The following is a 230,686-nucleotide window of genomic DNA, read 5'->3' as shown; positions in this document are numbered from 1 at the left end:
GCTCTCCACGCTGGGCATGGCGCTGATGCCGACCTATGCCATGATCGGCGTGGCGGCACCCATCCTGCTCATCATCCTGCGTATGCTCCAGGGCGCGGCCATCGGCGGCGAAGTGCCGGGGGCCTGGACCTTCGTTGCAGAGCACGTGCCCTTTCGCCGCGTTGGCCTCGCCTGCGGTTTTCTGACGTCGGGCCTCTCCTTCGGCATCATGCTCGGCTCGCTGATCGCTTTCGCCATCAATTCCCTCTTCTCGGCAGAAGATGTGGCGGCCTATGCATGGCGCATTCCCTTCCTGCTCGGCGGCATCTTCGGCCTGATCGCCGTCTATCTGCGCCGGTGGCTGGAAGAAACACCTGTTTTCACCGAGATGAAGAAATCGAAGTCGCTGACGGACAAGCTGCCGCTCGGCCTCGTCCTGAAGCACCATATGCGCGGTGTCGTCATTTCCGCCCTGCTCACCTGGGTTCTGTCGGCGGCCATCGTCGTTACCACGCTGATGACGGCAACCTTCCTACAGAAGCTCTATGGCTACACACCGACGCAGGCGCTGGCCGGCACCAGCTTCGGCACGCTGTTCCTCATCTTCGGCGTCATCATCGCCGGCGCATTGATCGATCGTGTCGGCTCCGGCATCTTCTTCATGGCCGCCAGCATCTTCTTCGGCATCGCCACCTTCACCTTCTACAGCTATGCCGGCGAATCGCTCGAGACCATGTTCGTGCTTTATGGCGTCATGGGCCTGTCGGTCGGCATGGCGGGTGCGGTGCCCTATGTCATGGTGCGCGCCTTCCCGGCATCGGTCCGCTTCTCGGGCCTCTCTTTCGCCTACAACGTCTCCTATGCCATCTTCGGCGGGCTGACGCCGATTGCGGTGACGACGGCGCTCGCGGTCAATCCGATGGCGCATGCATGGTATCTGGTGTTCATCGCCGTCCTCGCCTTTTGCATCGGCCTCTATCTCTATCTGCGCGGCAGCGAGATCGAAAGCCATGTCGGCATCGAGGAACTGGCGGCGTTGAGGTCGTAAGCCCAACGACGAAATAAAAAAAGCGCGGGCAAGACCCGCGCTTTTTTATTGCAACAACGGTGGCCGGAACATCACGCCGCGCTGTCTATTTCCTCGGCCCCGCTCGTCGGCACATAGTTCAGCACCGGCCCAAGCCAGCGCTCCACCTCTTCCACCGGCATGTCCTTGCGCCGCGCATAATCGAGAACCTGATCGCGCTCCACCTTGGCGACACCGAAATAATAGCTCTCGGGATGGCCGATATAGAGGCCGGAGACGGAGGAGCCCGGCCACATGGCGTAGCTCTCCGTCAGTTCCACGCCCGCCGCATTGGTGGCATCGAGCAGGGCGAACAGCGTCTTCTTTTCGGTATGATCGGGCTGGGCGGGATAGCCGGGTGCCGGACGAATGCCGGCATAGGCCTCGCCAATCAGCTCCTCGCCGGCAAAAGCCTCGTCCGGTGCATAACCCCAGAATTCCTTGCGCACCCGCTCATGCATGCGCTCGGCAAAGGCCTCCGCGAAACGGTCGGCCAGCGCCTTGACGAGAATGGACGAATAATCGTCATTGGCCCGCTCGAAGCGCTCGGCAATCGCCACTTCCTCGATACCCGCCGTCACCACGAAACCGCCGACATAATCGGCAACGCCGCTATCGACCGGCGCCACGAAATCGGAAAGCGCCACATTTGGGCGTCCATCGCGCTTGGAAAGCTGTTGGCGAAGCGTGAAGAAGGTCGCCAGTTCGTCCTTGCGGCTCTCATCCGTAAACAGCCTGATATCGTCACCCACCGCATTGGCAGGCCAGAAGCCGATCACCGCACGCGGCCGGAACCACTTTTCGTCGATGATCTTCTTCAGCATCGCCTGCGCGTCGCTGTAAAGCTGCCGCGCGGCCTCGCCCTGTTTCTCATCTTCGAGGATCGCCGGGTAGCGGCCCTTCAGCTCCCAGGTCTGGAAGAATGGCGTCCAGTCGATGTAACGGGACAGCTCCTCAAGGTCATAGGTCTCGAAAACCTTGGTGCCGAAGAATTGCGGCTTGACGACGCTATAGCTCGACCAGTCGATCTTGTGCGCATTCTCACGGGCACGGGAAAGCGGCAGGCGCTGCTTTTCGCGCTCGTTGCGGGCATGGGCTTCCGCTACCTTGGCATATTCGCTGCGAATACCATCGATATAAGCGGGCTTCTGCTCGGCGGAGAGAAGTGCTGACACGACGCCCACCGCGCGCGAGGCATCGGTGACATAGATCGCCTGCCCCTGCTCATAACGTGGATGGATTTTCACCGCCGTATGCACACGGCTCGTCGTTGCGCCGCCGATCAGCAGCGGAATGTTGAAACCCTGCCGCTCCATTTCCGCCGCCACATGCACCATCTCGTCAAGCGAAGGCGTGATGAGACCGGAAAGACCGATAACATCGACCTTTTCAGCAATCGCCGTTTCAAGGATTTTCGTCGTCGGCACCATCACGCCGAGATCGATGATCTCGTAATTGTTGCAGGCGAGAACGACGCCGACGATGTTCTTGCCGATATCGTGCACGTCACCCTTCACGGTCGCCATCAGCACCTTGCCGGCAGCACTCCGCTCGGACCCGCCATTCAGGCGCTTTTCCTCTTCCATGTAGGGCAACAGCACGGCGACGGCCTGCTTCATCACGCGCGCGGATTTCACCACCTGCGGCAGGAACATCTTGCCCGAGCCGAACAGGTCGCCAACCACGTTCATGCCCGCCATCAGCGGCCCTTCGATAACGTGCAGAGGACGGGCGGCCTTCTGGCGCGCCTCTTCCGTATCGGCGTCGATGAATTCGGTAATGCCGTTGACCAGTGCATGCTCCAGCCGCTTTTCAACGGGAAACTCGCGCCAGGAGAGATCCTGCACCTTCGCCTGTTTTTCACCCGTTCCACGGAAACGCTCGGCCACCTCAAGCAGCCGCTCCGTCGCGTCGTCACGGCGGTTCAGCACCACGTCTTCGCAGGCCTCGCGCAGTTCGGCATCGATGTTGTCGTAAACGGCAAGCTGCCCGGCATTAACGATGCCCATATCCATGCCGACCTGAATGGCATGGTAGAGGAACACGGCATGCATCGCCTCACGCACCGGCTCATTGCCGCGGAAGGAGAAGGACAGGTTGGAAACGCCGCCGGAAATATGCGTCAGCGGCATGGTTTCGCGGATGGTCTTGGTGGCTTCGATGAAGTCCACCCCGTAATTATTGTGCTCCTCGATACCCGTCGCCACCGCAAAGACGTTCGGGTCGAAGATGATGTCTTCCGGCGAGAGGCCCGCCTTCTCGGTCAAAAGCTTGTAGGCGCGCGAGCAGATCTCCACCTTGCGCTGATAGGTGTCCGCCTGCCCGACCTCGTCAAAGGCCATGACCACGACCGCCGCGCCGTAATTATGGACGAGCCGCGCCTGCTGGAGAAACTTCTCCTCGCCTTCCTTCAGCGAAATCGAATTGACGATCGACTTGCCCTGAACGCATTTCAGACCGGCTTCGATGATCTCGAACTTGGATGAGTCGATCATCACAGGCACGCGGGCAATATCCGGCTCCGCTGCGATGAGGTTCAGGAACTCCACCATCGCCTTTTGCGAATCGATCAGGCCCTCATCCATGTTGATGTCGATGATCTGCGCGCCGTTTTCCACCTGATCGCGGGCAACAGCCAGCGCCGCCGTGTAATCGCCGGCGGTGATGAGCTTGCGGAAGCGGGCCGAGCCGGTGACGTTGGTACGTTCGCCCACGTTGACGAAGGGAATGTCCTTGGTCAGCACGAAAGGCTCGAGGCCCGAAAGCGACATGAAGGGCTTGTGCTCGGGAATTTCGCGCGGCTTATAGCCTTTGACAGCCTCCGCAATCGCCCGGATATGCTCCGGCGTGGAGCCGCAGCAGCCACCGACGATGTTGACGAGCCCATCGCGGACAAAACCCTGCACCTGACGCGCCATCATCTCCGGCGTTTCGTCATATTGGCCGAATTCATTCGGCAGGCCGGCATTCGGATAGGCGCAGACGAAGGTATCGGCTACATCCGAAAGCTCCTGCAGATGCGGACGCATGGCGTCGGCACCCAGCGCGCAGTTGAGGCCGATGGTGAAGGGGTTGGCGTGGCGCACCGAGTTCCAGAAAGCAGACGGCGTCTGGCCGGAAAGCGTGCGGCCGGAAAGATCGGTAATCGTGCCCGAGATCATCACCGGCAGGCGGATGCCCTTGGCCTCGAAACGCTCCTCGCAGGCGAAGATCGCCGCCTTGGCGTTCAGCGTATCGAAGATCGTCTCGATCAGGATGATGTCCGCGCCGCCGTCGATCAGGCCGTCGATCTGCTCGCCATAGGCGATACGCAGATCGTCGAAGCTGACGGCGCGATAACCGGGGTTGTTGACGTCAGGCGAAATGGAGGCCGTGCGGTTGGTCGGGCCAATCGCGCCCGCCACGAAACGGCGGCGACCATCTTCGCGCTCGGCACGCTGGGCGGCGCGGCGGACAATCGCGGCACCCTCGCGGTTGAGGTCGTAGACGGCATTTTCCATCTCGTAGTCGGCCTGCGCGATGCGGGTGGACGAAAACGTGTTGGTTTCGAGAATATCCGCACCCGCCATGGCGTAGCGGTAATGGATATCCTCGATAGCGTCCGGCTGGGTCAGGATCAGAAGGTCGTTATTGCCCTTCTGGTGACAGGCACAGCCGATAAAACGATCGCCACGAAAATGGTCTTCGTCAAATCCCAGCCCCTGGATCTGCGTGCCCATGGCGCCGTCGAGAATGAGGATGCGTTCGCTCGCAGCGTCGCGCAGCGCCTTGAAAATTTCCGCGCCGTCGCGCTTTGCCCCTTCGGGACCAAACAGATCGTCAAACACGGGCACACTCCTCATTTCGATTTGCAAGATCGCAAACCGTCAAGTCACATAAAGATATGTTTATGTCAATATATCTTCAAGGGGCAGGCATGGCTTTGCGTCGTTGCGGCAGACTACGAAATTTCACTGACAGATGACAGGTTTATACGGCAAGGATATAAGCCGAAGCAGCAAACCGTATGGAGGACGAAATGCCCGAGGACGACCATAACAACCGGAACTGGAATGCCCTGCCGTGGCATCGCCAATGGCTGGTCAAACAGGCCGAGGGCCTTTTCGATTTCTTCCAGTACCGCGCCGTTAATGCCGCCGGCGGCTTCTTCGATCTCGACGCCAAAGGCGCACCGTTGCAGAGAAAAGATTCCGTGCGCGGCATCCACGCCTCGGCGCGCATGGTGCACTGCTTCTCCATCGGCCACCTGCTCGGCCGGCCCGGCTGCGGCGATATTGTCGACCATGGCATGACCTATCTCTGGAACAAACATCGCGACAGCGAGCACGGCGGCTATTTCTGGCAGGTCAATGATGGCGGCCCGTTCGATTCCACCAAGCAGGGTTACGGCCACGCCTTCGTGCTTCTGGCCGCCTCTTCCGCCAAGACCGTCGGCCACCCCCTTGCCGACAAGATGCTGGCCGACATTACCGAGGTGCTCGAAACCCGTTTCTGGGAAGAAAAACACGGCGCAATTGCCGAGGAATTCAATCGCGACTGGTCGCCCATCGACAATTATCGCGGCCAGAACTCCAACATGCACCTGACAGAGGCGCTGATGGCCGCCTATGAGGCGACGGGCGACAGCAATTATCTGACCAAGGCCGAACGCATCGCCGACCTCGTCATCCGCCGCCGCGCCGGTGAGTTGGATTTCCGCGTGCCGGAGCACTTCGACGAAAACTGGACGCTCGACAAGGACTATCGCGGCAACGAAATGTTCCGCCCCTCCGGCTCCACCCCCGGGCACTGGCTGGAATGGGCGCGTCTGATCCTGCAATTATGGGTGCTGGGTGAACGTCGCCACGACTGGATGCCGGTGGCGGCCAAATCGCTCTTCGTGCAATCCATGACGCTCGGCTGGGACCGGGAAAAGGGCGGCTTCTTTTACACGCTCGACTGGAACGACAATCCGGACAAGACGGCAAAGCTCTGGTGGCCCATGTGCGAGGCGGCGGGTGCAGCCCACTTCCTCAACGAAAACCTGCCGGCGGACGAATTCTACGAAGACAGCTACCGCCGTATCTGGAGCACGATCGCCAACAACTTCATCGATCACGACAATGGCGGGTGGCATGAGGAACTGACGGAAGATCTGGTTCCCGCCCATACGCTGTTCCCCGGCAAGGGCGACATCTACCACGCGCTTCAGGCGTGCCTTATCCCGCTTTTCCCGGCAACGGGAAGTCTGACGAAGGTGATCAAGGAAAGCGGCGGGGCTTATTGAAGCGCCTGACGCCTCCGTCATGCCGGACTTGATCCGGCATCCAGCCACGGCGCGTCTGCGCCGTGAAAAAAAGCCTTACGTGATCAAAGACTTGATCACGCTGGACCCCGGATCAAGTCCGGGATGACGGGGTAAGCAGGCGTATCGCAAAACCCTCAAAAACCGATGGTTTCCTCGAAATCGTCCCACGACTGGTACATTTCATAGCGGCCGATGCCGGGGATCGGCACATGCCCGTAATAGGGCGAAAGCTGAAACTCGGCGGCGGCCTCGCTCTTTCCGGCAACGGCACCCACATAGATCGCCGACGCAAGCCCGGTGCGATTCGCGCCGTGTTCGCAATGGATCAGGATCGGTTTTTCGGCATTGCGCAGCACGGCCGCCAGCGTTTCGGAATCTTCCACCGAGACCTTTTCGCTGGAACTCAGCGGATAATCCACCAGCCGGATGCCGTTGTTTTTTGCCGCCTGGCTTTCAGCGTCATACCAGCCTTCGCGTTTCTCATCGCGCAGATTGATGATGGTCTTGATGCCATAGGCCTTGGCATAGGCCGTGATGTCCTTGCCGCTCGGTTGAGCCGAACGGTAGAGCTCACCGGGTATGACTTCGTGAAAATTTCCGGTCAGCTGACCGATGCCCATATGCGCGCCGGCCAGAACCGGCAGGGCGACAAGGCCGATGGCCGTGATTTTCAAAAACTTCAGAACAATACGCAAAACGTCAACCCGCGATATTCATCGGACGGGGTGGCAGATGGCATCGCAAACGGGCGAAAACAAGTCGGGCAGCGGCCACCACCGCCCTGATGCGGCAGACGGGAGACCCGCCTGCCGCATGAAACCTTTGCATTGCAGGGCTTATCAGAAAGGTGCGCGATAGCGCGGAAATTCTCAAAATACCGTGATGGCCGGAAGCCGGGTGGCCCCGCTCAGTCGAACTCGGCGGAAATGACGGTGACGCGCCATTCCAGACGTTGCGGTTCCACCCTTTCATTATTGCGCAGCCGGAATGCGCGGCACGCCGCAAATGTTTCGCCAGCCTCGATCCGCCTTTCGCTTACCTGATAGGGATCGAAGGCGACGGAAGCGCGGAAGGCCGGTTCGAACCCTTCCAGCGTGTAAGTCAGGCGCTGCACGGCGACATCATTGTCATTGCGAAAGCTGACGCGAATGGGCAACGCCGCATCCGGGCAAGCCGCATCGAAACTGGCTGTTGCAACGACATGTTCGAGCCTCTGGCTGCCGCGCCACCAGTCATAAATGACAAAAGCGGCGGTGGTCGCCCAGATCAGCAGCAGGCAGATGACGACGGGTTTGAGATGCCGCGGAAAGGCGATGAGAGTAAGAAGAAGAATGGCACTGAGAACGGCTCCGACGATCACGTCGTCCCTCCCCGGTAAAAACTAACCCTCATGCGATCCTGTCCTCCCGTGCGCGTCTGTCCGGCAAAATGCCGTTTCGGGTGCGGCGCAATTGCCGCGCCGAAGCAACCGCATCGCGGCAGACATGCACAACTCTATGGTCGTGCCCCCCTCTGTCAAGACAACCAAGCGTGACACCAACTCACCACGCCGACGGATATTCGGCGAAACCGCAAAGGGAACCAAACACCGCTCAACACGTTCGCCGCATCAGAACACCATGGCGGGGCGATAAAAAGCGCCGCGATCACGGTGGGATTGGCCGGCATTAAACGAGGACAGGACACCTCTTGGAACGGCTGAACCCCAACCCATATTAAATGCACCTAATATATGCTATGAAGGTCAATCAGCTCAGGGAGAAATACAATGAAAACGCTGATCGTAACGTCACTCTTGGCCCTGTCGGCCAGCACCGCAATGGCTGCGGATGCCGTCTACGAAAATCCGGCGCCTCCGGTTGCGCAGGAAACCCTGCCGGTCTTCACCTGGTCTGGTCCCTATCTTGGTATCCAGGGCGGCGCGGGCTGGGCGAATGGCGATTTTTCGGCGGGCGGCCCCGTTGCGTCGGATAGTTTCGACGGCGGCGTTCTGGGCGCCTTTGCCGGTTACAATTACCAGTTCGACAATAATCTGGTCCTCGGCATCGAGGGTGACGTCGATTATAACTGGAACGACAATGACTATGCCGGCGTGCAGATCGGCACCGACTGGCAGGGCTCCGTCCGCGGCCGCGTCGGTTATGCTTTCGACCGTGCCCTGCTCTATGGTACCGCCGGCTGGACAGCCACGCGCGGTTTCATCGAAACGCCCGGCGCCGGCAAGGACAGCACCACGTTCAACGGCTATACGGTCGGCGCGGGTCTGGACTATGCCTTCACCGACAATGTGTTCGGCAGGCTGGAATATCGCTACAATGACTATGGCGACAAGGACATCTTCGGCGTCAACACCGATTTCGACCAGCATACCGTCAAGGTGGGTCTCGGCGTGAAATTCTGATCCCTACCAAGCAATATCATCCCCAAAAGCCCGGCCATCCGCCGGGCTTTTTCACGCCTGGAAGCTCGTACCGTTTCAGACATATTGATTTTAGCGGGACGAAAAATATGAACCCCGCAGAAATGAGACATTCACGGACCGTTCAGCAGGCCCATGCCATCATGCGGGCATAATGAGCCTCTATCTCCCAAGGCAGGCTTATGGAGTAGCCCTCGATGAAAAAGATAATTCTTTCCACCATTGCCGCGCTGGTCGCCACCGGCAGCGTCTTCGCATCCTACGGCACAGCCTCGGCTCAGGACTATCCCTATCGCCCGCGCTATGACCGTGGTTACGACCGTGGCGGCCCACCCCCGCCGCCCTACCGCGAACATCGCCGCCACAATGACGGTGCTGCGATTGCCGGCGGCCTCGCCGCAGGTGTCATCGGTGGCCTGATCGGTGGCGCAATCGCCAACAGCAATAACGGCCCCCGCTACTACGAACCGCCACCGCCGCCCCGCCCGCGCTGCTGGTTCGAAGACCGCCGCGTTCCCAATTCCTATGACGGCGGCTGGCACACCGAAAGCATGCGGGTCTGCAACTGACCGCATAGCTGAAAATTCGAAATGGATGATCCGATCAGTCTGAATGGCTGGTCGGATTTTTTTGTGGGATGCGCGAGAGAGAAATCCCGAAGAGCACCGGCTTGCCGTGCCGAATCGCCCTAATTCACTCAAATATGAGGAAAATGGTGGGCCCGGAGGACTCCGAATTCTTCCAATTTTGGAAACGATTTCAAGCAATTAATGTTTCGTTGAGTGGCACGATACCCCCGGTCATACCCCCAGAGATTAGGGGCGCACCGGGACGTTTCTGGACGATATTGAGTCAAATTGACGCGGTTGCCCCGAGGTCTGCTGACACCTAAAAGGAGAGTGGATAGTCGGCTGGGGGACGGGCATGGCAGACGAGGTTGGGAAACCGCAGGACTGGACTGACGATGAGTTGCGGGCCTGCGTGATAGCTTACCGAGAAATGCAACTTGCCGATCAGGCAGGTGTGAAGATCAACAAAACCGCCAAGCGCAACGAAGTGCTTGCGACATCACTTCAAGCCCGTTCGGCTGGGTCATACGAATACCGCATGGCGAATATCGCGTCGGTGGTATCAGACCTAGGGCTACCGATCCTGCCTGGATATACCCCGCGACGGAATGTCGGCCCTCGGGTCACCGCGAAGCTCGTGGCGATAATCAACGATATTTGGGAACGCGAGGCTGCTCCCGAAATTCCCACCGCTGACCCCGAAGAACTCCAAACGCGAATCCAGTCCGCACGTAAGAAGATCAAGACCGGAACGCTCACCTCGCTTCCGGTGAAGTCAGAGATTGCGGTCAGAGTCGAAGCCACCAGTCGACGCTTCATACGTGACCCGAATGTCATCGCATGGGTGACCGTGAATGCTGGCGGCGTGTGCGAAGCCTGCGACAGCCCTGCCCCCTTCAAACGAGAAGACGGCGAGCCGTACTTAGAGGTTCATCACGTTCGCCCTTTGGCAGAGGGTGGGCCTGACAGCGCCGACAATGCCGTTGCAGCTTGCCCGACGTGCCACCGTCGTTTCCATCACGGAGCCGACAAGGACGGTTTCCGGCGAGCAACGATCAAAAAGGTTGGTCGGCTCGTGGACCATCCGGTGCGAGGAAACTAGACGGCTTCCAGTCTACCTGTTGCCATGGAGAGGCCGAGCAGTTCAACCATGACATCTTCGTTCCACCCGAACGTCCATGACCGCCTCGATGAAGACTTTCGCTTGTTCCGCGTTGATGGCGTTGCCGTAGGCGCGCAGGCGTCCCAGCACTGAGGGAGATTCATCAACCCACGGGGTAAAGCCGGGTTCACACGGACGCATCTTTCCATCTCGGCATAAGAGGGTTTCGGTAAAACGTCTTTGAGATTCGAGCATCCGGCTATTGACTTTGCTCTCGCCAACTTCTCGTCGCTGCGCGGCGGCAAAGTGTCCATCACTGCTGGTGTCGGCCAGCCAGTAAAGCCTGTCTCGGATGTGCGGAGCACCGACGCTCGCAGACGGAAACGCGACCGCCCCGACTCCGTAACCCACGGCTTCCAAGTCATCTTGTACAAGGTCGATCCAAGGGTTTGCGTCCTTACTTGCAACCTGCTCTCCAAAGACGACTGGAGGGCGACACTGCTCGATGAGGTGGAAGAACGACGGCCATAGGTGGCGCTCGTCATCAAACCCAGAGCCTTTGCCTGCCGCGCTGAAAGGCTGGCAAGGGCACGAACCTGTCCAGACGGGAGTATCGTCAGACCAACCAGCTCTTCGAAGGGCGAGAGACCACACGCCGATCCCGGCGAAAAAGTGGCACTGGGTATATTGGGAAAGCTCATCTGGGGTTACGTCTTCAATACTTCTCTCGTCAACAAAGCCGGGTGCGATGTGACCGGCGTCGATCAAATTGCGCAGCCACTGAGCCGCGTAGGGGTCAATTTCGTTGTAGTAGGCAGTCAAATTTCCTCCCTTTGAAAGTTCTGATTTTCAGGTTGGGACTCGAATTGGGGGTATCGGGTGGGACTCGAATTTCGACACCCCTGAAAATACCCCCAGAAAGACACCGCTGGGATCAGTCGGGATTCTGGGGGTAGTACGGGGAATTTCGGTTGCAGATTTTCAACAACATCTTGATTCTGCTGCACTTTTAGCGCCGAGGCAATGGCGAAAAAGCAACAAAAACACCAACGGGTTCGAGTCCCGAATTTAGTGCTAAGTCATTGATATTGTTGAGGAATTTTGGTTTTGGTGGGCCCGGAGAGACTCGAACTCCCAACCAAGCGGTTATGAGCCGCCGGCTCTAACCATTGAGCTACAGGCCCTTATCGGAACAAGGTGATCCGAAATACCGGCTTCGCAATGGTTCGAATCCGGTGGGTCACGCTCTAACGTAATTTTTTGAGCCCGACAAGCCATTGATGCTATCGCGAGTGGGCGCTGCCGTATTAGCTACACAATCTAAGGCAATACCCTCTAAAGGGACACAATCAACGAGGAAACACCATGAAGACAAAACAGGTCCGCCTTTTCGCACTCACAACTTTGGCCGCGGCGGCAATGATACCGCTCACCAGTCAGGTGCTTGCGCAGGACGCCACCCCGCGCGAAGCCACCATCAGCGTTACCGGTGAAGGCCAGGCGGCCATCGCTCCGGATATGGCGATCCTGTCCTTCAGCGTCGTCAAGCAGGCGGAAACGGCGGCTGCGGCTCTGACTGAAAATTCAAAGGCGCTTGCCGATGTTCTGAAGGCGCTGAAAGAAGCGGCCATCGAAGATCGGGACCTGCAGACCAGCAATTTCTCCGTGCAGCCGCTTTACAAGCATTATGAGCCCAAGGACGGTGTCTATGTCGCGCCTGAGATTACCGGCTATCAGGTTTCCAACGGCCTGACCGTGCGCGTGCGCGACCTGAAAAAGCTCGGCACGATCCTCGATACATCCGTCAAGCTCGGAATCAACCAGGGCGGCGATATCAGCTTCACCAATGACAAGCCGGAAGCAACCGTCACCGAAGCCCGCAAGCAGGCCGTGGCCGATGCGCTGGCCAAGGCGAAAACGCTGACGGAAGCAGCAGGCGTGAAGCTTGGCCGCGTCATCCAGATCAGCGAGAACATGCAGCGCCCGATGCCGGTGCCGCAGGGCATGATGCGCGCCGCAATGGCGAAGGAAGCCGACAGCGTTCCAATCGCTTCGGGCGAGAACAGCTACAGCGTGGTCGTTAACGTCACCTTCGCGCTCGGCGAATAAATCGCAGCGGGCGGCGGCATTGCCCGTCGCCCGCCATTTGCCGCCAAGGTGGCGTAAAGCTGCCGTGGGCAATGCACAAAAAGAAACGCCCCTCGCCCGTCCTTCCGGACGAGCGAGGGGCATTTTTTTGATCCGCCCGAAGGGCGGGGGATTTCGGCGGATCAATATCGGCCGTTTTTAGCGGCGGATTACCGGGCAGCCGCGCTCATTGGCGAAAACGATGCGGTCACGGCCGTGACGGTCGAAACCCGCTACCACGACACGGCGCGGCGATACGTCAACCACGCGCGCACGGCGAAGACCCATGCGGCTTGCCTTTTCTTCCGCAAACCGCGGCGAGCAACCGAAACGCGGGCGATCCGGGCGTCCCCAGCCGGGACGGTGGCCGTGGCCATATCCATCCTGAACCTGAACTCTGAACTGAACATCCGAGCCGGCTGATGCGGCGGGAGCCGTGACCGAAATTCCACCAAGGGCGATGAGGGCAGCCAGGCCGGCTTTTGCAAAGGTGCTGAACATGAACTCACTCCGTTTGTTTCTGCGCCGGCAGGGAATGTCCCCGGCGATTGACGAGACCCTAGACCCGCCCGCCTGAACGCGGACCGAACCGCATATTCAGCATACGTTCATGGATGTTAACGGGAAATCAGGCGGAGATATGCAGCACGACTTCACGGCGATGCGGTTGATCGCGGTGTTCGAAAAGATAAAGGCCCTGCCAGGTGCCAAGTGTGAGCCTGCCACCACTGATCGGCACGCCGATGGAAACCGTCGTCAGCGCCGATTTGATATGGGCGGGCATATCGTCGGGCCCCTCAAGCGTATGGATCACCCAGCGCATGGAGGCATCATCCGATGGCGGCACGAGGCGGGAGAAAAACATCGTGAGATCGCGCCTTACATCCGGATCGGCATTTTCCTGGATAAGCAGGGAGCAGGATGTGTGGCGGACAAAGATGGTGAGCAGGCCTTCATCCATACCGGTGTCCCTTACGAAACGACTGGCTTCGGCTGTAAATTCGTAGAGGCCCTGCCCTTGCGTGGCGATGGTCATTTTCTTCTGCGGCACATTTTTTCCTTCAAATAATTTGGAACAAAATCGTCACTGAGAACGTTGTGCCATGTCAAATTGTGTCCGATGACGATAGGAATACGACAATCAAATGACTGCGGCCTATAACAGCAGAACGGAAAACCGACGTCACGGTTGCAAGAAACGGGGAAGGGTTGGCAATATCATAATGAATTATTCAGGCTTGCTCATCTTTCCGCGGACACGAAATATCCATCGCAAGACAGGCACAGGGTGCGAAAGACTGATTCATGGCACCCACTGACTATAATGTCGACCTGACGAATTGCGACCGCGAACCCATTCATATTCCAGGCTATATCCAGCCGCATGGCTGTCTGATCGCGTGTGATAACGCCTTGCGCATGATCGTGCGGCATTCGGAAAACTGCCTCAATCTTTTAGGCTTCGATGGCGATATCAACGGCAAGACCGCCGAAGAGGTGCTCGGCAAAGACGTCGTCCATGATCTTCGCAACGCCCTCACGGTGACAGGCAGGAACACGCGTCCCGCCATGTTGCCGAACATGGAAATGCGCGATGGGCGCAATTTTGATATTTCCCTCCACCGCTACAAATCCACCACGATCATCGAATTCGAACCATCCCGCAGCGAGACGCAGCCGCTCGGCACGGCACGCAAAATGGTGGACCGCATCCGCGAGGCGGACAGCGTCGAAAGCCTGATTTCGAGAACGACCCGGCTGATAAAGGCAACCTTAGGTTACGACCGGGTGATGATCTACCGTTTCGAGGAAGACGGCGCCGGCAAGGTGGTTTCGGAGGCAAAGCAGCCGGAACTGGAAAGCTTTCTCGGGCAATATTTTCCCGCCAGCGACATACCGCAGCAGGCCCGCGCGCTCTATCTCAAGAATACGCTGCGCATCATCTCCGATGCCAGCGGGGCGCGGGTGCCGGTGCTGCCGGCCCTCGATGCCTCCGGTGAACCGCTCGATCTGTCCTTCGCGCATCTGCGCAGCGTCTCGCCCATCCATTGCGAATATCTGCGCAATATGGGCGTTGGCGCCTCCATGTCGATTTCGGTGATTGTCGATGGCGCGCTCTGGGGCCTCATCGCCTGCCACCACTATTCACCGCGCGTTCTGACGATGCCGGTCAGGATCGCCGCCGAGATGTTCGGCGAGTTCTTCTCCATGCATTTGCAGGTGCTGAAACAGAAACGCAGGCTCGATACGGTCAACCAGGCTCATGCCGCGCTGGACCGTTTTCTGCGGCTTGCCGCGCATCATTCCCACATAGAAGAACTGCTCGTCGACAGTTTCCAGGACTTTGCCGATCTGATGCCGTGCGACGGTGTTGGGCTCTGGGTTGGCAACAATTGGCACAGCCACGGCGCGACGCCCCCGCATGAGGCAATTCCAAGACTGGCGCGCTTTGTCGCCTCGGCTTCGGAAGGAAAGGTCTGGGCCACCCATGCGCTGTCCCAAGCCATTCCTGAAGCGGAAATCTATGCGGATACCGCGGCCGGAATGCTCGCCATTCCGCTATCGCAGGTGAAGAACGACTATCTCCTGTTTTTCCGCAAGGAGATCGTGCAAAACCTCAACTGGGCCGGAAATCCGGAAAAATCCTATGAGACCGGCCCGATGGGCGATCGTCTCACCCGCGCAAGAGTTTTGCTATCTGGAAGGAAACCGTTCGCCTGCAGGCGCAGCCATGGTCGGAAGCGGACCGGGAAATAGCCGAAGCGGCGAGAATTGCGCTCGTCGAGGTCGCGTTCCATCATAGCGAATTGATGGCCGGCGAAAGGGAGCGTGCGGAAGTACGCCAGCGCATGCTGAACGAGGAACTCAACCACCGCGTCAAGAATGTTCTCGCCATCATCAAGTCGCTGGTCGGCAATCCCTCGCAGGAAGGCAAGACCCTGCAGGAATATGTCGGTGCGCTGAAGGGCCGCATTCAGGCATTATCCTTTGCCCATGACCAGATCATTCGCGGTGAAGGCGGCGGCTCGCTGCGCGATCTGCTGGATGCCGAACTGTCGCCGCATCGTTCGCCCGAAACCGTGGTGAAGCTTGCCGGACCACAGGTAACGCTCGATTCGCGCGCATTCTCCGTCATGGCTCTGGTCCTGCATGAGCTGGCGACGAATGCAGCCAAATACGGCGCGCTGGCGCAGACCGGCGGACAATTGCATGTGCACTGGGAAATCAACGAGAACCGCGACTGCACCATGCAATGGCGCGAAATTCTGCCCACCAAACTCCCGACACCGTCGCGCGCCGGTTTCGGCACCGCACTCATCAGCCGCAGCATCCCTTACGATCTCGGCGGGCGCAGCACGATGCGATATCTGCCGGATGGGCTGGAGGCGGAAATTCTCCTGCCATCCCGCCACGTTTCGGCAACGATGACAGCCTCCGACGCAAAAACCGAGGACGAAACCGCGCCGCAGCCCAGACGCTACAACCGGGAGGAAAGTTTGAAAATATTACTTGTCGAAGACCAGATGCTGATCGCCATGGATGTCGAGAACATGCTGGAAGACAACGGCATCAAGACGATCGAAACGGCAACCTCCTCCGCCATGGCCATTGAAAAACTGAAGAACTACGTTCCGGATGTGGCCATACTCGACATCAATCTCGGTTCCGACACCTCCATTCCCGTCGCCCGCGAACTCCACCGCCGCGGCATCCCCTTCCTCTTCGCCACCGGTTATGCGGATGGCAGCATGGTGCCGGATGAATTCGGCAACGTGCCGGTTATCAGGAAGCCCTATGATGAGGATGCGCTGATGGCGGGCATTGGGTTGCTGGTGGGCGATACGGAGCGGGTGTAAAGGCGCGCGGGCGTCGGTAACTTTCGCCGAACGCCTCCCCGCACTCGACGTCATCCTCGGGCTTGACCCGAGGATCCATCTTGCGCCGGGTTGTGGATCCTCGGGTCTAGCCCGAGGATGACAATGGAGAGGTTGGACGCCTTCATCGATAGCCTGGACGAATTGAGAACCACCCTCACTGAAATCTCGTGAAGCCCCGCTTTTTTGCATCTTCGGGCGATATGGCGTTGCCGATTTTAAATCGGAATTCCGTCACCGTATAATTTTCCAGATCGACCTCACACTGGAACGAGACGTCATGCCAGCCATTGCCCGTATTGAACGCGCCGCCGGAAGCATCGATCGAATTTCCCGAAATCCTGCCCCCGTGTCCGAATAGGGAATCATCCCTCTGGCGGCAAAGCCCGCCCCTGAATTTGGGCCAGGGCTTCCGTGCTGCAAAGCTGAACGATACGGCGACGCGGCGGCAGATCACCAAACATCTGCCGTCTCTGTGCCGGTGAAAGAACCGTTGAAGACAGGAGATTTTTAGCGGCCGGAAGTTTCGCAGGTTTTTCCTCCGCCGCTTCTGCAGGTTTTTCCTCAGTCGGCTTCGCCTGCGGCACGGGCGCCCGATCTGACTCAGTCTCCTCCTTGACCGGTGAGACCGCTATTTCCCCTGCTCGGCGGAAGCCTGAAGGTCGCTATTGGCGGCAGCCGGCGCTGGCTTCTCCTCAGCCGTTTTTTCAGGCTGACTTTCGGGTTGCTCGGAGGGCTCCGTCTTTTCCGCTTCCTCCACCTTGCCCGGCTTATCCTCGGGGTCGGCCTGCGTCTGCTCAGGCCTCATGGCGATAGCGGGCAGCGTCGCCGGCATGGGCGGCAAAGGTTTCGCCTCCTCTGCCGGAGGAGCGGGCGGTGGTGGCGGAGGTTGTGGCTTTTCCTCTTTCGCTTTCTCTGCGCCCGGCGGAGATTGCTCCGCTTTCTTCTCCTCGGGCGGCGGCACCAGATCGACGCTGATGCTTTCCGGCTCTTGCGGCTCGGCTATCCGCTCGGGCAATTCGAAAAGAAAAATCGCAACAACGGCAAGATGCAGCAGCACGGAGACGGGCACTGCCCATCCTTTCCCACGCCATCTACTTACAGACACCTGTTGCATCTCATCGAACCAAATCGAACCGGAGCATTTCCGATAAAAGCGGAATGCCTGTTTTCACACATAAGGCTTGTCGCAGAGTTCGCCAGTGCGTGAAACAAAAAACCCGGCCAGAGGTGACTGACCGGGTTCAATTTTAAAGGAAGCAAAAGCTTAGCTGTCGAGGAAGCTGCGAAGCTTTCTCGAACGGCTCGGATGCTTCAGCTTGCGCAGCGCCTTCGCCTCGATCTGACGGATACGTTCGCGCGTAACCGAGAACTGCTGGCCGACTTCTTCCAGCGTATGGTCGGTGTTCATGCCGATGCCGAAACGCATGCGCAGAACGCGCTCTTCACGCGGCGTCAGCGAGGCCAGAACGCGCGTGGTCGTTTCGCGCAGGTTCGCCTGAATGGCGGCGTCGATCGGCAACAGCGCGTTCTTGTCCTCGATGAAGTCACCGAGATGCGAATCCTCTTCGTCACCCACGGGGGTTTCGAGCGAAATCGGCTCCTTGGCAATTTTCAGAACCTTGCGCACCTTTTCAAGCGGCATGGCCAGCTTTTCCGCCAGCTCTTCCGGGGTCGGCTCGCGGCCGATCTCGTGCAGCATCTGGCGCGAGGTACGAACGATCTTGTTGATCGTCTCGATCATGTGAACCGGAATACGGATCGTGCGGGCCTGGTCGGCGATCGAACGGGTGATCGCCTGCCTGATCCACCAGGTCGCATAGGTCGAGAACTTGTAACCGCGGCGATATTCGAACTTGTCCACCGCCTTCATCAGGCCGATATTGCCTTCCTGAATGAGATCGAGGAACTGCAGGCCACGGTTGGTGTATTTCTTCGCAATCGAGATCACCAGACGCAGGTTGGCCTCGACCATCTCCTTCTTGGCGATGCGCGCTTCGCGCTCACCCTTCTGCACCATCGACACGATGCGGCGGAATTCGGCGATGGAAATGCCCGTTTCCGTGGAGAGATTCTGGATTTCCTGGCGGATTTCGCGGATCGTGTTGCTTTCTTCGCGAGCGAATTCCTTCCAGCCGCGCGCGGCCAGATTGGCGATGGACTTCATCCAGTTCGGATCGAGTTCCGCACCATGATACTGCTCGAGGAAGCTGTCGCGCTTGACGCCGTAGGATTCGGCAAGGCGCAGCAGACGGCCTTCGTTCTGCATCAGACGCTTGGAAATGTCGTAGAGCTGCTCGACAAGGCTGTCGATACGGTTCTGGTTCAGCGACAGCGACTTGACGGCCGTGATCAGCTGATCCTTCAGTTCCTTGTAACGACGCTCCTGGCCGGAAGACAGGGTACCGGTGCAGGCAAGACGCGCCTCAACCTGCTGGTCCTGAAGCTTGCGCAGCTTCTTGTAGGTGTCGGCGATGGTGTCGAGTGTTTCCATGACCTGCGGACGCAGTTCGGCTTCCATCGCGGCAAGCGAAAGATTGGACTCGTCGTCGTCCTCTTCTTCCTCTTCCGGCGGAAGGCCGTCGCCGCCCACATCCGTTACATCCTCGTCGCCGGTCGGCGCACGCAGCTTGCGGGTCTTTTCCTTCTCTTCGGCAGCCTTGCGATCCGCCTCGATCTTTTCCGGGCTCTGGAACTGCGGCGCAGCCTTCGCTTCCGGGCCGGAATAGGTGGTTTCGAGATCGATGATCTCGCGCAGCAGCGTCGTGCCTTCGTTGAGTTCGTCGCGCCAGATGATCAGCGCCTGGAATGTCAGCGGGCTTTCGCACAGGCCCGAAATCATCGTTTCGCGGCCGGCCTCGATGCGCTTGGCGATGGCGATTTCGCCTTCGCGCGACAGAAGCTCGACGGAACCCATTTCGCGCAGATACATGCGCACCGGGTCATCGGTACGGTCGGTCGGTTCTTTCTTCTTTGCTGTCGCAAGTGCTGTGCCGCCGGAAGGGGCCAGTTCGCCGCCTTCGGACTCTTCACCGTCGGAATCGCTGTCGTCGTCGCTGGCGGTTGCTTCCTCGGCATCCTCGTCCTCAATGACATTGATGCCCATATCGGACAGCATCGCCATCGTGTCTTCGATCTGCTCGGACGTCACCTCTTCGGACGGAAGAACGGAATTCAGCTCGTCCATCGTCACATAGCCGCGCTTCTTGGCGGCCTTGATCATTTTCTTGACCGCGTCATCCGAAAGATCGAGAAGCGGACCGTCCGTCGCACCGTCGCGTTCGTTTTCTGCTTCTTCGTTTTCTTTGACTTTGGTTGCCATCTATCTCGTCGCTTTCCCTGACGCTAACACCTGTTCCGCCGCATCGCCGTCCGCCCCTTGAGCATCCGGCGGATTGCCGCGAATCACTGTCAGACACCTAACGGAGTGATCTTTAATTGCCGATTAACCACGGCAGCCTCAGGCAGAATGCAAAGACAGTGCACCCGGAAATGCTTGCTCATGCAATTTCTATCCGCCAAGGCCCATTCCACCTTACTTTTCCTGAAATGGTGATTCCCGCTATTTCCCGTCGCGTCAAGCCTTTGCGGGCGAGACAGCCAAGGAAATTCGTAAAAAAGGCCGCATTTTGCGGGTTATCACCAGACTACCCCCTATTTAGGACGCCTGCCGCAAAAGGCAACCCCACACGTCTTTCAATTATTCCCGACCGCACCTACCCGTGGCCGAATGCAGGGCCCTTTACCCGCCCGGACATGACCCCGAAACCGTCGATGATCGCCTCCTGATTTTCCATACGGCCGATTTCAAGCTGAACTTCCGCCAGCGCCCGCACCAGAAGCGTGCCGCGCTCGTCATCCGTCGCCTCGGCTATTTCCCGCTCCAGCTCCCGTTTCTGCCAGAGCAGGGACTTCGTCCTTTTATGCAGTGAAAGCGCCTGCACATATCCTTCCCGCGCATCTTCCATTGCGGCCTGTTCGGTGGCCGTCCACAGGCGGGCATTGCGCACCTGCTGATCCATGGTCTTCAAAAGCACCTCGAAACCCTGCAGCGACAGGCGTTCGATCAGGCCTGCCCGCGATATGTCGGCAGCACTTTCCGCCGCAAAGGTCAGCACCGTTGACCACAGCCGCTGCAAATCGCGGTTTTCGTAATCGATCGCGGCGATCTCGTCATATTCCTCGAGCAGCAGCTCGGGGTGATTGACGATGGTGATGGCGAGAACGCTTTCCCTGAGCGAAGGTTTGGTCTGATGTCCCTTGACGAGACCAGACTGCGCCAACCGGTCCGAGATGCTGCTCGCCGGCGCGGCCATGGCCCCACCCCTGCCAGACGTGTTGCGCTGGAAACCGCGACCGGCTCCCTGAGCGCCATCGCGGCGGAAATTTCCACCCTGCGACCCGGATGACTGGAAACGCGGCTGGAAGAAACCACTCAGCCTGTCGCGCATATCCTGCTGGTAAAACCGCCGCACGGCCTCATCGCCGATCACGGCCACGATCTGCCGCAATCGGCTCTCAAGCTGGGCGCGTTTTTCCGGCGTATCGAAGGTCATCGATGATGTCTCGCGGCTCCAGATCATCGCGGCGAGCGGCTTTGCCTCGGAAAGCACTCTGTCGAAAGGCGCGCGGCCTTCCAGCCGCACGAGATCGTCCGGGTCCTTGCCATCAGGCAGAAGCGCGAAGCTGACGGAGCGATCAGGCTTGATATGCGGCAGGGCGAGATCCGCCGCGCGATTGGCGGCGCGAATGCCGGCACCGTCGCCATCGAAGCAGAGGATCGGCTGCGGCGACATTTTCCAGAGGAGATCGAGCTGGCTTTCCGTCAGCGCCGTACCGAGCGGTGCTACAGCATTTTCAACGCCCGCCTGATAAAGCGCGATGACATCCATATAGCCTTCAACGGCGATGACCGTGCCGCCGGCGGCCTGCGAGGCACGCCGCGCCCGGGCGAAATTATAAAGGACGTTGCCCTTGTGAAAAAGCTCGGTCTCGTTGGAGTTCAGATATTTGGCCACCGCATCCGCCGCCATGGCGCGGCCGCCGAAAGCGATCACCTTTTCGCGTGACGACAGGATCGGAAACATGATGCGGTCACGAAACCGGTCGTAGGAGACCGGCACGTTCTCATGCACCACCAGTCCGCAGGCTTCCATCTGTTCGCGCGCCACACCCTTGCTCGCCAGATGTTCTTTGAGAGCGTTGCGGCTATCAGGTGCAAAGCCGAGCCGGAATGTTTCGATGGTGCGCCCGGTCAGCCCGCGATCGCGCAGATAGGCCCGCGCCCGCGCGCCAAGCGCCGTCTGCAACTGGTCCTGAAAGAACAGCGTCGCCATTTCCATGACATCCTGCAAGGACGTGCGTTCGCGTTCTCGCTTTTCGGCCTGCGGATCGGGCTGCGGCATGGAGATGCCGGCCATATCGGCGATCTGCTGAACGGCTTCTGGAAAACTCAGGCCCTCAAGATCAGTCAAAAACCGGAAATGATCCCCGGAAACGCCACAGCCGAAGCAATGGTAGCGCCCCTTGCGGTCCTCACAGTGAAAGCTCGGGCTCTTCTCGCCATGGAACGGGCAGCAGGCCCAATAATCGCCCCGCGGCGTGTTGGTCTTCTTCTTGTCCCAGGACACACGTCGGCCGATCACATCGGAGATGTTCACGCGGTCGCGTATCTCATCGAGAAAAGAATTGGAAAAGCGCATGGGTTACCTGTTCGAGGCCAGTCTTTCATATAAGCGCAGAAAGGCGTGAGCACCAACCCAAAGAAAGACAATACCCGATATTCACAGGCCATGACGATGAAACCCTAGCCGCCATTGCCGCCGCTTTCGGCAAATTTGTGGCAGCGCACCATCACTAAAAATTATGTTTTTGTAATTTGAGCCGCCCGCTGCGGCAATGTAAAAACATACCTGAAGGCAGTGCTTGAACCTCCGCATAAATCTGCCGACGCCCGCAGGCACGTCCCCCGAAAAAAGCCTGTGAAGGACCGCATTTTGATCCGCCGGAATGCGCTTTCGTCGGCAGAAAAAAGGCAGGGTAGCCATGGCTACCCTGCCTTTACTTTTCTCAACATGCGGAAGCATCCGTTTGCAGTCCTTCGGTGCCAGACTAGCAATGCTCCGTCCTATGCCGCGACATGAAATCGGATGATGGCGCCATTCCATTCGGGACGATCCCAGTCCAACTCGGACATGCTGTTTTCAACCGCACTTTTGCGGATCGCACCTTGCCAGAATCTCAGTGCAGCAACGTTCTTTCTGGCGACAGCGACCTCCCAGGCTCCCGGATGCTGTTGAAAAAGTCTTTGCGCCGCAATCAGCCCAAATCCCTGACCACGATACTTACGCACGATGAAGAACTCGGCGACGGAATAGTCGGTAGGCAACGTCGAATGGCTCGCGTCATTTATGAGTGCAAAGCCAACAGGTCTTTCATCTGCCTTTAACAAGAAGGCCGACCAGTGAGGACGATCGAAATAAGCATCGAGTGGATAGTCGGGAAATCGGCCATTTTGCTCAAGTTCCCCACGCGGCGTCCCCGCCCAGAACTGGGAAAAATCATGCGTATATAACTGCATCAGGTTTTGGAAAACGGATGCATCGGCTGGCGATGCTACATCGAGGCTGAAATTCAAAAAAAGTGCTCCGTTATTGATGTCCTGCGCCGAGGAGGCCTTACGGGATGTGACAGGCAGAAGGCGCTATCGCGATGCCCCTTTGACGCGTCCGGACCGGGTTCTACGCGGCCCTTGATACCTGCGCATGACAGCATTTGATCTGCCGCGATATATCGTCGTCAGCACAAAAAAGGCGGGGCACCTGTGGCTGCCCCGCCTTTAATTCTTCTGAATGGCAAAAGCCCGCTTCAGCAAATCCTTACTTCAACAGATCCTTGACGACGCCGGAGGCCTTCGCGAAGTCGATCTGGCCGGGATAGCGTTCCTTCAGCGCATTCATGCATTTGCCCATGTCACGCAGGCCGGACGCGCCGGTCTCGCTGATGACGGCCTGGCACAGTTCGCGCACCTTCTCGGCCGGAATCTCTTCCGGCATGAATTCCTTGATGATGACGATTTCCTCGCGTTCCTGAGCGGCAAGCTCGGGCCGGCCGGCGCCGTCATAGATGCTGGCGGACTCTTCCCGCTGCTTCACCATCTTGGTCAGGATCTGCATGATATCCTCATCGCTGACGGGATCCTTGCCCACGCCGCGATTGGCAATGTCACGGTCCTTGATGGCCGTCTGGATGAGGCGCACGGTCGATGTGCGGCGCGCATCACGAGCCTTCAGCGATTCCTTCAAAGTATTAGCGAACACGTCGCGCAGCATTTCTTCTTCTCCTTGGGAAAGCACGTTCCGCAGCTTCTTGATACGGAAACTTTCCACCTTATTTTTCGAAACGACATATCCGAGCAAACCCGCTCAAGCAAATCAAATGCATAAGCCCTTGAATGTACGAAGGTTTAATTCCGCGTAAATCTTGAGCCTGCGGTTGACCGCCAAAGCAGCTTTCGTTATTTTCCGGCACCTGCACGAGATTTTAACGAAGGGTCGGAACGCGAGCTTTATCGCGCGCCCCTTTATGTCACGAAGCCTGCGACAAAAATGGCCCCTTACCCCCTGCCTTTCAAGAGGCGGGGTGCGAAGCGGCAGAAACGGAACGAGATGACCGAGACAGCGCCCTGGACTACCCGCAAACCGACCGCAATGCTTGTTCTTGCCGATGGCACAGTGATCGAGGGAACTGGTATCGGCGCAACCGGCAAGGTACAGGCCGAAGTCTGCTTCAACACGGCGCTCACCGGCTATGAGGAAATCCTGACCGATCCCTCCTATCTCGGCCAGATCGTCACCTTCACCTTCCCCCACATCGGCAATGTCGGCACCAATGAGGAAGACATTGAAGACCTGACACCCGCCGCCCGCCGCGGCGCCGTCGGCGTCATCTTCAAGGCCGACATCACCGACCCGTCGAACTTCCGCGCCGTCAAGCATCTGGACGCCTGGCTGAAGGCCCGCGGCGTCATCGGCCTCTGCGGCATCGACACCCGCGCCCTGACGGCATGGATCCGCGAAAACGGCGCGCCGAACGCGGTGATCGCCCATGACCCGAACGGCGTCTTCGACATCGAGGCGCTGAAGGCGGAAGCAAAGGCATGGAGCGGCCTCGTCGGTCTCGACCTCGCCATTGAAGCGACCTCCGGTCAGTCTTCCACCTGGACGGAAACGCCCTGGGTCTGGAACAAGGGTTACGGCACGCTCGGCGAAGCCGATGCGAAGTACCACGTCGTCTGCGTAGATTTCGGCGTCAAGCGCAACATCCTGCGCCTCTTCGCCGGTCTCGACTGTAAGGTGACGGTGGTTCCGGCCCAGACTTCGGCCGAAGACATTCTGGCGCTGAAGCCGGATGGCGTGTTCCTCTCCAACGGCCCGGGAGACCCGGCCGCGACAGGCGAATACGCCGTTCCGGTCATCAAGAACCTCATCGAGAGCGAATTGCCGATCTTCGGCATCTGCCTCGGCCACCAGATGCTCGGCCTCGCCGTCGGCGCAAAGACCGAAAAGATGCACCAGGGCCACCACGGTGCCAACCATCCGGTCAAGGACTTCACCACCGGCAAGGTGGAAATCGTCTCGATGAACCACGGCTTTGCGGTCGACACCAAGTCGCTGCCTGATGGCGTTGAGGAAACCCACATCTCGCTGTTCGACGGCACGAATTGCGGTCTGCGCATCGTCGGCAAGCCGGTCTTCTCCGTCCAGCATCACCCGGAAGCATCGCCCGGCCCGCAGGACAGCCACTATCTCTTCCGCCGCTTCGTCAACCTGCTGCGCGAGAGACAAGGCGAGGCAGCGCTCGCCGAGCGCTGATAGACCATCCCCACACTCCGCGTCATCCTCGGGCTTGACCCGAGGATCCATCAGGGCCCGGGGGAATGGATCCTCGCTCAAGGGCAAGGATGATGACACAGAGTTACATGCAGAACGATCACGGCCCGCTAAAAGCGGGCCGTCTTCATTTCACGCTTCACCAGAATGACGAAGCGCACGGTCAACAGAACCGCCGCCGTCGAAAGGCCGATCACGAAACCGAACCAGACGCCGCGCCCGCCAAAGCCGAGCGGAAAGGCCATGGTCCAGGCAAGCGCCAGCCCGATCGGCCAATAGGAAATCAGCGCCAGCATCGCGGGAATGCGCGCATCCTTCAATCCGCGGAGCAAGCCTGCCGTCACGGCCTGAATGCCGTCAACCAGCTGGAATATGCCGGCAATGACAACGAGGCTGCTGGCATAGGCGAGCACTTCCGCCGCTTCCGGCAATTTCGCATCCAGAAACCAGCTCGCCAGAAATTCCGGAATGGCCGCAAACAGGATGCCGCCGCAGATCGCGATGCCGCAGGCAATCGCGTAAATCATGATGGAGGCGCGAATGAGGTTTTTGAAATCCCCCTGACCGCGCGCTATGCCCACGCGAACGGTTGCCGCCTGGGCGAGACCAAGCGGGATCATGAAGGCAATGGACGCAAGCTGGAGCGCGATACCGTGTGCCGCCAGCTGCACGGTGCCGATCTGCCCCATCAGGATGGAGGCGGCGGCAAACAGCGTCACTTCAGCGAGGATCGTGATGCCGATAGGCAGGCCAAGGCGCAGCACTTCGAAAAGCGCATGCCAGTCCGGCCGCCAGAAGCGCACGAACAACTCGTATTTCTTCGTTTCCTCACGCGTCTGCACATAAGCGACAATGAAGATGAAGCTGAAAGCATTGACGATGACGGCAACGACGGCCGCACCATTCATGCCCATCGCCGGCAATCCGAAATGGCCGAACACCAGCGCATAGGCCAAGATGCCGTTCATCACCAGCATGATGATGGTGACATAAAGAATGATGCCGGCACGCCCGATGGCGCTGACAAGGCCGCGCAGCACGTAAAAGAGCAGCGCCGGCAGCAGGCCGAATTTGGCGATGGCGAGATAGTGGCCGGTCAGCGCCGCGACATTGGGGTTCTGCCCTAGATAGATCAGAATGCGCTCGGCATTGAAGAATATCGGCAGAGCAAGGACCCAGTAGGCGATTGCCACCCACATGCCCATGCGCAGCGAACGGCGGGCCGCCGTCGCATCCCCCTGCCCGTAAGCCTGCGCCACCATCGGCACGACGGCCACGGAAAAGCCCGAGCCGAAAATGAAAACGACGAAGAAGAACTGCCCGGCCAGCACCATGGCCGCCAGTTTTTCCGCCCCAGCTGGCCGACGATGACCATGTCAGTGGTATGGATACCAAGCTGCGCGAGCTGCGCACCGATAAGCGGAATTCCAAGAGCAAGCGTAGCCTTGAAATGCGAAAGCCACGACCCCGATCCGGAGGGAACGGTTTCTGCAACAACCGACGAAGACATTGTAATTCACCTGAATTTTGGCCGTTGCCCGCGAATTGCGCAACGGCAGCAGGCTGATGAATAAAATATTCCCTTCCTGCACGCAACCTTTGCGGATCAATGATCAAAATTTACGCAAACCGGAACCTTGAGCCCGCCATCGGCTCAAGATCAGCTGAAATGACATGACATAAAACAAATTTAGCCGAATTTTACCATTTCACTTTACCCATTAGAATATCGCGAAGTTCTTTCAAACCATAAGCTGCATGACGCAGAATATTCCCGCCATTGAGGCATGTCTTTCCCACCATTTTCCAAGATGAGCCGAATGGGCGCATCTGGCCCCAAGGACGTGTAGCTTGCCCAAAAAAACCAATCTCATGACGCGCATCCTGTTTGCGGCGTCATCGCTCGTCGTCGCCGCCTTTGCAGGTTTTTCCTTCTACATCGACAGTCTTCAGCACCGGGTAACGACGGAAGCCGTGGCGGAAAACATCGATTCGTCCGGCAAGCAGGCGGCGCAGAGCATCGCCAACTGGCTGAACGGCCGTATCATGCTGACAGACACGGTGGCGAAGACATTTGCCAAGCTTTCCGACGACGATGCCAAGGTGCAGTTCCTGCAGAACGATGTTCTGACGGCGCAATTCATGTCCACCTATTTCGGCAATGCCGAAAGCGGCAGCTTTACGACCTTCCCGAAATTGCCGTTGCCGGAAGGTTATGATCCGCGCAAGCGCCCCTGGTATCTGGATGCCGTCAAGGCCGGAAAGCCGGTGCTGACCGAGCCCTATAGCGACGCCTCGACCGGCGGCCTCATCATCACCGCCGCCATTCCCGTTTCCGTCGACGGCAAGCTGGCCGGCGTGACGGGGAGCGACTTTTCGCTGGATTCGCTGGTAACCATGATCAAGGCCGTGGATGCCGGCACGGACGGATACGCCTTCCTCGTCAGCAAGGACGGCAAGATCCTCATTCATCCCGATCCGAAATTTGTCGACAAGCCGCTCACCGATCTCTTCAAGGTCAACACGCCGGCGATTTCCTCCGCGATTTCGCAAACCGAGATCGACGGCAAGGGCAAGATCACCAGCTTCATCCCCGTCGCCGGCCTGCCTTCGGTCGACTGGTATCTCGGTTTCGTCGTCGATTCCGATATTGCCTATAGCGCAATCGGCCAATTTCGCCTTGCAGCAACCATCGCCACGATTCTCGCCGCTGCGATCATGATCGGCCTGCTCGCGACCGTTCTCAGCCGTTTCATCGTTCGCCCCGTCACGCAGATGACCGCCGCCATGGAAGGTCTGGCTGCCGGCAATCTCAATGTTGCCATTCCGGGCCAGGAACGCAGCGATCAGATCGGCTCGATGGCGGCGGCAGTTGCGGTTTTCAGGTCGAACGCCGTGGAACGCCTGCGCCTCGAAGGGGACGCCGAACAGAACCGCACGCTTTCCGAACAGGAGCGCAACGACCGCGAAAGACTGGCTGCGAAAGATGCGGCAGACATCCAGTTCGCGGTGGATTCGCTCGCCAAGGGACTGACACATCTTTCGAATGGCGATCTGAATTACCGCATCGACACACCTTTCGTGGCCCGCATCGACCGGCTGCGCGACGATTTCAACAATTCCGTCGCCAAGCTGAATGCGGCCTTGAGCACCGTCGGCCAGAATGCGCGGGCAATCGATGCCGGCGCTGGAGAAATCCGCCAGTCCGCCGATGATCTCGCTCGACGCACCGAGCAGCAGGCAGCCTCCGTCGAAGAGACTGCGGCGGCACTTGAGGAAATCACCACGACGGTGAAGGACTCCGCCCGCCGGGCCGAGGAAGTCGGCCGTCTCGTTGACCGCACGCGAAACAATGCGGAACAGTCGGGCGTCATCGTTGGAGACGCCGTCCGCGCGATGGAAGGTATCGAAAAATCATCGTCCGAAATCAGCAACATCATCGGCGTCATCGATGAAATCGCTTTCCAGACCAACCTTCTGGCGCTGAACGCCGGTGTGGAAGCCGCGCGCGCCGGTGAAGCGGGCAAGGGTTTTGCCGTCGTCGCACAGGAAGTGCGCGAACTCGCCCAGCGCTCCGCCAATGCGGCGAAGGAAATCAAGACGCTGATCAACGCCTCGACATCGCAGGTTCAATCCGGCGTCGATCTCGTCGGCAATGCCGGCAAGGCGCTGGAAACCATCGTTCGCGAAGTTCAGGAGATCAACCGCCACATCGACGCCATTGTGACATCGTCGCGCGAACAGTCGACCGGCCTTCAGGAAATCAACACCGCCATCAACACCATCGATCAGGGCACGCAGCAGAATGCCGCCATGGTCGAGGAACAGACGGCGGCAAGCCATGGCCTCGCCTCGGAAGCGGCGGCGCTTAATGATCTGCTTGCGCAATTCCAGCTCGCCACGGCAACGCGCCGGCAGGCGGAATATGGGCGTGCTGCTTAAGGTGAGAATAGCTCACAGGCGAGACCCACAGACTCCGTCACCCCGGACTTGATCCGGGGTCCACGATCAAGTCCTTGATCGCAAAAGACTCTCCTCACGGCGCGGACGCGCCGTGGCTGGATGCCGGATCAAGTCCGGCATGACGAAGGAGAGGTTTCGCGCTTTTGCGCAATATGATGGCCGGAGCGATCCGGCCATTTTTATTTACCGCGCGAACAATACGCGGTTCTCTCCACCGGCTCGATCCGATAGAGCTTGATCGATCATGATTTTCGGAGGGATCTATGCTGGAACTGATTTGGCGCGGCATTGCCATGGGCATTGGCGGCACCGTGTTTATGGATATATGGGCAATCGTGCTGCACCGCTTTTTCGGCCAGTCCGCGCCCAACTGGGCGCCGGTCGGTCGCTGGTTCTGGCACGTGCCGAAGGGCAGGATATTTCACGACAGCATCGCCACGGCCGCACCCTACGAGCATGAACTGGCGCTCGGCTGGATTTCGCATTATGCCGTCGGCATTCTCTACGGCATCCTTCTGGCACTGATAGTGCCGGCCGCATGGTTTGCCGAACCATCCTTCATTCAGCCATGGATCGTCGGCATCGTGACGGTCGGCGCGGGCTGGTTCCTGCTGCAGCCGGGTCTCGGCATCGGCTGGGCAGCGTCGAAAACGCCCAATCCCACCAAGGTTCGTGTTCTCAACCTCGTTGCACACACGATCTTCGCACTCGGCATGTATGCCGTGGCGTTGCTGATGCGCTGAACAAATAAGGGGGCTGAAAGCCCCCTTTTCGTATGCTCAGATATTCGCCGAGAAGGTGTCGCAATCCTCGACACGTCCGTTCTGGAAGCCACGCTTGAACCATTCCATGCGCTGCGCCGAGGTACCGTGGTTGAAACTGTCAGGCACCACATATCCTTGGGTCTGCTTCTGCAGGGTGTCGTCGCCGATCTGGTGGGCGGCATTGAGCGCTTCCTCGAGGTCGCCGGTTTCCAGAATACCCTTCTGTTCGGTGAACTTGCCCCAGATGCCGGCATAACAATCCGCCTGAAGCTCCACACGCACCGACATCTTGTTGGCATCCACCTGGCTCATCGACTGGCGGCGGCGGTTGAACTCCGGCAGGACGCCGGTCAGGTTCTGGATGTGGTGGCCCACCTCATGCGCAATCACGTAAGCCTGCGCAAAATCGCCGGCCGCGCCGAAACGCTGGTCCAATTCCTTGAAGAAGCTGGTGTCGAGATAGACCTTACGGTCACCCGGGCAATAGAACGGTCCGCTGGCGGCCGAAGCATAACCGCAGGCGGAAGATACCTGGCCCGAAAACAGCACCAGCGTCGGTTTCTGATAGGTCTCGCCGGCGGACTGGAAAATGCCGCTCCACGTATCTTCGGTCTCAGCCAGCACGGTCCGCACGAAAGCCGTCGTCTCATCGGTCGATTGACCCTGCGGGCGCGTACCGGATTGCTGGGTGCCGGATTGCTGCGTCGTGCCGCCGCCATCCAGTGAAATATCGCCGCCGGAAAGCAGCGTCAGCGGATTGATGCCAAGCACCCAGCTGATCACCAGAATGACCAGAATACCGCCGATGCCAATGCCGCCACCGCGACGCCCGATCGGCACACGCATCCCGCCACGGGAAAAAGGATCGTTACCCGATGAGCCCGATCCCGCTGACATGCCGCGCCGGTCCTCGATATTGTCCGACTGGCGACGCCCTCTCCATTCCATGCTTTTCTCCCGGCGAACGTCGCCTCAACAAGCTGCCTTATAACGGCACTATAATACATCTTGTTCCGGAAGAAAGCTTGGCCTGTCTCAGGCGGCGCGCCGCCTTTGCCTGAAAACCACAACGAACAGGAAAACAAACAGCAGCCCCCCGACTGACAGCGTCAGAAAATCCTGCCCGCCATTGCCGAAAACAACGCCATTCATGATGCGCCCGGGAAGGAAGGTGAAGCCGCCGGCAATGACGATGCCACCAAGATAGACACCCTGCATGATCCGCATATGGCGCTTGATGTCACCCCGGCGTGCGAAATACACGGATTGCAGACAGCCATATATGGTGAAAAGCGACATGAGGTGGATCGGGCTGAAGCCGTAGAAAACATTCAGCTCATGTATGAAGAATGTCGAGAACGACGTGACAACCATCAGCACCACCCAGATCTTGCCGAGCAGCCGGTGTAGAGGCGTGCCTTTCGGAAAAAACAAAACCACCGCGCCGATGATGGCGGCGGGAATGACTGTCGCCACATGCAGCTGAACGGCGAAGGGCGCATCAAGAAGAGGTTGAAGGGACATTTTTCTCACCCGGTTGAATTTGGCGGCAATTTCAGCGAAACATGACGCGGCTCAACCGGAATGGCGCAAACAGCGGGAGAATTTCGTGAACGGCACTGTCGTGCAATCCACGCGTCGCCAATTGCAAGCCTTGGGGCGCTCCCGCTCGCTGTGGAGCATGTTCGTCGCCATCGTCGTTCTGTTCATCGTGACCGGCCCCTACGGCACCGGCCAGAAAATGACCTTCTGGCCAAGGGCTGCCTATTGGACGCTACTGCTTGGCACGGGCTGGATCATCACAACCAGTTTTTCTGCCTTCGCCAATGCCGCGCTGACACGGACATTTTCAAGCTCGCTTGCGCGGGCAATGGTGGGGGCGATCGTCGCCGCCCTGCCGATCGGCGCCATGATAACTCTCGCCAACCATCTATTCCTCGGACAATCCTTCGATATCGCCTCGGTTGGGGAAGATGCGCAGGCTGCTCTGCCGCTTTGCCTTATATTCTGTTTCCTCAGTTGCCTGACAGCCGGCGCCGCAAACACGGCCGGTGCGACAAGAGAGGTGGAAGCGGAAACCGCGCCACCGCCGTCCGAAAAGGAGCGTCCCGCCATTCTTGATCGCCTAGGGCCGGAACGGCGCGGAACCTTGCTGCGTCTTTCCGTGCAGGATCATTATACCGAAGTGGTGACGACGCGGGGACGTCAGCTGGTTCTGTTACGTTTTGCCGATGCGATGAACGAAATTGGCCAGACGCAGGGCTTGCAGGTGCATCGGTCGCACTGGATTGCCGATGCCGACGTCGTCTCACTGCGCAAGCAGGCTGGTCGCCTGCATGTGATGACCCAAGACGGCACGGAAATCCCCGTCAGCCGCTCCCATAATGCGGCGGTGCAGGCCCGTTTCGCCGCGCATGCCCCTGCCGGTTAAGAGTTTCTGTCGATTCCGGAATTTATGGGGTTCCGTTCTCAAAAACATTTGCCTATAAGCCGCTTCTAGCCTGAAAACATTTGAATTGCGCGCCCCGGCCGGTGATCTTCCACCCTGGCTGGTGTTTTGCGCAACCAAAACGCGGAACGAGAGAGCCATGCCGAAGCGCCAAGATATCAAGTCCATCCTCATCATCGGCGCGGGACCGATCGTCATCGGTCAGGCATGTGAATTCGACTATTCCGGCACGCAGGCCTGCAAGGCGCTGAAGGAAGAGGGTTACCGGGTCATCCTGGTCAACTCCAACCCGGCGACCATCATGACCGATCCGGGCCTTGCCGACGCAACTTACGTCGAGCCGATCACGCCTGAAGTCGTCGCCAAGATCATCGCCAAGGAGCGTCCGGACGCGCTTCTGCCGACCATGGGCGGCCAGACCGCGCTCAACACCGCGCTTTCTCTCAAGCGCATGGGCGTTCTCGACCGCTACAACGTCGAAATGATCGGCGCAAAGCCCGAAGCCATCGACATGGCCGAAGACCGCGCGCTCTTCCGCGAAGCAATGGCGCGCATCGGCCTCGAAACGCCGAAATCGATGCTGGCCAACGCCACCGAGATCAAGGACGCCGACCGCAAGAAACACGAAGCCGCCCGCACCGAGCTGAAGGGCAAGCTTTCCGGCCCGATCTCGACAAGGCGCTGGACGACCTCGAAAACCAGTGGAACCTCGGCGAAACCGACCGCAAGCAGCGTTACATGGCCCATGCCATGGCGATTGCTGCACAGGCCATCGATCATGTCGGTCTGCCCGCCATCATTCGCCCGTCGTTTACGCTTGGCGGCACCGGCGGCGGCATTGCCTATAACCGCTCTGAATTCTTCGACATCGTGTCGGGCGGCCTCGACGCCTCGCCGACGACGGAAGTGCTGGTCGAAGAATCGGTTCTCGGCTGGAAGGAATATGAGATGGAAGTCGTCCGCGACAAGGCGGACAATTGCATCATCATCTGCTCCATCGAAAACATCGATCCAATGGGCGTCCACACCGGCGACTCGATCACGGTTGCGCCGGCGCTGACGCTGACGGATAAAGAATACCAGATCATGCGCAACGCCTCGATTGCGGTGCTGCGCGAGATCGGCGTGGAAACCGGCGGCTCGAACGTGCAGTTCGCCGTCAACCCGAAGGACGGCCGTCTCGTCGTCATCGAAATGAACCCGCGCGTCTCGCGCTCGTCCGCTCTCGCCTCCAAGGCGACCGGCTTCCCGATCGCCAAGATCGCCGCCAAGCTCGCCATCGGCTATACGCTCGACGAGCTGGAAAACGACATTACCGGCGGCGCGACCCCTGCCTCGTTCGAACCGTCGATCGACTACGTCGTCACCAAGATCCCGCGTTTTGCCTTCGAGAAATTCCCCGGCGCCTCGCCGATCCTCACCACCGCCATGAAGTCGGTCGGTGAAGTCATGGCCATCGGCCGCACCTTCGCGGAATCGCTGCAGAAGGCCCTGCGCGGCATGGAAACCGGCCTCACCGGTCTCGATGAAATCGAGATTCCCGGCTTTGAAGAGGGCGAAGGCTCCAAGAACGCCATCCGCGCCGCCATCGGCACGCCGACCCCGGATCGCCTGCGCATGGTCGCACAGGCTCTGCGCATGGGCATGACGGCGGAAGAAGTTCACGAAAACAGCAAGATCGACCCCTGGTTCATTGACCAGTTCAAGGCCATCGTGGATACGGAAGCCCGCATCCGCGAACATGGCCTGCCGAAGGATGCCGAAAACCTGCGTATGCTGAAAGCCATGGGCTTCTCGGACGCCCGCCTCGCAAGCCTCACCGGCAAGCGCCCGAAGGAAGTGGCGGAACTGCGCAACAGCCTGAACGTCCGTCCGGTCTTCAAGCGCATCGACACCTGCGCAGCCGAATTCGCTTCGCCGACCGCCTACATGTATTCGACCTACGAAATTCCCTTCGTCGGTGCTGCCCGCTCTGAAGCGCAGGTTTCGGATCGCAAGAAGGTCGTCATCCTCGGCGGCGGTCCAAACCGCATCGGCCAGGGCATCGAGTTCGATTATTGCTGCTGCCACGCCGCTTTCGCGCTGAAGGATGCCGGCTTCGAAGCGATCATGATCAACTGCAACCCGGAAACCGTCTCCACCGACTACGACACCTCCGACCGCCTCTATTTCGAACCTCTGACGGCCGAAGACGTGATCGAGATCATGCGCGCAGAGCAGGAAAAGGGTGAATTGGTCGGCGTCATCGTGCAGTTCGGCGGCCAGACCCCGCTGAAGCTCGCCGAAGCGCTGGAAAAGAACGGTATCCCGATCCTCGGTACTGCGCCTGACATGATCGACCTTGCCGAAGACCGCGACCGCTTCCAGAAGCTCCTGATGAAGCTCGATCTCGCCCAGCCGAACAACGGCATCGCCTATTCGGTCGAGCAGGCGCGCCTCGTCGCCTCCGAAATCGGCTTCCCGCTGGTCGTGCGTCCTTCCTACGTTCTGGGTGGCCGCGCCATGCAGATCATCCATTCGGAAGGCCAGCTCCAGACCTACCTGCTCGACACGGTTCCGGGCCTGGTGCCCGAGGACATCAAGCAGCGTTACCCGAACGACAAGACCGGCCAGATCAACACCCTGCTCGGCAAGAACCCGCTGCTGTTCGACAGCTACCTGACCAACGCCGTCGAAGTGGATGTCGATGCGCTGTGCGATGGCGAAAACGTCTTCGTCTCCGGCATCATGGAACATATCGAAGAGGCCGGCATCCATTCGGGCGACTCGGCCTGCTCGCTGCCGTCGCGGTCGCTCAGCAAGGAAACCCTCGACGAGCTGGAGCGCCAGACGACGGCGCTTGCAAAAGCGCTTAATGTCGGCGGCCTGATGAACGTTCAATACGCCATCAAGGACGGCACCATCTACGTTCTCGAAGTCAATCCGCGCGCCTCGCGTACCGTGCCTTTCGTCGCCAAGACCATCGGCGCGCCGATTGCCAAGATCGCCGCGCGCGTCATGGCCGGCGAGAAGCTTGAGCCGGCGATTGCCGCCTATGGCCAGAAGCCCGATCCGCGCAACCTGAAGCACATCGCCGTCAAGGAAGCGGTCTTCCCCTTCGCCCGCTTCCCCGGCGTCGACATTTTGCTCGGACCGGAAATGCGCTCGACCGGCGAAGTCATCGGCCTCGACACGGATTTCGCGCTGGCCTTTGCCAAGAGCCAGCTTGGCGCCGGCGTCGACCTGCCGCGCTCCGGCACGGTCTTCGTCTCCGTGCGTGACGACGACAAGGAAGGCGTTCTGCCGGCCATCCGCATTCTGGTGGAAAGCGGCTTCAAGGTGCTGGCAACCGGCGGCACCCAGCGTTTCCTCGCTGAAAAGGGCATTAACGCCGAAAAGATCAACAAGGTGCAGGAAGGCCGTCCGCATATTGAGGACGCCATCCGCAACCGTCAGGTCCAGCTCGTCATCAACACCACCGACAGCAACAAGGCGATTTCCGACTCAAAGTCGCTTCGCCGCGCAACGCTGATGCAGAAGGTGCCCTATTACACCACGATGGCCGGTGCGGAAGCTGCAGCCCTTGCCATCAAGGCCCTGAAGGCCGGCAATCTGGAAGTGAAGCCGCTGCAGAGCTACTTCCAGTAAGCTGATCGCAAGAGAACAAAACAAACGCCGCAGGTCATTAAAATGCCTGCGGCGTTTTGGTTTTGCGTAATCGGGCTGCAATCCCGGTCCGTTAGCAAAAAGACATCATCCTTCAGCGAGACCCATGATGTCCTTATCCATTGCCGACAAACCGCCTTCAGCCATTGGCAGCCATGGCGCTGCGTGCGAAATCACCGGCGCCGTCCTGCCGCGGCCAGACACCGCCGTGATCTCGGACCTGCTGATCATGCCAACGGGCGACGGGAACGCTCCGTCGGTGGTCAACATCGTTTTGCGGAGTTGAGCGATGGCAGGGCGTCCCCGGGACCGGAGCGGGTGGCCTTTCCGCTGCGGATCGAACCCGCTCTATTGAACAGGATCAGGCACGCGGCGAGCGATGAATTGCGCAGTATCAACGCGCTGATCGAGATTCTGCTGAAAGAAGCCCTCTGCCAGCGCGCCACGGCGAATGAAGAGAACGATACGCCAACCCGACCTGACGGAGCTGCCAGCGGCTGAGGAGACGCCGGTGTATGCGATGCACCGCTGCAGCTTGTGCTAGGCCGCGAGCGCCTCGCGAACGCAATTGCGCCCCTCGGTCTTTGCCCGATAAAGCGCGCGATCCGCCATCTCCGCCAATGTCTGGAGATCGCAGCGCATTTCGCCGGTGGTTGCGACGCCGATGCTGATGGTCACGCCCACACGCAAACCACCGCAATCGACCTCGGTTACAGACACCGCATCGCGAATGCGTTCGCCGATCATGCAGGCCTTCTGGACGCCCGCACCGGGCAGGAAGATGATGAATTCCTCGCCGCCATAACGCGCCAGCACATCGCCGCCGCGAATGCTGCCGCCAATGCGCTTTGCCACTTCCTGAAGAACGCTGTCGCCGACGGCGTGTCCGAAGCGGTCATTGATCGACTTGAAGTGATCGACGTCGAGCAACATGGCCGCATCGGTGGGATCGGGCACCGCCGGCATGGCCTGGAAGAAGAAGCGGCGGTTCTTCACGCCCGTCAGCGGATCGGTGTTGGCGAGAACCAGCAATTTCCGCTCGGACCGCTCAGCCACCAGCATCATCACGAACAGGGCGATCGCGAAGTTCAACATGATGATGAAGAAAAACGCATCGACCAGATTGATGGTGGCGTAGTCGGGGAAAAGCACGCTCTTCACCACCGACAGCGAAATCAGGCCCGAAACACCGGTGATCGCACCAAGCGCCAGACGGGACAGGAGCGGCTCCTTGCGCCACCTTGCGAAAAGCCCGCCCGCCCCGGCAAGATAGGCCAGAGCGGCACAACCGTTGAACAAGGCCGCACGATATGTGTTGTTGTCAGCCACCTGCTGCGCAAGGACAATCGCCAGCAGGGCAATGAGGCCGACGACAAATATGGTCCTCCTGCCGGCAGAGCGTCCGTTACTCAGGATTTTAAGGCCAAGCCAGATCAGTGCATAACCCAAAATACCGAAGATGATGCTGCCGAGTTGCCACAGGGCCGGCGACATGATGCCCCACTCACCGTAACCGGCGAGCGTGGAGCCGATCGCCATGGCTGCAAAACCCGCAGCAAGAGCCGTCGGACCGCGCAAACCGCGGTTTGTGAGCTTCAGATATATAAAACTCAGCATCCCAACAATGTAAGAACACTTTTGCATCAGTATCACTGTTGCAAGATCCAGTTCGCCAAGCATCATACGCCCACACAATAAATAAATAGAACGGATGCAATTATAGTATTAAGTATAAAATTTCAACAAAAATAACCAATAAACAAAAAGTAAATTACATTTACGCAAATTAAAATGCTCATCTATAATAATATACAAACATACAAAATAATCTATTCAAATAACCTTATAAACTCAATTTCATTCCTGAAATTCTGCATTTCCGCATCCTTTTGCTGCGAATCGGGAAGGCGAAGAAGATAGGATGGGTGCACCGTGACAAAGAGCGTCCGCTCCTCCTGCATCGGTATCGGGCGGCCTCGGACATCAGAGACCTTTTCCTTGCCGCCGGTCAGCGCGTAAAGCGCCGTGGCGCCCATGGCAACGATGAGCTTCGGTCGCACCAGCGCAATTTCCTGGTTAAGCCACCAGCGACATTGCTGCACTTCGCCCGCATCCGGCCGCTGGTGAATGCGCCGTTTGCCGCGGGCCTCATATTTGAAGTGTTTGACGGCATTGGTGACATAAAGCTTTTTGCGGTCAATGCCGGTTTCAGCCAGCGTCCGGTTGAACAGCTGGCCGGCGGGACCGACGAAAGGTTGTCCGGCCAAATCCTCGTGATCACCCGGCTGTTCGCCGACGATCATGACCTTCGCATTCTCCGGCCCCTGACCGAAGACCGTCTGCGTTGCCTTGCAATGCAAGGCGCACCGCGTGCATTGGCCAGCCTCCCGCGCCAGCGAGGCGAACGTGCCGTCCGGCACCGGTTGCGGCTCTTCCCGCGCCGAGGCTGCAGCCTGCAGGCGATGGTGAAACGGTTGCGGCTGGCTTGCCGCCTTTGCCGCCATTTCCAGCACCCGCGCCTCGGCCCCAGAACGAGACCGGGAATAAGGTCGGCTTCGGGCAGGTTCTTCCAGTATTTCTTCGGCATCTCCGCCGTCATCGCCTTTATCTTCAGACGCGCCGGATTGAATATGTTGGCATAATAGGTCCGCCAGAGCTCGTCCGTCTCATCCGTCAGTTCAGGCTTCGGCGCCGCCTGCCGCGATGTCTTCAGCACGTGTCCGTCCCACTGCGCGGAGCCGTTCGGCGTGGCGATCAGCCAGTCCATATCGGTAAACCGCCGCTGGAAAAACGGCGCTGTGCGCTCGACGATGAAGTGATCCGGCTCGAACCATGCGACGAAGCGCCGCCGCCCGCCCTGCCCCTGCGGCAAGGGTATTTCCTTGAAGCGAACGAAGGCCGTCATCTTGTGACAATCGCGGCGAACGGATTTTTCAAGCCGCCGGGCTTCGGAAACATCCGCATCGGACTTGAATTGCAAGAGCGCGCGATCCCGCTTCAGCCGCCACAGCAGCCGGTAAAGCAGTGCGAAACGGCCTGGATCACTGTGACAGATAATGGCTTGCGCCAAAGCCACGAAAGAGGCCGGAACGGACACCTGCGCGCCCCCTGCACCGGACACGGGCAACGGCTCTCCGGCAAAATCGAGAAACCCGGCCCCCTCATCCCGCAGCCGCCAGTCAATCGCTTCCGGCGGCACATCCGCGGCGAGCGCGGCACGTGCCGCATCACGCCACTCGCCGAAATCACCCCGCCCTTCCAGAACCGGGCCATACATCACAGTAGCGATAATTGTTCGGGCTGCGGGGCAAACATCGCCCGCAGATCCGGGCGCTCGGTCAGTTTGCCCGGCGTCCAGCCTTCGGCAACAATGAAGGCCTTCACCTTTTTCAGCGAAACGCCGAAGCGGGCGATATCCTCCAGCCGCAACCGCCGAAACCGGCGCGATGACAGGACTGAAGAGACCGTCTTGGTGCCGAAGCCGGGTACGCGCAGCAACATTTCTCGATCCCCGGCATTGACGTCCACCGGAAAACGGTCGCGATTTTTGAGCGCCCAGGCAAGCTTCGGGTCGATATCGAGATCGAGCATGCCGTCTCCGCCGATCGCGGTTATTTCACCAATGTCGAAGCCGTAAAAACGATAGAGCCAGTCCGCCTGATAAAGCCTGTGCTCGCGCATCAAGGGCGGCTTGATAAGCGGCAGGTTTTTGGAGGAATCCGGAATGGGGCTGAACGCCGAATAATAGACACGCCGCAAACCATAGCTGCCATAAAGCCGGGCGCTGGTGGAAAGAATGGTGCTGTCATCAGCCCCATCCGCCCCCACGATCATCTGCGTACTCTGTCCGGCAGGCGCAAAGCGTTTGGTCTTTCGCGTTCTGACGGTTGGTTCCCCCGCCTCCTCAATCTTCAAGCGGATATCGGCCATCGAGCGGCGAATATTGGCGGGTTGCTTTTCCGGCGCAAAAAGGCTGACGCCGCTATCGGTCGGCAATTCGATATTGATCGACAGCCGGTCGGCGTAAAGCCCCGCTTCCTCAATCAGCTTTGGCGATGCTTCCGGAATGGATTTCAGATGTATATAGCCGCGAAAACCATGCGTGACACGCAGTTCCCGCGCCACCCGCACCATCTCTTCCATTGTGTGATCAGACGAGCGGATGATGCCGGAGGAGAGAAATAGCCCTTCGATATAATTGCGCCGGTAGAACTCCAGCGTCAGCCACACCACCTCCTCGGCGGTAAACCGCGCCCGCTCCACATTGCTGGAGGAACGGTTGATGCAATAGGCGCAATCATAGATGCAGAAATTGGTGAGCAGGATCTTCAGGAGCGAAATGCAGCGCCCATCCGGTGCATAGGCATGGCAGATGCCGGACCCCTCTGTGGACCCAAGTCCGCCGGAAGCTGCAGAGCTGCGTTTCGTCGTGCCGCTGGAGGCACAGGACGCATCGTATTTGGCCGCATCGGAGAGAATGGCCAGCCGTTGCCTGATTGACTTCTTCATGGCCATGTTCACTATATGTTCTATTGAAAAATGTCAATCTTATCAGTTAAGGCCCTGAATGAATGGAGAAATATGCCCGTCTCAAATTTGCTGGCATTTCGCTGTCGTCTTCTGATATAGTCGGCTCAGTTCTGATTTTGGCATGGTTCCGGAGTTCCTCTCCGGAACCTGTTTCTTTTTGTGTCTGCAAGTAAAGCGACCGGAATGCGAAGGATAAAAAAATGGTAGAAAAAGTACCGATGACTCAGGGTGGATTCGTCAAGCTGCAGGAGGAGCTGCGCTTTCGCCAGCAGGAGGAACGTCCCCGTATCATCGAGGCGATTGCCGAAGCGCGCGCCCATGGCGACCTTTCGGAAAACGCCGAATACCACGCTGCCAAGGAAGCTCAGAGCCATAATGAAGGCCGCATCACCGAGCTCGAAGACCTGACCGCGCGCGCGGAAGTCATCGACCTTTCCAAGATGTCCGGTTCCAAGATCAAGTTCGGTGCCACGGTAAAGCTGATCGACGAGGATAGCGACGAGGAAAAGACCTACCAGATCGTCGGCGACCAGGAGGCCGATGTGAAGGCAGGCCGCATTTCCATTTCCTCACCCATCGCCCGTGCCCTCATCGGCAAGGAAGTTGGCGACAGTATCGAAGTCAACGCGCCGGGCGGCGCAAAGGGCTATGAAATTCTCGCGGTACAGTGGGGCTGATTGCCCTGACATGCGGTGCGCCCTTGCGGGCGCATTGCTTTCTGACGTGTTGAATTTCCAAATCACGCTCCAGCCGTAAAGACGGAAGCCCATCTTGCCCCATGCCAGTCTGAAAGATGTGCAGGTGCTTGCGCCGAACTTCAAGCGCAGGCTTTCCGGCGTCACCTCCACCATCGTGCAGCTTATTCCGGTGCAGAACCGGCTGGGCCAGAAGGTGGCGGTCATCGGGCCCGGCCTGCCGCAGCACCTGCCGCATGTGCGCTTCCGTGATCTGTGGCAGCTCTGGCAAAACGGCCCTCTGGGCACCCCCCGCATCTGGCACGCCCGTCGCAATCTTGAAATGTTGCCCGGCATTCTCATGCGTGACGTGCTGCGCATGAAGGTCAAGCTGCTGTTTACTTCGGCAGCACAGAGGCGGCATTCCGCCTATACCCGCTTTCTGATTTCGAAGATGGATGCGGTTGTCGCGACAAACGGCCGCTCCGGCTCGTTTCTGCAGGTTCCCCATCGCGTCGTCATGCATGGCGTCGACACCGACCTGTTTCATCCGGCAACCGGCCCCGAGGATACGATCGCTTCGACCGGGCTGCCGGGGCAATATCTGATCGGCTGCTTCGGCCGAGTGCGCCACCAGAAGGGCACTGACCTCTTCGTGCGCGCCATGATCGAGCTTCTGCCTGACTATCCCGAATGGACAGCAGTCGTTTCGGGCCGCGTGACAGCGGAGCACAAGGCTTTCGCCGACAAGCTCATCGCCGATGTTGCGGCGGCCGGCCTTTCGGACCGGATCGTGTTTCAGGGCGAAGTCGACGACATCAAGCCCTGGTACCGGCGGTTGACGCTTTATGTGGCACCGTCGCGCAACGAGGGTTTCGGATTGACGCCGCTTGAAGCCATGGCGTCCGAAACCGCCGTCGTTGCCAGCAATGCCGGCGCATACGAGGAAATGATCGTTCAGGGCGAGACCGGCGCGGTCGTCGAAGCCGGTGACTACGCGTCCCTGCGGGATGCGATAAAGACCTACCTTGCCAATCCGGCTCTGGCCAAAAGCCACGCAAATGCCGGACTTGTGCATGTGCGCAGCACTTTTCCCCTGGAAAAAGAGGCGACAAGCCTCGGCGAAGTCTATGAAGCGCTGCGGCGCGGATAAAACGCCGTGCGCGCTTTTGAGCGCCACGATACCCAACAAAATTCCATATGCAGGCATCTCCCTCCTTCCGTCATTCCGGCCCTGAGCCGGAATCCAGCCGATGCGCGTCTGCGCGGCGGAGAGAGTCTTTTCAGCCCAAGGACTTGGGCTGGCTGGATTCCGGCTCAACGCCGGAATGACGGAAGGGTCAGATTTCCACGAGGCCGACGCGCTTGACCTGGCGGATGGTAAGCATGGTGCGCACCGTATCGACATTCTCGTCGGCCGTCAGAACCTCGATCACGAAATCCTGGAACTCGGTCAGGTTTCTGGCAACGCAATGCAGCAGGAAATCGCTTTCGCCTGATACCATCCAGGCCTGACGCACCAGCGACCACCCGGCTGTCGCCGCCGCAAACGCCTTCAGATTGCTGTCCGACTGGCGCTTGAGGCCGACCATGCAGAAGGCCACGAGATCGAAACCGAGCTTCGGCGCGTTCAACATGGCGTGATAACCCTCGATCACGCCGGCTTCTTCCAGCTTGCGGACGCGCCTGAGGCACGGCGGAGCCGAAATTCCGACCCTTTCGGCCAGCTCCACATTGGTCATGCGCCCGTCGCGCTGCAATTCGCGCAGGATTTTCAGATCGATGGCATCGAGTTCGACGCTGGTCACGGAGACGTTCCTCGTTAAGCTGGGGAACTTCCTTGTACTATTCGGCGCAGGATTCGCAACAATATGCCGCCGGCCGGTCACAAAATTGCGCGCGCATCCACAACTGCCTTGTTGGTAACGCAAGGCTGCCCTTGAATAAAGACACTAGACAACCTTAAATACCGGGCAATGAAGGGGTTGTGGCCTGTCCGCCGTCTTGCGGCTGGAAGGCCTGGTGCCGAAAGGCACCGCTACGTAAAGTCCCCGCTGTTGAAAGGAATGTTTCCATGTCTGCCCGCCATACGAAGGTATTGATCATAGGCTCTGGTCCCGCCGGTTATACCGCGGCGATCTACGCGGCCCGCGCAATGCTGAAACCCGTGCTGATCGCCGGCATGGAACAGGGCGGCCAGCTGATGATCACCACCGATGTCGAAAATTACCCCGGTTTCGCCGATCCCATCCAGGGTCCGTGGCTGATGGACCAGATGCTGAAGCAGGCGACCCATGTGGGCGCGGAAATCGTCAGTGACCTCGTCACCGAAGTTGAGACCGATGTACGGCCTTTCGTGGTCAAGACCGATTCCGGTGAGGTCTGGACTGCCGACACACTGATCATCGCCACTGGCGCCAAGGCGAAATGGCTCGGCATCGAGAGCGAACAACATTTCCAGGGCTTCGGCGTTTCGGCCTGCGCTACCTGCGACGGTTTCTTCTATCGCAACAAGGATGTGATCGTGGTCGGCGGTGGAAACTCCGCCGTGGAGGAAGCGCTCTATCTGGCCCATATCGCCAAGTCCGTGACCGTCGTGCACCGCCGCGACAGCTTCCGCTCGGAGAAGATCCTCCAGGAACGGCTTTTCGCCAAGGAAAACGTCAAGATCCTCTGGAACACGGAAATCGCCGAAATCACCGGCGCTCCCGCCAAGCCGCCGATGCCGCCCTCCGTCTCGGGTGTGCGGCTGCGTGACACCAACACCGGTGTGATCAGCGATACGCCCATCGACGGCGTCTTTGTCGCCATCGGCCATGCTCCGGCTGTCGAATTGTTCAAGGGCAAGGTGAAGCTGAAAGACAACGGTTACATGTGGACCGCGCCCGATTCCACGGCAACGGATGTGGAAGGTATTTTCGCGGCCGGCGACGTCACCGACGACATTTACCGTCAGGCGATCACCGCCGCCGGCATGGGCTGCATGGCCGCCCTGGAGGCCGAACGTTATCTCACCGCGCAACAACCGCTCGCGGTCGCAGCGGAATAACCGAAAGGCAGGATAGGCATGGCAATGCCATTGGACTGGGATAAACTGCGCATTTTTCATGCCGCAGCCGAAGCGGGGTCTTTTACCCACGCTGCCGACAAGCTGCATTTGTCCCAGTCGGCCATCAGCCGCCAGGTCAGCGCGCTGGAACAGGATGTCGGTGTGAAGCTGTTTCACCGCCACGCCAGAGGTCTCATCCTCACCGAGCAGGGCGAACTGCTGTATCGCACCGCCCATGACGTGCTGCTGAAGCTCGAAACCGTCAAGATGCAACTGACGGAGACGACGGAGAAGCCGAGCGGCAAGCTGCGCGTGACGACGACCGTTGGTCTCGGCCAGGGCTGGCTCACGGACAAGGTGCAGGAATTCCTGCAACTCTATCCGGAAATGTCGATCCAGCTCATCCTCGACAACGAGGAGCTGGATGTGAACATGCGGCACGCCGATTGTGCCATCCGCCTGCGTCAGCCGCAGCAATCGGACCTCATCCAGCGCAAGCTGTTCACGGTCCACATGCACGTCTATGCCGCACCGTCCTACATCAACCGCCATGGCGAGCCGCAGTCGATCGAGGATCTGGACAACCACCGCATCATCTCCTTCGGCGAACCCGCGCCCAACTATCTGCTGGATGTCAACTGGCTGGAAAATGCCGGACGTTCCTCCGACAATACGCGCACGCCGCATCTGCAGATCAACAGCCAGACGTCAATCAAACGCGCCTGCCTGCTGGGAATCGGTATCGCCTGTTTGCCGGATTACATCGTCGGGCGCGATCCGGGATTGATTCAGTTGTCCCTCGCCGCAGATATTCCCTCGTTCGATACCTACTTCTGTTACCCGGACGAGATGAAAAACGCAGCGAAACTGAAAGCCTTCAGAGACTTCGTCGTGGCAAAAGCACGAAACTGGAATTTCTGACGTTTAAATAGGCCAACGCCACAAAACATCATACTAATTCATGGAGTTGGCCTGTCTGGCGCAGCCATGCGCCGGGCGCGCTCCACGCCAGCTTTGCACAGAAAATATACCGGAAATATGCAGACCTGCGCGGTGCGCATGCCTGACCTGCACAAAAAAGAGTTGTTTCGTGCACAAAAAAGCACCATATCGCACTCAGCTGATGCACACGGTGGCTTTTCCTCCCAGTTCCACCGCATCAGCTGTTCCCCTCTGGAGGTTTTTGACCTTCACACTTAAAGGGCCCTGGATCTATCCGGCGGCCCTCTTTTTTTACCCGCAAGAATTTTCCCCAATTTGGCGAAATATCGCATGATGCAACCTTGTTTTGCATTATTGCTACTCCCATATTTCAATCAGCTGTCACGCTTGCCTATGCACGCGACAGCTGTTCCCCTCTGGAGGTTTTGACCTTCAAACTTGTCAGGCCGCGGAGAAATCCAGCGGCCTTCTTTTTTGGAAGCCACAAGGCGGCGACAGACCGGCCTTCACGGATACGTGAATTGTATATCGAAAAACATCGATATACATATCGATCACACCAGATATTAGAGAAGCGTAGATGAACCCGGAGGAAATCCTCAAAGCCCTTTCCCACCCTGCAAGGCTGAAGTTCCTTGAATGGCTGAAGTGCCCGGAAAATCACTTCTGCCAGGATCATCCGCTCAGCATGGGTGTATGCGCCAACCAGTTTCAGATCAGCGGCCTGTCGCAATCGACCGTGTCGTCGCATCTGGCGGTTCTGCAGGCGGCTGGCCTGATAAGGTCGAAGAAAGTTGGGCAATGGGTGTTTTTCGAACGCAACGAGGAAACCATCGACGCCTTCCGCAATTATCTGCAAGCCAATCTTTGAGCCTCCCAAGCTTCAAGACCAGGGCATCGAACCGAAGACGGTAATCCGGTTTTCAAGGGTTCGATGCCCGAAACAAACAGAGAGCGCGTCCCCCGCGCAATTCGCCAACCGACAAGAAAGTGAAGTCGCATGACAAGTCTTTTCGAACCGGCACAGGCCGGCGATATCGCACTCGCCAACCGTATCGTCATGGCCCCCCTTACCCGCAACCGTTCGCCGGGGGCAATTCCCAACAACCTCAACGCCACCTATTACGAGCAGCGTGCAACGGCCGGGCTGATCGTTACGGAAGGCACGCCGATTTCCCAGCAGGGTCAGGGCTATGCGGATGTTCCGGGCCTCTACAAGCAGGAAGCGGTCGAAGGCTGGAAAAAGATCACCGACGGCGTGCATTCGGCAGGCGGCAAGATTGTCGCGCAGATCTGGCACGTAGGGCGCATTTCCCACACGTCGCTCCAGCCGCATGGCGGCCAGCCTGTCGCCCCTTCGGCCATCCCCGCCAAATCGAAGACCTATATCATCAATGATGACGGCACCGGCGCCTTTGCGGAAACCTCCGAGCCGCGTGCACTGACCATCGACGATATCGGCCTTATCCTTGAAGATTACCGCACCGGCGCGCGCGCAGCACTTGAGGCCGGTTTTGACGGCGTCGAAATCCATGCCGCCAACGGTTATCTGATCGAGCAGTTCCTGAAATCCAGCACCAACCAGCGCACCGACGAATATGGCGGTTCGATCGAAAACCGCGCCCGTTTCCTGCTCGAAGTCGTTGACGCGGTTGCGGAAGAGATCGGCGCGGGCCGCACCGGCATCCGCCTTTCCCCCGTCACGCCGGCGAACGATATTTTCGAGGCCGACCCGCAGCCGCTTTATAACTATGTTGCGGAAGAACTCGGCAAGCGGGGCCTCGCCTTCATCCATGTCGTTGAAGGTGCAACCGGTGGTCCACGCGACTTCAAGCAAGGCGACAAACCCTTCGATTACGCCGCCTTCAAGGGTGCCTATCGCAATGCCGGCGGCAAGGGCCTCTGGATCGCCAACAACGGCTACGACCGCCAGAGCGCCATCGAGGCGGTGGAAAGCGGCAGGGTGGATGCCGTGGCCTTCGGCAAGGCCTTTATTGCCAATCCGGATCTGGTGCGCCGCCTGAAGGACGACGCGCCGCTGAACGAGCCCAATCAGCCGACCTTCTATGGTGGCGGGGCTGAAGGCTATACCGACTATCCGGCTCTTGGCTGATAATCATCGACAAATCCAAAACGCCGCACTGCTTCAAAGCAGTGCGGCGTTTGCCGTTTCAGGACAGGCTGCGCGCCTGCCGCGCCGCAAAATCAGAAAACGCACCCATGACGAAGGCGTTGGCCACATGCAGCGCCTGCAGCAGGCCATTTCCGGTTTCCCGCCCGATGCTCATCAGTGCCACCTGGAGGCAGTAGAGAGCCAGCAGCGCGACCGCACGGGCAAGGTTCGGCCGCACCTCGTCGTAACGCAGGGCAAGGACCACCAGCGACACGATGGGAATGGCGATCAACATGCCAAGCCCCTTGTGCAGCGAAATCAGCGATCCGTCATAATAGATCGACAGTCCGGCCAGCAGCACCTGCGCAAAAATCAGCACCGGCACGATCGTCGAAATCACGGCGAATAGTCGGCGCCGAGCGGACATCCCGTTCACTGCGGTCGCCATCACACCCTGCCCCCGGCATCGGCCGGATGGTGAAGGCCCGCCGCTTTCGGCACCTCTTCAAGGCAACCCAGGCTTGCCAATGTCGCGGATACCGCCACATCGATGGGTGTTTTCGGTTCCGCTCCGAGAAAATCCGTGAGCTTGCGGTTGCTCATCCGGATCGGCATCTGCCAGAGATATTGCATTTCCAGCACCTCCCGGAACAGGGGAACGAAGGGCGCCGCCAGCTTAATGCCCAACCAGGATAGCCGCCGCCGCTTGACCGGATGGCCGACGGCCCGTTCGATCGCACCGGTCAATTGCATCCCGTCGAAATCCCAGAAACCCTCCATGTGATAGACCGCAAAGGTCGAAAGCTCCTCGGCGCGGTCAAGCAGCCGTCCGATCGTCTCGGCTACGTCAGGCAGATAGGCCCATTGATGCCCGGCATGGGGCGCTGCGGGATTCTGGACGCTGCGAACCGGCTTGCCCGGCCGCACCAGCATCTGCGAAAACCAGTTGTTTTTCGCGTCCGGGCCGAAAAAATCACCCGCGCGGACGATCAGAACGGGAATGCCGCGCATTGACGCCATTTTCAGCCGCCGCTCCATTTCGACACGTAAGGTGCCCTTGCGGGTAAACGGCTTTTGCGGGCTGTCTTCCGTCAGAAGCGGAAAGGCGTCCGGACCGAAATTATAGACGCTGCCCGGAAATACGATCCTCGCACCGCTGGCCTCGGCGGCGGCAATGGTATTGTCGAGCATTGGCAGCACCTGCCTGTCCCAGTTGCGATATCCGGGAGGATTGACCGCATGGACGATAAGCTTCGCGTCCTTTGCGGCCCCCACCACGTCCTGCCTGTTCATGGCATCGCCAGTCACGCGCTCCACACCGTCCGCCGCAGCAGTCTGTGCCGGCTGACGTGTCATCGCCCTCACCCGCCAGCCGCGCTGCAGCAGCATCTTCGAAATCTGGCTGCCGACACCGCCATTCGCCCCGACGATCAGGGCCAGTGGCGTGGCATTCTCAGCCGCATTTGCCTGGTTTTCATATATCATCGCCGTACTCCTTGTTATGGGCTGGAGTATCGTCCCGTTCCGTGGTATACGAAATTATCGAAATCAGTGGAGCAGCTATACAAAATATTATGACCAGAAGCCGTGACATCAGCTGGGATTTCTATCGCACCTTCCTCAGCGTGCTAAGCGACGGTTCGCTTTCCGCCGCCGCCCGCGAACTCGGCATCACCCAGCCGACGGCGGGACGCCATATCGGCGCGCTGGAAGAGGCTGTCGGCTTTCCGCTCTTCATCCGCTCGCCGCACGGCCTGATGCCGACGGAAGCAGCGCTGGCACTGCGGCCCTATGCGGAAAATCTGGCAGCGACGACCGCAGCCCTCATGCGCGCGGCCTCGGGCGAGGTGGGCAAGATCGAAGGCACCGTGCGTATCAGCGCATCGGATATTATCGGTGTGGAAATGCTGCCGCCGATCATCGCAGCCATGCAGGAAGTTCATCCGCGTCTTGAAATCGAGCTTTCGCTCTCCGATACGCTGGAAGACCTTTTACGGCGTGAGGCCGATATAGCCATTCGTATGACCGAACCGCAGCAGGATGCGATCGTCATGCGCTACATCGGCAATTTTCGCCTGGGATTTCATGCGACGCGCGATTATCTGGCAAAAGCCGGCGCCCCGGAAAGCATGGAGGACCTCAACCACCACCGCATGGTCGGTTTCGACCGCAAGACGCCCTTTATCCGGGCGGCTATTCAGCGGATGCGTTCGCTCGATCCGGAAATACCTGATATTGAAGAGATTTCCTTCGAAATCCGCGCCGACAGCAATCTCGCCCAGCTTGCCATGATCCGCGCCAGCGCAGGCATTGGCGTCTGTCAGATCGGTCTGGCACGCAAGGACCCACGTCTCGTCCAGGTCCTTCCGAAAATCGACATTCCACTGCACACCTGGGTCGCGATGCACGAAAATCTCAAGACCTCGCCGCGATGCCGTGCCGTGTTCAGCGCCCTTGTCGAAGGCCTCAAGCTCCATCTCAAGGAAACCGATCCGAACGCTCCGCCGCAACGGCGCTAGGACTGTTCACGTCTGTTTTTCAAAAAGGTCTGGCCGGAGATGAAGTCTTGTCGACCACCTCGGCTTCCGGCCGATCACCGCCCTGGCTATATTCCTCGTGCCATTGGCCGCGCTCGTCCTGATAGCTGATTTCCTCGTCATCACCCTCCACCTGCTGCTCGGCAGCAACGATGCGTGCAGCCTCAACCGCATCGGCATAGGAAGGGAAGGTTTCTGAATAAGCGCCGTTCATGCGGTAGGCGAAGCCTCCGTCATGCTCGACGATTTCATAGACCACTTTGGTCATGCATGTTCCTCCTGTTTCAGTAGGCGACATGGCAACCACAACCGCGTTTCAAGCATTGCATCCGACGGGAACACCACGGCATGAGCAGCATGTCCTGCAACACCACTATCCTACCAAAAGCACTCAAGCGCAAATCCTGCTTGATCTGATGGACGATACGTCACAGCCTGGGACTGGCACGGGGAAGGGAAATCGATGGCGGGTTCTATTCTGAAGCAGGAGCGCATGCTGCTCCTGGCAATACCGGCGACAATCGTCGCCTATATGGCCGAACATACAATATTCGAGGCGGGCAAAACGGCGTCTCTCATAGCCGCCATCGCACTCATCGGCATGATCATTCTGGTGTCCATGCGGGTTGCCCATCACGCCGAAATCCTTGCCGCCAAGGTCGGCGATCCCTATGGCACCATGATCCTGACACTGTCGGCAGTGGCGGTAGAGGTGCTGATCCTTGCCATCATCATGAGCGAATCCAGCTCGCCAACCCTGGTGCGCGACACGATCTATTCCGCCGTGATGATCGACATCAACGGCATTCTAGGTCTGGCCGCCCTGCTCGGCGGCCTGCGCCACGGCGAACAGCCCTATAATGACGATTCAGGCAAGACCTATGGCGTCATGATCCTGACTGCCATGGGTATCTCGATGATCGTGCCGGAATTCATTCCCGATGAAAGCTGGCATGTCTATTCCGCCTTCACCATCGTCGCAATGATCGCGCTTTATGCATTGTTCCTGAAAATGCAGGTCGGCCCGCACAGCTATTTCTTCAGCTACGCCTATCCCCGCAAGGCGCATCCGGCCGGTCAACCTTCCGACAGCCACGCAGAAGAGGAGGAGGAAGGCAGCGTCTCCCTCTCCATCGGCCTCATCATCGCCGGTGTGGTGCTGATCGGCGTGCTGGCGGAATTCATGGCGGCCTTCCTGAGTGAGAGCCTCGAAGGCACGAGCGCGCCACCGGCACTGATGGCGGTCGTGGTAGCGACGATCTCCGCCTCACCTGAAATCCTGACCGCCCTCCGGTCCGCATTGCGCAACCGCATGCAGGCCGTCGTCAATATTGCCATGGGCGCATCACTGTCGACAGTCATCCTCACCGTCCCGGTCATGGAAGGCATCGCGCTTTACACCGGCCAACCCTTCATCATGGCGATGACGCCGGTTCAGACCGTCATGGTCTTCATCACCCTCATCGCCGCCGCCATCAATCTCAATGACGGTGAAACCAACGCGATTGAGGGAATGACGCATTTCATCCTTTTCGCCACGTTCATCATGCTGCTGTTTCTCGGGCTTTAAAAACGAGCGTCGCGCCTGGACTTCCAGCATCCGACAAGGCGTCACCGAAACCTCTCCTCCGTCATCCTCGGGCTTGACCCGAGGATCCATCGCCCCGGGTTGTGGATCCTCGGGTCAAGCCCGAGGATGACGTGGAGTGTGCGAAGGGCCCCACCGAACAAAAAAAGCCCGGCATCGCTGCCGGGCTTCTTTCAAGATCACAACAACCGATCAGCGGCAATCAGCGCAGAAGCGCTGGATGCGCTTGCAGGCCTCTTCCAGCAGCGCTTCCGACGTGGCGTAGGAAATGCGGAAGTTCGGGCCAAGGCCGAAGGCCGATCCCTGCACGACGGCAACGCCTTCGGCTTCCAGAAGCTCGGAGACGAAATCCACATCCGACTCGATGACCTTGCCCGACGGCGCGGTCTTGCCGATCATGCCGGCGCAGGACGGATAGACGTAGAATGCGCCTTCCGGTGCCGGGCAATTGATGCCCTTGGCCTGGTTGAGCATGGAGACGACGAGGTCACGACGGCCTTCGAAGATTTTCTTGTTGGTCGGAATGAAATCCTGCGTGCCGTTCAGCGCTTCGACAGCCGCCCATTGCGCGATGGAGCTGGCGCCTGAGGTCTGCTGGCCCTGGATCATGTCCATGGCCTTGATCAGCGGCAGCGGGCCGGCGGCATAGCCGATACGCCAGCCGGTCATGGCATAGGCCTTGGAGACGCCATTCATCGTCAGCGTGCGGTCATAGAGCGAAGGCTCCACTTCGACCGGCGTGACGAATTTGAAATCGCCATAGGTCAGGTGCTCATACATGTCGTCGGTCAGCACCCAGACATGCGGATGCTTGACCAGCACGTCCGTCAGCGCCTTCAGCTCGTCATGCGAATAGGCAGCACCCGAGGGGTTGGACGGCGAGTTGAACACGAACCACTTGGTCTTCGGCGTGATCGCCTTTTCCAGCGCTTCCGGCTTCAGCTTGAAATTGTCTTCCAGAGTGGTGTCGACGAATACGGGCGTACCGCCGCAGATCGCCACCATTTCCGGATAGCTGACCCAGTAAGGCGCGGGAATGACGACTTCGTCACCCGGGTTGAGGGTGGCCATGAAGGCGTTGAAAAGGATCTGCTTGCCGCCCGTGCCGACAATCGTCTGCTCCGGCTTGTAGTCCAGGCCGTTTTCGCGCTTGAACTTGTCGGCAATGGCCTTGCGCAGTTCCGGAATACCGGAAACGGGCGTGTATTTCGTCTCGCCGCGCTTGATGGCCTCAATGGCCGCTTCCTTGATGTTTTCGGGCGTATCGAAATCCGGCTCGCCCGCGCCAAGGCTGATCACATCACGGCCCTTCGCTTTAAGCTCGCGGGCTTTCTGGGTAACAGCGATGGTGGCGGATGGCTTTACGCGGGAGAGAATGTCGGCAAGGAAGGCCATTTTTAATCGGTCCTGTTGTGGTTGACATCGGCAGAGGCAGAAAATCCCATCTTCTGCGGCATTTTCTATGTCGAAAGACAGACGCTCTTTCAAGGCCAAAAGCGGCATATGTGACATAGCGAAGAATTTAAAGCTTGCTTAACCCGGAAGTAACGCTTGATCCGCTACATTAGCGAGCCTAGGGATCGTGTCTCTATAGCTGGTTGAAAAATGGCGCCCAAAAGCATCTTTTCCAGTCTTGTCCGCGAGGTCGATGGCACATGGTCCACGGCCTATAGCCCCTTCAACCTGAAATCGGCCTTGCAGCCCATTTTCCGCCGAACGATGAGCGGTGCGCTCGACATCGATTCCTTCGAAGGTCTGGTACGACCCCACCGCAACGGCGAACCGGTGACGCCGGGTGAATTCTTCTCGCTGGTGGCGCCTGAAGATATCGAAAATATCGACAGCATCCTGCGCACCATCCACATCCTCAATACCGGCAGGCTCAATCGCTCCCGCGCCCGCATCTTCGTCAATTTCCATCCCGGCCTGTTCCAGACCCCGACCAAGATGCGGCAGGAGGTTGAACGCATGCGGCTGGCCGCCCACGAAGCCGGCATGACCGCAGACCGCATCGTCTGCGAAATCTCCGAGAAAAAGGCGTCCGACACCCAGATGGTCGCGGACTTCGCCTACCACATGCATGACATCGGCTTTCGCGTGGCGCTGGACGACTATGGCGCCGGCGATTCCGACATTGACCGGGTAAAACTCATCAAGCCGGACTATGTGAAATTCGAAGCGGGCTGGGTGCGTGATTTCATGCAGAATTCGGCGGGTGCCGCCCTTCTGCGCGTCATCGTCAGCCAGTTTCGCAACGATGGAATAGAGCCAGTCTTCGAAGGGCTGGAAACCAGCTGGCAGGTCGAGCTGTGCGAGGAACTGGGCGTCCTGCTGATGCAGGGTTACGTTCTGGCGAAACCCGAGCTCGCGCCGACAACATTCGACGCACGTTTTCCCGAACTCGGCAGCGAGTATTTTTCCCCTTCGCCGAGGGCGGACAGGAACGCGGCCGCACCGGCATTTTCCCGGGACGAACGCACGCCTGAAGCGCATCCGCTGCGCCAGACCCGGACCTTCGGAAAACGTGGCCTCTGACGCCATTGGCGGCGGCAACGGCCCCATAAGCGGCCTTGCCGCAATATCGCCACAATAAATACTCTGGAACGCCAGAATTCGGTCTCCAAGCCGTCCATTTCGAAGCCTCTTTTATCCTTCAGGAACAGGGACAAGAGGCAATCGCCATGTTTACCAACGATCGGACTTCCGTTGAAAGGTTAAGGGCGCAGAGAACGCTGTTCTCGCTCTGGATGGCGGTCGCGGCGTTTCTTGTCATTGTCACCATGGCAGCCGGCATTGCAACCTCGGCAAATGCAGCGTCTCAGGCGGTCGATACCCTGCACACATCCGCTATCCCGCAGGTGGCGACAACATCGCAGGCGGGTCCTCACATGCTGCTTATCATTCTGTCGGCCGCAGCCTTCATCGGCCTCGGCATAGGCGGCCTCACACTCACCCGGCGAAGCCTGAAGGATGAAGCCCGCCGCTTCAAATAGGCCGCCACCATAAAGGGTGGCATCGGCTCCCGCACCCGCTGTGGCCATCTCCCCTGACTTGCGGCATCGGCAGCTTGCTGCTAAAGCACCAGCGAAACCGTCGGATCGACATTTCAAAAAATCCCCGAATTTCCAAGGCCGTGACTGAATGATCTTCCGGCCCCTGCTGTGCTGGTGCCAATCATGACGCGTATTCAGGCCAATATGCTGCTTCTGCTCGCCGCAGCGATCTGGGGAGGTGGCTTTGTCGCCCAATCCTCCGCCATGGCCTCGATCGGCCCGTTCTGGTTCGTCGGCCTGCGTTTCGCCATTGCCGCCATCGCCGTTTTGCCATTTGCGATGATGGAAACCCGTTCGAAAAAATCGCCGCCGCGCCGCAGGGAGATTGGCAGCTTCATTCTCGTGGGCCTCGCCCTGTTTGGCGGCGCCACCACCCAGCAGGTCGGGCTTTTGACCACGACCGTCACTAATTCCAGCTTCCTGACCGGGCTCTACGTCATCTTCGTTCCGGTCATCGCCGTCGTCCTTTACCGGCGCCACCCCCACTGGATCGTCTGGCCCTGCGCCCTGATGATGCTGGGTGGCATTTTCCTGCTCTCCGGCGGCGCGTTCGAAACGCTGACGCGCGGCGATATTCTCAGCATCATCTGCGCCTTCTTCTGGGCGATCCAGATCACGCTCGCGGGCCGTTTCGTCTCCGAAAGCGAGCGGCCTCTGGCGCTTTCCTGCACCCAGTTTGCGGTTTGCTCCCTTTTGAGTTGCATGATCGGGGTGGTCTTCGAACCCATCAGCATGGCGTCCATCGAGGCATCGCTGGCGGAAATTCTCTATGTCGGCCTCGTTTCCTCCGGCCTCGCCTTTGTGCTGCAGGTCATCGGCCAGCGTTACACGACGGCGCCGCAGGCGGCGATATTCCTGTCCTCAGAGGCGCTTTTCGGCGCTTTGCTGGCCTCGGTTTTCCTGAAGGAAACCATTTCCAACGCAGGTTATGTCGGCTGCCTGATCATTTTCGTCGCCATATTGATCGTCGAACTGGTGCCGGAGCTGACGCGAAAGCGGCAAAAATCCATGGCTGGAACGGCCTGACGCCAAAAGAACGTATTTTTCTCATTCGCTGAAAAATCGAGGTTCGATATTCAAATTTTGCCGGGAAAACCAAAGGTGAACGGCAATTATTTCATCAACAATCGATTATGCGAAAAAAATATGCGATTCCACGCAGTAATTCTACCGCAGGTTTTTTATCTGACAAAAAGCCCGTGAAAACTTTTGCTTGCCAATTTTAAATAAACGCATCACTCTACCGCGGTTCGGGCAATTTGCGAGCATGGGAAGGCCTATAAATTTGCGCACTGGGGACGCTATAAACCTCGGGCGGTGGGACGAAAAACGTTGGATGAGAACGCCATTACTTCCCGCTGTGAAGGTCCTTTTTCTCAATAGTCAAGAACTGCCTGCCAACGCCCTCGCGGGGCAAAACTGTAATGCTGCCTGTAGCTGAACGCGGGCAGAGCGAAAAGGACCTGATGCATGGCCGAAACTGGCACCGTAAAATTCTTCAATACAGACAAAGGCTTCGGCTTCATCAAGCCAGACAATGGTGGCGCTGATATCTTTGTTCACATCTCTGCTGTACAGGCTTCCGGCCTGTCCGGACTTTCAGAAAATCAGAAAGTGAGCTTCGACACGGAACCGGATCGTCGCGGCAAGGGCCCGAAGGCAGTCAATCTGCAGATTGCTGGCTGACCCTAAAACGGCTTTCTTTTCTAGTTGAAGCCCGGCAGGAATGCCGGGTTTTTTTGCGCGCAGCCGACAGGCACCAAGATGCCGTAACTCAGATACCCTTGAGATAGGGATTGGCGCGCCTCTCCTCACCCAGCCGCCCGCCCGGCCCATGGCCGCAGATAAAACCGACATCATCGCCGAGCGGCAGCAGCTTGTCGCGAATGGATGCCATCAATTGCTCATGGTTTCCACCCGGCAGATCCGTGCGGCCGACCGATCCTGCAAACAGCACGTCACCGACATGGGCAAATTGCTGGTCGCGATTGTAATAGATGACGTGGCCCGGAGCGTGACCCGGGCAATGATAGACCTCGAACACATGATCGCCGAAGGAAACCTTGTCACCCTCTTTCAGCCATTGGTCCGGCAAAACATTGCGAAGGCCGCTGATGCCGTATTTTTCGGCCTGCGCCTCGACCCTCTCCAGCAGCGGCCGATCGTCCTCATGCGGACCGATTACCGGCAAGGAGAGCTTTTCGCGCAATTCATCGGCGCCGCCGGCATGGTCGAGATGCCCGTGCGTCAGCCAGATTTCCTTGAGGGTGATGCCGTTTTCGGAGACCACCTGAAGGATGACGTCCACGTCCCCGCCGGGATCAACCACGACCCCTTCCTTGGTATCCTGATCGAAGAGAATGGTGCAGTTCTGTTCGAACGGGGTGACCGGAATAATGCCCGCCTGCAACTTTCCCATTTCTCGCATCTCCTTGTCTGACAAATCCTGCTTCCTATAGCCTGCGGCTGGTTTCGGCACAATGGCGACGGAAACCCATTGCTTTCCAGCAGCCTTTATCTCTCTGAAAATATCTATATAATTCAATTATATACCGGAAATTCCCAGGATGCTTTGATGAGTTTCCGACGAAAAATGTGGAACGCGCGAGTGGCTTCGACGTTGTAGCTCCAGTCTTAAAAGGAGTGAGACACATGGACAAGACGCTTAAAATGCTCATGGCTGGCGGCGCTTTCGCCCTCATGGCCGGTTATGCAAACGCCGCCATGGTCGCCACCACCGCATCGGATATTTCCGTTCGCTCAGGCCCGGGTGAAGACTATCCCGAACTCGGCCTTGCCACCCGTGGCAGCAATGCGGTTCTGGACGGCTGCATGGAAGGCAGCAGCTGGTGCCGCATCGAAGTCAACGGCCTGCGCGGCTGGGCCCATGCCGATTATCTGAATGTCATGTATGAGGGCTCGCCCGTCGTTCTCGAACAGCGCCGCTCGGAACTCAGCGTGCCGGTCGTGACATATGAGAAAACCTCGAGCGTGCAGGCGGAACCTAATCCCGGCGACCCGAACCTCGGCCGTGTTGGCGATGTGGACATTACCCCGCCCGAAGCCGTCATCACCTATATGGACGAGCACCCTGCGGACACCGTCACCTTCGATGGCGACGTCGTCGTCGGCACGACCCTGCCCTCCGACACCCGCCTGGTCGAAGTCCCCGACTACCAGTATCGTTATGTCCGGGTGAACGACGTGCCGGTTCTGGTCGAACCATCGACGCACCGGATCGTCTACGTCTATCAGTAGAACCGGCCGGCATTCACGAAGCCGGATAGATGGTATCCAACCAATGAAGAGCGCGGGCTTTCCGCGCTCTTTTCTATTTCCGGTAGGCCGCTCAGGATTCCAGTTGCACCTGCACCCGCAGCATATTATCCACCGCAACAGAAAATGATCGGCGGCATTCTCCCGAGCGGACGCATTTTCGGCTATGTTTACAGAATATTGGCGCATCGACGCATGTCAGCCGCAGAATATGAAGGAACCGCAGTGCCACCGCAATCGCTCAAAACCGCAGCCACTAGGCAGACACCGGCACTCCCGAAGGTTGACGACGGCAAGATTGACTTCGACACGATCGAGGCGCTGTTCTTCGCCTATCGCGATTTCGTCTCCGATCCCGACGTCATTCTGTCGAAACTGGAATATGGCCGGGCGCATCACCGGGTGGTCTATTTCGTCAGCAGACAGCCCGGCATGACGGTGGCGGATTTGCTCGACACACTGCAGATCACCAAGCAAAGCCTTGCCCGCGTGCTGAAACAACTGATCGACGACGGTTACATCCGCCAGATGGCAGGCCCGGAAGACCGTCGCCAGCGCAGGCTCTATCCGACGCTGACGGGCCGCGAACTGGCTCTGGCGCTGAGCGAGCCGCAATCGCGCCGCATCGACCGGGCGCTGGAAGGGCTTGGACCCGAGGCCCGCGCCTGCGTGCGCAAGTTCCTGGCGCAGATGCGAAGCCCGGTACCAGGGGAAGGCGATTGACAATGGCGACAGCACAGACAAAACGCCCGCCGGCTGATGACGACGCCGCTCACCTCCTGATCGTCGATGACGACGCCCGCATCCGCGATCTCCTGCAGCGCTTTCTCGGCGACAAGGGATACCGCATCTCCGTGGCCGCGGATGCGGCCGAAGCCCGGCGCAAGATGATGGGCATCCGTTTCGACCTCCTCATCCTCGATGTGATGATGCCGGGGGAAAACGGGCTGTCACTCACCCGCTCGCTGAACGAAAACAAATCCGTGCCCGTCATTCTTCTGACAGCCCGCTCGGAAGCGGATTCCCGCATCGCGGGATTGGAGGCAGGCGCGGATGATTATCTCGCCAAGCCCTTCGATCCCCGTGAACTGGTCCTGCGCATCAACAACATCCTGCGGCGCAACACTTCGCCCGATACGCCCAAGATCGAACAGATCATGTTCGGCCCCTACAGCTTCTCCATTCCCAAAAAGGAATTGCGGCGTGGCCCGGAAACCATCCGCCTGACGGACCGCGAACAGGAGATCATGCTGCTTTTTGCGCTCCGCGCCGGTGACACCATTCCACGGCACGAACTGGTCGAGGCGGAGTCGGAAGTGGGTGAAAGAACCATCGACGTGCAGATCAACCGTCTTCGCCGCAAGATCGAGGACGACCCTGCAAACCCGGTCTATCTGCAAACTGTGCGCGGCATCGGCTACCGCCTGAGCGTGGACTGACGAGCACCAAACGAAAGGCGGGCTGACGGCATGGCGAGCCTCGATTTTCTCAGCACGGTCAGGAAAAGCGGCATAGCGAAAGCGTGGCGCCTGTCCGGCAGATGGCTGCGTCATTGGCTGCCGACCGGGCTTTACACGCGTTCGCTGCTGATCATCATCCTGCCAATGATCCTGCTTCAGGCCGTGGTCGCCGCCGTCTTCATGGAGCGTCACTGGCAGCTTGTGACGGAACGTCTCTCCGCCGCGGTGACGCGCGATATCGCCGCGATCATCGAGCTTCTGCAAACCGATCCGGAAGAAGACGATTATCAGCGCGTCATCCGCATCGCCCGCGAAAGACTGGATCTCAGCGTCTATATCGAGCCGAAGGCGGATCTGCCGGCTCCGAGACCCGAGCCGCTGTTTTCCATCCTGGACACGATCCTCGCCAATCAACTGACCCAGCAGATCGGCAGACCGTTCTGGATCGATACCTATGGCAACGGTTCGCTGGTCGAGATCCGCGTCCAGCTGGAAGACAAGACCCTGCGCGTCTTTACCAGCCGCAGTGCTGCCTATGCCTCCAACACCCATATCTTCCTCGTCTGGATGGTCGGCGCATCGCTGGTCCTGATTGCCATTTCCATCCTGTTCCTGCGCGGGCAGATCAAGCCCATCGAAGCGCTGGCCAAAGCGGCCGAGAATTTCGGCAGGGGCCAGAAGGTCAGCGCCTATTCACCGCGCGGCGCAGACGAGGTCCGGCGGGCGGGCCTTGCCTTCATATTGATGCGTGAACGCATCGAGCGGCAGATGGAACAGCGAACGGCGATGCTGAACGGCGTCAGCCATGACCTGCGCACCATCCTCACCCGTTTCAAGCTGCAACTGGCTTTGGCAGGCGATAATCCCGACCTCGAGGGCCTCGACAAGGATGTCGAGGACATGCAGTCGATGCTGGAGGCCTATCTCACCTTTGCCCGTACAGATGTCGAGGAGGATGTCGGCACGCTCGAACTTCCGGCGCTTCTGGAAAAGATCGGCCATGATTTCGAGCTTCACGGCAAGAAATTCAGCTACGAGCTTTACAACGTCGAAAACATCATCGCGCGGCCGAATGCTCTCTCCCGCCTTGTCGCCAATCTGGCGGAGAATGCACGGCGTTACGCCAGCAATCTCCATATCGACATACGCAGGGCGCCGCGCTCGATCATCATGACCTTCGATGATGATGGGCCGGGCATTCCGGAAGCGTCACGGGAGGATGTGTTCAAGCCGTTCTTCCGGCTGGATGAAGCACGCAACCTCAATGCCTCGGGAACGGGACTTGGCCTCTCCATCGTGCGCGACATCGCCCGCGGCCATGGCGGCGACGTGTCGCTGGATGAAAGCCCGATGGGCGGATTGCGGGTAATCGTCAAAATCCCGGCGTAGAGAAGCGAAGCAAAACGCTCACGCGGTTTACCTCTTTGCCCATTTTCGTCACTCCGGTTCAAGGCCGGAATGGCCGAAGAAAACATCCCTTCCGCGTAATATCTGTGTTGCGTGCTATTGTGCTGTCTCAGCACATTTTCTCGCCGTTCGGCACCGGCTGCTCGACGGCGGCAAGAACGATGTCGCCATTGCCATCGGCAAAACCCAGCGTCAAAACCTCTGAGCGGAACGGGCCGATCTGGCGTGGCGGAAAATTCACCACGCCCAGCACCTGCCGGCCAATCAGGCTTTCCGGCGTATAATGCACCGTGATCTGCGCGGAAGATTTCTTGATGCCGATTTCCGGCCCGAAATCGATCTTCACCTTGATCGCCGGCTTGCGCGCTTCGGGAAAAGGCTCTGCCTCGACGATTGTGCCGACACGAATATCGACCTTCTCGAAATCGGCATAGGAAATTTCACCGCTCATGCCCTGCCCTTCAACCCGCCAGTTCTTCAGCGCGTGTTTTTGCGGCAGCAACAGCCTTGTCGAACAAGGGCTGCATGCCGTCTTCGGCCATCAGCACGGAAAGCGCCGCCGCCGTGGTGCCGCCCGGTGACGTCACGTTCTGGCGCAGCCGCGCGGCCTCATCGGAAGACTGGTGCAGCAGTTCGCCCGCACCGGCCACGGTTTCGCGCGCCAGACGCATGGCCACATCCGCCGGCAGACCAGCCTTGCGACCGGCTTCCGCCATGCATTCCACCAGATAGAATACATAGGCAGGGCCGCTTCCTGAAACGGCCGTCACCGCGTCGATATCGCCTTCGGTTTCCACCCATTCGACCGGACCGCTGACCTTCAGCAATCCATCCACCACGATTTTAAGCTCCGGCGTCACCAGTTCGTTCGCATAGGCCCCGGTCACACCGCGACCGACCATGGCCGGCGTGTTGGGCATGGCCCGCACGGCGGCAACCGGGCCGAAATGCGCGACGAAAGTACCGATTGTGGTACCGGCTGCGATCGACACGACGACCGTATCCGGCCCCAACAGAGGTTTCAGAGACGGCAGCACGGCGTCCATCATCTGCGGCTTTACGGCCACGAACAGAATGCCGGCCTTGACGCCCTCAGGCACGCTTTCCTTATGGGTGGCACCGGCTTCAGCAATCGTCGTCCGCATGGCGTCGGAAGGGCGCGGATCGATGACGATGACCTGGGACCCTGGCACACCCTTTTTCAGCCAGCCCGAAAGCAGAGCGCCGCCCATATTGCCCGCGCCGACGAGGACAAGCGGACCGGAAGCCTTGTACACCATCTTCAAGCTTCTCCGACGGTCTCGAACATGACCGCTTCGATTGCACTTTTCGCATCCAGCCCCGACCAGACGACGAACTGGAATGCCTGGTAATATTGTTCGCAAGCCTCCAGCGCGCTGGAAAGCAACACTTCAACCTGCTGATTGTTCGGTTCAGCGCCGCCTGCCAGAAGCAGGGACTGGCGGAAGATCACGACGTCTTCCTGCCGCCACAGATCGAAATGACCCATCAAAACCTGACCATTGACCTGCGACAGCAGGCGAATGACTTCGTTGACGCGCTGATCGGGTACCTTGATGTCGAAGGCGCAGGCAAGATGCAGCGCCTCGAATTCCTCCATCCAGGAGAAGGAAACGTGGTAATCGGCCCAGTGACCAGCCACCGTCATGGCGATCTCGTCTTCGCCGGAACGCTCGAACGACCAGTCGTTCGAGGCGGCGACAATCTCGATCATGTCCACGGGATTGGACTGACGCTCAATTTCAAATTCCATCAGGCTCATGCGGCACCTTCTCAGCCAGTACTGAATGTTCTGTTTTGAACGCCGGGCACAAAACGCACACACAAACCGGATTCAACACTTGAGACGATTGCCCGACACCATAAGAGTTACACATTCACCCTGTCTGGAGCTTACCAGGTTCGTTTCGAATCATCATTTAAAATCAGTGTATAATGGCCGAGTCCTGCTGCCACCCCTCGGTCGCCATTTTTGCTTTTTGAGCAGTGGATATCTTCTCCCCCATCACCTCAGGCGAGATACATAAGCGACTCTGGCAATTGCGTTTTTTGGAAGTGTCCACAGGCCTCAAAAAATTCGCGGGCGCAGGCATATTTGGACAACCGGGAACCATTCCGGGTTGCATCACTCCACAAACAAAAAGTCCCGGAATCGCAGGCGATCCGGGACCCATCAGGAAAACGCGCTTAAAAAATCAGTCGTTAGTGGCAGAAAGCTTTGCTTCCAGAGCCTCGATGCGCGCACGCAGCGCGTCGTTTTCGTCACGCGCCTTGATGGCCATTTCGCGCACCGCGTCGAATTCCTCGCGCCGCACCACATCCAGACTGTTCAGCCAGCGGTCTGCCTGCGCATGGAAGGCGGCCTCCGCTTCCTTGCGCACGCCCTGCGCCGCGCCTGCCGCATCGGTCATCAGCTTTGCGAATTCATCCAGAAAACGATTGGTGCCTGTCGTGCTCATGGCGCTGTTCCTTCGTCGGTTCAGGGAGCATTCCGCTCCCCGCTGTTGATGCCTTTCAGGTAGGCACTCGACAGCCGCCTTGCAAGCGAAATCGAAAAATGACGGCCTTTCGGCAGGGGCTCGGGCATTGCAATCCGCTCACGAAGATTAGCCTTGACCACCGCCTCGGCAATCGCCATTTTCCTTGGCGTCAGGGAGACCGGTGAGCATCATCGCCCGGCCCCTTGAGGCAATGGATCATTCTGTTGTCCGCCCAGCAACGATGACGGAATATACGGATTGATAGCCGCTCCCACCCAACTTGCCATCATGCCATTTCCCAATATCGACCCGGTCGCCCTCTCCATCGGGCCTCTGGCGATCCATTGGTATGGCATTGCCTATGTCGCCGGCATCATGCTCGGCTGGTTTTATGCCCGCCGCCTTGCCCGTACGGATCGCCTCTGGCCAAATGATACCTCGCCCATCTCCGCGCAGCATCTTGACGACTTCATCCTGTGGGCAGCCGGCGGCATCGTGCTCGGCGGGCGCATCGGCTATATCCTGTTTTACGATCTTGGCGCCGTCGCCGCCAATCCCATAAGGGCGCTGGAGATATGGAACGGCGGCATGTCGTTCCATGGCGGCCTCATCGGCACGACCATCGCCATGATCCTCTTTGCCCGCAGGAACGGCATCCCGGTCTGGAGCATGTTCGACGTCATCGCCGCCGTCGCGCCCATCGGCCTGCTGTTCGGCCGCATCGCGAATTTCATCAATGGCGAATTGTGGGGCCGCATCGCCGACGTTCCGTGGGCGGTCGTATTCCCGACCGGTGGCCCGTTTGCCCGGCACCCGAGCCAGCTTTACGAAGCCGCCCTCGAAGGCCTCGTGCTTGTCGTCATTCTGGCAATCGCCATCTACGCCTTCAGGGCGCTGAAGACACCCGGCATCGTCACCGGCATCTTCGTCTGCGGTTACGCGCTGTCGCGCATCTTCGTGGAATTCTTCCGCGAGCCGGATGCCCAGATCGGTTATCTGGCCGGCAACTGGCTGACCATGGGCATGGTGCTTTCCACGCCGATGTTCCTTCTGGGCCTCTGGGCAGTCCTGCGTGCGCGCCGCGCGACAAAAAGCGCCTAAGCGGTATGGCCTGCCATGACGACACCGCTTGCGCAACGTATCAAATCCCTTATCCGGCTCAACGGTCCGCTCAGCGTCACCGATTACTTCTCGCTTTGCCTCGCTGATCCCGAACACGGTTATTACAAGAGCCGCGAACCCTTCGGGCGCTCAGGTGATTTCATCACCGCGCCGGAGGTCAGCCAGCTTTTTGGCGAGATGCTCGGCGTTTTCGTGGTTCATGCCTGGCAGCGGCATGGTGCGCCCGCAGAGGCCCAACTGGTGGAAATCGGCCCCGGTCGCGGCACGATGATGTCCGACATGCTGCGCGTCATCCGCCGCATAGCACCGCCGCTTTACGAGACGATGCAGGTGCATCTGGTGGAGACCAGCCCTCGCCTTTCCGCCATCCAGAAGGAAACGCTTACCGCCCACGCCGACCGGCTGACATGGTATGAAAGCTTCGACGATGTGCCGGAAGGCTTCCTGCTCGTTGTCGCCAACGAGCTTTTCGACGCCATACCCATCCGGCAATTCGTCAGGACGCCGCAGGGTTTTCGCGAACGCATCGTCAGCCTCGATGTTAATGACGAACTCGTCTTCTCGACAGGCCTCGCCGGCATCGATCCGACGCTGCTGCCGCCTCTGCCCGAACGGCAGCCGGTCGGTACCATATTCGAAATCTCTCCCGCCCGCGAAGCCGTCATGACGGCGATCTGCCAGCGCCTGTCGATCCATGGCGGCACGGCGCTCGCCATCGATTACGGCCATCTGGTCGCCGGATTTGGTAACACATTGCAGGCCATGCGCGACCATGCCTTTGATCCGCCACTTGCCCATCCGGGGCAAGCGGATCTCACCAGCCATGTCGATTTCGAAAGCCTCGTCAGAACTGCCGAGGCAACCGGTGTGCATGTCAATGGCACCTTGAGACAGGGCGACTTTCTTTATGGACTCGGCCTCAAGGAGCGGGCAGCGGCGCTTGCCGCAAAGGCGACGCCCGACCAGACTCTTGAAATCGCTGAAGCCGTAAACCGTCTCGCCGGAGAAGGCGCCGGCAAGATGGGGAACTTTTCAAGGTCATCGCCGTTTCAAGTCCCGCGCTCCATCTCCTGCCGTTTCGCGCGGTGGATTGACAGCGCAATAACCTCTGGGCCAACATCGCCGCGACACACGAAGCAGGCACACTGCATCACACGCGCCGCGCAACGAAGCGGCAACAGGAAACATCTCGCTTGACCCATCCCACTGGCCAACGGCGATATTCTCCAAGGAACTCCCGCATCATGCAGAACGACACCTTGCCGCTCCCGATCCAGAGCCCCCTGCTCGCCGCCTTCAGCGAAAACCGCGTCCGTCACGGTTTTTTCACCCGGCAGGGCGGCGTCTCGGAAGGTCTCTATCAGGGTCTCAATGTCGGCCTCGGCTCCCATGACGAGCCGGAGCTGGTGCAGGAAAACCGCCGGCGCGTCACGCAATGGTTCGGCCTGTCCCCGGAACGTCTCGCGACCGTGCATCAGGTCCATTCCCCGGATGTCCTGGTGGTCGATGAAAGCTATGACGGCAGCCGCCCGCAGGCCGATGCGATGGTGACGTCGACGCCGGGCTTCGTACTCGGCGTGCTGAGCGCCGATTGTGGCCCGATCCTCTTTGCCGATGCGGAAGCCGGCGTCGTGGGCGCCGCCCATGCCGGCTGGAAGGGCGCCCTCTTCGGCGTGCTCGAAAACACCATCGAGACCATGGTAAAACTGGGCGCCAACCGCGACCGCATCGCCGCATCGCTGGGTCCTTCCATCAGCCAAGCCAATTACGAGGTCGGACCGGAATATATGGCCCGCTTCACCGATTTCGATCCCGCCTATGCTGCCTACTTCACCGCCTCGGAAAAAGACGGCCACGCACTGTTCGACCTCAAGCAGTTTACAATTGACCGTCTGGTCAAGACGGGTGTGCGGGCGGAAAATCTCGGCCTCTGCACTTATCCAGATGAAGACCGTTTCTATTCCTACCGCCGCACGACCCACCGGGCCGAGCCCGATTACGGGCGGCAGATTTCCGCAATCGCAATTCTGGAGGACTAAATGGCCCTGCACTTCGAGCTCTCGGAATTCGATGCCCGCCGCGAACGGCTGATTGCGAAGATGGCGGAGGAGAAGCTGGACGCCGTGCTGCTTTTCGCACAGGAAAGCATGTACTGGCTGACCGGTTACGACACTTTCGGCTACTGCTTCTTCCAGACGCTGGTGGTCAAGTCGGACGGTTCGATGACGCTTCTGACCCGTTCGGCGGATCTGCGCCAGGCGCGCAATACATCTACCATCGAAAATATTCTCGTCTGGGTCGACCGGCCCAATGCCGATCCCACGCTCGATCTCAAAAACCTCCTGAGCGATCTTGACCTGCTAGGTGCCAAGATCGGCGTGGAATACGACACCCACGGCATGACCGGGCGCGTCGCCCGCCTGCTGGACAACCAGCTTGCCAGCTTCTGCCAGATGATCGACGCCTCCTATCTGGTCAGCACGCTTCGGCTGGTTAAAAGCCCCGCCGAGATCGCCCATGCCAGGAGAGCCGGCCAATTGGCCGATGAGGCACTGGATGCGGCGCTGGAACTCATCAAGCCGGGTGCGGATGAGGCCGCTATCCTTGCAGCGATGCAGGGCGCGGTTCTGGCGGGCGGCGGCGATTATCCCGCCAATGAATTCATCATCGGCTCCGGGGCCGACGCGCTGCTGTGCCGTTACAAGGCCGGACGACGCAGGCTCGACGACAAGGATCAGCTGACGCTGGAATGGGCGGGTGTAAGCGCCCATTACCATGCCGCCATGATGCGCACCGTGGTGATCGGCGAACAGGATTTCCGGCAGAAGGAGCTTTACAGCGCCTGCCTGCAAAACCTCACCGCCATCGAGGACGTATTGCAGCCGGGCAAGACCTTCGGCGACGTCTTCGACGTGCATGCCCGTGTCATGGATGAACGCGGGCTGACCCGCCACCGGCTGAATTCCTGCGGTTATTCGCTTGGCGCACGTTTTTCCCCGTCCTGGATGGAGCACCAGATGTTCCACGCCGGTAATCCGCAGGAGATAACCAGCGACATGACGCTGTTCGTGCACATGATCGTGATGGATTCCGATTCAGGCACCGCCATGACGCTCGGCCAGACCTATCTGACAACGGACGGCGCTCCGGAGCCGCTCTCGCGTCATAGCCTCGATCTTCTCACAGCTTAAATTGCCACCGGGTTTGACAGAGCGGGAAAACCGGCCCTACATTGCCGCCACCTTGGGCAAGAAGGAGCGGAACATGAGAGGGAACGTCGCATGAGCCGGACAGGGCTCACCCCCTTTTTTCCAGCCCTCGTCGTTCCGGCGCTGGTGCTGGCCCTGTCGGCCTGTAACACGACTGAAGCGCTGACGCCGCAGGTGGATGTCGGCCACAATGGCTCACAATCGAGCCCGGTGACGCAGGGCGATCTCGACCAGATGGCCGCCGCCGCCGACCGCGCGCCTGTGGGCGCTCCGGCAACAGCCTCGTCCGTGCCTGCTTATGCGCCGCAGAACTCCCTGCAGGCGCAGGCACAGGCGCTTTCCAACGGCAACCAATATGGCGAGCCTCTCGGCCAAGGCCAGCCACCCGCCCAATCCCTGCCTGCCAGCCAGCCACAGCCGGCACAGCAGACGGCGGCTCTTGCCCCCGCCACTTCCGGCAACACCATCCGCTTCCTGCCGATCATCGGCGCGCCCGTTCAGGCCGTCACGCCGCTTTCGCGCCAGCTGGGCGCCGAGGCACGGGCAAAGGGGCTGACCATCCGCGCTTCAAACGACAATTCGGCTGAAAACATTCTGAAGGGATATTTCTCCGCCTTCGCCGATGGCAGCAAGGTCAATGTCATCTATGTCTGGGATGTGCTGGATGCCAATGGTGTCAGGCTTCACCGCCTGCAGGGGCAGGAAACGGTAGCAGCCAAAGGCAGCGATCCATGGGCCGCCGTGACCGACAGGGTCATGCAGGATATCGCGGCAAAAACACTCAACGACTATACGTCATGGAAGCAGTCTCAACGCGGATGAGGTGAAACGACGGGAGAAGTCACAGAGATTTCACGAAAATCATTGCGAAAGCGCGGAGTCCTCTTGCAATCGGAAGCAACAGCGCTATTAAGGCGCGCATGGCAACAAGGCGTATCCGGCAAAGGCTTTTCGGCCGGATGTTCCTCCCCTTGAACGACGCTTGGTTACGGCAAACACTTTTCCGTGGCGCAAGGCGATGGCATGGAAACAGGCGGCCGCAATGAAGGTTTTCGCAGGCAATTCGAACCGGCACCTTGCCGAAGCGATCTGCAAGTATCTCAACGTTCCCTTGGGAAATGCCACCGTAAAGCGGTTTGCTGACCAGGAAATTTTCGTAGAAATCAGTGAAAACGTGCGCGGCGAGGACGTTTTTCTCGTCCAGTCCACATCGTTTCCGGCAAACGATCATCTGATGGAACTGCTCATCATGATCGATGCCATGCGCCGCTCCTCGGCAAAGCGCATCACGGCGGTGCTTCCCTATTTCGGATACGCCCGCCAGGACCGCAAGGCCGGCCCCCGCACACCGATTTCCGCCAAACTCGTTGCCAATCTGATTACCGAAGCCGGTGCCGACCGCGTTCTCACCCTTGATCTCCATGCCGGCCAGATTCAGGGTTTCTTCGATATCCCCACCGACAACCTCTTCGCAGCGCCCATCCTGGCCCGCGATGTGAAGGACCACTACGACACCAACAACGTCATGGTCGTTTCACCCGATGTCGGCGGCGTTGTCCGCGCCCGTGCGCTGGCCAAGCGCCTCGACTGTCTGCTGGCCATCGTCGACAAGCGCCGTGACCGTCCGGGCGAATCCGAAGTCATGAACGTCATCGGCGACGTTTCCGGCAAGGATTGCATTCTCATCGACGACATCGTCGATTCCGGCGGTACGCTCTGCAATGCGGCGGAAGCACTTCTCAAGAAGGGCGCCACCAGCGTCACCGCCTACATCACCCACGGCGTGCTTTCCGGCGGCGCAGTTGCCCGCGTGGCCTCCTCGAAGCTGCGCGAACTCGTCATCACCGACAGCATCCAGCCCACCACTGCCGTCCAGTCCGCGCATAATATCCGCGTGGTCAGCACCGCAGGTCTGCTCGGCGAAGCGATCAACCGTACCGCGCAGGAACAGTCCGTTTCCGGCCTGTTCGACTGAAGCAGCGTTTCTCTCGCGCATCTGCAAAATCACTGCATCCGCACCGTCACCCCGGATTTAATCCGGGGTTCAGCGCGATCAAGTCCTTGATCGCAAAAGACTGGTTTCTCGCGGCTCAGACACGCCATGGCTAAATGCCGGTTCAAGACCGGCGTGACGAGAAGAGAGCCTACCAACTTTACCAGCAATCTCGGCCCCCGCAGAGATCGCACAATTCATTACGCACCGCTCAGGACGATGCCGTACCCGCATCCGGTGGCCGTTGCAGGCGTGTGGCGGCAGCCTTGATTTTCGGCCACCAGCGCCGGGCGCGGGCACGCACGGCATGGCTGCCATTGCGCCACAGGCTGATCGCATCGGCCGTGACCGCATCGCCGGTAAACACCTGGCGGTGACGGGAGATCGCCAGCGCCTTGTAAAGAAACAGCGTCGTCAGGGCGGAAAACAGAACCGACATTACCACATCGCTGAGGAAATGCCCGCCGGCCGCGATACGCAAGCCGGACATGAGGATGATGGCGCCAGCAGCGCTACCGCCCATGACGACACGCCCGCGCCATTGCAGGCGGTGCCAGAGAAGCACGCAGAGCGGCAGGAAAAAACTCGCGATGAGCGCGGTTTCGCCTGAAGAAAACGAACAGTTCGAATAACACTGCGTGCTGAACTGGAAAGGCGGCGTGAAAAGCTGCTGCCCGCCGAAATCGCTGACGCTGAATGGCCTCGCGCGGCCGATATTGGCTTTCAACACCCCGTTCACCAGCAGTCCGGCGCAGAGAACCACAGGCCCGCAGAGGAACGCCCAGACGCGCCAGCCCGTGCGCTGCAAGGAGCCCAGCCAGATGTTGCCGATAAAGACGATGAAGGCAAGCAGAGTGGCCAGTTCCGTCAACTCGCGCAATGTGTCGCGCAGCCATTCGGGAAGCGGCTCCCGGCCCGACCACAAACGCCCCTCGGGGGAAAAGAACAGCGAGGAAACCCAGAGATCGACGGAGGGGAAGGTCGCAAACAGGATGACGAGCGCCAATGTGGCGAATGTCACCCAGATCGTGATCCGCATATGCGCAAGATCATTGTCCATTGGCGACCCCCGGAATGCATTGCGGCGGCAGGCGCCAGATCCCGATTTCCCTGCCCTCCAGAAAGCCCGGCCCGGCGACCCAGCGGGAAAGCGGCGTTTCGCCGGCAAGGCAGGACGGCAGGGCATCCGCAATTGCCAGATACACCGGGTTTTTCGCCTCGCCTGATTTGAGCGGATAAAGAAGCGCATAGTGGCTGGAAGGAACACCGGTTTCCGGCAGCGCCCGAAGCAAGACCTGCTTCTCGTCGCGCAGCTGATAAAAAAGCTCGGCCAGAATGGAACGATCGGAAGCGACGATGGCATCTGCACCGGCTTCCTGCGCCCGCGCAAAGCCTGTCGACACCAGCTCCGAGCGGCCAAGATAACGCTTCATCGCCAACTCGCCGCTCGGCAGACGCAGTTCCGTTCCGGCAATCGTCATCATGGGCAGGGCGATGGCAACGATGCCGCCGAGCACAAGGGTGGAAACGGTGAGCCAGCGCCGGGATGCCAGCACCGGCACCGCCAGAAGCACGCCCGCCGCATAGGCTCCCACCGCCCAATTGGCGAGTGCCCGCGACATCAGCCCCTGCGCCGTGATCAGCAGCACGATCGGTACCGACAGCGCGACCAGAGCCCGGGCTTCGGCGGTTTTCGCACGGAACGTCGCGATGATCATGGCGACAAAAACGAAAGGCCCGACAACGCCCGCCTGCGAGAAGAAAAACTCGAGCGCCGGACCGATTTTCAGCTGGACACCATGCCAATTCGCATTATCGGCCGTGTGCCGGGCCGTCATGAAATCATGCGCCGCGTTCCACCACAGATTGGGAGCAATGACGGCGGCACAGACCACGAGGGCGATCGCGGCGTCATGCAGGCGGATGCGCCAGCCGACGCAAAGCCAGCCGGCGGCGATGAAGCAGGGCAGAAAATAGATCATCGCATATTTCGACATCAGCCCGAGGCCGAAACAGAGACCGAGCGCAACGCTCCATAGCACCGCCGCCTTGCCTTCGGCGCGTGCAAGCGCCAGCTTGCGCACTGAGATCATCGAGAGCGCGATGAACATCATCATCGGCGTATCGGTGGAGATCAGCAGGCTCCCAAGCGACACGGCCGGCAACGTCAGATAGATGACGGCGGCCAGTGCGGCGAGCCTGCTATCATAGATCATGCGCCCGAGAGCAAGGATCGCCACCGCTGCTGCGCCATGCACCACGGGTGCTGCCAGCCGCACCTGAAAGGTGCCCTCGCCGCCGCCCAGAATGCTGGCGGCGCGAATGAGCCAGCCGATCAGCGGCGGTTTGGAATAGGCGCCGAAGGCCATCTCCCGGCCCCATAGCCAATATTGCGCCTCATCGACGAAAAGATCGGTTCGGTTGAAGGCAAGCCCAAGGATGCGCAGCAGCGTCACAAGCACGATTGCCGCAAGCGCAAGTGTCATCCACTGGCGCTGCTCGCTTGCCTGCACATGGGGCAACGCCGCCGCATCATGCATGCTGGCGGCGTTCTGCATGGATCAACCAGAGATTACGGGCATAGATGAAGAGGCCGGACGCCTGCCCCATGACGAAAACCGGGTCTCGGCGCCAGATGGCATAGGACAGGAGTACCAGCCCGCCGAGAACAGAGAAATACCAGAAGGCCACCGGTATGACCGAACGGTTCGCCCGTTCCGACGAAATCCATTGAACCAGAAAACGCATGGTGAACAGCATCTGGCCCATGAAGCCGATGCAGACCCAGAGAAATTCCTTCCAGCTGTCGACATGCAGCATGGACCATAAGGCCGGTGTATTCACGGCGATGTCTCCGTTTTGAAGGTTTCAGCCCAGCTTGCCCGCTTGCGCCGGCGCAACAGCCAGGCAACGCCGATCAGATCGTGGATGCCGACAAGCGCGCGGCCGATATTGGTGTAATGGGAATTGCCATGCAGGCGCGCCCGATGCGTGACGTCGACATGGGCGACCTGCCAGCCGTCGCGGTTGAACAGCGCCGGAAAATAGCGGTGGTGATGATCGAAATAGGGCAAGGCGAGATAGGCGTCGCGGCGGAAGGCCTTGAGGCCGCAGCCGGTGTCCCGCGTGCCGTCCTTCAATATCCGCGCCCTCAAGCCGTTGGCGAAGCGGGAGGAAAGGCGCTTTCCAAGCGTATCGCGCCGGCCGACGCGCTGGCCGGCCACCAGCCCGAGCCGGCTCGGGGCAATGGCGGTAAGAAGGGGTGCGAGAAGTGCCGGCAGATTGTCCGGCGGGTTCTGACCGTCTCCATCAAGCATGCAGATGATCGGTGCACGCGCCGCCTGCACACCGCTATGGATTGCCGCCGATTGCCCGCCCTGACGGTCGTGCCGCACCAGCCGCAGCATGGGATAACGCCCGCCAAGTGAAAGTGCGACATCCGCCGTACGGTCGGAGGAGGCGTCGTCCACCACGATGATCTCAAACCGGCCAACGGGCTGACAGGCCGCAACGATCTCCGCGACAAGCGTTTCGACGCTCGCTTCTTCATTGTGCATGGGCACGACAACGGCGAAATCCGGGGTCGATCTCACAGGGGCTCCGTCATATCCGTCTGCGCGTGTGCCGCAAACATCGTCGATAGTGGCAGGAGAAGGAGCGCGAAAAGCTTGCATGAATATGAACAGCCGTTGAACTTCGCACGGTATGCGCCCGTTCTATTGCAGTTTTATTACGGTTTACTGTGCGGCAGCGAGGGGCGATTTTCTCGCGGTATGCGGGAAATAATCATACAATTCTCAAGCGCTTTAACGCGACCGTAAACAATTGTTGCGACCCTGCGGCCACGTTTTTTTGGGGGGAGGAAACAGGATGCCGGGTGTAAATCCGACTGCTGTCAAAGCTAAATCATTGTCAATCAAGGCCAAATTTGCAGCGCTCGTCACGGGCGCAACGCTGGTTTCATGTCTGGCCGTGGGGCTGTTGTCCTATGAGATGGGCAAGTCTGGCCTGATCGACGCAAGCGAAATCAGGCTCGAAACGGTTGCGGGAAACCAGTCCAAGCAGCTTGATGCCTATACGCTGCGCGTAGAACAAAGCATTTCAGAACTGTCGCAAAATGCCGCGATCGCACAGGCGCTGGAAACCATGACCAACGTCGTGCCGACGGAAAAGGATGCGATCATCCAGGCTTTCCGCCGCGAAGGCGTATCCGAGGAAGAGCGCGCCTCCTTCAATGGCGAAGGATTGCGGTTGCTCTACGCCATCCGCCACGCGACGATCAACGCGGCCATTGCCAGCGTCTGGCGCAACACCCGGGTCAGCGACATCTATGTGATCGACAAGACCGGTCTCATTATCTATTCCGTGACCAAGGGCAAAAACTTCCTGACCAATGTGACGGAACCGCAAAACAGCGCGATCAAGGAATTGTTCGATCGCATCGAAACCGGCAAGGACGGCGTCGTCAGCACCACCGGGTTCAGCAGTGGCAATGATTCGGCCATGATCGGCATGCCGCTCGCGGTCTCGAACTGGGGCCAGCTGCAGCGCAAGGGCGCTGTCATCATGCGCATTTCGCCCGACCGCATCGGCGCGGTGGTGACGCCCGAGGAGACAGGCAAGTCCATCGACGACGCCGTTCTTCTGAGCGCCGAGGGCAAACTCAGGGCGGGCGTGCTCTCGGGCGGGGCGGATGCCGCCGTTTCCGAAAGCCTCGTGGCCCTTTCGAACACCAGCGAAGCAGGAACGGTTATGGCGCAGACGCCTGCCGGCAACATCTTTTACGCCTATCGCCCGGTCTCCGTCTTCGGACAGAAGCATCTTCTCGCGATCGGCCAGCAGGAGAGCAAGGTTCTCGCCGCCGCCAACGATCTGGCCTTCTGGGCAACGCTTGCGACACTGGCGGTCCTTGCCATCATGACGCTCATCGGTATTTTCGTTTCCGCCAGCCTGACCAAGCCGCTGACCGGCCTTGCCGGGCTGATGGAACGTCTGAACGGCGGTGAAAACGATATCGAGATCAAGGCGGTTTCCCGCGGCGACGAGATCGGCACCATGGCCCGCGCGCTGGAATCCTTCCGCCAGGGCATTCTCGACAAGCAGCACATGGAAGCCGAGTCCCATCGCAAGAGCGAGGAACTGGACGAAGAACGCGCCCAGCGTGAAATGGAAAAGGCCAGAAGCGCTCAGGAGCTGGAAGAGGCCGTCGACGCCCTTGCAACCGGTCTTGCCAATCTTGCGGCCGGCAGGCTCGATCTGCGCATCGAAAAGTCCTTCGTGCCGTCGCTCGACCATCTGCGCATCGACTTCAACAACTCCATCGCGGGGCTGGATGCAACGATCTCCAGCATCGGCGAGAGCGCCAATGCCATCCGCTCCGGCTCCGGTGAGCTGAAAAGCGCATCGGAAGATCTGTCGCGGCGCACGGAACGCCAGGCTGCGGCACTCGAGGAAGCGGCTGCCGCACTCGGAGACATGACGCAGGCCGTCAATGTCTCCCTCTCACGCTGCAACGTCGCCGTCGAGGCAACGGCGGGCACGATGCAGGACGCCCATAAATCCACGGCCGTCGTGAAGGAAGCAATCGTCGCCATGGAACGCATCGAGACCTCATCGGCCAAGATCCGCCAGATCATCGACGTCATCGACCAGATCGCCTTCCAGACCAATCTGCTGGCGCTGAATGCCGGTGTGGAAGCCGCCCGCGCCGGCGAGGCCGGCAAGGGCTTTGCGGTCGTGGCGCAGGAGGTGCGGGAACTCGCCCAGAAATCGGCGGCCGCCGCCCGTGACATCACGACGCTGATCGCCACGTCCGCAGGCGATGTGGAAAGCGGCGTGGCACTGGTGCTGAAGACCGGCGAAAGCCTCGAGCAGATCCAGAAACGCATCCAGTCGGTCAACGACCAGATCGGCGAAATCGCCACCGCGTCGCGCGAACAGTCGGGCCGCCTCAGCGAAATCAATGCCTCGGTCAACGAACTCGACCATGTCACCCAGCAGAACGCGGCGATGGTGGAGGAAACGACGGCTGCGGCCTTCTCGCTGGCGAACGAGGCGGATGGCCTGACCGAGCAGGTGGGACAATTCTCGGTGGGTGAAGCCCGACAGCGGGACCAGCGCTACGCGGCCTGATCGGCACAAAAAGAGCGAGGATGACGGAGGAGAAGTTTTCCGCTCCCCGTCATCAAAAAGGCCGGAGGCAGAACCTCCGGCCTTTTATTTTGCCTGAAAACCCGATCCGGGCTCCCAGGGGCCAGAGCCCCTGGGAACACGCCGGCTTGATCGTGACGATCCGTCGCCGGCTTCCGGGGAGGAACTCAGAAGAAGCCGACCTTGTTCGGGCTGTAGGATACGAGCAGGTTCTTGGTCTGCTGGTAGTGATCGAGCATCATCTTGTGCGTCTCACGACCAATGCCCGACTGCTTGTAACCGCCGAAAGCGGCACCCGCCGGATAGACATGGTAGCAGTTCGTCCACACACGGCCCGCTTCGATGCCCCTGCCCGCCCGATAGGCGACATTGGTGTCGCGGCTCCACACGCCTGCACCCAGACCGTAAACCGTGTCATTGGCGATTTCGAGCGCTTCCTCCACCGTCTTGAAGGTGGTGACGGAAACAACCGGGCCGAAGATTTCCTCCTGGAAAATCCGCATCTTGTTGTTGCCTTCGAACACCGTCGGCTGGATGTAATAGCCATCCTTCAGGTCGCCCGTGAGCGTCTTACGGTCGCCGCCGGTCAGAACCTTGGCACCTTCCTTCTTGCCGATATCGAGATAGCTCATGATCTTGTCGAACTGTTCCTGCGAAGCCTGTGCGCCAAGCATGGTCGACGGATTGAGCGGGTCGTCCTGGCTGATGGCCTGAACGCGCTTGATGGCCTTTTCCATGAAGCGGTCGTAGATCGATTCATGCACCAGCGCACGTGACGGGCATGTACAGACCTCACCCTGGTTGAGCGCGAAGAAGGCAAAACCTTCGAGCGCCTTGTCGAGGAAGGCGTCGTCTTCGTTCATCACATCGGCAAAGAAGATGTTTGGCGACTTGCCGCCCAGCTCCAGCGTGATGTTGGTGACGTTGTCAGCCGCATAACGCATGATTTCCTTGCCGACCGAGGTAGAGCCGGTGAAGGCGATCTTGGCGATGCGACTGCTCTGCGCCAGCGGCTTGCCGGCTTCAAGACCGGTACCATTGACGATGTTGAGAACGCCGGGCGGCAGGAGATCTTCGATAAGCTCCATGACAACCAGAATGGAGGCAGGCGTCTGTTCGGCCGGCTTCAGCACGACGCAATTGCCGGCGGCAAGAGCGGGCGCGAGTTTCCAGGCGGCCATCAGGATCGGGAAGTTCCACGGTATGATCTGGCCGACAACGCCGAGCGGTTCATGGAAATGATAGGCAACCGTGTCGTTGTCGATTTCGCCGATCGTGCCTTCCTGTGCGCGGATGCAGCCCGCGAAATAACGGAAATGGTCGATCGTCAGCGGAATATCCGCATTGGTGGTTTCACGCAGCGGCTTGCCGTTATCCCAGGTTTCGGCCCGCGCGATGAGGTCGAGATTATCCTCGATGCGCTGGGCGATCCTGAGCAGGATGTTGGAGCGTTCCGTTACACTCGTCTTGCCCCATTTTTCGCGTGCCTTGTGGGCCGCATCCAGTGCCAGCTCGATATCGGCCGCATCGGAACGCGGAACCTCGCAGATCTTGTGACCCGTCACCGGTGAAAGATTGTCCATGTAGCGGCCGGATTTCGGTTCCACCCACTTGCCGCCGATGTAGTTGCCGTATTTCAGCTTGAAGGGCGCTTCGCCGGCTTTCTGCTGAACCTGAATATTCATGATTTCATCCTCCCTGATGAAAACGGTCCGCGACGGACCGCATGGGAGGAAGGTGGGCCTAGATGGCAACGGCGGGTAGTGGGGCGGCGTGGTTCCGCATCGCACATTGTCTCACATCTGCGACAAACCCGCGCGACAGATCGGTCTGGCAGCCAATCGAGCCGTTTTTCGCCTGAAATGATGCTCGAATTCAGCCAGAACCCTCTATTTCAAGGGTTCTGCTCTCAATGCACGGCAAGCTTCTTCATCTTGCGGTGAAGTGTGGCCCGGCTGATGCCGAGCAGGGATGCGGCCTGCGTGACATTGCCATTCGTGCGCGAAAGAACGCGGCGCAACGCCGAACGCTCCGCTTCCGCAAGGTCGGAACCGCCGTCGTGGCGCTGTTCCTGCAAAATATCGGCGGCAGGTACCCCCTGCGCGATGACATGGTCATCGAGCTTCAGCGCAAGACGTGCCGCACGTGTTGCCCCCAGAACGAGATCGTCCTGATCCACGGCAAGCAGCGAAAGGGCAGCACCAAAGCTCGTCGGCACCACGACGATGCGCGCACCGGGAAAGGCTCGGCGGAAAAGATTGCCCTCAATGCGTTGTGCCGCATCCCTCACCGCCTGGGTGACGAAGGAGAAGGTCATCTCGTTGATGTCGTCACGGCAGGTGGAAATATCGAGCGCGCCCGTCACTCTGCCGGTATGGTCGCGGATCGGCGCGGTGGTGCAGCAAAGCTCGGTATTCGATGTGAAGAAGTGCTGATCGCGATAGACCACCACCGAACGCTCGTCGACGAGCGCCGTGCCGATACCGTTGGTGCCGACGCTCGCCTCGCTCCAGACAGCGCCGGACCAGAGTCCGAGCGCGCGAAAATCACGGTCGTCGCCGGCGGCACCCCGGCGTTCCAGCGCAACGCCCTGCGCATCGGTCAAAAGCAGGCAGCAGCCGGACTTGCCGACGCTGTGAAAAATACGGTCGAGTTCATCAGTGCTTTCGGCAATCAGGCCGGCTGCACTTTCGCGGGCGCGGCGAAATTCGAACTCGCTCAAGAAGATGGGCTTGCGATTTTCTTCGGGCGCAAGACGATGCTTGACCATGCAACGGCGCCATGAAGCGATAATCGGTGAACTTGCGGCTGCGGAACGCTGTCGCGCGGTCTCATACACGCGTTCTGCATGGGCGATGTCTGTCGGCATTCGCTCCTCCCAAAGCTTTTCGGCGATGGTGCGCTGGAAGCGTTCACGTTTCAACTAAAAACTTCGCGACCGTTACTCCCCGGCGCAACCGCGGGCTGCGCCGGACGATCAGACAGCCTTGAAGTAACGCCGGCCGGCTGCGATTTCCGGCTCGTCATCCACCGTCAGGAAGGTGTCGTCAACGAGATTGGCGATAGAGGTCAAAGGCCCCGGCCGGCCAAAGAAGAAGCCCTGCACTTGCAGGCAACCTTCGCGACGCAGGAATTCGATATGGGCCTTGGTCTCCACCCCTTCCGCCAGCACCGGGATATTGAGGCTGTGCGCGAGAATGAGCGTCGAGCGGACAATTGCCTCCGACTGTAGGTTGGTCGACAGGCCATCGATGAAGGCACGGTCGATCTTGATCTTGTCGAAAGGGAAGCTTTGCAGGGTGGACAGGGAAGAATAGCCTGTGCCGTAGTCATCCATGGCGATCTTGACGCCGAGCGCCTTGAGTTTGCGGATGGTGACGAGCGCGTGGCGATGGTCGGCGATAATGCTGCCTTCCGTGATTTCCAGTTCGAGCCTTTCCGGCGCAAGCCCCGTATCAGCGAGAATTCTCTCGACCTTTTCGGGGAAATCATTGTCCGCAAGCTGCTGCGGCGCGACATTGACGGCGATGGAAAGCGATTTCTTCCAGAGAGCCGCCTGCGCGCAGGCTTCCCGCAGAACCCATTCGCCCAAGTCAACGATGAATCCGGTCTGTTCGGCGATCGGAATGAATTCGGCAGGTGATACCATGCCGCGCTCCGGTCGGTTCCAGCGCAAAAGCGCCTCGAAACCGACAATGCTGCCGCTTCTGGTGTCGTTCTGCTGCTGATAATAAAGCTCGAATTCGTTATTGGCGAGGCCGCTGCGCATGGCGATCGCAAGGACGTTGCGCTCGCGGGCGGCCTCATCCATGGATTTGTCGTAAAAGCAGATCGTATCCGACGTCCCGCTTTTTGCGCGGTACATGGCGACGTCGGCCTGCGCCATCAGCGTATCGGCGTCAATGGCGCTGGTGTTGCGCACCGATATGCCAACGCTCGCACCCACGCAGAATGTCTGCCCGCTCCATTCGACCGGCCTGCTGATCTGCTCGATCAGACGTTGGGCAAATTCCGCACCGTCGGCGCGGGTATAATAGGAATGGGTCATCGCCACGAACTCGTCGCCGCCCATGCGCGCCAGAAATTCTCCGGCTTTCAGTACGGAACTCGCCCGGTCGGCAATGGCGCGCAGCACGGCATCACCCGCCGCATGACCATGCACGTCGTTGATCTCCTTGAAACGGTCGAGATCGATCGACAGAAGTGCGGTATGCGCACCCATGGAAACATGACGCGTGCGGCGATTGAGATGCTCGATAAAGGCCGCCCGGTTGGGAATGCCCGTCAGCGGATCATGCAGCGAAAGGTGGCGATAGCGAGCAACAGCCTGCTGGGTGGACTGGGCATCGATGACATAGGTGGAAAGTCCGAGCGCCAGCAACAGCAGCGTGACTGCAATGGCCCCCCCACCCATGACCGCCGGCGGCAGAAGATTTTCCGAAATGACGATGCGCGGATCAAACGCGAACGACATCGAGGCCATGCCGGTATAATGCATCGAGGCGATGGCGAGGATGAGGAAGGTGACCGCGCTGTACTGGCAGAACCAGTTGACCGGGCGTGCGACCCGATTGATCGCGACAGCGCCCAGCACCGCACCCAGCACCAGCGAGGCGATGACATAGGCCTGGCTCCAGAAAATCATGCCCTGAACATTGTAGGCAGCCATGCCGGTATAATGCATGGCGGCAATGCCGAGGCCGAGTATCATCCCGCCCGCTTCCACCAGCACGCTACGTCCGCCATAGGCGGAAATGCCGAAACCGGCGGTCGTGGTCACAATGGCGATGAGCAGCGACAGCCCCGTCAGATAGGGGTCGTAACCCACGTCACCGGCAGCGACATAACCCAGCATCGCCACGAAATGGGTCGTCCATATCGCCGCGCCGCCATTCACACCCGCTAGAAACAGCCAGTTGATCTTCTGTACCCCCGTTGCCAGACGCGCCCTCGAAAAAAGACGCATTGTAACGAAGCTTCCGAGCATGCAGACGAAGACCGCTGCGGCGGTATATCGATAGTCGTGATCGACGGCGAGGCATTGCAGAACTTTGAGCATTGTCATCTACACAATTGGAATTCCGGAACGCTTTATCATTTGCCAAGTTTGCAGCCGGTTTATATGCATGGATAAGCATAGATTAAAACTTTCACCATATGCTTGAATTAGAATAATCTAATTAAATCAAAGCATGATATTCCGGTGAAGACGCGGCCCTTGTCTTTATGTCCCGTTTGTATTATAGCGCCCGCACCCGTGTAGACACCCTTGGAGGCAACGCGGGCGGGATGGCTTCAAAGCCTCTCCAGTTCAGGCCGCTCTGTTTGGCGTGAACTCTCCATATAACCTCGAAAGGAATTGCCATGAGCAAAGAATCGTATGAGCTCAAGGCCGAGGCGCGCGAACGAGTTGGTAAGGGGTCCTCTCGTGAACTTCGCCGCAACGGTTTGATTCCCGCTGTCATCTATGGTGACAAGCAGGCCCCCATTTCCATCGCCCTGTCGACCAACGAAGTCACCAAGCGTATCCACGCCGGCGGTTTCATGACGACGGTTGCGATCATTGACGTCGACGGCAAGAAGATCAAGGTTCTCCCGAAGGACTACCAGCTTGATCCGGTCCGCGACTTCACCATGCATGTCGACTTCCTGCGCGTTTCGGGCAACACGCTCGTCAACGTTGAAGTTCCGGTTCACTTCGTCAACGAAGAAAAGTCGGACATCAAGATCGGCGGCGTTCTGAACATCGTTCGCCACACGGTGGAATTCCACTGCCCGGCCAACGACATTCCGGAGTTCATCACGGTTGATCTCGCTGGTCTGAAGATCGGCGACAACGTTCACATTTCGAATGTGAAGCTGCCGAAGAACATCACGCCTGTCATCGCTGACCGTGACTTCACGATCGCAACGATCGTCGCTCCGGCTGGCGGCGTTGCAGAAGAAACGACCGAAGAAGCTTCCGAGGAATAATCGGCGGCCGCAAGGCCCGACAGCTTTGAATATTGAAGCCCGTTCCGTTTTCGGAACGGGCTTTTTAGTTTTTATGAACTTTAAAGACAGAAACCCTTCTGCCCCGCACATGATGCCGGGCCTGTTTCAGCGTCGATTAACAATTCCATGAAACGATGACCCTGCGTTTTCGTAAAACCACCGGACGGGTGGAAAAACGGGACGCAGTAATTCAGGGGCAAAGGGTAACTGCAGTCGAACATGGCTCATTCCGTCGAAAGCCGCTTCATCGCGATTGTTTCCGGCGCACTTCTTACAGTGGTCGCTCCGCTATTCACGCTTTTGCTCACGCTCTCCTATCATGAGGCCGTTCGCAGCCAGCGTAATCATCTTGAAATCCTGCTGTCGACAAATTCTCAGGCGCTTGCCCGTCCCCTATGGGATCTCGACGACGACACGATAAACCAGATCACCGGAACCCTCGTTTCCGACCCCATGATCAAGATGGTCGAGGTCAAGGATACCTCCGGCCAGCTCGATATCGTCCAGACAGCCGGCAGCGACATCATTCAGGATGCCTCTTCGACGATACGCGAAGTGACCTACAAGACCACGAAGGGGTCCGTTACGGTCGGGCAACTGACGATCTATTATGACGACGTCAGCCTGCTGACCTCTCTCAGCCGCACCGAATTGTCCTTCATCACGATTTTCATCCTCGCCATTGTCACCATGGTTCTTGCGGCCATCGCCGGCAACCGTTTCATGGTCATCCGCCCGCTGATGCGACTCACGGCCGCCATAGAGGCGACACGACGTCTAGGCTCGCGCCACCATGTCGACTGGCGGTCCAAGGACGAGATCGGTCGGCTGGCCAAAAGCTTCAACGAGATGCAGACCCAGCTCGAAAAGGAAGAGCTGGAGATCAAGAACGCCCATGAGCGGAAAACCGAAATCTACAACCGCACGCCCGCCATGCTGTTCTCGCTCGACAGGCACGACCGGATTGCCGCCGTCAGCGACTACTGGGTGCAGGCGACCGGTTACGACCGGGCGAAAATACTCGGCCTGAATTTCGTCGATCTCATCCACCCGGATGATCGCCCCCTGTTCCAGAGGCGCAAGGCAGCCCAGCAGTCGCCGGACGCGCCGCATACGGGCATCACTGTTCGCTTCCATTGCATGGATGGCGATGCCATGGACGCCCTCATCCTCGAAAAAGCCCTCGATTCCGGCGATGCCACGCAGCAGAGCACCTGCCTCTGCGTCATGACGGATGTGACCGAACTGCGCCAGTCGGAGAAACGTAACCGTCAGCAGGCCATTTCCGATCATCTGACCGGTCTTTTCAATCGCCAGGGCTTCGAGGCAATTCTCGACCTGCAGATCCGCGACGCGGACAAAAACGGCAGCGAACTGGCGTGCCTGTTCATCGACCTCGACCGGTTCAAGGCGATCAACGACAATCTCGGTCATGCGGCGGGCGATGCGGTACTCCGCGAATTCACGATGAAACTCGAACCCCTGCTGACGCCGCTGGACAGCGCGTCACGTCTGGGCGGCGATGAATTCGCCATTCTGCTTGCCGGCGACAAGGTGGAAGAGCGCGCCCTGCAATTCTGCGAGCGCATCTGCACCATGCTGGACACGCCCTTCGAGATCGAAAACAACAGCATCCGTCTCAGCGCCAGCATCGGCATGGCGATTTACCCTCTGCACGCCTCCAGTGCCTCCGAACTGCTGCAGAATGCCGACATGGCCATGTATAGCCGCAAAAGAACGGGCAGGAACGGCTCACAGATTTTCGACAGTTCGATCATGGACCGGGCGCGCGAACATGCGGAGCTGGAACGGGATATCGCGCAGGCGCTTTCCGAAAACTGGTTCGAGGCGTATTTCCAGCCTATTCAGGATCTTGCAAGCGGCAGGACGGCCGGCTTCGAGGCGCTTTTGCGTCTCAACCACCCGGAAAAAGGTCTGCTCTCCCCCGCCGCCATCATCAGCCTTGCGGAAGAAAACGGCACCATCAATCGCATCGGCAATGTCATCCTCGATCAGTCGATTGCCAATCTTGCCAGGTTGTCGCTCCTGCCCGGCATGGAGCACACCTATGTGGCGGTGAATTTTTCGCCGCTGCAGTTCGAACCGGGATTGCCGACGCGGATCGCCGGCGTGCTGCATCGACACGGCATTCTTCCCAAACGGCTGGTCATCGAGATAACCGAAGCCGTCATCATGAAGGACGACCCGCAAATCCGGGCGATCCTCAACGCCATTCATCAGCTAGGCTGCCGCATCGCGCTGGACGATTTCGGCACGGGTTATTCCTCGCTCAGCTATCTCAGCCGTTTTCCGGTCGATATAGTCAAGATCGACCAGTCCTTCACCCGCTCCATCTGCGACGACGCGATTGAGATAAGGCAGCGCAACCGCATGCTGGTCGAGGGCATTGCCGCCATTTCCCACAAGATGAACTGCGCAGTCATTGCCGAGGGCGTCGAGACGGCAGAGCAGAAGGAACTTCTGACGGAGATCGGTGCGGATTACGGACAGGGCTATCTCTTTGCACGCCCGCAACCCATCGAAAGAGTGATGGACGCATTGGACGCGGCTTCGGAAGCAAGCCGCCCCGTAGCGCGGCAAGCGTGAGCCGGTGGGAGCGATGATGGGATTGATCCGCTTTTGTCTGGTCTTTCTTGCTTTCGCCAATCCGGCCTGTGCGGCCAAGCTTTTCCTGACGACCGAGGTCTACCCGCCCTACAATCTGCAGGCGAGCGATGGCAGCGTACGTGGCGTCTATATAGAACAGCTCAAGATCGTGCTTGAGGAAACCGGCACCGATTACGAGGTCACCGTCATGCCCTGGGCGCGGGCAATCGCCATGGCGACGATGCAGCCCATGCATTGCGTCTTCGCCACGGCAAGAACCGCCGAACGCGAAAAGCTCTTCAAATGGGTCTCGCCGATCCACAGCGACCGCAACATTCTTGTGGCGCGTCGCGAGGCGAATATCGATGTTTCAAGCCTTGAGGACGCCAAGAAATACCGGGTCGGCACCCAGCGCGGCGACTATACCGAAGCCCTTCTGGAAAGGCTCGGTTTCCCGCAGGTGGATGTCGGTGCGGACTTCCAGATCACGCTTCACAAGCTGAGAGCAGGAAGAATCGACCTGATGCCCATGTCGGAGAGCACCTTCAAAAGCCTGCCCGCCGACACATTCAAGGAAGTGATAACCTTCACGCGGCAACAGCTGGGTCTTGCCTGCAACAAAAGCGTGCCCGACGCGGTCATTGCGAAATTGCAGGCCCGGCTGGACAGGCTGATCGCCGATGGAACACAACAGCGCATATTCGACCGCTACAAACTCGTCAGCCCCTGAACACCTTTCAGTGTCTCCATAAACTCATAAAATGATTGACAGCCGACGGATTTCGGGGTGGTGACAACAGCATCGTCAGGCAAAACGCGGACATGCTCCATGAAGATCATCGCAGGACTCGGTAATCCCGGCTCGCAATATGCGGGAAACCGCCACAACATCGGTTTCATGGCCGTCGATGCGCTACAGCGCCTGCCCTCCTTCTCGCCCTGGGCGAGAAAGTTCAAGGCGGAGATTTCCGAAGGCGAGATCGGCGGCGAGAAAGTTCTGCTGATGAAGCCGCTCACCTATATGAACCTTTCCGGCGAATCCGTCGGCGAAGCCATGCGCTTCTTCAAGCTCGCCCCGGCGGACATCATCGCCATCCATGACGAACTCGATCTCCCCGCCGGCCGCGCGCGCATCAAGACGGGCGGCGGCCATGGCGGTCATAACGGCCTGAAGTCGCTCGATGCCCATTGCGGCAAGGAATACCGCCGTCTGCGTCTCGGCATTGGCCATCCCGGCGACAAGGAGCGCGTGCATGGCCATGTGCTCGGCGATTTTGCCAAGTCCGACCGGGTCTGGCTGGAGCCGCTGCTGGACGCCATTGCCGACAATGCCGCCATGCTGGTGAAATCAGAGGATTCGCAGCTAATGAACAAGCTGGCGCTTGCCACCGGCAGCAAGCCGGAAGCTGAAAAACCGGCAAAAGCTGCCAAGCCCGCCGCGCAATCCCACATCCATCAGGCACGCAATAGCGCCCAGCCGAAAAAGCTGCCGGAAACCGGACCCATGGCCGAAATGCTGAAGCGGATGTTCGGCAAGAAGGACTAGATCGCGCATGTCCTCAGCAACCATCACCCTGCGCGAGGCGGACTCCGCCGATCTGCCCGGCTTGCTTGAACTTTACCAGGCGCTCAATCCATCCGACCCGCAACTGACGGCACAAGAGGCAAGAACCGCTTTCAACGCAATGCTCGGCCAACCTGGCCTTACCGTGTTTCTGGCAACGGAGGGCGGAGAACCCGTCGCGACGGCCACGCTTCTGGTGGTTCCAAACCTGACGCGCTCCGCCCGCCCCTATGCCCTCATCGAAAATGTGGTGACATTGGCGAGCCATCGCGGCCGGGGATATGGCCGCGCGGTTGTACGCCATGCCATCGAGGTGGCCTTTGCCGCAAATTGCTACAAGGTAATGCTGCTGACTGGCCGCCAGCGTCCCGAGGTTCAGGCCTTTTACGAAAGCTGCGGCTTTGTGCAGAACAAGACGGGCTTTCAGGTGCGGCGGGACTAGGCCGTAGCACTGCATATTAATTGACCTGCAATTGCTCCTCACTCCCTCATTCCTGTGCTTGTCACAGGAATCCAGTCGACGCACGTCTGTGCGGCGGGGCGACTCTTTTCAGCCCAAAGACTTGGGCTGGCTGGATTCCTGTGACAAGCACAGGAATGAGGAGCGGCCGGGAGTGCGGTGAACAGGGAACACATCAGCCTGCCGCTGCGCCATAAAAGAGCTCACTCCTCCGGCTCCGTGGTGAACATCAGCGGAAACCCGGCTTCCTTGCCAAGATCGGTCGCCTCCTTGGCCTTGGTCTCGGCAATATCGCGTTCGCAGACCACGACGACCGCGCTGCCGAAACGATGCGCCGTCATCATCACGCGATGGCCGGTGTCCTCGCTCATGCGGAACACGGCCTTCAGCACCACGGTCACGAATTCGCGTGGCGTATAATCGTCATTCAGCAGGATGACCTTGTAAAGTTTCGGCCGTTCCAGCTTGGGTTTGACTTTCGGTTTCGGTTTGAGATCGACAGGACTGTCACTCATCATTGTCGCCCGTGATTGTCACTCAATTGTAGCCCATGGGGAAAATCCCCGTTGATGACGAAAGATCGGTTGCTCGACCGATACATATTGCGCCGCAACCGCAGCATCGACAACCCCGGCGCCGCATCCGCGCGAAATTCCGCACCATTCGCAGGGCTTTGCCCGCCCAAATCGGCCCGCGGGCTTGACCTTGCCCGGCCCTTTCCGCAAAAGGCTCCTCAACGAATTCTTTCAAACGGACAGGTTTCAAGCCATGGGCTTCAAATGCGGTATCGTTGGATTGCCAAATGTCGGCAAGTCCACCCTCTTCAACGCGCTGACGAAAACGGCGGCCGCACAGGCCGCCAACTATCCCTTCTGCACCATCGAGCCCAACACCGGCGAAGTGGCCGTGCCGGACCCGCGCATGCAGCAGCTTGCAGCCATCGCCGGATCGAAGGAAATCATTCCGACCCGCATTTCCTTCGTGGACATTGCCGGCCTGGTGCGCGGCGCATCGAAGGGTGAAGGTCTCGGCAACAAGTTCCTGGCCAATATCCGCGAAGTCGATGCTGTCGTGCACGTGCTGCGCTGCTTCGAAGACGACGATATCACCCACGTGGAAGGCCGCATCAATCCGGTCGGCGATGCCGACACGATCGAGACGGAGCTGATGCTCGCCGACCTTGAAAGCCTGGAACGCCGCGTCGAGCAGACCCGCAAGCGCGCCAGCAGCAAGGACAAGGAATCCCTCGCCCAGCTGCCTGTCATGGAAGCCGTCATCGCGCTGCTCAACGACGGAAAGCCGGCACGCCTGCTTTTGAAGACGCTGGCGGCCGAGGAGATCGAAATCCTCAAAGGCCTCAACCTTCTGACGTCGCACCCGGTGCTTTATGTCTGCAACGTCTCGGAAGCCGACGCATCGTCCGGCAACGAGCACACTGAGGCCGTCGCGGCGATGGCAAAGGAACAGGGCGCGGAATGCGTGATCATCTCGGCGGCGATCGAGGCCGAAGTCGCGCAGCTTCCTGCCGATGAAGCCGAAGAATTCCTCTCGGCGCTGGGGCTTACCGAAGCAGGTCTCGACCGGCTGATCCGCGCCGGCTATCACCTGCTTGACCTCATCACCTATTTCACCGTCGGCCCGAAGGAAACCCGCGCCTGGACGATCGTCCGCGGCACCAAGGCTCCCGCCGCCGCCGGCGTCATCCATACCGATTTCGAACGCGGCTTCATCCGCGCCTTCACCATCGGCTTTGACGACTACATCGCCTACAAGGGCGAAGTCGGCGCCAAGGAAGCCGGCAAGGGGCGCGACGAAGGCAAGGAATATGTCGTTCAGGACGGCGACGTCATCCATTTCCGCTTCAATACCTGATCTGTTCTGGAACCATTTGCTTTGCTCCGCCGAATTTAATCTTGCCATTCGGCGGAGCGGAGAAAGTCTGGATCGCCTCTGGAGAGTGGCGTTTGAAAACCTGTCCCCAAATCCCGCGTCTTCCTCGGGCTTGACCCGAGGATCCATACCTCTTGTAGCGGGTATGCCATGGATCCTCGCCTCAAGGGCGAGGATGACGGCGGAGGGGTATAGGCTCTGCGCCACACAGTCCCATACAACGCGGCATCTGCCCTCATCAGAATATCCTCACCCTAGATTTGACCTTTACGTAAAGGGAAAAATCATTTTAGATGCCGGCGATATTGACTGTACGAAGGGAGGAAACCATGGCGCCGGTCGCGACATATGCCTATGAGGATTTTTCCGCCGGGCGGGAATTTCCGCTTGGACCGCAATCACTTTCCGCAGAGCAGATCATCGCTTTTGCCAGCGAGTTCGACCCCCAGCCCATGCATCTTTCCGAAGAGGCGGGCCGGCAGAGCATTCTCGGCGGACTGGCGGCTTCCGGCTGGCACACCTGCAGCCTGCTGATGCGGATGATGGCAGACAGCTACATCACCGATTCCACCTCGCAGGGCAGCCCCGGTATCGATTATGTCGATTGGAAGAAGCCGGTTCTGGCGGGCGACACGCTTTCTGGAAAATCCATCGTGCTGGAGCAGCGGCCTTCGGGCTCACGGCCCGGCATCGGCCTCGTAAAATTCCGCCACGAGCTTTATAACCAGCGCGGCGTTCTCGTGTCACACGGCGAAAACACCGTGATGTTCCGCATGCGCGCGGATGGAGGCGTTACAGCATGAGACTGGCAGAACTCTCCCCCATCGGCGAACGCGTCACCCTCGACACGCTGCATTTTTCCGCCGAAGACATTATCCGTTTCGCCCGCGATTTCGATCCGCAGCCCTTCCACCTCGATGCGGAAGCTGCAAAGAACAGCGTTTTCGGCGCGCTATGCGCCTCCGGCTGGCACACCGGCGCGGGCTGGATGAAATGTTTTCTTTCCCATTGGGCGAAAGAGGTCAAAAGACTGAAACAACAGGGTCTTGAACCGCCGAAACTTGGCCCCTCCCCGGGTTTTCGCGAACTCAAATGGAAGAAACCGGTCTTTGCCGGTGACAACGTGACCTATTTCGTCACCCTGCTCGATGCCCGCCCGCTGGAATCAAGGGCTGGTGTCTGGCTGAACACCACCTTCAATGAAGGCGTAAACCAGTCGGGCCAAACCGTGATGACCTTCCAGAGCGGAGTTCTGGAGTTCGAATAAACCCACCGGGGCAAAATGGCTGCTGCCGATTGCCCCGGACCGACCCCTGAGCGTTTTCCCGATCCGAAAAAAAGCGAGAACGCTCTAAGGCGTGCGGGGCGTTACCCCCCTCTGCCCTGTCGGGCATCTCCCCCTCAAGGGGGGGATCGATATGCGGCGACGTTTCGCCCATCTCAGCCTTTGCGAATGAAGTGGTGGAAGAGCGTCTTGCCGATCTCCCCCTTGAGGGGGAGATGCCCGGCAGGGCAGAGGGGGGTAGCGCCCCCACACGCCTCAATGCCCCGAAAATTCCACCAGTGTCCGCACCTCGACACCGAGGTCTTCCAGCTTCTTGCGCCCACCAAGATCGGGCAGATCGATGACGAAGCAGGCGGAGACGATTTCCGCACCCATCTGCCGCAACAGCTTCACCGCGCCTTCGGCAGTGCCGCCGGTCGCGATCAGATCATCGACAAGAATGACCTTCTCGCCGGGCTGCACGGCGTCCACATGCATTTCCATCTCATCCACGCCGTATTCAAGGCTGTAGGCCACGCGCACGGTGGTGTGCGGCAGCTTGCCCTTCTTGCGGATCGGCACGAAACCGGCCGAAAGCTGATGCGCCACCGCTCCGCCCAGAATGAAGCCGCGCGCTTCCATGCCGGCGATTTTGTCGATCTTCGTGCCCGCATAGGGCTGCACAAGCTCGTCCACCGCCCGGCGGAAAGCGCGCGGATTGCCGAGCAGCGTCGTGATGTCCCGGAAGATGATGCCCGGCTTCGGATAGTCGGGAATGGAGCGGATGGCAGCGGAAAGCTCCGAAGCGATAACGGTCATGGTATTTCCAGTTACAATGGGAAATGGATCAGAAGGTTCGGGGCACCCTATCAACTTGACGGCTGCGGACCAACTAAAAAGGACCGACGACCGTCAGCGCGCGACGTCGCTGGCAGATATCGGGATGCGGATCACCGTCATGACATCCCTCAACACATGAAAAGGCCCCCAGGGCAAGACCATGGGGGCCAGTGATTGCAGCCATTTAAAACCGGCTCAATGTTCCTTGCGGGCGTAGACCGATTTCTTGGTGAGATAGATCAGCGCCGTGAAGATGAACAGGAACACCATGACCATGAAGCCGGTGCGCTTGCGCTGTTCCAGATGCGGCTCTGCGGCCCACATCAGGAATGCCGACACGTCCTTGGAATATTGATCCACGGTCTGCGGCGCGCCGTCATCATAGGTAACCTGATCGGCACTGATAGGCGGCGCCATCTTCAGCGCCACGGCGCTGACGAAATACGGGTTGAAATGCGTGCCTTCCGACACTTCAACGCCGGCAGGTGCATCCTGATATCCGGTCAGCAGCGCATGGATGTAATCCGGGCCGCCTTCCTGATAACCGCCGATAATGGGGATCATGTCGATGATGAATTGCGGGAACCCGCGTTCAACACCGCGTGCCTTGGCAAGCAGCGACATGTCGGGCGGAGCCGCCCCGCCATTGGCGGCGGCTGCCGCCTCATGGTTCGGGAACGGCGAGGGGAAATGATCGGAAGGCACGGCCTTGCGATTATACATTTCGCCTTCGGCATTCGGCCCGTCCTGCACTTCATATTCAGCGGCGAAAGCCTTCACCTGCTCTTCCGAATAACCGAGATCCCCGAGCGTGCGGAAAGAAACAAGGCTCATCGAATGGCAGGCGGAGCAGACTTCCTTGTAGACCTTGAGGCCACGCTGCAGCTGGCCCTTGTCGTATTTGCCGAAAGGTCCGGCAAAGGACCAGCTCTGCTCCTCGGGCTTGATGACCGGGAAGTGACCGCCGGCAATCGCGTGTTCCGTCTTGGTGGCGAGATCATGGCTCTCCTCCGCCGCAAAAGCGGCGGCGGAACAGCCAATGGCGGCGATAAGCGCGATGCTCGTGAGAAGCGTCTTCATTGTCGTCATCCTTCCTTCGCGCTCAGATCTGGGCGGCCGCTGGCGCGGCACCCTTCTTGGCGGCGTTCTTTTCAAGAACGGCCTCGGTAATCGAATTCGGAATACGCCGCGGCGTTTCGACCAGACCGAGGATCGGCATGATGACGAGGAAGAAGCCGAAATAGTAGAGCGTGCCGATCTGCGACATGACGACATAGAGGCCTTCCGCAGGGCGCGAACCCAGCCAGCCGAGCAGGATGGCGTTGACCACGAACAGCCAGAAGAACATCTTGTACCAGGGACGATAGACGGCGGAGCGAACCTTCGACGTATCGAGCCAGGGCAGGAAGAACAGCACGATGATCGCGCCGAACATCACGAGAACGCCACCGAGCTTGGAATCAATCGGCCCGATATTGAAGGTGATGGCGCGCAGCATCGCGTAGAACGGCAGATAATACCATTCCGGCACGATATGCGCCGGCGTCTTCAGCGGGTCCGCCATGATGTAGTTATCAGGGTGGCCGAGGAAGTTCGGCATGTAGAAGATGAACCACGCATAGGCGATCAGGAACACCGAAACACCGAGCGCATCCTTCAGCGTCGCATAGGGCGTGAAGGGAACCGTGTCGGTCTTGCTCTTCACTTCCACACCGGTCGGGTTGGTCTGGCCGGTCACATGCAGCGCCCAGATGTGCAGGATGACGACACCCGCGATCATGAAGGGCAGCAGGTAATGCAGCGCAAAGAAGCGGTTGAGCGTCGGATTGTCCACCGCAAAGCCACCGAGCAGGAACTGCTGGATCCATTCACCCACGAGCGGGAAAGCCGTGAAGAAGCCGGTGATGACGGTGGCGCCCCAGAAGGACATCTGGCCCCAGGGCAGAACGTAGCCCATGAAGCCCGTCGCCATCATCAAAAGATAGATCACGCAGCCGAGAATCCAGAGGATTTCGCGCGGCGCCTTGTAGGAGCCGTAATAGAGGCCACGGGCGATGTGCAGGTAAACCGCGATGAAGAAGAAGGACGCACCGTTGGCATGCATGTAGCGCAGCAGCCAGCCATGGTTGACGTCACGCATGATCTTTTCGACGGAATTGAAGGCAACCGTCGTTTCCGCAGCGTAATGCATGGCAAGCACGACGCCGGTGAGGATCTGCACGATCAGCATCACCGAAAGCATCGCACCGAAGGTATAGGCGTAGTTCAGGTTACGCGGGACAGGATAGGCAACGAAGCTGTCATAGATCAAGCGCGGCAAGGGAAGCCGCGAATCGATCCACCTCTCGATGCCGGTGGACGGCTGATAACTGGAATGGCCACTCATGAATATCTGTCCCCTTATCCGATCTTGATCACGGTATCGGATGTGAATGCAAATGTCGGGATGGCGAGGTTCTGCGGCGCCGGACCCTTACGTATGCGGCCCGCCGTATCGTAGTGCGAGCCATGGCAGGGACAGAACCACCCGCCGAAATCGCCGGCCTGGCCGAGCGGAACACAACCGAGATGGGTGCAGGAACCGACCATGACGATCCAGTTCTCCTTGCCCTGACCGGCGGAACGGTCGATATCCGTCGCCTGCGCGTCTGCGGCGATATTGGCATTGCGTGCCACCGGATCCTTGAGATCGCCAAGAGCGACGGCCTTGGCTTCCTCAATTTCCTTTTCCGTGCGGTTGCGGATGAAGATCGGCTTGCCGCGCCACTTGACGGTGAGCGACATGCCCGGCTCGACCGCCGCGACATCCACCTCGATGGAGGCAAGCGCCAGCGTCGATGCGTCTGGGCGCATCTGGTCGATGAAAGGCCATGCGACTGCAGCGGCACCAACGGCGCCCGCCATTCCGGTTACTAGATATAGAAAATCGCGACGGGTCGGTTCACCCGAGGCGTCGTGATTGGTTACGTGCTCGCTCACCGCTACACCATCCTCTGCGCTGTTTTTGCCGTAAATCGCATGAGTCCTCCCGCTATGATTTGATCCAGGACAAACTCCGTCCCATCGTCCTGGACACAACTGCGGCGTAAAGAAACCGCGTCATTCTGTTTGATCGCAAAATATTGACTGACTTGGCAAGAGCAAAGCACACAAAGCTGCCGTAATTCTGCCTGAGGGACCCGATTTGTTTCTCATTTTTTCATAAGGCTTGGCAGGCGGGCAACATTGTGCGCACCCCGGCGCCGTGTTAGGAGACGCGAAGGGAGAGCTTGGAAAGCAGGGATTCGGATGACGGCGAAGCTCGCTTGCATGGTCTCCACCGTGGTGGCTGCCGTTCTTTTTATCGCCAGCCTGCGTTATGTGACCGATTTCTGGCTTTTAGCCTTCGTCACAAGTTTCCAGCTTCACATCGCCATTGTCTGTATCCTCCTGTCGTGCCTGATATTCTGGCTCACGCGCGACGTGATTTCGGCTGTTCTGGTGGTCTGGTCGCTTGCGCTCGCCATCCATGCCATCGCCATGCTCATGGAATTTTCCACCTCCGCCACCGCTGCACCCGGGGCGAGACCATTCCGGCTGTTGTCATTCAACGTGCTGATGAATAACGCCGCCAATGCGGATGCGATTGCCGATACCATTCTCGAATCAGGTGCGGATGCAGTATATCTGTTCGAGGCAACGGCACTGCAATCGGTTCTGTCGCGCCTGCAGCAAACCTACCCGTACAGGCTTGGCTGCTTTGCCGGGACGCCGACCTGCGACCTCTTGATTCTGTCAAAGCGGCCCTTGCTGGAAGGCCGTTTCCACAGCCTCAGCGATCTGCGCCGCGACCGGTTCGCCATCGCCAGCATCGATTTCGACGGCACGGAACTGACGCTCGCCGCCGGACATATCACCAAACCCTATTTCGACGATTATCACCGCGACGAACTGGACGAAATCAGCGAGATTCTGTTTCGCGTCACCGGGCCGCTCATTCTGGCCGGAGACTTCAATTCGGCAAGCATCGCCCCCGACATGCGTGATTTTCTTGCCGCCAACGACTTGAAGAAAGCCGCCTGGGAGCCTGCCACATGGCCAACCAAAGCAGGCCACTTCGGCATCGCCATCGACCATATCTTCGCCCGCGAGCCCGCGACGCTGATGAAAACCACCCGCCTGCCCAACCGCCTCGGCTCCAATCACTATGGGCTGGTGGCGGATTTCATGATTGGCGGGTAGCTCCGGACATGAAACGGCGGCCCGAAGGCCGCCGTCCATAGCCATCACAGCAGGGCGCGATCAGAATTCCGCCCACTCCCGCGCCGAAGCCGCCTGTCGCCCGCCACCGAAGGCCGCCGCGATTTTTTGACCCATGGCACGCGCCGGTGAAGGCTGCGGGACGGACGAAGGGCCGGCCAGAAGAACGGCGTCCCCCGCTTCCTTCAATATGAATTGCGAAAGCAGACCGTTGAGTGCACTTGCCTGCGACGCAAGGCTGCCGCTGGCCGCCGTTGTCTGCTCCACCATCGCCGCGTTTTTCTGGGTGCCCTGATCCATCAGGTTCACTGCCGAGCTGATTTCCGAAAGCCCGGTCGACTGTTCGCGCGTGGAGATGACGATGGAGGCGACGTGGCGGTTGATCTCCCGCACCTCGTCCACGATGCCCGCGAGAACCTCACCGGTCTTGCCGACAAGCGAGACACCCTCGCGCACCTGCTCACCGGAACGGTTAATCAGGATCTTGATCTCCTTGGCGGCATTGGCCGAACGCTGCGCCAGTTCGCGCACCTCCTGCGCCACGACGGCGAAACCCTTGCCGGCGTCACCTGCGCGGGCGGCCTCGACACCCGCGTTCAAGGCGAGAAGATTGGTCTGGAAGGCAATCTCGTCGATGACGCTGATGATATTGCTGATCTCGTTCGCGGATTTTTCAATGCCCTGCACCGCCATTACCGTGCGCGTCACGATCTGGCCGGACATTTCAGCGCTTTCGCGCGCCCGCTCCACGATACGCCCGGCCTCGGCGGCGCGATGGGCCGAATCCTTTACGGCGGTCGTCACTTCCTCGAGCGCTGCCGCGGTTTCCTCGACCGAAGAGGCCTGCTGCTCCGTACGGCGGGAAAGATCGCCTGCCGCCGCCAGGATTTCGCCCGCACCGGCATCGATGACCTTCGCGTTTTCGCCGACCGAACGCAGCGCCGCCTGCAGCGTGGCGACGGATTCGTTGAAATCGCCGCGCAAACCGTCCAGCCGCTCGGCAAAGGCGACGTCGAGACGGCAGGTCATATCGCCCTGCGACAACTTCTTCAGCCCGGCGCCGATATTTTCGACCGCGAAACGGACCTCCTCCGCCTCGCGCGCCTTCTGTGCTTCGTGTTCGATCCGTTCCCGCTCGCTGAGAGTGCGATTGGCCTCAGTTTCACGCTCCAGCCGTTCGCGCTCGACGGCATTGTCCCGGAAGACGGCAACAGCCGCGGCCATTTCGCCGATCTCGTCCTTGCGGCCGGAATGCGGAATGGCGCTCTCATTCTCGCCTGCTGCCAGCCCGTTCATGGCGCGGGTGATGTCGTTGATCGGACGCGAGATGCGCAGGAAACTGAAGAGTGCTGCACCGAGCGCGACAGCGGCAGCCACAAGCATGCCGCCAAGCGACATGATGAAGGCGAAGTCACCCGCGGCTTCCGCCGCCTGCTGGTCTGCCAGGCCGCGCTGACGGTTCTCCTCAATTATTTCTTTCAGCAAAGCGCCTGCACTGTTGCCGACAGGCGTCATACGCCCGATCAGACCCTTGGCAGCGTCCGTATCACCGGCAACGAGGTTTTTTTTCAGCTCCGCACCCATCGTCTCGTAGTTCTTGACGATACCATTCAGGCGCTGGAATTTTTCAATGACGGACGGAATCTGCAGGCCCGCAGCATAGGCGTCGAATGCCTGCGCGCGCTCCTCCTGCGATTTCAGTATCCGTTGAAAAAGAGCGTTTCGCGCCTCGGGGGACGCCGCGTTCATGACCGCCAGATAGTTGCGGCGAATATCGTTAAGCCTGTCACCCAGATCGGCGACAATGAGCGACCGCTCCATCCGCCGAACGATATTGCTGGCCTGCTGCTCCATCTCTGCGACGGAACGCATGCTCGCAATCCCCTGGGCGACGGAGAAGAGGACGGTGATGCCGAACAATGCCGGCAGAAGAATACGAATTCTGAAAAGATGCATTGTTTCCGATCCACAAAAAATGAACGCGATTCCTCCCGCGGACTTTTTTTTGCATGCACCGATAAACAAGTGCTTACCGTCCCATTATAAATTTTGGGTTGAGTAAATCGATCGATAGCCGAATAAATATAAGATATTAGCAACCAGTGATTTTATATTTGCGACATTCAGGATCGGCTAGTCGCGCCCCGGCCCGACCTTAAACGGTCTCATCGGCTGCAAGAAAACCGCCCGACTGTCGTGCCCAAAGCTCCGAATAAAGGCCACCCTGCGAGACGAGATCGGAGTGGTTACCCTGTTCGACGATGCGGCCCTGATCCATGACGATCAGCCGGTCGAGAGCAGCGATGGTCGAGAGCCGGTGGGCGATGGCCAGCACCGTCTTGCCCTGCATCAATTCATCCAGATTGCTCTGGATCGCCGCTTCTACCTCCGAATCGAGCGCAGAAGTCGCCTCATCGAGCACGAGGATCGGGGCGTCCTTCAGCATCACGCGGGCGATGGCAATGCGCTGCCGCTGGCCCCCGGACAGTTTCACACCGCGTTCGCCGACATGCGCGTCGAAGCCTAAGCGGCCGCGCTGGTCCACCAGCCTTGTGATGAAATCATCCGCCTTGGCCCGGCGCGTCGCCTCCAGCAATTGCGCTTCGGTGGCATCCGTGCGGCCGAACATGATGTTGTCGCGGATGGAACGATGCAGCAGCGACGTATCCTGCGTGACCATGCCGATATGAGCGCGCAGCGATTCCTGGGTCACCCTGGCAATATCCTGCCCGTCGATCAGGATACGGCCTTTTTCGACATCGTAAAAACGCAGGAGCAGATTGACGAGCGTGGATTTGCCCGCGCCGGAGCGCCCGACGATGCCGACCTTTTCTCCAGCCTTGATATCGAGATTGAGATGATCGATGACGCCATTCGCCCGCCCGTAATGGAAGCTGACGTTTTCAAAGCGGATGCTCGGCCTCTTCACGACAAGCGCCGTCGCATCCGGCGCATCGACGAGGCCGATCGGCTGTGAAATCAGCTCCGCCGCATTCTGCACCGTGCCGAAATTGCGCATGATGCCGTTAAACTGCGTCATCAACCGTCCGAGCAGAAAATTGAGGCGTAGGACCAGCGCCAGCGTGAAGGCGACCGCGCCGGAACTGATCTTGCCCGACAGCCAAAGATCGATGCACAGCGCCGCCATCGACGTGATCATTACGCCCGATAGCAGCGCCATGGAGGCGCGCACGCCGGTAATGAAGCGCGTGAACGTCATCGTCGCGTTCTGGAAGATATCGAAGCCCTGCCGCATGTAGCGGTCGTTGGCATCGTCGCGGCCGAACAGCCTGAGTGTCTGGATATTGCTGTAGGCATCCACCATGCGGCCGGAAAGCATGGAGGCGGCCTCTGCCGTTTCTTTCGAGTGGTAGCGGATGCGCGGTACGAAGTAGCGCGCCAGTAGCGAAAAGATCAACACCCAGACGAGGACGACGACCGCCAGTCGCCAGTCCAGACCACCGATCAGAAACAGCATCGAGACGGAGTAGATGCCGACGAACCAGACGCTTTCCATCAGCGAGGTGACGAGATCGCCTGCCGCCTGCCCGCCCGACCAGACCTTGGTGACGATACGGCCGGAAAAATCATTCTGGAAAAAGGTCAGCGATTGCCGCGCCACATGCATGTAGGATTGCCAGCGCACCAGATTGTAAAAGCCGGGCGTGATGATCTGCTGATCCACCAGTGCCGTGATCATCGCGACGATGAAGCGCACGACGCCGATCAATACCAGCATGCCGACCAGCTCGCCGCCATGGGCGGCAAGCAACCCGGCCCAGCCTTCATCCGGCTTCACGGTCGAGAGAATATCCACCAGCCGCCCGACGAACCAGAACAGCGCCGCCTCAATGGCGGCCGTCAGCCCGCCCAGCACCAGCATCGCAAAAAACGGCGCCTTGGCCTGGGAGATATAGAACCAGATGAAGGCGAATGTGCTTTCAGGCGGCCGCAGGTCGTCCTTTCGGGCGAAGGGCTTAATCCAGTTCTCGAAGAACTCGAAGATGCGCGTAATGACCATGATCCGGATATAGGCGGATTCCCGTTGGGGGAACAGCCGCTGAGCCTTGGGGAAGAGATTATATTTCGGTAACGTTGGGGGAATGATAAAGGGCGGGAAATGTTCCCCGTCCTTAAATCAACCTATCGATATTTTACGCATCGGCAGTATCCTCACACCGTCACCCCGGACTGGATCCGGGGTCCAGCGTGATCAAGTCCTTGATCGCAAAAGATTCTTCTCGCGGCGCAGACGCGCCATGGCTGGATGCCGGCTCAAGGCCGGCATGACGGGAGAGAGGCTTTAACCCCTTAACGAAAAGGGCGGGGAATACCCCGCCCTCACGCTTTCCTTACTCCGCGGCCACTTCCGCCTCATGGTCGGCGATGAAGCCGCCGGACTGGCGACGCCAGAGATCGGCATAGATGCCGCCCATCGCCGCCAGTTCCGCATGGCTGCCCGATTCCACGATCTGGCCCTTGTCGAGGATGATGAGCCGGTCCATTTCGGTCAGCGTCGACAGGCGGTGGGCGATCGCAATCACCGTCTTGCCTTCCATCAGCGAGAACAGGTTCTCCTGGATCGCCGCCTCGACTTCACTGTCAAGCGCCGAGGTCGCCTCGTCCAGCACCAGAATCGGCGCATTCTTGAGGAACACACGCGCAATCGCGATGCGCTGACGCTGACCGCCGGAAAGCTTCACGCCGCGTTCGCCAACCTGCGCATCGAGGCCCTGCCGACCATGCATGTCGACAAGCGTTTCGATGAAGTCCCAGGCATTCGCCCGCTTCGCCGCCGCGATCACCTGCTCGTCCGTAGCCTCGGGATGGCCATAGGCGATGTTGTCGCGGATCGAACGGTGCAGCAGCGACGTATCCTGCGTCACCACGCCGATCAGCTCGCGCAGGCTGTCCTGCGACACCTTGGAGATGTCCTGCCCGTCGATGGTAATCCTGCCCGCCTCCAGATCATAGAAGCGCAGAAGCAGGTTCATCAGCGTCGTCTTGCCCGCACCCGAACGCCCGACCAGACCGACCTTCTCGCCCGGCTTGATGTCGAGCGTCAGCCCGTCGATCACGCCCTTATTCTTGCCGTAGTGGAAGCGGACGTTGTCGTAACGGATGGCGCCCTGGGGTGCAGCAAGCTCCGGAGCCTTCGCGACATCGACGATATCGTGCGGCTTCGTCATCATCGACATGCCGTCATAGACCGTGCCGATATTTTCGAACAGCGAGGTGACTTCCCACATGATCCACTGCGACATGCCGTTGACGCGCATGGCAAGGCTGATGGCGATGGCAACCGAGCCGGCCGTGACCGAACCCTGCATCCAGAAATAGAGACCAAGTGCTGCCGTGGAAAACAGAACCACGGCGTTGTTGAGGTCGATCAGGATGTTGAAGCCGGAAATCTTGCGCATCTGGCGGTGAACGGTTCCAAGAAACACATTCATGCCCTCACGCGCATATCTTTCCTCACGCCCCGCATGCGAAAACAGCTTGATCGTCGAGATGTTGGTGTAGCTGTCGACGATACGCCCCGTCATCATCGAGCGCGCATCGGCCTGCTCCTGCGCCAGCCGGCCGAGTTTCGGCACGAAATAGGCGAGAATGCACATATAGATGCCGAGCCACGCCAGGAGCGGAATGACCAGCCGCCAGTCGGCCGCTGCAACCATGAACAGCATCGAGACGACGAAGCTGATGGCGTAGACGAAGACGTCGATCACCTTCAGCGCCACTTCGCGGATCGCCAGCGCCGTCTGCATCACCTTGGTCGAAACCCGGCCCGCAAACTCGTTGGCGAAAAAGTTCATGGAGTGGCGCAGCAGGAAGCGATGCATCTTCCAGCGTGCGATCATGCCGAAATTGCCGGCAAGCGTCTGGTGCATGGTCATGGTATGGACCGCACCCATCAAGGGCAGCACGATCAGCACCAGTCCGGCCATGACGATCAGATGCCAGCCCTCATCGGCAAAAAACGTCTCGCGATTGGCCGTGGAAAGCCAGTCGACGATGTTGCCGAGGAATTTGTAGAGCATGGCTTCCGCAACCGCGATACCCATGGACATCAGGCCGAGCAGCAGCAGCCATGGCCATGCGGGCTTCACATAATGCCACAGGAACGGCAAAAGCGTCTTCGGCGGCACGGACGGCGTCGAAGAGGGAAAAGGATCAAGGCGTTTTTCAAACCAGCCAAACATAGGCCAAGCTCCGGCAATCAATCGCCCCATCGTGAAAAGTGAGCAAACACAAATATGGCTCACGACGGAACGGAAAAGTCTTTGGATATGGCCGTGACAGCCACATGACGAATCGAAGTATGGGAAACGCGGTCGAACCGCGGAGTAACACCTAGGCCAGCAGCAGCACTACTGGGGCCGGGAGGTGAATACGAATGTCATTTTGCATGAGAACCTCCCTAGCTGGTGTTGAAGATGTGGCCTTGTAGCGTAAAAATTAATCGTTGACCAGCCGGAAAGATACCAGATGCGCCAGAAAAACGCCAGAATGCGACCGACGAAGCTCGACGGGCGGAGATTGCCATGCAAGGTCCCCGCCGGCCGAAATATGCGGGTAGATTGACCTACTCGGCAGCGTCCTGCGCTTGCCCCTCTTCATACTCTGCGATCAGTTCGGCCATGGCATCCTGCGTGTGGCGCTTCAGTTCCCGGCGATCGCTGGGCTGCGGTGCGAAAGTGACGCTCAGCCCCGTATCTCGCAGCGTGCCGATGACGAAAGACGCGCCGGACAACATGCGCACACCCTCATGCAGCCACAGCGGATCGGTGGCGAAATGCTGGCCGATGCCGACGACGACGGGGATGCCCTGCCAGTGAGCCATGCGGTCATAGTGGATGTGACCCGCCAGGATGCCCATGACATCGTATTCAAACAGCACCTCGTCCAGAGCCTCGGTGTCGACGAAGGAAAGAGATTCCCACTCTGCGTCGGCACGATCAAAATCGAGCGCCGGCGCATGGTGCATCACCAGAAGCTTCGGCAGGTCAGGATGGTTTTCGAGTTCCTCCTCAAGCCACTCGATCTGCCCGGGTTCGAAAGCCCCGCCGACTTTACCGGGAACGCTGGTGTCCATGACGATGATATGAATGCCGGCGACAACCTCCGCATGGTCGTAAGGTTCATCCAGATCCTCATGACGGCCGAGCATCACGGGATAAAATCCGTCGCGGCGGTCATGATTGCCGAGCGCAAAAAGCACCGGGACATCCAGTTCCGCCTCGGCCATCAACCGCTTCAGCTCCTCATAGCTGCCGGCATCGCCCCGATTGGTCAGGTCGCCGCTGACGACGATGAATTCGGGCGGCGGCACAAGCGCCTTGATTTGCGCAAGTGTCGCAGACAGCGTGGCCGACGTATCGGAATAAAGATCATCATCCTGCACCTGCGGATTGCCAATATGCAGATCGGTCAGATGGACGAAATTCACCCGTTCGGACATGATATCTTCCTGTTTTTGCGGCGCGCAGAAATCCGGCTCGATAACGCCATCACGGCCCAAGCGAACGTTCCGATCAGCCTGATGACACATTGGTTAATGGGTAGCCTGCCTGTGTGTCACGCGAATGAATATCCGTTGTGCGAAGCGCGTCGAACCGGCGTTTTCATGCTGCATCTGTCGCGCACCGCCTGCCCGTGATAATCGGTCCGACATTCCAATTGCGACGAGAAAACCATGCAAGAGACCAGGCCCAACATCAGGATCGCCCTTTATCAGCCCGATATTCCCGGCAATACCGGCACCATCCTGCGGCTGGCGGCCTGTCTCGGTCTCGGCGTCGATATCATCGAACCGGCCGGCTTCGATATTTCCGACCGCAACCTGAAACGGGCGGGCATGGACTACATTGCGGCGGCGGCGCTGACGCGCCACGTCAGCTGGGACCGCTTCGAGGAATGGCGCGCAACCACCGGCCGCCGCCTCATTCTCGCCTCCACCAAGGCCGCCCTGCCCTATACGCAGATCGCCTATCGCGGCGATGATATCCTGCTTTTCGGCCGTGAAAGTGCGGGTGTGCCCGACCATGTGCATGAGAAGGCGCAGGAGCGAATCATCATCCCGATGATGACAGGGCAGCGTTCCATCAACGTCGCCATGTCGGCGGCAATGATCACCGGCGAGGCCCTCCGCCAGACCGTATGGTCGTGAGCGCCTTTTTTAACGCCATTTTTTCGTGCAAATACAAAAATTGACCGTTTTTGCTTCAAAACTGTCGCAACCCGGCCTGTACCGAAGGCGTTCAGGCTCCTATACTTATTAGCCGGACAACAAAAATCGCCCTCGCCGGAACCATCCGCCGGCGGGTGTGAGGAGACGTCGCATGCAATCCACCATTGTCATCGTCAACCTTCTCGGCGCAGTCGCGCTGCTGCTCTTTGGTCTTGCCCAGGTCAAGGACGGGGTGACCCGCGCCTTCGGCATGAAACTGCGAAGCGTGCTGGCGACCGGCACCCAGAACGGGCCGCGTTCCTTCTTTTCCGGCTTTTTCGCCACCGTCGCGCTGCAAAGCTCGACGGCGACGGCACTCACCGTCGCCTCCTTCGCCGAACGCGATCTCATCAGGCCGCGCATGGCGCAGGTCGTGCTGCTTGGCGCCAATGTCGGCACTGCCGTCACGGCCTGGATTGTCGCCGCCGGTGTGGAATGGCTGTCGCCGCTTCTGATCCTGTCGGGCATCGTGCTTAAAAAAGGCAGCTCCAATGCGAGACAGGGCGGCGGAACCGCGGTCATCGGCATCGGCCTGATGCTTCTGTCGCTGCATCTCTTGAGCGGCGCGACCGAACCGATGCGCGCCTCGCCCGCTCTCGGCGTCTTCATCGGCCTGCTTGATGGCGCGTGGCCCGTCGCGTTGATCTTCTCCGCCGTGCTGGCCTTCGTGTCTTCCTCCAGCCTCGCCGTCGTGGTGCTTATCCTGTCGCTGGCCGCAACCGGCACGCTTTCCGCCGGCCTCATCATCGTTCTCATTCTCGGCGCCAATCTCGGCGGCGCCATTCCGCCCGTCATCGCCACGCTCTCCGGCCCCGCCTCGGCGCGGCGCATCACCATCGGCAACCTTGTCGTGCGCACCATCGGCTGCCTTATCGCCATGCCCCTCGCCTCCTACGGCGCGGCGATGCTGCAGCAATTGCCGCTTTCGCCGGCCAAATTGCCTGTTGATGCGCATCTCATCTTCAACGTCATTCTGGCGGCGCTGGCCTGGCCCTTCTCCGGCCTCATATCCGATCTGATGGCCAAGCTGGTACCGGGCGATCCGAAAACCGAAGACGGCCCGAATTTCCTCGACCAGCAGGCGCTTGATATGCCGGTAGTAGCGCTTGCCAATGCCACCCGTGAGGTCTTGAGCGTCGGCGACAGCATCGAACGCATGCTGATCCGCGCCGAAAACGCCTTCAAGCACAATGATCTGGCGCCCCTTCAGGAAGTTTCCCTGCTCGAAAAGAAGGTCGATCGCCGCCAGCAGGAGGTGAAGGTCTATCTTTCGCAACTGGGGCGAAAGGGGCTTGCCGACGAAGAAGCGCGCCGTTCGATCGCCATCATCGATTACGCGATCAATCTCGAGCACATCGGCGACATCATCGAAAAAGGCATTTGCGAGCAGATCCGCAAGAAGGTGCTGAACAGCTTCAAATTTTCCGACGACGGTTATGAGGAGCTGAAGACGCTGTTCGACATGACAATCGAAAACCTGCGGGCCGCCCAGAGCATTCTGGTGACCGGCGATTTCGATCTTGCCCGCCGGCTGATGGAAAGCAAGGTGGATATACGCCGCCTCGAAAAACAGTCCTCCAACCGCCACCTGGAGCGGCTGCGCGACGGCCTGACGGAAAGCATGCAGACCAGTTCGCTGCATCTCGACATGCTCAGGGATCTGAAGCGCATCAACGCCCATATCGTCTCAGTCGCCCACCCCATTCTGGATGAAAGCGGCGTGCTGATCGAAAGCCGCCTGCGTTACGCAGAACCGCGCGCCTAGAGCATTTCCAGGAAAAGTGGTCCGTTTTCCGTCCGGAAATACGACAAACAAAGAGTTGGAGCGTTTTCGCCATTCGAAGAACAGCGAAGACGCTCTAAAACTCAATCGGCGGAAGGAAGCCGCCGCATGGTGAATTCGATGCGGTCGCCTTCCAGCTGCCGCCAGCTTTCCACTTCCGTCCAGTAGGCGGCTTTCGGGAAGCTGTCGAACCATTCGCGCGCCTTGGCGCGGGCCTCTTCACGGCCAAGACAGAAGGTCTGCCGCACGAACATGCCATTGCGCGTCTGGTCGCCGCCTGAGCCTTCACGCGCCTTGCGGTGATTGGCGATCCTGCGCTTCAGCCCGTCAAGGGGCGGCGGTCCGGCAAATTTCGTCATGATATTCACCTCTGGCACCTACATCGCTAAAGATAGTGTCCGCATGTGAACTTGGCGAGTCGAATTTGTGCATGAAGCCGGCACCTGCTAGACGCGACAGGGAATCGACTTCACCCAAGGAGACTATGCATGGAACGGCCAATCTTGCCGAAGGGCTTGCCCGAGGACATCGAAGACAAGAAGGCCGTTGCCCAAGCCTGGTTCCAGCATCTGCGCGACACCATCGTCATCTCCTTCGAAACCCTCGAAAACGATCTGACCGGCCCTCTGTCCGACCAGGAGCCCGGACGATTCGTCCAGAAGGACTGGCTGCGCGACAATGGCGAGGGCGGCGGCGGCAAGATGTCGATGATGGAAGGCCGTGTCTTCGAAAAGGTCGGCGTGCACACTTCCACCGTCTATGGCGAATTCTCGCCGGAATTCCGCAAGCAGATACCGGGAGCGGAAGAAGACCCGCGTTTCTGGGCCTCGGGCATTTCGCTGATCGCCCACCCCGTCAATCCCAATGTGCCGGCGGTGCACATGAACACCCGCATGGTCGTCACCACCAGCCACTGGTTCGGCGGCGGCGCGGATCTGACGCCGGTGCTGGGGCGCAGACGTGACGAACAGGACCCGGACACCCAGCTTTTCCACCGCGCCTTCCAGATCACCTGCAACCGCCATCCGGTCGCCGATTATCCGCGCTACAAGGCATGGTGCGACGATTATTTCTTCCTGAAGCACCGTAACGAACCGCGCGGCACCGGCGGCATCTTTTTCGACTGGCTGCACCCGGAGGAAGAGAAAGGCGGCTGGGACGCCAATTTCGCCTTCGTGCAGGATGTCGGCCGCGCCTTTAATCTGGTCTACCCGAAAATCGTCCGCGCCAATTTCAACCAGCCCTGGACGGAAGAGGATCGCGACGAGCAGCTCATCCGCCGCGGCCGTTACGTGGAATTCAACCTGCTTTACGATCGCGGTACGATCTTCGGCCTCAAGACCGGCGGCAACGTCGAATCGATCCTGTCCTCCCTGCCGCCCGTGGTGCGCTGGCCTTAAAAAACCTCACGCAAATTTGACGCTCGTCAGCCATTTCGTCGCAAATAGCGCAAATTAGGACTTATGGAAAAATCAAGGCAATGGTAGTCTCCTCCCGCAGACGTACTGGAGGAGCTATCGTCATGATTACTTCGAACAGCATGCCTATATCTGCTTCCGCCGAGGAGGCTCCGCATTCCATCGATACCCCTGATCTGATCGACCGCCTGGCCGCAGAAATGCGTGCCACGGGTGATCGCGAACTGCCGCATTCCTTTTATGTCGAACAGGTAAAACGCACGCTTGCCGGAAAAACGGTGAAGCGCGCCGACAATGACGAAATGCCTCGTACAAAAATCCCGGCAGCCGGCACATCCTCTGTTTTCCAGTGCTGGGCGATGCCCGAATAGGGCCCGTATTAGGGTCGGCGGACGCCGCTCTGGAACATAAGCGGCGAACGTTCGTTTCTTGTCAGAGGGACAGCAGGCATTCGCACGCTGTCCCTCTGTCTAAAACAGGGAGGCAAGACCATGAGACTGTTTGAATGTGGAACGCTTGTGCCCGGCTGCGCCTGGCACACCCGCGCGGACGACGACGCGGAAGTCGTGCGCCGCACCGTGGAGCATATGCGATCGGCCCACGGCGAAACCGTCATCCGCGAGAACATGATCGAAAATATCAAATCCCGCATCCGCGACGAGGCGAATGCGGCCTGAGCCGCAATGCCTTCATCGCTGCGATCTCAATTCTCCAGCATATCCTTCAGCCGGGCGGTCAGTGCTGCCCGGTCCAGTGAAAAGTTGACGTCGATCCACTTTTCCTCAAGGCTTTTCAGCACCTCGCCCACTTTGGGACCCGCCTCGACACCGGCGGCCATTACATCCGCGCCGCTCAGCGGAAAACCGGGCTTGTGGAATTTTTCCGCTCTCGTCAACAGCGTCGAAAGCCGCGCCACCTTCTGCATCGCCGCATCACCAGCGGAAATGTCGGCCCGGGCCGAAGCAAGTGCCAGTCTAAGCCGCGTCTTCACACCTTCAACGCCCTGCCGGTAAAGCAGCCGGTCAAGCGCCGTCTCCTTCATTTCGGGATCGATCGCGGGGGCGGACGCCCATTGCGCCAGATATGCAGCTTCGGCCTTGGACAGCCGCAGCCGCGCAGCAAGGGCCGCGAGCCTGTCCCTGTCCGGCGGCACGATGGCTGCGAGCCGCAACATCGGATCCACCACCCAGCCGAGAGCCTGTTCCGTCGCCACCAGCCCGTGAATGGCATCGATGCCCCATTTTTCCGTTTCGGGAAGAATTTCCGTCAGAACGCCCGATTGCCGCATCCATAGAAGCGCGCGGGAGGGGTCGCGGGCGGCAAGCAGCTTTTTCAGTTCGCTCCAGACCCGCTCGGCCGAAAGCGTCGCAAGTTTGTCCTTCGCCCGTGCACTGGCGCGCAAGCCGTCTGCATCAGGGCGGCCTGAACCATAATGGGCAAAAAACCGGAAAAACCGAAGGATTCGCAAATAATCTTCCGAAATCCGCATCGCCGCATCGCCGATGAAGCGCACCGTGCCGGTTTCAATGTCTGGCAAACCATCGATAAGGTCGATGATCTCGCCCTTCTCGTCGGCGTAAAGCGCGTTGATGGTGAGGTCACGCCGCTCCGCATCGGTTTGCCAGTCGGTGCCGAAGGCGACCTGCGCGTGGCGGCCATTGGTTTCGACATCGCGGCGCAGCGTCGTCACCTCGAAACCTTCGCCATCGATCACCAGCGTCACCGTGCCGTGTTCGATGCCTGTTGGCACCGACTTGATGCCCGCCGCCTTCGCCCGCTCCACCACCACATCGGGTGTGAGCGTCGTCGCCATGTCGACATCGACGACCGGCTGTTCCATCAGCGCATTGCGCACGGCACCGCCGACGATCCGCACCTCGCCGCCATCGGCATTGAGAAGCGCGAATATGCGCTTCAGCGCCGGTTTTTCGAACCAGTCCCGCCCGGCAAGGCTGCTCATGAATAAAACCTCTCGTAAATCGTCCTGACGATGCCCGCCGTAATGCCCCAAATGTAGCGCTCGCCATAGGGCATTTCGTAGAAAAACCGCTCCTTCCCCTGAAAGATGCGGCTGCCGCGCCCGTGATTGGCCGGGTCCATCAGGAAAGACAGCGGCACCTCGAAAACCTCATCCACTTCCGTTGGATTGAGCGTCAGATCGAAACCGGGGCGAACGACCGACAGCACCGGCTTTATGCGAAAGCCCGTCCCGGAAATATAATCCGGCAGACGCCCGACCGTTTCGACGAAAGATCGCGAGAGGCCGATCTCCTCTTCAGTCTCGCGCAGCGCCGCCTCTTCCGGTGTGCGGTCTTCGGCATCGATGCCGCCGCCCGGAAAGGAAATCTGGCCGGAATGTTTGCGCAGGGTTGCGGTGCGCTGGGTGAAGATCACCCGCGCTTCTTTACCGTCGTCGATGACAGGCACCAATACGGCGGCATCCTTCAGCCTTATGCCGTTTCCCGAGAGAACCACGCCCGGATTGAGCACATGGTCGCCATTCTCCCGCTCTGCCACGCCCTCGCCATCCTGCAGTACCCGGCGGCGGAAATCGGCAGCGGTGAAAGCCTTGAAATCTGTTGTCGTCATGGTCATTGCGAAAGACGTTCCAGTTCATTGGCGGGCATCACGGGAAAGACAATCCCGCCGGAGCGCAGGGCGAACATATCGACGCCGTCCACTTCGATCACTTCGCCGAGTGCTGCGAGATCATACATCACCGCCCGCGAAACGAGCGCTTCCAGCCTGCCGCGCACCAGAAGATAGGGTTTCAATTCGCGGTTCTCACCGAAAATTTCGAACCGCAGCGGGTGCTCGGGCCCCGCCTCCACGACATCGCCGACATTGGTGCGGAAGGTGAGCAGCGGCTCGCCATCCTTTTCTGCCGCAGTTACCTTCATCTCGACGGCCACGAAAGGTGCATCGACCACCCGGATGCCGACTTTTTCCACAGGAGTTACGAGATAGGTCCTGCCGTCCTCGTCCTTGCGCAGAACCGTCGAAAACAGCCGCACCAGCGGTGCCCGACCGATGGGCGTACCGAGGTAAAACCAGGTGCCGTCGGCGCGGATTTCCATGTCGAGATCGCCGCAAAAGGGCGGATTCCAGCGATCCACCGGAGCCGGTCCGCGCTTGGCGTCGCCGGTCTGTTCGGCAGCGCGGGAAATCATCGCCGCCAGCCCCGCCGCATCGCCTGCCGAATTTATCGTCTCCGCTGCCATATTCGAGTCTCGCTTTGCCGATAAGGAAATACTAAGTCACGACATAGTCATTCGAATGGCGCTTGTCAGCGGCCAAGAGAGCAATAAGCTATATGCAGCGCAAAATCCGTCCCGGCTGATAACCAGCAGCACCCGGGTGGGGATCAGAGAGCGGCGAAGGTATGAGGAGAGCGACATGGGCGTGATGAATACCGGCGAAACCCTCGACGAAAAAGCCATCGTCGCCTCGGCCGAAAAGGCGCTTTCGGATATTGCAGCCATCCGCGCGGAGGTGTCCAAGGTCATCTTCGGCCAGGAAAAAGTGGTGCAGAACACGCTTCTCGCCATCCTGTCGGGCGGCCATGCGCTGCTCGTCGGCGTTCCCGGCCTTGCCAAGACCAAACTGGTCACCACGCTTGGAACGGTTCTCGGCCTCGATGCCAACCGTATCCAGTTCACGCCGGACCTCATGCCGTCCGATATTCTCGGCTCCGAAGTCATGGATCAGGATGAAAACGGGCGTCGCTCGTTCCGCTTCATCAAGGGTCCGGTTTTCGCGCAATTGCTGATGGCCGACGAAATCAACCGCGCCAGCCCGCGCACGCAGTCCGCGCTCTTGCAGGCCATGCAGGAATACCACATCACCATGGCCGGCCAGCATTATGAGCTGCCGAAACCCTTCCACGTCCTTGCCACCCAGAACCCGCTGGAGCAGGAAGGCACCTATCCGCTGCCCGAAGCCCAGCTCGACCGCTTCCTGCTGCAGGTGGATGTCGACTATCCCGAGCTTGCCGCCGAACGCCAGATCCTGCTCGACACCACCGGTATCGCATCGGGTGAGGCACGCAAGGTGATCGACGCGGAGCGTATGATGGAAATCCAGGCGCTCATTCGCCAGATGCCGGTCAGCGACAAGGTTGTGGACGCCATTCTGTCACTCGTGCGCTCCGCCCGCCCCGGCCATGGCAACAAATTGACCGACAAACACGTTGTCTGGGGACCGGGTCCCCGCGCCGGCCAGTCACTGATGCTGACGGCACGCGCCCGTGCGCTTTACGAAGGCAGGCTCGCGCCGTCGCTCGACGATGTCTACGCGCTGGCGGAGCCCGTGCTGGAACACCGCATGGCGCTGACATTCGCGGCCCGCGCCGAAGGCATGTCGGTGCGCGATGTCATCGCAGCCCTCGTGGAGCAGGCGAAGAACTAAAAAGACGGCCCGGAGCATGTCTTCCAAAAATGTGAGCAGTTTTGGGACAAGGACATGCGTAAAACCAGAAGAGCGTCGCGAAAGGAGTGCATGTGGCATCCATCGGCCAGATCGTAGACAAGACGCCGGGTAGCGAAGTTCTGGCGCGCGCGCGCCAGCGTGCCGCCCTGGTGCCGGACTGCATGGTCGAGGCAAAGCGCATCGCCAATACCGTTACCGCCGGCTGGCACGGCCGCCGCAAGCGCGGCATCGGCGAGAATTTCTGGCAGTTCCGCCCCTATGCCGAAGGCGAGAGCCTCTCGCGCATCGACTGGCGGCGCTCGGCCCGCGACGACCATACCTATGTGCGTGACCGCGAATGGGAAGCCGCCCACACCATCTGGCTCTGGGCCGACATGTCGCCGTCGATGATGTTCAAATCCACGCTTGGCTCGGTCTCAAAGGAAAGCCGCGCATTGGTGCTGATGCTGGCGCTGGCCGAAATCCTGGCGCGCTCTGGCGAGCGCATCGGTTGTCCGGGCATCATGGAGCCGGTCTCGGCCAGAAACGCCGCCGAACGTCTGGCCGCCGCCATCATGCACGCGCCGCTCACGACAGGCATGCCGGAAACGGGCATGATCCGCGGTGCAAGCGATATCGTCCTCATCGGTGATTTTCTCGATGATGCGAAAAATGTGATGGAGCGGATTTCGCCGCTCGCGCGGCGGGGCTTACGCGGCCATGTGGTAGAAATCGCCGACCCGGCCGAGGAAACCTTCCCCTATTCCGGCCGCACCGAATTCACCGATCCGGAAACCGGCGAAAAGCTCGTCTCCGGCCGCGCCGAAACCATTCGCGAGGATTACACCCGCGCCTATCTCGCAAGGCGTGAGGCGCTGTCTTCGTCCCTGCGCCGTCTCGGCTGGAACTTCGTGTTCCACCGCACCGATCATCTCGCCTCCGAGGCGCTCGTCGCCGTTCACATGTATTTGTCCGGCGCGCCCGCGCAAGGCGGTGGCCGTCGATGAGCGCATTGCCCTTCGTTTTCACCAGCCCTTATATTCTCTTCGGCCTTCTGGCGCTGCCCGCCATCTGGTGGCTGCTGCGGCTCACCCCGCCGCGCCCCAAGGCGGAAGTGTTTCCGCCGCTGAAAATTCTGGCAACTGTGCTGAAGCGCGAGGAAACGCCCTCCAAAAGCCCGTGGTGGCTGACATTGCTGCGCATGGCGCTGGCCGCTGCCGTCATTTTTGCGCTTGCTGACCCCGTGGTGAACCCGCGCAATAACAGCATTGCCGGCACCGGCCCGCTGGTGCTCGTGGTCGATAATAGCTGGGCCTCCGCAACCGATTGGGAGCGACGCGTGGCAACGGCGCAGGCCCTGATCGGCGATGCGGAAAGGGCCGACCGCCCCGTCTCCATCAGCTTCACCGCCGATGTCGAACATGACGCCGTGCCGGCAACGACCGCAGTGGCGCTGGACAAGCTTGCCGCCGCCAAGCCGAAGCCGCTTGTGCCCGACCGCGTGCGCACGGCCGAAGCGATCACCGAGGCGCTGAACGGCGCGGCCCCCGGCACGCTCGCCTATATTGCCGACGGCGTTGCCACCGCGCAGGATGAAAACGCGATGAGAACGCTCGCCAGCCTCTCCCCTGCCGAATTCCGCATCGTCAAGGGTGACGGAAAATCCATCGCCGCCATTACCGGCGCCACCAACAATGCCGATGCGATGAGCGTCACGCTCTCGCGGCTCGACACAACGGAAGCCGCCCGGCTGACCGTCAATGCGCAAGACAGCCAGGGCCGCATCCTCGCCAACGGCATCGCGAACTTCGCGCCCGGCGCGGCCGAAACCACGGCAACGGTGGAAGCACCTTTCGAACTGCGCAATGATTTCGCCCGCCTCTCCCTCGAAGGAGTGTCGACGGCGGGTGCGGTGCATCTTCTGGATGACGGTTTCCGCCGCCGCCGCGTGGCCCTGCTCGCCGGTGAAACCGGCAATGATTTCCAGCCGCTGCTGCAGCCGCTTTATTATATCAGCCGCGCGCTTCAGCCGTTTGCCGATCTCATCCCGCAGCGGCAGGCCGATCTGGCGCAGGCGATCCCGGAAATCCTGCAATCCAACCCGTCGGTCATCGTCATGGCCGATATCGGACGTCTGCCGCAGGAAACCTATGAACCGATGCAGCGCTGGCTGGCCGGTGGCGGTACGCTGATCCGTTTTGCCGGACCGCGCCTTGCCGCAGCCCCAGCCGATGACCCGCTGGTGCCTGTAACACTCAGACAGGGCGAACGCGCGCTTGGCGGCGCGCTCTCCTGGGCCGAGCCGCAGCCGCTTGCCGATTTCCCGAATTTCGGCGCTTTCGCCGGCATGCCGAAGGCCGATGGCGTCCTTGTCAAGCGTCAGGTTCTGGCCGAGCCGACGCCGGACCTGGCTGAGCGCACCTGGGCAAGCCTTGCCGACGGCACGCCGCTCGTCACCACCCGCAATGTTGAGGCCGGCCGCATCGTGCTCTTCCATGTCAGCGCCGAGGCAAGCTGGTCCGATCTGCCGATATCAGGCCATTTTGTCGATATGCTGCGCCGTATCGTGCAATTGTCGAAGGCGGGCGGCGCTTCCGCCGCCGCGAATGCTCCGGCCGCCGCCCTGCCGCCCTTCCGGCTGCTGACGGCTGAAGGCGCCCTGTCGGCCGAAATCGGCTCTGCCCGCCCGCTGGAAATGCGCGCCGGTCAGCCGCCCCGCACCGGTTTCGACAATCCCCCCGGCCTTTATGGCACTGAGGATGGCTTCGTGGCTCTCAATCTTTTGCCGGCTGGCGCCACGCTTCGCCCGCTCGACACATCGGTCGCCGGTGTCAATACCACCAGCGAAGCGCTGATCGGCGAAACGGCGAAATCGCTGCGCCCCGCGCTCTTCATCGCCGCCTTCCTGATGCTGATCGCAGACAGCCTCATCGTGCTCTTCATGAACGGCGCCTTCGCCCGCCTGCCGAAAGCCCGCAGCGCCACCGCTGCCACCGTGCTGTTGGCGCTTGGCGCCTTTGCCGCGATGTCCCCAACGGATGCGCGCGCCGACGATCCGAAACCCGGCGACGAGCAGATTTTCGAGCGGCTGGACACGACCCATCTCGCCTATGTCCGCACCGGCGAAGACGATGTCGACCGCATTTCAGAGCAGGGTCTGCAGGGCCTCAGCGAATTCCTGACCTGGCGCACGACGCTGGAGCCCGGCCAACCGGTCGGCCTCGATATTTCCAAGGACGAATTGTCCTTTTACCCGATCATCTACTGGCCTGTGTCGGCCTCAGCCCCCATGCCGTCGAGCGCCGCCATCTCGCGCATCGACGCCTATATGCGCGCCGGCGGCACCGTGCTGTTCGATACGCGCGACCAGTTCTCTTCGCTCGACACCGGTGCGACCAGCCCTAACGGCGAACGCCTGCAGGCGATCCTCGCCAATATCGATATACCACCGCTGGAGCCCGTGCCGGAAGACCACGTCCTGACGCGGTCCTTCTACCTGCTCACCAATTTTCCCGGCCGTTACAACGGCTCGCCGCTCTGGGTGGAATCGCGCCAGGGGGCGGCCAAGACCACATCCGGCCTCTCCTCCTCCGGCGATGGCGTGACGCCGATCATGATAACAGGCAATGATTTTGCCGGCGCATGGGCCGTCGATCCGCAGGGTGCGCCGGTCCTGCCAACGGTGCCGCCGGACGAGATGCAGCGCGAGCATGCCTTCCGCTCTGGCGTCAACATCATGATGTATATGCTGACCGGCAACTACAAGGCCGATCAGGTTCACGTCCCCGCACTTCTCGAACGGCTGGGGCAGTGACATGACATTAACCTTCTCCCCATTCCTGCCGTGGATCGTTATCGCCGTTCTGGCCTTCGCCGCCCTTCTCCTCTCCTTCATCGGCCTGTGGCGCGGCGTGCGCGGCGCATGGCTGCGCGGGCTGGCGCTCGCCGCTTTGTTGGCTGCCATCGCCAATCCGCTTCTGACGCAGGAGGAGCGCGAGCCGCTCTCCACCATCGTTCCCGTCATCGTCGACCGTTCGCAGAGCCAGGACGTGCAGGATCGGCCGCAAATGACCGATACGGCGCTGGAGACGCTGAAAGACCGGCTGTCCCGCTTCCCGCGTATCGAGCCGCGCATCGTGGAAGTGCGCGACAATGGCGAGAGCGATTCACCCTCGACGCAGCTGTTCTCGGCCCTTTCCTCCGCCGTCTCGGATGTTTCACCCTCTCGTGTCGGCGGCGCGATTTTCCTCAGCGACGGCCAGATTCACGATATTCCAAATGCGCTGCCCAATGCCGAACAGGCGCTGGGCTTCCGCGCGCCCGTGCATGGCCTGATCACCGGCAAGGCCGATGAATTCGACCGCCGTATCGAAATCGTCCGCGCCCCGCGCTTCGGCATCGTCAATGAGGAACAGCAGCTGACGCTGCGCGTCTTCGATGATGGTCGCCCCGCAGGCGGTGGTTCGGCGGAAGTGACGGTGAAGATGAACGGGCAGGAAATCGCCACGCTTCAAGCCACGCCTGGCCAGCCGACCCCCTTCAACTTCAAGGTTCCGCGTGGCGGCAACAATGTCATGGAATTTTCCGTCGCCGAGCTTCCCGGCGAAGTGACGGCGGCCAACAACCGCGCGGTTCACCTGATCGAAGGCATCCGCCAGAACCTGCGCGTGCTTCTGGTCTCCGGGGAGCCGCATGCGGGCGAGCGCGCATGGCGCAACCTCCTGAAATCCGACGCCTCGGTCGATCTGGTGCATTTCACCATTCTGCGGCCGCCGGAAAAACAGGATGGCACGCCGATCAACGAACTCTCGCTGATAGCCTTCCCAACCCGTGAATTGTTCGTCGAAAAGATCGAGGATTTCGACCTCATCATCTTCGACCGCTACCAGCATCGCGGCGTACTGCCGATCCTCTATTACGATTACATCGCTCAATATGTCGAAAAGGGCGGCGCGCTTTTGATCGCCGCCGGGCCGGAACATGCCGGTCAGGATTCGATCGCCATGACGCCGCTCGCCTCCGTGCTGCCGGCGCAGCCGACGGGTCAGGTGCATCAGGCCGCCTTTTACCCCCGCCTTTCGGAAGCCGGCAAGAAACACCCCGTGACCCGCGGGCTGGATGGATCGGGCGTCGAGCCACCACAATGGGGCCGCTGGTTCCGCACCATCAGTGTCGACCCGCCGCAGGGCCAGACCGTGATGCTGGGCGACGGGCAGGACCCTCTGCTGGTGCTGAACCGTCAGGGCGAAGGCCGCGTCGCCATGCTGCTGTCAGATCAGGGCTGGCTGTGGGCGCGCGGTTTCGAAGGCGGCGGCCCGCATGTGGCGCTTTACCGCCGCATCGCCCACTGGCTGATGAAGGAACCGGAGCTTGAGGAAGAGGCGCTGACGGCGCGGGCAAACGGCCGCACCTTGCAGATCACCCGCCAGACCATCGGCGACGATCCCGGTCAGGCAACCGTGCGTTTCCCTTCCGGCAAGACCGAGAACATGGCCTTCACCAGCACGGAGCCGGGTCTTTACAAGATCGAGCGCCGCATGGATGAAACCGGCCTCTTCGAAATCAGGAACGGCGATTTCACCACGCTCGTCCATGTCGGCGCAGTGGATGCGCCGGAATTCAAGGCGATGATCTCGACAGCCGAGACGCTGAAACCGCTGGCCGATGCCACCAAAGGCAGCGTGCACCGTGTCGCCGATAATTCCGGCCGCGTGGCACTGCCCGATATCCTGCCTGTCAGAGGCGATATCAGGGTTGCCGATGAGGATCGCATGCTGATACGCATGACCGACGAGACGGTGCTGAAAGGTGTCAACACCCTGCCGCTGTTTGCCGGTTTCGCCGGGCTGGCCGCCCTGCTGCTTGCCTTCTCCGCGCTGTGGTGGCGCGAGGGACGGTAAGAATTTCCGGTGAGGGCGTAACGCGCTTTCACGTCTCGGATTGGAAAACGAGAAACGGCCGCCGTTGGCGGCCCGGGAAAGATGATCATGAATTTCGTTCTGAGCGATATCGCGGATGCAGACGCTGAAAAGGCCATCCGCGATCCGCTGGTGGCCTATAATCTCGCCCGTTTCGGCCAAAGCGACAAACGCGACCTCACCATCACCATCCGCGATGACGAGAACGCCGTGACCGGCGGCCTCGTAGGCTATACAGCTCGCGGCTGGCTTTACGTGCAGCTACTTTTCGTGCCGGAAGCGATGCGCGGCCAGGGCACCGGCCCGAAGCTGCTGGCAATGGCGGAGGAGGAAGCCAAGAAACGCGGCTGCATGGGCGCTTATATCGACACGATGAACCCGGATGCCTTGCGGCTTTATGAACGCTGCGGTTTCACGAAGATCGGCTCGCTTGCGCCGCTTTCCACAGGCCAGTCGATCACATGGCTCGAGAAACGCTTCTAGGCCGCGATCCCGGATAGGCCACAATCAACGGTCCGGCCCATAGCGTCGCGGATTTGCTGGCGAAGCCACACGGCTCCGGCATCCGCATCGGTCTGCAATGTCCAGACCATGGCGACGGGCGGGAACTTCAACGTCACCGGCACCGGGCTTATCTCAAGTCCGAGCATCGGCGCATAACGCAGCGCGATGCGTGAGGACACGGTCGCCAGCACCGCCGAGGATCGCGCCGTTGCCAGAACCGAGAGAAAATCCGGCGCAGCCGCGACGACGTCGATCTCGACGCCGGTCAGTTCCAACGCATCCTTGATGCAGCCATGCAGGCTGTCCGTCTGCGATATGACCGCATGTTTGGCTTCCATATAGGCATCCAGTCCGACGGGATTTGGCAGATCAAGCAAAGCCGGATTGAAGCAGCAGAGCACACTGGAGGAATAAAGCGGCTCGCAATGGTGGCGCTGCTCTTTCGAATAGGTGCACCCCACAGCCATGTCTATCACGCCGGTATCCAGCATCGCCGTAATTTCCTGCTCCTGCCCGCTGCGCGCCAAGATGCGGATACCGGGCGCAATCTCGCGCAGCCTCGCGGTCAGATCCGGCAGCAGCAGCAGCTCCACCTCGCTCGACATTCCGAGCCGGAATGTGCGGCGCTCCGTCGCCGGATCGAACACATCCGCCGTCAAAACCGCTGCCTGCGCCTGCCGCAAGGCCAGCCTCACGGGACCGGCCAGATTGATGGCCCGTGCCGTCGGTTTCATCTCCTGCCCCACTCGAATGAAAAGCTCATCCTGAAACAGGGTCCGCAATGTCGAAATATTGTGGCTCATGGCCGGCTGCTGGATTTTGAGCCGGCGTGCAGCCCGCGTGACGCTCATCTCCTCCATCATCGCATCGAAAGCGATGAGAAGATTGAGGTCGAAGGAACGGAGATTGAAATGATCGATAGTTTGCATAAGTCACATCGATTTGATTGCTGGCCTCACTACACTTAGCTGGAGTTAGGAAACTTTCAAGGCTTCCCCAAAACTCAGGAGCTCAAAATGCCATCACGTCGCTCGCTTCTCAAAGGCGCCGCCAGCGCCATCTTCGCCGCCCCCTTCGTTGCACCCTCCCTCGCATTTGCCAGGGCACCGCTCGCCGCCACTCAGGCACCCGGCTTTTATCGCCTGATGGTCGGCAAGATGGAGGTTACGGCCTTGTCGGACGGCGTCATCGCCCTGCCGCTTGCCAAAATCTACACCAACACAACACCGGAACATGCGGGTAAAGCCCTGCAGGATGCCTTCCTGCCAGAACAGACGCCCACCTCCGTCAATGCCTATCTCGTCAACATAGAAGACAGGCTGGTGCTCATCGATGCCGGAACGGGTACCTATCTCGGCCCGTCCCTCGGCAAGCTCGTCGCCAACATAGAAGCATCCGGCTACAAGGCCGGCGATATAGACGACGTTATTCTCACCCACATTCATACTGACCATTCCGGTGGGCTGTCAGCGGAGGGCAAACGTGTATTTGCCAATGCGACGCTGCACGTCAACGAGCGCGAGGCCGCCTTCTGGCTTGACGAGGCAAAGGCCAAAGCAGCACCCGAAGCGCTGAAGAAGGGTTATGTCGAGGCTAAGGAAAGCGTCCAGCCCTATATCGACGCCGGGAAGTTCCAGACATTTGCGGATAATGCCACACCCGTTCCCGGCCTTGGCTCAATCCTCTATGCCGGCCATACACCGGGCCATAGCGGTATCGTGGTTGAAAGCGAAGGGGAAAAAATCGTCTTCTGGGGCGATATCACCCATGGCGACATCCTCCAGTTCGATGAGCCGGATGTCGCCATCGAGTTCGATGTCGACCAGAACGCCGCCATCATTGCGCGCGATCTGGCATTCCGGCAGGCGGTCGAAGGCAGATATCTGGTGGCCGGCGCCCATATCGCCTTCCCCGGCATAGGCCATGTGCGCACCGACAGCACCAATTACGATTGGCTGCCGGTCAACTACACGACCCTATAGAGCAAAAAGCAGGACGGTCTGAACTGAAAGGGTCAGGCCGTTCTCCACATTACCGCAGCCTATGTCAGTGCCACCTGCCGCGTTTCGGCATTGATCATGGTTGCTGCAATGGCGGCCAGCACCAAAAGCCCGGCAAAAATGCCGATTGCGACGCCGAAGCCCTGCGCGATCACATAGCCCAGCAATGATGGCGCCAGCAGGCCACCGAGCCTTGCCATGGCGCCTGCCGCCCCCATGCCAGTCGCCCGCGACTCCGTCGGGTAAAGCTCCGGCGTAAAGGCATAGAGCGCGCCCCAGGTGCCAAGCAGCGCAAAACTCATGATGAGAAGCGAGGCGGCGATCATCGCGCCGCCGGTGGCAAGCGTGAAGAGAAGGCAACCGAGTGCCGACAGCAGGCAGAAACCGATCAGCGTCGGCTTGCGGCCCCATTTTTCAACGCCATAGGCGGCAAGCGCATAACCGGGGATCTGCGCCAGAGCCACCAGCACGAGGAAACCGTAACCGCGCACGAAGCCGAAACCGTCACCCGCCAGTTTCGCCGGCATCCAGGTAAATACGCCGTAGTAGGAGACGGAAACGAGGAACCAGATGGCTAGGATCATGATGCTGCGCTGTCTGAGCGCCGGTGAAAATATCCCCTGTCCCTTGGTGACATCGGGCTGGAAAAGCCCGGTTCCGGCATCGAGCGGCGCGCGGCCATTCACCACCAGCATGCGGTTGACGACCGCCTTTGCTTCCTCCGACCGACCCGAGCGCATCAGGAAAAGCGGCGATTCCGGCACAAGGAACCGTAGGCCGAGGCCGAGAACGGCAGGAAAGGCCGTGACCGCAAAGATGTAGCGCCAGGCATCAGCAACGCCGGCAAGGCTCGCGCCCCAGGCGGCGAGCGCCACGATCAGAGTGCCGATCGCCCAGAAACCTTCCAGAAAGACCAGCCAGCGCCCCCGATTTTTCGCCGGCAGGAATTCGGCCATCATCGCGTAGTCCACCGGCAAAGTACCGCCCACGGCCGCCCCGGTCAGAAAGCGCAGGACAAGGAGAATGGCGAAATCCGGCGCAAAGACGGAAAGCACACCGAACACAGCGTCGCAGGCAACGGTGATGATCAGCACACGTCGACGGCCATAACGATCCGCCAGACGCCCGAAACCGGCAGCGCCCAGAAGCATACCGAAAAAGAAAGCCGTCCCGGTCTGCAGGGCCTGCGGCACCGTCAGGCCAAAACTCGCGGCAATCGAAGCGGCAGTGAAGCCGACCGCCAGAACCTGCATGGCGTCCGCAGCCCAGACGAGGCCGAAAATACCCATCAGCCGCCGCTGATAGGCGCCTGCGCCCGCGCGCTCCAGCGCATCGTTCATGGTAATTGCCGTCATATGCCTGCCCCCTTCGTCGAAATCGACTTTCGAGTGCTATCGCATGGGGGAGAGAAACGGAATTGAATTTTGCGGAGTGCGATGCATGGTTTCAAGACAGAATACCATCGCCTCGTCTTAGCGACATAACCGGCCCGTGCTGATATGGGGCGACTCCATGCCCACCGCCCTCTTTCCTGTGCTCGTCACAGGAATCTAGCCGACGCCGCTCTCGCGCGGCGAGAGGAGTCCTTTCAGCCCAAGGACTTGGGCTGGCTGGATTCCTGTGACAAGCACAGGAATGAGGGAAATAGAGCGCACTGGCAAGAAACGGCAAATCCGCCGCAAATGAAATCCGTCAGGCGTAAACCCGAAGAGGCTCCTCGAAGCCATCCTCTTCCGCTGTGGCAGCAGGCACGCTGGCCTCAAATTTGTGCCAGCCGATCTTGCCCTTCAGCCGCTGGTGCACGTCGTCACCAAGAGGCACGACCAGCACCCGGTTCATATCCACCGGGCCGGGAAAATCGAGCGCCGCGTAAGCCACCTTCTCGAAACCGAGCGGCATATAATAGGGCGGATCGCCGATCAGGATCACGGCCTCGGAGCCTTTCCGCCTGGCGGCGGCAATCGCAATCCGGACGAGTTCCCGGCCGATGCCCATATTCTTGTGCGAAGGCCTAACCGCAAGCGGGCCGAGCATATGGCCCTGCACGCCGCCCGCCAGAACCGGCGTCATGCGCACCGAAGCAATCGTCTCGCCATCGTCGGCGCAGACGAAGGACAGCGACCGGTCATGCGGGCCCTGCTCGCGGATGCGCGCTGCGGCACGGGTGTGACGGCCGGGACCGAATGCTTCTTCGTTGATGACTTCGATGATGGCGTCGTGCGACGCGTCCTCGGTGAGGTAGACAAGATCGTGCTTGGACATGAAGAGACCGAAACTTCCAGAATGCGGATGCGACAATAGATGACGGCTGCGCCGGTAAGGGCGTTCAGGAGCGTCAGCGTCGTCGGAGCATCCGTGTTTCGATCATAATCGACAATTTCCTCAGATTTGTGAAAATCGCAATTATCAGGAAAATCCGCACCCGTCCAGAACAAATCTCGACGTTGTCCCATTCAGCTGATGCAAGACCGGAAACGCATTGTTCAACGCGTCGCGGGTTCGCGGAACGATGCGGAACGGTTAGGATCGACGCCAACAGGGAAACAACCAAGGAGATCGTCATGGGCATGCTGGTGGAAGGCGTATGGAAAGACGTCTGGTACGACACCAAGGAAACCAAGGGGCACTTCAAGCGCAGCGCCTCGCAATTCCGCAACTGGATAACATCGGACGGCGAGCCCGGTCCTTCCGGAACGGGCGGCTTCAAGGCCGAGAAGGATCGCTACCATCTCTACGTCTCCTTCGCCTGCCCCTGGGCGCATCGCACCCTCATTTTCCGCAGGCTGAAAAAGCTGGAAGACCTGATTTCCGTCTCCGTCGTCGATCCGCTGATGCTGGAAAACGGCTGGGAATTCAGGCCGGAAGACGAGCGCACGCCGGGGGCGACCGAGGATCACCTCTTCGGCCTCTCCACGCTGTGGCAGGTTTATACCAAGGCAGACGCCAATTATTCCGGCCGGGTCACCGTTCCGGTCTTGTGGGACAAGCAGCGCGGCACCATCGTTTCCAATGAATCCGCCGAAATCATCCGCATGTTCAACGTGGCCTTCAACGATCTCACCGGATCGGAAGCGGATTTTTATCCCGAGGCGCTGCGCGCAGAGATCGACGCGTTGAACGACATCATCTACGATACCGTCAATAACGGCGTCTACAAGGCCGGTTTCGCCACCACCCAGGATGCCTATCAGCAGAATGCCGTGAAGGTGTTCGAAACGCTTGATATGCTGGAGGGCCGGCTGAAGGAGCAACGTTTCCTGTTCGGCTCAGAGCAGACGGAGGCCGATTGGCGTCTGTTCACCACGCTGGTGCGGTTCGACCCGGTTTATGTCGGCCATTTCAAATGCAACATCCGCCGCATTCACGATTACCCGCATCTGACGGGTTATCTTCGCGATCTCTACCAGACATCGGGCGTGCCGGAGACGGTCGACATGCGCCACATCAAGGAACATTATTACCGCAGCCACCTCACCATCAACCCGACCGGCATCGTGCCCATCGGCCCGGAACTGGACCTCACCATGGCGCACGGGCGCGAGGTGCTCGCCTGACGGAAGACGCCGCCGCTACCAGTAATCGACAATGGCCGCTTCGCCGGAAAGTTCGGCAAGGCGGCGGCGGGTGGCGGGCGTCACGTTTTCCGGCAGGTCCGAGAGATCGAAAAAGCCGCTTTCGGAAATTTCGTGATCCGGCTTTTTCGGCGTGGTCTGGGTAACCTCCAGCCGGTAGAGCGCCACATGATCACGGTTGCTGCCTTCCAGATTGAGGTAGACATGGAAAAGCTCGGGCTTTGAGGCCGCCTCGAGATTGCCTTCCTCGCGGATTTCCTTGTGGAGCGCCATCAGCAGGGTTTCCCCACGCTCCACCCCGCCGCCCGGCAGATACCAGCCTGGCAGATATGTGTGTCGCACAAGAAAAATCCTGCCCCTGTCATCAAAACAGGCCGCACGCACGCCAAGCGTTGCACCCCGGGTGAACAGAAAAACGAAATGAAGCAGACGGATGAGGACGCGTGTGTGGAACGGACGGGCCCGCCGCTTGGTTGTCTCGTCATTCACCCTGGTATCTCCCCTTCGGCAGGCTTTTATTGGACGTGCCGCATATCATAGGTTATCTCTGCCGCCATGTTCAAACTTGCGCATATTTCAGACGTCCATTTGGGGCCACTGCCAAAACTCACTTTCCGGGAACTTGCATCCAAGCGTATCACCGGTTTCGTCAACTGGCACCGCAACCGCCGCAAGCACCTGTTCACAGACACGCTGGAAAAGCTGCTCGACGATCTGGAGACAAAGTCGCCGGATCATCTGGCTATTACCGGCGATCTCGTCAATCTTGCGACCGGCATTGAAATTCGCGCCGCCGCCGACTGGCTGGAAGAAGTGGGCGATCCGGAAAGAACCTCCGTTGTTCCCGGTAACCACGACGCCTATGTTTCCGGCGCGCACGACAAGGCCATGCGGGCCTGGTACCCTTATGTGCGCGGCGATGGCGATCCGGCGGAATGGGACGACGACCGCAAGATCTTTCCCTATATGCGGGTGCGCGGTCCCGTCGCGCTGATCGGCTGCTCAACCTCGATTGCAACGCCGCCCTTTTCGGCCACCGGCTATTTCGGCAACCGGCAGGCGCGCGCAACGGCGGAGCTTTTGAAAAAAGCCGGTGAACAGGGCCTGTTCCGCGTCGTGATGATCCATCATCCACCGATCCGGGGCGCCACTGCCGCCCATAAACGCATGTTCGGCGTTCGCCGCTTTGCCGCTGCTCTCGGCGTCGGCGGCGCGGAACTCGTGCTGCATGGCCACACCCATCTCAACACCGTCTACTGGCTGAACACCCATCACGGGGAAGATCACATCCCGGTTGTCGGCATTTCCTCTGCCAGCCAGGGACCCGGCGGCGAAAAACCGCGCGCGGCCTATAATCTCTTCCACATTTCCGGCGGACCCGGCACCTGGAATGTCGCGTGTGAACGCCATAGCCTCAATGAGACGGGGACGGGTATCGGACTCGAGGATGTGCGGGTGTTTTATGAAAATGGCAGGCCGCTGGGGTTTTCTTTGCCGAAGGAATAAAACGCAGACGTGATGCGGAGGATAGGGCTTACCCCCCTCTGCCCTGCCGGGCATCTCCCCCTCAAGGGGGGAGATCGACCAGAGGCGAGGTTTCGCCCATCTCGACGTTTGAGAGTGAAGCGGGGGTAGTCCATCTTGCTGATCTCCCCCCTTGAGGGGGAGATGCCCGGCAGGGCAGAGGGGGTAAGCCCCACCCTTCAAACCCCGCTTACCTAGCCCGCTCTTCCAGCACCCGATTGGCCGCCGAAACAATCGCCTCCAGCGACGCCGCCACGATGTTCGTATTGACGCCTGCCCCGAACAGCTTGCCGCCCGGATGCTCCATCTCGACATAGGCGATGGCCGATGCATTCGAGCCATGCTGCAGCGAATGTTCGGAATAGTCATTCACCGACAGATCGATCCCGAGATAGACCGACAGCGCGTTGATGAACCCGTCGATCGGACCTGTTCCCTTGCCCTCGATGCGCTTCACCTCGCCATTATCGGTGATTTCGGCAGCCACGATGCGCACGCCCTTGAAATCGCCTGCCGGATAAGTGTGGTGATCGACGAACTTGATGCGCGCATTGGGCTGCGTCACGTAGCGCTCGATAAAGCGCTCATAGATGCGCTTGGCCGGTAGTTCCACGCCCTCTTCATCGGTAATGCGCTGGATCTCCTCGCGGAACTCCACCTGCAGGTTGCGCGGCAGGTTGATGCCGTAATCCTGCTGGAGAATATAGGCGATGCCGCCCTTGCCGGACTGCGAATTGATGCGGATGATCGCCTCGTAGGAACGGCCGACATCCTTCGGATCGATCGGCAGATAGGGCACTTCCCAGACGGGATGATTGGCGACCTTGATCGCCTTCATGCCCTTGTTGATCGCATCCTGATGCGAGCCGGAAAACGCCGTATAGACCAGTTCGCCGACATAAGGGTGACGCTCAGGGATCGTCATCTCGTTGGAATATTCGTAGACCGCCTTGATACGCTCGATATCGCGGCAATCCAGCTCAGGATCGACGCCCTGCGTATACATGTTCAGCGCCAGCGTCACGACGTCGACATTGCCGGTGCGCTCGCCATTGCCGAACAGCGTGCCTTCGACGCGGTCAGCACCGGCCATCAGGCCCAGCTCCGTCGCGGCGATGCCCGTGCCGCGGTCATTATGCGGATGCAGCGAGATGATGACGTTTTCGCGATTGTCGATATTGCGGCACATCCATTCGATCTGGTCGGCATAGATGTTCGGCGTCGCCATTTCCACGGTCGACGGCAGGTTCAGGATCAGCTTGTTGTCCGCCGTCGGCTTCACCACCTCAACCACGGCGTTGCAGATTTCCAGCGCCACTTCCAGCTCGGTGCCGGTAAAGCTCTCAGGCGAATATTCGAAGCGGTAACCACCGCCAGCCTTGGCTGCCATGTCGGTGATCATCTTGGCCGCATCGACGGCGATCTGCTTGATGCCGTGCACATCCTTGCCAAACACCACGCGGCGCTGCAATTCCGAGGTGGAATTGTAGAAGTGGATGATCGGCTTGTTGGCGCCTTCCAGCGCCTCGAAGGTGCGGGTGATCAGTTCCGGGCGGCACTGCACCAGCACCTGCAGGGAAACATCGTCAGGCACATTGCCTTCTTCCACACACCAGCGGGCAAAATCGAAGTCCGTCTGCGAAGCGGACGGAAAACCGATTTCGATTTCCTTGAAGCCCATTTCGAGCAGCAGCTTGAACATGCGGGCCTTGCGGTCGTGACCCATGGGGTTGACCAGCGACTGGTTACCGTCGCGCAGGTCCACCGAACACCAGATCGGCGCCTTGTCGATGGTCTTGCCCGGCCATGTGCGGTCGGGGATATTGATGGTGGGGTAAGGGCGATACTTCACGCTCGCGTCAGCCATGCCCTTGGAAATATTGGTGATCTTGGCGTCCATTTCGCTTCCTCCTTGCGCAGTCCGCGGGCGTCTTTCGCCATCGGCGGATGCGCGGCCCTTCAGGGCCTAAATCCAGTATAAAATGAGATTTCGAGATGAGGAGCGTTAGCGCCAGCGGGCTTTCGGCCGCCGGGCGCTCCTCACTGGACCCGGCAACCGCGTGTAAGGTCGAGGCTAAGAAGCGAGAGTGCACCGCACGGCGAGACCTTCGCAGAAATCTGCGCGCTCATGCCGGAAATGGTTGCGATGCTGTTGCTCATGGCGATGTGTATAAACAGCGTCTGGCGGTCTGACAAGTCACCTTGTGATCGCTCGCTTTATTTTACCTGCCTAACGCTCTCCAGCCTTTCGGCGATCCATTCAGCCATCAGGGATTGACGCGTCGTGCCGAGGCGCGCCGCTTCCGCATCCACTCTCCGCAAAACCTCTTCGGGAAGATCAACATCGACATGCACCAATTCCAGCCCCGGACGGGTGGCCTTGGACCAGTCGACATAGTCATCCAAATCTTCGCCATCATCGAATTTTTTGTCGAAATCTTCAGCGCTTATCGTCTTCATAACGATGCTTCTCCTTGTCTCTGGAACGCCTGACGGAAATGATCCGCAACCGGTCATTTCTGTAGGTATAGACGGCGCTCCAGCACTTTCCTCGCAACTGAGCGATCATAATATACCGTTCTTCCGACGTGGTTTCGAGAAGAACGACAAGTCTTTTCTCGTCCAGCCAAAGCGCTCTTGCCTCGACGAAATCTATCCCATGTTTGTCTTTGTTACTTTCACTTTTGGCAGGATCGAATTCGAAATCCATAAATAATATTTCTTTAAAACAATAAGCTCCCTATCTAACCACGCTTCACCACCCGCTGCAACGCCATCATCAGCCCACCACCGATCAAGCCCCAGAAGGCCCCGGAAACACCGGCGAAGGAAAGGCCGGATGCGGTGATGAGGAAGGTGATCGCCGCTGCCTCACGCGTTTCCGGCTCCCTGAAGGCCGCAACGGCTGAGCCGGAAAAGGCGCCGACCAGCGCAAGCCCGGCCACCGCCTGAATGAGGATGGGCGGCGCAAGCGCCACGAAGGCGGTCACCACGCCCGCCAGGAGGCCGAAGATGATGTAACCGACACCGCCGATGATCGCCGCCCAGTAACGTCGCTTTGGATCAGGATGGGCGTCCTCGCCCGCGCACATCGCCGCCGTGATGGCCGCAAGATTGACCGCATGGCCGCCAAACGGTGCGGAAAGCAGCGAGAAAAAGCCGGTCGAGGCGAAAAGCGGTCCGGGCTGAGGATCGTAGTGATTGACCTTCAGCACCGCGATGCCGGGAATATTCTGCGAAGCCATGGTGACGATGAAGAGCGGCAGCGCGATGGAAACAACCGCGTGGAGACTGAAGACGGGCGTTACCCATTCCATCGGCGGTGTCAGCGATTGCGCCACGCTGTCCAGCGCGCCCGCCGGAATATCGACGCCAAAGATCATCACCAGCACAAAGGCGGCAAGGGCGGCGGGCACCGCGAAAAGCCGCCGGAAGGCTCCCACCACGATCCACGCGAGAATGATCGGCAACCCAAGCATCGGGTTGAAACCGATCGCCTTGATCGGCGCGAAACACAGGCCGATGATGACCCCTGACAGCATGGCATTGGCAAGTGGCGCGGGAATGGAGGCAACCGCCCTTCCGAGCGGCCTGAACAGGCCGGCAATGATGATCAATATCGCGCAGATGATGAACCCACCCACGGCGGCTGGAAAGCCGCCCTCGATCACGCCGGTGGTTGCCAGAAGCGCTGCTCCGGGCGTCGACCATGCAATGCTGATGGGAAGCCGGGTGGCGACGGAAAGAGCGATGGCGCAAACCCCCATCGCGACCGAAAGCGCCATCAGCCCGGAGGCCGCTTCGAAATCCGTCGCTCCGACAGCCTTCAGGCCCTGCAACACGACAGCAAAGGAACTGGCGAAGCCGACAAAGGCGGTCAGGCATCCCATGAACAGGCTCTGGACGGAAAAATCTCTCAGCATAAAAGCACTCTACGGCCTGCTGGCTGTCGCGGAAGACATAAAGCGCTATGCACTGGCGACAGGCAGAAAACGAAACTCAAAACGTGGAGCACGAATCCGAAGATGGCGGCACGTTTTGGATGAAGCATTGATATCATTCAGGATCAAAAAAGAAGCGGCTTGGCAAGATGAGGTGCCAGACTTCAGGTACGGCGGCATGGAAAACGTCATCAAAGTTTAGCGGCAGCACGCTAATCCTCTGGGCAGTCGTCACGACAGGGCATCCGCCACAACAGGGGTCGTCTCCATGTTTCGCATCATCACCATCGCCACTTTCTGTTTCGCTGCCCTTCCGGTAGCAGCGCAAACCCCGCCGGCACCAACCTTTTTGGGGCAGATCGTCGTGCCTTCCGGCCTTTCCATCAATGGCGTCACCTTTGGCGGCATTTCCGATCTGACCTTCGACAGCGAAACCGGTCGCTATCTCGCCATCTCCGATGATCGCGTCGAAAAAGGCCCTGCCCGCTATTACGAGCTGGAACTGGCCGTGACGGAAGGCGTCGTCACGCTGAACATCGCCGCCACGCGCGAGTTGAAGGACGAGACCGGGGCGGCCTTCGCACCGAAGGGTATCGATGCGGAAGGCATCGCGCTCGACCGCAAGGGCGACAAGCTTTACTGGTCCTCGGAACGCGACCTGAAAAACCAGCCGGCAATTTATGTTTCGGACCTCGATGGCGGCAACGTCAAGCGGCTGGAGCTGCCCGATGCCTACCTCGTCAATGACGCGAAGACGAAGGGTGTGCAGAACAATCTCGGCTTCGAGGGGCTGAGCCTCACATCCGGCAAGCTCATCGCCGCCACGGAAAATGCGTTGACCCAGGACGGTCAGAAGGCGACACCGCAGGCCGGCAGCCCGGCGCGTATTCTCGTCATCGACACCGCGACGCTGAAACCCGTCGCCGAACATGTCTATGTCACCGAAGCGATCTCCAAGACCCCGACGGCCGCCGAGCCGAAATATAACGATAACGGCCTCTCCGCCCTTGCCGCCCTGCCGGATGGCCGTTTCGTCGCCGTGGAGCGCAATTTCGCCTCCGGCGTCGGCAACCATATCCGCTTTTTCATAGTCGATCTGTCCGGCGCCGAAAACATCCTCGGCAAGGACAAGATCTACGCCGCAAATATGCGCCCCGTATCAAAAACACCATGGTTCGAAATCAACGAAGGCGATTTCGGTCTCGATGTGGACAATATCGAGAGCCTCGCATTCGGACCGGTGGTGGACGGCAAACAGCTTTTCGTCATTGCCTCTGACGACAATTTCAACCCGGGCAAGCAGTTCACCCAGTTTGCTGCATTCGCAATCCCCGCCAACCTGGGTCAGTGAAACCCGTGAAAAGACAATGCCGGCTCGGGACGACGTCCGGGCCGGCATCGGCAAACGAGGCGATGTGGCAAAGGATGCGCCCTTCACCAGCGCAGAAGGCGTGAACCGGCAAAGGCGCCGATAAGTCCGGTCAGAAGAATGCCCAGCGAATACCAGATCAGCACGAAGGCCATGCCGTTTTCGGTGCAGAACCACGAATAGACCCAGGCTCCGGCCGCACCCGCCGCAATACCCGCGACAAAACCCGCAAGTGCAGGATCAGCGGGAGCGGAGCGCTTGAGAACCGAAAAATTCGCCAGGAAGATGGGAAGCCCGAAAGCGACAATCAGAAACGGGCAATGCAGCGCGGATGACCCCATAATAAGCGCACCATAATTGCCCGGCAGTGCAAACCCCAGCTGGACCAGCGCTATCGCTGCCATCGCAACGAAAATCACCGCAAGCCAAGCGAACAGCCAGCCGCTTTCACCGTCAGGACGGGCAAGGCGTCTGACAGCGACGAAAGCAATTATAGCCAGCAAGGCGTTGTAGGCGGACTTGATCCAGAACCCCACTTCGGTCAGGGCAGCATCCATATCGCCACGCAGCCCGAGAATGAAGAGCATCAGCAGCAGCGAAACGAAGATCGCCGGCACGGCGGCAAGCGCCAGCCTGCGCTCAAGCGCAAAAGCCGGTACGGGCTTCAGATCCCCGCCAGCTGGTCAATGATGTCATCCGTCTTTCTCACGTGTCTCCCCGCAACTTTGCCGCCAGGATTTTCAGTGTCCTGTGAATGCCGACCCTTGCCGCAAGCTCGGTCTGGCCGGATTTTTCCGCCGCTTCGGCGATCGACTGCCCCTCGAGCTTCACCCTGCGAATAAGGTCGCGTTGCCGCTCCGGCAGATCATCGAGCAACCGCTCGACATCCATGCGCGCCGTAACCGCATCGACGGACGATTCCGCCTCAAGCGTGTCATCAAGCTCGACTTCGGTCAGCGCACGCGCGCCCCTGCCTCGATAGTGGTCGATGAGCTTGTAGCGCGCTATCGAAAAGAACCAGGCCGTAAACGGCCTCGCACGATCATAGGTCTCCCTTTTGGCGTGAAGCGACAGCAGAGTTTCCTGGACAAGATCCTCCACATCGCCTCTGGATGCCGACGACATGCGATGGCCGTAATAGGCGATCAGCAGCCTGCGCAAGGCATGAAGCAAATGCCTGTAAGCGCTTTCGTCCCCGTCGAGGGAACGCAGCATCAGCATTTTCAATGTTTCTTCCGAAAGGCTGCCTGTCATCGTCACTATCGGGTTATTCGCAGTCCGCAGGATATTGTTACATAATGGCTTGAAAAAAATCTCGCCCAAATATCACGTCACAAGCGCGTGAAGTCGTAACAATGGGCCGTTCCCGACCGAATGGACAATCGTGAGCCCCGGCACAATGTCGGCGGACATACAACGACGTCCAGAGGAGACCCTTCATGACCCGCATTTTTGCCGCCATCGCCACCGCTTCCATGCTGTCCGCACTGTCTTTCGCAGGCATCGCCCACGCCGACAGCATGAAACCCGATGCGATGAAGAAAGACACGATGCACAGCGACACCATGAAGATGGAGCCGATGAAGAAGGACGGCATGTCCATGGCAAGCAAGAAGGACTGCATGCACAAGGCCGGCATGGAAATGGACAAGATGAAAAAGGCCGACATGATGAAGGCCTGCGACATGATGAAATGACGCATACCGGCCTGCATTGAGCATATTTACAGGCCAGAATGGAAAAAGCCCGCACCGGTTTCCACCGATGCGGGCTTTCTCAATTTAAAACTCGAAAGCTCAAACTTCCGACTGGCTCTCGACAATCTTGCCGACGAGGCCGTAATCCTTGGCCTCTTCCGCGCCCAGCCAGTAATCGCGATCGATATCCTTGGCGATCTTTTCTTCGCTCTGGCCGGTGGCCTTGGAGAAGATCTTGATCAGGCGCTGGTTCATCTTGATGATTTCGCGCGCCTGGATTTCGATGTCGGACGCCATGCCGCGCGTACCGCCGGAGGGTTGGTGCAGCAGGAAGCGGGTGTTCGGCAGGCAAAGACGGCGTTCTTTCGGCACCGATACGTAGATCAGCGCACCGGCGGAAGCGACCCAGCCCGTACCGATGATATAGACCTTCGGCTTGATGAACTTGATCATGTCATGGATGGAATCACCCGATTCGACATGGCCGCCCGGCGAATTGACGTAAACGCGAATGTCATCGTCGCTGGCGGCGGCAAGTGCCACGAGCTGCGTGCAGACCTTCTGCGCCAGTTCCTGCGTGATGCCACCATAGATGAAGATCGAACGCGACTTGAAAAGATTCGCTTCCGTTTCCTTGCCGATCGGCAGTTCCTTGCTCTTGTCGTCTTCGTCTTCGTTCATCAACGGCTCTCTCCAGCGTAATTCGTGCATGCCCTTCGGACATAGTGCGACTTGTTACGTAAGGCAATGAGCAAAAAAGACAAGGTTCGCGCCTGAACAATAAACAGCACCCCCGGCAGATGACGCATGGACAGCCTCTTCGCCTTCGCGATATCGTCACCGCCTCATTGCAGTGCCGCCCGTTGCGGGAACCCCAAGATTCCCATGCCGGCGGCGACAATCTAAAGAGGGAACCATGCTGAAAAGACTAAGCCTCACTGCCGCCGCACTCGGCGTTACCGCCCTGCCCGCCTTCGCCCATTTGAACCCGGAAGAACACGGTTCCTTCATGGCCGGCGTCTCCCACCCCTTTTTCGGCGCGGACCACATTCTGGCGATGGTCGCCGTCGGCATCTGGGCCTCGCAGATCGCCGTGGCACAGGGCGACCGCAAGGCGCTGTGGATCGTGCCATCCGCCTTCGTCGGCACCATGGCCGTGGGCTTCCTGATGGCGGTTTATGGGGTAGGCCTTCCCTTTGTCGAACCCGCAATTCTGGCCTCCGTCATCGGCCTTGGTCTGCTGGTTGCCATGGCGGCAAGGCTTCCCACCGCAGCAGCAGCCGCGGTCGTTGGTGCCTTCGCACTTTTCCATGGCCACGCCCATGGTGGTGAGCTCGGCAGCGCGGGCGCCTGGCAATTCGGCATCGGCTTCATGATCGCCACGGCCCTCCTGCATCTGGCTGGCATCGCACTCGGCCTCGGCATTGCCCGTTTCGGTTCGGTGGCAAGCCGCACCGTCGGCGCGCTGACGGCGATTGCGGGCCTGTCGCTCGCCTTCGGCGGCTGACGATCATTACCGAAATTTAAAATTCAGGCCGCTTTGAAAAGCCGGAATTGAGGCCTACCTCCTTATCGTGGATTTTCGCTTCACGGTAAGGAGGCAGCATATGTCACCGGAAGAAAGCCAGCTTCTCAAGGCCCTGTTCGACAGGACCAGAACCGCATCCGCCACCCCGCGTGACCGCGAGGCGGAAACATTGATCGCAGACGCCGTGCGCGATCAGCCCGCAGCCCCCTATTATCTTGCCCAGGCGGTAATCGTTCAGGAAAAGGGTCTGGAGGCGGCGGCAGCCCATATCAAGCAGCTTGAAGATCGCATCCATGCGCTGGAAAGCGGCAATGCCGCCCGCAGGCGGCCGCACAGGGCGGTTTTCTGAGTTCCATCTTCGGCACCGGCCAGCCGCAGCCGCCTGCACCGACGCCCGCCCCTGCCCCACAGACATCCTGGCGTAACGATACCGCCGGCCAGACAGCCGGCCCCTGGGGATCACCAGCCGGTCAACAGCAACCCGGCGGCCCCTGGAGCCAGCAGCCCGGCGCAGTCGGCCGTTCAGGTGGCGGCTTTTTGCAGGGGGCGCTCGGCACCGCAGCCGGCGTTGCCGGCGGCATGCTGCTTGCCAACTCGCTGAGCGGAATTTTCGGCAGCCACATGTCGTCGCTTGGGCTCGGCTCTCCCTTTGGCGGGAGCAATGCTGCGGGCAATGCCCCGGTCGAGGAAACCGTCATCAATAATTATTATGGCGACGGCGCGAGCCCGCAGAACAACAATGATGACGATATCCAGCAGGCCGACGCTGACGACAGCGCCGACGATGCCGATTTCGATTCAGGCGACGACGGTTCGTTCGCCTGAACCCTAAGCCTTCTGAAAAGCCGGATCAGCCACGGCCGCGATAGGTCGGGACACCCTGATCCGGCAGCCACACGCCCTCGGGCACCGGACCGGTCTGCCAGAAGACGTCGATCGGAATGCCGCCGCGCGGATACCAGTAGGCGCCGATCCGCAGCCATTTCGGCTGCAACAGCTCCACCAGCCGCCTCGCAATATAGACCGAGCAATCCTCGTGGAATGCGCCGTGATTGCGGAAGGATTGCAGGAAAAGCTTCAGCGACTTCGATTCCACCAGAAAATCGCCGGCAATATAGTCGATGACGATATGGGCGAAATCCGGCTGGCCGGTCATCGGGCAAAGCGAGGTGAATTCGGGCGCGGTGAAACGCACCACATAATCGGTGCCGGCATTGCCGTTCGGCACCTTCTCGAGAATGGCCTTTTCCGGGCTCTCGGGCGTATCAACCTTCGTGCCCAGCTGCGACAGGCCGGAAACATCCGTCACGGACATGGAAAACTCCTGCTTATTCAAACAATGACTTTGACGCCATGCGCCTTTTCGCCTTCCGGCTCGACGTGAATGGCAAGGCTTGCGCCCGGTATGACGTCCCTTATGGCATCTTCAAGGCGGTCGCAAATATCATGCGCCGCCCGCACCGTCATCGTTGCGGGGACAACGACGTGAAAATCGATGAAGGCGGCCGAGCCGGCGCGGCGCGTCCTGAGATCATGCACGCCGATGACGCCACCCGAATTCTCGGCGATCGCCTTCTTGATCGCCTCGTCCTCCTCCGGCTCCACGGCCCGGTCCATCAGCCCGCCAAGCGAATGCAGAATGACCTTGGAACCCTGAAACAGAATGTTGATGGCCACGAGAATGGCGAGCAGCGGGTCGAGAATGGCATAACCTGTCAGAAGGGCAAGAACGAGGCCGACAAGAACGCCCGCAGACGTCACGACATCCGACATGATGTGATGACCGTCGGCCGCAAGCGCCGGCGAGGCATATTTTCTGCCGACGCGGATCAGGGTCGTGGCCCAGACGGCGTTGATGACGCCCGCCGTCGCGTTGATGGCGAGACCGAGAACCGGCGCTTCCGGCAGTCTTGGATTGAAAAGGCTGCCCCACGCTTCCTGCACGATCAACAGCGCGGCAACGACGATCAGCACGCCTTCCACGACGGCGGAGATATATTCCGCCTTGTGGTGGCCAAACTGGTGATCGTCGTCAGCAGGCTTCTGCGCGTAGCGAATGACGAAATAGGCAATGAAGGCCGCGACCACATTGACGGTCGATTCCAGACCATCGGACAGCAGCGCCACCGACCCCGTGACCCACCAGGCCACGAGCTTGAGACCCAGCACGCCGAAAGAAAGTGGAATGCCCCAGAATGCGAGCTTCCTTACCAGTGCATTGCCTTCACTGTTCATTTTTGCCCCCGTGCGGATGCGAACGAATTGCAGAACCGACTGCCAAAACGCACGAACCGCGCGCACGGGTTTCCGTGCACGCGGTTCGTTATTTGCGTTTTCTATCGTTCAAACCGCCGCCAAGGTCAAGACCCTGAAAGTCACGTCCAAGACGTCACTTCTCGCTTTTCTGTTCGCAGAAACGGATGCGGTTGCCGAATGGGTCGATGACTTCCATCACATCACCCCATGGCAGTTCTTCCACCCCGGCTTCAGGAAGCGATAGTCTTTTCCAGCCAGTTCCTTCTGAAGGGCGTGAACGCCCTGCATGGTGGCGAAGATGTTGGAACCGGGCGTCGCGTCGCCGTGATGGCCGCTGAGGTGGAGCCCCATTCCAGCCCGGGAAACCTGCATATAGAGCGGAAAGTTCTCACCGAAACGATGTTCCCAGTCCACCTTGAAACCGAGAAAATCGACGTAGAATTCCCGTGCCTTGGCCTCGTCGAAAATCCTGAGGATCGGGAATATCTGCGCAAATCCGATTTCCGGACGGTCTTCGGTGCCCGTTGCGCGCGCATCCGGGGCGTTGTGGTCGTTGCCCATTCTGCATATCCCTTTCCAGGCAGTAGAAACGGTACCGGCCGCAACAGGTGCGGCCGGTACTTATCTCCTTATTCGGCTGCGACGATCTTGCCGTCCTGCCACTTGTAGAGCGAGAAGGCCTGCGACGACAGGTCGCCATTCTCGCCATAGGTGACCTTGCCGATTGCCGTTGCGAAAGCATCGCCGCTCTTCAGAGCCGTGGCGACCGCTTCAGAGTCCTTGGCGCTTCCAGCCTTTTCGATGCCGGCCTTCAGCACTTCGACGGCGGCGTAAGCGTTAAGGGTGAAGGCTTCAGCCGGAATGTTGGCAGCCTTCAGCGCCTCGGCGGCAGCCTTGGAATCGTCGTTCTTCAGGGCGTCCGAAGCATTGGTGAAGATCGTGCCTTCGCCAGCTTTCGAACCGATGTTCCAGAACTCGCTGTTCGAGAGGCCGTCACCGCCGATAACGGCAGCCTTGGCGCCGATATCGTTCAGCTGGCGCACCAGAAGACCGGCTTCCGGGTGGTAGCCGCCAAAATAGACGATGTCGACATTTTCGGATTTCAGACGGGCCGTCAGCGCGCCGAGATCCTTTTCACCGGGCGTCAGGGCATCGTAGAGAACTTCGGTAACGCCACCGGCATTCAGCGTCGTCTTGAAAGCATCCGCCAGGCCCTTGCCGTAAGCGCCCTTGTCGTGAATGATGGCGATCTTCTTGTCCTTGAGGTTGCCAAGAACGTATTTTGCTGCAACTTCTGCCTGCTGGTCGTCACGGCCGCAGGTGCGGAAGACGTTGGCAAGGCCACGGCTCGTCAGGCCCGGCGCGGTCGCCGTCGGCGTGATCATCAGGACGCCGTTTTCAGCAAAGACATCCGATGCCGGAATGGCAACGCCTGACGTCACCGGACCGACGACGAAATGAATGCCTTCGGCGACGAGCTGGTTGGCAGCGGAAACGCCCTGCTTCGGCTCACCGCCGTCATCGGCAAGCTTCAGGACGACCTGTTCTCCGAGAATGCCGCCCTTCTTGTTGATTTCATTGACTGCCGTCTGAGCGCCGTTCTTAACCTGGTCGCCATAGGCAGCGACAGGACCGGTAAGAGGCGCAATCAGGCCGATGACGATTTCGGCATGGGCAAGTGGTGCGAATGCGAAGGACGCTGCGAGCGTCACGCTGGTCAATGTCTTCAGTTTCATCCTGGTGTCTCCTTGGATAGGGGGTCTCAGCCCCGATGAGCGCCTTGGGCGTCGACCGAGTGAAACTATCGGACGCCTCCCGGCGAAAACCCGTTCCATGTTTGAATTCCGAGCCTTCAACTCAACTCATACGGAAGGTTTGATGATTTATGCAAGTCACCTTTGCTGGATAAGGTCTATTCCCGGTAAATCAATCGCGAAGCCGGCCATGATCGCGTCGTTTGAACGGCGGATCGCCATAGCGTAAATGCGTTGCGTTTGGCCGCCGCTGGGAGATAATACGCCATGATCGCAGCAGACGACGAATTTCTGACGGGCCTGCCCGTCTTCCGGCATTTTGAAGATGTGGCCGACCCGGCGCATTATCGCGCCCTGCCGCCGGGATGGGCGCTGGCGATTGCCGACATCATCGATTCGACGTCGGCGATCAGCACCGGCAGATACAAGGCCGTCAACATGGCGGGCGCGGCCGTCATTTCAAGCATCTCCAACAGTCTTGGGCGCCATGACCTGCCCTTCGTCTTCGGCGGCGATGGCGCCGCCGTTGCGGTGCCGCCGGATGGGCTCCCGGTCGCAGGCGCCGCGCTTTCCAATGTGCAGCGCTGGGTGAAGGATGACCTCAGCCTTGCAATGCGGGTAGCGCTGGTTCCGATAGAGGACATCCGCAAGAACGGCTTCGATATTCGCGTCGCCCGCTTCCAGGCAAGCGAGGACGTCTCCTATGCGATGTTTTCGGGCGGCGGCAACAGCTGGGCGGAAGCGCGGATGAAGGAAGGGCAATACACCCTGCCCGCCGCTGCCGCGGGCGGGCGGCCGGACCTGACCGGCCTTTCCTGCCGTTGGAACCCCATTCCTGCGACCCATGGCAAGGTGGTGTCGGTCATTGCCGTGCCGGGCCCCTCACGGGATATGCCTGCATTCCGCCAACTCGTCATCGATCTTGTCGATCTGGCTGAACAGGATGCAAGACATGGCCATCCCGTGCCGGAGGATGGGCCGAAACTCGGCTTCGTGCGGGAAGGGCTCGGTCTCGAAGCCCGGGCAGGTGCGGCTTATCACGATAGCTGGGGCAAGATGCGCCGTTCTCTCCGCATCCTCGGCGAAAGCTTTCTCGTCAATCTCCTCGGCTTGACGGGATTGTCGCTCGGGCGTTTCAACGCGGATCGCTACAGGCGCTCTGTGGCCAGCAACACCGATTTCAGGAAATTCGATGACGGCCTGAAGATGACGGTGGATATAGACGTCACCCGGCTCGAAAAAATCCGCGCGCGGCTGGAATTGGGCCGCCTCTCCGGAACCTGTTATTTTGGCTTGCACGAGCAGGACGCCGCATTGATGACATGCATCGTGCCCTCCCCGCTGTCGAAGGACCACATGCATTTCGTGGACGGCGCGGACGGCGGTTATGCCGCAGCGGCGAGCCGGCTCAAGCAGCAGATGCTGGCCGCCTCACAACCCTGAAGACAGCGCCGGTCGAAGGCCCCATCTCTTTGTCGTATATCGGATCAGCTTTCCCGGCCCAATGCGGACGGTGGGCCAGAAAACGAAAAACCGGCGTCGTGCGCCGGTTTCAACGGATTGAGGCCGCCGGGCCTTGAAATATGGCCGTGGGATCAGGCGGCGGTTTTGCTGCTCTTCTGCGCCTGGCAATAAATTTCCTCGAGGGAAGCGAGGATCTTTTTGACGGATTCGGAATTGCTGGAATAATAGATGGTCTGCGCATCCCGTCGTGTCTTCACCAGCCGCTGCGCACGCAATTTCGAAAGATGCTGCGAGAGAGCGGACTGGCTGAGACCAACCTGTGAGGCGAGAACACCGACCGGCACTTCCGTATCCACCAGCGTACATAAGATCATCAGGCGCTTGGGATTCGCCATCGCTGAGAGCAAGTCTGCAGCGGCGATGCTATGTTCCGACAGAGATTGGTTATCCATACGCTCAAGTCTCCTGATGACAGTCAAAAAGACGGTCATGGTGGCTATTATAGGTGTTCCAAAAGGTGTTTTTATAATTCGGTGGATACGTTGTATATACCTAAATCTTGCTTATATCGTGTCCCTTTCAAAGACTATTCTTCACTGGTTATTTACTTAAGACACTGTGACCAAATTATCAGCTTTTTGCCTGTTTTTTGTCAATCCAGCAATAAAGATATGTATTAGCGGCAGTATTTATAAGCAACAAACGATCAAAAGTTGAGCGTCGAAATCTTGATTCCCAATGCCGGATTTTAGGGCCGCAATCTTTTACCACCTTAAATTTAGCAGCGAGCAACAGAATCTAGCACTACTTTGGCAGATTCGTGCAAGCCTGGTTTGAGATGATTTGCGCTCTCACTTTTGGGGCGCGATATGGCGGATTGGAATACGGAGCTTTCAGCATTTTTGCAGCCGTTTCTGGAGAAGCTTGGACACAAGAAACGGCGACAGATGTGTCCACTTTATGTGTCGGGGCTTATCGGCCCCGGAGACCGCAAAAGTATTGAGCCGATGGCGGAACGGTTCGCTCCAGGCCAGTATGACCGCCTCCACCATTTCATTTCCGACGGCCTTTGGGATGCTGTTCCTCTTGAGGCCGAGCTCGCGCTGCAGGCGGACAGGATCGTTGGCGCATCCGATGCGTTTCTGGTGATTGATGACACCGGCCTGCCGAAGAAGGGTGATCATTCGGTCGGAGTCGCGCCGCAATACGCCTCGATGCTGGGCAAGAGAGCAAATTGCCAGACGCTGGTGTCGGTGACGCTTGCGCGAGAAGAGGTGCCGGTCCCGGTTGGCCTGCGTCTGTTCCTGCCGGATAGCTGGATCGGTGATCAGGAGCGCATGGCGAAGGCTGGGGTCCCAGACGACATGCGGACCTCTCGCACGAAGCCGGAGATTGCTCTTGCCGAGATCGATCGGTTGATCGTGACCGGTGTCCGGTTTGGCACAGTGCTGGCTGACGCAGGTTACGGCCTGTCGGCTGCGTTCCGAAAGGGCTTGAGTGAACGTGGCCTCACCTGGGCGGTCGGTATCCCCAAGCATCAGAAGGTTTATCCCGATGATGTCGGATTGATCTTTCCCGTCTCCGGTCATGGCCGTCCTCGCAAGCATTCGATCCCCGACACCCTTTCGGTTGCCGCCGAAACGATGTTGGCATCTGCAAGCTGGAAGAAGGTCAGTTGGCGCCGCGGCACAAAAGGTCGCCTGACCGCACGGTTTGCAGCATTGCGCATCCGGATCGCCGATGGCACGCCGCAGCGCATCTATGACAAGGGACAGCAGCACATGCCGGGCGAAGCGGCCTGGCTAGTTGGCGAATGGCGATCAAACGACGAGCGCAAATACTACCTGTCCAACCTGCCCGTCGATGCGACATTGAAAGTGCTGGCGGCCGCGATCAAGGCGAGATGGGTCTGCGAACAGGCACATCAGCAGATGAAAGAGGAGCTCGGTCTCGATCACTTCGAGGGCCGATCGTGGCAAGGCCTACATCGGCACGCTCTGATGACGATGATCGCTTATGCTTTTCTCCAGCACCAGAGATTGCAAACTGCAAAGTGGGAAAAAAAAGAAGCAAAGAGTTCGCCGAGGGCCGCCTGAACCGACCTTGCCAGCCGTCCGTCGAGCCGTGATCAATGCGCTTGCTATACCGACAGCACAGATCCGATGTCCGCACTGTCAACAGCACTTTCAAAGCAAAAATTCAATTCTGCCAAAGTAGTGCTAGATTAACTTTGCGCAATTTTCTCTAAGTTTGCAATATGATTTTTATTAGTAATTATTTTCATGCATAACTTATGATATCAAAAATATTCTTTGCTACCGTAGGAAGGTATAGCTTTTTACGGCAAGAAACACCTGAAACATAAAAAGGGCCCTCCATGCCGGAAGGCCCTTTCTCATTCCCAGACGGATACAATATTATTTTTTACGGTGGCGCGTCAGGCCGGCTACAACTTCATCCGCTGAAATCGTGCCGACGATCGCGCCATTGTCGACGACGCCGATCGCACCGGAATGTTTCGCCAGCGCATCGAGGATGTCGATCAGCGGTGATGACGGGCGGGCGGTGGCGGCCACATTCAGGCGGCCGTTCCGCTCATCCACACCCGGCTTCATCACGTCGGCGGCGGTCAGCATCGAGATCGGGTTCATGTTCTGCACGAAATCCGCGACATATTGCGTGGCCGGCTGCTTGACGATCTGCTGCGGTGTGCCGCACTGGATGATGTGCCCGCCTTCCATCATGGCGATGCGGTTGCCGATGCGGAAGGCCTCGTCCAGATCGTGGCTGACGAAGAGGATGGTCTTCTTCAGCCGGCTTTGAAATTCCAGAAGCTCGTCCTGCAGGCGGCTTCGGATGAGCGGGTCGAGCGCCGAGAACGGTTCGTCCATCAGGAGAATGGGCGCGCCGGTGGCAAAGGCCCGCGCCAGCCCCACGCGCTGCTGCATGCCGCCCGAAAGCTCACCCACCTTCCGGTCGGCCCAGGCGGACAGGTTCACCAGTTCCAGCTGCTCGGCCACCATGCGCTTGCGCTCGGCTTCCGGCACGCCGGAAAGCTCAAGCCCGAAACCGACATTGTCGGCAACGTTGCGCCAGGGCAGAAGGCCGAATTGCTGGAACACCATGGACACCGTGTGCATGCGCAGGTCGCGCAGCGCTTTTGCGGTCGAGCGATAGGGGTCGACATAGCCGGACTTGGTCTTCACGCCGACATTGCCGCGCACCACGGGTGCAAGACCGTTGACGGCCCTGAGCAGCGTCGATTTGCCGGAACCGGAAAGCCCCATGAGCACGAGGATTTCGCCCTCCTTCACCGAGAGCGAGGCATTGGCGACGCCGAGAACCAGCCCGGTCTCGGTGTTGATCTCGTCACGCGTGCTGCCCCGGTCGATCATGGGCAGCGCCGCATCGGGCCGGTCACCAAAGACGATATCGACATTTCCGAAGATGATGGCGTCGCTCATAGGTCATCCTCCGCGCCGGGCAGGCGGAACAGCCGGTCGAGAACGATCGCCAGTATGACGATGCACAACCCGGCTTCGAAGCCCATGGCAATGTTGACGGTGTTCAATGCACGCACCACCGGCACGCCAAGGCCATTGGCGCCGACGAGGGCGGAAATGACCACCATCGACAGCGACAGCATGATCGTCTGGGTAAGACCCGCCATGATCTGTGGCGCGGCGAAGGGAAGCTCCACTTTACGCAGCACCTGCGATGGTGTCGCGCCAAAGGCAACGGCCGCTTCCACCAGTGCCGGCGGCGTCGAGACGATGCCAAGACGGGTAAGGCGCACGGGTGCCGGTATGGCGAAGATAACGGTGGCGATCAGCCCCGGAACCATGCCGAGACCGAAAAGCACCAGCGCCGGGATGAGATAGACGAAGGTCGGAATGGTTTGCATCAGGTCCAGTACCGGGCGCATGCCGGCATAAATCCACTTGCGCCGCGCCGCCAATATGCCGAGCGGTATGCCGATGATCATGCACACGGCGCTCGCGGCAATGACCAGCGCCAGCGTTTCCGTCGTCGCTTTCCAGTAGCCGAGATTGATGATGAGCAGAAGGCCGAGCGCCGTGAAGACAGGCATGCCGACCGAGCGGCGCGTCCAGGCCGAAAGAGCCGTCAGGATCGCGACAATGACGAGCGGATGCGGCGCCTGCAAAACAAAAAGCAGGGCATTGATGACGCTTTGGAAAATGAAAGAAAGCCAATCGAAGAAAAAAGCGAGATTGCCGGTCAGCCAGTCAATGGCCTCCTTGGCATATCGGCCGACGGGCAGGCGGTTTTCAGGAGCGCTGAGCCATTCCACGGTAGGAAAATACCTTTCGTCAAACAAATGCAGAAACGACGGCCGGCAGCGTGGCTGCCGGGCGCGGTGCTGGCGCGTGACCTGCGATGCGACAAATTCGCCGGCTGAGATCACGCATGGGCATCGTTATTTCCAGCTGCAGTCCGGCCTGTCGCACAGGCCGGACGCAGTCATGCATAGTCTTGCGGCTTAAAGGCCCAGGGCCTTCTTGACGGCGGGCAAGGCATCAGCGCTGCCGTCCTTGGTCTTGACATTGGCGAGCCACGGCTCGATCGCGGCCGGATTTGCCTTCAGCCAGGCGGTTGCGGCAGCTTCGCCTTCCAGACCGTCATTCAGGATCTTGCCCATGATTTCGTTTTCCATGGGCAGGGAAAATTGCAGGTTTTTGAGAAGAACGCCGACATTCGGGCATTCCTCGACATAACCCTTGCGGACATTGGTGTAGATCGTCGCGCCGCCGAGATTGGGACCGAAGACTTCGTCGCCGCCGGTCAGATAGGTCAGCTTGAAATTCGCATTCATGGGATGCGGCTCCCAGCCGAGGAAGACGATAGGCTCCCCGGATTTTTCCGCACGCGCGACCTGCGACAGCATGCCCTGCTCGGACGATTCGACCACTTCGAAGGCCTTCAGCCCGAACGTGTCCTTGGCCACCATGTCGAGGATCAGGCGGTTGCCGTCATTGCCGGGCTCGATGCCATAGATCTTGCCGCCGAGATCGCCGCTATGGGCTGCGATGTCCTTGAAATCCTTGATGCCGAGTTCGGCGCCCTTGGCATTGGTCGCAAGCGTATATTTCGCACCCGTCAGGTTTTCACGCAGCGTCTCGACCGACTTGTCCGCACGATAAGGCGCGATATCGCCTTCCATGGTCGGCATCCAGTTGCCGAGGAAGACGTCGATATCCTTGTTCTTCAGCGATGTGTAGGTGACGGGCACCGAGAGAAGTTTGACGTCGGTTTCATAGCCCAGGCTTTTCAGGAGCACCGTGGCGGTTGCCGTCGTGGCGGTGATGTCGGTCCAGCCCACATCGGAGAAACGCACCGTGCCGCAACTTGCCGGCTCCGCGGCACCGGCCGCGCTGAACGTCATGACGGAGATTGCTGCGGCCAAAGCCAGACAGCGACTTCTATTTGCAAACATTCGCTTGCTCCCTGTTTTTTCGTTCCCTTGCCATTATCAATATCTGCCGGACACAATCAACTCGCGTGCATTTGCGTGCTTTGGCGCACCGTTTGCGACACAACGGTGAAAATAGGCGGTTTCAGCCGTGCAGCGCCGGAAATGACGGGTTGCGGAAATCTGTGTTTTTCCTGCTCCGGCACTTTTCAACCCGCTTCTTCGCCGTCAAAAGACGCACAATGCAGCATCCGCTCATAGACCGGAATCGATTCCGTGAGGCGCGATGTGCCGATTCAATAGGTTGGAGCATTGCTGCAAGGCGTCGAAAAGACGCGAAAGCGCTCCGGGAGTGGATAATGGCAAAACTCTATTTCAATTATGCGGCGATGAACGCCGGCAAATCGACCATGCTGCTGCAGGCTTCCTACAATTATCAGGAGCGCGGCATGCGCACGCTGATTTTCACGGCCGCCTTCGATGACCGGGCCGGCGTTGGCCGGGTCGCCTCGCGCATCGGCCTGTCTTCCGACGCGCGAACCTTTGATGACACCACCGATATTTTCGCCGAAGTATCGTCCCTGCACGCCGAAGCGCCGGTCGCCTGTGTTTTTGTCGATGAAGCCAACTTCCTGTCCGAACACCATGTCTGGCAGCTTGCCGGAATTGCCGACCGGTTGAACATTCCGGTCATGACCTACGGCCTGCGAACGGATTTTCAGGGCAAGCTCTTCCCGGCCTCCAGGGAACTGCTCGCCATCGCCGACGAGCTTCGCGAAATCCGCACCATCTGCCATTGCGGCCGCAAGGCGACGATGGTCGCCCGTTTCGACAACCAGGGCAATGTCGTCAGGGAAGGCGCGCAGATCGATGTCGGCGGCAATGAAAAATATGTGTCCTTCTGCCGCCGCCACTGGGTGGAAACCGTCAAGGGCGAATAGAGTATTTCCAGGAAGCCCCCGGTTCCGTCCGGAAACACTCTAACCCTGCGTCCGGTTGCCGCATTTGATTTTTCGCAAGGATGGTCTCCTGGCTCCTGCGCTAAGACCGCGAAGACACATTCGCGTGGATGTGCTTTCTCCCAGGAGCAAAAAAAAAATGCACAACAAAACTGCCAGAATTGCCAGCCTCGCCATAGCAGCCGGCCTCTTTGCCTTTCCCGCCTTGTCGGCGGACATCGAGGTGAAGATGCTCAACAAGGGCAGCGACGGCCAGGCGATGGTCTTTGAACCGGCAACCGTCAAGGCAGCCATCGGCGATGTCATCACCTTCGTCCCGGTGGACAAGGGCCATGATGCGGCAGCCGTCAAGGAAATGATCCCGGAGGGTGCCGCCGACTTCAAGGGCAAGATGAACGAGACGGTGAAGGTGACCGTCGACAAGGAAGGCGCCTACGTCATCAAATGCACGCCGCATCTCGGCATGGGCATGGTCGCGCTCGTCGTTGTCGGCGATGCCGCGCCGGCCAATCTGGACGCCGTCAGGAACGGCAAGCTGCCGAAAAAGGCCCGGGACCGGCTGAACGCAGAGATCGCCAAGCTCGGCCTTTAGCAACATCCTGAAGTGTCCGCGACCGGTGATGTTCGGTTAAGCCTGCTGCAAATACCGGAACGCCTGGCGCGGACCACAGGTTGAGAAAAGTTTCGCAATCATGTTGTATCCCGGGTAAGCGGGACATATCTGCAGGACAGTAGATGACCGCGGATTGATGAAGTGCCGGGGACGAGTGGCGCAGCCACGCGTTCCTTCCGGCATCCAGCCCCACGGGCAGAGGAGACCATGACGACATGATCGACCGGATCACCGCTTTGATTCAGGCAGCCTTCAGCGCCATCGGCAGGGCCGCCGGTCTCGTCGTCGCCTGGCTTTTGTGGCCTTTCATGGCCGCCCACGGCTGGTACAGCGGCCGCAACTGGATCATCAAGGGCCCGATCGCTCTGGTGCTCATTCTCCTTGCCGGCTTCTACGGATATTTCGTCTGGCAGACGCAGGTCTGGAGCAATTTCGACCCGGATTACATTTCCCGGTACAAGCTTGCCGAACGCACTGTGCCGCCCGGACAGGAATTACCGGCCGCGACCCCGGCTGCCGCCGCCGGGGCAACCGGTGCTGCCGCAAACACCTCCGCGCCGGTGTGCCAGCGCTCTGCCATCGTTGATGCCGCCGCCGATCTTACCGATTTCAACGTCAATCAGAACGCGTGGATTTCCTCCATGCTGCTCTATCGTCTCGGCCTCTTCGGCATGGACTGGGACAGCACGCCGTTTCTCGACAACAAGGCGTCCTTCCAGCGCGGCGTGAACCAGGCGGTGCGCCGTACCTCGGTGGAACTGGTGGATACGCTTGGCCGCGTTCGCGGAACCTCCGGCATCAACAACAATCTCCAGGAAGCGCGTGGCAACATGCAGTTCAGCGAATATTCCTGGTATTTCGGCCTTGATCCCTTCGGCCCGAAGACGCCGACACCCAGCTATTATCGCGCCGCCATTCGCAGCCTCCAGGCCTTCAACGGCGAACTTGTCGCCTGCAAGGCCGTCTTCGATACCCGTGCCGACAACCTCATCCAGTTCATCGACCGCATTGCCGGCGATATCGGTTCGACATCCGCCATCCTGCGCGAGCGTTCGGAAAACTATAATGGCGGCTGGTTCGATACCCGTGCTGACGACCGTTTCTGGTTCGCCTATGGCCAGCTCTATGGCTATTACGGCGTGCTTTCCGCCGCAGGATCGGACTTCGCGCAGGTCATCCGCGAACGCAACCTGACCAATCTGTGGAACGACACGCTGCTTCAGACCCGCGCTGCCCTGCGCATCCAGCCGGCGATCATTTCCAACGGCGAGGAAAGCGGCTGGATCATGCCGTCGCACCTTGCCACTATGGGGTTTTACGTTCTGCGGGTGCGCTCGAACCTCGTCGAACTCCGCTCCGTACTCGACCGATAGGTAACGGAGCCGGCCTTGCCGCCGGCTCAGTCTATCAGGCGCTGGCGTATGGCCTTGGCCACCAGTTGCGTTCGGTTGACGCAGTCCAGCTTGCGCATGGCGTTGTTCATGTAGGCGTTGACGGTGTGCTCAGAGATCGACAGAAGCTCGGCGATCTCCACCGACGTCTTTCCCTGCGCCGTCCAGCGCACCACCTCGAGTTCGCGTTTCGTCAGGGGCGACGGGCCTTTGGAGCCTGTGCGGCAAAGGCGGTCATAGGCCTCCAGCGCATGCAGCGCGATCATGCCCAGTTCGTTCAGCGACGCCTGCGACAGGGCATCTCGATCGCCTGCGAAATTCATCAGATGGCGGTACCCGTTCATGCCGTTTACCGGCACCATGAGACCGGAGGTAATCCCGATGCTGCTGAGCGATGCCCCCGCCTCCACCAGCGTCTCGCAGGCAAGCTCCGCATCGTCGAGCGACCAATATTGCGGCATCATCGATGAGGCGCCGCGCTTGATGACCGGACAGTCGCCGAGCGCACCGTTCTTGGTCATCGCGTTCACGACCCAGACCGGCAGGCTGCTTTCCACAACCGTCGGCAGGGCATGGGCGTTGCCGAAACCCGGCAACCTCAGAAGGGTCACGTGGGAATAGCCGAAAGCCTGCATGACCGCCTGCAGCGCCACCAGCCATTGCTGCCTGTCGGCGGCAGCCGACAGATCACGGCAAAGGCTGTCCTGGCGCTCCGTCTTCAGCATTCAGGCGCCGCCGCCGAGTGGGGGCGAGATACCCCGGAGGAGGGAACATACGGCTTCGGCAGACACGGTTTCGACCTTCATAACAAGCGGACCACCTTCATCAAAGCACAGGCTTTTCAGACTTTTCCTTTGGCTTCGCCATCAGTTTTTCCAGAAAACCGAGCATGACCGCCGAAACGACAAAGGCCAGATGAATGATGGTGAACCACATCAGCTGGCTGTCCGTATACTGGCTGGCGTTGAGGAAGATCTGCAGCAGGTGGATCGACGAAATCGCCACGATCGACGACGCGACCTTGATTTTCAGACTGCCCGAGTCAAGCTTGCCCAGAAACGAAACCTCGTCATCCGCCTGATCGAAGCGGCTGACGAAATTCTCGTAGCCGGAGATCATCACCATCACTATGAGGCTCGCAACCAGCGCAGCATCGATCAGCCCGAGCATGGCAAGGATCATGTCCGCTTCATCGTAAGTGAAAACGTTTTTCGCAACCTTCAGGAACTTGAGCATGAAGGAGAAGGCGTAAACCGCCAGCGCCGCGACAAGCCCGAGATAAAATACAACGAGCAGCCAGCGGCTGGAGAGAATGATCCGCTCGACGAGCAGTTCAAGAGACTTCATTTCCGTATCCGATTAATGATCTGTTTATTGTTGGGCATTCTTTCTTTCGACATGTAAACTGGCTGCGAATATCCTAGCAAGCGGCAATGTCGGGACTTTGGCCGCATGGCGGCGTTTTCGCCCCCTATCCAGCGCTTTGCATGCGGCATGGTGAAGCGTCACATTTTTGCAACGGACTGTTATGCTTTAAAACATGATGTAAAAAGTCATATATAATATGTTGACAGTTATCATCATGTTTTTTAGTCCTCCCTTATCGGCTCGCCCGTAACAATTCAAAACAGTTTCAGCCGCGACAGCAAGCGCGGCGCGTTTTTGCGCGCCGTGGTTTATGCGCGTGCCTACCCGGGGGTACTTTATGTCCATCTCGCGCACACATTCCGCGCTGCTCTTGTGCACTGCCATGTCTCTTCTGCCCCTTGCCGGGCCAGCGCGGGCGCAGGACGCCGCGTCGCAGGCGAACGGCACCACCACGCTCGAGAAGATCGTGGTCAAGGGCAAGCGTGTGAAGGGTGGCAGCGCTGTAGCCGACACCCCCCTTGCAACGGAAACAACGGCCGCGACGATCGAGAAGAAACAGATCACGAGCATCGAAGATCTGGGCCGCGTCGCACAGCCCGGCGTCTCGTTCAACCGCAGCACGGGTGCCGTCAACATTCGCGGCCTCGAAGGCGACCGTGTTCTGACCACCATTGACGGAATTCCCGTGCGGTATCTGTCCGACGCCACGCGCGGCGCGACCGGCGGCCTGGACTCCTTCAACTTCTCGTCGCTGTCCGCAGTCGACGTTCTGCGCGGTGCAGATTCAAGCCGCGCCGGTTCCGGCGCTCTCGGCGGCGTTCTCGGGTTGCAGACACTGGAGCCCGAAGACCTTATTCAGGAAGGCCGCGATTGGGGCGGCGTAGCCAAATTCACATTCGACAGCGCCGACACCAGCTATGAGCCATCCGTCGCAGTAGCAAAGAAAATCGAGAATACCTCGATCATGTTCCAGGGCGGTTACAAGAAGGGCAAGGAGCGTAAAACCAACGGCAGTGTGGATTCCTACGGTCCGACGCGCACGAAAGCCGATCCCTCGGATTACGATCAGCACAACCTTCTGTTCAAGCTGCGCCAGGATCTGGAAGGCGGCCATCGCATCGGCCTGACGGCCGAAAGTTTCCGCCGCGACCGGGACACCAACTCGAAAATCAACCAGGTTGCCGTGCTGGGCCCCCGCGACAACTACCTGCCTGGTGCTTATTTCACCAACAACGCAACGGCCCGCGACCGCATCTCGCTTGACTATTCCTATGATGCGACCGGCACGGATGGTCTGTTCGACAGCGCCTGGGCGTCGCTTTACTGGCAGAAACAGTCCCGCGAAACTGGCTACAATGGCTACCGCTCGACAACCGTCGTCGGCAATATCAGCCGCCTCAACGACTACGACGAAAACAGCTTCGGCCTTGTCGGCGCTCTGCAGAAGAAATTCGAGACCGGCCAGCTTAATCACGACGTGACGTTTGGCTTCGACCTTTCGAGAAGCACCTCTGAACAATATTCCTCCGGCGTCGACAATTGCCGACTGCCTTATACCGGCGCCTTTGCGGCATGCGCGAACCTCCACACCAACCAGGCCGATACGCCGAAGGTGGATAGCAGCCGGATCGGTTTTTATATCGATGACGAGATCGGCTTCGGCCAAAGCGGCTTCACGCTGACCCCCGGCCTGCGTTTCGACTGGGTGGAGCACACACCCAAAATGACATCGGAATATGCCCGCAACACCAACCGCCCTGCACTCCCGGGCGAGTTCGACGACGTGGCCGTTTCCCCGAAGCTGCGTGCAGGTTATGACGTTTCCGACAAGGTGGAACTCTACGCGCAATGGGCAATGGGTTTTCGCGCGCCGAACGCCGGCGAATTGTATAGCGTTTTCGGCGGCCCCGGCACCTACCTGCGGCTCGGCAATCCCAATCTTGAATCGGAAACCAGCAACGGTTTCGAAATTGGCGCCAACCTGGGTGATGAGGACCTCGGCGGTCGCATCAACCTCTTCTACAACCGCTATAAGAACTTCATCGAAACCACCAGCCTCACCGCAAGCCAGGCGGCAGCGCTCGGTTACGATCTGAACAACTACCGTCAAGGCGGCATTACGCGCGGCGTCAATTTGGACCGTGCCCGTATTTACGGTGCCGAACTCTCGGCGCATGTGCGTTTCGACAATGGCTTCAGCCTGCGCGGGGGCCTCGCCTATGCCAATGGCAAGAACCTCGACAATGACACCTTCCTCCAGTCGGTCTCACCGCTGAAGGGTGTCATCAGCGCTGCTTACGACACCGAAACCTGGGGTGTCGGCATCGATTGGATCGCGGCTAACGGCGGACGCGGCAAGGACATCCTCACCAACGGTCAAAGAACATATTTTGCAACGCCGGGTTACGGCATCGTAGATCTGACGGCATGGTACGAACCCGAACAGGTCAAGGGTCTCCGCATCAACGCAGGCATCTACAACGTCTTTGACAAGACGTATTACGACTATGCCACTGCACGCACCGCCGGTTCGCAAGCGAATGAATATTATTCCGAACCGGGCCGCACCTTCAAAATCTCTCTGACCCAGAGGTTCTAACAAGGTCTCAAACAACAACTCCAGTCGGGGCGGCCTTCGGGTCGCCCTTTTTTGTCAGCGGCAGTAGAGATAGTCACCCTTTCGTTCCAGCACGTCGAGATGCAGGTGATCCTGATGGGTGGCGTCGCTGCCGGGGGACAGAACGGTGCGGAAGAACAGGCAGGCGGCGGCTGTAATCGCACGCTGGAAGGCACCCTCCGGCGTTCCATCCTCGCCGCGCGGCTTCATCACCAGCGGCTCTCCCTTGTCGAAGGCGATGGTGGAAATATCCACGGCATTGCCCTTTGCGTGCTCGGAAATCTTGCCGTTTTCCGCACTATTGCGGTTGCGGCAGATATAGGTCGAAGCATTGGCGATCGCCGTCACCTTTTTCTCCGGCAGGGCAAGGGCCGCCGCGGGCAGCATCATCTCCCTGGTCCAGCGCGATAGCGCAAGCGCGGTCTCGCAGCGCATGGTGCCTGATGGTTCAAGCTTGATGCCCGGCAGAACCACGGAAAGCTCGATAGGCGCTTCAATGCCACAGCCCTGCTCCTCATCCCGGATCGGTTCAAGCTGCTTGAATTCCGCACCGATCTCTTTCAAGGCGCCAAGGCAGGCCTGAAGCGCGGCCGGGTCTTCCGGCTTCATCGGCTCCACCTGTTTCTCTTCAGGCTTTGCGGCCTCGTCAGCCGGTTTCGGTTGCTCTCCCTCCCTGCTTTCGCCTTCCTTGCGCTCTCCCTCTTTCGTTGCGCCATCGCCGCCTTTACCGGCTGGCAGCTGCTTGCCATCGGGTTGCGGCTCTTTCGGCACCTCGGGTTTGGGAGTGGGCTTTGGCGTTTCGCCCGGCTTTTGCATATCCTTGTCCGCCGGCTTTTCTGCCCCGGCGGGGGCTTGCCCCTCAACCGGTTTCGGTTGCGGCACAGGCACCTGCTGCGGCGGTTCGGAAGCGGAAATCAATGCGAGGCTGATCACCAGAAGACACAGACGATGAAGCATTTTGCGGGGCACTCCTGACCGTTTCGGCAGGGCAGGAACGCGACGGCGCCCGGTAAGGTTCATTCCGCCGTCGGAATCCCCTTGCCAAGGCCAATTGTGCACGCTAACAATTTTCCCATGAACATCGTGTCTATGAACATTGCTAACTGGTGGTGGAGCAGCTTTACGCGGCCTTGACCAGTCATGTCTTCAGACAAAGTCCAAGCCGCCCGAATTTTCAGGCGGCTTTTTTGTTATTCTGCCGCCTGTCATCGGGCCTGAACAACGGGAAGTGCGAAAGAAATGGTAACGATCATTCAGGATGACGGAGCGGAAACCTACGAGACGAAAGGCGGCATCAAGGTCAGCCGAAAGCGCCGGCCCGCCGATTACACCAGCGCCATCGATAACTATATCGAAAAGCTCGATTCCCATCGCGGCGCGGTTTTTTCGTCCAACTACGAATATCCGGGCCGTTACACACGCTGGGATACGGCCATCGTCGATCCGCCGCTCGGCATTTCCTGTTTCGGCCGCAAGATGTGGATCGAGGCCTATAATGGCCGCGGCGAAGTGCTGCTTTCCTTCATCACCGAAAAGCTGAAGGGCACGCCCGATCTTACCCTCGGCGCTTCCACCACGCGCCGTCTCGATCTCACCGTCAACGAACCGGACCGCGTTTTCACCGAGGAAGAGCGTTCGAAAATCCCGACTGTCTTCACGGCGCTGCGCGCCATCGTCGACCTCTTCTATTCGAATGCGGATTCGGCCATCGGCCTGTTCGGCGCCTTCGGTTACGATCTTGCCTTCCAGTTCGATGCGATCAAGCTGTCGCTGGCGCGCCCGGAAGACCAGCGCGACATGGTCCTGTTCCTGCCCGACGAAATCCTCGTCGTTGACCACTATTCCGCCAAGGCCTGGATCGACCGTTACGATTTCGAAAAGGCCGGCGTGACGACGGACGGCAAGTCTTCGGAGATCACACCCGACCCGTTCAAAACCACCGATACCATCCCGCCCAAGGGCGATCACCGTCCCGGCGAATATTCCGAACTGGTGGTCAAGGCCAAGGAAAGCTTCCGCCGCGGCGATCTGTTTGAGGTCGTTCCCGGCCAGAAATTCATGGAGCGTTGCGAGAGCAATCCGTCGGCGATTTCACGCCGCCTGAAGGCGATCAATCCTTCGCCCTATTCCTTCTTCATCAATCTCGGCCATCAGGAATATCTGGTTGGCGCCTCGCCGGAAATGTTCGTACGCGTCTCCGGCCGCCGCATCGAGACCTGCCCGATTTCCGGCACCATCAAGCGCGGTGACGATCCGATTGCCGATAGCGAGCAGATCCTGAAACTGCTGAATTCGAAGAAGGACGAATCCGAACTCACCATGTGTTCGGATGTGGACCGTAACGACAAAAGCCGCGTCTGCGAGCCGGGTTCGGTAAAGGTCATCGGCCGCCGCCAGATCGAGATGTATTCGCGCCTCATCCACACGGTGGACCACATCGAAGGCCGCCTGCGCGATGACATGGACGCATTTGACGGTTTCCTCAGCCACGCCTGGGCCGTCACCGTCACCGGTGCGCCGAAGCTGTGGGCCATGCGCTTCATCGAAGGCCATGAGAAGAGCCCGCGCGCCTGGTATGGCGGCGCAATCGGCATGGTCGGTTTCAACGGTGACATGAATACGGGCCTGACGCTGCGCACCATCCGCATCAAGGACGGCATTGCCGAGGTGCGTGCGGGTGCGACGCTGCTCAACGATTCCAATCCGCAGGAAGAAGAAGCCGAAACCGAACTGAAGGCCTCCGCCATGATCGCCGCCATTCGTGACGCAAAAGGCACCAACGCCGCCGCCACCAAGCGTGATGCCGCCAAGGTGGGCACCGGCGTCAAGATCCTGCTGGTCGATCACGAGGACAGCTTCGTTCACACGCTGGCGAATTATTTCCGCCAGACCGGTGCAACGGTGTCGACAGTCAGAACGCCGGTGGCAGCAGAGGTCTTCGATCGCTTCCAGCCCGATCTCGTCGTGCTTTCGCCCGGACCCGGCAGCCCGACGGATTTCGACTGCAAGGCGACGATCAAGGCCGCCCGCGCCCGAGACCTGCCGATCTTCGGCGTCTGCCTCGGCCTTCAGGCTTTGGCGGAAGCCTATGGCGGCGAGCTTCGCCAGCTTGCGGTGCCGATGCACGGCAAGCCCTCACGCATCCGCGTGCTGGAACCGGGCCTCGTCTTCTCCGGTCTCGGCAAGGAAGTCACCGTCGGCCGTTACCACTCGATCTTCGCCGACCCCTCCACCCTTCCGCGTGATTTCATCATCACGGCGGAAAGCGAGGATGGCACGATCATGGGCATCGAACACGCCAAGGAGCCGGTGGCTGCCGTTCAGTTCCACCCGGAATCGATTATGACGCTCGGCCAGGACGCCGGCATGCGCATGATCGAAAATGTCGTGGTGCATCTGACCCGCAAGGCGAAAACGAAAGCGGCGTGATGACGGGCGATGGCGTCGTCACAATCGAGCCGATCCGCGCGGAGCACGTTGAAAGCTTTCACCGTGCTCTCGACACGGTGTCGCGCGAACGCAAATATCTGAGCTTTCTGGAGGCGCCGCCGCTTGAAGCGGTGCGCGCCTTCGTTCTCGACATGATCGAAAACGACCATCCGCAATTCGTGGCGATTGCGGATGGCGAAGTGATCGGCTGGTGCGATATTCGCCGTGAAAGCAGACCGACCCATGCTCATCGCGGCGCGCTGGGCATCGGCATTCTGCCGCCGCACCGTGACAGGGGGCTTGGCGCACGGCTTATGAGGCGCGCACTCGATGCGGCCCGCGAACTCGGCCTGCACCGCGTCGAACTCTGCGTGCATGCTGACAATGCAAGGGCGATTGCGCTCTATGAAAAGATCGGCTTCGTGCATGAAGGCCGGGCACGCGACGCCGTTCTGATCGACGGGCACTACACCGACAGCCTGCAGATGGCGGTCATCCTCGGCGATTAACCCCTCGGCAGCGAGGCGGAGATGCAGAGCGCGAATTTCTTCAGAAGCTGCAGGTCGAAATGACCTTCCCGGCGCAGCATCCAGGTCAGGGCGTCATTTGCTGTCCACGGCTTCTTGTAGGGCCGCACCGAGGTGACCGCGTCATAAACATCGCAGATTGCCGCAATCCGCGCGTAAAGGCTGATTTCGTTTCCGACGCGCCCGCTTGGATAACCGCCGCCATCTATCCGTTCGTGATGATTGAAGCAGACGTCGAGAACCATGGCCGGCATCTGTTCATTGCGTGACAATATATCCCGGCCGAAAGCCGGGTGAAGATTGATGATTTCCCGCTCGCTGGCGCTCAGCCCTTCTGCCTTGTTGAGGATCGACGAGGGAATTTCCACCTTGCCGATATCGTGCAGCAACCCGCTGATGCCGAGCAGATCGACCGTTCCCCTGTCCAGTCCGAGATAATGACCGAAATGGATCATCAATCCACTGACGGAAACCGAATGCACGAAAGTCGTTTCGTCCTTCGATTTCAATCGGGTGACACCGATGAAAATCGCCGGGTTCGACTGGACCGCGTCGGAAATCTTGCCCGCGGCTGAAGCCATGCCCTTCAACGACACACAGCCGCCGGCTTCGGCAACCGCGAATGTCTCGGCGACTGCATCGGCGGCAGAGCGCACGGCATGGGTGACGGCAGCGATCGTTTCGGGGCAATTATCCGGTTTTGGCGCACCGGCTCCGGCCGAACGCGGCCTGCCATCAATGTCGCTACCCTTGGCGGTGTTGATGATGATGCTCTCAGCGCCGCTCAGTTTTAATTGACGCATCAATTCCTCATGCCGCAAAAGGAAACGGTGCCGCCGTAAAAAATCATTGTTCGAAAACGCTCCTTCGACCGCTTCGATAAACATGCCAACAGTCAATTGCTGGGTGGAAATTCGTTTGAGCATCAGACGCTTTTATTTTCCTTCCCGGGATGGTAACCTCAACCGCTATCTTGGAAACGCCAGCACAGGACCGGCCCGCCCTTAGAGATGAAGTTACACTTTCCCAAAATTATTCAAATGCTGAACTTTAAATATAAGATAACACAAATATGAAAATTTTTTACTCCCGTTATATTTAAAACACAAAGAATCAACATGAATAACTCAAGAAACAACCCAAGAATGTAAATACTGTAAATTCTCGCATACGACGTAAACCAGGAGCCGAAGAAAACCCGCATGAATTCGAAACTTGAAACGCGCATCGATCAAGGTACAGGCCGTGAACCGGCAGATATGGTCCTCAAAGGCGGACGATTCTTCGATCTCGTGACGGGAGAACTAGTTGCCTCTGATATCGCCATCTGCGGCGATACCATCGTTGGAACCGGCGAAAGCTACAATGGTCGCCGGGAAATCGATATTTCCGGAAAAATCGTCGTTCCGGGCTTCATCGATACGCATCTTCATATCGAATCATCGCTCGTCACGCCGCACGAATTCGACCGCTGCGTCTTGCCCTATGGCGTCACCACGGCCATCTGCGACCCGCATGAGATCGCCAACGTACTCGGCGAGGAAGGGCTTCAGTTCTTCCTCGACAGCGCCATGGAAACCATCATGGACATCCGGGTGCAGCTCTCCTCCTGCGTGCCCGCAACGCATCTGGAAACCTCCGGCGCCGATCTGCCGATCGAAAAACTGCTGCCGTTTCGCAATCATCCGAAGGTCATCGGGCTTGCCGAATTCATGAATTTTCCCGGCGTCATCCACAAGGACCCGGTGTGCATGGCGAAGCTGGAAGCCTTTCAGGGCCAGCATATAGACGGGCATGCGCCGCTGCTTTCGGGAACGGCGTTGAACGGCTACCTCTCGGCCGGCATCCGCACCGAACATGAATGCACGAGCGCTGCCGAGGCACTGGAGAAAATCCGCAAGGGCATGCATATTCTGGTGCGCGAAGGCTCGGTCTCGAAAGACCTGCATGCCCTGATGCCAGTCATCACCGAGCGCCTTTCGCCTTATCTTGCGCTCTGCACGGATGACCGCAACCCGCTCGATATCGCCGAACAGGGCCATCTCGATTATATGATCCGAACGGCCATCGCCAGCGGCGTGGAACCGCTCGCCATCTACCGTGCCGCCTCGATTTCCGCCGCGAAGGCCTTCGGCCTGCGCGATCGCGGTCTCATTGCTCCCGGCTGGCGCGCCGACCTCGTGGTGATCGACAGCCTGCAGAACTGCAAGGCAGGCATGGTGCTTTCCGGCGGCCGCATCGTCGATGACGCCCTGTTTGCCACCCGCAAGCCGGTCGCGCCCGTCGGCCTCGACAGCGTCAAGGCAAGACCGGTGCTGGCCTCCCATTTCGGCGTGCCGGTTACCGAAGGCGAGACCCCCGTCATGGGCGTGCTTCCCGGCAAGATCATTACCGAGCACCGCCGCTACAGGCTGCCGACGGATGGCAACCAGACGACCGTCGATCTCGAGAACGACATCATCAAGGTCGCCGTCATCGAACGCCACGGCAAGAACGGCAACCACGCCAACGGCTTCGTGCAGGGCTTCGGCCTGAAAAAAGGCGCCATCGCATCCACCGTCGGCCATGACAGCCACAATATCTGCGTTGTCGGCGTGAACGAGGACGACATGGCGCTGGCCGCCAACCGGCTCGGTGAAATCAAGGGCGGTTTCGTGGTGGTCGAAGACGGCAAGGTAACCGGCGAAATCCCGCTTCCCGTCGCCGGCCTGATGAGCCTCGAACCTTACGAAACGGTGCGCGATACGCTTCACACCCTGCGCAAGGCCGCCTATGCACTCGGCACGACGCTGGAGGAACCCTTCCTGCAGGTTGCCTTCCTGCCCCTGCCGGTCATCCCGCATCTCAAGATTTCAGACATGGGCATGGTGGATGTGGATCGGTTTGCGCTGATCTGACGATGAAGCTTATCGGCCGGAAGCAGCGGAATACGCCTGATCTAGGTATCTAAGGCGGCGAGAGCAGACTTAGGTTTTCGTTTCTACCGGCCAGGTCACGTAATAATATTTGCCCGCGACCCTGCCAAAATAGGCGTGATTTCCCGTTGCCTTGTCGACATAGCTGCCACTTCCGTCCGATGCAAATTCCCGGAATGAGCATAAAAGAGCCGGAGTGACCTCACGGACAACGTTGGCGTGAAAACACCCGTTCAGACAACGCGAAGCGGAAAGATTGCTAAAATGGCTGGCTTAAAAGCATCGACAAGTTATGACCCCGATGGCAGCAGCTTACGGAAATAAACCACCCGTTCGGTCTCCTCAAACCCCAGCGCCGCATGCATGCGGTGTGAATCGACATTGGCGATATCGGCATCGGAGGCAAGCTCGCTTACACCCTTGCCGACCGCCCAGCGGGTCACCGCGGCGATCAACGCGGTGGCGACGCCCTGGCCGCGAAAGTCCCCCTCCACATAGACGCCTTCAAGAAAGGCCACGGGCGAGGTGTCGCATCCGTTGACATAATCCTGTCGCAGGCTGACGTCGGCAAAACCGATGGCCACTCCGGCCAGATTATAGGCAATAAATCCGGCCTCGTTGTCGGAGAGGTCCTGCAATTCTTCGCTGTGTTCGGCAGGCGAGGCATCGCGCCATAAGCGGTGCCGCAGGAGGGACCAATCGTCCAACGATGCCGCGTCGGCTGCCTTGATGACGAATTGCCCGCTCATGCGACGACCCCGCAAAACACATCCAGCGCCTCAAGCTTCACGATACCGGCGTCGAACAACGGCTCGAAGCCCGGCATCGGCAGGATATCGGTGACCCGCATGCCCTTCGGCACCGGAAACTCTATCGCCTCGCGGGTCAGGTTGAAGACGAAGAGCAGTTTTTCATCACCCTTGTGGCGCGTGAAGGCCAGCACGTCGAGGTTGGTCTTGATGAAATTCATATCGCCGTCGCGCAGGGCACCATGGGTTTTGCGGAAGGACAAGACCGCGCGGTAGTGGTTCAGAACCGAGTCGGGCTTCCGCTCCTGTGCATCCGCCGCCTGCATGGCGTGGGCATAGGGCACCGGCAACCACGGCTTTTCAGCGCTCGAAAAACCGGCATTCGGTTTACCGGTCTCCCACACCATCGGCGTGCGGCACCCGTCGCGGCCCTTGAATGCTGGCCAGAAACGAATGCCGTAGGGATCGCGCAGATCCTCGAAGGCGAGTTCAGCCTCCGTCAGACCCAGCTCCTCACCCTGATAAAGACATATCGAGCCGCGCAGGCTGGCGAGAACGCAGATGGCGAGCTTCGCAACCCGGGTCTGCTCCTCCGTGCCTTCAGAAAAACGGCTGAGGTGGCGCACCACATCGTGGTTGGAAAAGGCCCAGCACACCCACCCATCCGTCACCACCTTGCCGAAAGTCTCGACCGAGCCGCGCAGGTGTTTTGCGCTGAAATCCGGCCCCAGGAGATCGAAGGTGTAGCACATGTTGAGCTTGTCGTTGCCGGACGTATAGGCCGCAACCGTCTTCAGCGACCGCGCGCCGTCTCCCACCTCGCCCACGGTGGCGCGGCCCTCATATTCATCGAGAAGCGCGCGGAAACGCTGGAGAAACGCCACGTTTTCCGGCCGCGTCTTGTCGTAGAGATGATCCTGCATGCCATAGGGATTGACGTCGGATGCGTCGAGACCAAAACTCTCTTCGTCGAAAAGCGGCGGGTTGTCGCGCAAAAGCTTGTCGTGGAAATAATGATTGACGGTATCGAGACGAAAACCGTCCACGCCGCGATCAAGCCAGAACCGCACGGTTTCCAGAAGCGCATCCTGAACATCCGGATTGTGGAAATTGAGGTCCGGCTGCGAGGCGAGAAAGCTGTGCATGTAATATTGCTTGCGCACCCCGTCCCATTCCCAGGCCGGCCCACCGAACACGGAAAGCCAGTTGGTGGGTGCGGTCCCATCCGGCTTGGGGTTGGCCCAGACATACCAGTCGGCCTTGCTGTTGCTGCGGCTTGCACGGCTGTCCACGAACCAGGGGTGCTGGTCGGACGTGTGCGAAATCACCTGGTCGATGATGACCTTCAACCCCAGCCGATGCGCCTCGGCCATCAGCGCGTCGAAATCCGAAAGCGTGCCGAACATCGGATCGACATTGCAATAATCTGAAACGTCATAACCCATGTCGGCCATGGGCGAGGTGAAGAAAGGCGAGAGCCAGATGGCGTCTACGCCGAGCGAGGCAATATAGGACAGCCGCTTCGTCACCCCGGCAAGATCACCGTATCCGTCGCCCGTGGTGTCCTGAAAGGATCGTGGATAGACCTGATAGATCACCGCTCCCCTCCACCAGTCCGATTGCGCTTGGGATTTGTGGACCGGGGCATGGGTTTTCGGCATGAGCGATCTCCTGGTGAGGGTTGGCGCGAGAATATAAAGCAGCTGCCCTTGCGTAAACCGGAACTTCGCAAATGCCCAAAATCACCTCGAAGCGGGCTTGTCAGGCACCGCCTGTCGTCGTAATCCCGAAGATGCAGCAAGAGGAGGACGATGGCGTGGGCGGACGGTTTCTGTCGATTGGCGAATGCATGGTGGAACTCTCGCAGGCCGGAAACGGGCTTCTGCGCAAGGGTTTTGCTGGCGATACCTTCAATACGGCCTGGTATGCGCGTGCCTGCCTGCCGGAAGACTGGTCCGTGGATTATTTCACAGCGCTCGGCGACGATCCTCTTTCGGAAGACATGCTGGCCTTTATCGCGGACGCCGGCATCGGCACGGAAAAAATCCGCCGCATCAAGGGTGGCACGCCCGGTCTCTACCTGATCAACCTCAAAGATGGTGAGCGCACCTTCAGCTACTGGCGCAACGCCGCTGCTGCAAGACAGCTTGCCGCCGATGCGGATCACCTGCGCAGGACGGTGGAAAACGCCGACGTCATCTATTTTTCCGGCATCACGCTTGCCATTCTCTCCTCGCGCCACGATGTCGATACCTTCCTGGCCGAACTGCGCCGGGCGAAAGCCGCCGGCAAACCCGTGGTCTTCGACCCGAATATCCGCCCGCGCCTCTGGTCCGACAAGGATGCGATGCTGGAGACGATCACCAACGGCGCGCGCGCCGCGACGCTTGTCATGCCGAGCTTTGACGATGAAGCCAGCCACTTCGGTGACGGCTCCGTGGAAGTGACCATCGACCGCTACCGCGGGCTCGGCGTCGCCAATGTCGTCGTCAAGGACGGCGCAAAGGGCGCGACGCTCGATTTCGGCGGCAACCGCAGCCATGCGTCGGCCGTGGAGGCCGTGGAGGTGGTGGACACGACAAGCGCCGGCGACAGTTTCAACGGCGCGTTCCTCGCCCGTTATGTGACGGGCAGCTCACCGCAAGAGGCGGCCGTCTTTGCTGCAAGAGCGGCCGCAACCGTCATCGGCCACCACGGCGCGCTGATCAGCCCCGAGCTTCTTCCGCTGGTGGGATAACGTTCAGCCAAACTGAGCGAACGCGGATTTTCGGGGTGGGCTACCCCGCGCTCCCTCATTCCTGTGCTTGTCACAGGAATCCAGCCGACGCGCGTCTGCGCGGCGAGAGGAGTCTTTTCAGCCCAAGGACTTGGCCTGGCTGGATCTCTGTGACAGGCACAGGGATGAGGACAAAAGAGAACATTGCGGACAACCGCAAGCTTCAAATATACCGCGCTGAAGCCAACAACTACGTCACCCGCCGTGTGCCTTGAAACTACACACAGAGGCCGCTTCTCTACCCTCATTCACCCTGACATGATCCTGTAACACGCACGCCGCATATACGGGCGGAAGCCGGGTGGTGGGGAATCGCCCGTGCGCAGATGAGCAGGATCAGTGTTTCATGACGAGAATCACGATTGTCACAGATGCCTGGCACCCGCAGGTCAACGGCGTGGTTCGCTCGATAGAAAACACCAATACCGAACTTGCGCGGCTGGGCGTGGATGTGCGCATGGTCACGCCGCAGAGCTTTTACAGCATTCCCTGCCCGACCTATCCGGAAATCCGCCTGTCTGTCGCAGGCTATCGCCGTGTCGCGGCGGAGATTGAAAAAAGCCAGCCTTCCTTCGTGCATATCGCCACCGAAGGGCCGCTGGGTTTCATGGCGCGGCGCTGGTGCGTGAAGAACCACGTGCGTTTTTCCACCAGCTATCACACCCGCTTTCCCGAATATGTAGCAGCGCGCTTCCCCGTCCCGGAAAGCTGGCTTTATGCTTTCGTGCGCTGGTTCCACAATGGCGGCAACACCTGCATGGTGGCCACCCCGAGCCTTGAGACAGAGCTGGAAGCCCGTGGCGTCAAGAACCTGAAGCGCTGGAGCCGCGGCATCGACGCCGAACTGTTTCATCCCCGCCCGAAATCCACGCTGCCTTTCGATCTGCCGAGACCGATCTTCATGACGGTCGGACGCGTGGCTGTGGAAAAGAACCTGCCGGATTTCCTCGAGCTCGACCTGCCCGGATCGAAGGTCGTCATCGGTGATGGCCCTGCCCGCCACGAATTGCAGGAAAAATATCCCGGCGTGCTGTTTACCGGCGTCAAGACCGGCGAAGAGCTGGCCGATGCCTATGCGCAGGCCGATGTTTTCGTTTTCCCCTCGAAGACCGATACATTCGGCAACACCATTCTCGAAGCGCTGGCGAGCGGTGTGCCGGTAGCCGCCTTTCCGGTGACCGGCCCGATCGATATTCTCGGCGGCAACCCCGCTGCCGGCGCGCTGGACAATAATCTTCGCGATGCCTGTCTTGCGGCGCTCAATTGCTCGCCGCAGGAGGCACTGGCGCTTTCCAGAAGCTACAGCTGGGAAAAGGCGTCACGGCAATTCCTCGACAATGTCATCCACGCCGCCGGAAAATCCCTGCCGCTCCTGTCCCGTTCGCAGCTTGCCTGACACGAATACGCGTCGATCCCCGACATTTTATCTGCGAACGGTAGACGAAACGGAGCGGCGGTGTCACAAGACGGTCAGGACGCGACCGCCGTTATCTATAGAACGGGGTCGGGCTGCTGATTGACGTCAGGCGGCTGCCGCGAGGACACGCTGGCCGTCCTGTTTCCTGATGATATCCCGCCATACCCTTCGAAACGCCGCTTCAGGGCAAGGGAAGAAGCTCTTTTTGTTGGGCTGCGCTCCAATGATTAATCTTCTCGACAATGTCCTTGGCAGCCATCGGCAAGGCACTGTTGGGTATGACAACCACCGTTCCGTGGAAAACCAGCACCAGACTGTCCGGCGGCGTGATTGCGAGATGATAGCGTGCCCAGCTCAGCTGCACGGTATCCAGTCGTGTGACCTGCTTGTAGCCGTCAGGTCCGATCTCGATCTGCGAGTGAGGCGAATACATTCGCTCATTTGCGATATTCCAGTGCGCCAGAACCTCGTAATAGGATTTCGCTTCCCTTTTTGCGCCCTGCCAGATGATGTACCAGATGACAAGAGCCACAAACGGTGCGGGTGCGAAAACCCAATAACCGACAACCGGCCAGACGCCCGGGAACCACGGCAGGCTCATGGAATAGATAAATCCGGCGGCCAGTCCCGCAAACAATGACAGCTTGACCCTTGCCGAGGCAAAGTGGCGAGCCCAGGCCTTATCGAAAATCATGCTGTAATTTTCATAGGCCTGATTTTGGTAGCCGTAGACATAGGCGGGGACATGTTTCGGGTCGGGCGTGAAGCTTATTGAAATGGTGTCATCGGCCATAGGAGCACATCAATCCCGTCGCTGTTGAAGCTCAGTCTTGTAGCAACGATTGCCCTTATAAATCAAAAGGCCTTTTGCTGCCAAAACCTTCGGGATCGACCTCGTGCGGCGTAGCTTGCCTTCACCATGCTCCGGTGAGCATTTGGCCGGAAAGCGGCACAGTCCGCGACTTGCCGTCCCGATCCGTCACCGAAAGCGATGCGGCCATCTGTTTTGGCGATTTGCGGAACCAGTTGGCGGCAACGCTTGCCATATCGCCGATCATCGCCTGTCTGTGCCAGTCGGCGAAGCGCTTGGCCGTGGCCTCTGCCTCGGAACGGTAGAAGAAATCGCCGGATTGCCCGAGATCGTTGATGGACGCCGACATTGCCGACAGAGGACGCTGAAACATTTTCGCCGGCACCGAAAGCGCATCGGAGCCTTGTGAAAAAGCGGGCGCCATGAAGTCGATCGCCCAGCCATCCGCCTCCACCCAGCAATGGAAATTCTCGCCCGCACCCGTCACATAACCGTCTTCGCGGTGATCGGCGAAAAGCAGGACCGTACCGCCCAGATTATAGGCGGCGAGCCCGCCCTTCGGCACGGCCTTGACCTTGTAATGCTGCTGCAGGATGAACGCGCCAAAGGTGCTGAAATACATGGAGGCCGAAGCGGGATCGGCATTCTGGCTGACGAGCAGGCTGTTGATGACCCGGTAAATCCGGTGATAGTCGGTCTGCTTGATCAACATGATGCCCTATACCTTTTCGCTGATTTGTTATTTTCGCTCGGCGTCATCCTCGGGCTTGACCCGAGGATCCAAGCACGTCAGCAAAATCAGAGAGTTGTGGATCCTCGGGTCAAGCCCGAGGATGACCTTCGATGCGAGGAGACCCAGTAGTCAACGTCTGCCCGCGCGTAAGATTACCGCCTCTTCTTCGCCTTGCTCTCGAACGGATTATCCGAGCCACGATAATGCACGCGGATCGGTACGCCCGGCATGTCGAAATCCTTACGCAGCCCGTTGACCAGGTAACGCGTATAGCTTTCCGGAATGGCTTCCGGTCGGGTGCAGGAAATCATGAAGGCTGGCGGGCGGGCCTTTACCTGCGTCATGTACTTCAGCTTGAGACGACGGCCGGAAACGGCCGGCGGCGGATGCTGTGTCGTCTGCGAATCCAGCCAGCGGTTCAGCTTGGCAGTCGAGATACGCCGGTTCCAGATCTTGTCCGTATCGATGATGTTCTGCATCAGCCGGTCTAGGCCGTAGCCCGTCTGACCGGAAATCGGAACGGCACGGATGCCGCGCGCCTGCGGCAGAAGCCGCTCGGTTTTTTCGCGCAGATCGGCAAGAAATGCCTGCGGGTCTTCGACCAGATCCCATTTGTTGAAGGCGAGCACGGCGGCGCGCCCTTCGCGGATCACGAGGTCGACCAGCTGCAGATCCTGCTTTTCGAAGGGGATGGTGCTGTCGAACACGATCACCACCGTCTCGGCAAAGCGGATGGAACGCAGCGAATCCGCCACCGAAAGCTTTTCCAGCTTCTCCGTCACCCTGGCCTTGCGGCGCATGCCGGCCGTATCGAACATCTTGATGGTGCGGCCGCGCCAGTCCCACTCGACGGAGATACTGTCGCGGGTAATGCCGGCTTCCGGGCCGGTCAGCAGGCGGTCTTCGCCAAGGAAACGGTTGATGAGCGTGGACTTGCCCGCATTCGGCCGGCCGATGATGGCGACGCGCAGCGGCTTGGTCTCGTCATAGACGGGCTCTTCGTCTTCCTCTTCCTCGCTGCCGGGCTCAGGGCGCGGAAGAACGATATCGGTTTCCGCCTCGTCCACCTCAGGCGGGAAAGCGACATCTTCACCGATCGCCTCGACGATAGCGTCGCGCAGGTCGATCATGCCCTGCCCGTGTTCGGCAGAGATGGCGCAGGGGTCGCCGAGACCCAGCGTGAAGGCGTCGTAGAAGCCCGCATCCGAACCGCGTGCCTCGGACTTGTTGGCCACCAGAACCACCGGCCGGCCGCGACGGCGCAACATTTCGGCCAGCGTTTCATCGGCCGGCGTCAGGCCTGCCTTGGCGTCAACGACGAAAAGCGTGACATCGGCTTCGTCAATCGCCGCTTCCGTCTGCGCCCACATGCGGCCCTGAAGCGTTTCCGGCCCGGATTGCTCCAGACCGGCGGTATCGATGATGGTGAAGCGCAGATCGACGAGTTTCGCCTCGCCGGGGCGGCGGTCACGGGTCACGCCCGGCGTGTCGTCCACCAAGGCGAGCTTCTTTCCGACCAGACGGTTGAAAAGCGTGGACTTGCCGACATTGGGGCGCCCGACTATGGCGACGGTGAAGCTCATTGATCTTTGTTCCTTGAAGCAAGTCTGCCCAAAACGTTACCTGTTTTGGGCAAAAGACATGCGTAAAATAAAGAGTTAGATCGCTTTGGCAATGCGGAGAAATGCCGGGGCGATCTCGCGTGGCGAAGCGGCGTTAAGCAGCTTTGCCTGAAGCGGTGATATTGTCGAGCATGATCTGCGCGCGGTTCGTCACGTTGCGCGGTGCCTGCGCATCGCCGACGATCTGCTCGAACCATTGTTTGGCCTTGACGAAATCGCCGGCCTTGTAAGCGGCAAGACCGAGCGCCTCGCGGGCGGATGCGCGCATGGTCTGGCCTTCGGCGCTGAGCGGTTCGGCCAAGGCGACGACCTGATCATAGGTACCGTTGTCGACCAGGAGCCACGCCGCACGCACCTTGGCAGTATCGCGGAAGACCTGCGGTGCGGAGGTATCGTTGCCGATGGCGGTGAAGGCGGCGATGGCGCCGGCCGCATCACCCTTCTGCGACAGCAGCGTGGCGGAACGGAACTTCGCCAGAACAGGATAATTGCCGTGGCCGGACGTTTCGAGATCGGCAAAGGCCTTCAGCGCATCGTCCGTCTTGTTTTCCGAAGCGAGCTTCAGCGCCGCAAGGAACTGGTCGCCGGAATTGGAAGCGCGGCTGGTGTTCCAATATTCGTAGATGCCGGCGCCGGCAGCGCCCACAACCACGAGAATGGCGGCGCCAACGACCACGATACCGTAACGGCCCCAGAAGCGCGACAGCTGCTCGGAACGGATCTGCTCGTTCACTTCGCGGATAAAGGTATCATTCTCGTTTGCCATCAAATTCTCCGTTACCCGCGCGGAGATCGTCACCGATCCATCCGTCCGCGGACATACCAAGCCGCTTACCCGGGCAAGCAAAAGCGAAGTCGACCGGGTCATGGTCGGCCTTCTAGCCTATTTTGCCTGATATGTAAGGGGGAAACGTCGATTTCCTACATGGCGATCGGTTGAACGCCGATCAACCATTCGTGCAGTTTCAGGATGAAAGCCCCCAGAGAACGATGCCGCCGACAACGGCCACCAGATCATACCGGCTCGAAACGAAGTCCCGCACCACTTTTTCGCCCGCCCTTTCCCGACGCTTCAGCGAAATCCGCATCACCACGCCCCAGGCGAGGAACGACGCAAAGAGGAGGATCGAAGAGGTCTCGCCATTGGCCAGAAGATGGGCGAGCGCCCAGATCTTGACCGCAAGAATGAGCGGATGCTTGGTTTTAGTGGCAATGTGGCCAGCCGGTATGAGGCTGGCGATAAGACAGATCATTGCGGGCAGCATCAGGGTCACGGCGAGATGGCTCGTCCAGACCGGCGGCGACCAGAGCATGCCGGTCTCCTGCCGCGCCTCGCCAAAGGCATAGATGACGAGACCAAGCGTAACGAGGCTTGCAAGAGAATACAGGCCCTTGAAAGGCCCCTCTCCCAGCCTTGCGATCATCCGCGCGCGAAATTGCGGCGCAAACACCTTCAGAAGATGCGTCAGGAAAAACAGGGCAAGACAGATTACGAGAAAGAGCATGGAACGTGGTCCCCCGATGGAACGAAAGCGGCGCTGTCACCGCGACGCAGAAACGAATTAGGCTGAAAGACGTAAAAAAGCCAGTTTATTCAAAGCTTCGCCTTATTCCACCCGCAAAAGGCCATGGTGTTTCATATGACGGATGACTGATGTATCGCCCCTTTGCCGCCTTTTCCCTGTCGCTCTGCCTTGCCTTTCCCGCTTTTGCCGAAAATGCGGAGAAGCCGAAGCAGCTCGTCATCGTTTCCTTCGACGGCGCGGGCGATAATACGCTGTGGGAAAGAAGCCGCGCGACGGCGAAGGAGGTCGGCGCGCATTTCACCTATTTCCTCGCCTGCACGCTGGTGATGGACCGCAAGACCAGCGCCAAGACCTATCAGGGCCCCGGCCAGAAGGCCGGCCGCTCCAATGTCGGCTTCGGCCAGTCGCAGGAGGAGGTGGAAGCCCGGCTCAGAAACATCTGGGCGGCCTATCGCGAAGGCCACGAAATCGGCAACCACACCTGCGGCCATTTCGATGGCGGCCAATGGAGCGCCGAGCAATGGGACGGCGAATTCACCACCTTCACCAGCACGCTGGAAAACGCCTGGCAGATGATCGGCAAGAAGGGTGAGGAACCTGAGGGCTGGCGCGACATGGTGAAAAAGATCAACGGTTTTCGCGCGCCCTATCTCTCACAGGGGCCGGCGCTGACCGCCGCGCAGAAAAAGCACGGTTTCGTTTATGACGCCACGAGCGTCACCAAGGGGCCGGAATGGCCGGTGGAGCGCGACGGCATCCAGCATTTCGGCCTGCCGCTCATACCCGAAGGTCCCGGCAACCGCCCGATCATCGCCATGGACTATAATCTCTTCATCCGCCACTCCATCGGCGTCGAGACGCCGGACAGGGCGCAGGAATTCGAGGAACGCGCCTATACGGCTTTCCGCAACGCTTTCGACAGGCAATATAATGGCGAACGCATCCCCTTGCAGATGGGCTTCCATTTCGTGAAAATGAACGGCGGCGCATACTGGAACGCCTATGAAAGGCTGCTGCGCGAAGTCTGCCGGAAAGACGATGTCGCCTGCGTGAGTTATGCGCAGGCCATGCCGATGATCGAGGCGCGCAGGAAACAGAAAACTGAGGGCTGAAAGCTCTCGTCATACAAAAAATGGCGACCGGTCGGCCGCCATGAGTTTGATGACAATCCCCCTCTCCAAACTGGACGTCATCCTCGGGCTCCACCCGAGGATCCATGCTTTCAATCGACTGCGGATCCTCGTCTCAAGGCGAGGATGACGCAGGAAATTTTGCATACTAATTAGAATTAAAAAGGCGGCCAATCGGCCGCCTTTTTTCGTCAGGGTTTGTTGGCCGCCATCTCTCCGGCTTCCGCTTCCCGCTGCAGATAGCGCTCGTCGATATCCGGCAGGGGCTGGTCTTCGATCGCGGATTCGAACGCAACCAGACGTTTGCGGATCGAAAGAAGCTCGATAATCGTAGACCAGGAACTTACCAGATACTGGAAGCTGTCGCTGACCTGTCCAAAGGCGGTGGCAATCTGCTGCCAGATGCCCATCGTGATCTTGGCTGCCACGATGGTGGGTATGAGCATGAATGTCAGAATAAGGGCATCAAGTTGGCCGAAGGTGTAGCGGGCAACGTTGAAATAGAGATAGTGGAAATACATGCGGAAGTAATTTTTGCGCACATTCGCAAAGAGTTCCCGCATGGTCGGTGGCTGAGCACGGTCTTCATGGTCCTCACCATAGACCAGTTCCTTACGAAAAGCCGCCTCGACACGCTGGTTGCGGAATTGCAGGCCCGGCAGCTTCATGCCGACCACGGCGAGCAGCACCGTGCCGAAAACAGACCACAACAGCGCAAGCCAGAAAAGCGAATGCGGAATTGCGCCGAGGAGGGGTAGCTCTGTGACATGCGCTGACATCTGAAACAGAAGGGGCAAGAACACGACCAGCGTCATGACCGAGTTGATCAGGACGACACCGAGCCCCTCGACAATCGAGGCAAATCGCATCGTATCTTCCTGCACACGCTGCGAGGCACCTTCAATATGACGCAACTTCTCCCACTTCGACAGGTAGAAATCATTCATCGCGGTGCGCCACCGGAACACATAGTGGCTGGTGAAAAAGGCGGTGATGACGTTCATCGCCACGCCAACCATACCGATTTCGAGAAAACGCAACTGAAGTGAATAGAACTGCGACGCTGTGATGCCGGGCTGGCTCTCCAGCGCACGCTGGAACAGGTCGAAGAAGGGACCACGCCAGTTATTTATCGCAACAGAAACCTGAACGGCGAAATAGGCGATGAAAATGATGAACGCCGAACCCCAGATCGACCAGTTTTTCCAAGGATGATCTCTGGCAATGATTTGCCAGGTGACGCCGAATATCGCCACGAAGACCGTAAAATAGAGGTAGAACCAGACGTTATCACGGGAGAAGAAATATGCGATGCCAAGCGGCGCGGTTTCCCCGGGCGCCAGGGGCGGCATTCCGAGAGCAGCACCCATTTGCGGTCCGACGCTGTACCACACCGCGATACAGACGACTGTCCACAGCGCAGCCGAGGTAAAAAACAATTTCGGTTTTGGGAAAAAGGAATGAAACACGTTTTGAACTCACGCGCGTTTGAAGTCAGCCATTATTGGCGAAGCACTTGTTGGCCCGAACCTAGGGCAGAAATTTGTGCACAGCAACGGAGAAGCGACGACCTTAACAAGATGTAAGGCGCAGATGGCGTCGCAATCCCCGCAAAATACCGTGAATCAGGCCCCGGTGAGGATGCTTAGCGTTGCCGCTCCGTGGCGAGAACCGGCAGCATCAGAAGAATGCTGGCGACGAGCACGGCGGATGCGAGAATGCTTGGCGCGGTAAAACTTCCCGTCACTTCGGCAATCCAGCCGGCGGCGAGTGGCCCGACGATCTGCCCCGTGCCGAAGGCCGCCGTCATCAGCGCGAAGGCGCGGCGCGGGCTTGGTCCTGCAAATTCCCGGCCGAGCTGCAGGCCATAGGCGGTGATGACCATGAAGGTCAGTCCCAGAAGCAAACCGCCCGCCAGCACACCCGGCACCGGCGGCAACATGACGGACGCAAAAACGCCTGCGGCCTCCAGGGCAAGAACGATCACGAAGGCACGCTTCAGGCCCTGCGACTTCAAAACCGGCTTCCAGAGGAAAAGCGAGACGGCGGCGGCGCAGCCCGTGACGAACCAGGCCAGAAACTCCACGAAAGCACCGGCGGCGGCCATGCGGGCAATCGCGACGATGAAGGTGGCGGTGATGACGTACCCAAAGCCGAACAGCCCATAGGCAAGCGTCGTCAGAAAGAGCGGCTTCGTCCATTTGAGCGGCGGTTCCGCCAGCGAAGAGGCATGCCGGGGAGGCCCTGCGGGCAGCACCCGCCAGACAAGAAGGAAGGTGACGAAGGAAAAGACGGCGCCTGCGATCCACTCCTGTCGCCAGGAAGCGCCGCCGCCATCAAAAACGACGCCGATGAGATAGACCACGAGCGAGGAAATCGCGATGCCGGCACCGACACCGCCATAGTGCAGCGCCTGAATATGGTCCTTGCCCGCCTTCATGGCATGGCCGATGACGATCTGCGACGTGAAGATCATGGTCAGCGCACTGGCGACACCGGCCAGGAACCGGATGACGGTGAAAGCCGCAACGGAGTTGAAGGCGGCCATGGCAAGCAGCAGCGTGGCCGTGGAAAACAGGCCGCAAAGCGCGACCAGCCTTTCCCGTCCCGAGCCCCACGAATAGGCGGCGAGAACCGCACCCGCCAGATAACCGGCGAAATTCCCCGCCGCGACGATACCCGCATCGCCCGCGGAAAGCGGAACATCCGCCATCATGCCGGGAAGAATGGGGGTAAAGGAAAAACGGCCGAAGCCCATGGCGGACGCCATCATCAAGGCGCCGGCGAAACCGAGCGCAGTCAGATGCCTAGCGGAAAGTGGCTTGTCGATGCTCATGCTTGGCTTATCGCAACCGGGCGGATAAGCGACAAGCGAGTTATTTTGATCGGCGTTATAAGCGGTCTTTATTGGTACGAGATGCAAGGACCCTGTCGCCTGCGCATCCTCATCCACCCTCATTCCTGTGCTCGTCACAGGAATCCAGCCGACGCGCGTCTGCGCGGCGAGAGGGGTCTTTTCAGCCCCAGGACTTGGGCTGGCTAGATTCCTGTGACAAGCACAGGAATGAGGGTGAAGAAACGTCGATTAATAGAGCGCAAGCCTCGTGACTGACGCACCAGGCCACGGCATTACGCCGGACACAATGGCGCCTCCACCCCTCACTCCGCAAGCGTCAGCACCAGCGGCCCGTTTTTCGTCGCCACGACGGTATGTTCGTATTGCACGGTCGGCGCACTCGGGTCGCTGTAGAGCGTCCACGGATCGTCGTCGCCGTCTTCCGCCCAGTAGGCGCCTGTCGACAGGAAAGGCTCGACGGTGAACACCATGCCCTCTTTCATGATCCGCCGCTCGTCCTTGTCCGGCCAGGTCGCCAGTTCCTTCGGCTCCTCATGCAGGGAGCGGCCGATGCCGTGGCTCGCCAGATTGGTGATCAGCGTATAGCGGTTCTTTTTCGCGAAGGAGCCGATGGCATTGCCTATGTCAGCAAAGGGCCGCCCGGTTTTCACCTGCTGCAGGCCGGTCCACATGGCGCGCTTGCCATCGCGGCAAAGCCGCTCGATCTCCTTCTTCACCGGCGGCACGGCGAAAGACGAGCCCGTATCGCCGAAGAAACCGTTCTTCACCGCCGAGACATCGATATTGACGAGATCGCCCGCCTTGATGATGCGGGGGCCGGGAATGCCGTGCGCCACTTCCTCGTTGACGCTGATGCAGGTCGCGCCGGGAAACTGGTAGCAGAACTCCGGCGCCGATTGCGCGCCATTGTCCTCCAGCACCTTGCGGCCGATCGCATCCAGCTCGGCGGTGGTAATGCCAGGTTCCAGCGCATCCGCCATGGTCTGCATGGCCACGGCGCAGATGCGGCCGATATCCTTCAGCAAAACCAGTTCTTCGTCGGTGGAGATGACCATGTTTCTGTCCGTCGTTCCGAATGGCGGGTATCGAGATACCCGCCTTGGTAATAATCAGGCCGTGGCTTTCACCGGATCGGCGCTTCCCGTCAATTCTTTTCTGACAATCGGGGCGACTTTCGTACCATAAAGCTCGATACCGCGCATGATCTGGTCATGCGGCATCAGGCCGATGGCCATCTGCAACAGGAAACGGTCATTCCTGAAAACGCCGTGCGCCTTGATTATCTTTTCCGCCACCAGTTCCGGTTCGCCGAGGAAGAGATTGCCTTCCGGCCCGCGCGACGCATCGAAATGTGCGCGGTTCGTCGGGCCCCAGCCGCGCTCGCGACCGATCCGGTTCATCACCTCCGCCTGCGGCCCGTAAAACTGGTCCGCCGCCTTGTCGGTGGTGTCGGCAATGAAGCCGTGTACGTTGATGCTGGTGCGCAGCTTCGTCTTTTCCTGCCCCGCCCGGCGTGCGGCTTCATGATAGAGATCGAACAGCGGCGCGAAACGGCGATATTCGCCGCCGATGATGGCAAGCGCCACCGGCAGCCCCATGGCCCCTGCCCGCGCCACCGATTGCGGCGTGCCGCCAACCGCGATCCAGACCGGCAGACGCTCCTGAAGGGGACGCGGATAGACCCCGCGACCGTTGATGGCCGGGTGTTTGGTGCCGGACCAGGTGACGATCTCGTTTTCGCGCAGCGCCAAGAGCAGATCGAGCTTTTCGGTAAACAGCACGTCATAGTCTTCGAGGTCGTAACCGAACAGCGGGTAGGATTCGATGAAGGAACCGCGCCCGGCCATGATCTCGGCGCGGCCGTTCGACAGCAGATCGACGGTGGAGAACTGCTGGAAGACCCGCACCGGATCATCCGAACTCAGAACCGAGACGGCGCTTGTGAGGCGGATGTTTTTCGTCTTCACCGCCGCCGCCGCAAGCACGGTGGAGGGTGAGGACGCGACATAGTCCGGGCGGTGATGCTCTCCGAGGCCGAAAACATCGAGCCCGACCTGATCGGCAAGCTCGATTTCCTCAATGAGTTCCCGCAGCCGGCGCGCACCTTCCGGCCCACGGCCATCGGCGGGGTTGGGATTGACATCCGCAAATGTGTAAAGACCGAGTTCCATAGACGATACCTCTGTTTGATTGTCTGAGAGATAGGGACGGACGGCCCTTCAGACAAATGCAAAATCTGGCGCAAAATCTGGATGCTTAGCTTCGAAAAAATGGATGGGCGCGGCCACTTTATGTCCCTTGCGGGCATCCCCCGAAATCGCGCCCGAAATGACGATTGCCAGCCCGCCCCCTTTGGGCATAACCTGCTTAAACATGTGCGAAGTAATGCAAAAAGGGGAAAGCATGCATCGGACAGTTATCGTGACAGGCTCCACAAGCGGTATCGGCCTTGGCATCGCACAGCGATTTGCGAGGGAGGGCGCCAATGTCGTGCTGAACGGCTTTGGCGACGAGGACGAAATTGAAAAACTCCGCCTTTTGCTGGAAGCCGAAAGCGGCGGGCGTGTGCTTTACCACCCGGCGGATATGACGAAACCGGACGAGATCGCCGATCTCATCAATTCCGCCAACGAAAAACTCGGTTCGGTGGATGTGCTCGTCAACAATGCCGGCATCCAGCATATCGCACCCATCGAGGAATTTCCCCCGGAGAAATGGGACTGGATCATCGCCATCAATCTGACCAGTTCTTTCCATACCATGCGGGCTGCGATACCGCTGATGAAGAAGGCCGGAAAAGGCCGTATCATCAACATCGCATCCGCCCACGGTCTCGTCGCCTCGCCGTTCAAATCGGCCTATGTGGCGGCCAAGCACGGCATCATGGGCCTGACGAAGACGGCAGCGCTTGAACTTGCGCAGACAGGCGTCACCGTCAACGCCATCTGTCCCGGTTATGTGCTGACGCCGCTCGTCGAAAAACAGATACCGGAAATGGCGAAGGTGCGCGGCATCAGCGAAGAAGCGGTGAAGAACGATGTGATGCTGGAATTGCAGGCGACCAAGCAATTCGTCACCGTCGATGACGTGGCCGCCGCCGCGCTGTTTCTGGCAAGCGATGCCGCAAGCAACATCACGGGAACGCATATTTCCGTGGATGGCGGCTGGACGGCGCAATAATTACCGAATTTTCTTTCCGTTTTAGAAACAATGAATTGCCAAAACGGAAATCGATATGCGCGCGTGGGCGTGCATATGATGCGCAGGGATAATGACAAGAAACCGGCTCGGCAGCCGGACAAAAAAGCAAGGCATTGCATGAACGACGCGATCAGCTTCATCCTCAACAGCGAAACGATCTCGCTGCAGGATTTTGGACCGACAGACACGCTTCTCGACTATCTCCGCCTTCAAAGACGGTTGACCGGGACGAAAGAAGGCTGCGCCGAAGGCGACTGCGGCGCCTGCACGGTGCTGGTCGGGCGGCTGCTGGATGGCTCGCTGCGTTATGAAAGCGTCAATGCCTGCATCCGCTTTTTAGGCTCGCTGCACGGCACCCATATCGTGACGGTCGAGCATCTGGCCGCGCGCGACGGTACGCTGCACCCGGTGCAGCAGGCGATGGTGGATTTCCACGGTTCGCAATGCGGTTTCTGCACGCCGGGCTTCATCATGTCGCTTTACGGCCTCTGGCTTTCCAGCGAAAACCCTGCCCGCGCCGATATCGAAAAGGCGCTGCAAGGCAATCTCTGTCGATGCACGGGTTACGAGCCGATCGTGCGGGCCGCCGAAAAGATCGCCGCCGCCCGCCCGAGCGCGCTCTTCGACCCGCTGCAACGGGACCGCACCGATATCATGGCAAGGCTCTGGGCAATCCGCGCCAACGAGACGATCGTGGTGACGCGCGGCGAGGATCGGACCATCATTCCGGCGACACTGTCTGACCTCACCGATATCTATGCCGCCGAGCCGAAGGCGACCATCGTGGCCGGCTCCACCGATGTCGGCCTCTGGGTAACGAAGCAGATGCGGGCACTGAACCCCGTCATCTTCATCAACAATCTCGGGGACCTGCAGGGTATTGTCGTGGATGAGAATGGCGTCACGCTCGGTGCCGGTGTCACCTACAGCCAGGCCTTCAAGACCGTGACGGAACATTTCCCGCCGCTTGCCCGGCTGTTCGATCGTCTCGGCGGCGAGCAGGTGCGCAACATGGGAACCATCGGCGGCAATATTGCCAACGGTTCGCCCATCGGCGATACCCCGCCGGCGCTGATCGCACTTGGAGCAACGCTCACCTTGCGCTCCTCCTCCGGCAGCCGCACCGTGCCGCTGGAAAGCTACTTCATCGACTATGGCAAACAGGACCGGCTGAGCGGCGAATTCGTCGAAAAACTCTTCATCCCGTTCCAGAAAGCCGAAAGCCACTACGCGGTCTACAAAATCTCCAAGCGGCGCGACGAGGATATTTCCGCGCTCTGCGCCGCCTTCAACCTGACGCTCGATGCCGACGGCACCGTCGAAGATATCCGCATCGCCTTTGGCGGCATGGCCGGCACGCCGAAACGCGCCGCGCATCTTGAGGCGGCACTTCTCGGCAAAGAGTGGTCACAGGAAACGATCGATGCGGCGCGTGATGCGCTGGACGATGATTTCACCCCGCTCACCGACTGGCGCGCCACCGCCGAATACCGGCAACTGACGGCCAAGAACCTGCTGACGCGGTTCTTCCTCGAGACTTCGGGGCAAAAGCAGGAACTCAGCCGTTTCGCATTGGCGGAGGCGTGACGATGACGATGACGTTGGCGACACCCACAACCTCCCTCATTCCTGTGCTTGTCACAGGAATCCAGCTGGCGCGCGTCTGCGCGACGAGACAACCCTTTCAGCCCAAAGACTTGGGCTGGCTGGATTCCTGTGACAAGCACAGGAATGAGGGTTTATTGTCGCTGTCATATGCCGCAATTGATGAAGGGGAGGCTTGAACCATGGACACGACAAGCTTCGACAAGACCAAAACCGAAATCGACGGCCCTGTACACGCCTCGCTCCGGCACGATTCCGCCCATAAACATGTGACGGGCAGCGCCGAATATATCGACGATATTCCCGAACCCGCCGGCCTCGTTCACGGCGCGCTTGGCCTTTCCGACCGGGCGCATGCGGAAATCGTCTCCATGGACCTGTCCGAAGTCGAGGCTACACCGGGCGTCCTGTGGGTCATGGTTGGCAAGGATGTGCCCGGCGAAAACGATGTCTCGTCAGGCGGCCGTCACGACGAACCTTTGCTGGCCGAGACAAAGGTCGAATTCCACGGCCAGCCGATCTTCGCGGTCTTCGCCGAAACCCGCGATATCGCCAGAAAGGCGGCCCGCAAGGCGAAGGTCGCTTATAAGGACCTGCCGCATTTCACCGATATCGACACGGCGATTGAAAATGACGGCGCGCTGGTCATCGATCCGATGACGCTTAAGCGTGGCGATGCCAAGATCGAAATGGATGTCGCACCCCGCCGTCTCACCGGCACCATGCGGATCGGCGGGCAGGAGCATTTTTATCTCGAAAGCCACATCGCCATGGCCGTGCCGGGCGAGGATGACGAGGTGACGCTGTGGAGTTCCACCCAGCATCCGAGCGAAATCCAGCACATTGTCAGCCATATCCTGCAGGTGCCGTCCAATGCCGTCACGGTGCAAGTGCGCCGCATGGGTGGCGGTTTCGGCGGCAAGGAAACGCAGGGCAACCAGTTCGCCGCCCTCTGCGCCATCGCCGCCAAGAAGCTGAACCGGGCCGTGAAAATCCGCCCGGACCGCGACGAGGACATGACCGCCACCGGCAAGCGCCACGATTTCCGCGTCGATTACGAGCTTGGCTTCGATGAGGAAGGCCGCATCCACGCCGTCGACGCCACCTATGCCGCCCGCTGCGGCTTTTCCTCCGATCTGTCAGGCCCGGTCACGGATCGCGCGCTTTTCCATGCGGATTCCAGCTATTTCTATCCGCATGTGCACCTCACCTCGCGGCCGCTGAAAACCCACACCGTCTCCAACACCGCCTTTCGCGGTTTCGGCGGCCCGCAAGGCATGCTGGGCGCGGAACGTTTCATCGAGGAAATCGCCTATGCGGTGGGCAAGGACCCGCTCGATATCCGCAAGCTGAATTTCTACGGCGAGACCGGCTCGGGCCGCACCACGACGCCCTATCATCAGGAGGTCGAGGACAATATCATCGCCCGCATCGTCGAGGAGCTGGAAACCTCCAGCGACTACCGCGCGCGACGCGAGGCGATCATCGAGTTCAACAAAACGAGCCCGATCATCCGCAAGGGCATCGCGCTCACTCCCGTCAAATTCGGCATCTCCTTCACCATGACCGCCTTCAATCAGGCGGGTGCGCTGGTGCATATCTACAATGACGGCTCCATCCACCTGAACCATGGCGGCACCGAAATGGGCCAGGGCCTCTACACCAAGGTGGCGCAGGTGGTGGCCGATGCCTTCCAGGTGGATATCGGCAGGGTAAAGATCACCGCAACGACTACGGGCAAGGTGCCGAACACCTCCGCTACAGCCGCCTCCTCCGGTACGGACCTGAATGGCATGGCGGCCTATGACGCCGCCCGCCAGATCCGCGAAAGGCTGGTCAAATTCGCCGCCGAGAACTGGAACGTGCCGGAAGAAGAAGTCGTCTTCCTGCCGAACCGGGTGCGCATCGGCCTTGAGGAAATCGCCTTCAACGATTTCATCAAAAAGGCCTATTTCGCCCGTGTGCAGCTTTCCGCCGCCGGTTTTTACAAGACGCCGAAAATCCACTGGGACCGCGCCGCCGGCCGTGGCACACCGTTTTATTATTTCGCCTATGGCGCGGCCTGCTCGGAAGTGTCGATCGATACGCTGACCGGCGAATACCTGATGGAACGCACCGATATCCTCCACGATGTCGGCAAGTCGCTGAACCCGGCCATTGATATCGGCCAGGTGGAAGGCGCCTTCGTGCAGGGCATGGGCTGGCTGACGACGGAAGAATTGTGGTGGGATGGCAAGGGACGGCTGCGCACCCACGCACCCTCCACCTACAAGATCCCGCTCGCCTCCGACCGGCCGAAGAGTTTCAACGTGCAACTGGCGGAATGGGCGGAAAATGCCGAACCCACCATCGGCCGTTCCAAGGCCGTGGGCGAACCGCCCTTCATGCTGGCGATCTCGGTTCTCGAAGCCCTCTCCATGGCCGTCGCCTCCGTCGCCGACTACAAGGTCTGCCCGCGCCTCGATGCGCCGGCAACGCCCGAACGGGTTCTGATGGCGGTGGAACGGCTGAAGAAGGTGTGAGGGGGCCAACAAATGCCTGACACCTCCCTTTCCAACTTCCTTGCCCGCTCCTCCGCCGCGATCCTCGTGGAAATCGAGGCTGTCAAAGGCTCATCGCCGCGTGAAGCCGGAACCTTCATGCTGGTAAGCCAGGATGCGCTGTGGGCAACGATCGGCGGCGGGCAGTTCGAATATATGGCGATGGACCATGCCCGCGCCATGTTGAGGAGCGGTACGGCCGAAGACCGTATGGATATTCCGCTCGGCCCGGAAATCGGCCAATGCTGCGGCGGCCGCACCCTCATCCGCTTCCAGCGGGTGACGAAGGAGATCGGGGTCGCTCTTGAGACGCGGTTGAAAGGCGAAGCCGAACAGCAGCCCGCTGTCTTCATTTTCGGGGCTGGTCATGTCGGCAAGGCATTGGCGGAAGCGCTGTCGCTGCTGCCCCTGACGCTGACAGTGGTGGAGACGCGGGAAACGGAGTTGCACGATCTTCCAGCCGATGCCACATCCGTGCTCACTCCCATGCCGGAGGCGCTCGTCGCGAAAATCCCGGCAAACGGGGCAGCGATCATCGTCACACATGATCACGCGCTCGATTTCCTCATAGCCAAGGAAGCGCTTGCCCGCGACGATCTCGCCTATGTCGGCATGATCGGTTCAAAGACCAAACGCGCCACCTTCTCCCATTGGCTGGAGCGGGAGGGCGAACCGCCTTCCCGCCTTGCAAAACTCACTTTGCCCATCGGTGGCAATAGCGTCAGGGACAAGCGCCCCGCCGTCATAGCGGCCCTTGTGGCAGCCGAGTTGTTGCAAGCATTTTCCGCTGCCGAAATCCGTCGCAACGAAAATCGACACGGCCATCCTCAAGGCCAAGATCACGCCTGAGCCCGTCGGGCAGGCTTTCATCCGCCAGATTGTCCGGCGCAAGGCTTTCAAGGGTAAACCGTTCCGCTGTCCGCAGACCCGCACGCAGGCGGGACCACGCGCGCAAGAGTGCTGTGCGCATGTTCGTCTCCATTCAAAAAATGTCAGAAGCTCAGTTGATGAGTTGGACTAAAAATGCTCTGATTTATGAGTAAAAACCAATGAAACCTTTGGCGATTAGCATAAAGAGAACTTATCCATGAAAATGTCTCGCCAGTTCCCGCTGAATGCCTTGCGCGTGTTCGAGGCCGCTGCCAGGCATCTGAGTTTCACCAGGGCTGGCGAGGAACTGGGCATGACGCAGACGGCGGTCAGCTATCAAGTGAAGCTGCTGGAGGAGAATATCGGCGAGCCGCTGTTCATACGCAAAGCGCGCCAGGTTCAGTTGACCGAGGCCGGGCAGAAGCTGGCGCCGAGAGTGGCCGAAGCCTTTAACAGCCTGCGGGAAGCCGTCGACAATGTGCGTGACACGTCAGACACGACGCTGACCATTCATTCCACCGCCACTTTCGCATCACGCTGGCTTTCACGCCATCTGGGGGCTTTCCAGCTGGAACATCCTTCGATCGCCGTCCGGCTGGAAACCTCCAACGCCTTGATCGATTTTGCGCAGTCCGATTGCGATGTCGCCATCCGCTGGAGCAACGACGATGGCAAGGGGTTGATTTATCACCGGCTTGTCAGGGGCGTTTATACGCCGATGCTGCATCCCGACCTTGCCAAAACCATCGGCGGCTTGAAAAAGCCGGAGGATCTTCTGCGCCTTCGCATCATCGATCCCGGCGACATCTGGTGGCACCAATGGTTTCAGGAAGTGGGCGTCGAAAATCCGGGCCTCGACCGTTATCCGCGCAGCCGTCTCAACGTGCAGGCCTTCGAAGCCGCAGCGGCGATCGCCAGCCAGGGCGTCGCCATGCTCACCCCTGAACTCTATGCCGATGAGATTGCACTTGGCCGGCTTTATCAACCCTTCGAGCACCTCAGCAGTGAAGGACAGAACTATTGGCTCGTCTATCCTGAAAACCGCAGGAACATTCGCAAGATAAGGCTGTTTCGCGACTGGATATTGCAGCGGATCGAGGAAAACCGGCCGCAAACATCTCAATATCCCATATCCGGCGCATAAAAGCAGCGCGGCGTGTCTTCATCCGGAAAGAGACAGAGATGATATTCGCCATCCTCCGACCGTCTTGCCTCCCGTTGCGACCAGTTGAAGACATGCCGCCGCGTGACCATGCGATGATCGCCGGGGCCAGCGACACCTCATAACCATCCGGCGTGACACGAACGCTTCGCGTGGGGATCATCTGGCAATCTCCCGTCTGGGCATCGCCGTTGCAGCAGTAGCTTTCATATTTGAACCCCTTGTGGGATTCATGGGCAAGCGCCGTGGCGGTGAACGCCAAAAGCAGGAAGAGAACCGTCAGAACAAGGCGCATCGGCATGGTCTCCGTTGAAACAACGGCGGCTGCCGGAAGGTCATTGCGTCCCTTTATTCAAATTCCACACATCAACACGCACCCGGACGCGATGGCACCGGGAACTGCGACACCTGCCCCCTGAACTGCCCCCGCCCCAGGGTTCGCAGCACCCGCTTTCGGCATGAACCGCCAGCGAAACATGTCATGGGAGCCTTGCGCATCACCCCGAAAATCGAGACCGATTTTCGACAGGAACGATGCGCCACTTAAAAAGTTAGAGCGTCCTTTGTCGCGTCCTTTCGGACGCAGGGCACTCCAAAGCTCCGCAGCCTTTTATTTTAGCACATTGGCAGGCTGCACAAAGGATAATAGCTGAGTCGCGTTAGCCAGCTAAGCACAAACTATGCGACAGCAAACCTCCACTGCAACTTTACCGGGCTTGCCGCCAGAGGCGATCCACTTCGGCCGATGTTGTGGACACAAGCGAACCGGATTGTGAACAATAACCTCCCGCCCTCTGCTTTTCCCTTTCCTAAAGGTCAAATTTCTCGCAAGGTGCGCTGCACAAGGATCAGGGGAACCGCATGTACGAATATGCCATTGCGTGGGAATGGATGGCCTTTGCCGTCCGCTGGCTCCACGTCATCACCGCCATCGCCTGGATCGGCTCATCCTTTTATTTCATCGCGCTCGATCTCGGGCTGGTCAAACGGCCGCATCTGCCGCCGGGGGCCTATGGCGAGGAATGGCAGGTGCATGGCGGCGGCTTCTACCACATCCAGAAATATCTGGTCGCGCCTGCCCAGATGCCCGAGCACCTGACATGGTTCAAATGGGAAAGCTATGTCACCTGGCTTTCCGGCTTCGCCATGCTTTGCATCGTTTATTACGGCGGCGCCGATCTCTTCCTCATCGACCATTCGGTGCTGGCGCTTACGCAGTTCCAGGCCATCTGTCTGTCGCTCGCTTCGCTTGCCATCGGCTGGCTGTTTTACGATTTCCTCTGTAAATCGCCGCTCGGCAACAATACCTGGGGCCTGATGATCGTGCTCTATGTGGCGCTGGTGGCGATGGCATGGGGTTATACGCAGGTCTTCACCGGCCGCGCCGCCTTCCTGCATCTCGGCGCATTTACCGCCACCATCATGTCGGCGAATGTGTTCTTCATCATCATTCCAAACCAGAAGATCGTCGTGGCCGACCTGATCGCCGGGCGCACGCCGGACCCGAAATATGGCCGCATCGCCAAGCAGCGCTCGCTGCACAACAACTACCTGACGCTGCCCGTCATCTTCTTCATGCTGTCGAACCATTATCCGCTGGCCTTTGCCACGCAGTTTAACTGGATCATCGCCGCACTTGTCTTCCTGATGGGCGTCACCATCCGCCACTGGTTCAACACCACCCATGCCCGCAAAGGCAAGCCGACTTGGACCTGGCTTCTGACCGCCCTCATCTTCATCGTCATCATGTGGCTTTCCACCGTGCCAAAGGTGCTGACCGGCGAAGAAGAACAGAAGGCCGCGACACTCTCGCCGATGCAGCAGCAATTCGTCGCCGACGCCCATTTCGCCAAGGCGCGCGATGTGGTTCAGGGCCGCTGTTCCATGTGCCATGCGGCCGAGCCGGTGTGGGAAGGCGTGCCCTTCACACCGAAATCGGTGAAGCTCGAAACCGACGAGCAGATCGCCGCCCATGCGCGCGAAATCTATTTGCAAGCCGGCCGCAGCCATGCCATGCCTCCCGGCAACATCACCGCCATCACCCCGGATGAGCGCAAGGTGCTGACTGCATGGTATGAAAGTGCGGTTTCCGGGGCTGGAAAAGCCGAAGGAAAGACTGAATGAGCATGGTTCTGCTGCGTGGCCGCCTGCTGAGCTTCCGCCGCGCGCCGCTCGCAATCGACGATACGCAAAGCTATCTCTACATCGAAGACGGTGGCCTGCTGATCGAAGACGGCAAGATCGCTGCCATCGGCGACTACGCCGATATCCGCAAGCAGGCCCCGAAGATATCGAGGAAAAGGATCACCGGCCGCATCTCATCGTGCCGGGCTTCATCGACATGCACCTGCATTTTCCGCAGATGCAGGTCATCGGCTCCTATGCCGCCAATCTTCTTGAATGGCTGAACACCTATACCTTTCCGGAAGAATGCCGTTTCGTTGAGACCGCGCACGCGCAGCGCATCGCCACGCATTTTTACGACGAACTCCTGCGCCACGGCACCACCACTGCCGCCGCTTATTGCTCCGTGCACAAGACCTCCGCCGACGCCTTTTTTGCCGAAGCCATGAAGCGCGACATGCTGATGATCGGCGGCAAGGTGATGATGGACCGCAACGCCCCGCAGGGCCTGTTGGACACGCCGGAAACCTCCTATGACGAGACGCGCCAGGTGATTGCCGACTGGCACGGCAAGGGCCGCAACCACGTCGCCATCACCCCCCGCTTCGCCATCACCTCCACCCCGAAGCAGATGGAAGCCGCGCTGGCGCTGGCGCAGGAATTTCCCGATCTCTTCATCCAGACGCATCTCTCGGAAAATCTCGACGAGATCAAATATACCTGCGAACTCTACCCCGAAGCGACCGACTATACCGACATCTATGTGCGCTACGGCCTGATGGGCAACAAGACCCTGCTCGGCCACGCCATCCACCTCTCCGAGCGCGAAGCGGATGTGCTGTCGGAAACCGGCGCGGTAGCCGTGCATTGCCCCACCTCGAACCTCTTCATCGGCTCCGGCCTCTTCCCGATGAAAAAGCTGCAACGGCGCGAAAAGCCGGTGCGGATCGCGGTGGCGACCGATATCGGCGGCGGATCGAGCTATTCCATGCTGCGCACCATGGATGAGGCCTACAAGATCCAGCAATTGCTGGGCGAGCGCCTCAACCCGCTGGAAAGCTGGTATCTGATGACGCGCGGCAATGCCGAAGCGCTTTCCATGGTCGACCGCATCGGCACGCTCGATGCCGGCACGGATGCCGACATCACCGTGCTCAACCCCTCCTCCACCCCCGCCATGGCGCTGAAGATGGAAGTGGTGAAAAGCCTGACCGAGGAACTGTTCCTGATGCTGACCATGGGCGACGACCGCACGGTGGTGGAAACCTACGTGGCCGGCAGGGCGATGAAGAGCGTGCTTGCATAGTTCGGCTGAGGCCGAAACATTCGCTCATGGCCCTCATGTATCAGTGGCCTGTCAAATCGAGCGGGTGCCGCGTGTTTCTTCTCCCCGCCGGGGAGAAGTCCGCGGCAGCGGGATGAGGGGGCAAGCTCTCGATTTATCGCCCACGTCGCCCCCTCATCCGACCCTTCGGGCCACCTTCTCCCCGACGGGGAGAAGAAACCTTGCCGCACCCGCTCGCTTTCTATGTCTGGCTGGCACCGCCCCGGCCGAAATACGAATGACTTCTGGAGTGCGCCCGTGCCGGATTTAGACACAACCACCATGCTCATGATTGTCGCAACATTCATCGTCGCGGGCATCGTCAAGGGCGTCACCGGCATGGGCCTGCCGACCGTCGCCATGGGCGTTCTCGGCCTTTTCATGCCGCCGGTCGTTGCCGCAGGCCTTCTCATCCTGCCCTCCTTCATCACCAATATCTGGCAATTGCTGGCGGGACCCGATTTCAGGGCGATTGTCGCGCGGCTATGGCCGATGATGATCGCCATTACCGTCGGCACTCTCATCGGCATCCGGCTGATGACATCAGGCACCGGCGTCTGGACTACCTCGGCGCTCGGATTGTGTCTTGCGGGCTACGCCGCCTATAGCCTTTTTGCAAAGCCCTTCGCCATTCCCGCAAAGCTGGAACCGAAGCTCTCGCCAGCTGTCGGGCTGGCGACCGGCTTTTTGACCGGCGGCACCGGAATTTTTGTCGTACCCGCCGTGCCCTATATCCAGTCGCTCGGTTTCAACCGCGATGATCTCGTGCAGGCGCTCGGCCTTTCCTTCACCGTTTCGACCATTGCACTTGCAGCCGGCCTTGCGTCTCAAGACGCCTTCCGCGTCGAGCATCTATCGCTTTCCGCACTGGCTGTGCTGCCCGCGCTTCTCGGCATGTGGCTCGGCCAGAAGATCCGTAACATCGTCAGCCCGGCCACATTCCGGCGCTGGTTCCTCATCTGCCTGCTTTTATTGGGAGCCGAGCTATTTTTGCGGGCTTTCTGGGGCTGATACCCCGTCGATTTTGATGTCGCAGCCGCCACATTCGTGTTATGTGAAGCCATCATTCAAATGTGAAGGCTTTATCCATGGGCAAAATCCTGACCATAGCGGACCTGAAAAATCAGGCACGACGCCGTGTGCCAAAAATGTTTTTCGACTACGCCGATAGCGGCGCATGGACGGAAGGCACCTACCGCGCCAATGAGGATGATTTTGCAAAGATAAAGCTGCGCCAGCGCGTGCTGGTGGACATGACCGACCGGTCGCTGGCCACAGAAATGATCGGCCAGAAGGTGTCGATGCCGGTGGCGCTCTCCCCCACCGGGCTAACGGGCATGCAGCACGCCGATGGCGAAATGCTGGCCGCCAAGGCCGCAGAAGAATTCGGCGTGCCTTTCACGCTTTCCACCATGAGCATCTGCTCCATCGAGGATGTCGCGTCCGTCACGTCGAAACCCTTCTGGTTCCAGCTTTACGTGATGAAGGACCGGGACTTCGTCAACAATCTCATCGACCGGGCGAAGGCCGCCGGTTGTTCGGCGCTGGTGCTGACGCTCGACCTGCAAATCCTCGGCCAGCGCCACAAGGATTTGCGCAACGGCCTCTCCGCGCCGCCGAAATTCACCCCGAAACACATCTGGCAGATGGCGACACGCCCGAAATGGTGCCTCGACATGGCTCGCACCAAGCGCCGCAGCTTCGGCAACATCGTCGGCCACGCCAAAAATGTCTCCGACCTCTCCTCGCTGTCTTCCTGGACGGCGGAGCAGTTCGATCCGCGCCTGTCGTGGAAGGATGTCGAATGGATCAAGGAACGCTGGGGCGGCAAGCTGATCCTCAAGGGCATCCTTGACGAGGAAGATGCCCGCGCCTCGCTCGATACCGGCGCCGACGCCATCATCGTCTCCAACCATGGCGGCCGCCAGCTCGACGGCGCCCATTCCTCCATCGCCATGCTGCCGAAAATCGTCGATGCCGTCGGCGATAAAGTCGAGGTGCATTTGGATGGCGGCATCCGCTCCGGTCAGGACGTGCTGAAAGCCGTGGCGCTTGGCGCCAAGGGCACCTATATCGGCCGGCCCTTCCTCTATGGCCTCGGTGCCGATGGCAAGCAGGGCGTGACGACGGCGCTGGAGATCATCCGCAAAGAAATGGATGTCAGCATGGCGCTTTGCGGCAAGAGGCTGATTACGGATGTAGACCACAGCATTCTGGCGTGATGGTGACGGAATGGTAGATGTGGCAGGGCCTCAGAACCGGCGCGTCAGAAAGTGCCGCCGTACGCCGCCGCCCTCATCCCTGTGCTTGTCACAGGGATCCAGCCAGCCCAAGTCCTTGGGCTGAAAGGACTCTTCTCGCCGCGCAGACGCGCGTCGGCTGGATTCCTGTGACAGGCACAGGAATGAGGGCAAGAGAGCCTAGTGCCCCACCGTCTTCGAAAACACGTTGACGATCACCACGCCGGTGATGATGAAACCGAGACCAACCACCGCAGCAATATCCAGCGTCTGGCGGAACACGAAATAGCCGATGCCGGAAATCAGCACGATGCCGAGCCCGCTCCAGATCGCATAGGCCACGCCGACCGGCATGGCCCGCAGCGTGAATGACAGCAGATAAAAGGCCGCGCCATAAAACAGCGCCATCAGCACTGTCGGCAAAAGCCGGGTGAATTGCTGCGACTGCTGCAGGAATGAGGTCGCGATCACCTCGCAGACAATGGCCGCTACAAGCGCTCCATAGGTAAAGACAGCCGCATTCATCGTTCCATTTCCTTTTTTGTCTGGGCGATCATCTGCGTCTTGAGAGCCGCCCTGTCACCACCTGCCCTGCCGTCATCGGCCAGAAGATCGGCAAACCAGATACCATCAGCCGCAAGCCGCACGAACTCCAGTACCACCCCGTCATCCGTTTCTTTATGACGGGCAAGACGCGCCTCGAACCAGCTGGTCCACATGCGCCTGAGCGACGGCTCGCCGACCATCGACACGGACAACGCAGCCCACTGCCTGCCTGATTCCCGGTCACGATCGGCAAAAACGGCGTTCACATAGGCCCGCGTGAAGCTCCCATAAGCTTCACAATCCTGTGAGATAAGCGCGTCGATTTCCATGTCCAGTGCCGAAAGAAGGTCCGCCATCACGGCTTCCAGCAAGGCCTGCTTGGAGGCGAAATGGTGGAACAGGCCACCCTTCGTCACCCCAGCCGCATCCGCCACCGCCTGCACGGAAAGTGCGGCAACACCCTGATCAGCAGCGAGTTTCGCCGTGCAATCGAGAAGATTGCGGCGTACGACCTCAGGCTGCTTCTTGCGTTCGTGAGCATTTGTCATGCTTTAAAACATACCGGATGGTTGGTTTCTTTTCAAGGAAATTGTGGAAGCCGCGTGCGGGTTGAAATTCATTCTTAATTAAGCATGAAAGCGATCTCTAAAGTTTTAGCGGTTTTGTTGCCGGAAAGTGTCAGTAAAACTTCGCTCATTGCGGCGATCGAACAAAAGGGGTGGATTATGTCGGGAACGGTCAAACGGGGAATGGCGGGTGCATGGGTCTTCGCACTCACCTTCTTTTGCGCGATCCTCTCATTGCAGGCATCGCCTGCCCAGGCTGGTTACGCCCATTTCATCATGGATGCCAATACCGGCAAGGTGTTGGCCGCCCGCAATGCCGATGTGCTGAACCACCCCGCCTCGCTGACCAAGATGATGACCCTCTACATGACCTTCGAGGCGCTGCACGCCGGCCGGATCCGCTGGGACCAGAAGATAACGATGTCCAAGAATGGCGCAGCCACCATCCCTCGAAGCTTTATGTGCGCCAGGGCCAGACCTTCACCGTGCGTGAGGCCGTCTATGGCATGATCGTCAAATCCGCCAATGACATGGCGGAAGGCATGGGCGATCATCTGGGCGGCTCCGAAGCAAGGTTCGCCGAGATGATGACCCGCAAGGCACGCCAGCTCGGCATGACGAAGACGGTGTTCCGCAACGCCTCCGGCCTGCCCAGCAAATCGCAGGTGACGACCGCGCGCGATATGGCGAAGCTCGGCCTTGCGCTGCAGCGCGACTTTCCCAAGGAATATGGCCTCTTTGCCATGGAATCCTTCAGCTTCCGGGGCAAGCGCATCCGCGGCCATAACAATCTGATGTACCGTTATCAAGGCATGGACGGCATCAAGACCGGCTACACCAATGCGTCCGGCTTCAACCTTGTCAGCGCCATCAATCACAATGGCCGCCGCGTCGTCGGTGTCGTGCTCGGCGGCAAGACCGCGCGCAGCCGCGATGCGCAGATGGCCGCCCTTCTGGACAAGGCCGTGCCGCAGGCATCGAGAAGCCGCAATACCGAACAGCTCGTCGCCAGCGCCAATGTCAGCCGCACCTTCGATGTGCCGCCTGCAGCGGTACCATTGCCGATGTTTGCCGAACGCCGCCAGGATCCGGTCGCCATGCAGATTGCCACGGCCAACACCCAGATGGCGGACATGATCCAGGTCTCGGCCATTCCGAAACCCGCACCCGCTGCCGCCATCAGCCAGCCCACGGGCCAGCGCAGCCGCTGGGAAGTGCAGATCGCCGCCACCGACAGCGAAGCTGCGGCCCGCTCGCTGCTCGCCAATGCCCGCTCCAATATCGCGGGCAGTTATGCCGGTATCGCCCCCTATACCGAAGCGGTGCAAAGCGGCTCGGCAACGCTCTACCGCGCCCGCTTCACCGGTTTCGAAGACCAGTCTTCGGCGGTCTCCGCCTGCAAGGAACTGAAGGCGCAGTCTTATGCCTGTGTGGTGATGACCAGCGAGGGGTGATTTACCGCTTGAGCCAACCGCTCGCCAGCGCATCGGCCAGATAGGGAATGCCGTTGGCCCTCGCCATCTCTGCCATGGCCAGATTGTCGTAGCGTATCTGCCGGAAATAGACCTGCCAGCCGCGCGTCGTCTCTTCCAGCACGGCATAGCTCGCAAGCGGATGCCCGGCCTCGACGTGATGGTCGAAAGGCGTGTCGTCCTTCCAGCCGGGGCAGCCGACGCTGCCGGGATTGACGATCAGCCGGCCATCGGAAAGCTGCACGGTGCGGGCAATATGCGTATGGCCGCACAGCATCAGCGGCTGGGTGATGCCATCAGCCATCGCCTCGATCTCGGCCAGCGGCCGCAACTTCAGCACCCGCTCCGGCGAAAGCGTCTCAAGCCAATATTCCAGATCGCTGCGTGGCGAACCGTGGCAGCAATAGGCGACATCCTTGAAAACCATGCTGAACGGCAGCGTCTGCAGCCAGTCCAGATGTGCGGCGGTCATCTGCGCATGGGCGGGCCTTTCCCAGCTACCCATCTCTTCGGGCGCACGCTCGATCAGTTCCCGGTCATGATTGCCGCGAATGCTGGGTATCCAGTTACCAACAAGCACATCACCGGTAAAACCCGCTTCCAGGGGGCCGCTGAAGCAATCGCCGAGATTGACGATGTCCTTGATGCCAAGCCGGGCGATATCCTCAAGCACCGCCTCCAGCGCGGCACAGTTTCCATGAATATCGGCAATGGCGGCAAAGATCATGGCGGTCAGCTTCCTCGATAGGTGGAATAGCTATAGGGCGAAAGCAGAAGCGGCACGTGGTAATGGCCGCTCTCGTCGGCAATGCCGAAACGGATGGGTATGATGTCGAGAAAGGCGGGTTTCGCCAGTTCCACACCCTTACTCCGCAGGTAATCGCCGGCATGAAAAATCAACTCATATTCGCCCGCCTTGAAGCTGTCGCCGACAAGCAGCGGCCCGCCATCCACACGGCCGTCGTTATTGGTCTTGACCGTCTTCAGCTTCTCGCGGCGATCACCGGAAAGCCGGTAAAGCTCGATCGTCAGCCCCTCGGCGGGCACGCCATGGGCGGCGTCGAGAACATGGGTAGTCAGACCGGTCATGGCTGGGGCTCCGCGATCATGAAGGTTTCATCGAAAAAATACTCTTCCAGATTGTTGCCCGGCCCCTCGCGGTCGGCAACCAGAAAATCTGAAATGGCCTGCAACGGCATCAGGGGATAGTGCCAGACATTGCGGCGGTAATTCACGCCCTGGTCTCCACGCGCCAGAAACACCTGCGGCCGCGCGGGCCGGCCGCCGTCATCTTCCGCAACGACAACGAGGAAAGGCCTGCCGGAAAGCGGCGAAAAACTCTGGCTGCCAAGCGGATGCCGCTCCATCATCTCGATTTCATGCGGAAACGCCCGCGCCTGTCCGCGAAAAATATTGAGAATGATACGCGCGCCCTCACCCGCCGCCTCCGGTGCGGCAAGCGCATGATGTCGCTCGGTCTGGCCGCCATTGATGTGGCGCATGGAAGATGGGGTGATTTCGATCACATCGCCGAAGGATGCGAAGGCCTCTTTGGTCAGCGGCTTGATCTCGAGAAAATCAGTCAATGTCATTCACCTTGGGCATGCCAGTTTCGGAGAAGAGAGAGGCGCGCCTGTAAATCGGGAATACTCTCAGCGATCGTTTTCCATACGACTGAAAGTTCCGCCCGAAAATAGTCGTGCACGATCAGATTGCGCATACCCTTCATCTTCAGCCATGGGATTTCCGGATGCTGTTGTAGAAACGCGGGGTAGTGTTTGTCGAGCTTTGCGACAGCCTCGCCAATCAGGGCAAGGCCCATCATCACAGCCATCTGGGTGCGCGTATCGGAAGAAAAAGTTGATTCGTCCATGTCGTGAGTGAAATCGGATATTCGCGAAGCGGCAATATCCATTTCCGTCAGGTAGAGCAGGAGCCGATCTGAACTCATACCGCTTTGGATTCCTTCAGAACACGCGCCCGGATATCCGAACGCAGACCGCCTGAGGTGACGACATCGACTTCGACACCGAGTATGGCTTTAAGTTCTTCCAGCAACCCGCCAAGATCGAACAATGTCGTGCCCGGCAACGCATCCACCAGAATATCGAGATCGCTGTCCGGCCGGTCCTCACCGCGGGCGACGGAGCCAAAAACGCGCGGGTTTGCCGCATTGAAGCGCTTTGTCGCTTCGCGGATCGCTTCCCTGTTCTTTTCCAGCACCTCGGAAGGTCTCATGGGGTCAATCTCCAGACAGCGCGAGTATAACGGAACGGCGGCCGCTCGCCAATTCAGCCCTCCGGCAGCATCGAGGAAAGGCGCAGCCAGGCAATCTTTTCTACCTGCGCCGTAGCGGTCGCAAATTCTGTCGCCGCATCATTGTCGATACGCGCCTCGAAGGCGGAAAGAATATCGTGCCTGTTCAGCCCCTTGACGGCGATGATGAAGGGAAAGCCGAATTTTTGCGTATAGGCGGAATTCAGCTCGGTGAAGCGCGCATGCTCCTCCGGCGACAGCCGGTCGAGCCCGGCGCCCGCCTGTTCGTTGCGGCTATCGGCGGTCAATTCGCCAGCAATCGCCAGCTTGCCGGCAAGATCAGGATGCGCCCGCAGAACGCCAAGCCGTTCCGCTTCGGAGGCGGCACGAAACTGCGCGCATAATGCGCCATGAACCGCCTTCGCCGTCAACTCCAGACCTGCGCTTCCGACATCATAGGCCCGCTCGGCGATAAAAGGCGAATGTTCGAACACGCCGCCGAAACGGGTGACAAATTCGTCCCGCGCCACCATCACGGAGCCACCGGCTTATGGTTTTCATGCCAGTGACGGGCAATCTCGATCCGCTGCGGGATCCATACCTTGTCGTGGCCCAGTACATATTCGATGAAACGGCGAAGGGCCGCGGCGCGGCCGGGACGGCCAACGAGGCGGCAATGCAGACCGACACTCATCATCTTCGGCGCGCCTTCAAGCCCTTCCTGATAAAGAACGTCGAAGGCGTCCTTCAGATAGGTGAAGAACTGGTCGCCGGAATTGAAACCCTGCGGCGTGGCAAAACGCATATCGTTGGTTTCAAGCGTATAGGGAATGATGAGGAACGGATCGTCGCCCACGCTCTTCACCCAATAGGGCAGATCGTCGGCATAGGAATCCGATGAATAAAGGAACCCGCCCTCTTCCATGACGAGGCGCAGGGTATTGTCCGAAGGCTTGCCCTGATACATGCCAAAGGGACGTTCGCCCGTCACTTCAGTATGGAGGCGCACGGCCTCGGCAATATGCTTGCGCTCTTCCTCCTCGGAGAAATCCTTGTATTCCAGCCAGCGATAACCGTGGCTGGCGATTTCCCAGCCCGCTTCCTTCATGGCCGCAACGGCTTCGGGATTACGGGCCATGGCGGCGGTCACGCCATAAACGGTGGTGGTGACGCCGAGACCGGTGAACATGCGCCAAAGCCGCCAGAAACCGGCGCGCGAGCCATATTCGTAGATCGATTCCATATTCAGGTTACGCTGCCCGGGCCAGGGCTGCGCGCCGACGATTTCCGACAGCAGCGATTCCGACGCCTTGTCATTGTCGAGAATGCAGCTTTCACCGCCCTCTTCGTAATTGACGACAAATTGCACGGCGATGCGCGCACCGCCCGGCCATTTCGGATCAGGCACATTGCGGCCGTAGCCCACCAGATTGCGGGAGTAATTTTCGGAAATCATTCAGCCACCCAAAACATCTCTCCCAAGACGGAAACCGCTCCTGGGAAGCAAACAAGCCTCTGAAGCGCGCAATCCCGAACGGGAGAACTCCACACGCTTCAGACATGCGATGCGCGGACGGTAGCATCCGCATCCGGAATGTCGAGATGATTTTTGCCGACATTCCGATGCTTTTTTGTGTACGATTCCCGAGCGACGCTTCTCAGGCGATTTTGCGGGCGGAAACGCGGCCCATGGGATGAAGCGAGTGCACACGGAAAGGTGCGCCAGGCTCATCCTCGATAAAAAGCGCAAGGCTCGAAAACGGCAACGGCCGCGTCAGGAGCGGCTCGAAAACCTTGCGCACGGCGCGCTCGATCCTCTGGCTGCTGGAGGGTTCGACACCGCCCGTCAGCGACATCTGGAACCGGAACTCATCCATCACATGCGGGCTGCCCCAGCGATGCAGATTGGTCAGCTGCGAAGCCGAGAGACGGTCGGGATCCGCCCGCTCTATTTCCGCTTCGGAGAGCGGCGCACGGTAACGGTCGAATTCCTGCACGACGCGGGCCGCAAAAAAATGCAGCACTTCGCAGGGACGCTCGGGAACGAGACTGAAAACATTCTCGTGTCTCGCCACCACAAGTTGTGGCAACACGAAGGGTTCCTGCTTGCCGGAAAAATACATCAGGTCGCGCAGGAGCGCGGCTTCCGAATGGCCTTCGGCAAGCCGGAAAGGCGCCTTTATCGTGCCATGGAAACCGTAACGGCGCGGCAGCGCCGTGTGGTAGGAAATCTCCTGCATGCCGAGATCAATCATACCCGGCGGCTCCACCGCCTGACCGGAATAGGCATCGCGCCCCAACCACGCAGCTGCCGCCTGCGTCAGGGGGTCATTGGGGGAAGGCGTGAAATGAATGGCGTATCGCATGCGCTGTCACCTCGACGCAAAACGGCCAAAACGGCCTCGTTGCAGGCCAGCAGATAAGTGATTTGCGTGACAGATTAACGACGTGGCGGGCCTGATCAGGACTTTCTAAAGTCCGCAACGGCAATGCTCACGTGTTCTTGAAGACGGAACCCGGAAGGGATGACAGGCGTGTGACCGCAAACGGTTTGCAGCGCCGCATCGGCAAGAAAATGGGCAAGGCCGAAGCTGACCTTGAAGCCGCCCGACAGCGCAACAAGCGTCGGATGGCCGGCAACCGACCCAACCATCGGGTCCCTTCCAATCGCCTTGGGCCGCAGACCGGCCCAGCGCTCAAGCACCGGCGCGCGGGCAAGCGAGGGCACCACCCGACAGGCCTCGGCAAGTAATTTTTCCAACTTTTCATCGGTACTGAAAGGCTCGGAAAAACAATCTTCGCTGGTACTGCCGATGGCAACGGTGCCGTCCTCATGCGGCACGATATAAAGGCCGTTCAGGAACACCACCGGCATGGCCGGATCGGCCGCCGCGTCGAGAAGGGCCGCCTGACCCTTCACCGCCTGACCAAGCCCGACACCTGCGTCGAGACCGAGCGCATCGCGGATCAGGGGAAAGGAATCGTGACCGTTGGCAACGACAGCATGGCCGAAGTGAACATCGTCTCCCGACGACAGCATCGCTCGCCCACCATTCGGATCAAGCGAAAGCACGCGGCACCGCTCCACCACCCGCACATGCCGGGCCTTTTGTAGGAAAGCCGACAGAAGGGCGATCATCGCACGCGGCGAAACCCTTGCCGCCAGCGTATCGAGCACGAAGCCCGCCTCCCCCGCCGCATCATCCACCCATCCGGCAACGGAAGGGCTGTCATCGACATGCCAATGGAACCGGCGTTCACCCGAGACCCAGTTTTCGCCGGCATCCCGCTCATGCCGTTCGGCAATGGTGCGCAGATGCGGTTTCGGCAGGGGAATGATCCGGCCGCACCGCCGGTAACCGGCGGAAAGTCCGGTCTCTGCCTCCAGTTCGGCAATCTCTTTTTCGAGGGCCACCAGCGCGTCGAACTGGAACTGTTTCTTGTCCGACCAGCGGTCCGGCATATGCGGCATCAGCGCGCCCAGCAGCCCGCCGCTCGCCCCGCAGCCAAACCGGTCCGCCTCCACCAGCAGGGCGTTTATGCCGAGCCGTTCCGCCTTGACGGCGGCCCATAGCCCCATGATGCCGCCGCCGACGATGAGGAGAGGCACGGAAACCGGCAATCTTGGCGATTGACCAGGTTCAAAAGCGGGATTATCGGCATTGGTCATGACACATTCCAAGGAAAACACCGCAGATGTCGGTTCGGCAGCCGACAACCCGCCCACCGCGCTCGACTGGCGTGAGGGGGATATGCCCTATTCACTGGCCTTTGACGATCATTTTTATTGCCAGACGGATGGCAGGCTGGAATGCGGCCATGTGTTTTTGTCCGGAAACGGCCTGCCGCAACGCTGGCTTGAACGGGAAGGTGTCTTCCGCATCGGCGAGCTCGGCTTCGGCACCGGCCTCAATCTGTGCGAAACCTGGCGTCAATGGAAGGAGGCCCGGAGACAGGTCAGCAACGGCCGCTCCAAGCTGCATTTCATGTCCTTCGAACTCTACCCGATGAAGGCGGACGAGATCGACCGGGCGCTGTCCCGCTGGCCGGAAGTGGATGCTGAACGCAAGGCGCTCGTCGCCCGCTGGCCGGAAGAGCCTAAAGGCGAAGTCGAGATCGAACTGGACGACCAGACACGATTGACGGTGGTGTGCGGCGAAGCGCTCGCGGGCATTGCCGGACGCACCGAAAGCTTCGACGCCTGGTTTCTGGATGGCTTCGCCCCTGCCCGCAATCCGGACATGTGGTCGCTGGAAATCATGCAGACGCTGTTCGGCAAGACGGCACGGGGAGGCACATTCGCCACCTATGCCGCCGCCGGTTTCGTCCGCCGCAACCTCATCGCTGCCGGTTTCGATCTGGAGCGCCGCAAGGGTTTTGCCGGAAAACGCGAAATGCTCTGCGGCACCAAGCCCGCCCGCTGAGACATCCTGCACAGCCGGCCGGCATCGTCAGGCGGTCGGCACGTCGCGACGCGACCGGTTGTCCCCCAGCCATTGCGCGATCTTGTCCTCGAGTATTTCAGGACTGATCGGCTTCGACAGATAGTCGTCCATGCCGGCTGCAAGGCATTGCTCGCGGTCCGCATCCTGCGTATGGGCGGTGACGCCGATGATCGGAACATGCAGGCCGTCGGCAGCCGCCTGTTCGGCGGCGCGGATCGCCAGTGTCGCCTGATGCCCGTTCATGACAGGCATGGAGACGTCCATGAGGATGACCGCGGGATTGTGCTCCTCCCACGCCTGAACGGCCTTCTTGCCATTGCCGACGATCAGGAACCGCAAACCCGCCTGCTGCAAGATCTGGGTGAAGACGATCTGGTTGACGTCGTTGTCTTCGGCGACCAGCACATCGACAAGGCAGGGCCTGCGCCGGTCTGGAGCCGCCGGCGGCGCAGGCCGCTGCGCCTTCTCGGCAGGACCGCCTTCCGTCCGGACCGGCCCATTGCCACCCTCCGCCCCCATTTTGGGCGGGTGCTGCCGGGCGCGCTTCAACCGCACATCCCGCACCACATCGAACAGGGTTGAGCGCAAAAGACGCGCCCGCGCGGGTTTCATCAGATGCGCCTGAATGCTGAGATCGGTAAACAGGGTCTCGTCGCCGACGACATCCATCGAGGTCAGGAAGACAATCGCGATATCGTCGAAACGACTATCCGCCCTTATCCTCTCGACAACATCCAGCCCGTTCATAACAGGCATATGATAATCGAGGATGATGGCATCGATGGCAAAGCCGAGAGACGCTGCCTCCTGCAGCACGGCAATGCCGGATGGCCCGTCCTCCACCGCATGGCCGTCGATACCCCATGTCCGCAGCTGCTCGGTCAATATGCGGCGATTGACGTCGTTGTCGTCGATGACCAGCACCCGGATATCGTCGATCGCCATGGCGGGCAACGGAACGTCGCGCCGTCTCTCGGTCACCTGAAACGGAATATTGACCTCGAAGGTCGATCCCGTGCCGACCTCGCTCACGACATTGATCACACCGTCGAAAAGACCGATGAGGCCGACGGTGATCGCCAGCCCGAGCCCCGTTCCCTCGTGCCTGCGCGTCGCGGAACCGTCGACCTGGCTGAACTTGTCGAAAATCGTTTCCAGCTTGTCGGCCGGAATGCCGATGCCGCTGTCTTCGACACGCAGCGACAGGATCGCCTCGGACGCTTCCGCCGACTGCGCCGAAAGCTCGATCAGCACATGTCCCGTTTCCGTGAACTTGACGGCGTTTCCGACCAGATTGGTGACGATCTGGCGGAACCGTCCGGCGTCACCCATGACCTTGCCGAAAGCGGACGGATCGATCCGGACGACCAGCTCAATGTCCTTTTCCAGCGCCGCCGAGGACAGCAGCGAAACCACGTCCTCCACAGCCTCCGCTGGATCGAACGGCACGCTGCGCAGCCGCATCTGCCCGGCCTCAATCTTGGAGAAATCAAGAATGTCGTTGATGATCGTCAGAAGCGCATTGCCGGATTTGACGATGATATCGGTGAAGGTTTTCTGGCGCGTATCCAGCTTGGACTTGGCCAGAAGCTCCGCCATGCCGAGGACGCCGTTCATCGGCGTGCGGATTTCATGGCTCATATTGGCCAGGAATTCCGATTTGGCCCGATCCGCCGCTTCCGCGCGCGAAAGCAGCCGTTGCAACTCCTCCTCGCGCATCTTCATCTCGGTGACGTCGGTAACGATGATGAGCCAGTAATTGCCGGAACTGTTGGTGGCCTCCAGATTGAGCCAGCTCTTGCCGGCGACGTGGATGAGCCAGGAGAAAGGCCTGTTGGCGGCGATATTCTCTCTCCAGGCGGCGAGCGTCCCGGCCGCCTCCTCGTCGGTGCCGAAATCTCCGCGACCGGCGCAATGGGCAAAGAAACCCGACCAGTTGCAGCCCTTTTCGAGGAGATGCGGCGGCACGTCGAACATCCGCGCCATCGCCTCGTTGGACATGATGATCGTGCCCTGTTCGACAAGCACCAGCCCCTGCGCCATGGCGCGCGTGGCGCCCTGCATATATTCGCCGACACGCTCCAGCTCGGCCTTCGCCTTGCTGATCTCGGCGTCGCGCATGCGCACATCCGTCACATCGGCATAGGTGCTGAGAATCTTACCGCCATCGAGGCGGGTTTTCGAGATGACGGTGACCTTGCCGCTCTTGCTGCGCACCTCCCGGGGTGCGAAAACCTCTTCGCTGAGAAGCCGCTCCGCCCTCTGGTTATAGAGTTCCTCGAAGGGCATGTCGCCATAGTCATAAAGGCCGCTTTCGAAATTCATCTCCATGAATTCGCGATAGCTCTTGCCGACAAGCGACTTCTCGCCGCCGATCTCGCCCCAGACTTCATGGAAGAACGGATTGACATATTCGATGACGAGATCGGGGCTCAGCAGCAGCACACCGACCGGCAGGGCGTGAAGAACCGCCTCCAGCTGGCGATGCAGCGCCTCGGCTTCTGCCTGCGCGGCGATCAGGGCCTTTTCCCGCTCATGCAGCAGGCTGACATCGGTGATGGAACCGACCAGGTAATATTCGTCATCGGGTGTCGCCACCCGGCCGACCCGCGTTATCACCGGAACCGAACCGCCGCCCGGCAGCGGCAGGGTCTCTGCTTTCTCTATCGCCTCGCCGGTTGCAAGGAGCCGCTCGTTTTCAATCCGGAACCGCTCGCTGTCCTCCGGAAACATCTCGCTTTCGGTCATGCCGATATAGCGGCTGAGATCGCCTCCGAGGAATTGTTCGTAAGCCGTATTGGCAAAAGTCAGGCGACGCTCATCGTCGCGCAGGAAGACAGCCACCGGCAACTGCTCCAGCGCTGCGCGCAGCAGCCAGGTCTCGCGAATCTGTGTGCTGAGAAGCGCCTCGTGCGCCTTGAACTCCGTCACATCGACGCGCAGGCCGACCAGCATGCCGTTTTCCAGCCGCTTGTTGACCATGCGCACCCAGCGGCCATCGGCGAACTGCTCCACCCTTTCTAGGTAGGGCAGTGAAAAATCCCGCAGCTGATCCCGCATCCAACCTTCAAACGCAGGATCGTCTTCTTTCGCGCCGCTGTAGCCGCCCGAAAAATAAACGGCCTCCATCAGCGTCTCAAGTCGCACACCCGGCTTCAGCTCGACGCCGAAGGCGCTGTAGAATTCGGCAAAGCGCGTATTGCAATAGACCAGGCGGTTGTCGCGGTCATAAATCACGATGCCGGCATCGATGAGGTCGATCACGCCGCTGCCGAAGAGCAGGTCGAAAGCGCTGCTGCCGCCCGGAAAACCTTCCAAGATCGCCGCCGGCATGTCCTCGAACACCTCGAACAGGAACAGATTGCCGTCATCGCCGATGAAGCGCTCGCAGCGAAGCGTGTGCGGTGCAGAGGACGCCGCGCCATGACAGGCAATCACCTCGTCCGTGGCAAAGACCAGCGAGCGGCGCTCCCTGTCCTCGCGCTCGGCATCGCGAATGTCGGCGGAAAGGGAAAAGCTGGTATGGCCCTGAAACGACGCGGGCGGGCGCCCCATGACCCGGGCATAGGCGGCATTGACCATGAGGTAGCGAAGCTCGCTGTCCTTGATGCACGCGGGCAGGTCCAGGGCGGCAACGGCCCTGTAAGCTTTTTCCAGCAACCCGCTGCCTTCGGTCAATCGATACTCCACACCGTGCAGTTCCATCCCTGTCGAATCAAATATTTCCGGACGTCGTCACAAAAAACGTTATGTGAGAAAATCGCTCTTTGCTATGTACGACGGGGTATCGCCACCCTTTTTTAACCATAATTATTCGCCCCGGCCGCACCATTCCGACCCTAAACGACCGACCTTGCGCATGGCTGCCATGCGCCGCCGGACAGGGGCGTTACAAAACTATCGCTTGACTTTAACGCACAAAACGCCCACATGCCGATCAAGCTTTCACCTTCGGCAGCCGCGTGAGCTGCAGCGTATGATCAAGATGACTTGGCCCGCATGAAGGAAAAGCGCAACGAATACAGAAGACGGCACTTGCCGCACTGATGCGCAGAAAGTTATTCCAACCCACAAGTTCCCAATTCACGCGGGGTTCTTGACGCCGAAACCACCGGACAGCAGCCCTGCTCCGGTTGAGGTTGTTTTGGCGCCCCGAAAGGCAATATATTGACCAGTTTTAGCGAACTCGGCCTCTCCGAAAAGATCGTGGCCAGCGTTACCCAACTTGGCTACACCACCCCTACCCCCATTCAGGCAAAGGCCATTCCGCTGCTGCTTGAAGGCCGTGACCTGATCGGCCTCGCACAGACCGGCACCGGCAAGACGGCCGCCTTCGGCCTGCCCATCATCGAAATGCTGATGAAGCAAGCCGACCGTCCGGCAAACCGCACCACCCGCACCCTCATCCTTGCGCCGACCCGCGAGCTGGTGAACCAGATTGGCGAGAACCTGCGCTCCTTCGTGAAGAAGACGCCGCTGCGCATCAATCAGGTTGTCGGCGGCGCGTCGATCAACAAGCAGCAGCTTCAGCTGGAAAAGGGCACCGACATTCTGGTGGCGACACCCGGCCGCCTGCTGGACCTTATCGCCCGTAACGCCATCTCGCTCTCCAAGGTGACCTATCTGGTGCTTGATGAAGCTGACCAGATGCTCGATCTCGGCTTCATCCACGACCTGCGCAAGATTTCCAGAATGGTCCCGGCCAAGCGCCAGACGCTTCTGTTCTCTGCGACCATGCCGAAGGCGATCGCCGATCTCTCGCACAGCTACCTGACCGATCCGGTCAAGGTGGAAGTGACCCCTCCGGGCAAGGCTGCCGACAAGGTCGAGCAGTACGTGCATTTCGTCGCCGGAAAGAACGACAAGACCGATCTCCTGAAGAAGTCGCTGAACGAGAACCCGGATGGCCGCGCCATCGTTTTCCTGCGCACCAAGCATGGCGCGGAAAAGCTTTACAAGCATCTCGAACATATCGGCTTCAAGGTTGCCTCCATCCACGGCAACAAGAGCCAGGGCCAGCGCGAGCGGGCACTGAAGGGCTTCAAGGACGGTGATATCAAGGTGCTGGTCGCAACCGACGTTGCCGCCCGCGGCATCGACATTCCGGCTGTGACGCATGTCTTCAACTACGACCTGCCGGAAGTGCCTGATGCTTACGTTCACCGCATCGGCCGTACCGCCCGCGCCGGTCGCGACGGCATCGCCATCGCATTTTGTGCGCCGGACGAAACCCGCCTGCTGCACGATATCGAAAAGCTGATGAAGATCGATATTCCGGTTGCCTCAGGCGAACGTCCGGCCGGTCTCGCCAGCCCGACGCGCCCGAACAACAACCGTGGCGGCCGCAACAACAACAATGGCGGCCAGCAGCGCGGCCCGCGTGAAGGTGGACGTCACAACGGCGAATCCCGCCCGTCCCGCAACCACGCACCGCGCGATGCGGACAATGATCTGGAAGTCACGTCCGACTTCAAGCGCGTCAAGACGGAAGGCGATGCAGGCCGCCCGGCCGGCCCCCGCAAGCAACGCCGCCCGGCCCGCAAGCCCGGCGGCAGCGGCGCCAACCGTCACGCGCCTGCTGGCGGCAACGGCCAGGAAAAGCGCGCTTCCGGCAACGGCAATCGCGGCCGCAACCGTTAATTTGCCCTGCATGGGTTGAGGACGCTCGGCATTGCCCAGCGTTTCTTGTCCCAGTGGGGGAGAAGGCGACAAGACGCAATCGCTCACTCACCAATCGAACCCCGCAGGCCACCGCCAGCGGGGTTTTTCTTTGCCTTCAACCACCCTGCACGACAAAGGGCACAAGTCTTTCCGGGCTCGGCGTTGCCGCGCGTTTCTTCTCCCCGCTGGGGGAAGGTGGCCCGAAGGGTCGGATGAGGGGGCGCCCTCTCCTTATATCTCCACCCTTGCCCCCTCATCCCGCTACCGCGACCTTCTCCCCTCGGGGAGAAGGCGACACGCAGCACCCCTTGCAAATCAATCCCCGCAAACCACGGCTAACGGGGCTTTGCTTTCCCCTCACCCACCCTGCGCGACCGGACGACGCCTAGACGGCAAGGTCATGGCCAGCACACCGGCAATTACGCAGACGAGCCCCACCCACATGGCTGATGTCGGCACTTCTCCCAGAAACACCATGCCGATGGCAACACCGATCGGGACCCTGAGATAGGCCTGCGACGTGGTGCCAACCGAACCGAGTGTCTGCATCAGCCGGAAATAGATCATGAAGGCAAGGGCGGTGGAAAATGCGCTCAGGCACACAAGCGCCGTGAGGGAAGCCGCGGACGGAGACAGAGTCCATGGCCGGTCGACGATCAGGCTCAGCGGCAACAGCAGGACTGCACCGCAAATCATTGAGCCGGCAGCCGGCATGATCGGATCAAGCCCCTGAAGTTCTTGCTGAAAATGGCGGCGCAGGCATAGGAAAAGGCCGCTATCAGCATCGCAAGCTGGCCCCATAGCGCCTCCCCCGCACCACCGAGCGCATCGAGACCGATGATGAGGCACACACCCGTCATGCCCGCAATGGTGCCGAACAGCTTTCGCCCGCTGACCTGTTCATGCCGGATGACGAGTGCCGTGAGAAGAAAGGTGAAGATCGGCGTCGTCGCATTGAGAATGACGGCAAGACCGGCATCGATGCTCTGCTCCGCCCAGGCGATCAGCGTGAAGGGCAACACGCTGTTGATGCAGGCCTGGATGAAGAACAGCCGCCAGGTCGCAAAATCCCTCGGCAAACGCAGTCCGCGCAGCCGGATGACCGAGAGCAGCAGCAGACCGGCTATAAGCGTTCGCGATGCGATGAAGGTGATCGGCGGTATCGTCTCCACCCCGATCTTGATGAATGTATAGGATGCCGCCCACAGCGTGGACAGGAGGGCGAGCAGCAGCAATTCGCGGGCAATGGGATTTTGAGAGGTCACGGATCGATTTTCCAACAGCGTTCAGGATGAACCGTTCCTACTCCGAAAACAACCATCTATGCTTCGGCGGCGGCCGAAGTTTTCATCCTAAAAGAGAAACCCGCACGGCATGGCCATGCGGAGCCTCAGCGAAAGGATCGATGACCGAGGGTCGGGCAGATCAGACCCGGCGCTCATCCACCGAGAGGGCTCCCGGACCGGCAAAGACCAGATAAAGGAAGACGAAGCAGAACAGGATGGCGGCGTCACCGCCGTTCAGGGCCGGGAAGAAGCTGCTTGGCGCATGCGCCATGAAATAGGCGACAGCCATCTGACCGGAAAGGATGAAGGCGACCGGACGCGTGAACAGGCCGATCAGCACGAGAATGCCGCCGACGAGTTCCAGAAGCGCCGCCACCAACAGCATTGTCGGCAGCGAACCCTGCATCTGCGATGCCGGGAAGCCGAAGAGCTTCTGTGTTCCGTGCTCGATGAAAAGCAGTGCCGCGATGATGCGCAACGCCGCAAGGGCGTAAGGTCGGTAGCGGGAGAGATTGTCGAAAGCTGCCATGTAGATGTGTCCCCGTTGAAGTGATGAAGCGCCGGTTAAAGCGCGCTGGCACGTTTATGGATACACGTCCCGAAGAGCGGAAATCACGTTTCCGATATTGCAGGACTACCTAAAATAAGCAAAAGTCGATTTTCTACAAATAGTTGATTTCACCGTATAAAACTCACATTAATCCGGAAAAATCAACTCAAGGCTTCAGACATTTTTTCGTGCGGCAAAGGCGGAAAAATCCGCCTCTCCCTCAAGCCTGCAACACGACGACCTTGGAGCCGACAGGCACGCGGCTATAAAGATCGATAATGTCGTGGTTGAGCATGCGGATGCAGCCGCTGGACATGGCGTGGCCGATGGATTGCGGCTGGTTGGTGCCGTGCAGGCGGAACATGGTGTCGTTGCCCCGCGATAAAGATAAAGGGCACGCGCGCCGAGCGGATTGTTCGGGCCGCCCGCCATGCCGCCGGCAAATTTCAGATTGCGCGGATCGCGGCGCATCATATTCGCGGTCGGCGTCCAGGAAGGCCATTCGGACTTGCGGCCAATATAGGCGTCGCCCTTGAGCGCAAGCCCCTGCCGGCCGACACCGACGCCGTAACGCATCGCCCGTCCGTCACCCATAACATAATAGAGCCGCCGCGCCGGCGTATCCACAACCACCGTTCCGGCCGGATGCGCGGTATCATAGGCAACTTCCTGCCGGCGAAGCTCCGGCTTGACCTTGTCCAGATGCATGGCGGGAAGCGGGAATTTCTCTTCCGGCTTCGCCGCATAATTAAGCCTCTGCTGGCCGATGCCGGTATTGGCGCAGCCGGCCAGAAACAGCGGCAATCCAAACAGAACACCACGACGTGAAATAGACATGTAACCCCCGCCAAATCTCTAGATTAACGAGAGGTATAATTTTATGGTTAACAAACCCCTAATATGAGGTTGTGGTAATTAACGTACCGCAACCGCTGCGGCAGGCTTGCGATTGGCGAGGTAAACCCCCGTCACCGCCAGAACCGTGCCGGCGATCATGGCAGGCGTCAGCGTCTCCCCGAAAAGCAGGGCGGCTTCCACGGCGGCAAGCGGCGGCACGAGATAGATCAGCGAGGCCGCGCGCGAGACCTGCCCGCGCCGGATCAGGTAAAGAAGCAGCGCCACGGCGCCGATGGAGATCGCCCCGACAGACCAGGCAAGCGTGGCGGCAAGCCCGAGGCTCCAGTCCACATGTCCGTCCTCCAGCAATAGCGCGAAGGGAATGGTGACCAGCAAAGCGCCGACATATTGCAGCGTGGCAACCGCCATGATGTTTCCGCCATGGACGTATTTCTTCTGGTAGAGCGTGCCATAGGTCACCGACGTCATGCCAAGGACATTCACCGCAACGGCGTAAAGCGGCACGGACAGGCCGAGCGCGCCTGACGCCATGACCTTGGGGAGAACCGCAATGGCGATGCCCACAAAGCCGATGAGCAGGCCGGCCTTCTGCAAGGGCGAGATTTTTTCGCCGATCATGTAGCGGGCCGCCACCGCCGTCATCAACGGCTGCAAACCGGCAATGATGCCGCCGATCGCCGCTGGCACGCCCTGCCCTATCGCCCACCAGATCATGCCGAGATAAAGACCGTGCAGGAAAACGCCGGACAGGATCGCCCGGAAGACGTCGGTGCGCCGCTCCGGCCACGGAATGGAGGAGAGCCGGCAGATGCCCCACAACAGCGCACCCGCCAATATGTACCGCAGACACAGGAAGGTCAGCGGCCCCGTATAATAGACGGCATATTTGGCGGTGACCCAGCCGGTCGACCACAGAAAGACGAAGATGGCCGGAGCCAGACGGTCAAGCGACATGGGAACATCCCCTGTGCCGCAAGGCGCTGTCACCGGAGATGGGCGACATCAATGCATGCGGCGAATTGATATTTCTGCAGCTTCAGGCAACCGGCGAACGATCGGGCCGGATGACGGCCAATATACGCGGCAAAACCGGAGCCGTTTCGGCAAGGCGGTATCGCCATCCCCTTAAAAGGTCAAAAGCCTTTTCGTGATGCCATCTTTCAGATTTTCTGATGCAGGCGGCGCAAGCCATCAACCGAAAGCGAACGAACAAAATTTATGCATTCGCCCAAGGCGCACACAGCACCACCACCCTCATCAGCCCCGCCTCGCCGCGCAACCATTTTGCCGATGCCGCATTTATAGGCTGAAACCGAAAAAACGCTTCTTTTTTAAAACTCTAGGGCGCTGAAAAATCTTCGCGGGGACGCCCGCATAGTTCTTGCATTGCATTTGTCGTTGTATTCATATGGTAAAAAAGGGGACATCGAAGTTGGCATTTGACGAAATGATAAATGCGGACGAAACGCCGCGAAGCCCATATGAAAACTATAACGAGTGGTACAGCCGGCAGGACAGGGCGCACCTGATCCAGAAGTCAAAAGACGCGGAAAACATCTTTCGAAAAACCGGTATTACTTTCGCAGTCTATGGCCACGCCGACAGTTCAGAAAAACTGATCCCCTTCGATATCATCCCGCGCATCATTTCCGGCCGTGAGTGGCGCAAACTGGCCCAGGGTATCGAACAGCGGGTTCTCGCTCTCAACGCTTTCCTCGACGATATCTATCACAAGCAGGAAATCATCCGCGCCGGACGCATTCCCCGCGAAATCATCGAGAAAAACGAAGCCTTCCTGCCGGAAATGATCGGTTTCACCCCGCCCGGCGGCGTCTATACCCACATTGTCGGCACGGATATCGTCCGCACCGGCGAAGACCAGTTCTATGTTCTGGAAGACAATGCCCGCACGCCATCCGGTGTCAGCTACATGCTGGAAAACCGTGAAACGATGATGCAGATGTTCCCGGAACTCTTCCATGAAAACAAGGTCCGGCGGGTGGAGGACTATCCCTACCTCCTGCGCCAGTCCCTCGCCTCGCTCGCCCCTCCCGGCTGCACCGGCAAGCCGCGTGTCGCGGTGCTGACGCCCGGCATCTATAATTCCGCCTATTACGAACATTCCTTCCTCGCCGACATGATGGGCGTGGAACTGGTGGAAGGCTCCGACCTGCGCGTCATGGACGGCAAGGTCAAGATGCGCACCACACGGGGCTATGAAGCCATCGACGTGCTCTACCGCCGCGTCGACGACGATTTCCTTGATCCGTTGACATTCCGGCCGGATTCGGCGCTCGGCGTGCCCGGCATCATGGATGTCTATCGCGCCGGCAACATCACCATCGCCAATGCCCCCGGCACCGGCATTTCCGATGACAAGGCGATCTATTCCTACATGCCTGAGATCGTCGAATTCTATACCGGCCGCAAGCCGCTGCTGGAAAACGTGCCGACATGGCGCTGTTCGGAGCCGGACAGCCTGAAATACGTTCTCGACAACCTTGCCGAACTGGTCGTCAAGGAAGTCCACGGTTCGGGTGGTTACGGCATGCTGGTCGGCCCCACCGCGTCGAAAAAGGAACGGGCGCTTTTTGCCGAAAAGCTGAAAGCCCGCCCCTCCAACTACATTGCGCAGCCGACGCTGTCGCTTTCCACCGTGCCGATCATGGTGAAGAACGGCATCGCGCCGCGCCATGTCGATCTGCGTCCTTATGTGCTGGTTTCAGACAAGGTGAAGATCATTCCCGGCGGACTGACCCGCGTTGCCCTCAAGCAGGGCTCGCTGGTGGTCAATTCCAGCCAGGGCGGCGGCACCAAGGATACATGGGTACTGGAGGACTAAGCCATGCTGGGCAGAACGGCAAACGGGCTCTACTGGATGTTCCGGTATATCGAGCGCGCTGAAAACATCGCCCGGCTGATCGATGCGGGCCTGCGCGTTTCACTCACGCGCAGCGGCAGCGGTGATGAGGACTGGGATGGCGTATTACAAAGTGCGGGCGTGCACGAAGCCTTTCTCGAAACGCGCGAGAAGGTGACGGCGGCCAATGCGATCGATTATCTGCTGCGGGACAAGGCCAACCCTTCCAGCGTCATGTCCTGCATCGAGGCGGGCCGCAACAATGCCCGCATGGTGCGGACGGCGCTGACGCGCGAGACATGGGAAGCCACCAATGAATTCTGGATCGAGCTGAAGAATATCCTCGGCCGCAAGCTCAGCCATGCCGAGCTGCCGCAGACCATCGATGTCATCAAGCATCGCGCCGGTCTGGTGCGCGGCGCTTTTCACGGTTCGATGCTGCGCAACGATCTCTATAATTTCTCCCGCATCGGCACCTTCATTGAGCGCGCCGACAACACCGCCCGCATTCTGGACGTGAAATATTACGTGCTGCTGCCGGCCGTCGCCCATGTCGGCTCCTCGCTCGACAATGCGCAATGGGAATCCATCCTGCGGTCGGTCTCGGCCCACCGCTCCTATGGCTGGGTCTATGATGCGGAGTACAAGCCGGCCAATATTGCCGACTTCCTCATTCTCAACGGCCGCATGCCGCGCTCGCTCGCCTATTGTTACGAAAAGATCGCCAGCAACCTCAATTACATAGCCGAGGATTACGGCGAAAGGCACAAGGCGCATGAGACGGCAGAAAGCATTCGCGACAGTCTGCGCAAGACGACCATCGGCCGTGTCATGGATGAAGGTCTGCACGAGTTTCTGGAGAGATTTGTCAACCGCAACGGTCAGCTGGGCCAGGAAATCGTGGAAGGCTACCGCTTTTATCAGTAAGCGCGTGGACGGGGACATCTTATGCGTCTGAAAATCACCCATACGACGGAATATGTCTATGACGAGCCGATGCCCTATGCATTGCAGCGGCTGCGCCTGACACCGCAGACCGGCCCATGCCAGACGGTCGAAGACTGGGATGTATCGGTCGACGGCGCCACCGTCGAAGTGACCTATGACGACCATTTCGGCAACCGGGTTGCCCTGGTGGAGACGGAAGGCCCGCAACGGAAGGTCAAGGTTCTGGCAAGCGGCCTCGTCATCACAGAGGACAAGGCCGGCGTGTTCGGTACCCATACCGGCAATGCGCCGCTGTGGCTCTTCATGCGCGAGACGCCGCTGACCAAGCCGGGAAAACTGGTGCGTGAACTGGCAAAGACCAGCAACGGTGACAGCGAGCTTGCCCGCCTGCATGACCTCATGGAGAATATTCACCGCAAGGTTCAATATATGCCGGGCTCGACCGACACTGAAACCACGGCGGAAACGGCACTGGAGGCCGGCAAGGGCGTCTGCCAGGACCACGCCCATATCCTGATTTCTGCCGCACGGCTGATCGGCCTGCCCGCACGTTATGTCTCCGGTTATCTGATGATGGACGAAGTGGCGCAGCAGACGGCCACCCATGCCTGGGCCGAGGTGCATCTTCAGGGGCTTGGCTGGGTCGGTTTCGACGCCGCCAACAACATCTGCCCGGATGACCATTATGTCCGCATCGCCTCCGGCCTCTGCTACCGTGATTGTGCGCCGATCTCCGGCATGCGGATCGGCCCGGCCGGCGAAACGCTAAGTGTCTCCGTGACCGTGCAGGAAACACAAAGCCAGAGCCAGTCGCAGAGTTGAGACAATGACCGCCAGAGACGACGACACCATCGGCTTTTATACCGACAACGCCGGAGCCTATACATCAAGGGGACAGGCGCCGGACCGACCCCAACTGGAAGAATTTCTGGCGCGCCTGCCGGACGGTGCGACCGTCCTGGAATTGGGATGCGGCGGTGGGCAGGACAGCGAATTCATGCTGGCTGCGGGTTTCGACGTTCACCCCACCGATGGAACGCCCGACATCGCCAAGGCTGCGGAAGCCCGGCTTGGCATTCCCGTCAAGACATTGCTGTTCGAGGATATCGGCGACAGCGATCGTTATGACGGCGTCTGGGCCAATGCCTGCCTGCTGCATGTGCCCCGCCCCGCCCTTCCCGGCATCATCGGCCGCATCCATGCAGCGCTGAAGCGGGGCGGCGTTTTCTACGCCAGCTTCAAGGCGGGAGAGGCGGAAGGCCGCGACACCTTCGGCCGTTATTACAACTATCCTTCGAAAGCCTGGCTGGAAGACCTGTACGGCCAGCTTGGCTGGACAAGCCTCGAGATAGAAGCCCGGATGGGCAGCGGATATGACAAGCTGCCGACCGACTGGCTGCATGTGACGGCAACGAAGTCCTGACCCTTTTCAGCAACCTGCAGGTTGCGAAAGCGCGTCCCGACCGTTTAAATCGCGGCATCGATTGACATGGCATGGTCCGGCTTCAGCCTGCGGGCAAAGAAGTCCGCGAGGAGACGACTTTTGTACAGGATTTCCGACTATCGGGACTGCCAGTCCCATGGCCCCATCATCGCTGAACGGGTCTGGACGGCATGGTGGCAGGACAGCGGCCTGCATGTCGGCGATGTTGCGGAACATCTGAAGGACATGACCAATCCCCATGCCCTGCCAACCGGCTTCGTCGCCCATGACGGCGACGTTTATGTCGGTTCAGCCTTCCTCATCCATTGCGATCTGGAAGAACGTCCGCAATATCTGCCCTGGGTCGCCGCGCTCTGGGTGGAGGAAGACCGCCGGCGCTCGGGCGTCGCCCGGGCGCTGATGCAAGCCGCGACGAAAAGGGCGGCCGAACTCGGTCACCACATCAGCTATCTGTGCTGTGAGCGCGATCTCGAAACCTACTATATCAATTGCGGCTGGACCGTCCTTGAACGCGGTGTCGGCAAACACGATCTGACCGTGCTGACCTACAGCACGAAAACTTGAAGCCGTCTGTCCGCGCCGGACAGCCCATGGACGACCGGAGGAAACCATGCGCCCGCCAGCCGCCATTATGGAAACCGCGATCTACGCGGATGATCTCGACGCCGCCGAGGCCTTTTACCGCGATGTCTTCGGGCTGGAGGTGGTGCGCAGGCTAGCGGGGCAGTTCGTATTCTTCAAATGCGGCCGGCAGATGCTGCTGATCTTCGATCCGCAACAATCACGCAAGGCCACGCCGGACAATCCGATCCCGCGCCATGGCGCAACCGGGCAAGGCCATTTCTGTTTTTATGCGAAAGACAAGGCGGAAGTGGACGGCTGGAAGGCGCGCTTCGAAGAGCTAGGCATCGCCATCGAACACTATCACCATTGGCCGAATGACAGCTATTCCGTCTATATCCGAGACCCGGCGGGTAATTCGGTGGAGGTTGGTGAAGGAAAGCTGTGGGGGTTCGGATAAGGCAAGCGCTTGAAAGTTGCCCGACGCACAAAGGGATAATCGGATGAAAGAGCTATCATCTGGCGTCATCCTCGGGACAAGCCCGAGGATGACGTTGAGGGAGGGATGACCCACCCCCGACCATTTTTCACACACAGTCCGCAGATCATATCTGCCGAACGATGATCTCTTCTTCCGCATCAACGGCCAGCGGGTTCTTCAGCGGCAGGCCGAAACCGGCGGCTTCGATCTCGAACACATCGCCCGCTTCCGGCTTGATGCCGTCTGCGAAGGAGAGCGTGGCCGTGCCGAACATGTGCACATGAACATCGCCAGGTGCGCGGAACAGGCCGTATTTGAAATGGTGATATTCGAGATTCGCGAAGGTGTGGGACATGTTGTCCTCACCCGAGACGAACGGCTTTTCGAAAATCACCTTGTCACCACGGCGGATGCGCGAGGTGCCGCGAATATCCGACGGCGGTGCGCCGACGCGGATTTCCGGGCCGAAGCTTGCGGGGCGCAGCTTGGAATGGGCGAGGTAGAGATAGTTGATCCGCTCGGTGACGTGATCGGAAAATTCGTTCGAGACGGCGAAGCCGATACGCACAGCTTCGCCCTTGTCGGAGATCACATAGATGCCGGCCATCTCCGGCTCTTCGCCGCCATCCAGCGCAAAGGACGGAGAGGTGAGCGCGGTACCGGGCGCTGCTGCCACATGGCCGTTGCCCTTGTAGAACCATTCGGGTTGAACGCCCTTTTCGCCAGCCTTCGGCTTGCCGTTTTCGAGACCCATGCGGAACATCTTCATGGAATCCGTCAGGCTTTCCTCGGCAGCTTCCGTGGTCTTCTTGTGCATGCTGTCGCGGGTAGCAGCAGAGCCGAGATGGGTCAGGCCCGTGCCGGTCAAATGCAGATGCGCCGGATCTGGATGGGTGATCGGCGGCAGGAAACGACCTTCGGCATAAGCCTTTTCGAGATCGACGGCATCGCCCAGGCCATGGGCGGAAATGACATCGGCGAGGCTCTTGCCGCCATTGGCGGCTTCCATGGCCAGCGCATAAACCGACTCTGCATTGTTGACGGCGCGTGCTTGCCCGCCTTCCTCGCGAACGGCTACGGTGATTTTGCCGCTGGCATCTTTGATCTGTGAAATGAGCACGGGATTTCCTTCCTCCGGCGCAACGCGCCTTATCTTCATCGGCGCATGCGCCTGCATCTTATGAAAGTGGCCGGAAACCGGCCACTTTTTTGACTTGCGATTTGGGTGGGCCGATCAGCCCTTGTTTTTGTTGTAGACGTCGAAGAACACGGCGGCGAGAAGCACGAGACCCTTGACCATCTGCTGGAAGTCGATGCCAAGGCCGACGATCGACATGCCGTTGTTCATGACGCCCATGATGAAGGCGCCGATGACCGCGCCGGTGATCTTGCCCACGCCGCCGGATGCCGAAGCACCGCCGATGAAGCAGGCCGCGATGACGTCAAGCTCGAAGCCCACACCAGCCTTCGGCGTCGCCGAATTGAGGCGGGTCGCGATGATCATGCCGGCAAGACCCGCCAGCACACCCATGTTGACGAAGGTGAGGAAGCTCAGGCGTTCGGTGTTGATACCGGAAAGCTTGGTCGCCTTCTCATTGCCACCCATGGCGTAAACGCGGCGGCCGATGGTCGTGCGGCGCGTCACGAAGCTGTAGAGCGCAATCAGAACCAGCATCACGATCAGCACGTTCGGCAGACCGCGATAGGTGGACAGCTGGTAACCCAGGAAGAGGATAGCACCAGAGATCAGCAGATTCTGCACGATGAAGAAACCGAACGGCTCGACATCGATGCCGTGCTTCACGTTCACCACGCGGCGGCGCCATGCCAGATAGAACAGCACGACCGTAATCAGCAGCGTCAGGATCATCGACGTGGTGTTCAGACCTTCGATACCACCGATGTCAGGCAGGAAGCCGGTGCTGATGATCTGGAAATCGGTCGGGAACGGGCCGATGTTCTTGCCGCCGAGCACGAAGAGGGTGAGCCCGCGGAACACCAGCATGCCCGCCAGCGTCACGATGAAGGACGGGATGCGGTGGTAAGCGATCCAGTAACCCTGGGCCGCACCGATGATGCCGCCGATGACGAGACAAATCAGTGCCGCCAGAAACGGGTTCATGCCCCATTGCACGGTCAGGATGGCCGCGATCGCGCCCACGAAAGCGACGATGGAGCCGACCGAAAGGTCGATATACCCGGCAACGATCACGAGCAGCATGCCAAGCGCCATGATGACGATGAACGAGTTCTGCAGGATGAGGTTGGTCAGGTTGACCGGACGGAACAGGATGCCGCCGGTGTAGAACTGGAAGAAAACCATGATGGCGACGAGCGCGATCAGCATGCCATATTCGCGAATGTTGGAGCGAATATAGGAGGTGACCGAGATGACGTTACTTTCTTCGCTTGTTGTGTTTGCCGAACTCATGAGTTCTTCTCCCCTGAGCGCATGATAGCGCGCATGATGCTTTCCTGGCTCGCCTCTCCCTTCGGCAGTTCAGCGACGATGCGGCCTTCGTTCATGACGTAGATGCGGTCGCAATTGCCGAGCAGTTCGGGCATTTCCGATGATATCATCAGAACGCCTTTGCCGTCGGCAGCGAGCTGGTTGATGATGGTGTAGATTTCATATTTCGCGCCGACGTCGATACCGCGTGTCGGCTCGTCGAGGATCAGCACGTCGGGATCTGAGAACAGCCACTTGGAGAGCACAACCTTCTGCTGGTTGCCACCCGAAAGATTGACCGTTTCCTGAAAGATGCCGGAAGAGCGGATGCGAAGGCGTGTGCGGAAATCGCTCGCCACCTTCATTTCCTTGATGTCGTCGATGACGCTGGCCTTCGACACGCCGGCCAGATTGGCAAGCGTGGTGTTGTGCAGAATGTTGTCGTTGAGCACGAGACCGAGATGCTTGCGGTCCTCGGTCACATAGGCAAGACCGGCGTCGATCGCCTTGCGCACGGTGCTGACATCCACCGGCTTGCCATGGATCCGCACTTCACCGCTGATCTTGTGGCCATAGGACTTGCCGAAGACGCTCATCGCGAATTCGGTGCGCCCTGCTCCCATCAGCCCGGCAATGCCGACGACTTCGCCCTTGCGCACCGTGACATTGATGTCGTGCAGGACCTGCCTGTCGCGGTGCTGCTGGTGATAGGCGTTCCAGTTTTTCACTTCGAGAATGGTCTCGCCGATCGGCACATCGCGCGGCGGATAACGATCTTCCAGATCGCGTCCCACCATGTTGCGGATGATGACATCCTCGCTGATTTCTTCCTGATGACAGTCGAGCGTCTTCACCGTCATGCCGTCGCGCAGCACGGTGATCTGGTCGGCCACCTTGCGCACTTCGTTGAGCTTGTGGGTGATGATGATCGACGTCATGCCCTGCTTGCGGAATTCCATCAACAGGTTGAGCAGCGCCTCGGAATCGCTTTCGTTGAGCGAGGCGGTCGGCTCATCGAGAATGAGCAGCTTCACGCTTTTCGACAGCGCCTTGGCGATTTCGACCAGCTGCTGCTTGCCAACGCCGATATCGGTGATCAGCGTCTCCGGCGATTCCTTCAGGCCCACCTTCTTTAAAAGTTCGCGGGTGCGGTTGAAGGTCTGCTGCCAGCTGATGACGCCGTTCGAGGCGACCTCGTTGCCAAGGAAGATGTTTTCCGCAATCGACAGGAGCGGCACAAGCGCAAGCTCCTGGTGAATGATGATGATACCAATATCTTCACTGTCGTTGATGGCGCGAAAATTCCGCACTGCGCCTTCATAATGGATTTCGCCCTCATAGGTGCCGGCGGGATAAACACCGGAAAGGACCTTCATCAAGGTCGACTTCCCCGCGCCGTTCTCACCGACGAGTGCGTGGATCTCACCCTCTTTAACCTTGAGGTTGACGTTCTCAAGCGCTTTCACGCCCGGAAACGTCTTGGTGATGTTCCGCATTTCGAGAATGGTATTGGCCATATCGCAATCCAGCGCCCGATTAATTTCGGCGTTTTTATTTTTATGGAAAAACGGGGATGACGCCAAGTCATCCCCGCATGTGTCGTGAAGCTTATTTCAGCTGGTCTTCTTTGTAATAACCGCCGTCAACGAGAACCTGCTTGTAGTTCTCCTTGGTCACGGCAACCGGCTTCAGGAGGTAGGACGGAACGACCTTGACGCCATTTTCATAGGTCTTGGTGTCGTTTACCTCAGGCTCCTTGCCCTGCAGAACGGCGTTCACCATGTTGACGGTAACCTTCGCAAGTTCGCGAGTGTCCTTGAAGATGGTGGAGTACTGTTCGCCGGCAATGATCGACTTGACAGAGGGAACTTCGGCATCCTGACCCGAAACGACCGGCAGCGGCTGGTCCTTCGAGCCGTAACCGACGCCCTTCAGCGAGGAGATGATGCCGATGGACAGACCGTCGTAAGGCGACAGAACGGCGTCAACCTTGGCGTCGGTGTAGTAGGCCGACAGCAGGTTATCCATACGAGCCTGGGCCGTTGCCGGATCCCAGCGCAGCGTACCGACCTTGTCCATGCCGGTCTGGCCGGACTTTACGACCAGCTTGCCGCTGTCGATGTAAGGCTGGAGAACAGACATAGCGCCGTCATAGAAGAAGAAGGCGTTGTTATCATCAGGAGAACCGCCGAACAGCTCGATGTTGAACGGACCCTTGCCGTCCTTCAGGCCAAGCTTGTCGGTGATCGAAGTCGCCTGCAGAACGCCAACCTGGAAGTTGTCGAAGGTTGCGTAGTAGCTGACATCGCCGCTGTTGCGGATAAGACGGTCATAAGCGATGACCTTGATGCCCTGCTCGCCGGCCTGCTTCAGAACGTCCGACAGCGTCGTGCCGTCGATCGATGCGATCACGAGGACCTTGACGCCCTTGGTGACCATGTTTTCGATCTGGGAAAGCTGGTTCGGAATATCGTCATCGGCATATTGCAGGTCGGTCTTGTAACCGGCTTCCTCGAGCTGCTTGACGATGTTGTTGCCGTCATCGATCCAGCGCGCGGAAGATTTTGTCGGCATGGCAATGCCAACGGAACCCTTGTCCTGCGCGAAAGCCGGCGCTGCGAAGGAAGCAGCACCGATGGCACAAGCCGCCATCAGCGAAATAATGGACTTCATTAACTCTCTCCCTTGAACCCTTCTCTGGTGCCGCTTGCTGCGGCGCACCATGAAATTCATGCCGTCAGAGGAAGAAGCCGCATTTAGCCCGTTTCGATCTCGCAGGTGCGAAATGAAACAGATGCCGCTCCTCCCCGGCATTCCGCAAACTGTTCTGAATCCATATAACTGTCAAATAGAATATGTCGCCCAACATATATCAATTATGATATATTAAATCGATACAATAACCATTGAGGGGTATGGGGCGGCGCATGAGCAACCAGAAAGTGTATGAGCAGACGCAAACAACAGATGCGCTTTTCGTCTTTGAGGACAACCCGCTTCTGCGCGCCGGACTGAAGATGAGCCATCTGCGCATGCTGGTCATGATCGAGGAGCACGGACAGGTCAGCGCTGCGGCCGCCACGATGAACATGACGCAGCCGGCGGCCTCGCGCATGCTCTCGGAAATGGAAGCAATCGTCAAAAGCCCCCTCTGTCAAAGGGCCTCGCGCGGCGTGGTGCTGACGAAATTCGGCGAGGCGCTGGCCCGCCGGGCCCGCACCATATTGCTGGAACTGCGCGAGGCAAGCCGCGAACTGAACCAGATGAAATCCGGCAGCGGCGGATCGGTCTATATCGGCGCCGTCACTGCGCCTGCCGTCAGCCTCGTCGTTCCCGCCATAAAACGGGCGATGGACACCTATCCCGGCATCGAAATCAACGTGCAGGTGGAAAGCAGCAACGTGCTGGCCCGCGAACTGCTGGCCGCGCGGCATGACTTCATCATCGGCCGCATCCCGGATGATTTTGATCCAGGCCTCTTCTCCATCCATGAAATCGGCATCGAGCGTGCCTGTCTTGTGGTGCGCGAAGGCCATCCACTGCTGGGCGGCGAGCCCGTGACCCTTGATGACCTTTCCGCCTATGACTGGGTGTTCCAGCCGCCCGGCGCGCTTTTGCGCAGAACGATGGAAGATGTGTTCCTCACCCATGGCGTCGCCATGCCGCGCAACATCATCAACACACCCTCCATGCTCCTGACGCTCGCCCTGATCTGCAACACCGATGCGATTGCGCCGATCGCCCAGGACATGGCCGAGTTCGTGACGGGTCAGGAGGCCGACATCGGCCGCACGCGCATCCTGCCGACGGATTTCGAGCTCGTGGTGAAGCCCTACAGCATCATCACCACCAAAGGCCGCGTTTTGCCGCCCAGCGCCCGCCTGCTTTACGACCTGGTTCTGGATGAAAGCCGCAAGCTCGCCGGCATCTGACGCGGCAAGCCAGACGCCACCTTCATTCTATATAAGGCCGGATCTATTCAGGCTGATGCAGGGAAAAGCCGCATGCTCTTCGGACAATCCGTCTTCCAGTCGGTGGTCGAAAGACTGAAACAGGAAAAAGAAGAGGAAAGCGCGGAAGAACAGCCGCCGCCCGCCGGTCACCGCATCGCCGGTTTCAGTTCGGGTTTCGTCGTTGGCACACATCCTGAAGCGCCGCCACCGGCAAACGGCCACCTCGACGCCTATCTCGCTTTTCTGCCGGATCCCGCTCCTCCCCCGAGCCCGAGCCGCCCCCCAGCCCGAGCCGATGCCGGCATATCTCGAAAAAACCTCGCTCGCCGATGTTTCGGCGGAACTGGCAATCGATGAAACCGACACGGCTACAACATTGGCGGAGAAACGCCGCGCCTTCGCCCGGCTCAATCACCCCGATGGGGTTAAGCCGGAATTCCGGCACAATGCGACACTGCGCATGACGGCAGCAAATCTCCTGATCGACCAGGCGATCCGGATGCAGCGAACCCGCGCGCACTTCCGGTAAAAATGCCGCGTCTTATACTCTGAAAATGCGCAAAACAGAGATAGGAGCGTCTCAGCCGGCGTCGTTCTTGTCGGCCGGCGCGCTTTCGGCAGCATCATTCGATGCGGCCTTGCCTGCATCATTTGTGCTGACGCCGCTGCTATTCGCAGGTTTGAACTTCACCAGCAACTCATAAGCCGCATAAGCCGCGATGCCACCGACGATGGTTCCCCAGAAAAACTCGCGATTGACGAATTCGATAACGGCCCATGCGGCGCAAAAACCGACGATAAGCAATCTGACCCATAGCGGGCGATAAAGCGGATGGCTCGTATCGATATTCAGCATGGCGTCCCCGTTCGGGCCTTTCCACTACATCAGATTGCGATCGCGGGCGCGCCAAGGCGCAACCACGCTGACGCGTCTTGGCCGTTTCACAGGAAAATTGCAATGCAAATCGATCCGCGGCCGATCAGGCTGTCGTGAAAGGTTTAATGTCGCCATGCCCTCAATGGACTGAGGGCGGCACCATGCAAGGACAACCCGCAGCGCCGCACGCCCGTCTGCCTTGTCGATGTTTCAGTCCCGCAAACGTCCAAGCAGGGCCAGCAACTGGTCGCGGGCCTTTTTGCCGCCGATCCTGTCGATCAGCTTTTCCTCACGGTCCCGCCATGCATCGGATAGACGGTCGAGAAGGCTGCTGCCTTCATCGGTCATATCGAGAAAATGAACGCGCCTGTCCTCTTCCGATCTGCGGCGGACAAGCAATCCCTTGTCTTCCATGCTGTCGACGATCGCAACGAAATTGGCGCGCTGAATGCCAAGCGCTTCGGCGACATCGCTCTGCTTGAGGCCCGGATTGCCACCGACGATCACGAGAACGGAAAAATCGGCCGGCCGCAATCCCAGTTCCGCCAGCACATCGGAGAACCCGTTTGCCACGGCAAGTTGAGAGTGCCGCAAATGATAACCGATTGCCGTCGTCAGCAACCCATAGTCGATTGTCGCAGGATGCGCCGTCTCCATGCTGCCGCTTTCGGCTTTTTCCGCCCGCGGCCCGTTGCTATGTGCCAATCGCAAAGCCATCCGATCCCCCGCCTGATTCGTTCCCTTACCCTGCCGAAATCATAACCGACAACGTTCCGAAACTGTATCCCAAATAAATGTAGATGATACTAATATTGTATAATAATTTGACAGTTAATAACCGAATAGCCGAACTTTACAGCCAGATCAACATCTTGGCGACAAGAAAAGTACGACTAATTACCCGCCGATTTTGAGGGGCCCGATCCCCTTTCCGCTCCTTGTTTCAAAGGCGTTGCGCCAATCCGGCCACCTGCGTACGGTAGCGGCGAAATCGCCGCCTGATCGGGCAATAATATACTACTTAAAAGGGAAAACCGTTTTCCACAAAAAACACAATACGTCAAACGACGCACCGCCCCTTTTTGCCCGACAGCGGATGCCACCACCCCGCAACAAGCCCCGCCATTGCCACGACAGGAAAACCGGCAAGGTTTCGCAAATCTTTGATTTTTAGACATTGATGCGGAAAGAAAGCTGGGGTATGAACCAACCGCTGCACGCGATTCAAGCGTGACCGCTGCACCCGTAGCTCAGCTGGATAGAGTGTTGGATTCCGATTCCAAAGGTCACAGGTTCGAATCCTGTCGGGTGCGCCAAATACCGCCGATTGCCGTCCACAGTACGCTATAGCCGCCGAACATACGCTTTCGCATCTGGTAAATGCGCCCGGTACGCAGAAAAAGCCTAGAAGCGGCGGTGGAAAAGTTCGAATCGTTTGCGGTCGATTGATTGCTCTACGGAAATGTCGCCTATGTGGCTTGGAATGGCAGCTATGCGCCTCCACTCCGGCCTTCACGCGGGCCGCAAATTTCTCCAAAGCAACCGCTCGGCCTGTTTGGGCTGAATGGCCCAGTTGGGGAGGATGAAGCGGCCATTCGGCATCGCAAAGGTCGGTCGCGTAGGACCGACTTTTGCACCTGACCTTTGTGACGGATATTCCACTGAAAATTCAGCGCGGCTGGTATGCTCGCAAAACGTGGGAATCGTGCGACAGCTTCGTTCCAGTTTTCGATGCGATTTGTCAGCGCACACCCAGAAGGTACTCTAAGCCCCGCGTGAAGCCACGCGGCGCGACGGTGAGGTGATCCTCGTCGTCCAAGACCGCCGACTTCAATTGCAGGCTCGGATACTTTCGGCTCTGCAACGCTACCTCTAAAGCCCGGTTGTCGGCGACCATATCCACCGTCTGGTTGTAGCGCCGGTCGCCTTTGCGCTGCGCCTCAAAGGCGCCGACATAAAGATAGACCTTCGCCGGCAGGTCCTTGTTCCGCGTGGCGTAATCCGTTTCGAGCTTCAAGGTGTGGCGCTTGTCGTACCAGAGAGAGGGGCTCCCGAGGATATAGCCGCTAAACAAGCCAGGTTCGGTGAACAGGATCTGTGCGCCAAGCAAAGCACCGTAGGAGTGGCCAAGGAAGAGCGATCTGGCGGGATCGGTACGATAGCGGGCGGCGATAGATGGTTTCACCTGATCACCCAAATATCGCTGATAGGCCCGTCCCTGCCCATGGATCGCACCAGCAGGTGCGCTCCTTGGACCGTTCGACGTGGGGGTGTAGTCGCGCTGACGGCTGACCTTGCCATCCTCACCCTTTCCATAAGACAAACCGACAAGAATGAACTCCTCGATCCGGGGCCCTTCGACGTTCAGACGGCGGCCAATCTGCCGGATGATCGGGAAAGCGTAATCAGCATCGGTGACGTAAAGCACGGGGTAACGCCGCTGAGGTTCCTTCGCATAGGACGGTGGTAAGGCGACGAAGACTTGGTAAGTGCGACCGGAAACCGGATCGGGCACATCCCAGACTTCGCTATCGATCACCTCGTATGCGCGCCCCTCTCCCAACTGGGCTTTTGGAGTCGACTGAGCGTACGTGTGCGTCGGACCACTCGGGACGCTGAAGCCGGCGATGACAGCTATCAGTAAGGTATTCAGAAAACATCGTCGCATGTGAAGTCTCCCCGCTTGGATTACTATGGTGTCGACCACTAATGGCGTACACGCGCGGCATTAAGACTAAGATTTTATCGAATGGATTCGTACTTAACAAAACGTGACGGCTGAGATTGGTGGTTTCGGCTATCAGCCAGCCAAGCTGTAAGGCTGTCCGTAATTTGTCGCAAAAATCCTGAAACCTGCAGCAATATGACAGGGACTTATACGGTCCGCTTTAGCTGTCTTCGTCTCATATCATCGAACGGCCGCAATGGGGTCGGAAGCAGTCATAGAGGTCGCCCGGCTCTATAGCAGCTTGTCACCACGCTACCAAGACCGGACGGTCTGCAACCGGCCCAATTTCAGACATTGGTCGTGGCGCAATCGTTCAGAAGTAATATCTTTCCGGATCTCCTTGTGCCCTCAGGGTAGGCGGCTGACTTTGCGGGTCGCAGGTGATGCAAGCTGGCCTAAAGGAGGGCTATAGCGTAGACGTAGTTCTCATCATCACCCGGCGCGGTGCGCCACTTCAGCTCTTCACCACATGAGCCAACCATCACTCATCAGATAAACGTACCGTGGCGCGGTCAGTCGTTTGCCGTCGATGAATAATCGAAAGACAAACACCGCCCTCTCTCGTATGGTGGCCTGTGGACAGGTATATCCGTCACATACTCAATCATCGAATAAAACGTTCAAGACATGCTCCGACCGACAAAATCCCAGATTGAAGCCGAGATCATCGACTGTGCCGCCGGACTGTTTGCGAAGCACGGTTTTTCGCATACCTCGGTTCAACAAATCGCGGATACGGTCGGTTATTCGAAAACCGGGCTGTTGCATCATTTTCCAAGCAAACAGGCGATATATGACGCTGTCGTCAAAGCGCTCAGGGAACACGTCCGGGAAGTTCGCGACAACGTCAAATCTCTACCGGTCGGCCGGGCACGTGACCTCGCCGTCGTGGAAGAGGCTGTCGATTTTTCCTTTCGCCAACCGGGAGTCTCTGCACTTTCCAACCGCATAGCGCTGGATCCCAACCCGGAAGATGCGGAGATGAACGAAATCGGCTTCATGATGTACGAAGCGCTGGGCATCGACATGGGCAACCTCGATATGGAACGGTTGATCCGGGTGACCAGCGCGTTTTCCGGCCTGGGCGTCTGCGCCGGCTTGGCGACCCGGACAAAGCTGACACAAGAATGGCGCGGGCTGATCGTCACCGCGGCAATGGATGCATTGGGCCACAGCGCCACATAAGCCCAAGCGTACCCCCCTGACAAAACTGATTTTGCGGTAATATTGCCCGCTCCCGTAACCGCGCAGCCCTGCCCTGCACGGCCGGCCTCATGCGCCTGTTCAACACCGCCTATGCGGAGGAAATGGCGCTGCTCCTCAGCGGAAAAGACCTCCCACAAATATCTACGTAATTGAAAATTTGCGACTTCCATCCTGCGAAAAAGCGTTCGCGCGTCATGCTTGACGGTTTTAAAAAACCACGTTAGACCAATATGGTCCATTACCGATCAATACGGTCTGCAATGGACCATATCATACGGCCTAATGGCCATCCGGTCTCTCGCTCGAAAGTCAATGGAACCTCCAATGGACGTCTTACATGGCCCCTTCGCCGTAATCCGAAAGCACAGGAAAGCTTTTCTCACTCTCAACGTGGCTTTTTACGGCCTGTTCGCCGTCTCGATGGCGATCACGATGCTGCTGCCCGAGATACAGGCCTATTTAAAAACCGGCATTGATGAGGCTTACCTGCGGCCAGGGGTCTTGAAGACGGTCGCCGATGCCTATGGCTCCCAGAACCTTCCCAAGGCGATGGGCATGACCTTCATCATCAACTTGCTGGTTGCCTTTGTCATGACGACTTTGCCGTCACTGATCATTCCCTTCATCGGCATACTGGCGACACTCCATCGGGGAATCCTGTGGGGCATCATGTTCGCACCCCTCGGGGCTCACAAAGCGATGCTCATACCGCATTCCATAACTCTCCTGATCGAGGGGCAAGCCTACGTGCTGGCCGCATTCGGCGCCTATGTGCATGGACGCACATTTCTGCGGATAAGCGAATATCGGGTAAGTACCCGCTGGGAGGCCTGGAAAGCCGGGCTTGTGCCCCTCGCCAATATATATTGCCTTGTCATCTTCGCCCTCGCCGTAGCTGCGATCTACGAGGTCCTGGAAGCAATATACATCATTCCCCGCATCATCTGAGCGGGCGGCCGTCGCAGCCACAACATCCACATCCGTCCCACCCGGTGAAAAATGAAGTCGCACACGCAGTGCGCTGCCGATCACCTGCGCCTTCCGCACCGCCGTCGACCTGTGGCGGGGCCTCAGCAACAATCACAACCAAGGATCAAAACCCAAATGGCCAATCTTGAAATGAAGACGCTCTCCCGGACGGCACTCGGCCTGCTCGCCCTCACCCTCACGCTCACCGGATGCATGTCGCCTGAAGAGCAGCGCCGGGCAAATCTGTACCAGGATGGAAACACATGCGCCAATTTCGGTTCGCATTATGGTTCGCAGTCTTATACCCAATGCATGCTCCAGCAGCAGCAGCGCCGGGACCAGGAACAGTTGCTCGCCGTTGAAACCATGCGCGCCACGTCGGAGACCTCACTCAACAACCTCGAAGTGATGCGAAGGCTGCGGGAGGGTAAGAGGTGACCTGAGAAGACTGCCATGCCGACAGGCAATTGCATGCAGCGATAGGCCGCCAATATCCGTGTTTCAAGGTAAGCGACCCTCATCCTTCAGCCGGAAGGCCTGAATAAGCCAACATGCCGCGCAAGAAATCAGGTCTTGCGCGGCATGTTATCGGTTATCGGCCGGATATCAGGCCCGCCGGGGTCCCATGGCCCTGGCAGGCGGACTTAGAATTCCTGCCAGTCGTCCTTTGAGGTATCGACCGCGGCATTGCCCGAGAATGCCGAGGCGATCTTGCGGCCGAGTGCGCGCACAGGCGATGCCACATATTTGTCGTTGCTTCCGGCATTGCGAACGGGGGCCGGCTGGCTCCTCTGCTGATAGGCGGTGTCGGCAAGCCTGAACTGCGAGAGCAGCTGGTTGAGCGAGGCAACCTCCTTGGCAAGGTTGTGGCTTGCAGCATTGGTTTCTTCCACCATGGCCGCATTTTTCTGCGTGTCCTGATCCATCTGGTTGACGGCGGTATTGATCTGCTGGAGGCCGGAGGATTGCTCCTGTGCGGATTCCACGATCGAGACGACGTGGCGGTTGATTTCCTGCACTTCGAGCACGATCGTAGCCAGCGCCTTGCCGGTGTCGCCCACCAGCTGGACGCCCTGCTGCACCTGGTCGTTCGAGGTGTTGATCAGCGCCTTGATTTCCTTCGCCGCACTGGCGGAGCGCTGGGCAAGCTCGCGCACTTCCTGTGCGACAACGGCAAAACCCTTGCCGGCCTCACCGGCACGGGCGGCTTCAACACCCGCATTCAAGGCGAGAAGGTTGGTCTGGAAGGCGATCTCGTCGATCACACCGATGATGTTGCTGATTTCGTTGGCGGATTTGGATATCTGTTCCATGGCCACCACGGCGCGGCGCACCACCTCGCCGGATTGTTCGGCGCCGGCCTTGGCGCGGCTCACGATCTGGCCGGCCTCCTGCGCGCGCTTGGTGGAATCCCTGACCGTCGTGGTGATTTCCTCCAGAGCGGCAGCGGTTTCCTCAACGGCCGCGGCCTGCTGTTCCGTGCGCTTGGCAAGATCGTCGGCGGCCGACTTGATCTCATTTGCGCCGGCACCAATGCCACCGGCATTCTGTGCAACCTTCGTCAATGCGGCCTGCAGCTTTTCAGCGGACATGTTGAAGTCGTTGCGAACGGCATCGAGTGTCGCCGTGAACGGCTGGCCGATACGATAGGAAACATCGCCTTCCGAAAGCTTCGAGAGACCGGCGGCCAGATTGTCGACGGCGAATTTGACGTCGGCCGATTCCCTTGCCTTCTGCTGCTCGCGCTCGATGCGCTCTTTCTCGGACAGGCTGCGATTGGCTTCAGTTTCCTGTTCAAGACGAATGCGCTCGATGGCGCTTTCGCGGAACACCTGAACCGCATTTGCCATCTGGCCAACCTCGTCCTTGCGGCTGGTGCCGTCGATTTCCGCTGACGTCTCGCCACTGGCGAGCGACACCATGCGCGCACGCAGGCGGGCGATCGGCGTCGTGATGCCGCGGGATGCGACGAACAGCGCAAGGATGATGCCGATTGAGAAGACAACACCGATTATCGCCAGCGATGTCAGGATCGTCGAATTGGTCTTGTCCGTCAGATCGTCACTTCCCTTGACGACACCCTTGGTCAGCTTGTCCAGAAAGGCCGCCATGTCATTGGCTGTCGGGCGAATGGAGGCGTCGGCCTTCAGCATCTCCGCTGCCGCTTCCGCGTTGCGATCGGCAAGGCCGAATTCAACAGCCTTGTCGGTGATTGCGACGATCTCCTGGGATTTCGCCAGGAAACCATCAATGGTCTGCGCTTCCTCCGGAAACGCCGCCTTTACATTGTTGAGGCGCATCACCAGCAGCCTCTTGCTCTCGGTGTAAAATTCGCGGGCGGTTTTGATATCCGACCCGTTCGCATCATAGGCCGCGACCTGATAGGCGCCATACCCCACCGCTGCAAGGTTTCGGTTTGCGCGCGAAAGTTCCACCAGAGCGGCGTTGTCATTGGCGATGAAGAACGAATAGGCCGTGTCCGCTTCCTTGAAACGGCTGGACATGAATGCGGTAGCGCCCAGACCGACAATGCAAAGCGGCAGAATGAGCGACAGGATTTTGGTGCGGATGCTGGCGTTTTGAAGAAAAGACACGGAAAACCTCACGTCAATGAAAAACCGCTCCTTCCCCGTGCCGGAGGTGTTCGGCGAAACTGACATTGCACGTCGGAACACCTCGATCATCAAGGCTTCGGTGAGCCGCTCATCGGCTTGGTCGCGGCGGCATCAAACATGCGCCGAAGACAACATCCCCCACCCTTCAAATAATGGCGGGTCACAGTTCCCCATCAGTGCGGCGGCACCGCCAGCAAGCGGAAACGCCGAGCCGAGTTTTGTGAGAGAAAGAGTGCTGCAATGAATCGTCATTCATGTCTTCAATTCATTTCTCTGCAAAATCATTATGATTAAAAACTTTATAATTCCTTCATGTCCGGGCGAGCTGAAAAAATATGATCCGGCAAAGTGAAAAGCGGAGCTGCTGCCCCATGCACCTTGCCTTCATGGGAGACGGACATAGCCGAGGGCATAGCGGATCTCTGCGGCATGGAGTTGCGCAAAGGCCGGGCGAAGCTGCCCCGGGTGCGCAGGCCGCCCAGATACCCCTATAGAAAATGAGAGCCGGTGGCTTGGATACATCCACGCCCGTCAGAATATCATCTGGGTTGGATGATCTCGGAGGGCTGTCGCTGAATATGTTTCGGCAACATATCCGTATGTCCGTCAGTTTGGGCGGGCTGAAGCTCCGCCTCATCCTCGACAAGGCTTGCATTGGCCTGCAAACGTAGCCCCATCACCGCAACGGCAAGGAAAAACCAGACGAAGCCGGTACTGAGAAAGAAAATCGTTTCAAGGAAGCCGAAGAGCAGCACATAAAGCCAGACGCTGACATAAAGCCTCGTCAACGGGCTGTTGCGCGTGGCGTCATCCATTTTGCCGAGATAGACAAGTGGCAGCAGATAAAGCCACAGCAGCACCAGCACCAGACCCGGCACACCGCCCGCAAGCAGAAGGTCGAAATACCCATTGTGCGAATCCGGCGCCGTCGTCGCCCAGGTATTGTTCTCGGTGAAGCTCGTCATCAGGGCGTCACTTCGCCAGAAGGCCTGATAGCCGTAACCGACCAACGGGCTTTGCCGGATATAATCGATGGCCACGGTCCAGATATCGGTTCTGCCGGTGAAGGTTGCATCGATCTTCATTTTGGTCAGCATCTGCGAAAAAACCGGATCGACGGTGGTGCCGACAGTCACCACGGCGAAGACGGCGAGAAGCGAGGTCACAACCACGTAACGCCATCGGGGCCAGCGCAGGATGAACCATCCCGTCGCGATAATGATCGGCAGCAGGCCGAGCGCCGTTTTCCCGCCTGACTTGACCAGGAAGACCAGCGACAGCAGCAGCATTGCCAGACCGCCGACAAAGGACCAGCGCTTGCAAAGATAAATCGCGACGATGATCAACACCGTCATGACCGAGGCGGCCTCGTTCTTGTGGCGGAAGACCCCGCGCCAGTCGCCCGCCAGAAGCGGCTCCAGCGCATCGCTCGCCTGATGAATGGATCGGGACGGCAGGACGATGACGCCGAAATAACACAGGAACAGGATGATCATCGTGCAGACGGCAAGCAGCGTGGTGAAATGCCGTTCCGTGCGCGGCAATTGCAGAAAACAGCCGGCAAGCACGCAGATGATGGCGCACATGAAAAGCCGCCGCAGCGAAAACATCGGCGCTTCGCCCACCAGCGAGGTAAAGACATACCAGCCGAAAATTGCCGCCATCAGCAGACGCGGCGTGAAGATGATGGAGAACGAACGTTCCTTCGCCATGAACGCCGCAAAGCTGAACAGCAGAATGATCGCAGTAAGCTGGTTGAGCAGGTTGGATCCGGCCGCCATTGCGGACCCCATATAGGTCGACGAGAGCGAGACATAGGGCAAAAAACCGACCGTGAAATAAAGGAACGTCACATAAAACAGGACGTCCCGCCAGTAGCCACGCCCCTGCTGTTCGTGCGCTGCATCCATAAGGGGTTTTTCTCTTCCTTTTTCCATGCCCGTCCGCATCGTCTCCGATGCGTCATTTCGATAATGTGAATATCCCGCGAAATCCCTATTTTTTAGTTATGCATAATACACGGAAGAATAGTATTTCCGCAATCCGTATCGATCATGAAGGAAAAAAGCCGAAGAAAATACTTCAAGGTCAACGCATGGAAATACATAGAATTTCCGAAGCGGCCGATCTTCTTTTTCCAAATTTAAGTTGCTGATTTCTCTATTATTTGGTAATAATGCGCCTATATAAAGGGTCGCCTGCATCTGCTTACACGCAGCGGCACTTCAATGTATTGCGAATATACTAAAGTAATAATCCGAAACTCTGTTTAACGTATATTAACAACTCAGGATATATCTTTGGCTTGTTGATCTCATAAACGCAAAAAGGCTGGAAACCTAAGGTGGACGTTCCGATACACACCAATATGGACGATAGCAATAACGATCAGTCAACACAACGCCCGGTTCAACCGGGTGCAACGGGCGTTCGCCCCATGCTCCGGGAGGACGTCCCGGCTGTCGAGATTGTGCTCGATAGCGCGTTCAGGAAGACCGGTCGCGAGGGAAGCTTCAACTTCCGCTCCTACATCGAGACATTGTTTTTCGGCAGCCCCGTTTTCCATCCCGATCACGGCAGCGTCGTCTACGACGCCGGCGAGAACGGGGTCACCAGCGTTATTCTGGCCGTGCCCATGCGATTTGTCGCGAATGGGAAAACCATAACCGCAAGGTTGCTGTGCGCTTTCGCATCGAAAGGCAAACTCGGCGCTCTTGGAGCAGCCCGCCTGTCCCGCGGCATGCGCGCAACGAAACACGATATGCTGTTTTCGGACACGGCCTCCCCTGTCAGCGCCGATCATTGGATTGCGATCGGCGGCAACATGCTGCCGATGGAGAGCCTGCAATGGCACAAGGCGCTCAAGCCCTTCTGCGCGATTGCCCTGGGCATGCCGCGCCGTTCACAGCTGGCCAAATCCACGCCAGCCCTCATGGTGCTCGGTTTTGCGGACCGTATCCTGCGCTCCTGGAAAAAAGGCATAAGGCCGCACGAGGTCGCCGGCACCAAGGTGAGACCGGTGGATTTCGAGACATTCCGCTGCACGGCGCTTGCGATGATCGAGCGCTTTTCCATTCGGCCGGAATGGTCCCACGAGGAATTCCACTGGCTGATCGAAATGAGCAAAACCAATGACACTCTCGGCGAATTGAGCAGCGTCGCGATTGAAAATGACGACGGCAGGGTGATCGGCGCCGCCCTGTTTTTTGGCCAGGCGGGACGAACTGCCTATGTGCTGAATCTCGTCTGTGACGCCGGTCGCGAAAACGATGCGCTCAACGCCCTGTTCCGCCATTTCGATGATCAAAACTATGCCCATGTCACGGGCATGTCGCAGCCCTTTCTCATGAACGCGCTTTACCGCCAGAACCACATGACCTTCCGTCATCGCGGTTATTTCTGCATGGCCACCCGGGATGAAGCTCTAAGGGACCGGGCGCTTGCCGGCGATATCTATATTGGCGGGCTGAGCTCGGAGAGCTGGAGCAAGCTCATCACCGACTATTGATGCCGCATCGGCGCGTCGGCGCTGAAGAATGTCTCCTCAAAATGGCCCCGGTTTTGGCCGTTCTCCCCTCATCCCTGTGCTTGTCACAGGGATCCTGCCAGCCCAAGTCCTTGGGCTTAAAAGACTCGTTTTCGCCGCGCAGACGCGCGTCGGCTGGATTCCTGTGACAAGCACAGGAATGAGGGGGCGGCCCGCTGACACCTGGAAAATTTGTCTAGCGTACCGTTAAGCTGAAAGATCGCGTTACGCTCAAAATGGAAGCCAAGCCCCTCTAAGCCTTGGTAAAGCGCTGCACATTCACCGAGAACAGGTGGCGAAGCGCCTTCGCATAACGTTTTGAGCGTGTCTTGGCGGCAAGCGCGCTCGTCCAATCCACCATCGATCCGTTGATGTCGAAATCACCAAGCTGGCCTTCGGGAATATCGCCCTTTTCGATACGCTCGACGATGGAGCCGAGCGCGGCGTAAAATTCAGGCGAGCGATAGGGCGGGTGCAGCGAATACATGCCCTTGCCCGTGCCGAGAAAATCCAGCCGGTGAACGCCGATCCGCATCATGTTGTTGCTCAGAACTTCCTCGGCGGGCATCGAGACCGGCTGCTGGTTATAGGCATAGGAGCGGATGCGCCGTTTGACATCCGGCCTCAGCAATTCGAGCGAGCCGATACGTTTCGCGAAACGATCCATGTCGATCATGAAAAGGCGCGTGGAAACGGTGGCGAAGCGCCATGTGGGAATGCGCGACGGCAGCTTGCGCGGCTCGGGGATGTTCCGCACTCCCGGCATGCCGACATGGCGGGAAACATCGAGATCGCCGCGCACGGTCGGCGGCCCGGAAAAGGGTGTGATGCAGAGCGCGTCCGGGTTGGCCTTCTGCAGCGCGATGGCTTCGCCGAACCAGCTCTGGCTGCCGCCGCCGAACATCATATCGCTGTCCATATGCATCACATAACGGGCATTGGCGCGTTTCAGCCCGTGAAAATAGACATGGAAGGGCCCGCCATCGAAGGCTTTGGCGGGATAGGGGATCGGTGAGCGCGAAAAGAACGTCTCCGTCACGGCGCGCCGCGCCGCATCGCTATAGTCGACCACATCCACATAGAGATGCGGATAGTTGGCCTGCATTTCCTCCAGCATGTCGAAAAGACGTTTGCTTGCCGCCTCAAAACCGTTGCCCTTGTAGCGGCCTGCCCCGACCTGCCCGGTATCCACTGTCAGGAGAATGCGGTCCACCTGCCCGCCCCAGACCCGCAGCTGATGCGGAAGCGTAAGGGCCGCGTGGGGCGCATCAAAAGGATGCAGATTGATTTGCAGCGCCTTTTGTACGGGAGGAAGCGGCATTTCAGCACTCATAGTCACGCACCACGGTTCCGGAATTCGTTGATGATCGCCATCATCGGTTTTTCGTTGAAGCTCCAGTCCAGCGGCAGCGGCCGGTTCACGGTGCCGTCCCTGCGCGGATAGGCCCAGCGGATCCAGGTATATTGGTCTGAAATCCCCCATGTAGTGATGGAGGAAAGCGGCCCGCCTTCGCAGGCCGCTTCGAGAAAATCGCGGACCTGTCGGTTTATCAGCATGTCACGTTCGGCTTCCGGCGCGGGCAGCATCTGGTCCATCACATCCATTTCCGTCACCAGAACGGCAAGACCGTAGCTGCGCATTTCCTTTGTGAAGGCGGCAAGCTCGTCCTTGGCGATGGGCCAGCCGCCGCGCAGATGCCCCTGCAGGCCGACGGCATTGATCGGCGCGCCCTTTTCGAGCAGTTCGAGAATGAGGTTGCGGAAGGCCGCGCGCTTGGCCGGCGATTTTTCGACCGAAAACTCCACGTCATATTCGTTGAGAACCAGCTGCGCCTTGGGATCGACGGAATGCGCGATCTCGAATGCCTTTTTGATCGCGTCCGGGCCCGCGCCGTAATACCACGCATCGCGCCGCGAACGGACATTGCCGGGCACGTCGGGGATCGGTTCATTGACCACATCCCAGCTATGGACCACATCCTTGTAACGCTCCATCACCTTGACGATGTGGGTTTCCATCAGCTTCTCGACCTTCGCGCCACGGATACCGGACAGCCAGGGCGCATTGGAGGCGTACCAGATGAGCGGATGGCCGTGCATGGAGAGATTGTGCTGGCGCGCAAAGTTGGCGAGCGCATCGGCAGCGGCAAAATCGAAAACATCTTCGGAAGGCCGCATGACCTCCCATTTCATTTCGGTCACGGGCGTGATGCGCGAGCAATATTTGACGACCGCCTCACCAAGGCGGCTGTCGGCGGTCATATCCGGCAGATAAACGGCCGCGCCATAGGGAGCCACCTTCACCGGCGCTTTCTTCTGCGCGGCAAATCCCTGGCCGACCATGCCATGCAACAGGCCGGCACATGCCGCACCACCGAGAAAATTCCGTCGCCCGATCCGCATTTACCCGCCTCCGCAACTCCGGCGCATCGGTCGAAAATCGCGATGGATTCTCGACAGGAACGATACGCAGATCAAAAGTTTCAGAGCGTCCTGATACATCCGAAAGGACGAAGGGCGCTCTAATTC

At 59.4% G+C, this 230,686-nt stretch carries 195 protein-coding genes, 2 tRNA genes and 16 pseudogenes (1 of these 213 cut by a window edge); 101 read left to right on the top strand and 112 right to left on the bottom strand.

Annotated elements, in window-relative coordinates:
- A protein-coding gene (locus G3A56_RS15185; RefSeq protein WP_082182676.1) for an MFS transporter crosses the window boundary here: on the top strand, window positions 1-1,027 show its 3' portion. It extends 305 nt beyond the left edge of the window; only the last 1,027 of its 1,332 coding nucleotides appear in the window; its start codon lies off the left edge, out of view; the stop codon is at window positions 1,025-1,027.
- Between the two features lie 71 nt (window positions 1,028-1,098).
- On the opposite strand, the gene metH is transcribed toward G3A56_RS15185, so the two are convergent.
- Window positions 1,099-4,872 carry a methionine synthase gene (metH, locus tag G3A56_RS15180; protein WP_082182677.1) on the bottom strand — a complete coding sequence of 1,258 codons (3,774 nt, stop codon included), beginning with the start codon at window positions 4,870-4,872 and terminating at the stop codon, window positions 1,099-1,101.
- Window positions 4,873-5,051: 179 nt separating this feature from the next.
- On the opposite strand from metH, the gene G3A56_RS15175 reads away from it, so the two are divergent.
- The gene (locus tag G3A56_RS15175; protein WP_164056488.1) at window positions 5,052-6,311 is read left to right on the top strand and encodes an AGE family epimerase/isomerase; all 1,260 of its coding nucleotides are present in this window, start codon (window positions 5,052-5,054) and stop codon (window positions 6,309-6,311) included.
- Between the two features lie 155 nt (window positions 6,312-6,466).
- Here the strand turns inward: G3A56_RS15175 and G3A56_RS15170 are convergent, their stop codons facing one another.
- Window positions 6,467-7,027, bottom strand: a complete 561-nt coding sequence (locus G3A56_RS15170; protein ID WP_003494778.1) for a dual specificity protein phosphatase family protein — start codon at window positions 7,025-7,027, stop codon at window positions 6,467-6,469.
- Between the two features lie 212 nt (window positions 7,028-7,239).
- Window positions 7,240-7,692 carry a hypothetical protein gene (locus G3A56_RS15165; protein ID WP_003494776.1) on the bottom strand — a complete coding sequence of 151 codons (453 nt, stop codon included), beginning with the start codon at window positions 7,690-7,692 and terminating at the stop codon, window positions 7,240-7,242.
- Between the two features lie 408 nt (window positions 7,693-8,100).
- On the opposite strand from G3A56_RS15165, the gene G3A56_RS15160 reads away from it, so the two are divergent.
- The 3 genes from G3A56_RS15160 to G3A56_RS15150 all read left to right on the top strand — a co-directional run bounded on the left by G3A56_RS15160 (window position 8,101) and on the right by G3A56_RS15150 (window position 10,422).
- Window positions 8,101-8,733: an outer membrane protein gene (locus G3A56_RS15160; RefSeq protein ID WP_082182678.1), complete on the top strand. Its 633-nt coding sequence runs from the start codon at window positions 8,101-8,103 to the stop codon at window positions 8,731-8,733.
- 215 nt (window positions 8,734-8,948) lie between these two features.
- On the top strand, window positions 8,949-9,320 hold the full coding sequence (locus tag G3A56_RS15155; protein ID WP_003494773.1) for a hypothetical protein: 372 nt from the start codon (window positions 8,949-8,951) through the stop codon (window positions 9,318-9,320).
- A gap of 355 nt (window positions 9,321-9,675) precedes the next feature.
- The gene (locus G3A56_RS15150; protein ID WP_082182679.1) at window positions 9,676-10,422 is read left to right on the top strand and encodes an HNH endonuclease; all 747 of its coding nucleotides are present in this window, start codon (window positions 9,676-9,678) and stop codon (window positions 10,420-10,422) included.
- A gap of 42 nt (window positions 10,423-10,464) precedes the next feature.
- On the opposite strand, the gene G3A56_RS15145 is transcribed toward G3A56_RS15150, so the two are convergent.
- Together G3A56_RS15145 and G3A56_RS15140 are read right to left on the bottom strand one after the other, a co-directional pair.
- Window positions 10,465-11,244, bottom strand: coding sequence for a DNA cytosine methyltransferase (locus G3A56_RS15145; RefSeq protein WP_082182680.1), 780 nt, complete (start codon window positions 11,242-11,244; stop codon window positions 10,465-10,467).
- Between the two features lie 286 nt (window positions 11,245-11,530).
- Window positions 11,531-11,606 (bottom strand) — tRNA-Ile (locus G3A56_RS15140).
- Window positions 11,607-11,787: 181 nt separating this feature from the next.
- Between G3A56_RS15140 and G3A56_RS15135 the strand changes: the two genes are divergently transcribed.
- Window positions 11,788-12,531, top strand: a complete 744-nt coding sequence (locus G3A56_RS15135) for an SIMPL domain-containing protein (protein WP_082182681.1) — start codon at window positions 11,788-11,790, stop codon at window positions 12,529-12,531.
- Between the two features lie 177 nt (window positions 12,532-12,708).
- Here the strand turns inward: G3A56_RS15135 and G3A56_RS15130 are convergent, their stop codons facing one another.
- Window positions 12,709-13,050: a hypothetical protein gene (locus G3A56_RS15130; protein ID WP_003494768.1), complete on the bottom strand. Its 342-nt coding sequence runs from the start codon at window positions 13,048-13,050 to the stop codon at window positions 12,709-12,711.
- A gap of 127 nt (window positions 13,051-13,177) precedes the next feature.
- A complete protein-coding gene (locus G3A56_RS15125) occupies window positions 13,178-13,600 on the bottom strand; it encodes a secondary thiamine-phosphate synthase enzyme YjbQ (RefSeq protein ID WP_082182682.1) in 423 nt (140 codons plus the stop codon).
- Between the two features lie 254 nt (window positions 13,601-13,854).
- Here G3A56_RS15125 and G3A56_RS15120 point away from each other — a divergent pair.
- Window positions 13,855-16,406: pseudogene (locus G3A56_RS15120) on the top strand (HWE histidine kinase domain-containing protein).
- Window positions 16,407-16,581: 175 nt separating this feature from the next.
- Here G3A56_RS15120 and G3A56_RS29465 read toward each other — a convergent pair.
- The 5 genes and pseudogenes from G3A56_RS29465 to G3A56_RS15095 form a co-directional block, all read right to left on the bottom strand.
- Window positions 16,582-17,496: pseudogene (locus G3A56_RS29465) on the bottom strand (DUF930 domain-containing protein).
- 195 nt (window positions 17,497-17,691) lie between these two features.
- The gene (gene rpoD, locus G3A56_RS15110; protein WP_003494761.1) at window positions 17,692-19,746 is read right to left on the bottom strand and encodes an RNA polymerase sigma factor RpoD; all 2,055 of its coding nucleotides are present in this window, start codon (window positions 19,744-19,746) and stop codon (window positions 17,692-17,694) included.
- Between the two features lie 394 nt (window positions 19,747-20,140).
- On the bottom strand, window positions 20,141-22,126 hold the full coding sequence (gene dnaG / locus G3A56_RS15105; RefSeq protein ID WP_082182685.1) for a DNA primase: 1,986 nt from the start codon (window positions 22,124-22,126) through the stop codon (window positions 20,141-20,143).
- 425 nt (window positions 22,127-22,551) lie between these two features.
- Window positions 22,552-23,061 (bottom strand): GNAT family N-acetyltransferase, encoded by a 510-nt coding sequence (locus G3A56_RS15100; protein ID WP_082182686.1) that lies wholly within the window; start codon window positions 23,059-23,061, stop codon window positions 22,552-22,554.
- A 241-nt stretch (window positions 23,062-23,302) separates the two neighbouring features.
- Window positions 23,303-23,755 (bottom strand): GatB/YqeY domain-containing protein, encoded by a 453-nt coding sequence (locus G3A56_RS15095; RefSeq protein WP_035242758.1) that lies wholly within the window; start codon window positions 23,753-23,755, stop codon window positions 23,303-23,305.
- Window positions 23,756-24,091: 336 nt separating this feature from the next.
- Here G3A56_RS15095 and carA point away from each other — a divergent pair, with 336 nt between their 5' ends.
- Entirely contained in the window at window positions 24,092-25,297 is a 1,206-nt protein-coding gene (gene carA / locus G3A56_RS15090) for a glutamine-hydrolyzing carbamoyl-phosphate synthase small subunit (RefSeq protein ID WP_035242183.1), read from the top strand.
- 128 nt (window positions 25,298-25,425) lie between these two features.
- Here carA and G3A56_RS15085 read toward each other — a convergent pair.
- Window positions 25,426-26,825, bottom strand: a pseudogene (locus G3A56_RS15085) (MATE family efflux transporter).
- Between the two features lie 341 nt (window positions 26,826-27,166).
- On the opposite strand from G3A56_RS15085, the gene mcpU reads away from it, so the two are divergent.
- Window positions 27,167-29,257: a methyl-accepting chemotaxis protein McpU gene (gene mcpU, locus G3A56_RS15080; protein WP_082182687.1), complete on the top strand. Its 2,091-nt coding sequence runs from the start codon at window positions 27,167-27,169 to the stop codon at window positions 29,255-29,257.
- Between the two features lie 284 nt (window positions 29,258-29,541).
- Window positions 29,542-30,021, top strand: a complete 480-nt coding sequence (locus tag G3A56_RS15075) for a DUF2938 domain-containing protein (protein WP_082182688.1) — start codon at window positions 29,542-29,544, stop codon at window positions 30,019-30,021.
- Between the two features lie 36 nt (window positions 30,022-30,057).
- Here G3A56_RS15075 and ypfJ read toward each other — a convergent pair whose 3' ends face one another.
- Window positions 30,058-30,990 (bottom strand): KPN_02809 family neutral zinc metallopeptidase, encoded by a 933-nt coding sequence (gene ypfJ / locus G3A56_RS15070; protein ID WP_003494747.1) that lies wholly within the window; start codon window positions 30,988-30,990, stop codon window positions 30,058-30,060.
- Between the two features lie 87 nt (window positions 30,991-31,077).
- Entirely contained in the window at window positions 31,078-31,566 is a 489-nt protein-coding gene (locus G3A56_RS15065; RefSeq protein WP_082182689.1) for a DUF2306 domain-containing protein, read from the bottom strand.
- Window positions 31,567-31,723: 157 nt separating this feature from the next.
- Here G3A56_RS15065 and G3A56_RS15060 point away from each other — a divergent pair, with 157 nt between their 5' ends.
- From G3A56_RS15060 to G3A56_RS15050, 3 genes and pseudogenes are all read left to right on the top strand, one after another.
- Window positions 31,724-32,473 (top strand): LytTR family DNA-binding domain-containing protein, encoded by a 750-nt coding sequence (locus G3A56_RS15060; protein ID WP_082182690.1) that lies wholly within the window; start codon window positions 31,724-31,726, stop codon window positions 32,471-32,473.
- 157 nt (window positions 32,474-32,630) lie between these two features.
- A pseudogene (gene carB / locus G3A56_RS15055) lies at window positions 32,631-36,118 on the top strand (carbamoyl-phosphate synthase large subunit).
- Between the two features lie 336 nt (window positions 36,119-36,454).
- Window positions 36,455-36,637 (top strand): type II toxin-antitoxin system antitoxin, encoded by a 183-nt coding sequence (locus G3A56_RS15050; protein ID WP_164056487.1) that lies wholly within the window; start codon window positions 36,455-36,457, stop codon window positions 36,635-36,637.
- 39 nt (window positions 36,638-36,676) lie between these two features.
- On the opposite strand, the gene G3A56_RS15045 is transcribed toward G3A56_RS15050, so the two are convergent.
- The 3 genes and pseudogenes from G3A56_RS15045 to G3A56_RS15035 form a co-directional block, all read right to left on the bottom strand.
- Complete coding sequence (locus G3A56_RS15045) at window positions 36,677-37,816, bottom strand: GGDEF domain-containing protein (protein ID WP_082182693.1); 1,140 nt, start codon at window positions 37,814-37,816, stop codon at window positions 36,677-36,679.
- 149 nt (window positions 37,817-37,965) lie between these two features.
- Window positions 37,966-39,413: pseudogene (locus tag G3A56_RS15040) on the bottom strand (UdgX family uracil-DNA binding protein).
- Window positions 39,413-40,645, bottom strand: coding sequence for a putative DNA modification/repair radical SAM protein (locus tag G3A56_RS15035; RefSeq protein ID WP_082182695.1), 1,233 nt, complete (start codon window positions 40,643-40,645; stop codon window positions 39,413-39,415). The pseudogene G3A56_RS15040 and the gene G3A56_RS15035 overlap by 1 nt, the downstream one beginning before the upstream one ends.
- Window positions 40,646-40,866: 221 nt before the next feature.
- On the opposite strand from G3A56_RS15035, the gene greA reads away from it, so the two are divergent.
- On the top strand, window positions 40,867-41,343 hold the full coding sequence (gene greA / locus G3A56_RS15030; RefSeq protein ID WP_010972123.1) for a transcription elongation factor GreA: 477 nt from the start codon (window positions 40,867-40,869) through the stop codon (window positions 41,341-41,343).
- Between the two features lie 94 nt (window positions 41,344-41,437).
- Window positions 41,438-42,493, top strand: a complete 1,056-nt coding sequence (locus tag G3A56_RS15025; RefSeq protein WP_082182696.1) for a glycosyltransferase family 4 protein — start codon at window positions 41,438-41,440, stop codon at window positions 42,491-42,493.
- Between the two features lie 187 nt (window positions 42,494-42,680).
- On the opposite strand, the gene G3A56_RS15020 is transcribed toward G3A56_RS15025, so the two are convergent.
- The gene (locus G3A56_RS15020; protein WP_003494724.1) at window positions 42,681-43,148 is read right to left on the bottom strand and encodes an Lrp/AsnC family transcriptional regulator; all 468 of its coding nucleotides are present in this window, start codon (window positions 43,146-43,148) and stop codon (window positions 42,681-42,683) included.
- Window positions 43,149-43,414: 266 nt separating this feature from the next.
- Between G3A56_RS15020 and trxB the strand changes: the two genes are divergently transcribed.
- From trxB to G3A56_RS15000, 4 genes are all read left to right on the top strand, one after another.
- The gene (gene trxB, locus G3A56_RS15015; RefSeq protein WP_003494721.1) at window positions 43,415-44,389 is read left to right on the top strand and encodes a thioredoxin-disulfide reductase; all 975 of its coding nucleotides are present in this window, start codon (window positions 43,415-43,417) and stop codon (window positions 44,387-44,389) included.
- Between the two features lie 24 nt (window positions 44,390-44,413).
- The gene (locus G3A56_RS15010) at window positions 44,414-45,310 is read left to right on the top strand and encodes a LysR family transcriptional regulator VtlR (protein WP_035242757.1); all 897 of its coding nucleotides are present in this window, start codon (window positions 44,414-44,416) and stop codon (window positions 45,308-45,310) included.
- Window positions 45,311-45,911: 601 nt separating this feature from the next.
- Window positions 45,912-46,202 (top strand): ArsR/SmtB family transcription factor, encoded by a 291-nt coding sequence (locus G3A56_RS15005; protein ID WP_003494718.1) that lies wholly within the window; start codon window positions 45,912-45,914, stop codon window positions 46,200-46,202.
- 129 nt (window positions 46,203-46,331) lie between these two features.
- Entirely contained in the window at window positions 46,332-47,444 is a 1,113-nt protein-coding gene (locus G3A56_RS15000) for an alkene reductase (RefSeq protein WP_003494716.1), read from the top strand.
- 58 nt (window positions 47,445-47,502) lie between these two features.
- Here the strand turns inward: G3A56_RS15000 and G3A56_RS14995 are convergent, their stop codons facing one another.
- Both G3A56_RS14995 and G3A56_RS14990 read right to left on the bottom strand, forming a co-directional pair.
- Complete coding sequence (locus tag G3A56_RS14995) at window positions 47,503-47,892, bottom strand: DUF6220 domain-containing protein (RefSeq protein WP_035242160.1); 390 nt, start codon at window positions 47,890-47,892, stop codon at window positions 47,503-47,505.
- Window positions 47,892-48,929, bottom strand: coding sequence for an NAD(P)H-binding protein (locus G3A56_RS14990; protein ID WP_082182697.1), 1,038 nt, complete (start codon window positions 48,927-48,929; stop codon window positions 47,892-47,894). Before G3A56_RS14990 ends, G3A56_RS14995 begins: the two co-directional genes overlap by 1 nt.
- Before the next feature lie 89 nt (window positions 48,930-49,018).
- Here G3A56_RS14990 and G3A56_RS14985 point away from each other — a divergent pair, with 89 nt between their 5' ends.
- Entirely contained in the window at window positions 49,019-49,963 is a 945-nt protein-coding gene (locus G3A56_RS14985) for a LysR family transcriptional regulator (RefSeq protein ID WP_080835355.1), read from the top strand.
- Between the two features lie 19 nt (window positions 49,964-49,982).
- Here G3A56_RS14985 and G3A56_RS14980 read toward each other — a convergent pair whose 3' ends face one another.
- Window positions 49,983-50,249 carry a DUF2188 domain-containing protein gene (locus tag G3A56_RS14980; protein WP_035220261.1) on the bottom strand — a complete coding sequence of 89 codons (267 nt, stop codon included), beginning with the start codon at window positions 50,247-50,249 and terminating at the stop codon, window positions 49,983-49,985.
- A 195-nt stretch (window positions 50,250-50,444) separates the two neighbouring features.
- On the opposite strand from G3A56_RS14980, the gene G3A56_RS14975 reads away from it, so the two are divergent.
- Window positions 50,445-51,551 carry a calcium:cation antiporter gene (locus G3A56_RS14975; RefSeq protein WP_082182699.1) on the top strand — a complete coding sequence of 369 codons (1,107 nt, stop codon included), beginning with the start codon at window positions 50,445-50,447 and terminating at the stop codon, window positions 51,549-51,551.
- 210 nt (window positions 51,552-51,761) lie between these two features.
- On the opposite strand, the gene G3A56_RS14970 is transcribed toward G3A56_RS14975, so the two are convergent.
- Window positions 51,762-52,964 (bottom strand): pyridoxal phosphate-dependent aminotransferase, encoded by a 1,203-nt coding sequence (locus G3A56_RS14970; protein WP_035220259.1) that lies wholly within the window; start codon window positions 52,962-52,964, stop codon window positions 51,762-51,764.
- A 210-nt stretch (window positions 52,965-53,174) separates the two neighbouring features.
- Here G3A56_RS14970 and G3A56_RS14965 point away from each other — a divergent pair, with 210 nt between their 5' ends.
- The 4 genes from G3A56_RS14965 to G3A56_RS14950 all read left to right on the top strand — a co-directional run bounded on the left by G3A56_RS14965 (window position 53,175) and on the right by G3A56_RS14950 (window position 56,308).
- Window positions 53,175-54,104: an EAL domain-containing protein gene (locus tag G3A56_RS14965; RefSeq protein ID WP_082182700.1), complete on the top strand. Its 930-nt coding sequence runs from the start codon at window positions 53,175-53,177 to the stop codon at window positions 54,102-54,104.
- A gap of 146 nt (window positions 54,105-54,250) precedes the next feature.
- On the top strand, window positions 54,251-54,562 hold the full coding sequence (locus G3A56_RS14960; RefSeq protein WP_082182701.1) for a hypothetical protein: 312 nt from the start codon (window positions 54,251-54,253) through the stop codon (window positions 54,560-54,562).
- A gap of 183 nt (window positions 54,563-54,745) precedes the next feature.
- Window positions 54,746-55,648, top strand: a complete 903-nt coding sequence (locus tag G3A56_RS14955) for a DMT family transporter (protein ID WP_082182702.1) — start codon at window positions 54,746-54,748, stop codon at window positions 55,646-55,648.
- 444 nt (window positions 55,649-56,092) lie between these two features.
- Window positions 56,093-56,308, top strand: coding sequence for a cold-shock protein (locus G3A56_RS14950; RefSeq protein WP_003494703.1), 216 nt, complete (start codon window positions 56,093-56,095; stop codon window positions 56,306-56,308).
- An 88-nt stretch (window positions 56,309-56,396) separates the two neighbouring features.
- Here G3A56_RS14950 and G3A56_RS14945 read toward each other — a convergent pair whose 3' ends face one another.
- Entirely contained in the window at window positions 56,397-57,041 is a 645-nt protein-coding gene (locus G3A56_RS14945; RefSeq protein WP_082182703.1) for an MBL fold metallo-hydrolase, read from the bottom strand.
- A 233-nt stretch (window positions 57,042-57,274) separates the two neighbouring features.
- Here G3A56_RS14945 and G3A56_RS14940 point away from each other — a divergent pair, with 233 nt between their 5' ends.
- The 4 genes from G3A56_RS14940 (at window position 57,275) to G3A56_RS14925 (ending at window position 60,747) form a co-directional block, all read left to right on the top strand.
- A complete protein-coding gene (locus tag G3A56_RS14940; protein WP_003494694.1) occupies window positions 57,275-57,880 on the top strand; it encodes a DUF1236 domain-containing protein in 606 nt (201 codons plus the stop codon).
- A gap of 213 nt (window positions 57,881-58,093) precedes the next feature.
- Entirely contained in the window at window positions 58,094-58,621 is a 528-nt protein-coding gene (locus tag G3A56_RS14935; protein WP_035242756.1) for a MarR family winged helix-turn-helix transcriptional regulator, read from the top strand.
- A 2-nt stretch (window positions 58,622-58,623) separates the two neighbouring features.
- Window positions 58,624-59,337: a response regulator gene (locus tag G3A56_RS14930; RefSeq protein WP_003494691.1), complete on the top strand. Its 714-nt coding sequence runs from the start codon at window positions 58,624-58,626 to the stop codon at window positions 59,335-59,337.
- A gap of 30 nt (window positions 59,338-59,367) precedes the next feature.
- Window positions 59,368-60,747: an ATP-binding protein gene (locus G3A56_RS14925; protein WP_003494688.1), complete on the top strand. Its 1,380-nt coding sequence runs from the start codon at window positions 59,368-59,370 to the stop codon at window positions 60,745-60,747.
- A gap of 127 nt (window positions 60,748-60,874) precedes the next feature.
- On the opposite strand, the gene G3A56_RS14920 is transcribed toward G3A56_RS14925, so the two are convergent.
- From G3A56_RS14920 to G3A56_RS14900, 5 genes are all read right to left on the bottom strand, one after another.
- Window positions 60,875-61,216, bottom strand: a complete 342-nt coding sequence (locus G3A56_RS14920) for a tRNA-binding protein (protein WP_035242149.1) — start codon at window positions 61,214-61,216, stop codon at window positions 60,875-60,877.
- 10 nt (window positions 61,217-61,226) lie between these two features.
- A complete protein-coding gene (gene proC, locus G3A56_RS14915; protein ID WP_082182704.1) occupies window positions 61,227-62,045 on the bottom strand; it encodes a pyrroline-5-carboxylate reductase in 819 nt (272 codons plus the stop codon).
- 2 nt (window positions 62,046-62,047) lie between these two features.
- On the bottom strand, window positions 62,048-62,548 hold the full coding sequence (locus tag G3A56_RS14910; RefSeq protein ID WP_003494682.1) for a type III secretion system chaperone family protein: 501 nt from the start codon (window positions 62,546-62,548) through the stop codon (window positions 62,048-62,050).
- A gap of 433 nt (window positions 62,549-62,981) precedes the next feature.
- Window positions 62,982-63,245 carry an accessory factor UbiK family protein gene (locus G3A56_RS14905; RefSeq protein ID WP_082182705.1) on the bottom strand — a complete coding sequence of 88 codons (264 nt, stop codon included), beginning with the start codon at window positions 63,243-63,245 and terminating at the stop codon, window positions 62,982-62,984.
- 20 nt (window positions 63,246-63,265) lie between these two features.
- A complete protein-coding gene (locus G3A56_RS14900) occupies window positions 63,266-63,424 on the bottom strand; it encodes a hypothetical protein (protein ID WP_003494678.1) in 159 nt (52 codons plus the stop codon).
- Window positions 63,425-63,554: 130 nt separating this feature from the next.
- Between G3A56_RS14900 and lgt the strand changes: the two genes are divergently transcribed.
- The 6 genes and pseudogenes from lgt (at window position 63,555) to G3A56_RS14870 (ending at window position 69,572) form a co-directional block, all read left to right on the top strand.
- A complete protein-coding gene (gene lgt / locus G3A56_RS14895; protein WP_164056676.1) occupies window positions 63,555-64,367 on the top strand; it encodes a prolipoprotein diacylglyceryl transferase in 813 nt (270 codons plus the stop codon).
- Between the two features lie 15 nt (window positions 64,368-64,382).
- A pseudogene (locus G3A56_RS14890) lies at window positions 64,383-65,482 on the top strand (class I SAM-dependent methyltransferase).
- A 150-nt stretch (window positions 65,483-65,632) separates the two neighbouring features.
- Window positions 65,633-66,427, top strand: a complete 795-nt coding sequence (gene pgeF, locus G3A56_RS14885) for a peptidoglycan editing factor PgeF (protein WP_082182708.1) — start codon at window positions 65,633-65,635, stop codon at window positions 66,425-66,427.
- Window positions 66,428-67,579 carry a M24 family metallopeptidase gene (locus tag G3A56_RS14880; protein ID WP_082182709.1) on the top strand — a complete coding sequence of 384 codons (1,152 nt, stop codon included), beginning with the start codon at window positions 66,428-66,430 and terminating at the stop codon, window positions 67,577-67,579.
- Between the two features lie 90 nt (window positions 67,580-67,669).
- On the top strand, window positions 67,670-68,419 hold the full coding sequence (locus G3A56_RS14875) for a hypothetical protein (protein WP_082182710.1): 750 nt from the start codon (window positions 67,670-67,672) through the stop codon (window positions 68,417-68,419).
- A 220-nt stretch (window positions 68,420-68,639) separates the two neighbouring features.
- Window positions 68,640-69,572: a ribose-phosphate pyrophosphokinase gene (locus G3A56_RS14870; protein WP_035220711.1), complete on the top strand. Its 933-nt coding sequence runs from the start codon at window positions 68,640-68,642 to the stop codon at window positions 69,570-69,572.
- Window positions 69,573-69,801: 229 nt separating this feature from the next.
- Here the strand turns inward: G3A56_RS14870 and G3A56_RS14865 are convergent, their stop codons facing one another.
- From G3A56_RS14865 to G3A56_RS14850, 4 genes are read right to left on the bottom strand one after another with little or no spacing between them, the layout of a single operon-like run.
- The gene (locus G3A56_RS14865) at window positions 69,802-70,650 is read right to left on the bottom strand and encodes a phosphatase PAP2 family protein (RefSeq protein WP_082182711.1); all 849 of its coding nucleotides are present in this window, start codon (window positions 70,648-70,650) and stop codon (window positions 69,802-69,804) included.
- Window positions 70,640-72,148 carry an ArnT family glycosyltransferase gene (locus G3A56_RS14860; RefSeq protein ID WP_164056485.1) on the bottom strand — a complete coding sequence of 503 codons (1,509 nt, stop codon included), beginning with the start codon at window positions 72,146-72,148 and terminating at the stop codon, window positions 70,640-70,642. Before G3A56_RS14860 ends, G3A56_RS14865 begins: the two co-directional genes overlap by 11 nt.
- Window positions 72,123-72,410 (bottom strand): lipid-A-disaccharide synthase N-terminal domain-containing protein, encoded by a 288-nt coding sequence (locus G3A56_RS14855; protein ID WP_003494659.1) that lies wholly within the window; start codon window positions 72,408-72,410, stop codon window positions 72,123-72,125. Before G3A56_RS14855 ends, G3A56_RS14860 begins: the two co-directional genes overlap by 26 nt.
- 20 nt (window positions 72,411-72,430) lie before the next feature.
- Window positions 72,431-73,270: a glycosyltransferase family 2 protein gene (locus tag G3A56_RS14850; protein ID WP_082182713.1), complete on the bottom strand. Its 840-nt coding sequence runs from the start codon at window positions 73,268-73,270 to the stop codon at window positions 72,431-72,433.
- A gap of 190 nt (window positions 73,271-73,460) precedes the next feature.
- Here G3A56_RS14850 and G3A56_RS14845 point away from each other — a divergent pair, with 190 nt between their 5' ends.
- The gene (locus G3A56_RS14845; protein WP_082182714.1) at window positions 73,461-75,722 is read left to right on the top strand and encodes a methyl-accepting chemotaxis protein; all 2,262 of its coding nucleotides are present in this window, start codon (window positions 73,461-73,463) and stop codon (window positions 75,720-75,722) included.
- Between the two features lie 185 nt (window positions 75,723-75,907).
- Here G3A56_RS14845 and adh read toward each other — a convergent pair whose 3' ends face one another.
- The 3 genes from adh to G3A56_RS14830 form a co-directional block, all read right to left on the bottom strand.
- Window positions 75,908-77,425, bottom strand: coding sequence for an aldehyde dehydrogenase (gene adh / locus G3A56_RS14840; protein ID WP_082182715.1), 1,518 nt, complete (start codon window positions 77,423-77,425; stop codon window positions 75,908-75,910).
- Between the two features lie 224 nt (window positions 77,426-77,649).
- A complete protein-coding gene (locus G3A56_RS14835) occupies window positions 77,650-78,609 on the bottom strand; it encodes a helix-turn-helix domain-containing protein (RefSeq protein ID WP_082184480.1) in 960 nt (319 codons plus the stop codon).
- A gap of 108 nt (window positions 78,610-78,717) precedes the next feature.
- Window positions 78,718-80,799: a putative bifunctional diguanylate cyclase/phosphodiesterase gene (locus tag G3A56_RS14830; protein WP_082184481.1), complete on the bottom strand. Its 2,082-nt coding sequence runs from the start codon at window positions 80,797-80,799 to the stop codon at window positions 78,718-78,720.
- Window positions 80,800-81,104: 305 nt separating this feature from the next.
- On the opposite strand from G3A56_RS14830, the gene G3A56_RS14825 reads away from it, so the two are divergent.
- From G3A56_RS14825 to G3A56_RS14805, 5 genes are all read left to right on the top strand, one after another.
- Window positions 81,105-81,713 carry a 50S ribosomal protein L25/general stress protein Ctc gene (locus tag G3A56_RS14825; protein ID WP_004430287.1) on the top strand — a complete coding sequence of 203 codons (609 nt, stop codon included), beginning with the start codon at window positions 81,105-81,107 and terminating at the stop codon, window positions 81,711-81,713.
- A 240-nt stretch (window positions 81,714-81,953) separates the two neighbouring features.
- Complete coding sequence (locus tag G3A56_RS14820) at window positions 81,954-84,341, top strand: putative bifunctional diguanylate cyclase/phosphodiesterase (protein WP_082182716.1); 2,388 nt, start codon at window positions 81,954-81,956, stop codon at window positions 84,339-84,341.
- A gap of 16 nt (window positions 84,342-84,357) precedes the next feature.
- Window positions 84,358-85,071 (top strand): substrate-binding periplasmic protein, encoded by a 714-nt coding sequence (locus G3A56_RS14815; protein WP_082184482.1) that lies wholly within the window; start codon window positions 84,358-84,360, stop codon window positions 85,069-85,071.
- Window positions 85,072-85,170: 99 nt separating this feature from the next.
- A complete protein-coding gene (gene pth / locus G3A56_RS14810; RefSeq protein WP_003494636.1) occupies window positions 85,171-85,887 on the top strand; it encodes an aminoacyl-tRNA hydrolase in 717 nt (238 codons plus the stop codon).
- Between the two features lie 7 nt (window positions 85,888-85,894).
- Window positions 85,895-86,347: a GNAT family N-acetyltransferase gene (locus G3A56_RS14805; RefSeq protein WP_082182717.1), complete on the top strand. Its 453-nt coding sequence runs from the start codon at window positions 85,895-85,897 to the stop codon at window positions 86,345-86,347.
- 221 nt (window positions 86,348-86,568) lie between these two features.
- On the opposite strand, the gene clpS is transcribed toward G3A56_RS14805, so the two are convergent.
- Window positions 86,569-86,880 carry an ATP-dependent Clp protease adapter ClpS gene (clpS, locus tag G3A56_RS14800; protein ID WP_035242132.1) on the bottom strand — a complete coding sequence of 104 codons (312 nt, stop codon included), beginning with the start codon at window positions 86,878-86,880 and terminating at the stop codon, window positions 86,569-86,571.
- A gap of 253 nt (window positions 86,881-87,133) precedes the next feature.
- Between clpS and ychF the strand changes: the two genes are divergently transcribed.
- The 3 genes from ychF to G3A56_RS14785 all read left to right on the top strand — a co-directional run bounded on the left by ychF (window position 87,134) and on the right by G3A56_RS14785 (window position 89,522).
- A complete protein-coding gene (gene ychF, locus G3A56_RS14795; protein ID WP_082184483.1) occupies window positions 87,134-88,237 on the top strand; it encodes a redox-regulated ATPase YchF in 1,104 nt (367 codons plus the stop codon).
- A gap of 347 nt (window positions 88,238-88,584) precedes the next feature.
- The gene (locus G3A56_RS14790) at window positions 88,585-89,058 is read left to right on the top strand and encodes a MaoC family dehydratase (RefSeq protein ID WP_003494628.1); all 474 of its coding nucleotides are present in this window, start codon (window positions 88,585-88,587) and stop codon (window positions 89,056-89,058) included.
- Window positions 89,055-89,522, top strand: coding sequence for a MaoC family dehydratase (locus tag G3A56_RS14785; protein WP_082182718.1), 468 nt, complete (start codon window positions 89,055-89,057; stop codon window positions 89,520-89,522). The genes G3A56_RS14790 and G3A56_RS14785 overlap by 4 nt, the downstream gene beginning before the upstream one ends.
- Window positions 89,523-89,795: 273 nt before the next feature.
- On the opposite strand, the gene G3A56_RS14780 is transcribed toward G3A56_RS14785, so the two are convergent.
- From G3A56_RS14780 to petA, 4 genes are all read right to left on the bottom strand, one after another.
- Window positions 89,796-90,338: an adenine phosphoribosyltransferase gene (locus G3A56_RS14780; RefSeq protein ID WP_003494623.1), complete on the bottom strand. Its 543-nt coding sequence runs from the start codon at window positions 90,336-90,338 to the stop codon at window positions 89,796-89,798.
- 216 nt (window positions 90,339-90,554) lie between these two features.
- The gene (locus G3A56_RS14775; protein ID WP_035220199.1) at window positions 90,555-91,439 is read right to left on the bottom strand and encodes a cytochrome c1; all 885 of its coding nucleotides are present in this window, start codon (window positions 91,437-91,439) and stop codon (window positions 90,555-90,557) included.
- A 22-nt stretch (window positions 91,440-91,461) separates the two neighbouring features.
- Window positions 91,462-92,745 carry a cytochrome b gene (locus G3A56_RS14770; RefSeq protein WP_035220197.1) on the bottom strand — a complete coding sequence of 428 codons (1,284 nt, stop codon included), beginning with the start codon at window positions 92,743-92,745 and terminating at the stop codon, window positions 91,462-91,464.
- Between the two features lie 14 nt (window positions 92,746-92,759).
- A complete protein-coding gene (gene petA / locus G3A56_RS14765) occupies window positions 92,760-93,338 on the bottom strand; it encodes a ubiquinol-cytochrome c reductase iron-sulfur subunit (protein WP_035220195.1) in 579 nt (192 codons plus the stop codon).
- Window positions 93,339-93,647: 309 nt separating this feature from the next.
- Here petA and G3A56_RS14760 point away from each other — a divergent pair, with 309 nt between their 5' ends.
- Window positions 93,648-94,580 carry an endonuclease/exonuclease/phosphatase family protein gene (locus G3A56_RS14760; protein ID WP_082182719.1) on the top strand — a complete coding sequence of 311 codons (933 nt, stop codon included), beginning with the start codon at window positions 93,648-93,650 and terminating at the stop codon, window positions 94,578-94,580.
- A gap of 60 nt (window positions 94,581-94,640) precedes the next feature.
- On the opposite strand, the gene G3A56_RS14755 is transcribed toward G3A56_RS14760, so the two are convergent.
- The 4 genes from G3A56_RS14755 to G3A56_RS14740 all read right to left on the bottom strand — a co-directional run bounded on the left by G3A56_RS14755 (window position 94,641) and on the right by G3A56_RS14740 (window position 102,060).
- The gene (locus G3A56_RS14755) at window positions 94,641-96,554 is read right to left on the bottom strand and encodes a methyl-accepting chemotaxis protein (RefSeq protein ID WP_082182720.1); all 1,914 of its coding nucleotides are present in this window, start codon (window positions 96,552-96,554) and stop codon (window positions 94,641-94,643) included.
- Between the two features lie 199 nt (window positions 96,555-96,753).
- Window positions 96,754-98,619 (bottom strand): ABC transporter ATP-binding protein, encoded by a 1,866-nt coding sequence (locus tag G3A56_RS14750; protein WP_082182721.1) that lies wholly within the window; start codon window positions 98,617-98,619, stop codon window positions 96,754-96,756.
- A gap of 331 nt (window positions 98,620-98,950) precedes the next feature.
- Window positions 98,951-100,801, bottom strand: coding sequence for an ABC transporter ATP-binding protein (locus G3A56_RS14745; RefSeq protein ID WP_082182722.1), 1,851 nt, complete (start codon window positions 100,799-100,801; stop codon window positions 98,951-98,953).
- A 383-nt stretch (window positions 100,802-101,184) separates the two neighbouring features.
- Window positions 101,185-102,060 (bottom strand): phosphodiesterase, encoded by an 876-nt coding sequence (locus G3A56_RS14740; RefSeq protein WP_082184484.1) that lies wholly within the window; start codon window positions 102,058-102,060, stop codon window positions 101,185-101,187.
- Between G3A56_RS14740 and G3A56_RS14735 the strand changes: the two genes are divergently transcribed.
- The 3 genes from G3A56_RS14735 (at window position 102,034) to G3A56_RS14725 (ending at window position 104,593) form a co-directional block, all read left to right on the top strand.
- Window positions 102,034-102,258, top strand: coding sequence for a hypothetical protein (locus tag G3A56_RS14735; protein WP_137067554.1), 225 nt, complete (start codon window positions 102,034-102,036; stop codon window positions 102,256-102,258). The genes G3A56_RS14740 and G3A56_RS14735 overlap by 27 nt on opposite strands.
- Before the next feature lie 36 nt (window positions 102,259-102,294).
- Window positions 102,295-102,768, top strand: a complete 474-nt coding sequence (locus G3A56_RS14730) for a tRNA (cytidine(34)-2'-O)-methyltransferase (protein ID WP_082182723.1) — start codon at window positions 102,295-102,297, stop codon at window positions 102,766-102,768.
- Between the two features lie 172 nt (window positions 102,769-102,940).
- Window positions 102,941-104,593, top strand: coding sequence for a Na/Pi cotransporter family protein (locus G3A56_RS14725; protein ID WP_003494601.1), 1,653 nt, complete (start codon window positions 102,941-102,943; stop codon window positions 104,591-104,593).
- Window positions 104,594-104,694: 101 nt separating this feature from the next.
- Here the strand turns inward: G3A56_RS14725 and G3A56_RS14720 are convergent, their stop codons facing one another.
- Window positions 104,695-104,970, bottom strand: a complete 276-nt coding sequence (locus G3A56_RS14720; RefSeq protein ID WP_035242123.1) for a hypothetical protein — start codon at window positions 104,968-104,970, stop codon at window positions 104,695-104,697.
- Window positions 104,971-105,099: 129 nt separating this feature from the next.
- Here G3A56_RS14720 and hemF point away from each other — a divergent pair, with 129 nt between their 5' ends.
- The 3 genes from hemF (at window position 105,100) to G3A56_RS14705 (ending at window position 106,706) form a co-directional block, all read left to right on the top strand.
- A complete protein-coding gene (gene hemF, locus G3A56_RS14715; RefSeq protein ID WP_082182724.1) occupies window positions 105,100-106,011 on the top strand; it encodes an oxygen-dependent coproporphyrinogen oxidase in 912 nt (303 codons plus the stop codon).
- A gap of 122 nt (window positions 106,012-106,133) precedes the next feature.
- On the top strand, window positions 106,134-106,400 hold the full coding sequence (locus tag G3A56_RS14710; RefSeq protein WP_082182725.1) for a hypothetical protein: 267 nt from the start codon (window positions 106,134-106,136) through the stop codon (window positions 106,398-106,400).
- A 120-nt stretch (window positions 106,401-106,520) separates the two neighbouring features.
- Window positions 106,521-106,706 (top strand): DUF1059 domain-containing protein, encoded by a 186-nt coding sequence (locus tag G3A56_RS14705; RefSeq protein WP_003523091.1) that lies wholly within the window; start codon window positions 106,521-106,523, stop codon window positions 106,704-106,706.
- A 26-nt stretch (window positions 106,707-106,732) separates the two neighbouring features.
- On the opposite strand, the gene G3A56_RS14700 is transcribed toward G3A56_RS14705, so the two are convergent.
- The 3 genes from G3A56_RS14700 to G3A56_RS14690 are packed head-to-tail and all read right to left on the bottom strand — an operon-like array spanning window position 106,733 to window position 109,250.
- Window positions 106,733-107,989, bottom strand: a complete 1,257-nt coding sequence (locus G3A56_RS14700; RefSeq protein ID WP_082182726.1) for a CCA tRNA nucleotidyltransferase — start codon at window positions 107,987-107,989, stop codon at window positions 106,733-106,735.
- Window positions 107,986-108,624 (bottom strand): NUDIX hydrolase, encoded by a 639-nt coding sequence (locus G3A56_RS14695; protein ID WP_164056483.1) that lies wholly within the window; start codon window positions 108,622-108,624, stop codon window positions 107,986-107,988. Before G3A56_RS14695 ends, G3A56_RS14700 begins: the two co-directional genes overlap by 4 nt.
- Complete coding sequence (locus G3A56_RS14690) at window positions 108,621-109,250, bottom strand: DUF1285 domain-containing protein (RefSeq protein ID WP_082182727.1); 630 nt, start codon at window positions 109,248-109,250, stop codon at window positions 108,621-108,623. Before G3A56_RS14690 ends, G3A56_RS14695 begins: the two co-directional genes overlap by 4 nt.
- Before the next feature lie 175 nt (window positions 109,251-109,425).
- On the opposite strand from G3A56_RS14690, the gene G3A56_RS14685 reads away from it, so the two are divergent.
- The 5 genes from G3A56_RS14685 (at window position 109,426) to G3A56_RS14665 (ending at window position 116,837) form a co-directional block, all read left to right on the top strand.
- Window positions 109,426-110,436, top strand: coding sequence for an AAA family ATPase (locus G3A56_RS14685; RefSeq protein ID WP_082182728.1), 1,011 nt, complete (start codon window positions 109,426-109,428; stop codon window positions 110,434-110,436).
- Between the two features lie 92 nt (window positions 110,437-110,528).
- Entirely contained in the window at window positions 110,529-111,443 is a 915-nt protein-coding gene (locus G3A56_RS14680; protein ID WP_035242117.1) for a DUF58 domain-containing protein, read from the top strand.
- Complete coding sequence (locus G3A56_RS14675; RefSeq protein ID WP_082182729.1) at window positions 111,440-114,250, top strand: DUF4159 domain-containing protein; 2,811 nt, start codon at window positions 111,440-111,442, stop codon at window positions 114,248-114,250. The genes G3A56_RS14680 and G3A56_RS14675 overlap by 4 nt, the downstream gene beginning before the upstream one ends.
- Window position 114,251: 1 nt before the next feature.
- Window positions 114,252-116,336 (top strand): hypothetical protein, encoded by a 2,085-nt coding sequence (locus G3A56_RS14670; RefSeq protein ID WP_082182730.1) that lies wholly within the window; start codon window positions 114,252-114,254, stop codon window positions 116,334-116,336.
- Between the two features lie 87 nt (window positions 116,337-116,423).
- Window positions 116,424-116,837 carry a GNAT family N-acetyltransferase gene (locus G3A56_RS14665; protein WP_082184486.1) on the top strand — a complete coding sequence of 138 codons (414 nt, stop codon included), beginning with the start codon at window positions 116,424-116,426 and terminating at the stop codon, window positions 116,835-116,837.
- Here G3A56_RS14665 and G3A56_RS14660 read toward each other — a convergent pair.
- The gene (locus G3A56_RS14660; protein ID WP_082182731.1) at window positions 116,834-117,787 is read right to left on the bottom strand and encodes a LysR family transcriptional regulator; all 954 of its coding nucleotides are present in this window, start codon (window positions 117,785-117,787) and stop codon (window positions 116,834-116,836) included. The genes G3A56_RS14665 and G3A56_RS14660 overlap by 4 nt on opposite strands.
- Window positions 117,788-117,874: 87 nt before the next feature.
- On the opposite strand from G3A56_RS14660, the gene G3A56_RS14655 reads away from it, so the two are divergent.
- Window positions 117,875-118,840 (top strand): MBL fold metallo-hydrolase, encoded by a 966-nt coding sequence (locus G3A56_RS14655; RefSeq protein ID WP_082182732.1) that lies wholly within the window; start codon window positions 117,875-117,877, stop codon window positions 118,838-118,840.
- A 59-nt stretch (window positions 118,841-118,899) separates the two neighbouring features.
- Here the strand turns inward: G3A56_RS14655 and G3A56_RS14650 are convergent, their stop codons facing one another.
- Together G3A56_RS14650 and G3A56_RS14645 are read right to left on the bottom strand one after the other, a co-directional pair.
- On the bottom strand, window positions 118,900-120,213 hold the full coding sequence (locus tag G3A56_RS14650; protein WP_082182733.1) for an MFS transporter: 1,314 nt from the start codon (window positions 120,211-120,213) through the stop codon (window positions 118,900-118,902).
- Window positions 120,214-120,550: 337 nt separating this feature from the next.
- Window positions 120,551-121,120: a GNAT family N-acetyltransferase gene (locus G3A56_RS14645; RefSeq protein ID WP_082182734.1), complete on the bottom strand. Its 570-nt coding sequence runs from the start codon at window positions 121,118-121,120 to the stop codon at window positions 120,551-120,553.
- Window positions 121,121-121,419: 299 nt separating this feature from the next.
- Here G3A56_RS14645 and G3A56_RS14640 point away from each other — a divergent pair, with 299 nt between their 5' ends.
- A complete protein-coding gene (locus tag G3A56_RS14640; RefSeq protein WP_082182735.1) occupies window positions 121,420-122,412 on the top strand; it encodes a glutathione S-transferase family protein in 993 nt (330 codons plus the stop codon).
- A gap of 15 nt (window positions 122,413-122,427) precedes the next feature.
- Here G3A56_RS14640 and G3A56_RS14635 read toward each other — a convergent pair whose 3' ends face one another.
- Window positions 122,428-122,919: an NUDIX domain-containing protein gene (locus G3A56_RS14635; protein ID WP_082182736.1), complete on the bottom strand. Its 492-nt coding sequence runs from the start codon at window positions 122,917-122,919 to the stop codon at window positions 122,428-122,430.
- 66 nt (window positions 122,920-122,985) lie between these two features.
- On the opposite strand from G3A56_RS14635, the gene G3A56_RS14630 reads away from it, so the two are divergent.
- On the top strand, window positions 122,986-123,936 hold the full coding sequence (locus G3A56_RS14630; RefSeq protein WP_082182737.1) for a metallophosphoesterase family protein: 951 nt from the start codon (window positions 122,986-122,988) through the stop codon (window positions 123,934-123,936).
- 208 nt (window positions 123,937-124,144) lie between these two features.
- Here G3A56_RS14630 and leuA read toward each other — a convergent pair whose 3' ends face one another.
- The 4 genes from leuA to G3A56_RS14610 form a co-directional block, all read right to left on the bottom strand.
- Complete coding sequence (leuA, locus tag G3A56_RS14625) at window positions 124,145-125,854, bottom strand: 2-isopropylmalate synthase (RefSeq protein WP_164056481.1); 1,710 nt, start codon at window positions 125,852-125,854, stop codon at window positions 124,145-124,147.
- 317 nt (window positions 125,855-126,171) lie between these two features.
- Window positions 126,172-126,414 carry a type II toxin-antitoxin system BrnA family antitoxin gene (gene brnA / locus G3A56_RS14620; RefSeq protein WP_003494559.1) on the bottom strand — a complete coding sequence of 81 codons (243 nt, stop codon included), beginning with the start codon at window positions 126,412-126,414 and terminating at the stop codon, window positions 126,172-126,174.
- Entirely contained in the window at window positions 126,395-126,664 is a 270-nt protein-coding gene (locus G3A56_RS14615) for a BrnT family toxin (protein WP_082182739.1), read from the bottom strand. Before G3A56_RS14615 ends, brnA begins: the two co-directional genes overlap by 20 nt.
- Window positions 126,665-126,698: 34 nt before the next feature.
- A complete protein-coding gene (locus G3A56_RS14610; protein ID WP_082182740.1) occupies window positions 126,699-127,877 on the bottom strand; it encodes a benzoate/H(+) symporter BenE family transporter in 1,179 nt (392 codons plus the stop codon).
- Between G3A56_RS14610 and G3A56_RS14605 the strand changes: the two genes are divergently transcribed.
- Together G3A56_RS14605 and G3A56_RS14600 are read left to right on the top strand one after the other, a co-directional pair.
- Window positions 127,843-128,097, top strand: coding sequence for a hypothetical protein (locus tag G3A56_RS14605; RefSeq protein ID WP_164055984.1), 255 nt, complete (start codon window positions 127,843-127,845; stop codon window positions 128,095-128,097). The genes G3A56_RS14610 and G3A56_RS14605 overlap by 35 nt on opposite strands.
- A 66-nt stretch (window positions 128,098-128,163) precedes the next feature.
- Complete coding sequence (locus G3A56_RS14600; protein ID WP_082182741.1) at window positions 128,164-129,246, top strand: esterase-like activity of phytase family protein; 1,083 nt, start codon at window positions 128,164-128,166, stop codon at window positions 129,244-129,246.
- 83 nt (window positions 129,247-129,329) lie between these two features.
- Here the strand turns inward: G3A56_RS14600 and G3A56_RS14595 are convergent.
- Window positions 129,330-129,973 (bottom strand): annotated as a pseudogene (locus G3A56_RS14595) (NrsF family protein).
- Window positions 129,970-130,518 carry a sigma-70 family RNA polymerase sigma factor gene (locus G3A56_RS14590; RefSeq protein WP_080600263.1) on the bottom strand — a complete coding sequence of 183 codons (549 nt, stop codon included), beginning with the start codon at window positions 130,516-130,518 and terminating at the stop codon, window positions 129,970-129,972. Before G3A56_RS14590 ends, G3A56_RS14595 begins: the two are co-directional and overlap by 4 nt.
- A 185-nt stretch (window positions 130,519-130,703) precedes the next feature.
- Between G3A56_RS14590 and G3A56_RS14585 the strand changes: the two genes are divergently transcribed.
- Entirely contained in the window at window positions 130,704-130,961 is a 258-nt protein-coding gene (locus G3A56_RS14585; protein WP_003494546.1) for a pentapeptide MXKDX repeat protein, read from the top strand.
- 99 nt (window positions 130,962-131,060) lie between these two features.
- Here the strand turns inward: G3A56_RS14585 and G3A56_RS14580 are convergent, their stop codons facing one another.
- Window positions 131,061-131,642 (bottom strand): ATP-dependent Clp protease proteolytic subunit, encoded by a 582-nt coding sequence (locus tag G3A56_RS14580; RefSeq protein WP_035242113.1) that lies wholly within the window; start codon window positions 131,640-131,642, stop codon window positions 131,061-131,063.
- A 235-nt stretch (window positions 131,643-131,877) separates the two neighbouring features.
- Between G3A56_RS14580 and G3A56_RS14575 the strand changes: the two genes are divergently transcribed.
- Together G3A56_RS14575 and G3A56_RS14570 are read left to right on the top strand one after the other, a co-directional pair.
- Window positions 131,878-132,468, top strand: coding sequence for a HupE/UreJ family protein (locus G3A56_RS14575; RefSeq protein WP_082182743.1), 591 nt, complete (start codon window positions 131,878-131,880; stop codon window positions 132,466-132,468).
- A gap of 100 nt (window positions 132,469-132,568) precedes the next feature.
- Window positions 132,569-133,314, top strand: a pseudogene (locus G3A56_RS14570) (DUF2076 domain-containing protein).
- 25 nt (window positions 133,315-133,339) lie between these two features.
- Here G3A56_RS14570 and queF read toward each other — a convergent pair.
- The 4 genes and pseudogenes from queF to G3A56_RS14550 all read right to left on the bottom strand — a co-directional run bounded on the left by queF (window position 133,340) and on the right by G3A56_RS14550 (window position 136,481).
- Window positions 133,340-133,804 (bottom strand): preQ(1) synthase, encoded by a 465-nt coding sequence (gene queF, locus G3A56_RS14565; protein WP_003494539.1) that lies wholly within the window; start codon window positions 133,802-133,804, stop codon window positions 133,340-133,342.
- Between the two features lie 17 nt (window positions 133,805-133,821).
- Window positions 133,822-134,724 carry a cation diffusion facilitator family transporter gene (locus G3A56_RS14560; RefSeq protein ID WP_082182745.1) on the bottom strand — a complete coding sequence of 301 codons (903 nt, stop codon included), beginning with the start codon at window positions 134,722-134,724 and terminating at the stop codon, window positions 133,822-133,824.
- 154 nt (window positions 134,725-134,878) lie between these two features.
- Window positions 134,879-135,306: pseudogene (locus tag G3A56_RS14555) on the bottom strand (glyoxalase superfamily protein).
- A gap of 68 nt (window positions 135,307-135,374) precedes the next feature.
- Entirely contained in the window at window positions 135,375-136,481 is a 1,107-nt protein-coding gene (locus G3A56_RS14550) for a branched-chain amino acid ABC transporter substrate-binding protein (RefSeq protein ID WP_003494532.1), read from the bottom strand.
- A 285-nt stretch (window positions 136,482-136,766) separates the two neighbouring features.
- Here G3A56_RS14550 and G3A56_RS14545 point away from each other — a divergent pair, with 285 nt between their 5' ends.
- Window positions 136,767-137,942 (top strand): DUF3095 domain-containing protein, encoded by a 1,176-nt coding sequence (locus G3A56_RS14545; protein WP_082182747.1) that lies wholly within the window; start codon window positions 136,767-136,769, stop codon window positions 137,940-137,942.
- A gap of 152 nt (window positions 137,943-138,094) precedes the next feature.
- Here G3A56_RS14545 and G3A56_RS14540 read toward each other — a convergent pair whose 3' ends face one another.
- Window positions 138,095-138,415: an ArsR/SmtB family transcription factor gene (locus tag G3A56_RS14540; RefSeq protein ID WP_003524068.1), complete on the bottom strand. Its 321-nt coding sequence runs from the start codon at window positions 138,413-138,415 to the stop codon at window positions 138,095-138,097.
- A 417-nt stretch (window positions 138,416-138,832) separates the two neighbouring features.
- On the opposite strand from G3A56_RS14540, the gene G3A56_RS14535 reads away from it, so the two are divergent.
- The gene (locus G3A56_RS14535; RefSeq protein ID WP_142174431.1) at window positions 138,833-140,059 is read left to right on the top strand and encodes an IS701 family transposase; all 1,227 of its coding nucleotides are present in this window, start codon (window positions 138,833-138,835) and stop codon (window positions 140,057-140,059) included.
- A 321-nt stretch (window positions 140,060-140,380) separates the two neighbouring features.
- Here G3A56_RS14535 and choV read toward each other — a convergent pair whose 3' ends face one another.
- The 3 genes from choV to G3A56_RS14520 all read right to left on the bottom strand — a co-directional run bounded on the left by choV (window position 140,381) and on the right by G3A56_RS14520 (window position 143,367).
- Window positions 140,381-141,427 carry a choline ABC transporter ATP-binding protein gene (gene choV, locus G3A56_RS14530; protein ID WP_003494526.1) on the bottom strand — a complete coding sequence of 349 codons (1,047 nt, stop codon included), beginning with the start codon at window positions 141,425-141,427 and terminating at the stop codon, window positions 140,381-140,383.
- Window positions 141,424-142,275 (bottom strand): choline ABC transporter permease subunit, encoded by an 852-nt coding sequence (gene choW / locus G3A56_RS14525; protein WP_003494524.1) that lies wholly within the window; start codon window positions 142,273-142,275, stop codon window positions 141,424-141,426. The genes choV and choW overlap by 4 nt, the downstream gene beginning before the upstream one ends.
- Before the next feature lie 189 nt (window positions 142,276-142,464).
- Window positions 142,465-143,367 carry a choline ABC transporter substrate-binding protein gene (locus G3A56_RS14520; RefSeq protein WP_409528147.1) on the bottom strand — a complete coding sequence of 301 codons (903 nt, stop codon included), beginning with the start codon at window positions 143,365-143,367 and terminating at the stop codon, window positions 142,465-142,467.
- 386 nt (window positions 143,368-143,753) lie between these two features.
- On the opposite strand from G3A56_RS14520, the gene G3A56_RS14515 reads away from it, so the two are divergent.
- The 3 genes from G3A56_RS14515 (at window position 143,754) to G3A56_RS14505 (ending at window position 146,339) form a co-directional block, all read left to right on the top strand.
- A complete protein-coding gene (locus tag G3A56_RS14515) occupies window positions 143,754-144,335 on the top strand; it encodes a thymidine kinase (RefSeq protein ID WP_082182749.1) in 582 nt (193 codons plus the stop codon).
- Window positions 144,336-144,492: 157 nt separating this feature from the next.
- A complete protein-coding gene (locus G3A56_RS14510; protein ID WP_082182750.1) occupies window positions 144,493-144,945 on the top strand; it encodes a pseudoazurin in 453 nt (150 codons plus the stop codon).
- A gap of 236 nt (window positions 144,946-145,181) precedes the next feature.
- Window positions 145,182-146,339 carry a DUF2333 family protein gene (locus tag G3A56_RS14505; RefSeq protein ID WP_082182751.1) on the top strand — a complete coding sequence of 386 codons (1,158 nt, stop codon included), beginning with the start codon at window positions 145,182-145,184 and terminating at the stop codon, window positions 146,337-146,339.
- A 26-nt stretch (window positions 146,340-146,365) separates the two neighbouring features.
- On the opposite strand, the gene G3A56_RS14500 is transcribed toward G3A56_RS14505, so the two are convergent.
- Both G3A56_RS14500 and G3A56_RS14495 read right to left on the bottom strand, forming a co-directional pair.
- Window positions 146,366-147,082 (bottom strand): helix-turn-helix transcriptional regulator, encoded by a 717-nt coding sequence (locus G3A56_RS14500; RefSeq protein ID WP_082182752.1) that lies wholly within the window; start codon window positions 147,080-147,082, stop codon window positions 146,366-146,368.
- Window positions 147,083-147,182: 100 nt separating this feature from the next.
- A complete protein-coding gene (locus G3A56_RS14495; protein ID WP_082182753.1) occupies window positions 147,183-147,704 on the bottom strand; it encodes a TIGR00645 family protein in 522 nt (173 codons plus the stop codon).
- A gap of 403 nt (window positions 147,705-148,107) precedes the next feature.
- On the opposite strand from G3A56_RS14495, the gene G3A56_RS14490 reads away from it, so the two are divergent.
- On the top strand, window positions 148,108-150,324 hold the full coding sequence (locus tag G3A56_RS14490; protein ID WP_082182755.1) for a TonB-dependent hemoglobin/transferrin/lactoferrin family receptor: 2,217 nt from the start codon (window positions 148,108-148,110) through the stop codon (window positions 150,322-150,324).
- 54 nt (window positions 150,325-150,378) lie between these two features.
- On the opposite strand, the gene G3A56_RS14485 is transcribed toward G3A56_RS14490, so the two are convergent.
- Window positions 150,379-151,299: an extensin-like domain-containing protein gene (locus tag G3A56_RS14485; protein WP_082182756.1), complete on the bottom strand. Its 921-nt coding sequence runs from the start codon at window positions 151,297-151,299 to the stop codon at window positions 150,379-150,381.
- A gap of 282 nt (window positions 151,300-151,581) precedes the next feature.
- Between G3A56_RS14485 and G3A56_RS14480 the strand changes: the two genes are divergently transcribed.
- Both G3A56_RS14480 and G3A56_RS14475 read left to right on the top strand, forming a co-directional pair.
- On the top strand, window positions 151,582-153,771 hold the full coding sequence (locus G3A56_RS14480) for an anthranilate synthase (RefSeq protein ID WP_082182757.1): 2,190 nt from the start codon (window positions 151,582-151,584) through the stop codon (window positions 153,769-153,771).
- Entirely contained in the window at window positions 153,771-154,280 is a 510-nt protein-coding gene (locus G3A56_RS14475; protein ID WP_082182758.1) for a GNAT family N-acetyltransferase, read from the top strand. Before G3A56_RS14480 ends, G3A56_RS14475 begins: the two co-directional genes overlap by 1 nt.
- On the opposite strand, the gene G3A56_RS14470 is transcribed toward G3A56_RS14475, so the two are convergent.
- Window positions 154,277-155,224, bottom strand: coding sequence for an HD-GYP domain-containing protein (locus tag G3A56_RS14470; protein ID WP_082182759.1), 948 nt, complete (start codon window positions 155,222-155,224; stop codon window positions 154,277-154,279). The two genes, G3A56_RS14475 and G3A56_RS14470, sit on opposite strands and share 4 nt — an antisense overlap.
- A gap of 276 nt (window positions 155,225-155,500) precedes the next feature.
- Between G3A56_RS14470 and ade the strand changes: the two genes are divergently transcribed.
- Window positions 155,501-157,195 carry an adenine deaminase gene (ade, locus tag G3A56_RS14465; RefSeq protein WP_082182760.1) on the top strand — a complete coding sequence of 565 codons (1,695 nt, stop codon included), beginning with the start codon at window positions 155,501-155,503 and terminating at the stop codon, window positions 157,193-157,195.
- Window positions 157,196-157,503: 308 nt separating this feature from the next.
- Here ade and aac(6') read toward each other — a convergent pair whose 3' ends face one another.
- Together aac(6') and bglA are read right to left on the bottom strand one after the other, a co-directional pair.
- A complete protein-coding gene (gene aac(6') / locus G3A56_RS14460; protein WP_082182761.1) occupies window positions 157,504-157,962 on the bottom strand; it encodes an aminoglycoside 6'-N-acetyltransferase in 459 nt (152 codons plus the stop codon).
- Window positions 157,959-159,623 (bottom strand): beta-galactosidase BglA, encoded by a 1,665-nt coding sequence (bglA, locus tag G3A56_RS14455; protein WP_082182762.1) that lies wholly within the window; start codon window positions 159,621-159,623, stop codon window positions 157,959-157,961. The genes aac(6') and bglA overlap by 4 nt, the downstream gene beginning before the upstream one ends.
- Before the next feature lie 155 nt (window positions 159,624-159,778).
- On the opposite strand from bglA, the gene G3A56_RS14450 reads away from it, so the two are divergent.
- A complete protein-coding gene (locus G3A56_RS14450; protein WP_164056674.1) occupies window positions 159,779-160,699 on the top strand; it encodes a sugar kinase in 921 nt (306 codons plus the stop codon).
- Between the two features lie 385 nt (window positions 160,700-161,084).
- On the top strand, window positions 161,085-162,134 hold the full coding sequence (locus G3A56_RS14445) for a bifunctional monoglucosyl/glucuronosyl diacylglycerol synthase (protein ID WP_082182763.1): 1,050 nt from the start codon (window positions 161,085-161,087) through the stop codon (window positions 162,132-162,134).
- Window positions 162,135-162,336: 202 nt separating this feature from the next.
- Here the strand turns inward: G3A56_RS14445 and G3A56_RS14440 are convergent, their stop codons facing one another.
- The 5 genes and pseudogenes from G3A56_RS14440 to G3A56_RS14420 all read right to left on the bottom strand — a co-directional run bounded on the left by G3A56_RS14440 (window position 162,337) and on the right by G3A56_RS14420 (window position 166,826).
- Window positions 162,337-162,948, bottom strand: a complete 612-nt coding sequence (locus tag G3A56_RS14440; RefSeq protein WP_164056479.1) for a hypothetical protein — start codon at window positions 162,946-162,948, stop codon at window positions 162,337-162,339.
- Window positions 162,949-163,069: 121 nt separating this feature from the next.
- The gene (locus G3A56_RS14435) at window positions 163,070-163,678 is read right to left on the bottom strand and encodes a DUF2026 family protein (RefSeq protein ID WP_082182764.1); all 609 of its coding nucleotides are present in this window, start codon (window positions 163,676-163,678) and stop codon (window positions 163,070-163,072) included.
- Between the two features lie 173 nt (window positions 163,679-163,851).
- Window positions 163,852-165,282 (bottom strand): ribosome biogenesis GTPase Der, encoded by a 1,431-nt coding sequence (gene der / locus G3A56_RS14430; protein WP_003494480.1) that lies wholly within the window; start codon window positions 165,280-165,282, stop codon window positions 163,852-163,854.
- A 133-nt stretch (window positions 165,283-165,415) separates the two neighbouring features.
- Complete coding sequence (locus tag G3A56_RS14425; RefSeq protein ID WP_082182765.1) at window positions 165,416-166,087, bottom strand: tetratricopeptide repeat protein; 672 nt, start codon at window positions 166,085-166,087, stop codon at window positions 165,416-165,418.
- Between the two features lie 155 nt (window positions 166,088-166,242).
- Window positions 166,243-166,826, bottom strand: a pseudogene (locus G3A56_RS14420) (NnrU family protein).
- A 149-nt stretch (window positions 166,827-166,975) separates the two neighbouring features.
- Here G3A56_RS14420 and G3A56_RS14415 point away from each other — a divergent pair.
- Entirely contained in the window at window positions 166,976-167,959 is a 984-nt protein-coding gene (locus G3A56_RS14415; protein ID WP_082182766.1) for a polysaccharide deacetylase family protein, read from the top strand.
- A gap of 209 nt (window positions 167,960-168,168) precedes the next feature.
- Here the strand turns inward: G3A56_RS14415 and sbmA are convergent, their stop codons facing one another.
- From sbmA to G3A56_RS14390, 5 genes are all read right to left on the bottom strand, one after another.
- Complete coding sequence (sbmA, locus tag G3A56_RS14410) at window positions 168,169-169,446, bottom strand: peptide antibiotic transporter SbmA (RefSeq protein ID WP_003494470.1); 1,278 nt, start codon at window positions 169,444-169,446, stop codon at window positions 168,169-168,171.
- A 176-nt stretch (window positions 169,447-169,622) separates the two neighbouring features.
- A complete protein-coding gene (locus G3A56_RS14405) occupies window positions 169,623-170,813 on the bottom strand; it encodes an MFS transporter (protein ID WP_082182767.1) in 1,191 nt (396 codons plus the stop codon).
- 323 nt (window positions 170,814-171,136) lie between these two features.
- A complete protein-coding gene (map, locus tag G3A56_RS14400) occupies window positions 171,137-171,889 on the bottom strand; it encodes a type I methionyl aminopeptidase (RefSeq protein ID WP_003494464.1) in 753 nt (250 codons plus the stop codon).
- A 54-nt stretch (window positions 171,890-171,943) separates the two neighbouring features.
- Window positions 171,944-173,005, bottom strand: coding sequence for an LLM class flavin-dependent oxidoreductase (locus G3A56_RS14395; RefSeq protein ID WP_082182769.1), 1,062 nt, complete (start codon window positions 173,003-173,005; stop codon window positions 171,944-171,946).
- Between the two features lie 48 nt (window positions 173,006-173,053).
- Window positions 173,054-173,209, bottom strand: a complete 156-nt coding sequence (locus G3A56_RS14390) for a hypothetical protein (protein WP_246231009.1) — start codon at window positions 173,207-173,209, stop codon at window positions 173,054-173,056.
- Between the two features lie 28 nt (window positions 173,210-173,237).
- Here G3A56_RS14390 and G3A56_RS14385 point away from each other — a divergent pair, with 28 nt between their 5' ends.
- The 5 genes from G3A56_RS14385 (at window position 173,238) to G3A56_RS14365 (ending at window position 180,194) form a co-directional block, all read left to right on the top strand.
- Window positions 173,238-174,014, top strand: a complete 777-nt coding sequence (locus G3A56_RS14385) for a 3-hydroxybutyrate dehydrogenase (protein WP_082182771.1) — start codon at window positions 173,238-173,240, stop codon at window positions 174,012-174,014.
- Window positions 174,015-174,152: 138 nt separating this feature from the next.
- On the top strand, window positions 174,153-175,622 hold the full coding sequence (xdhA, locus tag G3A56_RS14380; RefSeq protein ID WP_082184489.1) for a xanthine dehydrogenase small subunit: 1,470 nt from the start codon (window positions 174,153-174,155) through the stop codon (window positions 175,620-175,622).
- Between the two features lie 200 nt (window positions 175,623-175,822).
- Window positions 175,823-178,162, top strand: a complete 2,340-nt coding sequence (xdhB, locus tag G3A56_RS14375; protein ID WP_082182772.1) for a xanthine dehydrogenase molybdopterin binding subunit — start codon at window positions 175,823-175,825, stop codon at window positions 178,160-178,162.
- 12 nt (window positions 178,163-178,174) lie between these two features.
- Window positions 178,175-179,029, top strand: a complete 855-nt coding sequence (xdhC, locus tag G3A56_RS14370) for a xanthine dehydrogenase accessory protein XdhC (protein WP_082182773.1) — start codon at window positions 178,175-178,177, stop codon at window positions 179,027-179,029.
- 238 nt (window positions 179,030-179,267) lie between these two features.
- A complete protein-coding gene (locus tag G3A56_RS14365) occupies window positions 179,268-180,194 on the top strand; it encodes a LysR substrate-binding domain-containing protein (RefSeq protein WP_082182774.1) in 927 nt (308 codons plus the stop codon).
- On the opposite strand, the pseudogene G3A56_RS28910 reads toward G3A56_RS14365, so the two are convergent.
- A pseudogene (locus G3A56_RS28910) lies at window positions 180,170-180,507 on the bottom strand (hypothetical protein). The gene G3A56_RS14365 and the pseudogene G3A56_RS28910 overlap by 25 nt on opposite strands.
- Window positions 180,508-181,073: 566 nt before the next feature.
- Between G3A56_RS28910 and puuD the strand changes: the two are divergent.
- The 4 genes and pseudogenes from puuD (at window position 181,074) to G3A56_RS14340 (ending at window position 185,882) form a co-directional block, all read left to right on the top strand.
- Window positions 181,074-182,336 carry a urate hydroxylase PuuD gene (gene puuD, locus G3A56_RS14355; protein ID WP_080835594.1) on the top strand — a complete coding sequence of 421 codons (1,263 nt, stop codon included), beginning with the start codon at window positions 181,074-181,076 and terminating at the stop codon, window positions 182,334-182,336.
- Window positions 182,333-183,642 (top strand): annotated as a pseudogene (gene guaD, locus G3A56_RS14350) (guanine deaminase). Before puuD ends, guaD begins: the two are co-directional and overlap by 4 nt.
- 306 nt (window positions 183,643-183,948) lie before the next feature.
- A complete protein-coding gene (locus G3A56_RS14345) occupies window positions 183,949-184,671 on the top strand; it encodes a sulfite exporter TauE/SafE family protein (protein WP_082184491.1) in 723 nt (240 codons plus the stop codon).
- Between the two features lie 77 nt (window positions 184,672-184,748).
- Window positions 184,749-185,882, top strand: coding sequence for an alpha-hydroxy acid oxidase (locus tag G3A56_RS14340; protein ID WP_164056476.1), 1,134 nt, complete (start codon window positions 184,749-184,751; stop codon window positions 185,880-185,882).
- A gap of 198 nt (window positions 185,883-186,080) precedes the next feature.
- Here the strand turns inward: G3A56_RS14340 and G3A56_RS14335 are convergent, their stop codons facing one another.
- On the bottom strand, window positions 186,081-186,425 hold the full coding sequence (locus G3A56_RS14335) for a DMT family transporter (protein ID WP_003491585.1): 345 nt from the start codon (window positions 186,423-186,425) through the stop codon (window positions 186,081-186,083).
- A complete protein-coding gene (locus G3A56_RS14330) occupies window positions 186,422-186,994 on the bottom strand; it encodes a TetR/AcrR family transcriptional regulator (RefSeq protein ID WP_003491587.1) in 573 nt (190 codons plus the stop codon). The genes G3A56_RS14335 and G3A56_RS14330 overlap by 4 nt, the downstream gene beginning before the upstream one ends.
- Before the next feature lie 201 nt (window positions 186,995-187,195).
- Between G3A56_RS14330 and G3A56_RS14325 the strand changes: the two are divergent.
- Window positions 187,196-188,466 (top strand): annotated as a pseudogene (locus G3A56_RS14325) (serine hydrolase).
- A gap of 1 nt (window position 188,467) precedes the next feature.
- On the opposite strand, the gene G3A56_RS14320 reads toward G3A56_RS14325, so the two are convergent.
- From G3A56_RS14320 to G3A56_RS14280, 9 genes are all read right to left on the bottom strand, one after another.
- Window positions 188,468-189,211 carry a metallophosphoesterase family protein gene (locus G3A56_RS14320; RefSeq protein WP_003491590.1) on the bottom strand — a complete coding sequence of 248 codons (744 nt, stop codon included), beginning with the start codon at window positions 189,209-189,211 and terminating at the stop codon, window positions 188,468-188,470.
- A 5-nt stretch (window positions 189,212-189,216) separates the two neighbouring features.
- Window positions 189,217-189,573 carry a hydroxyisourate hydrolase gene (gene uraH / locus G3A56_RS14315; RefSeq protein WP_082182777.1) on the bottom strand — a complete coding sequence of 119 codons (357 nt, stop codon included), beginning with the start codon at window positions 189,571-189,573 and terminating at the stop codon, window positions 189,217-189,219.
- Window positions 189,570-190,070: an ureidoglycolate lyase gene (locus G3A56_RS14310; RefSeq protein ID WP_082184493.1), complete on the bottom strand. Its 501-nt coding sequence runs from the start codon at window positions 190,068-190,070 to the stop codon at window positions 189,570-189,572. Before G3A56_RS14310 ends, uraH begins: the two co-directional genes overlap by 4 nt.
- A 2-nt stretch (window positions 190,071-190,072) precedes the next feature.
- The gene (locus G3A56_RS14305) at window positions 190,073-190,435 is read right to left on the bottom strand and encodes a HepT-like ribonuclease domain-containing protein (RefSeq protein WP_082182778.1); all 363 of its coding nucleotides are present in this window, start codon (window positions 190,433-190,435) and stop codon (window positions 190,073-190,075) included.
- The gene (locus tag G3A56_RS14300; RefSeq protein ID WP_082182779.1) at window positions 190,432-190,722 is read right to left on the bottom strand and encodes a nucleotidyltransferase family protein; all 291 of its coding nucleotides are present in this window, start codon (window positions 190,720-190,722) and stop codon (window positions 190,432-190,434) included. The genes G3A56_RS14305 and G3A56_RS14300 overlap by 4 nt, the downstream gene beginning before the upstream one ends.
- 53 nt (window positions 190,723-190,775) lie before the next feature.
- Window positions 190,776-191,273, bottom strand: a complete 498-nt coding sequence (gene uraD, locus G3A56_RS14295) for a 2-oxo-4-hydroxy-4-carboxy-5-ureidoimidazoline decarboxylase (RefSeq protein WP_082182780.1) — start codon at window positions 191,271-191,273, stop codon at window positions 190,776-190,778.
- Window positions 191,273-192,196 carry an allantoinase PuuE gene (puuE, locus tag G3A56_RS14290; RefSeq protein ID WP_082182781.1) on the bottom strand — a complete coding sequence of 308 codons (924 nt, stop codon included), beginning with the start codon at window positions 192,194-192,196 and terminating at the stop codon, window positions 191,273-191,275. Before puuE ends, uraD begins: the two co-directional genes overlap by 1 nt.
- A 202-nt stretch (window positions 192,197-192,398) precedes the next feature.
- Window positions 192,399-193,106: a DUF1045 domain-containing protein gene (locus tag G3A56_RS14285; RefSeq protein ID WP_082182782.1), complete on the bottom strand. Its 708-nt coding sequence runs from the start codon at window positions 193,104-193,106 to the stop codon at window positions 192,399-192,401.
- Between the two features lie 95 nt (window positions 193,107-193,201).
- Window positions 193,202-194,410 carry an NAD(P)/FAD-dependent oxidoreductase gene (locus G3A56_RS14280; RefSeq protein ID WP_082182783.1) on the bottom strand — a complete coding sequence of 403 codons (1,209 nt, stop codon included), beginning with the start codon at window positions 194,408-194,410 and terminating at the stop codon, window positions 193,202-193,204.
- Here G3A56_RS14280 and mnmC2 point away from each other — a divergent pair.
- Window positions 194,409-195,164 (top strand): tRNA (5-methylaminomethyl-2-thiouridine)(34)-methyltransferase MnmC2, encoded by a 756-nt coding sequence (gene mnmC2, locus G3A56_RS14275; protein ID WP_082182784.1) that lies wholly within the window; start codon window positions 194,409-194,411, stop codon window positions 195,162-195,164. The two genes, G3A56_RS14280 and mnmC2, sit on opposite strands and share 2 nt — an antisense overlap.
- Window positions 195,165-195,191: 27 nt before the next feature.
- On the opposite strand, the gene G3A56_RS14270 is transcribed toward mnmC2, so the two are convergent.
- A complete protein-coding gene (locus G3A56_RS14270; protein ID WP_082182785.1) occupies window positions 195,192-198,890 on the bottom strand; it encodes a response regulator in 3,699 nt (1,232 codons plus the stop codon).
- Between the two features lie 462 nt (window positions 198,891-199,352).
- On the opposite strand from G3A56_RS14270, the gene G3A56_RS14265 reads away from it, so the two are divergent.
- Window positions 199,353-200,825 (top strand): DEAD/DEAH box helicase, encoded by a 1,473-nt coding sequence (locus tag G3A56_RS14265; RefSeq protein ID WP_082182786.1) that lies wholly within the window; start codon window positions 199,353-199,355, stop codon window positions 200,823-200,825.
- Window positions 200,826-201,203: 378 nt separating this feature from the next.
- Here the strand turns inward: G3A56_RS14265 and G3A56_RS14260 are convergent.
- From G3A56_RS14260 to G3A56_RS14245, 4 genes and pseudogenes are all read right to left on the bottom strand, one after another.
- Window positions 201,204-202,111 (bottom strand): annotated as a pseudogene (locus tag G3A56_RS14260) (DMT family transporter).
- Between the two features lie 160 nt (window positions 202,112-202,271).
- Window positions 202,272-202,661: a DoxX family protein gene (locus G3A56_RS14255; protein WP_003491622.1), complete on the bottom strand. Its 390-nt coding sequence runs from the start codon at window positions 202,659-202,661 to the stop codon at window positions 202,272-202,274.
- Window positions 202,662-202,902: 241 nt separating this feature from the next.
- Window positions 202,903-203,519, bottom strand: a pseudogene (locus tag G3A56_RS14250) (L,D-transpeptidase).
- A gap of 78 nt (window positions 203,520-203,597) precedes the next feature.
- Window positions 203,598-204,494: a DMT family transporter gene (locus tag G3A56_RS14245; protein ID WP_082182788.1), complete on the bottom strand. Its 897-nt coding sequence runs from the start codon at window positions 204,492-204,494 to the stop codon at window positions 203,598-203,600.
- 478 nt (window positions 204,495-204,972) lie between these two features.
- On the opposite strand from G3A56_RS14245, the gene G3A56_RS14240 reads away from it, so the two are divergent.
- The 6 genes from G3A56_RS14240 to G3A56_RS14215 all read left to right on the top strand — a co-directional run bounded on the left by G3A56_RS14240 (window position 204,973) and on the right by G3A56_RS14215 (window position 209,813).
- Window positions 204,973-206,382: a circularly permuted type 2 ATP-grasp protein gene (locus tag G3A56_RS14240; protein ID WP_035240939.1), complete on the top strand. Its 1,410-nt coding sequence runs from the start codon at window positions 204,973-204,975 to the stop codon at window positions 206,380-206,382.
- Window positions 206,383-206,385: 3 nt separating this feature from the next.
- Window positions 206,386-207,327, top strand: coding sequence for an alpha-E domain-containing protein (locus tag G3A56_RS14235; protein WP_003491631.1), 942 nt, complete (start codon window positions 206,386-206,388; stop codon window positions 207,325-207,327).
- 21 nt (window positions 207,328-207,348) lie between these two features.
- On the top strand, window positions 207,349-208,170 hold the full coding sequence (locus tag G3A56_RS14230) for a transglutaminase family protein (RefSeq protein WP_082182789.1): 822 nt from the start codon (window positions 207,349-207,351) through the stop codon (window positions 208,168-208,170).
- A gap of 4 nt (window positions 208,171-208,174) precedes the next feature.
- Window positions 208,175-208,771 (top strand): class I SAM-dependent methyltransferase, encoded by a 597-nt coding sequence (locus tag G3A56_RS14225; RefSeq protein ID WP_003491635.1) that lies wholly within the window; start codon window positions 208,175-208,177, stop codon window positions 208,769-208,771.
- 120 nt (window positions 208,772-208,891) lie between these two features.
- A complete protein-coding gene (locus G3A56_RS14220) occupies window positions 208,892-209,356 on the top strand; it encodes a GNAT family N-acetyltransferase (protein WP_003491637.1) in 465 nt (154 codons plus the stop codon).
- Between the two features lie 46 nt (window positions 209,357-209,402).
- Entirely contained in the window at window positions 209,403-209,813 is a 411-nt protein-coding gene (locus G3A56_RS14215; protein ID WP_082182790.1) for a VOC family protein, read from the top strand.
- A 145-nt stretch (window positions 209,814-209,958) separates the two neighbouring features.
- On the opposite strand, the gene araD1 is transcribed toward G3A56_RS14215, so the two are convergent.
- From araD1 to chvE, 4 genes are all read right to left on the bottom strand, one after another.
- Window positions 209,959-210,954 (bottom strand): 2-keto-3-deoxy-L-arabinonate dehydratase AraD1, encoded by a 996-nt coding sequence (araD1, locus tag G3A56_RS14210; RefSeq protein WP_164056474.1) that lies wholly within the window; start codon window positions 210,952-210,954, stop codon window positions 209,959-209,961.
- 114 nt (window positions 210,955-211,068) lie between these two features.
- Window positions 211,069-212,265: a sugar ABC transporter permease GguB gene (gene gguB, locus G3A56_RS14205; RefSeq protein WP_082182791.1), complete on the bottom strand. Its 1,197-nt coding sequence runs from the start codon at window positions 212,263-212,265 to the stop codon at window positions 211,069-211,071.
- Window positions 212,262-213,800, bottom strand: a complete 1,539-nt coding sequence (gene gguA / locus G3A56_RS14200; protein ID WP_035240943.1) for a sugar ABC transporter ATP-binding protein GguA — start codon at window positions 213,798-213,800, stop codon at window positions 212,262-212,264. Before gguA ends, gguB begins: the two co-directional genes overlap by 4 nt.
- Before the next feature lie 91 nt (window positions 213,801-213,891).
- Window positions 213,892-214,956 (bottom strand): sugar ABC transporter substrate-binding protein ChvE, encoded by a 1,065-nt coding sequence (chvE, locus tag G3A56_RS14195; protein ID WP_003491647.1) that lies wholly within the window; start codon window positions 214,954-214,956, stop codon window positions 213,892-213,894.
- A gap of 254 nt (window positions 214,957-215,210) precedes the next feature.
- On the opposite strand from chvE, the gene G3A56_RS14190 reads away from it, so the two are divergent.
- The gene (locus tag G3A56_RS14190; protein ID WP_035240946.1) at window positions 215,211-216,215 is read left to right on the top strand and encodes a LysR family transcriptional regulator; all 1,005 of its coding nucleotides are present in this window, start codon (window positions 215,211-215,213) and stop codon (window positions 216,213-216,215) included.
- Between the two features lie 72 nt (window positions 216,216-216,287).
- Window positions 216,288-216,765, top strand: a pseudogene (locus G3A56_RS14185) (hypothetical protein).
- Window positions 216,766-216,816: 51 nt separating this feature from the next.
- Here G3A56_RS14185 and G3A56_RS14180 read toward each other — a convergent pair.
- Both G3A56_RS14180 and G3A56_RS14175 read right to left on the bottom strand, forming a co-directional pair.
- Complete coding sequence (locus tag G3A56_RS14180) at window positions 216,817-217,092, bottom strand: hypothetical protein (RefSeq protein WP_082182793.1); 276 nt, start codon at window positions 217,090-217,092, stop codon at window positions 216,817-216,819.
- Window positions 217,093-217,323: 231 nt separating this feature from the next.
- The gene (locus G3A56_RS14175) at window positions 217,324-217,830 is read right to left on the bottom strand and encodes a MarR family winged helix-turn-helix transcriptional regulator (RefSeq protein WP_003491655.1); all 507 of its coding nucleotides are present in this window, start codon (window positions 217,828-217,830) and stop codon (window positions 217,324-217,326) included.
- Window positions 217,831-218,352: 522 nt separating this feature from the next.
- Here G3A56_RS14175 and G3A56_RS14170 point away from each other — a divergent pair.
- A tRNA-Arg gene (locus tag G3A56_RS14170) sits at window positions 218,353-218,429 on the top strand.
- 425 nt (window positions 218,430-218,854) lie between these two features.
- Here G3A56_RS14170 and G3A56_RS14165 read toward each other — a convergent pair.
- A complete protein-coding gene (locus tag G3A56_RS14165; protein ID WP_208615113.1) occupies window positions 218,855-219,652 on the bottom strand; it encodes an alpha/beta hydrolase in 798 nt (265 codons plus the stop codon).
- Window positions 219,653-220,468: 816 nt separating this feature from the next.
- Here G3A56_RS14165 and G3A56_RS14160 point away from each other — a divergent pair.
- The 3 genes from G3A56_RS14160 to G3A56_RS14150 all read left to right on the top strand — a co-directional run bounded on the left by G3A56_RS14160 (window position 220,469) and on the right by G3A56_RS14150 (window position 222,454).
- Window positions 220,469-221,026: a TetR/AcrR family transcriptional regulator gene (locus tag G3A56_RS14160; RefSeq protein WP_082182794.1), complete on the top strand. Its 558-nt coding sequence runs from the start codon at window positions 220,469-220,471 to the stop codon at window positions 221,024-221,026.
- Window positions 221,027-221,359: 333 nt separating this feature from the next.
- A complete protein-coding gene (locus G3A56_RS14155; RefSeq protein ID WP_164056473.1) occupies window positions 221,360-221,995 on the top strand; it encodes a stage II sporulation protein M in 636 nt (211 codons plus the stop codon).
- A gap of 156 nt (window positions 221,996-222,151) precedes the next feature.
- Entirely contained in the window at window positions 222,152-222,454 is a 303-nt protein-coding gene (locus G3A56_RS14150) for a hypothetical protein (RefSeq protein WP_082182796.1), read from the top strand.
- A 206-nt stretch (window positions 222,455-222,660) separates the two neighbouring features.
- Here G3A56_RS14150 and G3A56_RS14145 read toward each other — a convergent pair whose 3' ends face one another.
- Window positions 222,661-224,610: a methyl-accepting chemotaxis protein gene (locus G3A56_RS14145; RefSeq protein ID WP_082182797.1), complete on the bottom strand. Its 1,950-nt coding sequence runs from the start codon at window positions 224,608-224,610 to the stop codon at window positions 222,661-222,663.
- A 560-nt stretch (window positions 224,611-225,170) separates the two neighbouring features.
- Window positions 225,171-226,541 carry a Wzy-type polysaccharide biosynthesis protein UppW gene (gene uppW / locus G3A56_RS14140; RefSeq protein WP_035240952.1) on the bottom strand — a complete coding sequence of 457 codons (1,371 nt, stop codon included), beginning with the start codon at window positions 226,539-226,541 and terminating at the stop codon, window positions 225,171-225,173.
- Between the two features lie 527 nt (window positions 226,542-227,068).
- On the opposite strand from uppW, the gene G3A56_RS14135 reads away from it, so the two are divergent.
- Window positions 227,069-228,139 (top strand): GNAT family N-acetyltransferase, encoded by a 1,071-nt coding sequence (locus G3A56_RS14135; RefSeq protein WP_164056673.1) that lies wholly within the window; start codon window positions 227,069-227,071, stop codon window positions 228,137-228,139.
- A gap of 271 nt (window positions 228,140-228,410) precedes the next feature.
- Here G3A56_RS14135 and uppG read toward each other — a convergent pair whose 3' ends face one another.
- Both uppG and uppI read right to left on the bottom strand, forming a co-directional pair.
- Window positions 228,411-229,490 carry a polysaccharide biosynthesis glycosyltransferase UppG gene (gene uppG, locus G3A56_RS14130; RefSeq protein ID WP_164056472.1) on the bottom strand — a complete coding sequence of 360 codons (1,080 nt, stop codon included), beginning with the start codon at window positions 229,488-229,490 and terminating at the stop codon, window positions 228,411-228,413.
- Window positions 229,491-229,492: 2 nt separating this feature from the next.
- Window positions 229,493-230,560 carry a polysaccharide biosynthesis UDP-hexose transferase UppI gene (gene uppI, locus G3A56_RS14125; RefSeq protein ID WP_082182799.1) on the bottom strand — a complete coding sequence of 356 codons (1,068 nt, stop codon included), beginning with the start codon at window positions 230,558-230,560 and terminating at the stop codon, window positions 229,493-229,495.
- Window positions 230,561-230,686: the final 126 nt, after the last annotated feature.

It is taken from the genome of Rhizobium oryzihabitans (assembly GCF_010669145.1).
Lineage (GTDB): Bacteria > Pseudomonadota > Alphaproteobacteria > Rhizobiales > Rhizobiaceae > Agrobacterium > Agrobacterium oryzihabitans.
Note: the sequence above shows the minus strand (reverse complement) of the source record. Positions and strands in the feature narration are given on the sequence as shown.

What these genes read in the sequence shown, in the direction of transcription:
- G3A56_RS14980 (WP_035220261.1), bottom strand. Translation starts at nt 50,249, where the DNA reads ATGACCAAAGTGGTCTATGAAATCGTCGAGCATGACGGAGGCTTCGCC.
- G3A56_RS14485 (WP_082182756.1), bottom strand. Translation starts at nt 151,299, where the DNA reads ATGCTTCATCGTCTGTGTCTTCTGGTGATCAGCCTCGCATTGATTTCC.
- G3A56_RS14935 (WP_035242756.1), top strand. Translation starts at nt 58,094, where the DNA reads ATGTCAGCCGCAGAATATGAAGGAACCGCAGTGCCACCGCAATCGCTC.
- G3A56_RS14740 (WP_082184484.1), bottom strand. Translation starts at nt 102,060, where the DNA reads ATGTCCGAACGGGTGAATTTCGTCCATCTGACCGATCTGCATATTGGC.
- G3A56_RS14335 (WP_003491585.1), bottom strand. Translation starts at nt 186,425, where the DNA reads ATGAATGCGGCTGTCTTTACCTATGGAGCGCTTGTAGCGGCCATTGTC.
- G3A56_RS14235 (WP_003491631.1), top strand. Translation starts at nt 206,386, where the DNA reads ATGCTGGGCAGAACGGCAAACGGGCTCTACTGGATGTTCCGGTATATC.
- uppI (WP_082182799.1), bottom strand. Translation starts at nt 230,560, where the DNA reads ATGCGGATCGGGCGACGGAATTTTCTCGGTGGTGCGGCATGTGCCGGC.
- G3A56_RS14755 (WP_082182720.1), bottom strand. Translation starts at nt 96,554, where the DNA reads ATGCATCTTTTCAGAATTCGTATTCTTCTGCCGGCATTGTTCGGCATC.
- G3A56_RS14255 (WP_003491622.1), bottom strand. Translation starts at nt 202,661, where the DNA reads ATGGCAGCTTTCGACAATCTCTCCCGCTACCGACCTTACGCCCTTGCG.
- G3A56_RS14300 (WP_082182779.1), bottom strand. Translation starts at nt 190,722, where the DNA reads ATGAGACCTTCCGAGGTGCTGGAAAAGAACAGGGAAGCGATCCGCGAA.
- G3A56_RS14900 (WP_003494678.1), bottom strand. Translation starts at nt 63,424, where the DNA reads ATGGCGATTGCCGAGGCGGTGGTCAAGGCTAATCTTCGTGAGCGGATT.
- G3A56_RS14395 (WP_082182769.1), bottom strand. Translation starts at nt 173,005, where the DNA reads ATGGAACTCGGTCTTTACACATTTGCGGATGTCAATCCCAACCCCGCC.
- G3A56_RS14685 (WP_082182728.1), top strand. Translation starts at nt 109,426, where the DNA reads ATGGGCGTGATGAATACCGGCGAAACCCTCGACGAAAAAGCCATCGTC.
- G3A56_RS14225 (WP_003491635.1), top strand. Translation starts at nt 208,175, where the DNA reads ATGACCGCCAGAGACGACGACACCATCGGCTTTTATACCGACAACGCC.
- leuA (WP_164056481.1), bottom strand. Translation starts at nt 125,854, where the DNA reads ATGGACGCCAAGATCACCAATATTTCCAAGGGCATGGCTGACGCGAGC.
- G3A56_RS14285 (WP_082182782.1), bottom strand. Translation starts at nt 193,106, where the DNA reads ATGCGATACGCCATTCATTTCACGCCTTCCCCCAATGACCCCCTGACG.
- G3A56_RS14965 (WP_082182700.1), top strand. Translation starts at nt 53,175, where the DNA reads ATGGCGCCCAAAAGCATCTTTTCCAGTCTTGTCCGCGAGGTCGATGGC.
- G3A56_RS14150 (WP_082182796.1), top strand. Translation starts at nt 222,152, where the DNA reads ATGGCCAATCTTGAAATGAAGACGCTCTCCCGGACGGCACTCGGCCTG.
- G3A56_RS14855 (WP_003494659.1), bottom strand. Translation starts at nt 72,410, where the DNA reads ATGCTGCATGTCGACAGCTGGAAGGAATTTCTCTGGGTCTGCATCGGC.
- G3A56_RS15005 (WP_003494718.1), top strand. Translation starts at nt 45,912, where the DNA reads ATGAACCCGGAGGAAATCCTCAAAGCCCTTTCCCACCCTGCAAGGCTG.
- brnA (WP_003494559.1), bottom strand. Translation starts at nt 126,414, where the DNA reads ATGAAGACGATAAGCGCTGAAGATTTCGACAAAAAATTCGATGATGGC.
- G3A56_RS14650 (WP_082182733.1), bottom strand. Translation starts at nt 120,213, where the DNA reads ATGACGGCAATTACCATGAACGATGCGCTGGAGCGCGCGGGCGCAGGC.
- G3A56_RS15060 (WP_082182690.1), top strand. Translation starts at nt 31,724, where the DNA reads ATGTTCGTCGCCATCGTCGTTCTGTTCATCGTGACCGGCCCCTACGGC.
- G3A56_RS14505 (WP_082182751.1), top strand. Translation starts at nt 145,182, where the DNA reads ATGATCGACCGGATCACCGCTTTGATTCAGGCAGCCTTCAGCGCCATC.
- G3A56_RS14905 (WP_082182705.1), bottom strand. Translation starts at nt 63,245, where the DNA reads ATGAGCACGACAGGCACCAATCGTTTTCTGGATGAATTCGCAAAGCTG.
- G3A56_RS14990 (WP_082182697.1), bottom strand. Translation starts at nt 48,929, where the DNA reads ATGATATATGAAAACCAGGCAAATGCGGCTGAGAATGCCACGCCACTG.
- G3A56_RS14305 (WP_082182778.1), bottom strand. Translation starts at nt 190,435, where the DNA reads ATGAGTTCAGATCGGCTCCTGCTCTACCTGACGGAAATGGATATTGCC.
- G3A56_RS14435 (WP_082182764.1), bottom strand. Translation starts at nt 163,678, where the DNA reads ATGTTGATCAAGCAGACCGACTATCACCGGATTTACCGGGTCATCAAC.
- G3A56_RS14945 (WP_082182703.1), bottom strand. Translation starts at nt 57,041, where the DNA reads ATGGGAAAGTTGCAGGCGGGCATTATTCCGGTCACCCCGTTCGAACAG.
- G3A56_RS14870 (WP_035220711.1), top strand. Translation starts at nt 68,640, where the DNA reads ATGAAGGTTTTCGCAGGCAATTCGAACCGGCACCTTGCCGAAGCGATC.
- hemF (WP_082182724.1), top strand. Translation starts at nt 105,100, where the DNA reads ATGGAACGGCCAATCTTGCCGAAGGGCTTGCCCGAGGACATCGAAGAC.
- G3A56_RS14690 (WP_082182727.1), bottom strand. Translation starts at nt 109,250, where the DNA reads ATGGCAGCGGAGACGATAAATTCGGCAGGCGATGCGGCGGGGCTGGCG.
- G3A56_RS14730 (WP_082182723.1), top strand. Translation starts at nt 102,295, where the DNA reads ATGCAAGAGACCAGGCCCAACATCAGGATCGCCCTTTATCAGCCCGAT.
- uppW (WP_035240952.1), bottom strand. Translation starts at nt 226,541, where the DNA reads ATGGATGCAGCGCACGAACAGCAGGGGCGTGGCTACTGGCGGGACGTC.
- G3A56_RS14655 (WP_082182732.1), top strand. Translation starts at nt 117,875, where the DNA reads ATGCCATCACGTCGCTCGCTTCTCAAAGGCGCCGCCAGCGCCATCTTC.
- G3A56_RS14575 (WP_082182743.1), top strand. Translation starts at nt 131,878, where the DNA reads ATGCTGAAAAGACTAAGCCTCACTGCCGCCGCACTCGGCGTTACCGCC.
- G3A56_RS14515 (WP_082182749.1), top strand. Translation starts at nt 143,754, where the DNA reads ATGGCAAAACTCTATTTCAATTATGCGGCGATGAACGCCGGCAAATCG.
- G3A56_RS14390 (WP_246231009.1), bottom strand. Translation starts at nt 173,209, where the DNA reads ATGTTTAAGCAGGTTATGCCCAAAGGGGGCGGGCTGGCAATCGTCATT.
- G3A56_RS14605 (WP_164055984.1), top strand. Translation starts at nt 127,843, where the DNA reads ATGAACAGGCTCTGGACGGAAAAATCTCTCAGCATAAAAGCACTCTAC.
- G3A56_RS14510 (WP_082182750.1), top strand. Translation starts at nt 144,493, where the DNA reads ATGCACAACAAAACTGCCAGAATTGCCAGCCTCGCCATAGCAGCCGGC.
- G3A56_RS14645 (WP_082182734.1), bottom strand. Translation starts at nt 121,120, where the DNA reads ATGTCCAAGCACGATCTTGTCTACCTCACCGAGGACGCGTCGCACGAC.
- G3A56_RS14475 (WP_082182758.1), top strand. Translation starts at nt 153,771, where the DNA reads ATGACGGGCGATGGCGTCGTCACAATCGAGCCGATCCGCGCGGAGCAC.
- G3A56_RS14720 (WP_035242123.1), bottom strand. Translation starts at nt 104,970, where the DNA reads ATGACGAAATTTGCCGGACCGCCGCCCCTTGACGGGCTGAAGCGCAGG.
- ade (WP_082182760.1), top strand. Translation starts at nt 155,501, where the DNA reads ATGAATTCGAAACTTGAAACGCGCATCGATCAAGGTACAGGCCGTGAA.
- uraH (WP_082182777.1), bottom strand. Translation starts at nt 189,573, where the DNA reads ATGACCGGTCTGACTACCCATGTTCTCGACGCCGCCCATGGCGTGCCC.
- G3A56_RS15010 (WP_035242757.1), top strand. Translation starts at nt 44,414, where the DNA reads ATGCCATTGGACTGGGATAAACTGCGCATTTTTCATGCCGCAGCCGAA.
- der (WP_003494480.1), bottom strand. Translation starts at nt 165,282, where the DNA reads ATGAGCTTCACCGTCGCCATAGTCGGGCGCCCCAATGTCGGCAAGTCC.
- G3A56_RS14695 (WP_164056483.1), bottom strand. Translation starts at nt 108,624, where the DNA reads ATGACCATGACGACAACAGATTTCAAGGCTTTCACCGCTGCCGATTTC.
- queF (WP_003494539.1), bottom strand. Translation starts at nt 133,804, where the DNA reads ATGTCCGTGACGGATGTTTCCGGCCTGTCGCAGCTGGGCACGAAGGTT.
- G3A56_RS14425 (WP_082182765.1), bottom strand. Translation starts at nt 166,087, where the DNA reads ATGGCAAACGAGAATGATACCTTTATCCGCGAAGTGAACGAGCAGATC.
- G3A56_RS14500 (WP_082182752.1), bottom strand. Translation starts at nt 147,082, where the DNA reads ATGCTGAAGACGGAGCGCCAGGACAGCCTTTGCCGTGATCTGTCGGCT.
- G3A56_RS14495 (WP_082182753.1), bottom strand. Translation starts at nt 147,704, where the DNA reads ATGAAGTCTCTTGAACTGCTCGTCGAGCGGATCATTCTCTCCAGCCGC.
- G3A56_RS14835 (WP_082184480.1), bottom strand. Translation starts at nt 78,609, where the DNA reads ATGCCGACAGACATCGCCCATGCAGAACGCGTGTATGAGACCGCGCGA.
- G3A56_RS14735 (WP_137067554.1), top strand. Translation starts at nt 102,034, where the DNA reads ATGGACGAAATTCACCCGTTCGGACATGATATCTTCCTGTTTTTGCGG.
- G3A56_RS14330 (WP_003491587.1), bottom strand. Translation starts at nt 186,994, where the DNA reads ATGACAAATGCTCACGAACGCAAGAAGCAGCCTGAGGTCGTACGCCGC.
- G3A56_RS14950 (WP_003494703.1), top strand. Translation starts at nt 56,093, where the DNA reads ATGGCCGAAACTGGCACCGTAAAATTCTTCAATACAGACAAAGGCTTC.
- G3A56_RS14135 (WP_164056673.1), top strand. Translation starts at nt 227,069, where the DNA reads ATGCTCCGGGAGGACGTCCCGGCTGTCGAGATTGTGCTCGATAGCGCG.
- G3A56_RS14610 (WP_082182740.1), bottom strand. Translation starts at nt 127,877, where the DNA reads ATGCTGAGAGATTTTTCCGTCCAGAGCCTGTTCATGGGATGCCTGACC.
- trxB (WP_003494721.1), top strand. Translation starts at nt 43,415, where the DNA reads ATGTCTGCCCGCCATACGAAGGTATTGATCATAGGCTCTGGTCCCGCC.
- G3A56_RS14155 (WP_164056473.1), top strand. Translation starts at nt 221,360, where the DNA reads ATGGAACCTCCAATGGACGTCTTACATGGCCCCTTCGCCGTAATCCGA.
- G3A56_RS14320 (WP_003491590.1), bottom strand. Translation starts at nt 189,211, where the DNA reads ATGATCTTTGCCGCCATTGCCGATATTCATGGAAACTGTGCCGCGCTG.
- pgeF (WP_082182708.1), top strand. Translation starts at nt 65,633, where the DNA reads ATGCAGAACGACACCTTGCCGCTCCCGATCCAGAGCCCCCTGCTCGCC.
- G3A56_RS15035 (WP_082182695.1), bottom strand. Translation starts at nt 40,645, where the DNA reads ATGAAGAAGTCAATCAGGCAACGGCTGGCCATTCTCTCCGATGCGGCC.
- ychF (WP_082184483.1), top strand. Translation starts at nt 87,134, where the DNA reads ATGGGCTTCAAATGCGGTATCGTTGGATTGCCAAATGTCGGCAAGTCC.
- G3A56_RS14345 (WP_082184491.1), top strand. Translation starts at nt 183,949, where the DNA reads ATGATTGTCGCAACATTCATCGTCGCGGGCATCGTCAAGGGCGTCACC.
- G3A56_RS14365 (WP_082182774.1), top strand. Translation starts at nt 179,268, where the DNA reads ATGAAAATGTCTCGCCAGTTCCCGCTGAATGCCTTGCGCGTGTTCGAG.
- G3A56_RS14520 (WP_409528147.1), bottom strand. Translation starts at nt 143,367, where the DNA reads ATGACGTTCAGCGCGGCCGGTGCCGCGGAGCCGGCAAGTTGCGGCACG.
- uraD (WP_082182780.1), bottom strand. Translation starts at nt 191,273, where the DNA reads ATGGTGGCGCGGGACGAATTTGTCACCCGTTTCGGCGGCGTGTTCGAA.
- G3A56_RS14550 (WP_003494532.1), bottom strand. Translation starts at nt 136,481, where the DNA reads ATGAAACTGAAGACATTGACCAGCGTGACGCTCGCAGCGTCCTTCGCA.
- xdhA (WP_082184489.1), top strand. Translation starts at nt 174,153, where the DNA reads ATGAACGACGCGATCAGCTTCATCCTCAACAGCGAAACGATCTCGCTG.
- G3A56_RS14480 (WP_082182757.1), top strand. Translation starts at nt 151,582, where the DNA reads ATGGTAACGATCATTCAGGATGACGGAGCGGAAACCTACGAGACGAAA.
- G3A56_RS14660 (WP_082182731.1), bottom strand. Translation starts at nt 117,787, where the DNA reads ATGCAAACTATCGATCATTTCAATCTCCGTTCCTTCGACCTCAATCTT.
- G3A56_RS14985 (WP_080835355.1), top strand. Translation starts at nt 49,019, where the DNA reads ATGACCAGAAGCCGTGACATCAGCTGGGATTTCTATCGCACCTTCCTC.
- G3A56_RS14490 (WP_082182755.1), top strand. Translation starts at nt 148,108, where the DNA reads ATGTCTCTTCTGCCCCTTGCCGGGCCAGCGCGGGCGCAGGACGCCGCG.
- G3A56_RS14580 (WP_035242113.1), bottom strand. Translation starts at nt 131,642, where the DNA reads ATGAACGAAGACGAAGACGACAAGAGCAAGGAACTGCCGATCGGCAAG.
- G3A56_RS14585 (WP_003494546.1), top strand. Translation starts at nt 130,704, where the DNA reads ATGACCCGCATTTTTGCCGCCATCGCCACCGCTTCCATGCTGTCCGCA.
- G3A56_RS14845 (WP_082182714.1), top strand. Translation starts at nt 73,461, where the DNA reads ATGCCGGGTGTAAATCCGACTGCTGTCAAAGCTAAATCATTGTCAATC.
- xdhC (WP_082182773.1), top strand. Translation starts at nt 178,175, where the DNA reads ATGCCTGACACCTCCCTTTCCAACTTCCTTGCCCGCTCCTCCGCCGCG.
- chvE (WP_003491647.1), bottom strand. Translation starts at nt 214,956, where the DNA reads ATGAAGTCCATTATTTCGCTGATGGCGGCTTGTGCCATCGGTGCTGCT.
- G3A56_RS14745 (WP_082182722.1), bottom strand. Translation starts at nt 100,801, where the DNA reads ATGTTTGGCTGGTTTGAAAAACGCCTTGATCCTTTTCCCTCTTCGACG.
- G3A56_RS14280 (WP_082182783.1), bottom strand. Translation starts at nt 194,410, where the DNA reads ATGACCAATGCCGATAATCCCGCTTTTGAACCTGGTCAATCGCCAAGA.
- G3A56_RS14270 (WP_082182785.1), bottom strand. Translation starts at nt 198,890, where the DNA reads ATGGAACTGCACGGTGTGGAGTATCGATTGACCGAAGGCAGCGGGTTG.
- G3A56_RS14760 (WP_082182719.1), top strand. Translation starts at nt 93,648, where the DNA reads ATGACGGCGAAGCTCGCTTGCATGGTCTCCACCGTGGTGGCTGCCGTT.
- G3A56_RS14675 (WP_082182729.1), top strand. Translation starts at nt 111,440, where the DNA reads ATGAGCGCATTGCCCTTCGTTTTCACCAGCCCTTATATTCTCTTCGGC.
- G3A56_RS14880 (WP_082182709.1), top strand. Translation starts at nt 66,428, where the DNA reads ATGGCCCTGCACTTCGAGCTCTCGGAATTCGATGCCCGCCGCGAACGG.
- G3A56_RS14405 (WP_082182767.1), bottom strand. Translation starts at nt 170,813, where the DNA reads ATGAGCATCGACAAGCCACTTTCCGCTAGGCATCTGACTGCGCTCGGT.
- G3A56_RS14920 (WP_035242149.1), bottom strand. Translation starts at nt 61,216, where the DNA reads ATGAGCGGTGAAATTTCCTATGCCGATTTCGAGAAGGTCGATATTCGT.
- puuE (WP_082182781.1), bottom strand. Translation starts at nt 192,196, where the DNA reads ATGATTTCCGAAAATTACTCCCGCAATCTGGTGGGCTACGGCCGCAAT.
- G3A56_RS14875 (WP_082182710.1), top strand. Translation starts at nt 67,670, where the DNA reads ATGAGCCGGACAGGGCTCACCCCCTTTTTTCCAGCCCTCGTCGTTCCG.
- G3A56_RS15095 (WP_035242758.1), bottom strand. Translation starts at nt 23,755, where the DNA reads ATGCTGCGCGACGTGTTCGCTAATACTTTGAAGGAATCGCTGAAGGCT.
- map (WP_003494464.1), bottom strand. Translation starts at nt 171,889, where the DNA reads ATGGTCATCTCCACCGACGAAGAACTGGTTTTGCTGAAGGATATCGGC.
- G3A56_RS14245 (WP_082182788.1), bottom strand. Translation starts at nt 204,494, where the DNA reads ATGTCGCTTGACCGTCTGGCTCCGGCCATCTTCGTCTTTCTGTGGTCG.
- G3A56_RS14995 (WP_035242160.1), bottom strand. Translation starts at nt 47,892, where the DNA reads ATGGCGACCGCAGTGAACGGGATGTCCGCTCGGCGCCGACTATTCGCC.
- greA (WP_010972123.1), top strand. Translation starts at nt 40,867, where the DNA reads ATGGTAGAAAAAGTACCGATGACTCAGGGTGGATTCGTCAAGCTGCAG.
- gguB (WP_082182791.1), bottom strand. Translation starts at nt 212,265, where the DNA reads ATGAGTTCGGCAAACACAACAAGCGAAGAAAGTAACGTCATCTCGGTC.
- carA (WP_035242183.1), top strand. Translation starts at nt 24,092, where the DNA reads ATGACCGAGACAGCGCCCTGGACTACCCGCAAACCGACCGCAATGCTT.
- G3A56_RS14705 (WP_003523091.1), top strand. Translation starts at nt 106,521, where the DNA reads ATGAGACTGTTTGAATGTGGAACGCTTGTGCCCGGCTGCGCCTGGCAC.
- G3A56_RS14975 (WP_082182699.1), top strand. Translation starts at nt 50,445, where the DNA reads ATGGCGGGTTCTATTCTGAAGCAGGAGCGCATGCTGCTCCTGGCAATA.
- G3A56_RS14930 (WP_003494691.1), top strand. Translation starts at nt 58,624, where the DNA reads ATGGCGACAGCACAGACAAAACGCCCGCCGGCTGATGACGACGCCGCT.
- G3A56_RS14215 (WP_082182790.1), top strand. Translation starts at nt 209,403, where the DNA reads ATGCGCCCGCCAGCCGCCATTATGGAAACCGCGATCTACGCGGATGAT.
- clpS (WP_035242132.1), bottom strand. Translation starts at nt 86,880, where the DNA reads ATGAGTGACAGTCCTGTCGATCTCAAACCGAAACCGAAAGTCAAACCC.
- G3A56_RS14560 (WP_082182745.1), bottom strand. Translation starts at nt 134,724, where the DNA reads ATGAACAGTGAAGGCAATGCACTGGTAAGGAAGCTCGCATTCTGGGGC.
- G3A56_RS14445 (WP_082182763.1), top strand. Translation starts at nt 161,085, where the DNA reads ATGACGAGAATCACGATTGTCACAGATGCCTGGCACCCGCAGGTCAAC.
- G3A56_RS14925 (WP_003494688.1), top strand. Translation starts at nt 59,368, where the DNA reads ATGGCGAGCCTCGATTTTCTCAGCACGGTCAGGAAAAGCGGCATAGCG.
- G3A56_RS14590 (WP_080600263.1), bottom strand. Translation starts at nt 130,518, where the DNA reads ATGACAGGCAGCCTTTCGGAAGAAACATTGAAAATGCTGATGCTGCGT.
- gguA (WP_035240943.1), bottom strand. Translation starts at nt 213,800, where the DNA reads ATGGCCAATACCATTCTCGAAATGCGGAACATCACCAAGACGTTTCCG.
- bglA (WP_082182762.1), bottom strand. Translation starts at nt 159,623, where the DNA reads ATGCCGAAAACCCATGCCCCGGTCCACAAATCCCAAGCGCAATCGGAC.
- G3A56_RS15160 (WP_082182678.1), top strand. Translation starts at nt 8,101, where the DNA reads ATGAAAACGCTGATCGTAACGTCACTCTTGGCCCTGTCGGCCAGCACC.
- G3A56_RS14615 (WP_082182739.1), bottom strand. Translation starts at nt 126,664, where the DNA reads ATGGATTTCGAATTCGATCCTGCCAAAAGTGAAAGTAACAAAGACAAA.
- uppG (WP_164056472.1), bottom strand. Translation starts at nt 229,490, where the DNA reads ATGAGTGCTGAAATGCCGCTTCCTCCCGTACAAAAGGCGCTGCAAATC.
- G3A56_RS14545 (WP_082182747.1), top strand. Translation starts at nt 136,767, where the DNA reads ATGATCGCAGCAGACGACGAATTTCTGACGGGCCTGCCCGTCTTCCGG.
- adh (WP_082182715.1), bottom strand. Translation starts at nt 77,425, where the DNA reads ATGAATATTCAGGTTCAGCAGAAAGCCGGCGAAGCGCCCTTCAAGCTG.
- G3A56_RS15130 (WP_003494768.1), bottom strand. Translation starts at nt 13,050, where the DNA reads ATGTTCAGCACCTTTGCAAAAGCCGGCCTGGCTGCCCTCATCGCCCTT.
- G3A56_RS14960 (WP_082182701.1), top strand. Translation starts at nt 54,251, where the DNA reads ATGTTTACCAACGATCGGACTTCCGTTGAAAGGTTAAGGGCGCAGAGA.
- G3A56_RS14600 (WP_082182741.1), top strand. Translation starts at nt 128,164, where the DNA reads ATGTTTCGCATCATCACCATCGCCACTTTCTGTTTCGCTGCCCTTCCG.
- G3A56_RS14785 (WP_082182718.1), top strand. Translation starts at nt 89,055, where the DNA reads ATGAGACTGGCAGAACTCTCCCCCATCGGCGAACGCGTCACCCTCGAC.
- G3A56_RS15065 (WP_082182689.1), bottom strand. Translation starts at nt 31,566, where the DNA reads ATGTCCCTTCAACCTCTTCTTGATGCGCCCTTCGCCGTTCAGCTGCAT.
- G3A56_RS14770 (WP_035220197.1), bottom strand. Translation starts at nt 92,745, where the DNA reads ATGAGTGGCCATTCCAGTTATCAGCCGTCCACCGGCATCGAGAGGTGG.
- G3A56_RS14830 (WP_082184481.1), bottom strand. Translation starts at nt 80,799, where the DNA reads ATGCTCAAAGTTCTGCAATGCCTCGCCGTCGATCACGACTATCGATAT.
- G3A56_RS14175 (WP_003491655.1), bottom strand. Translation starts at nt 217,830, where the DNA reads ATGGCTTTGCGATTGGCACATAGCAACGGGCCGCGGGCGGAAAAAGCC.
- G3A56_RS15135 (WP_082182681.1), top strand. Translation starts at nt 11,788, where the DNA reads ATGAAGACAAAACAGGTCCGCCTTTTCGCACTCACAACTTTGGCCGCG.
- G3A56_RS14630 (WP_082182737.1), top strand. Translation starts at nt 122,986, where the DNA reads ATGTTCAAACTTGCGCATATTTCAGACGTCCATTTGGGGCCACTGCCA.
- G3A56_RS14470 (WP_082182759.1), bottom strand. Translation starts at nt 155,224, where the DNA reads ATGCTCAAACGAATTTCCACCCAGCAATTGACTGTTGGCATGTTTATC.
- G3A56_RS14665 (WP_082184486.1), top strand. Translation starts at nt 116,424, where the DNA reads ATGAATTTCGTTCTGAGCGATATCGCGGATGCAGACGCTGAAAAGGCC.
- G3A56_RS14815 (WP_082184482.1), top strand. Translation starts at nt 84,358, where the DNA reads ATGGGATTGATCCGCTTTTGTCTGGTCTTTCTTGCTTTCGCCAATCCG.
- G3A56_RS14790 (WP_003494628.1), top strand. Translation starts at nt 88,585, where the DNA reads ATGGCGCCGGTCGCGACATATGCCTATGAGGATTTTTCCGCCGGGCGG.
- G3A56_RS14535 (WP_142174431.1), top strand. Translation starts at nt 138,833, where the DNA reads ATGGCGGATTGGAATACGGAGCTTTCAGCATTTTTGCAGCCGTTTCTG.
- G3A56_RS14750 (WP_082182721.1), bottom strand. Translation starts at nt 98,619, where the DNA reads ATGGTCATTACGCGCATCTTCGAGTTCTTCGAGAACTGGATTAAGCCC.
- pth (WP_003494636.1), top strand. Translation starts at nt 85,171, where the DNA reads ATGAAGATCATCGCAGGACTCGGTAATCCCGGCTCGCAATATGCGGGA.
- G3A56_RS14775 (WP_035220199.1), bottom strand. Translation starts at nt 91,439, where the DNA reads ATGAAGACGCTTCTCACGAGCATCGCGCTTATCGCCGCCATTGGCTGT.
- G3A56_RS14340 (WP_164056476.1), top strand. Translation starts at nt 184,749, where the DNA reads ATGGGCAAAATCCTGACCATAGCGGACCTGAAAAATCAGGCACGACGC.
- lgt (WP_164056676.1), top strand. Translation starts at nt 63,555, where the DNA reads ATGCCATTTCCCAATATCGACCCGGTCGCCCTCTCCATCGGGCCTCTG.
- G3A56_RS14865 (WP_082182711.1), bottom strand. Translation starts at nt 70,650, where the DNA reads ATGGACAATGATCTTGCGCATATGCGGATCACGATCTGGGTGACATTC.
- ypfJ (WP_003494747.1), bottom strand. Translation starts at nt 30,990, where the DNA reads ATGGAATGGAGAGGGCGTCGCCAGTCGGACAATATCGAGGACCGGCGC.
- G3A56_RS14860 (WP_164056485.1), bottom strand. Translation starts at nt 72,148, where the DNA reads ATGCAGAACGCCGCCAGCATGCATGATGCGGCGGCGTTGCCCCATGTG.
- G3A56_RS15175 (WP_164056488.1), top strand. Translation starts at nt 5,052, where the DNA reads ATGGAGGACGAAATGCCCGAGGACGACCATAACAACCGGAACTGGAAT.
- xdhB (WP_082182772.1), top strand. Translation starts at nt 175,823, where the DNA reads ATGGACACGACAAGCTTCGACAAGACCAAAACCGAAATCGACGGCCCT.
- G3A56_RS14970 (WP_035220259.1), bottom strand. Translation starts at nt 52,964, where the DNA reads ATGGCCTTCCTTGCCGACATTCTCTCCCGCGTAAAGCCATCCGCCACC.
- G3A56_RS14955 (WP_082182702.1), top strand. Translation starts at nt 54,746, where the DNA reads ATGACGCGTATTCAGGCCAATATGCTGCTTCTGCTCGCCGCAGCGATC.
- rpoD (WP_003494761.1), bottom strand. Translation starts at nt 19,746, where the DNA reads ATGGCAACCAAAGTCAAAGAAAACGAAGAAGCAGAAAACGAACGCGAC.
- G3A56_RS15000 (WP_003494716.1), top strand. Translation starts at nt 46,332, where the DNA reads ATGACAAGTCTTTTCGAACCGGCACAGGCCGGCGATATCGCACTCGCC.
- G3A56_RS15150 (WP_082182679.1), top strand. Translation starts at nt 9,676, where the DNA reads ATGGCAGACGAGGTTGGGAAACCGCAGGACTGGACTGACGATGAGTTG.
- G3A56_RS14825 (WP_004430287.1), top strand. Translation starts at nt 81,105, where the DNA reads ATGAGCAAAGAATCGTATGAGCTCAAGGCCGAGGCGCGCGAACGAGTT.
- mnmC2 (WP_082182784.1), top strand. Translation starts at nt 194,409, where the DNA reads ATGACACATTCCAAGGAAAACACCGCAGATGTCGGTTCGGCAGCCGAC.
- G3A56_RS14540 (WP_003524068.1), bottom strand. Translation starts at nt 138,415, where the DNA reads ATGGATAACCAATCTCTGTCGGAACATAGCATCGCCGCTGCAGACTTG.
- G3A56_RS14910 (WP_003494682.1), bottom strand. Translation starts at nt 62,548, where the DNA reads ATGAGCCTGATGGAATTTGAAATTGAGCGTCAGTCCAATCCCGTGGAC.
- G3A56_RS15075 (WP_082182688.1), top strand. Translation starts at nt 29,542, where the DNA reads ATGCTGGAACTGATTTGGCGCGGCATTGCCATGGGCATTGGCGGCACC.
- puuD (WP_080835594.1), top strand. Translation starts at nt 181,074, where the DNA reads ATGTACGAATATGCCATTGCGTGGGAATGGATGGCCTTTGCCGTCCGC.
- G3A56_RS14230 (WP_082182789.1), top strand. Translation starts at nt 207,349, where the DNA reads ATGCGTCTGAAAATCACCCATACGACGGAATATGTCTATGACGAGCCG.
- G3A56_RS14440 (WP_164056479.1), bottom strand. Translation starts at nt 162,948, where the DNA reads ATGGCCGATGACACCATTTCAATAAGCTTCACGCCCGACCCGAAACAT.
- G3A56_RS15045 (WP_082182693.1), bottom strand. Translation starts at nt 37,816, where the DNA reads ATGCTTGGCGAACTGGATCTTGCAACAGTGATACTGATGCAAAAGTGT.
- G3A56_RS14940 (WP_003494694.1), top strand. Translation starts at nt 57,275, where the DNA reads ATGGACAAGACGCTTAAAATGCTCATGGCTGGCGGCGCTTTCGCCCTC.
- proC (WP_082182704.1), bottom strand. Translation starts at nt 62,045, where the DNA reads ATGGTGTACAAGGCTTCCGGTCCGCTTGTCCTCGTCGGCGCGGGCAAT.
- G3A56_RS14160 (WP_082182794.1), top strand. Translation starts at nt 220,469, where the DNA reads ATGCTCCGACCGACAAAATCCCAGATTGAAGCCGAGATCATCGACTGT.
- G3A56_RS14385 (WP_082182771.1), top strand. Translation starts at nt 173,238, where the DNA reads ATGCATCGGACAGTTATCGTGACAGGCTCCACAAGCGGTATCGGCCTT.
- G3A56_RS14190 (WP_035240946.1), top strand. Translation starts at nt 215,211, where the DNA reads ATGAGCAACCAGAAAGTGTATGAGCAGACGCAAACAACAGATGCGCTT.
- G3A56_RS14820 (WP_082182716.1), top strand. Translation starts at nt 81,954, where the DNA reads ATGGCTCATTCCGTCGAAAGCCGCTTCATCGCGATTGTTTCCGGCGCA.
- G3A56_RS14670 (WP_082182730.1), top strand. Translation starts at nt 114,252, where the DNA reads ATGACATTAACCTTCTCCCCATTCCTGCCGTGGATCGTTATCGCCGTT.
- G3A56_RS14415 (WP_082182766.1), top strand. Translation starts at nt 166,976, where the DNA reads ATGTATCGCCCCTTTGCCGCCTTTTCCCTGTCGCTCTGCCTTGCCTTT.
- G3A56_RS14180 (WP_082182793.1), bottom strand. Translation starts at nt 217,092, where the DNA reads ATGCTGAATATCGATACGAGCCATCCGCTTTATCGCCCGCTATGGGTC.
- G3A56_RS14780 (WP_003494623.1), bottom strand. Translation starts at nt 90,338, where the DNA reads ATGACCGTTATCGCTTCGGAGCTTTCCGCTGCCATCCGCTCCATTCCC.
- G3A56_RS15155 (WP_003494773.1), top strand. Translation starts at nt 8,949, where the DNA reads ATGAAAAAGATAATTCTTTCCACCATTGCCGCGCTGGTCGCCACCGGC.
- G3A56_RS14640 (WP_082182735.1), top strand. Translation starts at nt 121,420, where the DNA reads ATGGGCATGCTGGTGGAAGGCGTATGGAAAGACGTCTGGTACGACACC.
- G3A56_RS14805 (WP_082182717.1), top strand. Translation starts at nt 85,895, where the DNA reads ATGTCCTCAGCAACCATCACCCTGCGCGAGGCGGACTCCGCCGATCTG.
- dnaG (WP_082182685.1), bottom strand. Translation starts at nt 22,126, where the DNA reads ATGCGCTTTTCCAATTCTTTTCTCGATGAGATACGCGACCGCGTGAAC.
- G3A56_RS14700 (WP_082182726.1), bottom strand. Translation starts at nt 107,989, where the DNA reads ATGAGCAGCCTTGCCGGGCGGGACTGGTTCGAAAAACCGGCGCTGAAG.
- G3A56_RS14725 (WP_003494601.1), top strand. Translation starts at nt 102,941, where the DNA reads ATGCAATCCACCATTGTCATCGTCAACCTTCTCGGCGCAGTCGCGCTG.
- G3A56_RS14710 (WP_082182725.1), top strand. Translation starts at nt 106,134, where the DNA reads ATGATTACTTCGAACAGCATGCCTATATCTGCTTCCGCCGAGGAGGCT.
- choV (WP_003494526.1), bottom strand. Translation starts at nt 141,427, where the DNA reads ATGAGCGACGCCATCATCTTCGGAAATGTCGATATCGTCTTTGGTGAC.